This is a genomic window from Proteus cibi (assembly GCF_003144405.1).
Classification (GTDB): Bacteria; Pseudomonadota; Gammaproteobacteria; order Enterobacterales; family Enterobacteriaceae; genus Proteus; species Proteus cibi.
In genome coordinates, this window is record NZ_PENW01000026.1 from 1 (window position 1) to 212,390 (window position 212,390).

At 38.7% G+C, this 212,390-nt stretch carries 184 protein-coding genes, 11 tRNA genes and 1 other RNA gene; 59 read left to right on the top strand and 137 right to left on the bottom strand.

Going from position 1 to position 212,390, the window contains the following annotated elements; all coding sequences use genetic code 11:
- Positions 1–243 precede the first annotated feature (243 nt).
- Positions 244–2,952, top strand: coding sequence for a phosphotransferase RcsD (gene rcsD / locus DK865_RS13735; RefSeq protein ID WP_023581752.1), 2,709 nt, complete (start codon positions 244–246; stop codon positions 2,950–2,952).
- 2 nt (positions 2,953–2,954) lie between these two features.
- Positions 2,955–3,611 (top strand): response regulator transcription factor RcsB, encoded by a 657-nt coding sequence (rcsB, locus tag DK865_RS13740; RefSeq protein ID WP_006533269.1) that lies wholly within the window; start codon positions 2,955–2,957, stop codon positions 3,609–3,611.
- A gap of 327 nt (positions 3,612–3,938) precedes the next feature.
- On the opposite strand, the gene rcsC is transcribed toward rcsB, so the two are convergent.
- On the bottom strand, positions 3,939–6,773 hold the full coding sequence (gene rcsC / locus DK865_RS13745; protein ID WP_109392183.1) for a two-component system sensor histidine kinase RcsC: 2,835 nt from the start codon (positions 6,771–6,773) through the stop codon (positions 3,939–3,941).
- Between the two features lie 192 nt (positions 6,774–6,965).
- The gene (gene gyrA / locus DK865_RS13750) at positions 6,966–9,593 is read right to left on the bottom strand and encodes a DNA topoisomerase (ATP-hydrolyzing) subunit A (RefSeq protein ID WP_109392184.1); all 2,628 of its coding nucleotides are present in this window, start codon (positions 9,591–9,593) and stop codon (positions 6,966–6,968) included.
- 172 nt (positions 9,594–9,765) lie between these two features.
- On the opposite strand from gyrA, the gene ubiG reads away from it, so the two are divergent.
- The 6 genes from ubiG (at position 9,766) to tyrP (ending at position 16,306) form a co-directional block, all read left to right on the top strand.
- Positions 9,766–10,503, top strand: coding sequence for a bifunctional 2-polyprenyl-6-hydroxyphenol methylase/3-demethylubiquinol 3-O-methyltransferase UbiG (gene ubiG / locus DK865_RS13755; protein WP_023581749.1), 738 nt, complete (start codon positions 9,766–9,768; stop codon positions 10,501–10,503).
- 348 nt (positions 10,504–10,851) lie between these two features.
- Positions 10,852–13,143: a class 1a ribonucleoside-diphosphate reductase subunit alpha gene (gene nrdA, locus DK865_RS13765; protein ID WP_023581748.1), complete on the top strand. Its 2,292-nt coding sequence runs from the start codon at positions 10,852–10,854 to the stop codon at positions 13,141–13,143.
- 11 nt (positions 13,144–13,154) lie between these two features.
- Positions 13,155–14,285, top strand: a complete 1,131-nt coding sequence (gene nrdB, locus DK865_RS13770) for a class Ia ribonucleoside-diphosphate reductase subunit beta (protein WP_023581747.1) — start codon at positions 13,155–13,157, stop codon at positions 14,283–14,285.
- Positions 14,286–14,310: 25 nt separating this feature from the next.
- A complete protein-coding gene (yfaE, locus tag DK865_RS13775) occupies positions 14,311–14,589 on the top strand; it encodes a class I ribonucleotide reductase maintenance protein YfaE (RefSeq protein WP_036912651.1) in 279 nt (92 codons plus the stop codon).
- 90 nt (positions 14,590–14,679) lie between these two features.
- On the top strand, positions 14,680–14,913 hold the full coding sequence (locus DK865_RS13780) for a YgdI/YgdR family lipoprotein (RefSeq protein WP_023581745.1): 234 nt from the start codon (positions 14,680–14,682) through the stop codon (positions 14,911–14,913).
- A 181-nt stretch (positions 14,914–15,094) separates the two neighbouring features.
- A complete protein-coding gene (gene tyrP, locus DK865_RS13785; RefSeq protein WP_109392186.1) occupies positions 15,095–16,306 on the top strand; it encodes a tyrosine transporter TyrP in 1,212 nt (403 codons plus the stop codon).
- An 82-nt stretch (positions 16,307–16,388) separates the two neighbouring features.
- Here tyrP and DK865_RS13790 read toward each other — a convergent pair whose 3' ends face one another.
- Entirely contained in the window at positions 16,389–16,931 is a 543-nt protein-coding gene (locus DK865_RS13790) for a YfaZ family outer membrane protein (RefSeq protein ID WP_023581744.1), read from the bottom strand.
- A gap of 283 nt (positions 16,932–17,214) precedes the next feature.
- Here DK865_RS13790 and DK865_RS13795 point away from each other — a divergent pair, with 283 nt between their 5' ends.
- Complete coding sequence (locus DK865_RS13795) at positions 17,215–18,669, top strand: catalase (RefSeq protein ID WP_099073822.1); 1,455 nt, start codon at positions 17,215–17,217, stop codon at positions 18,667–18,669.
- 107 nt (positions 18,670–18,776) lie between these two features.
- On the opposite strand, the gene DK865_RS19020 is transcribed toward DK865_RS13795, so the two are convergent.
- The 7 genes from DK865_RS19020 to menF form a co-directional block, all read right to left on the bottom strand.
- Positions 18,777–20,522 carry a M10 family metallopeptidase C-terminal domain-containing protein gene (locus DK865_RS19020; protein WP_323368371.1) on the bottom strand — a complete coding sequence of 582 codons (1,746 nt, stop codon included), beginning with the start codon at positions 20,520–20,522 and terminating at the stop codon, positions 18,777–18,779.
- Between the two features lie 135 nt (positions 20,523–20,657).
- Positions 20,658–22,085 carry an o-succinylbenzoate--CoA ligase gene (gene menE, locus DK865_RS13805; RefSeq protein ID WP_109392188.1) on the bottom strand — a complete coding sequence of 476 codons (1,428 nt, stop codon included), beginning with the start codon at positions 22,083–22,085 and terminating at the stop codon, positions 20,658–20,660.
- Positions 22,073–23,044: an o-succinylbenzoate synthase gene (gene menC, locus DK865_RS13810; protein WP_023581740.1), complete on the bottom strand. Its 972-nt coding sequence runs from the start codon at positions 23,042–23,044 to the stop codon at positions 22,073–22,075. Before menC ends, menE begins: the two co-directional genes overlap by 13 nt.
- Entirely contained in the window at positions 23,044–23,901 is an 858-nt protein-coding gene (gene menB / locus DK865_RS13815) for a 1,4-dihydroxy-2-naphthoyl-CoA synthase (RefSeq protein ID WP_023581739.1), read from the bottom strand. The genes menC and menB overlap by 1 nt, the downstream gene beginning before the upstream one ends.
- A 12-nt stretch (positions 23,902–23,913) precedes the next feature.
- Positions 23,914–24,681 carry a 2-succinyl-6-hydroxy-2,4-cyclohexadiene-1-carboxylate synthase gene (gene menH, locus DK865_RS13820; RefSeq protein ID WP_109392189.1) on the bottom strand — a complete coding sequence of 256 codons (768 nt, stop codon included), beginning with the start codon at positions 24,679–24,681 and terminating at the stop codon, positions 23,914–23,916.
- Positions 24,656–26,350 (bottom strand): 2-succinyl-5-enolpyruvyl-6-hydroxy-3-cyclohexene-1-carboxylic-acid synthase, encoded by a 1,695-nt coding sequence (gene menD, locus DK865_RS13825; RefSeq protein ID WP_109392190.1) that lies wholly within the window; start codon positions 26,348–26,350, stop codon positions 24,656–24,658. Before menD ends, menH begins: the two co-directional genes overlap by 26 nt.
- Before the next feature lie 351 nt (positions 26,351–26,701).
- Positions 26,702–28,033: an isochorismate synthase MenF gene (gene menF / locus DK865_RS13830; RefSeq protein ID WP_036912643.1), complete on the bottom strand. Its 1,332-nt coding sequence runs from the start codon at positions 28,031–28,033 to the stop codon at positions 26,702–26,704.
- Between the two features lie 209 nt (positions 28,034–28,242).
- On the opposite strand from menF, the gene DK865_RS13835 reads away from it, so the two are divergent.
- Positions 28,243–29,454 (top strand): alpha-xenorhabdolysin family binary toxin subunit A, encoded by a 1,212-nt coding sequence (locus DK865_RS13835; RefSeq protein WP_109392191.1) that lies wholly within the window; start codon positions 28,243–28,245, stop codon positions 29,452–29,454.
- Positions 29,455–29,468: 14 nt separating this feature from the next.
- The gene (locus DK865_RS13840) at positions 29,469–30,479 is read left to right on the top strand and encodes an alpha-xenorhabdolysin family binary toxin subunit B (RefSeq protein WP_109392192.1); all 1,011 of its coding nucleotides are present in this window, start codon (positions 29,469–29,471) and stop codon (positions 30,477–30,479) included.
- A 125-nt stretch (positions 30,480–30,604) separates the two neighbouring features.
- Here the strand turns inward: DK865_RS13840 and nuoN are convergent, their stop codons facing one another.
- From nuoN to hexA, 14 genes are all read right to left on the bottom strand, one after another.
- Positions 30,605–32,074 (bottom strand): NADH-quinone oxidoreductase subunit NuoN, encoded by a 1,470-nt coding sequence (gene nuoN, locus DK865_RS13845; protein ID WP_109392193.1) that lies wholly within the window; start codon positions 32,072–32,074, stop codon positions 30,605–30,607.
- Between the two features lie 6 nt (positions 32,075–32,080).
- Positions 32,081–33,610, bottom strand: coding sequence for an NADH-quinone oxidoreductase subunit M (gene nuoM / locus DK865_RS13850; protein ID WP_023581733.1), 1,530 nt, complete (start codon positions 33,608–33,610; stop codon positions 32,081–32,083).
- Positions 33,611–33,629: 19 nt separating this feature from the next.
- On the bottom strand, positions 33,630–35,465 hold the full coding sequence (gene nuoL, locus DK865_RS13855) for an NADH-quinone oxidoreductase subunit L (protein ID WP_109392194.1): 1,836 nt from the start codon (positions 35,463–35,465) through the stop codon (positions 33,630–33,632).
- Complete coding sequence (nuoK, locus tag DK865_RS13860) at positions 35,462–35,764, bottom strand: NADH-quinone oxidoreductase subunit NuoK (RefSeq protein ID WP_023581731.1); 303 nt, start codon at positions 35,762–35,764, stop codon at positions 35,462–35,464. Before nuoK ends, nuoL begins: the two co-directional genes overlap by 4 nt.
- On the bottom strand, positions 35,761–36,294 hold the full coding sequence (gene nuoJ / locus DK865_RS13865; RefSeq protein WP_109392195.1) for an NADH-quinone oxidoreductase subunit J: 534 nt from the start codon (positions 36,292–36,294) through the stop codon (positions 35,761–35,763). Before nuoJ ends, nuoK begins: the two co-directional genes overlap by 4 nt.
- Before the next feature lie 12 nt (positions 36,295–36,306).
- Positions 36,307–36,849, bottom strand: coding sequence for an NADH-quinone oxidoreductase subunit NuoI (nuoI, locus tag DK865_RS13870; protein ID WP_006533299.1), 543 nt, complete (start codon positions 36,847–36,849; stop codon positions 36,307–36,309).
- Positions 36,850–36,863: 14 nt separating this feature from the next.
- Positions 36,864–37,841, bottom strand: coding sequence for an NADH-quinone oxidoreductase subunit NuoH (gene nuoH / locus DK865_RS13875; protein ID WP_006533300.1), 978 nt, complete (start codon positions 37,839–37,841; stop codon positions 36,864–36,866).
- A complete protein-coding gene (gene nuoG / locus DK865_RS13880; RefSeq protein WP_109392196.1) occupies positions 37,841–40,573 on the bottom strand; it encodes an NADH-quinone oxidoreductase subunit NuoG in 2,733 nt (910 codons plus the stop codon). The genes nuoH and nuoG overlap by 1 nt, the downstream gene beginning before the upstream one ends.
- 53 nt (positions 40,574–40,626) lie before the next feature.
- Complete coding sequence (gene nuoF, locus DK865_RS13885) at positions 40,627–41,991, bottom strand: NADH-quinone oxidoreductase subunit NuoF (RefSeq protein ID WP_023581728.1); 1,365 nt, start codon at positions 41,989–41,991, stop codon at positions 40,627–40,629.
- A complete protein-coding gene (gene nuoE / locus DK865_RS13890) occupies positions 41,988–42,533 on the bottom strand; it encodes an NADH-quinone oxidoreductase subunit NuoE (RefSeq protein ID WP_006533305.1) in 546 nt (181 codons plus the stop codon). Before nuoE ends, nuoF begins: the two co-directional genes overlap by 4 nt.
- A gap of 2 nt (positions 42,534–42,535) precedes the next feature.
- Positions 42,536–44,332 (bottom strand): NADH-quinone oxidoreductase subunit C/D, encoded by a 1,797-nt coding sequence (gene nuoC / locus DK865_RS13895; RefSeq protein ID WP_109392197.1) that lies wholly within the window; start codon positions 44,330–44,332, stop codon positions 42,536–42,538.
- Positions 44,333–44,408: 76 nt separating this feature from the next.
- Positions 44,409–45,083: a NuoB/complex I 20 kDa subunit family protein gene (locus DK865_RS13900; RefSeq protein ID WP_004243697.1), complete on the bottom strand. Its 675-nt coding sequence runs from the start codon at positions 45,081–45,083 to the stop codon at positions 44,409–44,411.
- 17 nt (positions 45,084–45,100) lie between these two features.
- Entirely contained in the window at positions 45,101–45,553 is a 453-nt protein-coding gene (locus DK865_RS13905; RefSeq protein WP_036912633.1) for an NADH-quinone oxidoreductase subunit A, read from the bottom strand.
- A gap of 799 nt (positions 45,554–46,352) precedes the next feature.
- Complete coding sequence (hexA, locus tag DK865_RS13915) at positions 46,353–47,270, bottom strand: transcriptional regulator HexA (protein ID WP_023581724.1); 918 nt, start codon at positions 47,268–47,270, stop codon at positions 46,353–46,355.
- An 860-nt stretch (positions 47,271–48,130) separates the two neighbouring features.
- Here hexA and DK865_RS13920 point away from each other — a divergent pair.
- Positions 48,131–49,345 (top strand): pyridoxal phosphate-dependent aminotransferase, encoded by a 1,215-nt coding sequence (locus tag DK865_RS13920; RefSeq protein ID WP_036913442.1) that lies wholly within the window; start codon positions 48,131–48,133, stop codon positions 49,343–49,345.
- A 136-nt stretch (positions 49,346–49,481) separates the two neighbouring features.
- Positions 49,482–50,063: a 5'-deoxynucleotidase gene (yfbR, locus tag DK865_RS13925; protein WP_036912630.1), complete on the top strand. Its 582-nt coding sequence runs from the start codon at positions 49,482–49,484 to the stop codon at positions 50,061–50,063.
- Between the two features lie 51 nt (positions 50,064–50,114).
- Here the strand turns inward: yfbR and DK865_RS13930 are convergent, their stop codons facing one another.
- From DK865_RS13930 to yfbV, 5 genes are all read right to left on the bottom strand, one after another.
- Positions 50,115–50,618 (bottom strand): hypothetical protein, encoded by a 504-nt coding sequence (locus DK865_RS13930; RefSeq protein WP_109392198.1) that lies wholly within the window; start codon positions 50,616–50,618, stop codon positions 50,115–50,117.
- Between the two features lie 179 nt (positions 50,619–50,797).
- On the bottom strand, positions 50,798–52,627 hold the full coding sequence (locus DK865_RS13935) for an SLC13 family permease (RefSeq protein ID WP_036912620.1): 1,830 nt from the start codon (positions 52,625–52,627) through the stop codon (positions 50,798–50,800).
- 109 nt (positions 52,628–52,736) lie between these two features.
- Positions 52,737–53,399, bottom strand: a complete 663-nt coding sequence (locus tag DK865_RS13940; RefSeq protein WP_023581719.1) for a sugar phosphatase — start codon at positions 53,397–53,399, stop codon at positions 52,737–52,739.
- A 47-nt stretch (positions 53,400–53,446) separates the two neighbouring features.
- On the bottom strand, positions 53,447–53,941 hold the full coding sequence (locus tag DK865_RS13945; protein WP_036913439.1) for a YfbU family protein: 495 nt from the start codon (positions 53,939–53,941) through the stop codon (positions 53,447–53,449).
- A gap of 139 nt (positions 53,942–54,080) precedes the next feature.
- On the bottom strand, positions 54,081–54,536 hold the full coding sequence (gene yfbV / locus DK865_RS13950; protein ID WP_023581717.1) for a terminus macrodomain insulation protein YfbV: 456 nt from the start codon (positions 54,534–54,536) through the stop codon (positions 54,081–54,083).
- Positions 54,537–54,928: 392 nt separating this feature from the next.
- Here yfbV and ackA point away from each other — a divergent pair, with 392 nt between their 5' ends.
- From ackA to DK865_RS13980, 6 genes are all read left to right on the top strand, one after another.
- Positions 54,929–56,131, top strand: coding sequence for an acetate kinase (gene ackA / locus DK865_RS13955; RefSeq protein ID WP_023581716.1), 1,203 nt, complete (start codon positions 54,929–54,931; stop codon positions 56,129–56,131).
- 77 nt (positions 56,132–56,208) lie between these two features.
- Entirely contained in the window at positions 56,209–58,353 is a 2,145-nt protein-coding gene (pta, locus tag DK865_RS13960) for a phosphate acetyltransferase (protein WP_036912616.1), read from the top strand.
- 408 nt (positions 58,354–58,761) lie between these two features.
- Positions 58,762–58,905 (top strand): Hok/Gef family protein, encoded by a 144-nt coding sequence (locus DK865_RS13965; RefSeq protein WP_071788551.1) that lies wholly within the window; start codon positions 58,762–58,764, stop codon positions 58,903–58,905.
- A gap of 377 nt (positions 58,906–59,282) precedes the next feature.
- Positions 59,283–59,426, top strand: coding sequence for a Hok/Gef family protein (locus DK865_RS13970; protein ID WP_071788551.1), 144 nt, complete (start codon positions 59,283–59,285; stop codon positions 59,424–59,426).
- Positions 59,427–59,803: 377 nt separating this feature from the next.
- Positions 59,804–59,947 (top strand): Hok/Gef family protein, encoded by a 144-nt coding sequence (locus tag DK865_RS13975; protein WP_109392199.1) that lies wholly within the window; start codon positions 59,804–59,806, stop codon positions 59,945–59,947.
- Positions 59,948–60,583: 636 nt separating this feature from the next.
- Positions 60,584–60,727, top strand: coding sequence for a Hok/Gef family protein (locus tag DK865_RS13980; RefSeq protein ID WP_109392200.1), 144 nt, complete (start codon positions 60,584–60,586; stop codon positions 60,725–60,727).
- 72 nt (positions 60,728–60,799) lie between these two features.
- Here the strand turns inward: DK865_RS13980 and alr are convergent, their stop codons facing one another.
- The 4 genes from alr to DK865_RS14000 all read right to left on the bottom strand — a co-directional run bounded on the left by alr (position 60,800) and on the right by DK865_RS14000 (position 64,254).
- The gene (alr, locus tag DK865_RS13985; RefSeq protein WP_109392201.1) at positions 60,800–62,023 is read right to left on the bottom strand and encodes an alanine racemase; all 1,224 of its coding nucleotides are present in this window, start codon (positions 62,021–62,023) and stop codon (positions 60,800–60,802) included.
- A 204-nt stretch (positions 62,024–62,227) separates the two neighbouring features.
- Positions 62,228–63,484, bottom strand: coding sequence for a PTS ascorbate transporter subunit IIC (locus DK865_RS13990; protein WP_099073795.1), 1,257 nt, complete (start codon positions 63,482–63,484; stop codon positions 62,228–62,230).
- Between the two features lie 10 nt (positions 63,485–63,494).
- Positions 63,495–63,782, bottom strand: a complete 288-nt coding sequence (locus tag DK865_RS13995; protein WP_023581700.1) for a PTS sugar transporter subunit IIB — start codon at positions 63,780–63,782, stop codon at positions 63,495–63,497.
- Positions 63,783–63,810: 28 nt separating this feature from the next.
- Positions 63,811–64,254 carry a PTS sugar transporter subunit IIA gene (locus tag DK865_RS14000; RefSeq protein ID WP_023581699.1) on the bottom strand — a complete coding sequence of 148 codons (444 nt, stop codon included), beginning with the start codon at positions 64,252–64,254 and terminating at the stop codon, positions 63,811–63,813.
- Between the two features lie 227 nt (positions 64,255–64,481).
- Here DK865_RS14000 and DK865_RS14005 point away from each other — a divergent pair, with 227 nt between their 5' ends.
- A complete protein-coding gene (locus tag DK865_RS14005) occupies positions 64,482–65,528 on the top strand; it encodes a LacI family DNA-binding transcriptional regulator (RefSeq protein WP_023581698.1) in 1,047 nt (348 codons plus the stop codon).
- Here the strand turns inward: DK865_RS14005 and yfcD are convergent.
- The gene (yfcD, locus tag DK865_RS14010; RefSeq protein WP_023581697.1) at positions 65,525–66,067 is read right to left on the bottom strand and encodes an NUDIX hydrolase YfcD; all 543 of its coding nucleotides are present in this window, start codon (positions 66,065–66,067) and stop codon (positions 65,525–65,527) included. The two genes, DK865_RS14005 and yfcD, sit on opposite strands and share 4 nt — an antisense overlap.
- Positions 66,068–66,265: 198 nt before the next feature.
- Between yfcD and DK865_RS14015 the strand changes: the two genes are divergently transcribed.
- Both DK865_RS14015 and DK865_RS14020 read left to right on the top strand, forming a co-directional pair.
- On the top strand, positions 66,266–66,880 hold the full coding sequence (locus DK865_RS14015; RefSeq protein ID WP_109392202.1) for a glutathione binding-like protein: 615 nt from the start codon (positions 66,266–66,268) through the stop codon (positions 66,878–66,880).
- Between the two features lie 66 nt (positions 66,881–66,946).
- The gene (locus DK865_RS14020; RefSeq protein WP_109392203.1) at positions 66,947–67,852 is read left to right on the top strand and encodes a TIGR01777 family oxidoreductase; all 906 of its coding nucleotides are present in this window, start codon (positions 66,947–66,949) and stop codon (positions 67,850–67,852) included.
- 230 nt (positions 67,853–68,082) lie between these two features.
- On the opposite strand, the gene DK865_RS14025 is transcribed toward DK865_RS14020, so the two are convergent.
- The 11 genes from DK865_RS14025 to DK865_RS14075 all read right to left on the bottom strand — a co-directional run bounded on the left by DK865_RS14025 (position 68,083) and on the right by DK865_RS14075 (position 78,820).
- Entirely contained in the window at positions 68,083–68,664 is a 582-nt protein-coding gene (locus tag DK865_RS14025; protein WP_023581694.1) for a UbiX family flavin prenyltransferase, read from the bottom strand.
- Positions 68,665–68,783: 119 nt separating this feature from the next.
- The gene (gene purF, locus DK865_RS14030) at positions 68,784–70,301 is read right to left on the bottom strand and encodes an amidophosphoribosyltransferase (protein WP_023581693.1); all 1,518 of its coding nucleotides are present in this window, start codon (positions 70,299–70,301) and stop codon (positions 68,784–68,786) included.
- Positions 70,302–70,331: 30 nt separating this feature from the next.
- The gene (gene cvpA, locus DK865_RS14035; RefSeq protein ID WP_023581692.1) at positions 70,332–70,823 is read right to left on the bottom strand and encodes a colicin V production protein; all 492 of its coding nucleotides are present in this window, start codon (positions 70,821–70,823) and stop codon (positions 70,332–70,334) included.
- A 184-nt stretch (positions 70,824–71,007) separates the two neighbouring features.
- Positions 71,008–71,661 (bottom strand): cell division protein DedD, encoded by a 654-nt coding sequence (dedD, locus tag DK865_RS14040; RefSeq protein WP_109392204.1) that lies wholly within the window; start codon positions 71,659–71,661, stop codon positions 71,008–71,010.
- Positions 71,651–72,949, bottom strand: coding sequence for a bifunctional tetrahydrofolate synthase/dihydrofolate synthase (gene folC / locus DK865_RS14045; RefSeq protein ID WP_109392205.1), 1,299 nt, complete (start codon positions 72,947–72,949; stop codon positions 71,651–71,653). Before folC ends, dedD begins: the two co-directional genes overlap by 11 nt.
- A complete protein-coding gene (accD, locus tag DK865_RS14050) occupies positions 72,942–73,910 on the bottom strand; it encodes an acetyl-CoA carboxylase, carboxyltransferase subunit beta (protein WP_036912602.1) in 969 nt (322 codons plus the stop codon). Before accD ends, folC begins: the two co-directional genes overlap by 8 nt.
- A gap of 169 nt (positions 73,911–74,079) precedes the next feature.
- Complete coding sequence (locus tag DK865_RS14055; protein WP_023581690.1) at positions 74,080–74,781, bottom strand: DedA family protein; 702 nt, start codon at positions 74,779–74,781, stop codon at positions 74,080–74,082.
- Between the two features lie 24 nt (positions 74,782–74,805).
- Complete coding sequence (gene truA / locus DK865_RS14060; RefSeq protein WP_228407792.1) at positions 74,806–75,690, bottom strand: tRNA pseudouridine(38-40) synthase TruA; 885 nt, start codon at positions 75,688–75,690, stop codon at positions 74,806–74,808.
- On the bottom strand, positions 75,690–76,700 hold the full coding sequence (locus DK865_RS14065) for an aspartate-semialdehyde dehydrogenase (protein ID WP_109392206.1): 1,011 nt from the start codon (positions 76,698–76,700) through the stop codon (positions 75,690–75,692). The genes truA and DK865_RS14065 overlap by 1 nt, the downstream gene beginning before the upstream one ends.
- 45 nt (positions 76,701–76,745) lie before the next feature.
- Positions 76,746–77,888, bottom strand: coding sequence for a 4-phosphoerythronate dehydrogenase PdxB (gene pdxB, locus DK865_RS14070; protein ID WP_109392207.1), 1,143 nt, complete (start codon positions 77,886–77,888; stop codon positions 76,746–76,748).
- 149 nt (positions 77,889–78,037) lie between these two features.
- Positions 78,038–78,820 carry an AraC family transcriptional regulator gene (locus tag DK865_RS14075; protein ID WP_023581687.1) on the bottom strand — a complete coding sequence of 261 codons (783 nt, stop codon included), beginning with the start codon at positions 78,818–78,820 and terminating at the stop codon, positions 78,038–78,040.
- Between the two features lie 120 nt (positions 78,821–78,940).
- Here DK865_RS14075 and DK865_RS14080 point away from each other — a divergent pair, with 120 nt between their 5' ends.
- The gene (locus DK865_RS14080; RefSeq protein WP_023581686.1) at positions 78,941–79,861 is read left to right on the top strand and encodes a DMT family transporter; all 921 of its coding nucleotides are present in this window, start codon (positions 78,941–78,943) and stop codon (positions 79,859–79,861) included.
- A 563-nt stretch (positions 79,862–80,424) separates the two neighbouring features.
- Here the strand turns inward: DK865_RS14080 and fabB are convergent.
- A complete protein-coding gene (fabB, locus tag DK865_RS14085) occupies positions 80,425–81,636 on the bottom strand; it encodes a beta-ketoacyl-ACP synthase I (protein ID WP_023581685.1) in 1,212 nt (403 codons plus the stop codon).
- A gap of 205 nt (positions 81,637–81,841) precedes the next feature.
- Between fabB and mnmC the strand changes: the two genes are divergently transcribed.
- Positions 81,842–83,890, top strand: a complete 2,049-nt coding sequence (mnmC, locus tag DK865_RS14090; protein ID WP_109392208.1) for a bifunctional tRNA (5-methylaminomethyl-2-thiouridine)(34)-methyltransferase MnmD/FAD-dependent 5-carboxymethylaminomethyl-2-thiouridine(34) oxidoreductase MnmC — start codon at positions 81,842–81,844, stop codon at positions 83,888–83,890.
- Positions 83,891–83,985: 95 nt separating this feature from the next.
- Here mnmC and DK865_RS14095 read toward each other — a convergent pair whose 3' ends face one another.
- From DK865_RS14095 to prmB, 7 genes are all read right to left on the bottom strand, one after another.
- Positions 83,986–84,534: a GNAT family N-acetyltransferase gene (locus DK865_RS14095; protein WP_109392209.1), complete on the bottom strand. Its 549-nt coding sequence runs from the start codon at positions 84,532–84,534 to the stop codon at positions 83,986–83,988.
- A 108-nt stretch (positions 84,535–84,642) separates the two neighbouring features.
- Complete coding sequence (locus DK865_RS14100; protein ID WP_023581683.1) at positions 84,643–85,539, bottom strand: hypothetical protein; 897 nt, start codon at positions 85,537–85,539, stop codon at positions 84,643–84,645.
- A gap of 327 nt (positions 85,540–85,866) precedes the next feature.
- The gene (locus tag DK865_RS14105) at positions 85,867–86,139 is read right to left on the bottom strand and encodes a YfcL family protein (RefSeq protein ID WP_006533359.1); all 273 of its coding nucleotides are present in this window, start codon (positions 86,137–86,139) and stop codon (positions 85,867–85,869) included.
- A 153-nt stretch (positions 86,140–86,292) separates the two neighbouring features.
- A complete protein-coding gene (locus tag DK865_RS14110) occupies positions 86,293–86,847 on the bottom strand; it encodes an elongation factor P hydroxylase (RefSeq protein WP_023581682.1) in 555 nt (184 codons plus the stop codon).
- A 17-nt stretch (positions 86,848–86,864) separates the two neighbouring features.
- The gene (locus DK865_RS14115) at positions 86,865–87,665 is read right to left on the bottom strand and encodes a sulfite exporter TauE/SafE family protein (protein WP_023581681.1); all 801 of its coding nucleotides are present in this window, start codon (positions 87,663–87,665) and stop codon (positions 86,865–86,867) included.
- Positions 87,666–87,834: 169 nt separating this feature from the next.
- The gene (aroC, locus tag DK865_RS14120) at positions 87,835–88,920 is read right to left on the bottom strand and encodes a chorismate synthase (RefSeq protein ID WP_023581680.1); all 1,086 of its coding nucleotides are present in this window, start codon (positions 88,918–88,920) and stop codon (positions 87,835–87,837) included.
- Positions 88,921–89,004: 84 nt separating this feature from the next.
- Complete coding sequence (gene prmB, locus DK865_RS14125) at positions 89,005–89,883, bottom strand: 50S ribosomal protein L3 N(5)-glutamine methyltransferase (RefSeq protein ID WP_052026910.1); 879 nt, start codon at positions 89,881–89,883, stop codon at positions 89,005–89,007.
- Between the two features lie 634 nt (positions 89,884–90,517).
- Between prmB and smrB the strand changes: the two genes are divergently transcribed.
- A complete protein-coding gene (smrB, locus tag DK865_RS14130; RefSeq protein ID WP_109392210.1) occupies positions 90,518–91,060 on the top strand; it encodes an endonuclease SmrB in 543 nt (180 codons plus the stop codon).
- An 87-nt stretch (positions 91,061–91,147) separates the two neighbouring features.
- Here the strand turns inward: smrB and sixA are convergent, their stop codons facing one another.
- From sixA to DK865_RS14150, 4 genes are all read right to left on the bottom strand, one after another.
- Positions 91,148–91,621: a phosphohistidine phosphatase SixA gene (gene sixA, locus DK865_RS14135; RefSeq protein WP_109392211.1), complete on the bottom strand. Its 474-nt coding sequence runs from the start codon at positions 91,619–91,621 to the stop codon at positions 91,148–91,150.
- A gap of 388 nt (positions 91,622–92,009) precedes the next feature.
- On the bottom strand, positions 92,010–94,169 hold the full coding sequence (gene fadJ / locus DK865_RS14140) for a fatty acid oxidation complex subunit alpha FadJ (protein WP_109392212.1): 2,160 nt from the start codon (positions 94,167–94,169) through the stop codon (positions 92,010–92,012).
- Positions 94,169–95,473 (bottom strand): acetyl-CoA C-acyltransferase FadI, encoded by a 1,305-nt coding sequence (fadI, locus tag DK865_RS14145; protein WP_109392213.1) that lies wholly within the window; start codon positions 95,471–95,473, stop codon positions 94,169–94,171. The genes fadJ and fadI overlap by 1 nt, the downstream gene beginning before the upstream one ends.
- Positions 95,474–95,707: 234 nt before the next feature.
- Entirely contained in the window at positions 95,708–96,004 is a 297-nt protein-coding gene (locus DK865_RS14150) for a YfcZ/YiiS family protein (protein WP_006533378.1), read from the bottom strand.
- A 345-nt stretch (positions 96,005–96,349) separates the two neighbouring features.
- Here DK865_RS14150 and fadL point away from each other — a divergent pair, with 345 nt between their 5' ends.
- On the top strand, positions 96,350–97,657 hold the full coding sequence (gene fadL, locus DK865_RS14155; RefSeq protein WP_023581674.1) for a long-chain fatty acid transporter FadL: 1,308 nt from the start codon (positions 96,350–96,352) through the stop codon (positions 97,655–97,657).
- A gap of 79 nt (positions 97,658–97,736) precedes the next feature.
- Here fadL and mlaA read toward each other — a convergent pair whose 3' ends face one another.
- The 6 genes from mlaA to DK865_RS14185 form a co-directional block, all read right to left on the bottom strand.
- The gene (gene mlaA, locus DK865_RS14160) at positions 97,737–98,477 is read right to left on the bottom strand and encodes a phospholipid-binding lipoprotein MlaA (protein WP_075670556.1); all 741 of its coding nucleotides are present in this window, start codon (positions 98,475–98,477) and stop codon (positions 97,737–97,739) included.
- A gap of 227 nt (positions 98,478–98,704) precedes the next feature.
- The gene (locus DK865_RS18750) at positions 98,705–98,929 is read right to left on the bottom strand and encodes a hypothetical protein (protein ID WP_109392214.1); all 225 of its coding nucleotides are present in this window, start codon (positions 98,927–98,929) and stop codon (positions 98,705–98,707) included.
- Positions 98,930–99,217: 288 nt separating this feature from the next.
- Positions 99,218–99,466, bottom strand: a complete 249-nt coding sequence (locus tag DK865_RS14170; RefSeq protein WP_109392215.1) for a GDCCVxC domain-containing (seleno)protein — start codon at positions 99,464–99,466, stop codon at positions 99,218–99,220.
- Between the two features lie 91 nt (positions 99,467–99,557).
- Positions 99,558–100,133 (bottom strand): fused DSP-PTPase phosphatase/NAD kinase-like protein, encoded by a 576-nt coding sequence (locus tag DK865_RS14175; RefSeq protein ID WP_109392216.1) that lies wholly within the window; start codon positions 100,131–100,133, stop codon positions 99,558–99,560.
- Positions 100,134–100,243: 110 nt separating this feature from the next.
- Positions 100,244–100,318, bottom strand: a tRNA-Arg gene (locus DK865_RS14180).
- A 194-nt stretch (positions 100,319–100,512) separates the two neighbouring features.
- Entirely contained in the window at positions 100,513–101,289 is a 777-nt protein-coding gene (locus DK865_RS14185; protein WP_109392217.1) for an AraC family transcriptional regulator, read from the bottom strand.
- Between the two features lie 104 nt (positions 101,290–101,393).
- On the opposite strand from DK865_RS14185, the gene DK865_RS14190 reads away from it, so the two are divergent.
- The 4 genes from DK865_RS14190 to phsC all read left to right on the top strand — a co-directional run bounded on the left by DK865_RS14190 (position 101,394) and on the right by phsC (position 106,719).
- Positions 101,394–102,197 carry a sulfite exporter TauE/SafE family protein gene (locus DK865_RS14190; protein WP_023581665.1) on the top strand — a complete coding sequence of 268 codons (804 nt, stop codon included), beginning with the start codon at positions 101,394–101,396 and terminating at the stop codon, positions 102,195–102,197.
- 873 nt (positions 102,198–103,070) lie between these two features.
- Complete coding sequence (gene phsA, locus DK865_RS14195) at positions 103,071–105,350, top strand: thiosulfate reductase PhsA (protein WP_109392218.1); 2,280 nt, start codon at positions 103,071–103,073, stop codon at positions 105,348–105,350.
- Between the two features lie 14 nt (positions 105,351–105,364).
- Positions 105,365–105,943, top strand: coding sequence for a 4Fe-4S dicluster domain-containing protein (locus DK865_RS14200; RefSeq protein ID WP_023581663.1), 579 nt, complete (start codon positions 105,365–105,367; stop codon positions 105,941–105,943).
- The gene (gene phsC / locus DK865_RS14205) at positions 105,940–106,719 is read left to right on the top strand and encodes a thiosulfate reductase cytochrome B subunit (protein ID WP_023581662.1); all 780 of its coding nucleotides are present in this window, start codon (positions 105,940–105,942) and stop codon (positions 106,717–106,719) included. The genes DK865_RS14200 and phsC overlap by 4 nt, the downstream gene beginning before the upstream one ends.
- 779 nt (positions 106,720–107,498) lie before the next feature.
- Here the strand turns inward: phsC and DK865_RS14210 are convergent.
- The 9 genes from DK865_RS14210 to DK865_RS14250 form a co-directional block, all read right to left on the bottom strand.
- Positions 107,499–107,801: a helix-turn-helix domain-containing protein gene (locus tag DK865_RS14210; protein ID WP_023581661.1), complete on the bottom strand. Its 303-nt coding sequence runs from the start codon at positions 107,799–107,801 to the stop codon at positions 107,499–107,501.
- A gap of 2,220 nt (positions 107,802–110,021) precedes the next feature.
- Positions 110,022–110,097, bottom strand: a tRNA-Val gene (locus tag DK865_RS14215).
- A gap of 14 nt (positions 110,098–110,111) precedes the next feature.
- A tRNA-Lys gene (locus tag DK865_RS14220) sits at positions 110,112–110,187 on the bottom strand.
- Between the two features lie 39 nt (positions 110,188–110,226).
- Positions 110,227–110,302: transfer RNA gene (locus DK865_RS14225), tRNA-Lys, on the bottom strand.
- Between the two features lie 39 nt (positions 110,303–110,341).
- Positions 110,342–110,417: transfer RNA gene (locus tag DK865_RS14230), tRNA-Lys, on the bottom strand.
- Between the two features lie 38 nt (positions 110,418–110,455).
- Positions 110,456–110,531: transfer RNA gene (locus tag DK865_RS14235), tRNA-Lys, on the bottom strand.
- A 41-nt stretch (positions 110,532–110,572) separates the two neighbouring features.
- A tRNA-Val gene (locus DK865_RS14240) sits at positions 110,573–110,648 on the bottom strand.
- 43 nt (positions 110,649–110,691) lie between these two features.
- A tRNA-Val gene (locus tag DK865_RS14245) sits at positions 110,692–110,767 on the bottom strand.
- A gap of 37 nt (positions 110,768–110,804) precedes the next feature.
- Positions 110,805–110,880: transfer RNA gene (locus DK865_RS14250), tRNA-Val, on the bottom strand.
- A gap of 321 nt (positions 110,881–111,201) precedes the next feature.
- Between DK865_RS14250 and gltX the strand changes: the two genes are divergently transcribed.
- From gltX to DK865_RS14265, 3 genes are all read left to right on the top strand, one after another.
- Positions 111,202–112,620 carry a glutamate--tRNA ligase gene (gltX, locus tag DK865_RS14255; protein WP_023581659.1) on the top strand — a complete coding sequence of 473 codons (1,419 nt, stop codon included), beginning with the start codon at positions 111,202–111,204 and terminating at the stop codon, positions 112,618–112,620.
- A 157-nt stretch (positions 112,621–112,777) separates the two neighbouring features.
- Positions 112,778–112,853 (top strand) — tRNA-Ala (locus DK865_RS14260).
- 27 nt (positions 112,854–112,880) lie between these two features.
- A tRNA-Ala gene (locus DK865_RS14265) sits at positions 112,881–112,956 on the top strand.
- A gap of 64 nt (positions 112,957–113,020) precedes the next feature.
- Here the strand turns inward: DK865_RS14265 and DK865_RS14270 are convergent.
- Positions 113,021–113,773 (bottom strand): SDR family NAD(P)-dependent oxidoreductase, encoded by a 753-nt coding sequence (locus DK865_RS14270; protein ID WP_036913417.1) that lies wholly within the window; start codon positions 113,771–113,773, stop codon positions 113,021–113,023.
- Positions 113,774–113,956: 183 nt separating this feature from the next.
- Between DK865_RS14270 and DK865_RS14275 the strand changes: the two genes are divergently transcribed.
- Positions 113,957–114,397 carry a MarR family winged helix-turn-helix transcriptional regulator gene (locus DK865_RS14275; protein WP_109392219.1) on the top strand — a complete coding sequence of 147 codons (441 nt, stop codon included), beginning with the start codon at positions 113,957–113,959 and terminating at the stop codon, positions 114,395–114,397.
- 2 nt (positions 114,398–114,399) lie between these two features.
- On the opposite strand, the gene DK865_RS14280 is transcribed toward DK865_RS14275, so the two are convergent.
- The 4 genes from DK865_RS14280 to zipA all read right to left on the bottom strand — a co-directional run bounded on the left by DK865_RS14280 (position 114,400) and on the right by zipA (position 119,302).
- A complete protein-coding gene (locus DK865_RS14280) occupies positions 114,400–114,615 on the bottom strand; it encodes a DUF3820 family protein (protein WP_023581656.1) in 216 nt (71 codons plus the stop codon).
- A gap of 166 nt (positions 114,616–114,781) precedes the next feature.
- The gene (locus DK865_RS14285; RefSeq protein ID WP_023581655.1) at positions 114,782–115,966 is read right to left on the bottom strand and encodes a NupC/NupG family nucleoside CNT transporter; all 1,185 of its coding nucleotides are present in this window, start codon (positions 115,964–115,966) and stop codon (positions 114,782–114,784) included.
- 227 nt (positions 115,967–116,193) lie between these two features.
- Complete coding sequence (gene ligA, locus DK865_RS14290) at positions 116,194–118,221, bottom strand: NAD-dependent DNA ligase LigA (RefSeq protein WP_109392220.1); 2,028 nt, start codon at positions 118,219–118,221, stop codon at positions 116,194–116,196.
- 55 nt (positions 118,222–118,276) lie between these two features.
- The gene (gene zipA, locus DK865_RS14295) at positions 118,277–119,302 is read right to left on the bottom strand and encodes a cell division protein ZipA (protein WP_228407796.1); all 1,026 of its coding nucleotides are present in this window, start codon (positions 119,300–119,302) and stop codon (positions 118,277–118,279) included.
- A gap of 226 nt (positions 119,303–119,528) precedes the next feature.
- Here zipA and cysZ point away from each other — a divergent pair, with 226 nt between their 5' ends.
- Complete coding sequence (gene cysZ / locus DK865_RS14300) at positions 119,529–120,299, top strand: sulfate transporter CysZ (RefSeq protein ID WP_023581651.1); 771 nt, start codon at positions 119,529–119,531, stop codon at positions 120,297–120,299.
- A 113-nt stretch (positions 120,300–120,412) separates the two neighbouring features.
- Here cysZ and DK865_RS14305 read toward each other — a convergent pair whose 3' ends face one another.
- Positions 120,413–120,943, bottom strand: coding sequence for a hypothetical protein (locus tag DK865_RS14305; protein WP_036912578.1), 531 nt, complete (start codon positions 120,941–120,943; stop codon positions 120,413–120,415).
- A gap of 235 nt (positions 120,944–121,178) precedes the next feature.
- Between DK865_RS14305 and cysK the strand changes: the two genes are divergently transcribed.
- From cysK to crr, 4 genes are all read left to right on the top strand, one after another.
- Positions 121,179–122,132 carry a cysteine synthase A gene (cysK, locus tag DK865_RS14310; RefSeq protein WP_023581649.1) on the top strand — a complete coding sequence of 318 codons (954 nt, stop codon included), beginning with the start codon at positions 121,179–121,181 and terminating at the stop codon, positions 122,130–122,132.
- Positions 122,133–122,462: 330 nt separating this feature from the next.
- The gene (gene ptsH, locus DK865_RS14315; RefSeq protein ID WP_006533407.1) at positions 122,463–122,720 is read left to right on the top strand and encodes a phosphocarrier protein Hpr; all 258 of its coding nucleotides are present in this window, start codon (positions 122,463–122,465) and stop codon (positions 122,718–122,720) included.
- Between the two features lie 137 nt (positions 122,721–122,857).
- Positions 122,858–124,585 (top strand): phosphoenolpyruvate-protein phosphotransferase PtsI, encoded by a 1,728-nt coding sequence (ptsI, locus tag DK865_RS14320; RefSeq protein ID WP_023581648.1) that lies wholly within the window; start codon positions 122,858–122,860, stop codon positions 124,583–124,585.
- Positions 124,586–124,634: 49 nt separating this feature from the next.
- A complete protein-coding gene (crr, locus tag DK865_RS14325; RefSeq protein ID WP_023581647.1) occupies positions 124,635–125,144 on the top strand; it encodes a PTS glucose transporter subunit IIA in 510 nt (169 codons plus the stop codon).
- 267 nt (positions 125,145–125,411) lie between these two features.
- On the opposite strand, the gene cysM is transcribed toward crr, so the two are convergent.
- The 8 genes from cysM to DK865_RS14365 form a co-directional block, all read right to left on the bottom strand.
- On the bottom strand, positions 125,412–126,293 hold the full coding sequence (gene cysM, locus DK865_RS14330) for a cysteine synthase CysM (protein ID WP_036912575.1): 882 nt from the start codon (positions 126,291–126,293) through the stop codon (positions 125,412–125,414).
- 178 nt (positions 126,294–126,471) lie between these two features.
- A complete protein-coding gene (gene cysA, locus DK865_RS14335; RefSeq protein WP_109392222.1) occupies positions 126,472–127,560 on the bottom strand; it encodes a sulfate/thiosulfate ABC transporter ATP-binding protein CysA in 1,089 nt (362 codons plus the stop codon).
- Between the two features lie 33 nt (positions 127,561–127,593).
- A complete protein-coding gene (gene cysW, locus DK865_RS14340; protein WP_109392223.1) occupies positions 127,594–128,436 on the bottom strand; it encodes a sulfate/thiosulfate ABC transporter permease CysW in 843 nt (280 codons plus the stop codon).
- Positions 128,436–129,269, bottom strand: coding sequence for a sulfate/thiosulfate ABC transporter permease CysT (gene cysT, locus DK865_RS14345; protein WP_023581644.1), 834 nt, complete (start codon positions 129,267–129,269; stop codon positions 128,436–128,438). Before cysT ends, cysW begins: the two co-directional genes overlap by 1 nt.
- A complete protein-coding gene (cysP, locus tag DK865_RS14350; protein WP_109392224.1) occupies positions 129,269–130,288 on the bottom strand; it encodes a thiosulfate ABC transporter substrate-binding protein CysP in 1,020 nt (339 codons plus the stop codon). Before cysP ends, cysT begins: the two co-directional genes overlap by 1 nt.
- 238 nt (positions 130,289–130,526) lie before the next feature.
- Complete coding sequence (locus tag DK865_RS14355; RefSeq protein WP_023581642.1) at positions 130,527–131,423, bottom strand: Dyp-type peroxidase; 897 nt, start codon at positions 131,421–131,423, stop codon at positions 130,527–130,529.
- Between the two features lie 141 nt (positions 131,424–131,564).
- Positions 131,565–132,161: an RpoE-regulated lipoprotein gene (locus tag DK865_RS14360; protein WP_228407793.1), complete on the bottom strand. Its 597-nt coding sequence runs from the start codon at positions 132,159–132,161 to the stop codon at positions 131,565–131,567.
- Between the two features lie 335 nt (positions 132,162–132,496).
- The gene (locus DK865_RS14365; RefSeq protein WP_036913413.1) at positions 132,497–132,934 is read right to left on the bottom strand and encodes a GNAT family acetyltransferase; all 438 of its coding nucleotides are present in this window, start codon (positions 132,932–132,934) and stop codon (positions 132,497–132,499) included.
- Positions 132,935–133,067: 133 nt separating this feature from the next.
- On the opposite strand from DK865_RS14365, the gene hemF reads away from it, so the two are divergent.
- Entirely contained in the window at positions 133,068–133,976 is a 909-nt protein-coding gene (hemF, locus tag DK865_RS14370; protein WP_109392225.1) for an oxygen-dependent coproporphyrinogen oxidase, read from the top strand.
- Between the two features lie 89 nt (positions 133,977–134,065).
- On the opposite strand, the gene DK865_RS14375 is transcribed toward hemF, so the two are convergent.
- On the bottom strand, positions 134,066–134,413 hold the full coding sequence (locus DK865_RS14375; RefSeq protein WP_228407794.1) for a hypothetical protein: 348 nt from the start codon (positions 134,411–134,413) through the stop codon (positions 134,066–134,068).
- Positions 134,414–134,694: 281 nt separating this feature from the next.
- Between DK865_RS14375 and DK865_RS14380 the strand changes: the two genes are divergently transcribed.
- On the top strand, positions 134,695–135,606 hold the full coding sequence (locus DK865_RS14380) for a Gfo/Idh/MocA family protein (protein ID WP_109392226.1): 912 nt from the start codon (positions 134,695–134,697) through the stop codon (positions 135,604–135,606).
- Between the two features lie 73 nt (positions 135,607–135,679).
- On the opposite strand, the gene der is transcribed toward DK865_RS14380, so the two are convergent.
- From der to trmJ, 22 genes are all read right to left on the bottom strand, one after another.
- Positions 135,680–137,170, bottom strand: a complete 1,491-nt coding sequence (gene der, locus DK865_RS14385; RefSeq protein WP_036912565.1) for a ribosome biogenesis GTPase Der — start codon at positions 137,168–137,170, stop codon at positions 135,680–135,682.
- Between the two features lie 119 nt (positions 137,171–137,289).
- Complete coding sequence (gene bamB / locus DK865_RS14390; protein ID WP_109392227.1) at positions 137,290–138,462, bottom strand: outer membrane protein assembly factor BamB; 1,173 nt, start codon at positions 138,460–138,462, stop codon at positions 137,290–137,292.
- Between the two features lie 14 nt (positions 138,463–138,476).
- Positions 138,477–139,097, bottom strand: coding sequence for a YfgM family protein (locus DK865_RS14395; RefSeq protein ID WP_036912561.1), 621 nt, complete (start codon positions 139,095–139,097; stop codon positions 138,477–138,479).
- A 10-nt stretch (positions 139,098–139,107) separates the two neighbouring features.
- Positions 139,108–140,391 carry a histidine--tRNA ligase gene (gene hisS, locus DK865_RS14400; protein WP_036912557.1) on the bottom strand — a complete coding sequence of 428 codons (1,284 nt, stop codon included), beginning with the start codon at positions 140,389–140,391 and terminating at the stop codon, positions 139,108–139,110.
- A gap of 122 nt (positions 140,392–140,513) precedes the next feature.
- Entirely contained in the window at positions 140,514–141,635 is a 1,122-nt protein-coding gene (ispG, locus tag DK865_RS14405) for a flavodoxin-dependent (E)-4-hydroxy-3-methylbut-2-enyl-diphosphate synthase (protein WP_023581634.1), read from the bottom strand.
- Between the two features lie 47 nt (positions 141,636–141,682).
- Entirely contained in the window at positions 141,683–142,651 is a 969-nt protein-coding gene (gene rodZ / locus DK865_RS14410) for a cytoskeleton protein RodZ (protein ID WP_109392228.1), read from the bottom strand.
- A 74-nt stretch (positions 142,652–142,725) separates the two neighbouring features.
- On the bottom strand, positions 142,726–143,160 hold the full coding sequence (locus DK865_RS14415) for a hypothetical protein (protein ID WP_036912552.1): 435 nt from the start codon (positions 143,158–143,160) through the stop codon (positions 142,726–142,728).
- Between the two features lie 88 nt (positions 143,161–143,248).
- Positions 143,249–144,430 carry a bifunctional tRNA (adenosine(37)-C2)-methyltransferase TrmG/ribosomal RNA large subunit methyltransferase RlmN gene (locus DK865_RS14420; protein WP_023581631.1) on the bottom strand — a complete coding sequence of 394 codons (1,182 nt, stop codon included), beginning with the start codon at positions 144,428–144,430 and terminating at the stop codon, positions 143,249–143,251.
- A gap of 156 nt (positions 144,431–144,586) precedes the next feature.
- Entirely contained in the window at positions 144,587–145,012 is a 426-nt protein-coding gene (ndk, locus tag DK865_RS14425; RefSeq protein WP_023581630.1) for a nucleoside-diphosphate kinase, read from the bottom strand.
- Positions 145,013–145,357: 345 nt separating this feature from the next.
- Entirely contained in the window at positions 145,358–147,679 is a 2,322-nt protein-coding gene (gene pbpC / locus DK865_RS14430; protein ID WP_109392229.1) for a peptidoglycan glycosyltransferase PbpC, read from the bottom strand.
- Between the two features lie 48 nt (positions 147,680–147,727).
- A complete protein-coding gene (locus DK865_RS14435) occupies positions 147,728–152,815 on the bottom strand; it encodes an alpha-2-macroglobulin family protein (RefSeq protein WP_456107122.1) in 5,088 nt (1,695 codons plus the stop codon).
- A 294-nt stretch (positions 152,816–153,109) separates the two neighbouring features.
- Positions 153,110–153,535: an enhanced serine sensitivity protein SseB C-terminal domain-containing protein gene (locus DK865_RS14440; RefSeq protein WP_023581627.1), complete on the bottom strand. Its 426-nt coding sequence runs from the start codon at positions 153,533–153,535 to the stop codon at positions 153,110–153,112.
- Positions 153,536–153,562: 27 nt separating this feature from the next.
- On the bottom strand, positions 153,563–154,858 hold the full coding sequence (pepB, locus tag DK865_RS14445; protein ID WP_109392231.1) for an aminopeptidase PepB: 1,296 nt from the start codon (positions 154,856–154,858) through the stop codon (positions 153,563–153,565).
- Between the two features lie 280 nt (positions 154,859–155,138).
- Complete coding sequence (iscX, locus tag DK865_RS14450; RefSeq protein WP_023581625.1) at positions 155,139–155,333, bottom strand: Fe-S cluster assembly protein IscX; 195 nt, start codon at positions 155,331–155,333, stop codon at positions 155,139–155,141.
- A gap of 15 nt (positions 155,334–155,348) precedes the next feature.
- Positions 155,349–155,684 carry an ISC system 2Fe-2S type ferredoxin gene (gene fdx, locus DK865_RS14455; RefSeq protein ID WP_006533442.1) on the bottom strand — a complete coding sequence of 112 codons (336 nt, stop codon included), beginning with the start codon at positions 155,682–155,684 and terminating at the stop codon, positions 155,349–155,351.
- A gap of 2 nt (positions 155,685–155,686) precedes the next feature.
- Positions 155,687–157,537 (bottom strand): Fe-S protein assembly chaperone HscA, encoded by a 1,851-nt coding sequence (hscA, locus tag DK865_RS14460; protein ID WP_023581624.1) that lies wholly within the window; start codon positions 157,535–157,537, stop codon positions 155,687–155,689.
- Between the two features lie 11 nt (positions 157,538–157,548).
- A complete protein-coding gene (gene hscB, locus DK865_RS14465) occupies positions 157,549–158,070 on the bottom strand; it encodes a co-chaperone HscB (RefSeq protein ID WP_023581623.1) in 522 nt (173 codons plus the stop codon).
- A gap of 48 nt (positions 158,071–158,118) precedes the next feature.
- The gene (gene iscA / locus DK865_RS14470; protein WP_006533446.1) at positions 158,119–158,442 is read right to left on the bottom strand and encodes an iron-sulfur cluster assembly protein IscA; all 324 of its coding nucleotides are present in this window, start codon (positions 158,440–158,442) and stop codon (positions 158,119–158,121) included.
- Between the two features lie 89 nt (positions 158,443–158,531).
- On the bottom strand, positions 158,532–158,918 hold the full coding sequence (gene iscU, locus DK865_RS14475; RefSeq protein ID WP_023581622.1) for a Fe-S cluster assembly scaffold IscU: 387 nt from the start codon (positions 158,916–158,918) through the stop codon (positions 158,532–158,534).
- 24 nt (positions 158,919–158,942) lie between these two features.
- Positions 158,943–160,157 (bottom strand): IscS subfamily cysteine desulfurase, encoded by a 1,215-nt coding sequence (locus DK865_RS14480; protein ID WP_023581621.1) that lies wholly within the window; start codon positions 160,155–160,157, stop codon positions 158,943–158,945.
- A 68-nt stretch (positions 160,158–160,225) separates the two neighbouring features.
- A complete protein-coding gene (iscR, locus tag DK865_RS14485; RefSeq protein WP_006533450.1) occupies positions 160,226–160,720 on the bottom strand; it encodes a Fe-S cluster assembly transcriptional regulator IscR in 495 nt (164 codons plus the stop codon).
- A 131-nt stretch (positions 160,721–160,851) separates the two neighbouring features.
- Positions 160,852–161,580 (bottom strand): tRNA (cytosine(32)/uridine(32)-2'-O)-methyltransferase TrmJ, encoded by a 729-nt coding sequence (gene trmJ, locus DK865_RS14490; RefSeq protein WP_036912544.1) that lies wholly within the window; start codon positions 161,578–161,580, stop codon positions 160,852–160,854.
- Between the two features lie 124 nt (positions 161,581–161,704).
- Between trmJ and suhB the strand changes: the two genes are divergently transcribed.
- Positions 161,705–162,508 carry an inositol-1-monophosphatase gene (suhB, locus tag DK865_RS14495; RefSeq protein WP_023581619.1) on the top strand — a complete coding sequence of 268 codons (804 nt, stop codon included), beginning with the start codon at positions 161,705–161,707 and terminating at the stop codon, positions 162,506–162,508.
- An 88-nt stretch (positions 162,509–162,596) separates the two neighbouring features.
- Here suhB and DK865_RS14500 read toward each other — a convergent pair whose 3' ends face one another.
- Together DK865_RS14500 and glyA are read right to left on the bottom strand one after the other, a co-directional pair.
- Positions 162,597–163,751 carry a 3-phenylpropionate MFS transporter gene (locus DK865_RS14500; RefSeq protein WP_109392232.1) on the bottom strand — a complete coding sequence of 385 codons (1,155 nt, stop codon included), beginning with the start codon at positions 163,749–163,751 and terminating at the stop codon, positions 162,597–162,599.
- A 92-nt stretch (positions 163,752–163,843) separates the two neighbouring features.
- Positions 163,844–165,097 carry a serine hydroxymethyltransferase gene (gene glyA / locus DK865_RS14505; protein WP_023581617.1) on the bottom strand — a complete coding sequence of 418 codons (1,254 nt, stop codon included), beginning with the start codon at positions 165,095–165,097 and terminating at the stop codon, positions 163,844–163,846.
- 366 nt (positions 165,098–165,463) lie between these two features.
- Here glyA and hmpA point away from each other — a divergent pair, with 366 nt between their 5' ends.
- Positions 165,464–166,663, top strand: a complete 1,200-nt coding sequence (gene hmpA, locus DK865_RS14510) for an NO-inducible flavohemoprotein (RefSeq protein WP_023581616.1) — start codon at positions 165,464–165,466, stop codon at positions 166,661–166,663.
- 99 nt (positions 166,664–166,762) lie between these two features.
- Here hmpA and DK865_RS14515 read toward each other — a convergent pair whose 3' ends face one another.
- The 7 genes from DK865_RS14515 to purL form a co-directional block, all read right to left on the bottom strand.
- Positions 166,763–167,410: a hypothetical protein gene (locus tag DK865_RS14515; protein WP_109392233.1), complete on the bottom strand. Its 648-nt coding sequence runs from the start codon at positions 167,408–167,410 to the stop codon at positions 166,763–166,765.
- A gap of 264 nt (positions 167,411–167,674) precedes the next feature.
- Positions 167,675–168,013, bottom strand: coding sequence for a nitrogen regulatory protein P-II (glnB, locus tag DK865_RS14520; protein ID WP_109392234.1), 339 nt, complete (start codon positions 168,011–168,013; stop codon positions 167,675–167,677).
- A gap of 15 nt (positions 168,014–168,028) precedes the next feature.
- Positions 168,029–169,645 carry an NAD+ synthase gene (locus tag DK865_RS14525; protein ID WP_109392235.1) on the bottom strand — a complete coding sequence of 539 codons (1,617 nt, stop codon included), beginning with the start codon at positions 169,643–169,645 and terminating at the stop codon, positions 168,029–168,031.
- Positions 169,646–169,718: 73 nt separating this feature from the next.
- Positions 169,719–171,056, bottom strand: a complete 1,338-nt coding sequence (gene glrR, locus DK865_RS14530) for a two-component system response regulator GlrR (RefSeq protein ID WP_023581612.1) — start codon at positions 171,054–171,056, stop codon at positions 169,719–169,721.
- A gap of 11 nt (positions 171,057–171,067) precedes the next feature.
- Entirely contained in the window at positions 171,068–172,108 is a 1,041-nt protein-coding gene (gene qseG / locus DK865_RS14535) for a two-component system QseEF-associated lipoprotein QseG (RefSeq protein ID WP_023581611.1), read from the bottom strand.
- Positions 172,108–173,556 (bottom strand): sensor histidine kinase, encoded by a 1,449-nt coding sequence (locus DK865_RS14540; protein ID WP_036912534.1) that lies wholly within the window; start codon positions 173,554–173,556, stop codon positions 172,108–172,110. The genes qseG and DK865_RS14540 overlap by 1 nt, the downstream gene beginning before the upstream one ends.
- Positions 173,557–174,246: 690 nt before the next feature.
- Positions 174,247–178,137, bottom strand: coding sequence for a phosphoribosylformylglycinamidine synthase (gene purL / locus DK865_RS14545; RefSeq protein WP_109392236.1), 3,891 nt, complete (start codon positions 178,135–178,137; stop codon positions 174,247–174,249).
- Between the two features lie 264 nt (positions 178,138–178,401).
- On the opposite strand from purL, the gene mltF reads away from it, so the two are divergent.
- From mltF to DK865_RS14575, 6 genes are all read left to right on the top strand, one after another.
- Positions 178,402–179,874, top strand: a complete 1,473-nt coding sequence (gene mltF, locus DK865_RS14550) for a membrane-bound lytic murein transglycosylase MltF (RefSeq protein WP_036912531.1) — start codon at positions 178,402–178,404, stop codon at positions 179,872–179,874.
- A gap of 807 nt (positions 179,875–180,681) precedes the next feature.
- A complete protein-coding gene (locus tag DK865_RS14555) occupies positions 180,682–181,230 on the top strand; it encodes a fimbrial protein (RefSeq protein ID WP_006533475.1) in 549 nt (182 codons plus the stop codon).
- A 178-nt stretch (positions 181,231–181,408) separates the two neighbouring features.
- Positions 181,409–183,895 carry a fimbria/pilus outer membrane usher protein gene (locus tag DK865_RS14560; protein ID WP_109392237.1) on the top strand — a complete coding sequence of 829 codons (2,487 nt, stop codon included), beginning with the start codon at positions 181,409–181,411 and terminating at the stop codon, positions 183,893–183,895.
- Between the two features lie 30 nt (positions 183,896–183,925).
- Entirely contained in the window at positions 183,926–184,690 is a 765-nt protein-coding gene (locus DK865_RS14565) for a fimbrial biogenesis chaperone (protein WP_023581607.1), read from the top strand.
- Between the two features lie 25 nt (positions 184,691–184,715).
- Positions 184,716–185,786, top strand: a complete 1,071-nt coding sequence (locus DK865_RS14570; protein WP_109392238.1) for a fimbrial protein — start codon at positions 184,716–184,718, stop codon at positions 185,784–185,786.
- On the top strand, positions 185,786–186,334 hold the full coding sequence (locus tag DK865_RS14575; RefSeq protein WP_109392239.1) for a fimbrial protein: 549 nt from the start codon (positions 185,786–185,788) through the stop codon (positions 186,332–186,334). The genes DK865_RS14570 and DK865_RS14575 overlap by 1 nt, the downstream gene beginning before the upstream one ends.
- Before the next feature lie 7 nt (positions 186,335–186,341).
- Here DK865_RS14575 and tadA read toward each other — a convergent pair whose 3' ends face one another.
- A complete protein-coding gene (gene tadA, locus DK865_RS14580) occupies positions 186,342–186,872 on the bottom strand; it encodes a tRNA adenosine(34) deaminase TadA (protein ID WP_036912525.1) in 531 nt (176 codons plus the stop codon).
- Between the two features lie 107 nt (positions 186,873–186,979).
- On the bottom strand, positions 186,980–187,615 hold the full coding sequence (locus tag DK865_RS14585) for a LysE family translocator (protein ID WP_109392240.1): 636 nt from the start codon (positions 187,613–187,615) through the stop codon (positions 186,980–186,982).
- 497 nt (positions 187,616–188,112) lie between these two features.
- Here DK865_RS14585 and DK865_RS14595 point away from each other — a divergent pair, with 497 nt between their 5' ends.
- Complete coding sequence (locus DK865_RS14595; protein WP_023581604.1) at positions 188,113–188,373, top strand: YfhL family 4Fe-4S dicluster ferredoxin; 261 nt, start codon at positions 188,113–188,115, stop codon at positions 188,371–188,373.
- 40 nt (positions 188,374–188,413) lie between these two features.
- Here the strand turns inward: DK865_RS14595 and acpS are convergent, their stop codons facing one another.
- The 12 genes from acpS to trmN all read right to left on the bottom strand — a co-directional run bounded on the left by acpS (position 188,414) and on the right by trmN (position 198,999).
- Positions 188,414–188,794, bottom strand: a complete 381-nt coding sequence (gene acpS / locus DK865_RS14600) for a holo-ACP synthase (RefSeq protein WP_023581603.1) — start codon at positions 188,792–188,794, stop codon at positions 188,414–188,416.
- On the bottom strand, positions 188,794–189,525 hold the full coding sequence (gene pdxJ / locus DK865_RS14605; RefSeq protein WP_023581602.1) for a pyridoxine 5'-phosphate synthase: 732 nt from the start codon (positions 189,523–189,525) through the stop codon (positions 188,794–188,796). The genes acpS and pdxJ overlap by 1 nt, the downstream gene beginning before the upstream one ends.
- A 69-nt stretch (positions 189,526–189,594) precedes the next feature.
- On the bottom strand, positions 189,595–190,335 hold the full coding sequence (gene recO, locus DK865_RS14610) for a DNA repair protein RecO (protein WP_036912520.1): 741 nt from the start codon (positions 190,333–190,335) through the stop codon (positions 189,595–189,597).
- Positions 190,336–190,344: 9 nt separating this feature from the next.
- Positions 190,345–191,253: a GTPase Era gene (era, locus tag DK865_RS14615; protein ID WP_023581601.1), complete on the bottom strand. Its 909-nt coding sequence runs from the start codon at positions 191,251–191,253 to the stop codon at positions 190,345–190,347.
- On the bottom strand, positions 191,250–191,930 hold the full coding sequence (gene rnc / locus DK865_RS14620; RefSeq protein WP_069367822.1) for a ribonuclease III: 681 nt from the start codon (positions 191,928–191,930) through the stop codon (positions 191,250–191,252). Before rnc ends, era begins: the two co-directional genes overlap by 4 nt.
- 195 nt (positions 191,931–192,125) lie before the next feature.
- Positions 192,126–193,097 carry a signal peptidase I gene (gene lepB, locus DK865_RS14625; RefSeq protein WP_023581599.1) on the bottom strand — a complete coding sequence of 324 codons (972 nt, stop codon included), beginning with the start codon at positions 193,095–193,097 and terminating at the stop codon, positions 192,126–192,128.
- A 14-nt stretch (positions 193,098–193,111) separates the two neighbouring features.
- A complete protein-coding gene (gene lepA / locus DK865_RS14630) occupies positions 193,112–194,908 on the bottom strand; it encodes a translation elongation factor 4 (protein WP_023581598.1) in 1,797 nt (598 codons plus the stop codon).
- A 301-nt stretch (positions 194,909–195,209) separates the two neighbouring features.
- Positions 195,210–195,674: a SoxR-reducing system protein RseC gene (gene rseC, locus DK865_RS14635; RefSeq protein WP_023581597.1), complete on the bottom strand. Its 465-nt coding sequence runs from the start codon at positions 195,672–195,674 to the stop codon at positions 195,210–195,212.
- A 13-nt stretch (positions 195,675–195,687) separates the two neighbouring features.
- Positions 195,688–196,656 (bottom strand): sigma-E factor regulatory protein RseB, encoded by a 969-nt coding sequence (gene rseB, locus DK865_RS14640; RefSeq protein ID WP_036912515.1) that lies wholly within the window; start codon positions 196,654–196,656, stop codon positions 195,688–195,690.
- 47 nt (positions 196,657–196,703) lie between these two features.
- Positions 196,704–197,330 (bottom strand): anti-sigma-E factor RseA, encoded by a 627-nt coding sequence (gene rseA, locus DK865_RS14645; RefSeq protein ID WP_231128725.1) that lies wholly within the window; start codon positions 197,328–197,330, stop codon positions 196,704–196,706.
- Between the two features lie 38 nt (positions 197,331–197,368).
- Complete coding sequence (gene rpoE / locus DK865_RS14650) at positions 197,369–197,947, bottom strand: RNA polymerase sigma factor RpoE (RefSeq protein ID WP_023581594.1); 579 nt, start codon at positions 197,945–197,947, stop codon at positions 197,369–197,371.
- A 296-nt stretch (positions 197,948–198,243) separates the two neighbouring features.
- Positions 198,244–198,999: a tRNA(1)(Val) (adenine(37)-N(6))-methyltransferase TrmN gene (gene trmN, locus DK865_RS14655; protein ID WP_023581593.1), complete on the bottom strand. Its 756-nt coding sequence runs from the start codon at positions 198,997–198,999 to the stop codon at positions 198,244–198,246.
- Between the two features lie 265 nt (positions 199,000–199,264).
- Here trmN and srmB point away from each other — a divergent pair, with 265 nt between their 5' ends.
- Positions 199,265–200,629: an ATP-dependent RNA helicase SrmB gene (gene srmB, locus DK865_RS14660; RefSeq protein WP_023581592.1), complete on the top strand. Its 1,365-nt coding sequence runs from the start codon at positions 199,265–199,267 to the stop codon at positions 200,627–200,629.
- 148 nt (positions 200,630–200,777) lie between these two features.
- Here srmB and grcA read toward each other — a convergent pair whose 3' ends face one another.
- Complete coding sequence (gene grcA / locus DK865_RS14665; protein WP_023581591.1) at positions 200,778–201,161, bottom strand: autonomous glycyl radical cofactor GrcA; 384 nt, start codon at positions 201,159–201,161, stop codon at positions 200,778–200,780.
- A gap of 334 nt (positions 201,162–201,495) precedes the next feature.
- Here grcA and ung point away from each other — a divergent pair, with 334 nt between their 5' ends.
- Positions 201,496–202,176: a uracil-DNA glycosylase gene (gene ung / locus DK865_RS14675; RefSeq protein WP_023581590.1), complete on the top strand. Its 681-nt coding sequence runs from the start codon at positions 201,496–201,498 to the stop codon at positions 202,174–202,176.
- Between the two features lie 118 nt (positions 202,177–202,294).
- Here ung and grpE read toward each other — a convergent pair whose 3' ends face one another.
- On the bottom strand, positions 202,295–202,906 hold the full coding sequence (grpE, locus tag DK865_RS14680; RefSeq protein ID WP_023581589.1) for a nucleotide exchange factor GrpE: 612 nt from the start codon (positions 202,904–202,906) through the stop codon (positions 202,295–202,297).
- A gap of 118 nt (positions 202,907–203,024) precedes the next feature.
- Between grpE and nadK the strand changes: the two genes are divergently transcribed.
- From nadK to bamE, 3 genes are all read left to right on the top strand, one after another.
- Positions 203,025–203,906, top strand: a complete 882-nt coding sequence (nadK, locus tag DK865_RS14685) for an NAD(+) kinase (protein WP_052026909.1) — start codon at positions 203,025–203,027, stop codon at positions 203,904–203,906.
- 87 nt (positions 203,907–203,993) lie between these two features.
- A complete protein-coding gene (gene recN, locus DK865_RS14690) occupies positions 203,994–205,655 on the top strand; it encodes a DNA repair protein RecN (RefSeq protein WP_023581588.1) in 1,662 nt (553 codons plus the stop codon).
- Between the two features lie 113 nt (positions 205,656–205,768).
- Positions 205,769–206,131 (top strand): outer membrane protein assembly factor BamE, encoded by a 363-nt coding sequence (gene bamE, locus DK865_RS14695; RefSeq protein ID WP_023581587.1) that lies wholly within the window; start codon positions 205,769–205,771, stop codon positions 206,129–206,131.
- Positions 206,132–206,344: 213 nt separating this feature from the next.
- Here the strand turns inward: bamE and DK865_RS14700 are convergent, their stop codons facing one another.
- Positions 206,345–206,641: an RnfH family protein gene (locus DK865_RS14700; RefSeq protein WP_373931270.1), complete on the bottom strand. Its 297-nt coding sequence runs from the start codon at positions 206,639–206,641 to the stop codon at positions 206,345–206,347.
- A complete protein-coding gene (locus DK865_RS14705; protein WP_023581586.1) occupies positions 206,631–207,065 on the bottom strand; it encodes an SRPBCC family protein in 435 nt (144 codons plus the stop codon). Before DK865_RS14705 ends, DK865_RS14700 begins: the two co-directional genes overlap by 11 nt.
- A 156-nt stretch (positions 207,066–207,221) precedes the next feature.
- Between DK865_RS14705 and smpB the strand changes: the two genes are divergently transcribed.
- From smpB to DK865_RS14725, 4 genes are all read left to right on the top strand, one after another.
- The gene (gene smpB, locus DK865_RS14710; RefSeq protein ID WP_109392243.1) at positions 207,222–207,704 is read left to right on the top strand and encodes an SsrA-binding protein SmpB; all 483 of its coding nucleotides are present in this window, start codon (positions 207,222–207,224) and stop codon (positions 207,702–207,704) included.
- A gap of 59 nt (positions 207,705–207,763) precedes the next feature.
- Positions 207,764–208,130, top strand: a transfer-messenger RNA (tmRNA) gene (gene ssrA, locus DK865_RS14715).
- Between the two features lie 239 nt (positions 208,131–208,369).
- Positions 208,370–210,190, top strand: a complete 1,821-nt coding sequence (locus tag DK865_RS14720; RefSeq protein WP_109392244.1) for a DUF262 domain-containing protein — start codon at positions 208,370–208,372, stop codon at positions 210,188–210,190.
- A 210-nt stretch (positions 210,191–210,400) separates the two neighbouring features.
- Complete coding sequence (locus DK865_RS14725; protein WP_109392245.1) at positions 210,401–210,634, top strand: DNA polymerase III subunit theta; 234 nt, start codon at positions 210,401–210,403, stop codon at positions 210,632–210,634.
- 39 nt (positions 210,635–210,673) lie between these two features.
- Here DK865_RS14725 and DK865_RS18755 read toward each other — a convergent pair whose 3' ends face one another.
- Entirely contained in the window at positions 210,674–212,329 is a 1,656-nt protein-coding gene (locus DK865_RS18755; RefSeq protein WP_194295207.1) for a phage tail fiber protein, read from the bottom strand.
- Positions 212,330–212,390: the final 61 nt, after the last annotated feature.

Here is a 212,390-nt window from a genome sequence, read left to right on the forward strand (position 1 = left end):
GTTTTCAAGACCGCTGCCTTCAGCCACTCGGCCATCCTTCCATAGCGCGGAATTATGCCTATCTCTGACCCCGCTGTCTAGCTCCGATTGTAAAAAAATTGGATTTTTTTGTTTGTTTGCTCAAAGTTCATCCGAATATCCCTTTTAATAAGATAACCTGTTAATATAATGGCTGAATAATGGTGATTGTTTATTCAATTTTCTATTTTTAACTACATTGTCTCTTAAAGGCTCGCAAACTGAATGCGTACATTGAACCAACTCAAGCCAAATACACTAACTCGTTTATATGCCCTGTTTCTTCTTTTTATGGTCATATCACTTTTTCTCTACGCTTACAGTTATTTTGACACTTGGCTAGATAGCAAAAAAAATGCTATCAACAATACAACTCAAAAATTCGCTCGACAGGTTGAAGATTACCGTTATCACTCTAATCAGCTTTTTCAGTTATCAAATAAAGTAACAGATACCTCGGCATTCCCCGTATTGCGACTTAATCCAATAAAATTACGTTCAGATGTATTTTGGCTTGAAGGACGAGACCAAACTGTAGATTCCATTATATTTGGTAAACCCAATGAGCAGACCTTTCAGTTAGCACAACGATTTGCCAATTCACTCGAAATTCTTTGGGGTGTACGTAATGATTACAGTTCACTTTATTATCTAAATGGTAAAGGGAATGATCTTATCTTAATTACCACCCATTCTGTACTTAAGCCGGAGATCCGTTACAAAGAAAGCTATTTAACATTAACAGCTGAAAATAAGCGGTCTGAATTATTGATGCAATCAACCGCATTAGATGAAAAAGAAAGTCTTTCTCCTATCAGGAAAATGTCTACAGAAAACATCTATTACTACACTTATCGTATTATGTTTAATGTGCCGGGTCAGTTAACCAGCGTAGTAGCATTTGATTTACCTATCAATAATTTCTTGCCTTCAGAGCTATCTCCACACTACTTAAGATTACTTCCGACAGGTCAACAATCTGTTTATGACAAGAATGACATTGAAATATCAACCGACGGCTCTTCACTAATTTTTTCTCAACCGATTATTGGTATCCCATATTCACTCTCTTATGAATACCCAATGAAATCGATTATAAAAGAGATAGCCTACAAAAATATTTGGTTATTAATTAGCCTATTTGTATTTATTTCTATCTCCGTTTTTGGTCATATCTATATCCGTAATAAGTACGTTTTCCCTTATATTTCTATGACACGTAATCTACGGATCAAAGAAGAGATGACAAACGACATCATTTCAAATCTTCCGATAGGATTATTAGTCTATAATTTCTCCTCTAACCATAAGATTATTAGTAACAGTCATGCGGAAAAATTACTGCCTCATATCGATTTATCTAAGATCCGCCAAATGGCGGTTGAACACAATGGTTTAATTCAAACAGCCATCAACAACGAAATTTATGAAATACGAACAAGTAACAATAACAATATTGACAATACATCATTATTCATATTTCTGAATAAAGATAACGAAGCACTTATCAATAAAAAATTACAACTGGCACAGCAAGAATATGAGAAAAACACCATCGCACGACGCAAAATCTTATCTAATATGTCATTAGAATTAATGCGCCCCATCAAAGATATAAATGAGATGGTTTATCAATTCAAAGAATTATTACCCGAAGACACTCATCAACAATTGCTTAGCTTATTACTAGAGAAAACAAATTACATTTCTGAATGGATAGAAAATATTACATTAATTAATAAGTTAGAAAATAAAGAATGGAAGATTCATAAGGATGAATTTGAACTATCAACATTAGTTGAATCTATTCTGATAACCGCATCACCTTTTATGATAAGAAAAGGTCTAACACTTTATTTCCACAATAATATAAGACCTGGATTACTTTTAATTAACGATGGCCCTGCTTTAAGTAAGATTATTTTATCATTGATTAATTATGCCATTAGTACGACTAATTATGGAAAGATAACCGTTAATCTGAATTTAGTTAAAAATAAAGATAAAGAAGAAATACTTATTGATATTATTGATAGCGGAAGTGGGCTTACACCTCAAGATATTGCTAATATAAAATACCCATTCCTGGGTCAAGCAATGGGAGACAAATATTATTCGAATTCAGGTATTATTTTTTATTTATGCCATTTGCTATGTAATAAAATACAAGGAGAATTAACGATTAAGAGCCAAGAAAGTATTGGTTCTCATTTCCGAATTGTACTCCCATACCAGCATATAGATACGGAAGAACGGACTTTTAACGTATTATTAGAAGGAATAAACGCAAAAATCGCCATAAAAAACCCTGAAATAGAAAAAATCATCTGTCAACAGCTTGATAAATATGGTGCTACATACTTTGATAAAAATAGAGAGAATCTTTATCCTGAATACGATATCATACTTAGGGATACACCGAATGATAATCCTGAAGCACCAACAATATTATTAATGAGCTCTATTGTTGGATTTGAAAAAATATCAAAAGATTTAATAAAGTGTAACTATAACTTCGGTGATCCTTTAATAGAGGCTATTACTTATTTAATTGAAGAAAATGAGTCATTTCCCCTAGATACAACTAAAAAGAGTATTTGGGATGAAAATAATAACCTTGATAAATACGAAGTAATTCTTAATAATTATAGGAAGAAGTTGAATGGTAGTGATTATAAGGAACTATTTATCAGTACTGTTCCTATTGATGTTGAAAAACTACACTTAGAAGCAACAAATAAAGACTTTCATTCTCTAGCCCAGACAGCTCATCGTCTAAAAGGGGTTTTTGCCATGTTAGATTTAGAATATCTCAGAGAAAGCTGTGAATATTTAGAGCATGACATAAAAAATCATAATGAATTAGAGATCAAAGAACGTATCACTCAACTGGATAAATGGATTCAACAGTTGCTGCAGCAAGGTAACAATTAAACATGAATAACCTTAATATTATTATTGCCGATGATCACCCAATCGTTTTATTCGGTATTCGTAAATCTTTAGAACAAATTGAATGGGTCAATGTTGTAGGTGAATTTGAAGATTCAACTTCACTTATCAATAACTTACCTAAGTTAAATGTGGATGCTTTAATTACTGACTTATCTATGCCTGGCGATAAGTATGGTGATGGTATTACTCTCATTAAGTACATCAAAAGACATTATCCTAATTTGTCGATTATTGTACTCACAATGAATAACAACCCAGCTATTTTAAGCGCCGTCCTTGATCTCGAAATTGAAGGTATTGTGCTTAAACAAGGTGCTCCGACTGATCTGCCAAAAGCATTGGCTGCGCTACAAAAAGGCAAGAAATTCATGCCTGAAAGCGTTGCGAAACTACTTGAAAAAGTAAATGCAAATGGTTATGGCGATAAGCGTTTGTCACCAAAAGAAAGTGAAGTGCTGAGATTATTTGCTGAAGGCTTCCTTGTGACTGAAATCGCGAAAAAACTTAATCGTAGTATCAAAACGATTAGTAGTCAGAAAAAATCAGCCATGATGAAATTAGGTGTCGATAACGATATCGCATTACTTAATTATTTGTCATCAGTGACTATTGATAAGGAAATTAACGGCCCAGATTAATTTCACCGTAACTACCATAGTCGCACCGATAAAATCAGGAAGCTCAACCCTTTGTGGGAGCTTCTCTGCTTTTTACATTTTTACTACTCTTTAGCCCTTATCCTCTTTGCGCTTATCTCTCTTTCCTTGCAAATATTTCCTGCTCAGAAACACTTTATAAACCGCATAGCTTTATAGCCTATCTTTACTCGGTTTTGCGTCTACAGACTGTTACAGAGACTTCCTCACTCTTCTTCAATCAGTTTGTTTCATTTTATCTATCAAAATGCTTTGTGATTGCGTCATTTTCGCCTTATTTTTTTACTCGTTTTTGCAAGCGATCTAGAATTATTCTTTAGGAATATGCTTCACCAACACTTCTCTTAAAATAGAGAGAGAAACAGGTTTAGATACACAATCATTCATTCCTGCATCAATACAGCGTTGCTTCTCTTCTGCAATCGCATTCGCCGTCACACCTATTACTGGCATATGACTGCCTATTTCTCTTATATGTGTTGCCAGTTGATAACCATTCATGTTTGGCATATTGACATCTGTCAGCACGATATCAATATGATTTTTAGCTAAGTACGTTAATGCATCACAGCCATCTTCTGCTGTTGCTGTATTAAAACCAATTTTTTTCAGTTGATCGGTCAACAATAAGCGGTTTATTGGGTGATCATCAACAATAAGAACAGTTAATGCTTGTAAGCCACAATCAACATCTTGCGCCACTATTTCCACACAATTTGCTTCAACTTTGTTTTGTGGCAATTGCAGTATTATTTTTGTTAATTCGTTTAGTTTATAAGTACTGCAGACCCAGACATTTTTAGCTGTTTTCTTCGATGGCTCAAAATAATGTTCATTGATCCTAATAAATTGGCAGTTATCTTTTCTTGGTACATCGTAATCAGTAATAATAAAATCAGTTGAAGATATCACCACTTCTTCAGTCAATAATTCACAACTCAAACCAAAGTAACGCAGGTATCGACCAATAAAACCTTCTAAATAAAGATTTTTAATATCAATAAAACAACGAATATTACTTTCTTTATAAATATTCTGTTTAGAAGAAGTCTCTACTTCTGCTAAAGCGCCATAAAGCGGTATACGAACCGTAAAGCGGCTACCAATATTTTCTTGAGAAACAACGCTGATATCCCCATCCATTAAGTTGATCAGCTTTTCACAAATGGCTAAACCTAATCCAGTTCCTTCTGATGCACTTTCTGTATTTTGAGATACTTGGAAGAAAGGTTCGAAAAGCTCATGCAATGCTTTGTCACTGATCCCTCGCCCTGTATCGTGAATATCAAAATAGAGATAATAATCATCTTTATAAAGATGCAGGGTAATACATCCAGTTGTAGTAAATTTAATACTATTATTCAATAGATTAGAGATAACTTGTTGTACACGAACAGGATCACTATTTACCACTTTAGGTACATCAGGTTCGATAAAACAGTAAATAGCTAAATCTTTTTTCGCAATCAACGGTAAATAGTTAGAGATAACAAAAGAGAGTACTTGGCGACAATTAAATGGCTGAATATCAATTTTTAACTGTTTAGATTCAATTTTTGAGAAATCGAGGATATCACTAATAATTTTTAGTAATAATGATGACGAGTTATCCATCGTTTTTAATAATCTCGCAGTATCATCGCTTTGTGTAAGGGATTGTAATAACTCTAAATTACCAATAATGCCATAAAGTGGTGTTCGTAATTCATGGCTCACAGTTGCCAAGAACATCGATTTAGCTTGGTTAGCTTGCTCTGCAGCTGTCGCCATATTTTGTAGTGAGCGCTCCATTTTAACTCGTGCGCTGATATCCACTAAAACACAAATGGCGACATCTTCATTTTGATAACGTGAGTTAACAAAGCTTATTTGCAAATGATTACGGTTGTTGGTCACAACATCGACCATATTGCTACTTTTCTCAGCAATAATAGAAAGGATATTTTGTTTATCACTATGGCTAAGTAAGCGAAAATAGTTATGTGCTAACTCGTTACTTAAAATGATCATGCCATCACGTATTCTAAGAATACTGATCCCAACCGGCGCTGATGCCACAATCTTATGGTTAAACTGCTCATGCTCTTCCAAACGAGAGGCATTATTTTCGGCTGGAGAGAATATTTTTCTCTCAAAGATCCATACGAAGATAAAAATCATAATGGCTGAAATAATATTTAAGATCAGCGCATTAAAAATCGTGAATTTAAATTCATTTAAAATTTGTTTGAGTGGTAATGAATACACCACACTAAAAGATGAAGGCAATAATTTGCGCTTAGCGACTAAATCACTAAAGTCTTCATCAAAACCAAAATAAGGAGCACTGACATCAGGAACTTGTTTAACTGTATGATAGTTATTTTCTGCAGGATAGCTTAAAACCGTCGTATTTCTGCTATTAAGAAGGTGAATTGAAATGACTCTATCTTTGGCAGGAGAAAAATATTCAAGACGAATAGCCCTTTCAATACCAATCAGACCAATAAATTTGCCTGAGGCATAAACGGGTGACATCACATATAAAATGCCACTATCCCCTTTTGCATCTGGCACTATCCAATATTGGTTTACTTCTTTGCCTTGTGCACGTTGATTAATGTAATTACGCGTGTTCTCGTAAACCATTTTTTTCAACATTTCAGTATCAACAGGGGATGCGCGCAAAGGAAAGTTAATCATACACATGCTATGGGAACCCACCATAAAGACTTGGTTTATCCCTTGTAATGCCGGAGTATTATCTTTCCAATAATATAAGATACTATTAAACGAGCGAAAATAGTTGTTTGTTTGCCCTTTGAATAATTCACAATCTGCGGTTTCATTAAGCTTATGAAGTGAGAATGGTCCTTCATAAAATAATGAATTTTTCATACCCGGATTTAAATTGATCTGTTCTTGATGCCGTTCTGCAAGATATTGTAAATCACGGATGGTGCCAGAGGTTTGCCTAAAGAAGCCAAGGAGATTAGTGTAATTATTACTATACTCTTGCCGAATATCAGATTTAGTATCATTGAAGATATTGATAAGGTAAAACATGGTTAACAATGCACCCATCGCCCACAACATAATACCTAATATGCGAAAAAGGTAGCGGGAAATCTTTAACGATGTTTTAAAGGACGAGAGATATCTCAAGCAACCACCCTAATCAATAGTGCCTACCGCATAAGAAACTTATTCTATTCTAGCAGAAGTTACTGTATGTCTGAATGATATGATCTTTATCATCAAGATAATTTTTTCTGATGGTTAACTGATCCTACCACATAAAAAAAGCAGGCAATTATGCCTGCTTTCTCTTATTTATACATCAAATAATGATAAATATTATTCTTCGTCCGCATCATCTGCTAAATCTGAATCAGGTGCTTCTGATGGCGCTTCGTTAATAACTTCATTAACTTCATCGTCATCTAATGCATCATCTTCATCTTCGACACGTTGCAAGCCAACAACCAACTCACCTTCTGTTGTACGAATTAAGGTAACCCCTTGTGTATTACGTCCAACAATGCTGACTTCAGAAACACGTGTACGAACTAATGTACCCGCATTAGTGATCATCATAATTTGGTCAGTTTCTTCAACTTGAATTGCACCAACAACTTTACCGTTACGCTCACTCACTTTGATAGAGATAACGCCTTGTGTTGCACGATTTTTCGTTGGGTATTCGCTTTGAGCAGTACGTTTACCGTAACCATTCTCAGTTACAGTTAAGATATCACCTTCACCACGAGGAATGATGAGTGAAACCACTTTATCATCATCGCTCAGTTTCATACCACGAACACCTGTCGCAGTACGACCCATTGGGCGAACACAATCTTCTGCAAAGCGAACCACTTTACCGTCCGCAGAGAACAACATAACTTCGTTAGTGCTATCGGTTAAATCAACACCAATTAACTCATCGCCTTCATTTAAATTAACGGCAATGATACCGGCACTACGAGGGCGGCTGAAATCTTGCAGAGGTGTTTTCTTCACGGTTCCGCTTGCCGTTGCCATAAAGACAAACTTACCTTCTTCATACTCTCTTACTGGCAAAATAGCCGTAATACGTTCATTTTGCTCAAGAGGAAGTAAGTTGATAATTGGACGACCACGAGCACCGCGACTTGCTTCTGGTAACTGGTAAACTTTCATCCAGTAAAGTCGACCACGGCTTGAGAAGCATAAAATCGTATCATGAGTGTTAGCCACTAATAGACGATCGATAAAGTCTTCTTCTTTAATTCTTGCTGCTGATTTACCTTTACCGCCACGACGCTGTGCTTCGTAATCGGTAAGTGGTTGATATTTAACGTAACCTTGGTGAGAAAGTGTTACAACAACATTTTCTTCATTGATCAAGTCTTCAATATTAATATCAGCCGTATTTTCAGTGATCTCAGTACGACGAGGATCATTATATTGATCTTTAATCGCATTTAGCTCTTCACGAATGACTTCCATCAGACGCTCTGGGCTTCTTAAGATATGTAACAGCTCAGCAATTTGGAGTAATAACTCACGATATTCATCTAACAGTTTTTCATGTTCAAGACCGGTCAGTTTCTGCAAACGCAGATCCAAAATAGCTTGAGCTTGTTGCTCTGTCAGATAGTACTTACCGTCATGCACACCATATTGTGGTTCTAACCATTCAGGACGAGCAACGTTGCTGTCGCCAGCACGCTCTAACATGGTAGAAACGCTACCTAAATCCCAAGGTTGTGCAATTAATGCGGCTTTTGCTTCTGCAGGATTCGGTGCTTGACGGATCATTTCAATAACTGGGTCAATGTTCGCCAAAGCAACAGCCAATGCTTCTAAGATATGAGCACGGTCACGCGCTTTACGTAATTCGTAAATAGTACGACGGGTAACAACTTCACGACGGTGACGAATAAAGGCAGAGATAATTTCTTTTAAATTTAATAATTTTGGTTGCCCTTGATGAAGTGCAACCATATTAATACCGAAAGAAACCTGCATTTGTGTTTGTGAGAATAAGTGATTTAATACCACTTCACCCACAGCATCACGTTTGATTTCAACGACAATACGCATACCGTCTTTATCAGACTCGTCACGTAATCCGCTAATACCTTCAATACGCTTATCTTTAACAAGCTCTGCAATTTTTTCAATTAAGCGAGCTTTATTCACCTGATAAGGAATTTCTGTCACGATAATAGTTTCGCGACCTGTTTTCTCATCAGTTTCGATATCAGCCTGAGCACGGATATAAATTTTTCCGCGACCAGTACGGTAAGCATCTAAAATTCCTCTGCGACCATTAATAATAGCGGCAGTCGGGAAATCAGGCCCCGTAATATGTTCCATCAACTCTTCAATCGTGATGTCTTCGTTATCGACGTAAGCAAGGCAACCGTCGATAACTTCGCCTAGGTTATGTGGTGGAATGTTTGTTGCCATCCCTACCGCAATCCCTGAAGAACCATTGACTAACAAGTTTGGAATACGGGTTGGCATTACTGCCGGAATATGTTCTGTTCCATCATAGTTAGGAACAAAATCAACCGTTTCTTTTTCCAAATCCGCCAGCAGTTCATGGGCGATTTTCGCCATACGAACTTCGGTATAACGCATCGCAGCCGCCGAGTCACCATCAACTGACCCGAAGTTACCCTGCCCGTCAACCAACATGTAACGCATAGAAAAAGGCTGTGCTAAACGAACAATCGTTTCATAAACAGCACTGTCACCGTGCGGGTGATATTTACCGATAACATCCCCAACAACACGGGCTGATTTTTTATAAGGTTTATTCCAATCGTTTCCTAGTACATTCATCGCGAAAAGCACTCGGCGGTGTACTGGCTTCAGTCCGTCTCGAACATCGGGTAATGCGCGTCCTACAATAACAGACATCGCATAATCCAAATATGAGCTTTTCAGCTCTTCTTCGATATTAACTGGTGTGATTTCTCTGGCAATGTCGCTCATGGAGCCACTGTCCCTCATACTACGGATTCAAAGGTTTAGAACTATACCACAAATCGCCAATTTTTGGAAAAAGGAAACAACTAAATTAATGATCCTTTCGCTATTCTCTTCGATTTCACCGTCTAACGTTGGTAGAATCATGGCAATATGAAAATAGGAGTAATACTTTCTGATGAATGATAAAACAACCTCTTTACATGCTAACGTGGATCAGCATGAAATCGACAAGTTTGAAAGCGTCGCATCACGGTGGTGGGATCTTGAAGGTGAATTTAAGCCATTACACCGCATCAACCCACTAAGACTCAACTATATTCAAGAACGCGCAGACGGCCTTTTTGGAAAAAAAGTCCTAGATGTTGGTTGTGGTGGCGGTATTTTGTCTGAAAGTATGGCATGTACTGGAGCTGAAGTAACAGGTCTTGATATGGGAACCGAGCCATTACAAGTTGCACGTTTACACTCTCTGGAATCAGGCATTCCTGTCACTTACATTCAAGATACGGTTGAAAACCACGCGAATGAAAACCCACAAACTTACGACGTTGTGACCTGTATGGAGATGTTAGAGCACGTTCCTGACCCATCTTCTGTTGTAAGAGCCTGTGCAAAACTGGTAAAACCGGGTGGACATGTTTTCTTCTCAACCATCAATCGGAATAAAAAAGCATGGCTAATGCTCGTTGTCGGTGCGGAGTATATTCTGAATATGGTACCTAAGGGCACACATGATGCTAATAAGTTTATTCGCCCCTCAGAATTACTGAGTTGGGTCGATGAAACCGATTTACGTAGCAAAAACATGATTGGTTTACATTATAACCCGATCACTGACAAATTCCGATTAGCACCCAATGTCGATGTGAATTATATGGTGCACACACAATCGACACATAACTCGAATTCGTGAAACTGAAAGTTTGATTTGGTTTAATAAAACATCAAACGATCACATTTTTTAAAATTGACTTTACATCGTTGTCACTTGAATTTGTGTTTCTTACTGCCTGTATTTATGCAGGGTACAGGCAGTTGTTAAAAAATTTATCCCCTATTTATCCACAGAAACAATCAGATTTGTACACTTGATCAATCTCTCAATTACCTTTATCTTGTTATCACCATTTGAACCAACCCCTATATATTGTGTTTCCTTAAATTTCACACCACAAGACTCCTTGACACAGTTTGTCATCGGGAGCGTTTTTTTGCGGTATAAAATTTCAGGTAACACTAATGCAAGAAAGGTGCATCGCTCATGAATCACAGCCTGCTCGTCACAAAACGTGATGGTCATAAAGAACGCATTGACTTAGACAAAATTCACCGTGTTATCACCTGGGCCGCTGAAGGTCTAGAAAATGTCTCTGTATCTCAAGTTGAATTACGTTCTCAGATTCAGTTTTATGATGGTATCAAAACTGCTGATATCCATGAAACGCTGGTAAAAGCTGCTGCAGACTTAATCTCTGGTGAAACGCCTGATTATCAGTATCTCGCTGCCCGTCTTGCCGTATTTAATTTACGTAAAAAAGCGTATGGTCAATTTGAGCCACCAACACTGTATGAGCACGTTAAAAAACTAGTCGATTTAGGCAAGTACGATCGCCATCTTCTTGAAGATTACACACAAGAAGAGTTCGAACAGATGAATAATTTTATTGTTCATCAACGTGATATGAATTTCTCCTACGCTGCGGTTAAACAATTAGAAGGTAAATACTTCGTTCAAAACCGTATTACGGGTGAAATTTACGAAAGCGCACAGTTCTTATATGTTTTAGTGGCAGCTTGCTTGTTCTCTCGTTATCCACAAGCAACACGTATGGACTATATCGAACGTTTCTATAATGCGATTTCAACTTTTAAAATCTCATTACCAACGCCAATCATGGCAGGCGTAAGAACACCAACTCGTCAATTTAGCTCTTGTGTTTTAATTGAGTGTGACGACAGCCTTGATTCTATCAATGCGACATCAAGTGCCATTGTGAAATATGTTTCTCAACGTGCGGGTATTGGTATTAATGCGGGGCGTATTCGTGCATTAGGAAGTGCTATTCGTAATGGTGAAGCATTCCATACAGGTTGTATTCCGTTCTATAAACACTTCCAAACTGCGGTAAAATCTTGCTCACAAGGGGGTGTTCGTGGTGGTGCAGCAACCTTGTTCTACCCATTATGGCATTTAGAAGTTGAAAGCCTGCTAGTACTGAAAAATAACCGTGGTGTTGATGATAACCGTGTTCGTCATTTAGATTACGGTGTTCAGTTAAACAAATTAATGTATGAACGTTTAATCAAAGGTCAGGATATTACTTTATTCAGCCCTTCTGATGTTCCAGGTTTATATGATGCATTCTTTGCTGATCAAGATGAATTTGAACGTTTATATGTGCAATATGAGAAAGATAAGAGCATCCGCCAAAAACAAGTTAAAGCGGTTGAGTTATTCTCATTAATGATGCAAGAACGTGCCTCAACTGGCCGTATTTACATTCAGAACGTTGACCATTGTAATACACATAGCCCATTTGATCCGGCTGTTGCACCTATTCGCCAATCAAACTTATGCTTAGAAATTGCACTGCCAACTAAACCATTAAATGATATTAAAGATCCTAATGGTGAAATTGCACTGTGTACATTATCTGCATTTAACTTAGGTGCAATTGAAAATCTTGATGATTTAGAAGAACTTGCTCGTTTAGCCGTTCGTTCATTGGATGCACTGTTGGATTACCAAGATTATCCAATTTTAGCGGCAAAACAAGGTGCAATGGGTCGTCGTACCTTAGGTATTGGTGTTATTAACTTTGCTTATTATTTAGCAAAACACGGTGTTCGCTACTCTGATGGTAGTGCAAACAACTTAACCCATCGTGCATTTGAAGCAATTCAATACTATTTATTAAAAGCATCTAACGAATTAGCGAAAGAACAAGGCGCATGTCCATGGTTTAATGAAACCACGTACGCTGAAGGTATTTTACCTATTGATACCTATAAAAAATCATTGGATGTACTGACAAAAGAACCTCTGCATTACGATTGGGAAAGTTTACGCAAAGACATTAAAGAGCACGGTTTACGTAACTCAACACTGTCTGCGCTGATGCCATCAGAAACATCTTCGCAAATTTCGAATGCGACAAATGGTATCGAACCACCACGTGGTTATATCAGTATTAAAGCCTCTAAAGACGGTATTTTACGTCAAGTGGTTCCTGAGTATGAGCGTTTGAAAGGCGCTTATGAATTACTGTGGCAAATGCCAAGTATTGAAGGTTACTTGCAGTTAGTGGGTATCATGCAAAAATTCGTTGACCAAGCAATTTCAGCAAACACTAACTACGATCCTACTCGTTTCCCTAGCGGTAAGGTTCCGATGAACCAACTGCTAAAAGATTTGCTGCTCGCTTACAAATATGGTGTGAAAACACTTTATTATCACAATACCCGTGATGGTGCAGATGATGTACAGGGTGATCTGGAAGAAGTCGTTGAGACCGAAGATTCAGATTGTGAAGGCGGCGCGTGTAAAATTTAATTGAGGAAGCTATGTCTTATACTACTTTTTCACAAGTTAAAAATGATCAACTTCAGGAGCCCATGTTTTTTGGGCAACCTGTTAACGTAGCGCGTTATGATCAGCAAAAATACCCTATTTTTGAAAAGCTAATTGAAAAACAGCTCTCCTTCTTCTGGCGTCCAGAAGAAGTGGACGTTTCTCGTGATCGTATTGACTATAATGCGTTACCTGATCATGAAAAACATATTTTCATTAGTAATTTAAAATATCAAACACTGTTGGATTCAATTCAAGGCAGAAGCCCTAATGTGGCATTCTTACCTTTAATCTCAATCCCAGAGTTAGAAACATGGGTTGAAACATGGTCATTCTCTGAAACCATTCACTCACGTTCTTATACTCATATTATTCGTAATATCGTTAACGATCCGTCCGTTGTGTTTGATGATATCGTTGAAAATGAAGAGATTTTAAAACGCGCGCGTGACATTTCTTCTTATTATGATGAGTTAATCAAGCTAACAAATCTTTATCACATGTATGGTGAAGGCAACCATCAGGTTAAAGGTAAAACAGTTCATGTCACATTACGCAAATTAAAGAAACAGCTTTATCTGTGCTTAATGAGCGTCAACGCGCTAGAAGCGATTCGTTTCTACGTTAGCTTTGCCTGTTCATTTGCCTTTGCTGAGCGTGAGCTGATGGAAGGTAACGCGAAGATCATTAGACTCATTGCTCGTGATGAAGCGCTACACTTAACAGGCACACAGCACATGCTGAATTTACTGCGTTCAGGTCAAGATGATCCTGAAATGGCAGAAATTGCAGCGGAATGTGAGCAAGAGTGTTATGACCTGTTTGTTGAAGCTGCCGAGCAAGAAAAAGAGTGGGCTGAATACCTATTCTCTGAAGGCTCGATGATTGGTTTAAATAAAGATATCCTTTGCCAATATGTGGAATATATTACCAATATTCGCATGCAAGCTGTGGGTCTTAAATTACCATTTAAAGCGCGTTCTAACCCTATTCCATGGATCAATGCATGGTTAGTGTCTGACAACGTTCAAGTTGCACCTCAAGAAGTTGAAGTCAGTTCTTACCTCGTGGGTCAAATCGATTCACAAGTTGATACTGATGACTTAAGTAACTTTGAACTGTAACTCTGAGAAATAACACCGATACGTTATGGCATCTCATAAAGTGACCCTGCATCAGCAGGGTCTTTCAAGACCTGTAGAATTTCATCCTGACACCCATCCTTCTTTGCTTGATGCATTAGAACATGGGAAAGTCCAAGTCGAATACCAATGTCGTGAAGGCTATTGTGGCTCTTGTCGTCTACGTTTAGTGAAGGGCAAGGTTTGTTATCGCAATGAGCCTTTAGCGTTTATCCAACCTGATGAAATCTTACCTTGTAGCTGTCACCCCATCAGTGATATTGAAATAGAAATTTACTCTGAATAATTTGAATTATCTTAATTTGAGCTTTTTCCTAACACTCTTGTTCAACTTTGACTAAGGTTAAGTTAACACGATAAAAAAAGGAAAAGCATTATGAAATTAAAGTCTATTTTCTCAGTCATTGCTATTTCTACATCCATTCTTCTCGTTGCAGGCTGTTCAAGTCCACAAAAAATAGAAACAGTAAATGGGGAAACAATTTTAACGACAGATAAACCCCAAGAAGATGAAGCAACAGGATTAATTACCTACAAAGATGCAGAAACTGGACAACTCAAACAAATTAATCGTGATCAAATAAGACGAATGGTAGAGCTTGACGAATAACGCTCTTATAAACCTATCTCTTAAAGCGCCAATTCATATTTATGATTGGCGTTTTTTTATTCACAAAATTATTTTTGTAAACTAATCATTACAGCCTACGTAATTAAAATTTGACAGAAATTTACCATTCTTATACCCTGCTTTTTAAGTAAATAAAATAGTCTCGTGAACAGAGGATCTTGTGAAGAATCGCACTATAGGCAGTGTTTTTATTGTTGCAGGAACAACAATTGGGGCAGGTATGTTGGCAATGCCACTGGCTGCTGTGGGTATTGGCTTTAGCACGATGATGCTATTGCTTGTTGGCTTATGGTTATTGATGAGCTATACCGCGTTACTGCTGGTGGAAGTTTATCAATACAACGATCCTCATACTGGTCTTGGCTCTATTGCAAAGCGCTATCTTGGTATCGGTGGTCAAGTCATCACTGGGCTCGCACTATTACTATTAATGTATGCACTAACAACGGCTTATATTAGCGGTGCAGGTGAACTACTTTCAGCGACCCTTTCATCTTGGATTGGTCATGAGCTTTCTATCACACAAGGTATTATTATCTTTACAGTGATTGGCGGCGCTGTGGTAGGAATTGGTACCACATCGGTTGATATGATTAACCGTCTATTGTTTACCGCAAAAGTTTTCTTCCTCATATTTATGCTGATTGTGATGTTACCTCACGTTGAATCAGTAAACTTAACCTCAATGCCTGTAGCGTATGGGCTTATTCTTTCTGCTATTCCTGTTATTTTCACCTCATTTGGTTTTCATGGGAGTGTGCCGAGTATCGTAAGTTACATGAATGGCGATATTAAAAAGCTACGTATTATCTTTATTACGGGTAGTGCTATCCCTCTTGTTGCTTATATTTTATGGCAAATTGCCACATTAGGTGCCATCCCAACGAATACTTTTATGGGAATTATGGCGCAACAATCTGGATTAAATGGCTTACTGACAGCTATTCGTGATGTTGTTGCTACACCTCGCGTGAATATTGCAGTTAACTTATTTGCTGCATTAGCGTTGGCGACCTCATTCCTCGGTGTTGCATTAGGTTTATTTGATTATCTTGCGGATTTATTTAAGCGCAGTAATCATGCGTCTGGACGTATACAATCTAGCCTATTAACCTTTGTTCCGCCGTTAGTTTGTGCGCTTTATTTCCCTAACTTTGTGCAAGCTTTAGCCTATGCCGCTATTGCGCTATCAATTTTAGCGTTGCTTCTCCCTGCTTTATTAGTATGGAAAGTCAGACAAGCACAAAACGGCGCAGATAAATACAAAGTTAAAGGTGGGAAAGGTGCATTAGGCGTTGTATTTACTTGTGGACTCGTTGTAATTGGTATTCAAATCGCGATTACTTTTGGTTTATTGCCACAAGTAGGTTAATCCCCTTTTATACTGGCAACAAAAAGCAGGTGTTGATTTCTCAACACCTGCTTTTTGTTTAATTCAATGATGACATCTTCTATTAGAAGCTTAAACCCGCGCCAAGATAGAAACCATCAGCCAATTTATTATTATTTCTATGATGTGAATTCTCAATTTCAATCACGCGATAACCCGCATTAACATGCAGTGGTTTAAATACCGTTAATTGTGCGCCCACATCTGCTTCATAATATGATTCACTACCTGAGGTTAAGCCTTCAGGAGAACCATAAAGCTCTCCATATAGACTTAATGATGGCAGAACATCCCAATTAAGCCCTACACCACCCGCTAATGCGGCACCATCATCACCATCTTTAGGTGATAAATAAACCGCCTTTCCACCAACACTTGCTGAAAATGGTCCTAATGGTAAAGCAAACTTAGCACCTAATGTTCCCATTTGACCATCATGATCACTACGCGCCCAATTACCATTAAAGGAAAGTCCAGAATTAGGATTTCCTAATCCACCACGCAAATCTGTATAGTGATCGCCGACTTGAAAATTCACAGAAGCTGCATTAGCCGTCCCTGCAAATAACATTGCTCCCATAGCACCAGCTAATAAATACTTTCTCATTATTATTGCTCCAACAAATAATTGATTAAAGGCTAGATTGTACTATGAACCCATCAGCAAATTTAGCGTAAATTGCGAAGTAACCTGTAGATTATTCAAGTTATGTAAATAACTATAACCTATCAATGTTATTGGTCTAATTGGTTTTATTAATGATTTTATTATTGCTAAAGTGGAATTACAGTCAATATTAACCATAATAAATATAAGGCTGTTCGCTTCGTTTTATTCACACATGCTATTTTTTTAGAACGTTGACTATTTCATAAACTGGAGATATGTGATGGAAAAGAAAAAGCTAACAACGGCGTCAGGCGCACCTGTTGTAGACAATAATAACTCGATGACAGCAGGCCCTCGTGGTCCAATGTTACTTCAAGATGTCTGGTTTTTAGAAAAACTGGCTCACTTTGATCGTGAAGTTATTCCAGAAAGACGTATGCACGCAAAAGGCTCTGGCGCTTTTGGTACATTTAAAGTCACTCACGATATTACAAAATATACTCGAGCTAAAATTTTCTCTAAAGTGGGTAAAAAAACAGAAATGTTTGCTCGCTTTTCAACTGTTGCGGGTGAAAGAGGTGCCGCAGACGCCGAACGTGATATTCGTGGCTTTGCGTTAAAATTTTATACTGAAGAAGGTAACTGGGATATGGTGGGTAACAATACTCCTGTTTTCTACCTTCGTGATGCCCTGAAATTTCCAGACTTAAACCACGTTGTAAAACGTGATCCTAAGACTAACCTACGCAATATGGCATACAAATGGGATTTCTTCTCTCATTTACCAGAAGCTTTACACCAATTAACTATTGATATGAGTGACCGTGGTTTACCACAGAGTTATCGCTTTATTCATGGTTTTGGTAGCCATACGTATAGCTTTATCAATAAAGATAATGAGCGTTTTTGGGTTAAATTTCACTTCCGTTGTCAGCAAGGCATTAAAAATCTAATGGATGATGAAGCTGAAGCGCTGGTTGGTAAAGACAGAGAAAGCTCACAACGTGATTTATTTGATGCGATTGAACGTGGTGATTTCCCTCGTTGGAATTTACAAATTCAAGTGATGCCAGAAAAAGAAGCCTCAAAAGTACCTTATAATCCTTTTGATTTAACAAAAGTTTGGCCTCATGCGGATTATCCATTAATCGATGTGGGCTATTTTGAATTAAACCGTAACCCTGAAAACTATTTCTCTGATGTAGAACAAGCCGCATTTAGCCCTGCTAATATCGTTCCGGGTATCGGTTTCTCTCCAGATAAAATGCTACAAGGTCGTTTATTCTCTTACGGTGACGCACATCGCTATCGTTTAGGTGTTAACCATCACCAAATCCCTGTTAATGCACCACAATGCCCATTCCATAATTATCACCGTGATGGTGCAATGCGTGTTGATGGTAATAGTGGTAGTGGTATTACCTATGAGCCAAATAATGGTGGTATGTTCCAAGAACAACCTAACTTTAAAGAGCCACCATTATCTATTGAAGGGGCGGCAGATCACTGGAACCATCGTGAAGATGAAGACTATTTCAGCCAACCTCGTGCACTGTATGAATTACTGAGTGATGAAGAGCATCAACGTATGTTTGCTCGTATTGCAGGTGAACTCATTCAAGCAAGTAAAGATACTCAAAAACGCCAAATAGCCCTATTTAAGAAAGTCCATCCTGAATATGGTGCAGGTGTTGAAAAAGCAATGAAAGCGTTAGCAAAAAAAGACGCTAAGTAACCGCATAATAAAAAGCCTTGTGAGCAACTCGGCAAAACAAACCTCCTAGTTATTAATCAATTGGTAAGTAGGAGGTTTTCTTTATTGCTAAATAAATTATTTTATTATTAACAAAGAAGCTCATCGTAGCTAAATTTGCCTGTAACATTGATAACCAAGCTAGGTATATTTGAATTTTCTTCGGTCATAATCTTTAAAATTGTTTTATTATTTTCATAAGTCAACGTTAACTCATTTTTATTCCCCGTGAACGACTGAACTAATTTTGGATTAATGATTTGATCATCCTCTCCTGACTTAAATAATATAGAATCTTCTTCTTTATTAAAATCAAAAATAATATTATTACTATTTACTTTTTCTGATAAATTAAAAATAAAGGTATCCTTTCCTTGGTTACCTGAGATAATGTTATTACCTTTTTTTATAATAAAAGTATCATTACCATAACCACCATAAAGAATATTATTTCCCATACTTGCTATTAACGTATCATCACCCGTCCCTGCATATAATAAATCATCACCATTGCCACTAAAAAGAACATCATTTCCGGCTTCACCGATAAGAATATCGTTTCCATCATCCCCAAAAAGAATATCATTACCTAAGCCACCATATAGTGTATCGTTCCCTTCTCGTCCCAATAAAGTGTCATTTCCTTCATTACCTTCTAAGCAGTTATCTGCACTATTTCCTGTAATATAATCATCTTTTAAACCTCCTTTAGCATTTTCAATCACGACATCGTATGCAATCGAAACATTACTACGTAATCCACCTACATCAGAAAAAGCACCTTCATTTAAATTAATTTTTTGATCCACATTATATTGTGAGAAATCTAAAGTATCGTGCCCCCCCGCATCCCAAATACAACTAACCAAGGCATCATCAATAGAATGTAAGCTGTAAAAATCTCTTTCTGTATTAGAGTTAAACCCATAAATGGTATCGCCAGTGCGAGTAGTCATATTCTTGCCATACAATTGCTGAATAACAAAAGTATCCAATATTAACGGATTCATGGGATAGTTATTGCCAAAATTGCCCAGTTCTTCATTCAATTTTTTATGTGTCATAACTGAGTATTTTGCACTATTTTCTTCAACGTCAGGAGATTCAAGATGGATATCAAAAGTATGCCCCATACCAAGAGCATGTCCTACTTCATGTATATAATTTCGTTTTATTTTTGATCCAATATCAAGAGTTTCCTCTTGATTATCTATATGCCCATTTGCATTAAGATTTTCATATAATGAAAAACCTTTATTCCCTTCTAAAAAATAAGTCGCTATACCATCCGCATTCTCCTTAAATGATTCTAATAATTTTTTTCCATTTTCTGTTTTTTGTACTTTTTTTAATTTAGTAATAAGCTTTGTTTTTGCTATATTTATCCAGATCTGTCCATCTAGATTATAATCATTAATATTGTTTATTTTTTTATTTTGATCTGGATTTTTATGAAAATAAGATGCCATTCCTTCTACCAGAAAATAATCTTTTTTATTCATAAAATTCTTATCTATTATTTCAATAACATTATTGTAAACACCAAATTTAATATTTGTATCATATTGGTTGTCTTTTTCTATAAATTCAATATTTGTAATATCACTATATTGTTGCAAGACTTCTTTTGCCATATTCCTTTGAGAATTATTCATCGTTGTTAATGTTTTATATTCTTGCCCTCTTAATTGACTCCAATCAGGAAAACTAAATGTTATTTTAGTAAAATTTTTATCTAAGCCATTATCATCCCCATTTAAAGTAGGCATTCCTGCTTTCATTAAGTTACTAACTGTATTAAACCCCACTGTTTTTTCTTTATTACTTATATTCATATCGATTATCTCCATTAATAATTAACTGAAGATTTTTATTTTACAAATTAATAAATGATAGTATTTAAAGAAAAACACAAATATAAATAATTTATGGGTTAATTTAATAAAAGAGTGACTAATTAGGGTAATATCTTACCCTAATTGTGTTTTCACCCATTGTTGCACTTGTTTACGGGAAATTTTAATTCCGCCATTCTTAAGGCTTTCAGGGAGTTGTAAGCAAGCAACTGGACGCTGGAATCCCGCTAATCGGGAGTGATACCACTGGGGTAATTGAGTAATGATTTTAATATCTGCATCGACAACGGCAACTGGACGTTGCCCAAACTCAGTATCATCAATAGGGACAACAAAAGATTGGCTTACATTAGGGTGTGTATTCAGTATTTTCTCAATATCTTCTGGCTGAATACCTTCACCTGCACTAAAAAAAAGATTATCTAATCGCCCTAAAACACACCATTCATCAGCAATAAAACCGCCTTTGTCTCGCGTTGAATACCACCCATCAGATGTAAGCGATAACGGTTTTAATTTCCCCTCAAACCAATAACCTAAAGCAACGCTGTCGGACATTATCTGGAGTTCATTATCCACTAATCTCACTTTTTTGCCTTTTAATGGAAGCCCAACTCCCGCTTTACCATCAGCACGCTTTGCACAAACCGTCGATGCCATTTCCGTCATGCCATAACCACACCAACATTGAATACCCCAATGTTCTGCTTCTTGCGTTAGCTCAATAGGGATCATCGCTCCCCCTAATAAAACAGATTTTAAGGTAATAGATTGTTGATTATCTTGCTGCGCTCTATTTTGTAAGAAGCGCCATAGTTGTGTGGGAACTAAAGAGGCATGAGTACAACCTTGCAATGCATCCTCAAATGGATGCATTTCACGCACCACCAGCGTTGCCCCGCGTAATAGCCAGCGCCAAAGTATGCCTTGCCCTGAGACATGAAATAGAGGCAGAGAAAGCAACCAGCTATCACCTTTTTCCAAAGGCATTAACGATAAAACTCCCATTGCACTACAAAGATGAGCATCAAAAGTGTGTACCGCAGCTTTGGGTAAGCCGGATGAACCGGATGTCAAAATCAGCGTTGCCATACGAGATGGCTCCCATAGGACATCATTGATTCTTTGCGTTTTATATTGACGTGAGGTGTTATCTAGCTCAATACCACTAAGATCAAGCAAAGTTGCCTTTAAATCTAGCGGTGAACGACTCAAATCAGCATAAAAATCAATACCTAAGTGAGGCAGTAATTCATCAAGTAAAGATTTTGGAAGTTGTGGATTTAAAGGCAACACCTTAGCGCCACATTGAAAAACGGCGAGTAATGCAAACACAAGATTGAGGTGATTTTTGCCACGCAACAGCACAGTGCTTTGTGTATCAACACCTTGTTTCGCAAAATTGTCAGCTAAATGATTAATATGACAACTTAGTTGTTGCCATGTAATAGGTGAAACACCTGAAATGATGGCCGTTTCATTTGGGTATAATTGTGCCCAGTGATGCCACGGCCATTGTTTAAATGGAACTACTGTTGCCATACTGTCTCTAGCTGTTCAAGAGAGATAAGTGGAATATCCACATTTGGCCAAGGACGAATAAGTTGTTGTTTAATTAAATCAACGGTATCGAGTCCTGGAATGCTATTAGGTGTTAACCATTGTGCAATTCTTGCTAATTGAGTGAGCCCGAAACTACTTTCAATGCTTGAACTGATAATGGCATCTAACCCTAACGCATGCGCTTGTTCAACAAGCATTTGACAGCGTTCAAGACTTCCCACTAGCGTAGGTTTGATAACAATCGTTGTCACACCAGATTGTGGTTTTACTTCAAAACCGTCATCACGCACTGTTTCATCCCAAGCAATATTAATTCCTGTTGCTTGAGAAAAAGCCAGTGACTCTTCTGGGGTTTTACAAGGCTCTTCTAAGAATGCAATGCGATCTCGCCATGCAGGATTTACATACTTCGCAAAGCCTTCTGCTTTTGCCGGCGTCCAACTTCGATTGGCATCGAGTCTGAGTTTTAAGTCAGGAATAGCTTCTAATAACAGATTAACGACGATCCCATCACGCACAGCTTCATATAATCCTACCTTGATTTTAGCGACCTTTTCACCTTCCATATCATTTAGGCTTAAAATCAAATCATCCGGATCGCCATTACATAAAGGTGCTGCACGATAATTCGCGTCTTTTGGCAACGTCTCATCAAGCTCAGCTAATGCACAGCTAATACCAAAAGCCACACTGGGTAGTTCACTATGAACAGGGTTTTCGCCCGCACACCAAGCTGTTAACCAAGATTGTGCTGCTTCTTGTGCTTGTTCTAAAGTTTCACGGCTAAACTCAGGAAGAGGTGAAATTTCACCCCATCCTTGTTTGCCATTTTGCTCTAAACAGACAAGAAAACCATCACGCGTTTTTAGCCTTTGATAGCGCAGAACAACGCCTGCATCTACAGGTAGGCTGAATGAATAGAGTTTGGCGTTTCGCATTATGGGTTACGTTTAAATCGAGTGAAATCAGGTTGACGTTTTTCATTAAAGGCATTGCGGCCTTCTTGACCTTCATCAGTCATATAGAACAGCATTGTTGCATTACCCGCTAATTCTTGAAGACCCGCTTGACCATCACAGTCTGCGTTTAATGCCGCTTTCAGACAACGTAATGCCATTGGGCTGTTTTCCAGCATTTCACGACACCAGCGTACTGTTTCTTTTTCAAGATCAGCATAAGGAACAACGGTATTCACCAAGCCCATTTCTAATGCTTCTTTTGCATCATATTGACGGCATAAGAACCAAATTTCGCGTGCTTTCTTTTGACCAACAATACGCGCCATATAAGAAGCGCCCCAGCCACCATCGAAAGAACCTACTTTAGGACCTGTTTGACCAAAAATAGCGTTTTCAGCTGCGATAGTTAAATCGCACATCATATGAAGAACATGACCACCACCAATAGAATACCCCGCCACCATCGCTACAACAGGTTTTGGACAAGTACGAATTTGACGTTGGAAGTCCAATACGTTTAAGTGATGTGTACCGCTTTCATCACGATATCCGCCGTAGTCACCCCGAATTTTTTGGTCACCCCCCGCACAGAACGCTTTTTCACCCGCACCGGTTAAAATAATAGTGCCGATGGTGTCATCATATCGTGCATCCGCTAATGCTTGGATCATCTCTTTAACTGTCAAAGGACGGAAAGCATTACGTACTTGCGGGCGGTTAATCGTAATTTTTGCAATGCCATCGACTGATTTATGATAGAGGATATCTTCAAAACCTTCAGAACAATCCTGCCATTCAATCGGTGCATATAATTTTTCTTCGCTCGGGTAAAGCATAATTAGGTTCCTTTAACCAAAGAGGGATAAAACATGATTTATCACCGCAGCATAAGCAACAGGCTGTGCCTGATGGGCATTGTGACCAGCATGCGGGATAGTCGTTAATGGCAGCGAATATTGCTGCGCAATAGATTGAAATTTATTATCTTTTTCACCACAAAGCCAAATAAACGGCAATGTAAGTTGCTGTAACTCTGTGACAAGCCAAGGCTGATGACCTAAAGAAAGCGTTTCTAAACTTTCGGCAATACAAAAACCCGTGTTGCGACAACGTTTTTCAATAAGTAATTGGCGTTTCTCATCGCTTAAATCAGCAAATACGGGTTGCTGATACCACTGTGTCAATACGTCACGGATAGGTTCATTACGAAAACGTTCCGCCCAGCGTTTATCATGTGCAATACGGTTTTGTTTTTCCGTTGCGTCATATAACCCAGGGTTTCCACCTTCTACAATCAACCCCATTAATCCCGTAATATCACCAAAACACGCGTGATACATCGAAATTCTGCCACCTAACGAGTAGCCAATTAACCAATAGCGGTCAATACCTTGCTCTTTAAGTGTATCTGTCAGCAACGCACTCACTTCAATAAAATTTTTTGCGCTGATAGAAACAGAACCACCATGACGAGGCAAATCAATTACCAGTGATGGATACTCATGACAAGCCTGAATGACAGACTCCCATTCACGCCCCTCACCTAATAGCCCATGCAACCAAACTAACCAAGGCCCTTCATTATGGGTATTATATCGCTGACATGCTAAAGTCATGAGATGTTACCTGTTTTACCAGCTGATTTAATGTTTTTGCACCATCAGTATCATCAACAATTAACTCAATTAATGTCGTTGTTGGCGCCCCTGCCCAGCATTTCTGAACAGTCGTTAACAGTGAATCCCAACTTGTTGGTGAGACATAATGCAAACCAAACATTGCTGCCGCGTGTTTAAAATTTAGTGAATGAGGCATACAGTAAAAGCGTTCTCGTTCTGCCTCTGGCGTGGGTAGCATTGAAAATATTTGCCCGCCGTTATTATTCACTACGATAATAACATTCGGCGCATAAACTTGTTGGTGCAATGCGAGACTATTTAAATCATACAGTGCAGATAAATCACCTAATATTGTTAATGTGGGCTTTTCTGTTGCACGATGAACACCCGCAGATGTTGAAATTAAGCCATCAATACCACTTGCACCTCTATTGCTCATCACAGGATACCCTTGTGGTAGCTGAGCAAATGCATCAATTAATCGTACTATCAGACTATTGCCAACAAATAATTGTCCATCATTAGGCAGTAATTTATCTAATTGGTGTGCAACCTGCGCTTCACCAAAATAATCGGTTATTTCACTGACTTTCTGATAAGTTTGTTTGGCTATATTAGCTAATGCATTAGTCCACGGTGAATTATCGATCGCAGGATGTGCTGTTAGCCACTGCATCGGTGATAATGTAAATTTCTCACCTTGGTGATGACCAGGATCTAAACGTCCCGGAATAGGATCAATAATCCAATACCGTTTTGGAGAACAGCCTACTTGCCATTGTAATAAGCGTTTACCTGTTAAACTTGAACCAAATTGAATAACGATTTCAGCTTTATTTAATTCTGATTTTATCTGTGGGTTATTCAACCATAAATCAGCACAAGGTAATGGTTGCCCTGTTTGAGATAATACATCGCCCAATAAAGGCCAACCTAATTGCGAAGCCCATTTTGCAACTTCAACCCCCTCTTCCGGACTCATGCGCCCTGCAATAACTACCCCTTTTTTCTGGCGTAATGCATTCCACTGAGGGTGCATAGTGACAGAAGTAAAAAGTGTTTCTTGTAGCCACGGTTTATCACTTTGCCACCAATCCCCTAACGCGTCAGTCCAGGGTGTCGATATCTCAACATCATCACCATATAAAGGTTCTGCAAAAGGACAATTGACGTGTAATGCACCATGAACCAACGTATTCATGGCATTATCAAGGGTAGAAACTAACCAACTCGCGGAAATATCTGCTGCGGGTCTTGGTAAAGAGAGAGTTTGTGAAGGATGCGTTGCAAAAATACCCTGCTGGCGAATAGCTTGGTTTGCGCCACAATCAATTAATTCAGGTGGTCTATCCGCAGTTAAAAAGACAACACGTTCCCCCGTTAATCCCGCTTCAATCAATGCTGGGTATAAATTAGCAACAGCAGTTCCCGACGTTACAATCACAGCAACAGGCTCTTTGGTTGCTTTTGCAAGTCCCAACGCTAAATGCCCAAGTCCACGCTCATCAAAATGAGTATGGCAAACTAATTTTTGATTGGTGGCTGCCGCAAGTGTTAAAGGGGTCGAACGAGAACCGGGGGCAATACAGATATGGCGTAAGCCATGACGAGTCAAAGTTTCGAGTATAACTTTAGCCCATTGGCGATTAAACGAACTATTAGACATTGATCATCCCAACAACGAAAACCTGCAATTGCTATTATAATATCTGTTCCTAAATACTTTTCCTTAGCCTAGTTCAATGAACAGAAGTTTTCGTTAAATAAATCGTTAAAAAAAACACTCAAAGAGTGCATTATTTAGGCTAATCATCCACTCTATTTTCAATCAGCTCTTTTTTATCGTTAAGAATAGGAATAAATAGCGCTAGTGTTCTAAAGGATAGCATCAATTAGTTAACAATTAGCAGTGGTTATTTGAAGAGTAGCACTAAATAACTGGCTTTAAAAAACTACTCATCAAATTTTGATTATTACACTGATGTTATTTATTCAAACTGAGATTATCTGTAAGAAATTAACTCTCTTTTTCTAGCAATGTGCGTAGGCCTGCTGCTTTATTTTCGATTTCAGTCCACTCTTGCTGAGGATCAGATCCTGCAACCACACCGGCGCCAGCGTATAAAGTTAAAGCATCATCATGCAACTCACCACAACGTAAACTTACAGCAAACTCCGCCTGCGAGAGAGATAAATATCCCGCAGACCCTGCATACCAGCGACGTTCAAAAGGTTCATGCTTACGAATAAACGCACGCGCGACACTTCTTGGTAATCCACATACGGCGGCGGTTGGCTGCAATCGTTTTAAGCAATCGATATCATCAGAGTGAATTAATTTACCATGTATATAGCGACGAAGGTGTTGCACTTTACGCAACCGGATAACATCAGCGGGTGAAACATCAATACCCTCTACGCCGCCTTGTAATCGTTGACAAATATCATCGACCACGACCAGATTTTCATGCTGATTTTTCTTATCATTCATCAGCCAATCTGCAAATTTAGCGGCTTGTTGTTCGTTATCAGCGCTCGCTACCGTACCCGCTAACGCTTCTGTATAAAGCATCAGCTCATCACGCTTATATAATCTTTCTGGTGTTGATCCCATAAATGCATCTGAAGGTGAGAACGCCAGCATATAGTGATAGCAATGATGATTAACATCACGACTCGCTTTCATAAATTGGATCGCTTTAAGCGGGTTATCCAATGTTAAGCAAGTTGCTCTTGCGGGGACAACTTTTTCAAATAAACCTTGGCTAATCTCATTTAAGGCAACATTGAGATAATGAGTCCACTGTGTTTGTGTTAAAGAGTGATTCACATGAGTCACTGAAACAGAAAGCGGTTCAATTTCTACAGCTTGATTTAATGTTTGCAGAAAATCTAATGTATTTTGCTTATCATCTTCATCCAACATATTTAGATGAACAGAAAGCTGTTGCTGGTGGCGTCTAATCTCAATGTGAGGCAAAAAAAGGTAGGCATCATCGCCTTTTATTTTATCAATGCGCCCCGGAATAATAGTATCCCACGCATTTAATCCCCAAATACGCACATCATCACTATTTACATCACTACGGTGTAAGCTCAAGAATTGGCAAGCATCTTCAATATGATTGAAACAACGCAGTTGCCCACAAGCAGCCACTTCTTCATGTTCATCACGATGTTGCCAATAAAATTGGGGATAATACGACTGTGCAGCAAGCCATGAGAGCAATGAAAATGAGACCTCTGATGGCAAGGTGACTTTCAAATGTAAAAGATTACCTTGTGCTGTCAGATTTATATTTTTAACTTTTTCGTACAGTGTCGAAAACACAGGATTAACCTTTTCCACTCCAAATACCCACAACTAATTAAAAGGGAGATTATACGTCTCTATACAAATTATCAAAGGGTTGATTAATTATAACCTTTGTCATTTATCAAAGTTTTGTATTTTTCATGTTACAAAGTAGATGCATTAATCTAAAAACTTTAATCGTAAACAAATCATTTTAAAGTTGAACTGTATAGACGAAAAACATTATACATAAGAGGGGTTATATGGATACAACCATCTTTGAACACATTGATAAAATCATCGAAAAAGTAGATATTCCTGAAGTCGCGCTAAGTTTAATACTAGGAAAGAATATTGATGGAGGACGCAGCCCAGGTATTTTCACTTCGTATGACCTTAATAAAATTAAAACGTATATTGATAAAGTATTAATGCTTCCTTATCAAAAAGAGGCAATCGTTGAATTTCTTGGTTATGAAGACATTAAGATTTCTCAAATTTCGCCTGATAATATCCAAACTCTATTTTTAAAAATGAGAAAGCATGCTTTTGAATGGAATAAAATAGAATATTCAATAAAACAACAAGCTATTGACCTTGAAATTATAGGAAGAGAAATAACAACCACAGGAGAACAAATTTTATTATTTATTAGCCAAATGCCATTATTGAATAAAATAAATATAAAAATAGAAGATATATCCGATAATGAAATTTCCAATTTAAAATACACTCAGCAAGATAAAGAAGTTACTACTCAGTTAATTACTATATTGGAAAGCATGAAAAATGATCTCAATAACGAACATGAAAAGACATTAAAATTAAAAGATATGATCTATGATTTTAGAATAAAAATTATTGGTGGCGAGAGTAGTAACGGTACATTACATCAATCCATTTATCATGAGGTAATCAATAAAAAAACAACGATTAATGAACACCTTAATAGTAATGACAGCATACTAACTGAAGAAAAAACCTTGCTAGAAAATGAAATTAAGCTATTGAAGGAGGAATATAAACATTTTGTTAAGCTCGCTTTTACCGGATTAGCTTTTGGTATTGTTGGTGTCATTATTACAGGAGCTATTTTTGGCGCTAAGGCAGAAGAAAGTCGTAAGAAAAAGAATAAAATGGTTGATAGGCTTAATCAGGTTAATAGTGAAATAAAGCACTATTCCAAGATCTCATCATGCTTACAAAAATTTCATACTGATCTTGATGAAATTGAGCAATATATTGAAGATGCTAATATCGCCTTAGAACATCTTGAATATATGTGGCAAGCAACATTAACTGAAATTAATGCATCTCTGACAAACTTAAGAAAAGTCGATAATGCAATGGAGCTAATTCGCTTCAGTATTTATTTAGAAAAAATGATTGCACCTTGGTATATGGTTATCGGCTATTCAAAAGAGATGATTGCGATATTTGATGAAGCATTATCCAATTTTTATGCATCTAAATAACTAAAGGAACAGTTATGAAAAAAACTAATAATATGGATACTAAAGATAATTTTGAACATCATCAATTTTTTAGCACTATAAAAAAAATTCAACATCTTAGTGTAAAGTTATCTAGAAATAGTGATGAGTTAAATAGTGAACTAACTTCTATATATATTACAACCAATAAAATATTAAATACCATTGTTAACTTCTCAATATTAATGAAAAGTAAATTAAAGCATAAGTTACTCACAGAGACAGTAAATAAAATTAATGAAATAGATAATGAAATATTAAAAGAAGATTTTCCGCCACAAATTTCAAAAAAGCTTGAGAATGAAAAAAAATTAATAGAAAATATTTTCAAAGAAGATATTGATGAGTCTATTAATATTATAAATAGCTATAGAGATAAAATAAAAATCAAAATACATTTTTTAGATTATTTAAAATTAAAAGATAGAATTAACTTACTCATTACTCATGAAGAAAATTTATCCGTTGAAATTAGTAACAAAATATTAATCGAAAAAAGAGGAATAAATCATATTAAGGACAAAATTGATGTTTTTAATAAAAGTGAAAATATTATTAACAATGAAAGTATCAATGATATTTTTAATGTCGGTATTCCATCTCAAGAAATCATTTCTCAATTAAATATTGATAATTCTGAAAAAAATATATTAAAAACGCTCATAGAGTTACTCGGTGAGCTTTTTTCTCAACTAGATAAAGGATTCACATATCAAAAAATTGCAGAGACACGTCATCAGCTTACTGATGATTACATCGCTAAAATCAAAAAACTGACTGGGTTAGAAAATCAAAAACGTGCCATTATTTTTACACTAACCTATTATCATTCTTTAACAAGTATAGTCCCTCACCTAAGCTCATTAACTAATCAACTTCTTTTACTTGATCAATATTGGTTATCACTAATCAATCAACTAACACAATTAAAAAACAATATATTAAATACGAATAATATTATTTCTCCTCATATTCTATTTTTAGATAAATTTCTACATAATTATTAGTTAGTTACCGTAGTATTTTTTATTGTAAGCGCCAAGTTAGCGTTAACTAAATCCGTTATCGTTAAGCCACAAAAAAGCCTGATTAAAAATCAGGCTTTTTCTTAAGCTAATTAAAACGACCGATATTAATTCATCGCAGGTGCAATAATCGCAAAATTAGTTAATTCAATTAATGGCTGTGGCCATATACCTAATGCAATAACAACAATGGCACAGATTAACGCAACAAATGTTGCCATATTTTGTGATGTTGTTGAAATAGCAGGAGTATTGTCATTATCTGCTTTGCGTAAGAAGACAATAGCAGCAGCACGTAGATAGTAGAATAAGCCAATCGCACTACCTAACACAACCATACCTGTTAACCACCATAAGCTTGAGCTAATGCCCGCAATGATGACATACAGTTTACCAATAAAGCCTAATGTAATCGGTACACCTGCCAGTGATAACATCATTAGTGACATCACCACAGCAACAACAGGACGGCGCCAGAATAATCCACGGTAATCTTCAAGAGAATCCATTTCACTTTCACGATAAGGACTTGAAGCTACAGCAATAGCACCAAACGCCCCTAGACTTGCAAACAAGTAACCGGCTAAATAAATTTCAGCAGTTTCTTGAGCTAATACAGGGCTATATTGCAACACAATTAATGCCACCAGCAGATAACCAAGGTGCGATACTGAAGAGTAACCCAATAAACGCTTCACGCTCTTTTGCGTTAACGCCATGATGTTACCAAACAAGATAGAGGCAATAGCCATGAAACCTAAGATCATACGTAAGGTTTCACTATCCGCCGCTGGCGCTTCAAGGAATAAACGCATAACAACAGCAAAAATACCAATCTTACTTGCCGTCGCTAAGAACGCGCCCGTTGGTGCTGGTGCGCCTTGGTAAACATCAGGTGTCCACAATTGGAATGGGAATAAAGATAATTTAAATCCAATTCCCACTAACATCATGCCTAAACCTGCAAGTACTAATGGTTTATGGATGTTGCTATCACTTAAACTTTGTCCCATTGCAGTAAAGGAGAGATCCCCTGCTTCTGCATAGAGAAGTGCCATACCAAATAGTAAGAAAGAAGAGGCTGCCGCAGAAAGCAGCATATATTTGATACCGGCTTCCAATGATGGACGTTGTTGGAATGCGTAACCGATAAGACCAAATAGTGGTAATGTCAGTAATTCAATACCAATAAACATTGATGCGAAGTGGTGAGCAGATGAGAGTAAAATCCCCCCAACTACCGCAATCGCAATCAACAGATAAAACTCTTCTTTGTTATCTTGATAGCCTTCTAACCAAGGATAAGCAAACGCGATAGTGCCAATACCAGAAAGGATCACAAGTGCAGTAAAGAAGCTTGAGTATCCATCAACATGGTAAAGCGTAGTCACATCCACTACACCTAATGCATTAACGTAATAGAGTGATCCCAGTGCAATGATGAAACCTGTTGCTGTCAAAGTGGCAATAGTAAAATGATCGCGTCGCCACGCAATGGACAGCATCACAACCACCACCGTCAATCCGACGATCAATAGTGGTAGCATTGCGATCAATTGTTCAGGAGTTATTGTCATGGCGAATTACGGCCTTACTGTTGAAATAGAAGCGGAATACCAAGTCTGAAGATTTTCCATCGCTGATATTGATGTGTCTAATACAGGTTGTGGGAAGAAGCCCAAAATAACCAGTAAAACAACCAATGTGATCAGAATAAAGAACTCTCTCAGATCTAACCCTTTATAGGTTCTTTCAGCTGTTTTCGGTGAACCATAGTAAGCCTGTTGCATCATCCACAGCGCATAGACTGAAGCAAAGACTAAACCAAAGACCGAAATAATGGTGATCAGCTTAAAGTTACCATAAGTACCAAACAGGATCATAAACTCACCAACGAAGTTACCTGTTCCTGGCATACCTAAAGAGGCAACCGCAAAGAACAGTGAAAACGCAGGTAAGAAACGAATGCTTTTCCACAATCCGCCCATTTGGTTCATATCACGCGTACCTAAACGTTCATACAGCATGCCACACATGATAAAGAGACCTGCTGCTGACAGACCATTGGTGATCATTTGAATAATCGCACCTTGGTAAGCCAATACAGAACCGGCATAAATCGCGATAACGATAAAGCCCATGTGAGAAATACTACTGTAAGCCGCAAGACGTTTGATATCTGTCTGACGAAATGCCAGTAATGCTGCATAAAATACGGTAATTAAACCTAACCACATCGCCACAGGTGCTAGTAATGCTGACGCTTCTGGGAAGAGAGGTAAGTTAAAACGTAATAGACCGTAAGCCGCTGTTTTTAGCAAAATACCTGATAAATCCACTGAACCTGCTGTTGGCGCTTCTGCGTGAGCATCCGCTAACCAGCCATGGACAGGAACAATTGGCATTTTCACTGCAAATGCAGCGAAGAAACCTAGCATCAGAATAAACTGCAGTTCAGAGCCTAATACCGTATGTGCTTGTAATAAGGTGTCATAATTAAACGTCCAAATACCTGTTTCACGGTAAAAAGCAACCGCTAAACCGATAATGGCCAGCAACATTAACAGGCCACTTGCCTGTGTATAGATAAAGAATTTTGTTGCTGCACTAACGTGTTTCTTATCGCTACTTCCTTTGTGTCCCCATAAAGAAATCAGGAAATACATTGGGATCAACATCATTTCCCAGAAGAAGAAGAATAAAAACAGGTCTGTCGCTAAAAATACCCCCATCACACCGGCTAAAATCCAGAGCAGGTTAAAATGGAAAGCACCTTGTGATGGCTGATTTTCATTCCACGATGACAGTACCGCTAAGATACCTAAGATCGCAGTTAATACCGTCATCAACAATGACATACCATCAAGTGCAAATTGGATATTAATCCCTAAAGCAGGTATCCACGGCACAAAGTAATACTCTGTCCAACGTGGTGCTCCATCAGCACTAAGTAGTTGATAATCGCCCTGCAACCAAAGTTGCACAGAAATAACGAGTGTTAATCCCATCGTCAGCAACGCAACCCAGCGAGGGACTTGCGAGCCGATTCGTTCAGCCTGCCAACTTAGCAGGCCACCGATGAAGGGAATAAGTATTAGCCAGGGTAATAACATGGCGCAATGTGTCCCTTAATTAAACCAGAAGCAGCAGAGCGATGACCAGCACTGCACCTAAACCGAGAGAAGCCGCATACCAACGTGCTAATCCATTCTCACTGAAACTTAATCCTTTATTGGTACCTTTAAGTAGGCAACCGAATAGATTAAAGAATTGGTTAACAGGATCATTTTGGATAAGCCACGCCGCCCCTTTATAAGGTTTGACAAACAGCACCTCATACAGCGCATCGAATCCCCAAGCATGGAACCACCATGTTGAGAAGAAACGACCTGTACGAGTATGAGCAACCTTAGCAACACATTGACGTTGTTTCAGGTATAACCATGCTGCAATGGCAACGCCTACTATCGCTACCACACCAGAAAGAATTTCTAATACATATTTACCCTCGTGCGATACGTTTCCTTCAGGGAAAACGGCACCTAGCGGCTGAGTAATTAACGCACCGATAAATGTTGATAACAGTGCTAATACCGCTAATGGGAAAGTATGAGTAAATCCTTTAACTTGGTGTGCTTCGGTTTTGGTTTCACCATGGAATACGATGAAAATCAAACGGAAGGTATAAAGTGACGTAAATAACGCCCCCACTAAACCTGCAAGCATTAAGTTAAAATGCCCGTTTGAATACGCACCCCATAAGATTTCATCTTTACTGAAGAACCCGGCTGTTAACAGTGGTAATGCCGCTAATGCGCCACCACCGATGAGGAAACAGGCATAAACAAATGGGATCTTCTTGCGTAACCCGCCCATCTTAAAGATATTCTGTTCGTGGTGACAGGCAACAATCACAGAGCCCGCAGATAAGAACAGCAATGCTTTAAAGAAAGCGTGAGTCATTAAGTGGAAAATTGCCGCATCCCATGCTTGAGCGCCTAAAGCCAAGAACATATAACCAATTTGGCTCATGGTTGAATAAGCAAGAATACGTTTGATATCTGTTTGTACTAAAGCCGCAAAACCCGCTAATACGAGAGTGAGCGCACCAATAATGCCGACCAATTCAAGCACTTCTGGTGCCATTAAGAATAGCGCATTACTACGTGCGACTAAGTACACACCCGCAGTGACCATGGTTGCAGCGTGAATTAACGCAGATACAGGTGTAGGACCTGCCATCGCATCCGCTAACCATGTTTGTAATGGAAGCTGTGCTGATTTACCTACTGCACCGCCTAATACCATTAACATTGCCCAGTTAATGACGCTTGAACCTACAGCTAATTGCTCAGGAGCAAGTACCGCCATTTCACGGAAGCTCAATGTACCTAATTGGTCAAACAGGATAAACATACCGATAGCTAAGAACACATCACCGATACGGGTTACGATAAACGCCTTCATCGCCGCTGCGCCATTAGCCGGATTGCTATAATAGAAACCAATTAGCAGGTAACTACATAGACCAACCCCTTCCCACCCCATGTACATCAGCATCATATTATCAGCCAGTACTAAGACAACCATACTTGCGATAAATAAGTTGGTATAAGCAAAGAAGCGAGAATACCCCTCTTCACCACGCATATACCAAGATGCATACATATGAATAAGGAAGCCAACACCAGTAATCACACCCAGCATGGTTAATGAAAGACCATCAAGAACCAGTGTAAACGGAATATTGAAATTCCCTGCTGACATCCAGTTCCATAAAGTCAGAACTTGAGTTTCTTGCCCATTGGCGAAGAAATCCATACCAACCCAAAGTGCCACTAAAGCTGATAGCCCAACCGAACCAGTACCAATCCATGCTGATACGTTTTCAGACCAACGACCATGCGAGAAAGCGAGCAATAAAAATCCCAGCAGTGGTAGCAGAATGGTTAAATAGAGTATATTCATCCGCGCATCTCACTGACTGTATCAATATTGATGTTTTGGCGATGTCTATGAAGCTGTAATAACAATGCCAGACCAATACTTGCCTCTGCCGCCGCCAAACTAATAGCCAGAATATACATTATCTGACCATCTGTTTGCCCCCAAAAGCTACCACCGACAACAAATGCCAGTGCAGCTGCATTAATCATAATTTCTAGTCCGATCAACATAAACAACAGGTTGCGGCGAAGTACTAAGCAGGTAAAACCTAACACAAACAGTACCGCAGCCAAGATCAAACCATGTTGAAGAGGTATCATTTTTGCTCCCCTGCGTTTTCGTTTTCGACGAGATCCTCATGGCTCTTATCACGACCAATGTGGTAAGCAACAATCAATCCAGACAATAAGAGAACAGATGCTAACTCAACAGCCAGAATATAAGGCCCAAATAAGCTAATACCGACCTCTTTCGCGCCAATCACTTCTCCAGCAATTTCACCGTGAGTGACACTACTAATGGCGTAAATTAACACAACTAATAGCATCAGAGACAAAAGCGCAGGTCCAATCCAAAACTTCGGTTGTAGCCACTTTCTCTCTTGATCAACAACGGATTTACCTAAGTTGAGCATCATAACCACGAAAACGAATAACACCATAATGGCGCCAGCGTAAACAATGATTTCTAATGCACCAGCAAAGTAGGCGCCTAACGAGAAGAAAACCACAGAGAGCGCAATCAATGAAATCACTAAGTACAGCAAAGCGTGTACCGGATTGGTATGTGTGATCACTCTCAATGTTGCAAGGATGGCAATCAGCCCCGCGATGTAAAATGCAAATTCCATGAATATCGCTCCTTACGGTAACAGGCTTTTGACATCGATAGGTTTAGCTTCATCATCCGCATCACCTTTATCTTTGCCGTTAATCGCCATACCTGTTTTACGGTAAAAGTTATATTCAGGATATTTGCCTGGCCCTGAAATCAACAGATCGTCTTTTTCATAAACCAGATCCTGACGCTTAAACTCACCCATTTCAAAATCAGGCGTTAATTGCAACGCAGTTGTTGGGCAAGCTTCTTCACATAAACCGCAGAAGATACAGCGAGAAAAGTTGATACGGAAAAACTCCGGATACCAACGACCATCTTCATGTTCTGCTTTCTGTAATGAAATACAGCCAACTGGACAGACTGCTGCACACAAGTTACAAGCAACACAGCGTTCTTCACCATCAGGATCACGCGTCAACACAATACGTCCACGATAGCGTGGTGCAACATTGACAGGTTCTTCCGGGTACATCTGTGTTTCACGTTTGGCGAAGGCATGTAAGCCAATCATCCAAATGCTTCGTACCTGGGTGCCGAAACCAGTCAATAACTCTTTTAAAGTCATGGTTCAATCACCCCTTATTGAGCGTTGTAAAGTATCACTGCAGCAGTGACCAGCAGATTGATAAGCGTTAACGGTAAGCAAATTTTCCAACCGAAAGACATCACTTGGTCGTAACGCGGGCGCGGTAATGAAGCACGAATAAGGATAAACATCATCATGAAGAATCCTGTTTTCAGTGCAAACCAAATGAATGACGGTAAGAAAGGTCCTTGCCAACCACCGAAGAATAACGTCACGATAAGACCTGATACCGCCACGATACCGATATATTCACCCACAAAGAATAAACCGAACTTCATACCGGAATATTCAATATGATAACCATCAGCCAGCTCTTGTTCAGCTTCGGGTTGGTCAAATGGATGACGGTGACAAACAGCAACCCCTGCAATCGCAAACGTAATAAAGCCAAAGAATTGTGGGATAACATTCCACATATTTGCTTGTGAGTTTACGATGTCAGTCAGGTTAAAAGAGCCTGCTTGTGCAACAACACCTAAGATTGAAAGCCCTAAGAACACTTCATAACTGACAGTTTGTGCTGATGCGCGCATTGCACCTAACAATGAATATTTATTATTACTTGACCATCCTGCAAATAACACGGCATACACCGCAATACCTGCAACCATCAAGAAGAACAAAATACCGATGTTTAAGTCAGCAACAACCCAGGTTGAGCTAACCGGTACAATCGCAAATGACAGCAGTAAAGATGAAAACGCAATCACTGGCGCAATGGTGAAGATAAAGCGGTCAGCAAATTTCGGTATCCAGTCCTCTTTAAAGAACATTTTGATCATATCCGCAATTAGCTGTGCTGAACCTGCATAACCGACACGGTTAGGCCCATAACGGTTTTGGAATAAACCCAGTAAACGGCGTTCCCCCATACTCATAAAAGCACCACAAGTGACCACGACAAGCAAGATCACAACGGCTTTTAAAACGGTGAGTAAAATCTCTGTAACTTCAGGAGATAACCAGCTCATTATGCAATACCCCGCAGTTGACGAACCGATACACCCACCAGCGATGGAGAAATACCTGCCATACCTAACGGTAAGCCAATTTGACCTTGAGTCAGGTGAGCACTGATTTTCACAGGTAAGGTGAATTCACGGCCTTCGTAAGTAAACATCGCTTGCTGACCTTGAGTTAACGCTAATGCTTGGGCATCAGATTCACTCAATGTTAAATAAGCAGTTTCCATACGAGATTGGATAACTTCAGCGCGTTGTGATAATTCTTCACTACCAAATAAACGGTAGCAAGGTGCGACAGTCCATTGATTTTTCTGTGCATTAAATGGCGCAGGAATATCAGTGAAGTAGCCAAGTGTATTATCACCACATTCGATTAAGCGCACACCCGGATCGCCAAAACGTAAGCTCCCCCCCACTTCTGCTTGGAATTTATTCCATGCTTGAGGTGAGTTCCAACCCGGTGCCCACGCAAATGGAATTTGCTGACGAGGTGCTGTTGGGCTGTTATTACCTTCCATTGAGAACGCAAATGGGGTGTCGATATCTTTTGGTTGACGCTGTTCATGCACAGACACATTCGCCAACATAGATGTACGACCACTATAACGATGTGGTTCCCGAGCCAGTTTCTGCCCGCGAATACGGAATGATGCATTCGGTGCCGCATCAACAATGCCTGCAAACTGAGGAAGACGGGTTGCACAATGTTCAATAACATTGTCTAACTGTGTCCAATCCAGCGTTCTTTCATGCCATTGTGAATCAACAGCACTCAACCAACGCCAGCTTTCATGCATCACCACGTCTTTGTTATAGAAAGAAGGTTCGAAAACTTGGAAGTAACGTTGTGCTCTCCCCTCTTGACTCACCATTGTGCCATCGCTTTCAGCGAATGAAGAAGCAGGGAGAACAAGGTGGGCTTTCGCCATAATGTCTGTTTGCTGGTGGTCAATAACAATCACGTTATCGACTTTAGCAATCGCATCATCAATCACGTCTGCATCGTAATGGCGATATAAATCGTTTTCCATGACAACAACCGTGTTCGCTTGACCACTACGCATGATTTTTAATGCATCATCCAGTGGCTGTGCATTCATCATGGCAAGACCCATGCTGTTTGCATCATCAGCAACGAAAGAAAGTCCGACTTCATTACCTTTGGTTTTTAATGCAAAAGCAATGTTAGCAGCGGCTTTGATAACGTCTTCACTACCTGCATGGCTACCACTGATAATGAGTGGTTTCTTCGCTTGAGAAAGTGCTTGAACAACCATTTCGATATGTTTATTCAGCGCTTCATCCATACCATCAACAGCAGGTGCATCACCGTTAATGTTATTCGCAATCGCAAAACCTAAACGCGCTTGATCAACAACCGGTGCACGATAACTCCACGCAGCAACATCATCGAGGCGAGTTTCATCAACATGAGTAACAAACAGTGGATATTTAGCACGTTGCCCGATATTCATAATTGCAGCAATTTGCCAGTCAGCCACTTTTTGAGCGGCAGCCATTTCACGCGCTTTACCTTTCACAGCTTGACGTACAGACAATGCCATACGAGCACCTGTTTGTGTTAAATCTTCACCTAACACTAAAACAGCATCGTAATCTTCAATTTCACGTAGAGATGGAGTATGCACGCCACCTTTTTGTAAAATATCTAACATTAACGTCAGTCGTTTTTGCTCTGATGCAGAGATGCCACTATAGAAGTTTTCAGCGCCAACAACTTCACGTAATGCAAAGTTACTCTCAATGCTTGCGCGCGGCGAACCAATACCCACGATACGCTGACTTTTCTTCAGCATATCCGCAGCTGCTTGAGTTGCTTGAACAGCGTTAATTTCTAACCAGTTACTGCCTAAACGTTTTTTAGGCTGACGAGGTCTGCTGGCTAAATTCACATAACCATAGCCAAAACGACCACGGTCACAAAGGAAATAGCGGTTTACAGTCCCGTTATAACGGTTTTCAATACGACGTAATTCACCATAACGTTCACCTGGGCTTGTGTTACAACCCATGCTACAACCTTGGCAAATACTTGGTGCAAACTGCATATCCCACTTACGGTTATAACGTGATGAGTGGGTTTTATCAGTAAATACACCCGTAGGACAAATTTCAACCAAATTACCCGAGAATTCGCTCTCTAATGTGCCATCTTCAACGCGTCCAAAGAATACGTTGTTATGCGCACCAAAGACGCCAAGATCCGTACCATCGGCATAGTCTTTGTAGTAGCGAACACAGCGGTAACAAGCAATACAACGGTTCATTTCATGAGAAATAAACGGTCCCAGATCTTGGTTTCTATGTGTACGCTTCGTAAAGCGATAGCGACGCATAGTATGACCGGTCATTACCGTCATATCTTGAAGGTGGCAGTTACCGCCTTCTTCACAAACTGGACAGTCATGAGGATGGTTTGTCATATACCATTCAACAACGCTTTCACGAAATTTCTTCGCTTCTTCGTCATCAATAGAGATGAACGTGCCATCAGTCGCCGGTGTCATACAAGACATCACTAAACGACCGCGGGTATCCTCAGCATTTTGATACTGCTTCACCGCACACTGGCGGCAAGCGCCAACGCTTCCCAGCGCTGGGTGCCAGCAAAAATAAGGAATATCTAAGCCTAAATTAAGACAGGCTTCTAACAGGTTATCAGCCCCGTTAACTTCATATTCTTTGCCGTCTACATGAATCGTAGCCATAGTCAGCATGCTTCCCAAAGGCCTGCACAGCAGGCGTTAAACCTAGAATGTGTCGTGAAAAATTACCAGCGGCTTTTCAGCAAGTTAGGCTGAATGCCTCTGATCAAGTTGGCATTGGTATAATCTTCTTGAATAATGCCAGCCTCAAATTCTTCACGGAAATATTTAATGGCACTTTGTAAAGGTTCTACTGCACCCGGTGCGTGAGCACAGAATGTGTGTCCCGGACTTAAAGAACGACATAAATGCTCAAGCGTTTCGATATCACCTGGGCGACCTTTACCGTTTTCTATCGCACGTAAGATTTCGACACTCCATGGCAAGCCATCACGACAAGGTGTACACCAGCCGCAAGATTCACGCGCAAAGAACTCTTCTAAGTTACGGGTTAATGAAACCATGTTAATTTCATTATCTACCGCCATCGCAAGTGCGGTACCTAAACGGCTACCTGCTTTTGCAATCGTGCCAAAATCCATTGGGAGATCGAGGTGATCTTCGGTTAAGAAGTCAGTACCTGCACCCCCGGGTTGCCATGCTTTCAGCTTAAGACCATCACGCATACCGCCCGCGTAATCTTCAAGGATCTCACGCGCTGTTGTACCAAATGGTAATTCCCATAAGCCCGGATATTTCACGCGACCGGAGAATCCCATTAACTTAGTACCCGCATCTGGGCTTTTGCCTTCACTTAAGCCGATATACCAATCTTTGCCGTGTTCAATAATCGCAGGCACGTTACACAGTGTTTCAACGTTATTGACACAAGTTGGTTTACCCCATGCACCTGATGTTGCAGGGAATGGAGGTTTAGAGCGCGGGTTAGCACGACGACCTTCTAATGAGTTGATTAACGCTGTCTCTTCACCACAGATATAACGACCTGCGCCAGTATGAACAAACAGTTCAAAATCAATTCCTGAACCAAAGATGTTTTTACCTAGAAAGCCTGCTGCTTTGGCTTCTTCAATAGCATGGCGTAAATTCTTAGCCGCTTCGATATATTCGCCACGAAGGAAAATATAGCCACGGTAAGCTTTGAGTGCGTGAGCACCGATAATCATCCCTTCAATTAACAGATGTGGAAGTTCTTCCATTAAGAGACGGTCTTTATAAGTCCCAGGCTCCATTTCATCCGCGTTACAAAGGATGTAACGGATATTCATGCTTTCATCTTTTGGCATCAGGCTCCATTTCAAACCTGTTGAGAATCCAGCACCACCACGACCTTTTAGGCCAGCATCTTTAACTTCCGTAGTCACCTCAGTCGGAGACATACCTTTTAATGCTTTCTCTGCCGCTTTATAACCGTTTGTAGCACGGTACTCATCCAACCATACAGGCTGACGATCATCACGTAAGCGCCACGTTAGCGGGTGCGTTTCTGCGCTACGAATAATCGGTTTTGCTCCTGAAATTGCTGTCATGGATACTGCTCCAGTAACGTTTCAATCTCTTCAGGTTTAACAAAGCTGTGAGTATCGTCATCTACCATCATAGTAGGACCTTTATCACAATTACCTAAACAGCAGGTTGGCAGTAACGTAAAGCGACCATCTGGTGTAGTTTGACCAGGAATGATATTAAGGTGCTTTTCAATCGCTGCCTGAATGCCTTGATAACCTGTAATATGACAAACCACGCTGTCACAAAAACGAATAATGTGACGGCCAACGGGTTGACGGAAAATTTGGCTATAGAACGTAGCAACGCCTTCAACATCGCTTGCAGGGATCCCAAGAACATCCGCAATCGCATAAATCGCGCCGTCTTCAACCCAACCGCGGTTCTTTTGCACAATTTTCAGTGCTTCAATAGAGGCTGCACGCGGATCTTCGTAATGATGTTTTTCTTGTTCAATTTCAGCACGTTCTTCTTCAGTTAAAACAAACGTTGCTTTCTTTGAATGTGTTACATCAACGATTTCGATCTGCACTGCATCATCTTTTTGGTTTAATTCATTTTGCATGATTAACGATCCACATCCGACATTACAAAATCAATACTTCCCAGATACACAATCAAGTCAGAAACCAGACTACCGCGGATAACCGCAGGGATTTGTTGCAAGTGAGCAAAGCTTGGCGTACGAATACGCGTACGGTAGCTCATCGTGCTGCCATCACTCGTTAAGTAATAGCTGTTGATCCCTTTCGTGGCTTCAACCATCTGGAATGATTCATTAGCAGGCATAACTGGACCCCATGAAACCTGTAAGAAGTGGTTAATCATGGTTTCAATATGCTGTAATGTACGCTCTTTCGGTGGAGGCGTTGTCAGTGGATGGTCTGCTTTAAATGGCCCTTCTGGCATGTTTTTATAGCACTGTTCCAGAATACGTAAGCTTTGGCGTAGTTCTTCTACTTTCAGCATGACGCGATCATAACAGTCACCATTGCTTGCGACAGGGATTTCAAATTCAAAGTTTTCATAACCTGAATATGGACGCCACTTACGTACGTCAAACTCAACACCTGTTGCACGAAGACCCGCACCTGTTACCCCCCACTCTAATGCTTCTTTTGCGTTATATGAGGCAACACCGATAGTACGACCTTTCAAGATACTGTTTTGCAGTGCCGCTTTTACGTAAGAATCAAGACGTTTTGGCATCCAATCTAAGAACTCACGTAATAAGCGTTCCCAACCGCGTGGTAAGTCATGAGCAACACCGCCGATACGGAACCATGCTGGGTGCATACGGAATCCAGTAATCGCTTCAACGATATTGTAAACTTTCTGACGGTCAGTAAAGGCAAAGAACACCGGTGTCATTGCACCAACGTCTTGGATAAAGGTACTGATATACAGTAAGTGGCTATTAATACGGAATAGCTCTGACAGCATGACACGAATGACTTTAACGCGCTCGGGCACTTCAATACCGGCAAGTTTTTCAACTGCAAGTACATACGGCATTTCGTTAACGCATCCACCGAGGTATTCGATCCGGTCTGTGTATGGGATATAGCTGTGCCAAGATTGGCGCTCACCCATTTTTTCAGCGCCACGGTGGTGATAACCCACGTCAGGCACACAGTCGACGATTTCCTCGCCATCAAGCTGAAGAATAATACGGAATGCACCGTGAGAGGATGGATGGTTAGGACCAAGGTTTAAGAACATAAAGTCCTCATTCTCAGTACCGCGTTTCATCCCCCACTCTTCAGGTTTGAATGTCAGCGATTCCATTTCCAGATCCTGTTTCTGCTTTGTCAGCACATAAGGATCGAACTCTGTCGCACGAGCAGGATAATCTTTACGCAGTGGATGACCTTCCCAATCAGGAAGCATCATAATACGGCGTAAATTGGGGTGTCCATTAAAGACGATCCCAAACATATCCCAGACTTCACGCTCATACCAATTCGAGTTAGGAAAGAGAGATGTGATAGTCGGCACATTAAGATCATTCTCACTTAATGCGACTTTCAGCATAATATCTTTATTACGATCGATTGATATCAGATGATAGAAAACGGAAAAGTCTGCTGCTGGCAAGCCTTGACGATGCGTACGAAGACGCTCATCAAAACCATGCATATCAAACAGCATGACATAAGGTTTTGGTAAAGATTTGAGGTATAGCATTACCTCAATGAGTTGTTCCCGTTTAACCCAAACAACTGGCATACCAGTACGAGTAGGCTGGAACGTAAACGCATCTGGCCCAAATTTCTGACGCAGTTCATTAACGACCCGATCATCAATATGATCGGTCGTTTCCCACGCTGGCCGAGCGCCTTTTTGCGCTATCTGATCGGTCATTTCTATTCACCACAACTTTGATCAGGGTTACTATGATCGCAACACATTGCTCTGGTTACGTCTTAGGCAAAAGCCTTTAAATTTCGTCAGGAGTACGCAGATTTTTCACTGCAATACGCTCACCGTGTTTTCTTTCTCGTTCTGATTGCATATTGGCACGGTAAACGCCTTGGTCGCCGACAACCCATGATAATGGGCGACGTTCTTTACCAATGGACTCTTGTAATAACATCAGTGCTTGCATGTAAGCTTCAGGGCGTGGCGGGCATCCAGGAATATACACATCAACTGGAATGAACTTATCCACACCTTGCACTACTGAATAGATGTCGTACATACCACCAGAGTTTGCACATGCCCCCATAGAGATAACCCATTTAGGCTCTAACATCTGATCGTATAAACGTTGAATAACGGGTGCCATCTTAGTAAAGCAAGTCCCCGCAACCACCATAAAGTCAGCTTGACGCGGTGATGCACGTAATACTTCTGAACCAAAACGAGCCACGTCATGCACAGCCGTAAATGACGTCACCATTTCAACGTAACAACAGGAAAGACCAAAGTTATATGGCCATAAAGAGTTTTTCCGACCCCAGTTCACAACGTCATGCAACGCATGTTCCAGTTTTCCCATATACACGCTGCGATGAACGTGAGCATCTAATGGGTCACTGACAATTTCCTGTGATTGCAGGGGATAACGGTCATTCTCACCGTTCGGATCTATGCGGGTGAGCGTATAATCCATTTCTAATGCCTCGCTTATTACTGCTGCGGATGTTTGCCGCTGGTTAATCGAACATGGCTTTTACTCGCTGTTTCACGGCGAGAACGAACAGGCGTCCAATCTAATGCGCCTATACGAACCAAATAGAATAATCCAGCTAATAAAATAGCGATGAAGACTGACGCTTCAATAAAGCCTAACCAGCCAACTTCACGAACGGAAACAGCCCAGGCATAAAGAAACAGTGCTTCAACATCGAAAATAACGAAAAACATGGCAACTAAATAGAATTTAGCTGACATGCGCAGACGAGCGCTGCCAACGGAATCAAGACCAGATTCATAAGGAACATGCTTTGCCCTTGCCTGTGCGCGTCCGCCTAAATAGCGGGCACCCAACAACATGAGCGAACATAACCCCAATGCGCCTATGAGGAAGACAGCAAATGCCCAATGGTGGGCGATAACTTCGGTGGTTGTAGACATACTCATTGCTTACTCATCAAAGGTGGTGTCAATTAACCAACTCTTATCCGGCGGTTTACACCACATTTCTAATTACGAAAAAAAAGGGAAATTAAACAGACTTGCTAATTAAAGAAATAATAACAGTCTATTTATACCTTTTTTCTTTTTTAGAAAACTTTGCGACAAATCACTCAGTTTTCCATCGCGATTTAACAAATTTAACACTCATTTTTAACACCCAATTACTGGCTAATGCTAAAACGTGTCAGTCAACCGACAAACTTTATGCTAACACGCTTAGTCTAACCGATAATTCGATTTTACTACACCAGTATCTCAGGAAAAACCTGACTAAACACAGGCAAATGTGCCTTATTTTCTTGATCAAACTCACAAAATAGTCGAAAAAATACTTAATCAGTTTAAAATTTATCCAAATTTTAACAAATTAACTTTCTAATATTGTGGCAGAGGTCAAATATCTGCTTAGATTTACTTTTTTATTCTCTTAAAACCTAGACAATCTTTTTATTTGTTAACAAATCCTACAAGTGATTAACCAAGGGGGAAGGTAAACATTTTTTTAACAAGCAATTAAGGTCGTTATGGAATGAAATGTCACAAAGATAAATACATAAAACAACATAATTATTAACACAATGTTACTATTTCAAAAAATGGCAATAAAAAAACGGGAGTAAATGCACTTCATTGCATCTATTCCCGTTTATCATTATTCATCACTATCCAGTTCTATTTGGCTCTTTCTTAATCTTTAATTTTTGTGTTTTAACGCTAAAAACTCACACAATTATTAATGTGATTATTCAAGTTCAGTAGAGCTAATATCTTCAGTTGCAGTGACGGTATAAGGTGTTTTCTTGTTTTCAATCGCATTGAATACCGTTAACACCGCTTCATTTTGTTCATCAGCGTTACGATACAACCAATATTGTGTTTCAGGTAAACGAGGTAACCCTTCGCTTTCGCCTAAAATACGTAAATCGGCATTTTGCATTTCAAGTGGACGTGCAGTAATACCCACTTCTGCATTCACTGCAGCACGAACAGCAGATAAAGAAGCTGCTTCATAAGCAATACGCCATTGAATTCCAGCATCATCTAACGTATTTGTCGCTAATTGACGGAATGGGTTTGTTTCATCCATGACAACTAAAGGAATAGGTTCATTCATTTGTAATTGGAAGTCTGGCGCACAATGCCATAGTACAGGTGCAGTACGTAACGCTGTACGAGGATGATGACCAATACGGGCTGTTGTTAATGCTAAATCAATTTCATGATTATCTAGCATTGTCTCAATATATTGAGAACGCTTAATGCGTACATCAACCGCTAAACGTGGATACACTGACGCGATACGGTTTAATAAAAATGGTAATAAAGTATCAACAGAATCATCAGAAGCACCAATACGTAGCTCCCCTTCTGCATCGCTATACGTTAATGATGCCGTTGCATCATCGTTAGCACGCAGAATCTGACGCGCATAACCTAACAGTTGTAGACCATGCTCTGTTAAAAGTTTATTACGACCATGACGGGCGAAAAGCTCTCTACCCACCAATTGCTCTAAACGTTGCATCTGCTGACTCACAGCAGATTGGGTGCGACATACAGCAGCAGCAGCTGCCGCAAAAGTGTTCAAATCTGCTACAGCTACAAACGTTCTAAGCAGATCGAGGTCGAGATTCATTATCGGACGATTTGCATTAATCATTGTTTATTCTTCACTTATTTTTGATTTTTAAATTACATATACCTGGTGTTTTATCTCAAAAGTCTAAAAAAGACTTCCGATTCAGACAGTACTCTACTCTGAAAAGGAGAGCAAAGACATACCGAATACTTTACATTTGTTTCTTATCGTTTACACCTCCTAGATAGAAAGGAATTGCATCTTTTTGTAACAAATTAAATTTTATTATCATTTCAAGCATTCACAAGAAAGAACTGTATACCGTCATCACAAGTTAGACTTAGATCATACTATATTGCTTTCTGATTCATAAATTTTAACATTTTGAAAATAATTTAAATTATCTTAACTATGCATTCGAGTTTAAGTATCTTCCCCTATAAACTAAATTTAAGATTTAAATTTAATTTATACTTAAACCAATTGATTGCTATAGAATAAAGTAGATTTAACCATATTATTTGAAAATTTAATATATTAAGTCAGATAATACAAATCCGATAAAATTATTCAATAATTGATTATGCAACATTTCGACTACCTCTCGATTACACCAACTTATTTCTAATCACCACACTAAAAAGCCCCTTTTCAATAGAACAATAACCCAGATTATTTCCTGAAACTGGAACATAATTCCGTCATAAGCAATACATTCAGTCATCAAAATAACATTCTAAGAATAAACTGACCTTTTACACCAAAAATTACCTAGCATCTTCAAAAGTTTGTAACGTAAGAGTAGAGTGATAGAACAGTTATTTGCTGGGACAGCCTTTTCATTTGTATCTTTCTATATGAATAGCAATCGGCGATAAATGTCGCTAAATCGCCATAATCACAATAAAGATACGAGTCAGACCCTATTAGGTAAACGCGCTATGAATCAGATTAAAAAATCAAACAAACTCGAACATGTCTGTTACGACATTAGAGGTCCGGTTTTGCAAGAAGCAAAACGTCTGGAAGAAGAAGGTAACAAAGTTTTAAAACTCAATATTGGTAACCCGGCACCTTTTGGCTTTGAAGCACCTGATGAAATTTTAGTAGATGTGATCCGCAATCTGCCAAGCTCTCAGGGTTATAGTGACTCCAAAGGTCTGTTTTCTGCGCGTAAAGCTATCATGCAGCATTATCAAGCCCGTGATATGCGAGATATCACTGTTGAAGACATCTATATTGGTAATGGTGTTTCTGAGTTAATCGTACAAGCAATGCAAGCCTTATTGAATAATGGCGATGAAATGCTTGTACCTGCTCCAGATTATCCTTTATGGACGGCAGCGGTTTCTCTTTCGGGAGGAAATGCCGTTCACTATATGTGTGATGAGCAACAAGGTTGGTTCCCTGATTTAGACGATATCCGCAGTAAAATTACAAAAAATACCCGCGGTATTGTTATTATCAACCCAAATAATCCGACAGGTGCGGTATATAGCAAAGATATTCTGATGGAAATCGTTGAAATCGCACGCCAACATGATCTGATTATCTTCGCTGACGAGATCTACGATAAAATTCTGTATGACGATGCTCAACATCATTCTATTGCGGCGATGGCACCCGATTTATTAACCGTAACATTTAATGGTTTATCAAAAACCTACCGTGTTGCGGGTTTTCGTCAAGGTTGGATGGTATTAAACGGCCCTAAAAAACATGCTAAAAGCTATATTGAAGGCCTGAATATGTTAGCGTCTATGCGTTTATGCGCCAACGTTCCTATGCAACATGCCATTCAAACTGCATTAGGGGGTTATCAAAGTATTAGTGAATTCATCCTACCAGGTGGTCGTTTATATGAGCAACGTAATCGTGCTTGGGAATTGATTAACCAAATTCCTGGTGTTTCTTGCGTTAAGCCAATGGGTGCTCTTTATATGTTCCCTAAAATTGACTTAAATCGCTACAGTATTAAAGACGATCAGAAAATGATCCTCGATTTATTGTTGCAAGAAAAAGTGCTATTAGTACAAGGAACGGCATTTAACTGGCCACACCCAGACCATTTCCGTATTGTGACCCTTCCACGTGAAGATGATTTAGATATGGCAATTCAAAAATTTGGCCGCTTTATTGTGGGTTATCACCAATAAAATTGTCTGCACCTAAAATAAAACGCAGTATAACAGCCCGTTATATTGCGTTTTTTTATTTTCTTTTTTATTGCCGTTTACATCTACTGATTATCCACTCACAATAATGTCTTCAATCACGCAATTGGGAGATATCATGAGTTATTTTTTTGCCCACCTTTCTCGCTTAAAACTCATTACTCGTTGGCCATTAATGCGTAATATTCGCCAAGAAAATGTCTCTGAGCACAGCTTACAAGTGGCTTTTGTTGCTCATGCACTCGCTGTAATTAAAAATCGGATGTTTAATGGTAATGTTAATGCTGAACGTATTGCATTACAGGCGATGTATCATGACGCCAGTGAAGTCATTACTGGTGATATGCCAACCCCCATAAAATATCACAATCCACAAATTGCTCACGAATATAAAAAAATAGAAAAATACGCACAGCAAAAACTAATTGAAATGTTACCCGAAGAATTACAAGATGATTTTCGCCCTCTTATTGATGAGCAATTACATAGTGAGGAAGAAACATTTATTGTAAAACAAGCCGATAGTCTGTGTGCTTATTTAAAATGCCTTGAAGAGTTAGCAGCCGGTAATAGCGAATTTAATTTAGCGAAAAATCGCTTAGAAAAAACCTTAGCAGAGAGAAATAGCCCTGAAATGGACTATTTTATGAAAGTGTTTGTACCGGGATTTAGTTTATCGCTGGATGAGATTAGTGAGTAAAAAAATCAGCTTATGATGATGTAACATCGTAAGCTGATTTTTCAATCAATATTATTTTTTAAAAGTATTTTTATTACTAATAGACTGGAAGTAAGGCGAACTTTCATACTGAATACGACTAACAGATCCTTCATTTTCTAGTTGAGGTTCATCTGTACGCATCACTGTTGAAATCCACAAATTTTTATTTAAATTTATTTTTTCAGCTTGTGGATTATTATGGTTTTCAAAAAATTTATATTCTATTTCTTGTGGATATTTTGAAATACTTGCTTGAATACTTTCCTTTAATTTATTCGCTGAGGATTTATTATAAGTTTGCCAAGTATTTTTTTTCTCTTCATCTTTACCTAATAATTCTTTCTGTATCTGATTTAAATTTATAGGGTTTTCTATCGTAACATTCGATTTAGTTGCATTAAAAAAATTGGCAATATTATTTTTAATACTATTAATACTGGATGCTAATCTTGAAAAAATTGATTTACTTTTTTCATTATAACCTATACCAACAACTTTTCCGCTATTGTTAGTAGTTTGAAATGTAATACTCATAATTATCTCTTTATCTATAAATAAATGTATAAATAAAGAATACACTTTTAATTGAAAATAATTTTCAAAAAACACACACCCATCAGCGCGACATATTCATCAAATAAAAAACCACCACCAAATAAATAAAAAACGTCGTTTATTAATTAACAAACGACGCTTCAACAACATTCAGCCATTTAGAATGGAAATAATAGCGGGATCAGGAAGACACTAATCAACATCACAATAACCGTAAATGGCACTCCAATCTTAATAAAGTCAGCAAACTTATAACCACCGGGTTCTAAAATAAGTGTATTAACAGGCGATGAAACCGGTGTCATAAATGCTGCGGATGCAGCAACACCAATCACCATTGCAAATGGTAATGGAGAAACATTCATTTGATTCGCAGCCGCTATAGCAATCGGTGCCATTAATACCGCAGTGGCAGTATTGGATATAAACAACCCAATTGATGCACAAAGTATAAATAAACACACCAACATCACTTGAGGACCAGCACTACCCGCCACATCCATCAAACCATTAACAATCAGTTCTATACCGCCTGTTTTTTGTAGTGCCGCAGCAAAAGGCATCATACCGACAATTAAAATAATACTTGGCCAATGAATAGAGCGATAAGCACTTTCCATATCAATACACCGAAATTTCCCCATTAATAAACAGGCAATCAGTGCCGCAATAAAGTTTGGAACTTCATTCGTCACCATTAATGCCACCATTAATGCTAACGAAAACAGTGCATGAGGTGCTTGAGATGAAGCAGGTGCAACAGTTTCAATTTCTGCCGCTAAATTTAACACGATAAAATTACGTGGTTTAGTTGATAAAATACGAATAAGTTTCCAATCACCAATGACTAATAGCACATCACCAAGGCGTAATGGCTCATCAACTATTTTACCGGGTAAGGCATGACCTTCTCGGCGAATAGCAACGACGTTTAACCCATAACGAGTACGGAATTTAATTTCTCTTAATGATTTTCCTAATAATTCTGAGTCAGGATTCATGGATACTTCAGCAAGCCCTACGTCACGAGATTGTTCAGAAAAATATTCGCCTCGCAATACCATCGGCTCGAGCATCTGTTCACGGCAAAATTCACGTAAATCGACATCACTGGCAGACATATCAACTAATAACACATCACGTTCTCTTAATTCAGTGCCACCGGTTGCGCTAACCATCACACGCCGAAACCGCCTCCAACGTTCAATACCGACAACGTTTGCACCATAACGAGAACGTAAGTGTAACTCATCAAGTGAATGACCTACTAGTGGAGAACCTTTACGAATGGCTAGACGACGAGCACGTCCCGCTAACTGATAATCACGAATAAGATCACGGAAAGTACGACGATAAGCTTCTTTTTGCTTACTATTATCGTTATTTCCTAACCACCGACGTACTACCAGCATATATAAAATGCCTGCGAATAATACGGCGATACCAATAGGCGTGATGGAGAAAAACTGAAAACTCGGTAAACCTTCTCTGACTAATTCACTGTTAACAACCATATTAGGCGGTGTTGCCACTAAGGTCATTAATCCACTAATCAATCCAGCAAAACCTAACGGCATCATTAAACGACCTGGCGATGTTTTCATTCGAGCAGCAACACTCAATACAACAGGAATAAAAATGGCAACAACCCCTGTTGAACTCATGAAAGCACCTAAACTTGCAACGCATATCATTAATAGCACAAGCATTTTAACTTCACTGCTACCCGCGACACGAACTAGCCAGTCCCCCATTTGATAAGCCACACCTGTTCTCACTAACCCTTCACCAATAACAAAAAGAGCAGCAATAAGTAATACGTTAGGATCGCTAAATCCTACCGTGGCTTCATTTAATGAGAGTGTACCGCTAAGAACGAATGCGATGATGACAAGTAAAGCGACCACATCCATGCGGATTTTGTTGGTCGTAAAAAGGACAATAGCTATCAATAGCAGGCTTAAAACCCATAATAATTCGCTATTCAAAATGGCCTCGATCAGCAATAAGTGAAAACAGGTTAAGACATCAATTCACTACATTGATAAGTAGACCATTTTTGCAACAATAAGTCTTCTAATATGATCAAAGAAAAGACTATCTTTTGTGCTTTATTACAACCTTTTCAGTTTGCTTTTCAATTTGAATATCATTTAGTGATTCAATAATTAAATGAATCTCATTACGGCGAGGAAGAGAAAGAGGGGCATGAACGGCAACGACTTGACATCCCGCATCTAAACCAGAGTAAATACCCGCGGCGGCATCTTCAAAAACCACACAATCTTGAGGTAATAAACCCAATTTTTTGGCACCTAAAAGATAAGGCTCAGGATTAGGTTTACCTTTGCTAATACATTCTGCAGTAACCCAATACTTAGGTTCAGGAATACCCGTGACAGATTGGCGGGTTGAGGCGATAGGAACAGTACCTGATGTGACAATTGCCCATGGAATATTTAAGTCGTTAAGACGATCAATCAACTCAATAGCCCCCGGAAGCGGTGCTAAGCCTTCGGTTTGTGTTGACTCTAATTTTTCTAACCAACGGAAGGTTTCTGTAATTTCTTGTTCACTCGCATTAGGCATAAAATGGCGAATCGACTCTATAGCAGGCTTTCCATGGATATAGTCATTAATCTCTTGTGTTGAAACACCAACGCGCTCACCAAATAGTGCCCAGCAATGCTCAACGACAGGTAATGAATCGACTAATGTACCGTCTAAATCAAACAGAAAACCTTTACATGTGATCGCCATTTTTTATCTCTACCTTTCAGTGATGTGTTATCTATTACGTATTGATATTACGCATTAAGTATTTGCTGAATTTCAACAACGCTAAGGTGATATTGACGAGGACATGCTAACCAAACAGCAAGCATTCTTTGGTATTTTTCCCACATGGGTGTTTGAGAGTTAAAACCATGACTACCACTATCGAAATGCGTGTAACGCCCTTCTGTATTCACCATAAAACGTACATAGCTAAGATAGCGGGATTCTGTCGCCGCATCAAAGCCTATAAATGCAACACGGCGTGCATCTGGCATCTCTTGTTCTTTTAAGTTATCACGAGAAACTTGCAGTGCATGGTACATTTCCATGACGTTAATAATGGTACGGCAAGTCTCTTCTGACATTTCATCGAAATCACGATCAAGTTCACGTAATTGTAATCCATAACCGCGTTCAATAATTGTCTGATAGCGACGATAACGTTCAGCGTTATCAGGATCCATCATTGTCATCATTTTATACTGATTAGAGAGGATCAAGCGTTGTGCGTGTGTCATTTCCATCATTAATTCTCCAAAGAAATTATTGGAAGGATCATGTCATTAATCAAAAGTATTGAGTAGTGTTAACTACGCGTTTTTTGATCTCAACGGGGTAATTCAGATGACAATCATGACAAACGAAGAAGGTAGAACAAATGTTCTACACATCATCAAGAAAAGAGCGATCAAGTTGCTTAAAAGCGCGTTTTAATAAATGGGCTAAAGAAAGGTAAGTTGGCGTTTGCTCCACAGGGGCTAAAGCGATGCCGGCTTCTTCAAATTTCTCACGAATTTCATAAAACCAGCGTAATAACGTTGCTGGCAGTGGCGTTGCTGCACGTTTACCTAACCACCATAATCCTTGTATTGGCAAGCTACAAGCAAAGAGCGCTGTGGCAATTGCTGGTCCTAAATTGCCGCCTAATGCGATTTGCCATGTCATTGTAAAAATGGCAATCGGTGGCATATAGCGAATACCAAAGCGTGTGGCTTTGACAATACGATTTTCAGGGAAAACAGGCGCTAACTGTTTTTCAACCGGCCAGGTTTTTAAATACTCGTTCCCCAAACGAAGCTTCTTAAAAAAGCCGGGGGGAGTCACTGTCGGTTCGCTCATAATGACCTCAATCAATTTCTTCTGTAACTTTTAAAAAATATCTATAAAGAATAAAAATCTTTTAGTAGAATTAAGTATATTTTGTCTTTGTTGCCTTTACTCTGTATCCTGTGCCCATTCTAAAGGTTTGTGGCAATAAAGCGCTATATTTTGTTTGCCGGCGTGATTTTCAACCCTTTTCGCCGATTTTAACGCGAAAAGCTAATGGGTGAATAAAAATCGTCCAATTAATGATTGGCAACTATAATTAGCATCAAGTTTTTTACTTTAAGCATGATGCGCGTCATTAATGTCATCATAGGAATGCGATAGGCTTTTATGATTGACGTTTTATTAACCACCGTCTTTATAATATAAAAGACACTACGACAACAAGATAAATAGGTAATTCCATGTCAAGTAAGCTGGTGCTGGTACTGAACTGCGGTAGTTCTTCTCTTAAATTTGCAATTATCAACCCAGAAAATGGTGAAGAATTCCTGTCAGGTTTGGCTGAATGCTTCAACCTTCCTGAAGCCCGCCTGAAGTGGAAAATGGATGGCCAGAAACACGAAGCTGCGTTAGGCGCAGGTGCTGCTCATAGCGAAGCATTAAACTTCATCGTAAATACTATTCTGGCTCAAAAACCAGAACTTTCTGCACAAATCGCGTCTATTGGTCACCGTATTGTTCATGGTGGCGAGAAATTCACTAAATCTGTCGTGATCACTGACGAAGTTATCAAAGGTATTGAAGCAGCTATCCCATTTGCACCATTGCATAACCCAGCTCACCTTATTGGTATTGAAGAAGCGCGTAAAGCATTCCCTCATTTAATTGAAAAAATGGTTGCTGTTTTTGACACTGCGTTCCATCAAACAATGCCAGAAGAAGCTTATTTGTATGCTCTGCCATACAGCTTATATAAAGATCACAGCATCCGTCGTTACGGAGCTCACGGTACTAGCCATTTCTACGTTTCTCGTGAAGCCGCTAAAATGTTAAACAAACCTGTTGATGAACTGAACGTAATCACTTGCCACTTAGGTAATGGTGGTTCTGTTTCTGCTGTCGTTAACGGTAAATGTGTTGATACTTCTATGGGTCTGACTCCATTAGAAGGTTTAGTCATGGGAACACGTAGTGGTGATATCGATCCTGCTATCGTATTCCATTTACATGACACTTTAGGTATGAGCGTTGAAGACATCAACAAACTGCTGACTAAAGAATCTGGTCTGTTAGGTTTAACAGAAGTCACTAGTGACTGCCGTTATGTTGAAGATAACTACGATACTAAAGCAGATGCTAAACGTGCAATGGACGTTTACTGCCACCGTTTAGCGAAATACATCGGTTCTTACTGTGCACTGATGGAAGGTCGTTTAGATGCCATTATCTTTACTGGCGGTATCGGTGAAAACGCAGCAATGGTACGTGAATTATCACTGAAAAAACTGGCGCTGTTAGGTTTTGAAGTTGATCATCAACGTAACTTAGATGCACGTTTCGGTAAATCAGGCACTATCACTACCGATAACAGCCGTCTTGCTGTTGTTATCCCAACTAACGAAGAGTTAGTTATCGCTCAGGATGCAAGTCGCCTGACCGCTTAAGTTCTTTGATGTACTGCCAGTGTCATACTGGCAGTACTGTTTTACATAACGAGCAACCGATATTTAAAGAGGTTTCCGTGTCCCGTACAATTATGCTAGTCCCAACTGATACACGCGTAGGTTTAACCAGCGTCAGCTTGGGTGTTATCCGTTCTATGGAACAAAAAGGCGTTAGCCTTAGCGTGTTCAAGCCAATTGCACAACCTCGTGTAAAAGGCGCGTTAGATCAGACAACTGCGATTATCCGCTCTCACTCCACTATTCAATCATCAGAACCTTTAAACATGGATTATGTTGAGTCTCTACTCAGCTCAAACCAAAAAGATGTTTTGATGGAAGAAATTGTTGCTAGATACCATGAAAATACCGCTGATGCAGAAGTTATTCTCATTGAAGGTCTGGTACCTATGCGTAAGCACCCTTTTGCACAATCATTAAACTATGAAATTGCAAAAACATTAGGTGCTGAAATTGTTTTCGTTACTGCATTAGGTAACAACACGGTTGAACAGTTAAAAGAGCGTATCGAATTTGCTCGTGCTGAGTTCGGCGGTGTAAAAAACCAAAATATCACAGGTGTTATTGTTAACAAATTAAATGCTCCTGTTGATGATCAAGGCCGTACTCGCCCTGACTTATCTGAAATCTTTGATGATTCAAGTAAAGCGATTATCTCTAATGTCGATTTAAAAACCATCGAAAAAAATAGCCCACTGCCTTTACTGGGTTGCATTCCATGGAACTTCGATTTAATCGCCACTCGTGCAACAGATATGGCAAAACACTTAAATGCGACTATCGTCAATAAAGGCGATATTGAAACCCGTCGTATTAAGTCTGTCACTTTCTGTGCCCGCAGTATTCCACACATGTTAGAGCATTTCCGTCCTGGTTCACTGTTAGTGACTTCAGCGGATCGCCCTGATGTATTAGTTTCAGCATGCCTTGCAGCAATGAATGGCGTTGAAATTGGTGCAATTCTACTCACTGGTGGCTACCAAATCGATGCACCAATCAAACAACTTTGTGAACGTGCATTCGAAACTGGCTTACCTATCTTTATGGTTAATGCAAACACTTGGCAGACCTCTTTAAATCTGCAAAGTTTTAGCTTAGAAGTGCCTGCTGATGACCATGAACGTATTGAAAAAATTCAGAACTACGTTGCTCAACATATCAATACTCAATGGATTGATTCACTGACTGCGAACTCTGAACGCCCTAACCGTTTATCACCACCTGCATTCCGTTATCAATTAACAGAATTAGCGCGTAAAGCGAAAAAACGTATCGTTTTACCAGAAGGTGATGAGCCACGTACTGTTAAAGCCGCCGCAATTTGTGCTGATCGTGGTATCGCCACTTGCGTACTGTTAGGCGATCCTGAAGAAATTCGTCGCGTAGCAACCGCACAAGGTGTTGAATTAGGCACAGGTATTGAGTTGGTCAATCCTAAAGAAGTCCGTGAAATCTATGTACCTCGTTTAGTTGAACTGCGCAAAAACAAAGGGATGACAGAAGTTGTTGCTCGTGAACAGTTAGAAGATAACGTTGTTCTCGGCACATTAATGCTGGAAAAAGGCGAAGTAGATGGCCTAGTTTCTGGTGCTGTTCATACCACTGCTAACACTATTCGCCCACCACTACAGTTAATCAAAACTGCACCAGGTAGCTCATTAGTGTCTTCTGTGTTCTTTATGCTGTTACCAGAACAAGTTTATGTTTATGGTGACTGTGCAATTAATCCAGATCCAACAGCAGAACAATTGGCTGAAATCGCAATTCAATCTGCAGATTCTGCCATTGCATTCGGTATCGACCCACGTGTTGCAATGATCTCTTACTCTACTGGTAACTCAGGTGCAGGTAGTGATGTAGAGAAAGTTCGTGAAGCGACACGTTTAGCACAAGAAAAACGCCCTGATCTGATGATTGATGGTCCTTTACAATACGACGCGGCTGTTATGGCTGACGTTGCTAAATCTAAAGCGCCAAATTCACCTGTTGCAGGTAAAGCGACTGTGTTTATCTTCCCTGATCTGAACACCGGTAACACCACTTATAAAGCGGTACAACGTTCAGCTGACTTGGTTTCAATCGGACCAATGTTACAAGGTATGCGTAAACCAGTGAATGACCTTTCTCGTGGTGCATTAGTGGACGATATCGTCTACACCGTTGCGTTAACAGCAATTCAAGCAAGCCAACAAGAAAACGCATAATTACTGAAGTTCGCTTCAATTAGAACAACGCCAGATGATTGATTTCATCTGGCGTTTTTTATTCTACGGATTTTCTATTTAACTAAAATCCGAGACAGTCTCAAATCACACAACTTGACTCCATCTCCTTTATAAAGGAGTGTCAATAGAAAACCCACCTATAAACACCCCACATAAAAACAAATAACACATTGATTTTAATCGTTTATTTATATTATTTTTATTCAAAAAAAGATAGGAATGAGGTGGGTTTCTGTTAGTATGCAGGTGGGTGCTTGGATCATTTTGGTTCAAGCATTTGCGAGCGCCAAAAAGACGAAAGCCCCGAATTCTATTTTATTAAAATCCGAGGCAGTCTCAAACCAGACAACTTGATTCTGTCTCCTTTATAAAGGAGAGTCAAGAGAAATGACTAAATTTGCCCTGATAGGGCTGATTGCTGTCTGCATGACAGCACTGTGTTTATCATTACTTAGACATGAAAGATTATGCTCTTTCAATATTCGTAGTGGTCATACAGTAGTTCAAGCGACTTTATCTTGCGATAAATAGCTTTGTGGGGGAACTTTCCCCCACAATTTCTCATGACACGTTGTTGCGTTTTGTGGTTACAAGCACCCTACTTTAATGACTGACAATACACAGATGAGTACCCCACTTCTTCCCCCTCTCTTTTACTCTTATTTTCACAATGATAAAAACAAATAACACATTGATTTTACTTATTTATTTAGACTATTTTTATTCAAAAAAAGATAGGAATGAGGTGGGTTTCTGTTAGTATGCAGGTGGGTGCTTGGATCATTTTGGTTCAAGCATTTGCGAGCGCCAAAAAGACGAAAGCCCCGAATTCTATTTTATTAAAATCCGAGGCAGTCTCAAACCAGACAACTTGATTCTGTCTCCTTTATAAAGGAGAGTCAAGAGAAATGACTAAATTTGCCCTGATAGGGCTGATTGCTGTCTGCATGACAGCACTGTGTTTATCATTACTTAGACATGAAAGATTATGCTCTTTCAATATTCGTAGTGGTCATACAGTAGTTCAAGCGACTTTATCTTGCGATAAATAGCTTTGTGGGGGAACTTTCCCCCACAATTTCTCATGACACGTTGTTGCGTTTTGTGGTTACAAGCACCCTACTTTAATGACTGACAATACACAGATGAGTACCCCACTTCTTCCCCCTCTCTTTTACTCTTATTTTCACAATGATAAAAACAAATAACACATTGATTTTACTTATTTATTTAGACTATTTTTATTCAAAAAAAGATAGGAATGAGGTGGGTTTCTGTTAGTATGCAGGTGGGTGCTTGGATCATTTTGGTTCAAGCATTTGCGAGCGCCAAAAAGACGAAAGCCCCGAATTTTAATTTACTAAAATCCGAGGCAGTCTCAACACCGACAATTTGATTCTGTCTCCTTTAAAAAGGAGAGTCAAGAGAAATGACTAAATTTGCCCTGATAGGGCTGATTGCTGTCTGCGTGACAGCACTGTGTTTATCATTACTTAGACATGAAAGATTATGCTCTTTCAATATTCGTAGTGGTCATACAGTAGTTCAAGCGACTTTATCTTGCGATAAATAGCTTTGTGGGGGAACTTTCCCCCACAATTTCTCATGACACGTTGTTGCGTTTTGTGGTTACAAGCACCCTACTTTAATGACTGACAATACACAGATGAGTACCCCACTTCCCCCCTCTCTTTTACTCTTATTTTTACAATGATAAAAACAACTAACATATTGATTTAACTAATATATTTACACTATTTTTATTCAGAAAAAGATAGGAATGAGGTGGGTTTCTGTTAGTATGCAGGTGGGTGCTTGGATCATTTTGGTTCAAGCATTTGCGAGCGCCAAAAAGACGAAAGCCCCGAATTCTATTTTATTAAAATTCGAGGCAGTCTCAACGCCCAACAACGTCGATTCTGTCTCCTTTAAAAAGGAGAGTCAAGAGAAACCCCACCCATAAACACCTCATATGAAAACAAATAACACATTGATTTTACTTATTTATTTAGACTATTTTTATTCAAAAAAAGATCGGAATGAGGTCGATTTCTGTTAGTATGCAGGTGGGTGCTTGGATCATTTTGGTTCAAGCATTTGCGAGCGCCAAAAAGACGAAAGCCCCGAATTCTATTTTATTAAAATTCGAGGCAGTCTCAAGACCTCAACAACTTGATTCTGTCTCCTTTAAAAAGGAGAGTCAAGAGAAATGACTAAATTTGCCCTGATAGGGCTGATTGCTGTCTACATGACAGCACTGTGTTTATCACTACTTAGGCATGAAAGATTATGCTCTTTCAATATTCGTAGTGGTCATACAGTAGTTCAAGCGACTTTATCTTGCGATAAATAGCTTTGTGGGGGAGCTTTCCCCCACAATTTCTCATAACACGTTTTTGCGTTTTGTGATTACAAGCCCCCTACTTTAATCAACTAGCACACGTTGATTAGTTGCGCCCCATAAAATCGACATTTCAGTAAATAGTGCACCACTAATATCTTCAACCTCTTCAGCAGTGATTTCGCTATTACCTTGCTTACCAAAGAACACTACTTCATCCCCTGATTTGATATTTTTAAGATCTGTAATATCAACAATCACCGTATTCATCGACGTTTTACCTAACACAGGTACACGTTGACCACCAATTAATGCATGTCCTGCATTACTGAATACTCGACGATAACCATCAGCATAACCAACGGGAATATTGGCTAATACAGAGTCACGTTTTAGTGTGTAAGTACGGTCATAACCCACTGTATTGCCTTTAGGGTAATAATTGATTGATGCGATATTTGATTTAAACGTCATCACACGTTTGTAGTCTGTACTTGCAATCGTATCACCATAGAAAATACCGCCTACGCGCACCATATCTAACCATGATTCAGGTACGGTAATTGTGGCAAACGTATTTGCCATATGCAGAGTGACATCTTTACGATTTAACCCTGTAACTTCCAATACTTTTTGTGATTGCTGTTTAAAACGAGCTAGGTCTTCTCTTACTTTATCAGCATCTTCTTCAGGGTAATGAGACATTATGCCAACCACTTTTAAGTTAGCTAATTGGGCAATTTGCTTTGCTTCTTCAAGCCCAGTTTTGTTATTTACTTCTAACCCATTACGCGACATTCCACCTGAATTTAACGCTAAATGAATAGGGATCACTCTATTTTGTTGTTTAGCAATAGCATCTAATTTTTTAGCCATATCTAAGTTACCAATCAATTCTTCCACGTTGTAACTTGTCGCCTGAGCCATTTCTTGCTCTGTGGCATTACGTACACGCATTAAACGTCCTTGGAATCCTAGATCACGAACTTCTTTTAGTTCTTGGTTATTTGTTACACCAATGCATTGCACATTATTTTCAATCATTACCGGTGCAACGAGTGATAAATCGTGACCATACGCATCCCCTTTTAATACCGCACAAAGAGAAGATTTATCGCCTAACAGCGATTGAACTTTCTTCACATTAAACTCAAGCGCACTACGTGAAATTTCAATCCATGAGTTATGAACAATTGCAGGTTGAACCAGAGCCGTTTCAGTCACGGGTGGATTATGGCTCACCGGTTGTTGGCAAGCAGTGATAACAAAAAGTGGTAACAACGCAAGATATCGAATACCAAAAGACATCTTATTTTTCCTTAGTGATTGTGATGTAAACCTATTTTTATAATTAATTAGGTACGAAAATATACACACAGTGAATATTCACTCAGGATAATAGCATTTTTATTCATGAAATAAACATATAAATTCATATGAAAATTTTGTAAAAAAAACGCCCCAATGAATTAATTTCAATGAGGCGTTTATATATCTTAATTATTAAAATAATCAGCGAACGATAATACCTAACAAGATCCCGATAACACCGAAATCTGCATCACTAAATGTGGTGTTAGCAATACCGATATCACCAAGTACGGGTAACAGGAATACAGGTAAGAAGGTAATTAATAAACCTTGAACGAATGCGCCTAAAATAGCGCCACGGCGTCCACCAGTCGCATTACCAAATACCCCTGCTGTTGCACCTACAAAGAAGTGAGGAACAACACCTGGAATGATCACCGTCCAATCTAAGGCATAAAGGATGAACATGCCGATAACACCGGCAGCAAAGCTACTCAAAAAACCCACTAATACTGCATTAGGTGCATAAGGAAATACGACTGGGCAGTCTAAAGCGGGTTTGGCATTAGGGACTAACTTATCAGAAATACCTTTAAATGCAGGAACAATTTCAGCAATCACCATACGCACACCTTGCAGAATAATATAAACCCCTGCTGCAAAGGTTATAGATTGCATCAATGAGAACATAAACCAGTTTTTACCGCCACTGACTTCACGAACAAAGGCATCGCCCGCAAATAAACAGGTAATGATAAAAATAATGCCCATAGTGAAAGCAATAGCAACGGGTGTATCACGTAAAAAGAGTAAGCTTTTAGGTACATTCATCTCTTCTGTTGAATGCTCTTTATTACCAAATTTACTACCAATAAAACCGGCAACAACATAAGAGATAGTCGAGAAATGCCCTAATGCCACATCATCAGAGCCAGTAATTTTTTTCATATAAGGATGTGCAATGGCAGGGAAAAACACCATTGAAATCCCAACAACTAATGAACCTACCGCAACTAATACGGTGCCTTCTAAACCCGCGGTTGCCAAAATAACCGCCACCATCATCGACATAAATAATGTATGGTGACCTGTTAAGAAAATAAATTTCCACGGCGTTAAGCGTGCAATTAAGATATTAATCAACATGGCAAAAAACATAATTAATGCCATTTCTTTACCAAAGCTTTTTTGTGCAATAGAGACAATCGCCTCATTATTAGGCACAACGCCTTGAATACCAAATGCATGTTGGAAAATCGTTGAGAAATCACCCAATGAATTAATAACAAGACCTGCACCAGCACCTAAAATCACAAAACCCATAATGGTTTTTACGGTGCCTTTAATACATTCTGTCACTGGTTTTTTTTGGGCAATTAAACCAATCAATGCTATCAAACCGACTAAAATAGCGGGCTCTGAAAGCACATCACTCATTAGAAAGCGGAAAAAGTCCATGATAGGCTCCTTATAACGCGCCTAATTCACGTAACGCGACTGAAAGCTTCTCTTTCATCGCCACTTTATCAATCATGTTATCCAGTGAAACAACCTTTCCATTGACTGCTTGTGAATTAAGTTGTTCTGCAATATCACGCGTACCTACATAGATATCACTTGGTGTGCCTTTTGCTGAACCCAGATCAACATGATCGACTTCAGCATTTACAGAAAGATCGTTTAAAATGCTTTTGATGCTCATTTCCATCATTAAGCTACTACCTAAACCATTTCCACACACAACAGTAATTTTCATGATATTCCCCTTGGTAATTTAATTGTCATTAATAATTGTTGATAACGTCTAATACATCCGCTTTGCTTTTTGCATTAAATAGCTTTTCAATATCTGTATCGTTATCAAAAAGTTCGGCTAATTTCATAATGGCATTAATATGGCTATCGTTATCTGTTGCAGCTAAAACAATCAGTAATTTCACAGGATCGTTTTCATCTGCACCAAATTCAACACCCTGCTCAACAATGGTTAAAGCAAGTGAAAGTTGATTAACTCCATCTTCAGGGCGCGCATGAGGCATCGCAATCCCAGGACCTAATACATAATATGGCCCTATTTTCTCGTGTGATTTGTAAATTGCATCGATATAACGAGGCTCAATACAACCTTTATCAATTAATGGCTGACACGCCACTTTAACGGCTTCTCGCCAATCGCTAACGTTTGGAACTACTTGCACCACATCGGGCGTTAATAACGTTTTAAGCATATTTATAACCTCAATAAGACTCTCTTTGAGCTTCGTTATTAAGGATAGTAATCATTAATGGTAGCGCTATCTAGATAGATCATTCGTAATTGTGATAGCGCTATCATTTTAATGAAATGTTAATTGCAGAAAATGCCAACAATTGACACTGTATTGTTTCAGCATAATAGGAAGATTTCAGGTAGGATCTGCGGTTAATAACATAGGCTACGCAAGCATAATCACAAATGATCAAAACACGTAAGCGCCGAAATACAGGTCGCGTCACATTACAAGATGTCGCTAAACATGCAGGAGTCGGATCAATGACTGTCTCTCGTGCATTGCGAACCCCTGAATTAGTTTCTGATAAATTACGAGAAAAAGTTAATCAAGCTGTAGAGGAACTTGGCTATATTCCTAATGCCTCAGCAGGTGCTTTAGCGTCAGCACAAAGTCATATTATTGCTGTACTGTTACCCTCTTTTACAGATAGAGCCAGTGCCGATTTTATGCAGTCTTTACAACAAATACTCAATCGCCATCAGTATCAAATTTTAGTGGGTTGTTATGAGCATCAACCTCATAAAGCCAGTGATGTGATTAATATGCTATTGCAAAGTAATCCTGCTGCATTAGTCGCCTTTGGTTCACAACTTAGCCCGACTCATTTTTTACATATCAGTAATGCCAATGTACCTGTTGTCAGTGTTGCCAGCCAATCAGATGAACAAGCGGCTATTAGTATTGATTGTTCTTATGAGCAAGCTGCATATGATTTAACAAATCATTTAGTCACCTTAGGGAAGCGTTGTATTGGTTATATTGGTGCGTTACAAGGACAACGCCTGCACCACCAGCAAATAACGGGTTGGTCGCGAGCGTTACTCAAAAATTATTTAAATGCTGAGCAAAGTGTCACTACACCTGATCCCGCATCGATGGCATACGGTCGGCAAGCATTAACAGAGATCTTATTGCGCCAACCCGAATTAGATGCAGTTATTTGTAGCCATGAGAGTATTGCGCTAGGTATGATTTTTGAATGTCAACGTCGATTAATTAAGATCCCGCAAGATCTGGCGATCGCTTGTTTAGAAGGTTCTGAAAATAGCGATCAGATATCCCCTTCTCTTACATCAATTCGCTTTGATTATCACAAAATGGGAAAAGAGGCAGGAAAACATCTGATAGCACTTTTACAACGTTTAAGAGACGAAGATGATAACGCTATATTCGAAGATACCGTTATCAACTATGCTTATCAATTTGAATTAGGGAACAGCACCCCTTAGTCTATGGTTTCTCTATTTTCTAGACGTGTACTGTTATTACGCGTTAACCAAAGAGAAAGGGCTTTTAATGAATCAGGCGTGAATTCATCACAGCGCTCAGTAATTTCAGAGGGAGTTAACCAACAGACTTCCTCAATTTCTTCTGCTTGCAATGCAAACGGTCCATGAGAAACACAGCTAAACAAGCTTCCCCATACACGGCAACTTTCATCATCATAATAAAATTGACCATGCTCAGCAAAAGGGACTCCCGCAATCCCTAACTCTTCTTCTGCTTCACGACGCGCACTTTCAAGTAAATTCTCACCTTGTTGAACTACCCCACCCGCAGTTGCATCCAACCAACCCGGATAAAAATCTTTTATTTCAGTTCGACGTTGCGCTAGGATTTTCCCCATTCCATCATGAACAACAATATAAGTTGCTCTATGTCTTAGATTTTCAGCTCGCATTTGTTGACGTGTTGCTTGTGCAACGACTTCATTTTTATCATCAACAATATCAACCCATTCAACCAATGCCGTCTTTTCTTGTTCCATCCTCAACAAACCTTTTTTAACCGATACTAAACGATCGTAATTTTTATCCTGAATATACCAAAATCACTATTTTTCACCACTACAATAATCATACGTAACTTGTTTTATCCATCTTGCACTTTTTTGCTTTTTATGATGTTAAAAGGCAGACTGTGATTATATTGTTTATTTAGTGCCTACTTTATTTTGGAGCTTTTAATGATTGACTTATATTATGCAGATACCCCAAATGGCCAAAAAATAACGCTTTTTCTTGAAGAAGCAGGCATACCTTATCAATTACATCGCATCGATATTAGTAAAGGCGATCAATTTAAACCTGAATTTTTAGCCATTTCACCCAATAATAAAATTCCCGCTATTGTAGATAACTCTCCTATTGATGGAGGCGAACCTCTCTCTATTTTTGAATCAGGTGCTATTCTTATCTATCTAGCGGAAAAAAGTGGCAAATTGCTCAGTCAAAATTTACGAGAAAAGACAACACAACTACAATGGCTATTTTGGCAAGTGGGGGGATTTGGTCCAATGTTGGGGCAAAATCATCACTTTACCCGTTATGCTACAGAAAAAGTCCCTTACGCCATTAAGCGTTATACTGAAGAAACACAACGTCTATATAGTGTGTTAGAAAAGAGATTAGCGCAATCACCTTATCTTGGTGGCAAAGAGTACAGCATTGCGGATATCGCAACATATACATGGGCTCGTCTGCATGATCACCACAATATTGATTTAGCAAATTATCCAGCAATTGATAAATGGCTAAACAACATTAACCAGCGCCCAGCAACAAAAAAACTCTTTGGTTAATAGAAACACTTTATATATCAGGATGATATTTATTCTTTATCAAGCAAGCAGATCAGGAGGATTGTGATGAAAATACTTATCACTGGTGGTACAGGATTAATTGGTAAAGCATTAGTTTGTGAACTCGCACTCGCCAATAATGATATTACGGTGCTTTCCCGTTCACCTCAAAAAGTTTACTCGCATTTTTGTAATGAAATCACCTGTTGGACTCAACTTAACGATAAACAAAATCTTAATGAGTTTGATGCCGTTATTAATCTTGCTGGAGAGCCTATTGCTGATAACCGTTGGACGCCCTCTCAAAAGCAAAAGTTGGTGAATAGTCGCTGTCATTTAACCCAGAAATTGGTTGATTTGATTAAAGCTAGCGATTCGCCTCCTGCTATTTTTATTTCCGGCTCCGCGGTAGGTTTCTATGGTGATCAAGGCGATAAAAAAGTGACCGAAGAGACACCCGCAAATCCTGAATTTACACATGAGCTCTGTGCTAAATGGGAACGCATCGCCCTTGAGGCTCAAACACCATTAACTCGAGTTTGCTTGTTGCGTACAGGGATTGTCCTTTCCACTCTCGGTGGTGCACTGCCTAAAATGAGTAAACCTTTTAAGTTAGGATTAGGTGGCAAATTGGGCAGTGGTAAACAATATATGCCATGGGTACATATTGATGATATGGTCAGAGCAATTGTTTTCTTACTTAAGACCCCAAATGCGGAAGGCGCTTTTAACTTAACAGCGCCTAACCCCGTACAAAATAAAGAGTTTACTCGCCTATTAGGAAAAGCGTTCAATCGCCCAGCCTTAATGACGGTTCCCGAAAGTGTATTACGTCTAGTGATGGGTGAAAGCGCAACATTAGTGTTAGGTGGGCAACAAGCTATACCTGAAAAATTACTCAATGCGGGCTTTGAATTTCGTTACCCACATTTAGAAGAGGCATTAAAAGATATTATTACCACAGGAAAATAATCTCTTTTAATTCGAAATAGGTATTCTACCGAATAAACGCAGTCAACAACGCTGCACCTTAAAGTACGATGAGTAAATACTCTAAATAATTCAAGATGCAGCTAGGCGACAAGTGAATGAGTCGCTAGGAGCATACAATAGTATGTGACTAGTGCGAATAAACGCAGTCAACAACGCTGCACCTTGAAGTATGACGAGTAACGCTGCAACTTAAAGTATGACGAGTATCTTTAGCGAACAGGCTTATCCCCTTCCCACCGTTGAAATAAATCATCAGGTAAATCAATATCAAACTGATCAAGTACACGATTCACAGTTTGATTAACAATATCATCAATTGTTTTAGGCTGAAAATAGAATGCAGGTACTGGGGGCATAATTACGGCGCCTAACTCAGAAGCTTGCGTCATTAATCGCAAATGACCTAAATGCAGTGGCGTTTCGCGCACACACAATACCAGTTTACGCCCTTCTTTAAGTACGACATCCGCTGCACGAGTGACTAACGTATCAGTATAACTATGAACAATACCTGATAAGCTTTTGATAGAACAAGGTAATATGACCATTCCGTTGACACGAAATGAGCCTGAAGAGATAGATGCGCCAATATCGCGATCGTCATAAATCACATCCGCTAAAGCATGAATATCTTTTAGCGAATAATCGGTTTCTAATGAAATAGTACGGCGTGCAGCTTGGCTAATCACTAAATGGGTTTCAACTGACGGCACAGATTTTAGTATCTCTAATAAACGTATACCGTAAATTGCACCACTGGCGCCGGTTAGCCCAACTATCAGCTTTTTCATTATAATCCTCAGAATATATATCTTTGTTAATCATTATGATGATTAACCCTCAAAAAACAAGCGTCGATGCAGAACACACTGGCATCGACGCTTTATAAGGGAGATATCTTACCGAAAAATTAGCCTTCGTTATAGATTTCCAAATTTTCTATTTCATTCTGATCACGAATTTTATGTTCATCATCACGACGTAGATTTTCTAAATAATCCAAATAATCTTGGTCTATATCTTTCGTAATATAAACACCGTCAAATACAGAACATTCAAACTGATTAATATCAGGATTCTCTTCTTGCACTGCCGCGATTAAATCAGTGAGATCTTGGAAAATAAGTCCATCAGCGCCAATTAATTTACGAATTTCATCCACTTCACGTCCATGAGCAATAAGCTCATTAGCATTTGGCATATCAATACCGTACACATTCGGGAAGCGAACTTCTGGCGCAGCTGAAGCAAAATAGACTTTCTTTGCCCCTGCTTCTCTTGCTAGTTCGACTATTTGCTCTGATGTTGTACCACGCACAATAGAGTCATCAATCAACAGAACATTTTTATCACGAAACTCTGCACGATTTGCATTCAGCTTACGTCTTACTGACTTACGGCGCTCTTGCTGACCAGGCATAATAAAAGTACGACCAACATAGCGATTTTTGACAAAACCTTGGCGATAAGGTTTGTTGAGAATATGTGCAATTTCTAAGGCAATATCACAAGAAGTTTCAGGGATGGGGATCACAACATCAATATGTAAATCATCCCATTCTTTGGCAATTTTAGCGCCTAATTTCTGCCCCATCCGTAAACGCGCATTATAAACCGAAATCTTATCAATAAAGGAATCAGGGCGAGCAAAGTAAACATACTCAAATAAACAAGGCATTAACTGCGGATTTTCGGCGCATTGGCGAGTAAAGAGTTGCCCTTGCTCTGTGATATAAATTGCTTCACCCGGTGCAACATCACGTAAGAATTCAAAACCTAAAGTATCGAGCGCGACACTTTCAGATGCGACCATATATTCATGGCGCCCATCTTCTAAGGTACGTTTACCTAATACTAAAGGACGAATACCAAAGGGATCACGGAAAGCCAGCAAACCATGACCAATGATTAACGCAACACAAGCATAAGCACCACGGAGCTTTTTATGCATTGCCGCAACGGCGGCAAAAATATTATCAGGCTCAAGTGGAAAATGGTCAAAACGGTCTAATTCATATGCCAATACATTGAGCAGGATTTCAGAATCAGAGGTGGTATTGATATGGCGACGGGCTGTTTCAAATAATTGGCGACGTAATAAATGCGCATTAGTTAAATTACCATTGTGCGCTAACGTAATACCAAAAGGTGAATTCACATAAAAAGGCTGTGCTTCTGATGCACTAGAACTACCCGCTGTTGGATAACGGACATGCCCTATCCCGATAGTACCTTTTAAACGCAACATATGACGAGTTTCGAACACATCTTTAACCAGTCCGTTCGCTTTGCGAAGACGGAAACCGTTGTTACCGTCTATCGTTGCAATGCCTGCTGCATCTTGACCTCGGTGTTGTAACACCGTTAACGCATCATAAATTGATTGGTTTACTGGATTAGCTCCAGCGATACCGACAATACCGCACATGAATAGATCCTCATCAGCCAGACGGAGAGGTTATATTCTCTCCGACACGAAACTTGACGCATTTTGCAGGTAGTCAAAGAACCACCTAATAATATGGTTGAATTGAGGAATAAGCTCAGAACGTTGCCAATCAGCGCTATCTGCCATAGGCGTAAACGCGCCTAAAACAAACAGTAATGCTGAGACTATCAGCACGCCTCTTAAAGCCCCGAAACAGACCCCCAATACACGATCTGTACCTGATAACCCTGTGCGTTGAACAAGAGAGCTAATCACATAATTCACAACAGCACCGACAATCAGTGTCGCAATAAATAACGTGACTATTGCAATCCCGTTACGAACCAGCTCATCTTCAAACCGGGTAAAATAGACGGCAAGATAAGGATAAAACTGACTAGCAACAAAGAAACCACAACCCCAGGTGATGAGTGACAATGCTTCACGAACAAAGCCACGGATCAGGCTGACTAATGCGGAAAAACCAATAATGGCAATGATGGCGTAATCTATCCAGACCATAAATTCTTTATCCAATAATGATGCTCCGCATTAATACGGAAGCATTCTAACAGAAAACGAAAACGTTTGCGTAATGCTAATTTTCGCTAATTTCAAAATAATTTACGGCGATATGAAAAATCATAATCGCCGCAATAAGTTAACGCTTTGTTACATCACTCATCTGATGACTCGTTTAGAAAAATTAAGGCTTATATGCCCTTACCTCACCTTGTAAGCCCGTAAGCTCTTTTAAATGAGGCAAAATAGCCTGTAATTCTGACTTAGAGGCACTCGGGCCAATGTAAATTCGAGTCACTTGCCCTGCCACTGGGCGTGCCGGTATGGTATATACCGGATAACCAGAGAAATGCATTTTCGCAATAATTTCTTCTACCTTCGCAGCATTTTTCAACGCACCTAATTGAACAACCCACGCCTCCCCTTTAGGTGGCTTAGTTTCTTGCACGGGTGGTGCTGGTGGTTGTGTTGGTGGTGTAACTACAGCAGGAGGCTCTGGTGTAGGTGTTGGCTGTTGTGGTGGTTGTACCGATGGTGTAACAGGTACAACAGCGGGTGCTTCTGGTGTTGTCACAGCAGGTTGCTCAACGCCTGTCACGGCTTCAGAAATCATACCTTCAGATGCGCCTTCTGATGGAGTCGAAGGCACCGCCGTTTGTTCTATCGGAGCGATAGATTCTATTTCTTGCTCATCACCTGGTTTGGGTACTAAAGGAATAGAGGCGAACTGGTCTTCGTTATATTTCTTATCGCCGTCAAGCAGTGCAGGTAAAAAAATAACCCCCACTGCCACCAATACAACGGCACCGACTAAGCGATTTTGAAATTTACTCGCCACCCACACTCTCCTTTTCCAAAAGTTCCATCACATGTGCGACAGTATGAAATGAGCCACAAACCACAACAATATCGTTAGGAGCTGCATCAGACATTGCTTGTTGCCATGCATGTTCAACACTATCGAATACCATGGGTTTCTCAAGATGCTGAGCTAACACATCAGCAGAAGCACCACGAAACTCATTAAGTGGAGCGACATACCAATGATCAGCCAATGGTGTTAAGCACGCTAATGTTCCTGCAATATCTTTATCACCCAGCATACCAACAACAATACGTACCTGAGTATCAGATTTTTGTGGTAATTGTGATAATTTTTCCGCTAAATATCCTGCCGCATGAGGATTATGAGCCACATCAAAGATAACCAAAGGGTGTTGAGAAATGACCTGAAAACGACCAGGTAATTGTGCGCGAGACATACCTTCGACAATACTTTTCTGTGTTATTGCTTGGCTGACTTTATCATCAGATTGGAGCAAGCAACGAATAACCCCCATTGCTGTCGCCGCATTGGCTAACGGAATATTAGGGATGGGTAATGCATCAAATTCACAGTCAACACAACGCCAATGCCAATGCTCACCTTCAATAGCAAAAGACCAATCCGTTCCACGACGGAAAAGTTTAGCTTTTTTTTCATTGGCAACTTGGGCTATGGAATGAGGCATATCCGGCTCACCCACAACAGCATAGTGGTTGGCTCGGAAAATACCGGCTTTCTCGTGACCAATATGCTCTCTATCGGCACCTAACCAATCTGTATGATCGAGGGCAATACTGGTGATAGCAGCAATATCCGCATCAACAATATTCGTCGCATCTAATCGACCGCCTAATCCTACTTCAAGAATAACCACATCAAGTTGTGCTTGTTGAAATAACTTTAGCGCAGCCAAAGTGCCATATTCAAAAAAGGTCAACGAAATATCGCCTCTCGCTTGTTCGATTTCTGCAAACACTTCACAAAAAGCACTTTCGGAGAGTTCTTTGCCTTGAATACGAACACGTTCTGTATAACGAACCAGATGAGGGGAGCTATAAACACCGACGTTCAATCCTGATGCCATCAAGATTGACTCTAGCATATGACAGGTTGTGCCTTTTCCATTTGTACCAGAGACAGTAATTACCTTAGGTGCAGGACGTAACACATTTAATATTTTTCCTACCTTGCCTACTCGCTCTAACCCCATATCAATAGCGCTGGAGTGTAAATGTTCAAGATAAGAAAGCCACACCGACAAAGGCGATGTGGCTTTAGGAGCAGTTATGATATTAGACATCTTCTTTTTTATTCGTTTCGATGTTAATTTCTGGCTCGTTGTCTGTAGATCCCACTTCATCAGCAATCATTTCTTCACTGATGATTTCATCTTCATTTTCATCTTCGACTAAATCATACTGAGTCAGCTTAGCCAGTAATTCAGCCAGCTCATCACGCATTTCAGGACGACGAATAATCATATCAATCGCCCCTTTTTCTAGTAGGAACTCACTGCGTTGGAAACCAGCAGGCAGTTTTTCACGTACTGTTTGTTCAATAACACGAGGACCGGCAAAACCAATAAGTGCTTTAGGTTCAGCAACGTTGATATCACCTAACATTGCTAAACTTGCAGAAACGCCACCCATTGTCGGATCAGTCATGACTGAAATATAAGGTAAACCACGTTCTTGCATTTTTGCTAATGCTGCACTGGTTTTTGCCATTTGCATTAATGACATCAGCGCTTCTTGCATACGAGCGCCACCACTCGCAGAGAAGCAAACTAATGGGCAGTTATCTTCAAGAGCTTGCTCAACCGCACGAACAAAACGAGCACCCACAACAGAAGCCATTGAACCGCCCATAAACGCGAATTCAAAAGATGCAGCAACAACTGGCATCTTTTTCAGCGTTCCTTTCATCACGATTAATGCGTCTTTTTCTTGCGTTTGTTTTTGAGCAGCGCTAATTCTGTCTTTGTATTTTTTAGAGTCACGGAATTTCAGAATATCTTTAGGCTCTAATTCGCTACCTAATTCGGTTGTACTTCCTGTATCAAGGAAAGTCTCAAGGCGACGGCGCGCTGAAATGCGCATATGGTGATCACATTTAGGGCAAACCTCTAAATTACGCTCTAATTCTGCGCGATAGAGTACCTGCCCACAGCTGTCACATTTAGTCCAAACCCCTTCAGGGATATTGGCTTTACGTGAACTTGTGATAGTGCTTTTGTTTAGAATTTTTTCAATCCAGCTCATTAATGGACCTTTTCGTCTGAATCTGACCTTCGCCAGTAAAATTATTGTTAGCGTATCAACCACAATGCACTGGCTGTGTGGTTAGCAAAGTTTATGATGATACCGCTTACTGAATTTCAGCGCATCTCTTTATTATGGCTATTCTACGGCAAAAACTGATGACAACTGCTCAAACCTCTTTGTTATCATTTTCTTTCTTTGCTTTTGCACTCGCTCTGCGGTGGCGTAGGATCTCAATAACGCCCGGTAAAATAGAAATAACAATAATGGCAACAATTAGCAATTTTAAGTTCTTTTGAACTATATCTAAGTCACCAAAAAAGTATCCTGCATAAGTAAATAGCAGTACCCATGCAATTGCCCCAGTAACATTATAAAAGGCAAAGTGACGATATGACATTTTACCCATTCCTGCAACGAATGGCGCAAAAGTTCGGATAATCGGCACGAATCTTGCCAAAATTATTGCTTTACCACCATGCTTTTCATAAAAAGCATGGGTTTTATCTAGATATTCTCGACGGAAAATCTTTGAATCAGGCTTACTAAATAGTTTTTCACCAAAAAGTCGCCCAATAGAATAGTTAACAGCATCCCCTAAAATAGCGGCACAAAGTAACAGTAAAACAATAATATGAACATTCACATCATTGGTTTCTAGTGAAGCTAAAGCGCCAGCAACGAATAATAAGGAGTCTCCGGGTAAGAAAGGCGTTACCACTAGCCCTGTTTCACAAAAAACAATAAGAAACAAGATGGCATAAACCCATGTACCATATTGTGCGACGAGTTCTGCTAAATGTGCATCAATATGTAAAATAAAATCAATTAGAAATTTAATTAAATCAACAAATTGCGTTAATATTTCCATAAATCCTCAGAAAACTGGGTGTCTTTATGATTGAGATATCTCAATAGGGTTATCCGCTAAAAATAGTGGGCCCATTGCAGGTTTTGGTAATTCAAAATGATCAGGATAATCTACTGAAACTAAATACAATCCATTTGCTTTCGCTGTGGCAGCAGCTTTAGTTCTGTCTTTTAAGGCTAATAATTCAGCCATCCAAGTAATATCCTGATTGCCACACCCTATTTCTAAAAGGCTGCCAACAATATTTCTCACCATATGATGAACAAATGCATTTGCTTTAATATCCACAACAACATAGTCACCATATCGAGAAACATTGACATGCATAACATTACGCCAAGGCGTTCGTGATTGACATTGGACAGCTCTAAAAGAGGTAAAATCATTTTCACCCAGTAGACATTGCGCGGCTTGATGCATACGTTCAGCGTCTAAAGGGTAATGAAAATGTGTCACGCCTGATGACAAAATAGCGGGACGATAGCGATGATTAAAAATCACATAGCGATAACGTCTTGCTGTTGCACTAAAGCGAGCATGAAAATCATCAGAAACGGTTTTTACCCAACGAACAGCGATATCCGCAGGTAAATGAGTATTAACACCCATTGTCCATGCGGGATCTTTACGGTGCGCCGTCGTTTCAAAATGGACAACTTGCCCCGTTGCATGTACACCAGCGTCAGTTCTCCCCGCACAAAACACAGATATAGGCTCATTAGCTACCTGTGAAAGCGCTTTTTCTAGCCGTTCTTGTACACTGCGCACTTCATTTTGGCGTTGCCAGCCATAATAGCGACTACCATCATATTCAACGCCTAAAGCAATTTTGATTGTTGTGCTTTCAGGCGTAACCGCTGACTCTGTCAAGGGCTGCTCTGCCACTTCAGCACTCACTTGCACATTCATTAGTAAAACTGCTCCTGCATTAATTGCTCTGCGACTTCAACAGCCATTAATGCCCCACCAAAGCGCACGTTATCTGCTACTGACCAAAATTGTAAAGCTTCTGGCATACCATAATCATTACGGAAACAGCCTAAATTTAAACTCACATTACCAGATGCATCAGTGACTTGAGTTGGAAAATCATTTTCATCACTGATATTAAGATCTTCATTTTCTTGTAATGTTTCACGCGCTTCATCACTTCCCATTGGGCGTGAAGTTTCTAATTGTACTGACTGTGCATTACCATAGAAAACAGGCGCTTGCAGTGTAGTAACAGAGATTGGTAAACCTTCGTCTTGTAAAATTTTACGAATTTGATCAACCATGCGACGCTCTTCTTGTATAGAGCCTTCGTCATCAACCATTAAAGGTAAAATGTTAAATGCTAACTGCTTATTAAAACGACCTAATTCCGGCGGAATACCGTTAAGTAAACGTGCACTTTGCCCTGCCAGTTCATCTACGGCTTGTTTTCCAAAACGAGAAACCGACATTAAATTTGTCACGCTAAGGCGCGTTAAACCCGCAGATTCTGTTAATGGATTAATGGCACGTAATAATTGGCTCACCATGCTATCAGCAATTGAAACAATATTACGAGTACGATATTCCGCTAGCATTGCACTGTTCACGCCTGGAACAACCAACGGTACATCCCAATCCATTGCAAAAATGCCACTACAATCAATCACGATACAGCCCGCATCAGCCGCTTGTTGTGCATATTGCGCACTGATTTCTGTCGGTGCCGCAAAGAAAGCTAATTGAATATCAGCCCACTCGATATTGTGAATACCTTGAACCGCAACACTTTTGCTATTTACACGCACTGATTTCCCAATGCTATCTTCACTTGCGACTGCAGTTAATTCACCAATGGGAAATTCACGTTCTTGCAGCAGTTCTAAAATTGCTTCACCAACAGCGCCTGTTGCACCAACAACTGCAATATTCCAACCTTCTCCCATAAGATATCCTCCAATACCATAAAATTTTTAAAATAATATTTTGCTTTATTTTTGTGTTGCACTTTTATATGTAGCGCTAAAGCCAATTGCATTTAATGTATCAACCGTGCTTTGATTGTCACAAATAACGTGCAGTGAAGACCATTCACGACGCACAGGATAAAATTTGCGTAATTTATCAAACTCCCCTTTTATTCCTGCCACTTTTCGTAATGGAGCATCATCACGGCGCACATCATAAACAAGATGAATAAGTTGTTTTAAAAGTGTTTGTGTTAACTCACCTTGTACTGAAATGGTGGAAATAGTAGGTGCAGGCAACAGCGTTGATAATTCAACTTGTTGAGGCTGCCCAATAAAATCACAATAAGCTTCAAAAACTTGAGTGGTACCACGCGCCTTACCTTCTAAGGTATAACCGGCTATATGTGGCGTCGCGATATCAACTTTATTTAATAATTCAATAGAGAGATCTGGCTCAGGCTCCCAAACATCCAATACAACGCGTAAGGATTTACCGTTCTCAAGTACAGATAATAATGCTTGATTATCAACAACCTCGCCACGGCTCGCATTAATTAAAATACGTCCTTCAGGTAGTTTTTCGAGGTTGCTCTCATTAATTAAATGATAACTTTTGTATAAGCCTGATTTATTGAGAGGTGTATGGAAAGTGATAATATCCGCTTTTTCTAACAATGTTTCCAATGGATGAAATTCTTCATCATCACCATTATCCGCTCTTGGTGGATCGCAAAGTAAAACATTGACACCCAATGCACGAAGGCGTGTTGCTAATCGCCCCCCTACATTTCCCACACCAACAATACCGACAACTTTATCGGTTAATTGAAAGCTATCTTGCTCTGCTAGCATCATCAGTGCAGAAAATACATATTCAACAACCGCGATAGCATTACAGCCTGGGGCTGATGAAAAACCAATTTGTTGCTGTTCTAACCAAGCTATGTCGACATGATCAAAACCCGCAGTCGCCGTTCCAACAAATTTTACTGGTTTGCCTGATAATAAGGATTCATTGACTTTAGTAATGGATCTCACCATTAAGGCATCAGAATCATTAAGCTCATCAGTAGGTAATGGGCGACCAGAAACAGCTTTTACCTCACCTAATTGGCGGAAAAGTTGTTCCGCATAAGGCATATTTTCATCAACCAGAATTTTCACGGTGTTATCTCACTGATTTGGTATTTATGTGTGTAAACAATCAATCGAAAAATAAAATTAAGCGGTCTATTTTGCCACTTATTCACCGCAAAGCCTATTATTGACAGTAAAATCCGACTAGATTTTAAGTAAATAAATGAAAAGAAAGCTTAACAATTGGGTAATCGACGAAAACGTTCGGGTGTTGTGCCAGCATATTGTTGAAACATTGCAATAAATGAAGATGAAGAGCTATATCCCACATCAAATGCAATGTCATTCACGCTTTTCCCTTGTTCTAATAAAGAAATTGCATGTAAAAAGCGTAGGCGCTTACGCCATTCACTAAATGACATACCTAATTCTTGTTGGCAACGACGAGAGAGTGTTCTTTCTGAGGTATAACGTTTTTTAGCCCATTCTTCTAAAGAGGTATTATTCGCTGGGTCCTGCTCTAATACAGAAAGTATAGGAGCAAGTAATTTATCTTTAGAAGACGGTAAATAAGTATGATGTATTGGCGAAGCTTTAAGTTGATCAATCAATACTTGAGCTAAGCGAAAATCTTCTTCTGTTTGTGGTTTACACACGCCACGATGAAAAAAGTCTGAAAAGATGGTTGAAAAAATAGCACTTAATTGGATCAAACAAGGTTTATCTAATAATCCTTCACACCAACTTGGCGCGATATCTAGCACTTTAAAAGAGAGTGTTTTTTTATTGTAACTAGCATGCCCTGTATTTTTGGGTATCCATACACTAAATTCTGGTGGCGCTAAAAACCGCTGTCCTCCGGCTTCTAAATCCATGACACCTGAAATCACATAAAGTAACTGACCAAAATCATGTTGATGATATACAAATTCTGTTTCAGCCAATAGTTGCTCATCACGAAATCGTACTGTATCTGGATCAGACAATAACCATTGCATTTTTTGTTGTTCAATTGTCATCGTTATGTTGTTCTCTTGTCATATTGTCTTTATTGGTCTATCTGTTGTCTGGTTTTCATTATATATATCTAATCAGACAGGCTTACAATAGCGGTCTGGTTTAAAATAGATGTGAGAACAATGAAAAACGCAATTTTTCCGCTTTTAGCGGTGTTAATCTGGTCCATTAATGCAGTCGTCAATAAAGCAGCTGCGTCTGTTATTGATCCTGCTGCAATCTCTTTTTATCGTTGGTTCCTCGCCTTTTTAATTATGACACCTTTTTTGATCATGCCAGTTTGGCATCATCGTAAAACCGTCAAACAATATTGGTGGAAATTATTTATTCTTGGTGCATTAGGGATGGTGATGTACCAAAGTTTGGCTTATTATGCGGCGCATTATGTGAGTGCGACATTTATGGGAATACTAAACTCTCTCATCCCATTATTAACCGTGATTATTAGTATTTTTGTTTTACGTGTCGTACCTACGGTAGGTATTGTTTTAGGCACCGTGCTTTCAATTAGTGGCTTAGTTTGGCTAATTAGCCGTGGCGACCCCTCTCAGTTACTTACCCAAGGTTTGGGTTATGGTGAACTGATGATGTTTATTGCATCGGCGTCATACGCTCTTTATGGTGTATTAACAAAACGATGGTCAATTGCACTACCTAACTGGCAATCACTTTACGTACAAATTGGATTTGGCGTTCTGTTATTATTACCAAACTTCTTTCTTGCCGAAAGTGTTGCATTAACAAAAGATAATATTGGATTGGTTATCTTCGCAGGTATCGGAGCTTCTATTCTTGCACCTTATCTGTGGATTTTAGGTGTGATGAAATTAGGTGCAAATACAACCTCTATTTTTATGAACCTCATGCCATTATTTACTGCAATGATCGCTATCGCACTTCTTGGTGAAGAAATGCATAGTTATCACTTAGTCGGTGGGGGGATTGTGTTACTTGGTGTCCTCTTAGTGCAACAACTTAGAACACCACTGAATTTCCGACGTCAGTCTGCTCAGAAAAAAGTAGATTGTCATCAGGAGATGTGAGTCAATGTCAAAAAGACAACAATAAAAAATGCCGGCTAAATTCTTAGCCGGTCACATTCATAATGTTAGATTTAATAAATAAAACTGACACAAGAAATCAAAGTATAAAATATAAAGTAATACAAGTATCCGTGGCAAACATTACCAACTTTTATATTAAATAGCTCCTACTTATTTGTAATAAAATAACCCAGATCAATTTTTTCGCGCTCTTTTTGTCTTATTCAACTTTTCCATTCATCTAACTCCATATAAAGCAAAACATTTAATGATTTTGAGCGAAATTAAATTAAACGATTGAAATAAAATGAACATACTTTGTTTTTCCTAATATAAACAATATATTAACAAAATTTGTCTATTTTATTAGAATAATAAAATGAGTAATTATTAGGAAAGATATTTTTAAACCTTATTTATATAATCTTTTTTTAATGATTTTTATTCAAAAAATATCTTTATTAGAATAATAAGTTATTTTTCATAATGAATTTCAAATAAAAAAGCAGACCCCATTAAAATGAAGTCTGCTTTTTTTAATAAGAAAATATAAGTATATTTAACTATTTTTTATATTTACTCATGACTAATGAAGCATTTGTACCACCAAAACCAAAGCTATTTGACATTACCGTCTCTAGCTTCTGTTCTGTTGGTTGAGTAATGATGTTCATACCCTTTGCTTTATCATCTAATTCTTCAATATTGATGCTTGGTGCAATAAATCCATGCTCTAACATTAGTAAGCTATAAATTGCTTCATGCACACCAGCAGCACCTAATGAGTGACCTGTCATTGCTTTTGTTGCTGAGATAGCTGGTGTATGCGAACCAAACACTTCAGTGATAGCTTCAAGCTCTTTTAGATCGCCAACGGGTGTTGAAGTACCGTGTGTATTGATATAATCAACTTTATCAATACCTTGCATTGCCATTTGCATACAACGTACAGCACCTTCACCTGATGGGGCAACCATGTCGGCACCGTCAGACGTTGCACCATAACCTACGACTTCGCCATAGATATGTGCACCACGCGCTAATGCGTGCTCTAACTCTTCAACAACCACAATACCGCCACCGCCTGCGATAACAAAACCATCACGGTTTTTATCGTAAGTACGAGAAGCTTTGGTTGGCGTTTCGTTATATTTAGTTGAAAGTGCACCCATTGCGTCAAATTCGCAGGTCATTTCCCAACTTAACTCTTCACCACCACCAGCAAATACAACATCTTGTTTGCCTAACTGGATAAGCTCAACGGCGTGACCAATACAGTGTGCTGATGTTGAACAAGCAGAACTGATTGAATAGTTAACACCTTTAATTTTGAAAGGTGTTGCTAAACAAGCTGAAACACCTGATGCCATTGCACGAGTTACCATATAAGGACCTACGCCACGTAGACCTTTTGCTCTCATGCCATCAGAACCTTGAACTTGGTTACGTGGTGAACCACCACCAGAACCAACGACTAAGCCAGAACGAATATTAGAAACTTGGTCTTCTGTCAGACCTGAATCAGCTATCGCCTCTTGCATAGATAAATAGGCATAAACCGATGCATCGCTCATAAAACGGCGGATTTTACGGTCAATAAGACCTTCAGTATCAAGCTTAACGTTGCCCCAAATGTGGCTACGAAGCCCCATCTCTTTAAATTCTTCTGAGAAAGTTATCCCGGAACGACCTTCTTTTAAAGAATCCAGCACTTCTTTCTGGTTATTACCAATGCTCGAAACAATACCCAGACCCGTGATCACTGCGCGCTTCATTCATACCTCTTTACAATAATAGTTGTAGCTGCGGGATTTCTGAATAGCACTTTAGCGTACAGTTGTACGCCGAACAAGTCCGATCAGGATCTTTTTTACAAAAATACAGATAAGCTGATAAAACACTTTCCCTTTTAAGTCTGGCACAAGCCACCTAACGGCGCTAAGATATTGGTTAATTTTTACGAGAAATACAGGCAGTTCCGTGAATAATAGCCCGATAAATACTGCGTCCTTAAGTTGGAATGAACTTGGTACGCCTATCTCTGAACAATTTGGCGATATTTACTTTTCAAACCAAGATGGTCTAGAAGAAACTCGACATGTGTTCTTACAGGGAAATCATTTTCCATCACGTTTTGGTACACATGTACGCTCTGAATGTGTTATCGCAGAAACTGGATTTGGTACAGGACTGAATTTTCTGACTCTTTGGCAAGCATTTGAGCAGTTTCGTCAAACAACTCCTGATGCAAAACTCCAGCGTTTACATTATGTTAGTTTTGAAAAATTTCCACTCACTAAAGAAGATTTACACACTGCCCATAGTCACTGGCATGAACTCGAAAAATATTCACAAGAGTTATGCTCTCAATGGCCTAAACCTATTGCCGGTTGTCACCGCATTATTCTTGCTGATGGTGCAATTACCCTTGATTTATGGTTTGGCGATATCAATACACTCCTGCCTCAAACTCGCCAAACACTACATAATAAAATTGATGCTTGGTTTCTTGATGGTTTTGCACCTTCTAAAAATCCACAAATGTGGAGTGAAACCTTATTCCAAGCTATGGCTGATTCAATGCGTGAAAACGGCACGTTCGCTACTTTTACCGTTGCTGGTTTTGTTAGACGTGGACTACAACGTGTTGGTTTTGAAATTAAAAAAGTAAAAGGTTTTGGTGAGAAAAGAGAGATGCTCACGGGGCTATTTCCTCATTCACCATCACCCGAATTTGTTCCTTACTATGCACGACCTAGCGCCACTGAACACAAAGATATCGCAATTATTGGTGGTGGAATTGCTAGTGCATTAATGGCGCTCTCATGTTTAAGACGAGGCGCTAAAGTTACGGTTTATTGCAAAGACGAACACCCCGCGACCAATGCGTCTGGTAATAGGCAAGGCGTTTTATATCCATTACTCAATGGTAAATCAGATGAGCTAGAGCAATTCTTTACGCAAGCTTTTTTATTCTCTCTTCGTTATTACGATCAATTAGATCAAATGGGTGTTAACTTCACTCATCAATGGTCAGGTGTTGCTCAAATTATTTACAACGACAGAGTTCGTAAAAAAGCAGAGCGTATCATGGATAATTCACTACCATTTGCTCACCTTGCACGTTATCTCACAGAAGAAGAGATAAATAAATTATGTGGGCTTGATATCAATTGTGATGGGCTTTTTTATCCTCAGGGGGGTTGGCTTTCTCCAACGGAATTAACCAATAACGCACTACAGCTTGCCAAACAATTAGGTGCGGATCTCTTATTTAAACACCACGTAGTACAGCTAGAAGCACAAGATCTGCATTGGCATTTAACAATTAATCGTCAACATAATGATGAACACTCACCATATTTAGCTCAACATGATTGTGTTATTTTAGCCAATGGACAATGTATTACCGATTTTAGCCAAAGTGCAAAATTTCCAATTAGCGCGGTACGTGGTCAAGTGAGTCATATTCCAACCACTGAAAATTTATCAAAACTCAGCACTGTTTTATGTTACGACGGTTATTTTACACCTGTTGACCCTCAAGATAATTTGCATTGTGTCGGAGCGAGTTTTCGTCGTGATAAATTAGATTTAGAAATATCGCGTCAAGAACAAGAAGATAATCAATGGCATCTCACTCACTGTTTATCTAAAGCCAAATGGACTCAAGATGTTAATTTTAGCCAAAATCAGGCGCGTGTGGGTATTCGTTGTACTATTCGAGATCATCTCCCACTATTAGGTGAGGTACCTGACTTTGATCGATTAATTGTAGAATATAAGCACCTAGATAGATTTAAACGTAGAAGAAAGATCCCTTCATTAGCTCCCGCTTTTCATCAGCTCTATGTTTTTAGCGCATTAGGTTCACGAGGTTTATGTTCAGCACCTTTATCTGCTGAAATATTAGCAAGCCAAATTTTTGATGAACCTTTTCCAGTTGAAGATAATGTGTTGAATGCCTTACACCCTAATCGTTTTTGGGTAAGAGCATTATTGCGAGGAAAGTCGATTGAAGTAAAATAAATGTCTAAGCAACCGACTTGGGTTGCTTGGCTCGCTTATTTTTGCTTTTTGTTTTACTCATTGAGAGATCCGACATCATCGCATGCAAAGAGAAGCTAAAGCTCAAACTTCATTGCACAGCGCATTTCTTTTACAAATCCCCCACTTTCAACTTCATCATCTAAGATTTCTTGCAAAGAATGAGGAATTTCACTTTCTGATAAAATAGAAAAACCTAAACGTTGATAATACGGTGCATTCCAAGGTACATGACGAAAGGTTGTCAACGTAACCGCATCAAAGTGATGTAGCTTGGCTTCATCTTTTACTTTTTGAATAAGTAATTTACCAATGCCCCTATTTTGCCAGTCTTGGCTCACTGAGAGTTCATGAATAAATAAGCTTTCTGGTAATGGCTTCGTCATAATAAAACCGACGGGCTCATTCTCACGATTAACAGCGACCCAATGTCCTTTATGGTTAATAAAAGCTAAATGTTTTTCAACACTTTGTACGCCACTTTCGCTTATCCAACTTAAATCTTCTAAGGTGCTAAATAATTGCCCTGCTGATTGCTCGATAGCCGGTAATTTACTTGCATCATCAATTTGTGTGAGGCGAAGCGTAATATCGTTATTTTTTATTTTGGCTTGTGTTGTTGTCATAGCGATTTCCCGTTATGTTTTTATTTTTTAGTGACTTAAATATGTTAAAAAAGCCACCCGATTGGATGGCTTACAATTGCATTAAGTGGCTTTTACTCTTTGAATACCTTACTCTTTCGGTAATATACCGTAAGATTGAAATTTACCACTCTCTTCCATAAAATGGTTGTAATACTTGTTGTCTTCTACAGAGTCTTTCACCACTCTATTAGCATACGCGCTAGAGACAGCAAGTGTCGCCTTATAAAGTTTATCTTTTAATGTGTTATGGATCTTTGGATCGTCACTTTCTTGGATTTGATTTAATAATGACACTAGCTCTTCTGCATCAGCTTGAATATCAGGATCAGTAAATTCTGCTGTCGGTAACATATAGTCTAAATCAAGGTTAACTGAGTCGTTATATTCATCTTCTTGAGTAAACGGAGCTAAATCTTTACTGTATTCCGCTGAAATATATTTAATAAATTCAGGTTTATCAAAGCATTTATTTTTTATACTACCGTTATTATTTTTATTACGAGTACGGATCTCATTAGGAAATGGCTCACCTAAGGCATAAGTACACTGAAACACATTACCATCAATTAATGTGGCATTAGTGCTACGTACTGGAAGTTCAAATTCATAGCCATTAATAATAACGGGGTAATCAACCGGTTTAAATTGGTCTGTTTTTCCCTTTACGGCATAAACTTCAGAAAGGGTGTAATACATAAAATTATCAGGATTTAATATGCCACCATTATTATGATCATAAACCATAAATCGCGCATTATTACCGGCACTATCTGTTAAATTATGTTCACCGGGTGACAATGTTATGTAACCATTTTTACCCGGTTCAACCTGATATTCTTTACCATCGACGCTAAAACTAATAACTTTCTCGCTTGGATTACTGTAATAAAACTTATTTTTTTTATTATCTAAATCAAATTGATCACAAGCAGATAAAAATAAAACAGCGCTAGTCAGTAGGCCTATTTTAAAGAAATTTTTCATCGTATCGTTATCCTTATCATAAATATTCTATGCAAATCATTTGCATCCCGAGAAACATTCCTAAAAAACATTTAAAAGTAATTTTACAGAAATGGCAAGGAGTTACAAAAGATAGCACTATTATGCTTAATCAATGAGAGATACATCGACTTTGAAAAATCAAATAAAAACAATTGATAAATAGTAAGGATCAATTTTTGTATAAAAACCAATCTAATTCAACAGTAAATATCTTAAATATAACTTAGAGACTGTGATTTTAATAAGGTATTAAGAAAGAAAAAACAACCGATTGATGCCGGTTGTTCTCTTGGTCGACATATCGAATTAATTAATTGAGTTAACTAAATCATGCCATGTAGATAAAACTAACGCTTGATCTGGAGGTGAAAGCTCACCTGCTTTTATCGCCTTTTGAATGCTCTCTTCTACACGCGCTCTTAACGCTTCTAACTGCGTGTTATTTTCTTGCTCAAGTTCAGCAATAGCCAATGTAATATGACCTTGTAAATACCCGCCTGCAAATAATTCATCGTCAGTGGCATGTTCAACACGGCTATCAATTTTATCTAATAAGTACGCTTCATACTCAGAAAGCATTATTTATCCTCAATATATAATGTTGCTATCTCTTATATTTACCTTGTCTTAGCAAAGCATAAATACATCTGTTCCAGCAACCTTACTACTTCAGACTCCACCCTATTGGGTAAAACCTTCACAGTGGATAGGCGATAGTTATTCTCGCAATCCTTAATTAACTAAAGGATTTTCCTGATAAGGAAACATCTCTTCCGTTAGCTCTGGGGTATTGTAAAACAAATGTAACGCATTAATAAATAGCTGTGCGCGAGGTGGCGTGTTTTTGTCTCGTAAATAAGCGAGCACTTGTTCTCTAACTTTGTTTCTAAATTCATAACGGTCAGGTTCAAAGTTACCTTCTAAATTGTCACAACTGACATTAAAAGGATAACCAGCCGCTTGGCAGAATAACCAATCTAACGCTTGAGGTTTGATTTCTACAACTTCAAACTGCCCTTGCGTGATCTCATCTCGTCCATCAGGGCAATACCAGTAACCATAATCAACTTGTTGGCGACGTGCCTCTCCGGCAATACACCAATGTGAAATTTCATGTAATGCACTGGCATAAAAACCATGAGCAAAAATGATTTGGTGATAAGGTGTCTCTTCATTTGCAGGCAAATAAATCGGCTCATCATCCCCTTTAACTAAACGAGTTTGGAAACTTTCGCTGAAACATTGATTAAAGATATCAATTAACTGTTGATAATGATGTGCTGACATTTAAAAACCATCTATTCCTAATTAAAAAGTGCAGAAAACCAAAGTGCAATAGTATCGCCATGATTGTCATGTATGAGTTTGATGCTCATCAAAAAGGAGATAATGACCAACATAGGTCTTATTAATTTTTGCCCTTTTGTTAATACTAAACCTGCACCTAAGCGAGCACCAATAAACTGCCCACAAAGCATAACTAAACCAATAGTCCAAATAACCTGCCCACCAATAATAAAAAACAGTAAAGAACCAAAGTTAGAGGTGAAGTTAAGTAACTTAGCATGAGCTGTTGCTTTTGAAAGATTATATCCAAGTAGCATGACATAACCTAAAGCAAAAAAAGAACCTGTACCGGGGCCAAAAACACCATCATAGAAACCGACGCCTCCACCTAATATTGCACCAAAAGTATAGTAACCAATACGTTGTTTACTATCTTGAGCACCTATTGATGGAGTGAGAAGAAAATAGAGACCGATGGCTATAGTAAGAATAGGAAGTGCTTGTTTAAGGATCTCTGGATTAATAAACTGCACCAACATGGCACCAGAAACGGCACCAATAAAAGTCATTAAAATTGCAAATCGCTGCGCTTTTAAATCAATGACTTTTCGGCGTATAAAATACATGGTCGCCGAAAATGAGCCGCCTACGGATTGCAGTTTATTCGTTGCTAGAGCTTGAACAGGCGGGATACCCGCAGATAACAAAGCGGGAATAGTGATTAATCCACCGCCACCCGCAATTGAATCAATAAAACCAGCGATTAAAGCAACAAAGAAGAGAAGAAGGTAGATGCCATCTGAAAAGAGCCAATCCATTTATCTATCCGAATTATTAGGAATGAAGGACGTGTTACTGTGTTGATCTCATTTATGTTAAAAAAGCCACAGTAACACGATCTGAGCATAATAAAATTAGGCGCTCACACCTTTAAAGCGAACATCAAACTTACAACAGTTTATCGACTTCGTTATTGACGTAGAATGATTACCATTGCATTAGTGGCGGTACAACATCACCACATTGACCACGTTGGCGCAATGCATGATCGAGCAATACAATTGCCATCATTGCTTCTGCGATAGGGATAGCGCGTATTCCGACACAAGGATCATGACGACCTTTGGTTATCATATCGACTTCGTCACCCTCACGATTAATTGTTTTACCTGCAATAGTAATGCTAGATGTTGGTTTTAAAGCAATATGAGCAACAATTGGCTGACCACTACTAATTCCACCTAAAATGCCACCTGCATGGTTGCTAGTAAAACCATTCTTAGTGATTTCATCTCTATTTTCAGTGCCTTTTAGTGTTACAACACCGAAACCATCACCAATTTCAATGCCTTTCACAGCATTGATACTCATTAATGCGTGCGCTAAATCTGCATCTAGTCTGTCAAAAACAGGTTCACCAAATCCTACTGGCACCCCTTCTGCAACCACAGTGACTTTTGCACCAATCGAGTTGCCTTCTTTTTTAAGGGCACGCATATATTCATCAAGCGCTTCTAAACGAGAAGGATCTGGGCAGAAAAACGGATTGGTTTCAACGATAGACCAATCAACAAGATCACAAGTAATTGGACCTAATTGAGAAAGATAACCTTTTATTTCAATGCCCATTTTCTCTTTTAGGTATTTTTTGGCAATTGCACCGGCAGCAACACGCATTGCTGTTTCTCGCGCAGAAGAGCGTCCACCACCACGATAATCACGCAAACCATATTTTTGCTCATAGGTATAATCAGCATGACCGGGTCGAAAAACATCTTTAATTTCACTGTAATCTTGAGAACGTTGATCCGTGTTTTCAATCAGTAAACCAATGCTTGTCCCTGTGGTAACACCATTAAATACACCTGATAAAATACGAACTTGATCGGGTTCACGGCGTTGAGTGGTATAACGTGATGTTCCGGGTCTGCGTCTATCTAAGTCAACTTGTAAGTCAGCTTCTGTCAAAGGCAATCCAGGAGGTACACCATCAACAATGCAACCTAATGCAATACCATGAGACTCACCAAAAGTTGTGACTCTGAATAATTGTCCGATACTGTTTCCTGCCATCCCTTTATTCCTATCTTTTACTGTGTGATGTTATCAATATGTTATTTGCAATAAATAACAATCTACCGTCTCATTACTGTGACATCAACGTTTATCAATAGAAAAACTCTCTGAATATTCGACGAGCTGTTCACGAGTCAGCATAAAGACACCGATTCCACCATTTTCAAACTCAAGCCATGTAAATGGAACCTCAGGGAATTGCTCAATAAGATGAACCATACTATTCCCCACTTCACACACTAAAATACCTTTTTCACTCAGATATTCAGGGGCTTTTAGTAAAATTTGTCTTGTAATATCTAGGCCATCAATACCCGAAGCTAATGCTAATTCAGGTTCAACTTGGTATTCATCAGGTAAATCCCCCATATCTTCGACATCAACATACGGAGGATTTGTCACAATAATATCGTAAGGCGTCGGGACAATAGCGTTAAATAAATCTGATTGCATTGGGTAAACACGATGCACTAAACCGTGGTTTTCAATGTTGAATTCAGCGACTTCCAATGCATCTTCAGAAATATCAACCGCATCGACTTCAGCCTCTTCAAACTCATGAGCACAAGCAATCGCAATACAGCCACTTCCCGTACATAAGTCGAGAATACGTGTTGGTTCTTGCTGAATTAAACCATCAAAATGGTTATTGATTAATTCACCAATAGGAGAACGAGGGATAAGAACACGTTCATCAACATAAAATTCGTGACCACAGAACCAAGCGCTATGCGTTAAATAAGGGACTGGAATTTTTTGCTCAATTCGGCTTTCGATAAGTGTAATGATTTCCATTTTTTCAGAAGTCGTTAACTTCGTTGATAACAGTGCCTCTGGAATATCTAAAGGAAGTGCAATGGTTGGTAATACAAGCTGTAATGCCTCATCCCACGCGTTATCTGTGCCATGACCATAATAAATATCAGATGAATTAAACTGACTCATAGCCCAACGTAACATATCTAGGATCGTGCTTAGATCAGCAACCGCTTCCTCTTTTAGTGTTATATCCAAAACTGTTGTCCTCTGAAGAAATAGAAAGTCTGTAGTTTGCCATGAAGATGGCGATAAATCAGCGGGGAACCATAAAAAAACATCACTACATTATTGTTTTTTTGTCCATAACCATACATTAATTATGGTTTTAAACTTCAATTAGGTAATCAAAAACAAAATTTACGATCTACTCATAAATAGATATTGGTATTTTATACTTTTAATTTGACTTTTATTAGCAAGTTAATGAAATTAAACCATACTTAGAACATGAAAGAATTAACTGTGTACCAAAATGCGCCTATAGATGTTTTTCATTTAACATGCCGTCACTGGAAAGCGGATAACTCATTTTAAAGACTATTTTGATATCTTTTTATCGTAACCTGAAGATATAACAATGTGTTATGTTCCACAGATATTATGAGTAGAGCAACTTGTTAACCAGCCTATATTTGCTAACTATGTGACTATTTCGGCAGGGTAAATCCCCTGCCTTTTTTTATGCTAAATTTATAACCTATACTTTTTTATCTCTGACATTATTTCATGTACTATTGCCTGATAAAGACAGTAACACTATGAAGAATCGTAAAAAATGAATAAAAAATTTTCATTACCACCTTCTGAAATTGCGTTATTTCAGGAGATGATAAAAGGCACCAAGAAATTACCACAAGATAAAATACTGCATTCACCAAAACGTAAGAAAGTGACGCACTACGCTGTTGAACGTCTTCAACAAGAACAAGTTGATGCCTCTTACTATTTTTCAGATGAATTCCAGCCTAATTTAGCGACAGAAGGTCCAATGCGCTATTTAAGAGAAGGCGCTAATGCTTATGAATTAAAAAAGCTACGTCGTGGTGATTATATCCCTGAATTTTTTCTAGATTTGCATGGATTAACACAGCTAATTGCAAAGCAAGAGATTGGCGCATTGATTGCGGCATGTAGACGAGAACATGTTTATTGTGCCTGTATTATGCACGGTCACGGCAAACATATTTTAAAACAGCAAACACCACTTTGGTTAGCGCAACACCCCGATGTTATTGCTTTTCATCAAGCCCCAAAAGAATGGGGAGGCGATGCTGCATTATTAATATTAGTGGAAAACGACGATATTGCTCGTCGCTAAACCTCCAATTTCTATCGTATTAACCCTTAAATCACCTATCGGGTGAAATAAGGTGTTAATGACTTACTTAGCTAATTGATTTAAATTTTATTTCAATGTTGAGGGTGATACTTGCCATAACAACTCCCCTGCACCTTTTGATAAATCAAAATCAACACAAGCAATAGTTGATGTTGAAAACATAGGGGCACATACCGCCGGACAAAGTTCAGCAACAACATAGCCAACTAAAGGCAAGTGAGAAATAACAAGAATATTTTTATATCCTGCATCCCCCAAGGCACGTAAGTAATGTGCAACATGTGAAGGGTTTCCTCCGGGGATAAGTCCATCATCTGTCTCTATTTTACTAGGTAGGGCTAAATCTGTTTTTACTGCATCCAATGTCTGTTGAGCTCGTAAATAAGGGCTGACTAAAACATAATCGATAGTATGTCCTTGCTTTGTCATCCATTCAGCCATTTTTATTGATTCACTTTTCCCACGTTCAGTCAGTGGTCTTAGTGCATCGCTGGCTGCATCAAGAGCCGCTTCTCCGTGGCGCATAATAAAAATTTGCATAGTAAATTATTAAACCTATTTTATTTTTGTAATTACTGGTATTTATACTTTTAAGATACTTAATTTAATTCAGTTTAAATCAATATATCCTCATATAAAATCTTCAATACCCTAATTGCAATAGCATTATTCATCTTTTTAAGAACATGCTGTTGGTTTACAAATTAACATCATTTTTAGAATTTTATTTTAAAAAGCTTTGTTTTTAAATTTATTTTCAAATAACTATTTTTGCCATATCTGGCTATCATTAACACTTTCGACCCCTTTTTCCATTAAAAATTCACCAATTATTAATCTGACGCAAGAAGTACAAGAAAAAAGGCGCCTAAGCGCCTCAATCAAAACAAATGTCACAAAAGGGAAAAGCAATGGTAAAGCGATGATATCAGTCATAAAAACGTTCATTTCGTTTAGCCATTTCAACTAAACGCTCACAAGGACGATATTTATCCCCATATTTATCGGCAAGTTGGTTAAGTTTTTCTGCCACCTTTGTTGTTCCCATACTGTCCATATAACGAAATGGACCACCAAAAAAAGGAGGGAAGCCGATACCAAATACAGCACCAATATCACCATCTCGCGGTTGCTTTATAATATTTTCATCTAAACAACGGACTGCTTCATTTAACATTAATAATAAACAGCGTTCCGTAATTTCAGAGGAAGACAGCTGGTTTTTAGGCTTAATTTGTAATAGTCGGTATATAGCCGGATCAGGCTGTTTTTTATTTTTACCTAATGAGAAAGGTAATACATGTTTTGCATAAAGATAAAAACCGCGTCCATTTTTACGCCCTTTTCTGTCATCAGAAATAATGGCATCAACAGCAGGAGGAGAGGCAAATCTTTCACCAAATGCATTCACTAATATCGGCGTTATTTTTGTACCGATATCAATACCTACTTCATCCAATAACTGAATAGGTCCTACGGGGAAACCAAACTGTACAAGTGCTTTATCAATATTCTCAATAGGCTCTCCTTGTACTAGGCATGTCAATGCTTCACTGATATAAGGAGCAAGAATACGGTTAACATAAAATCCCGGTTTATCTCCAACAACTATTGCAACTTTGCCCTGTTTTTTAGCAAAAGCGACCGTTGTAGCAATCGTTTTTTCATCCGTATTTTCATGTGGAATAACTTCAACCAAAGGCATTTTTTCTACTGGACTAAAATAGTGAAGTCCGATCACTTTTTCTGGGTATTTTGCTGTTTCTGCAATTTTATGAATAGGAAGTGAAGAGGTATTTGAAGCAAAAATAATTTTGCCTTTACCCACGTCTTCAATATCTGCGACCATCTTCTGTTTTAAAGCCAAATCTTCAAAAACCGCTTCAACAATAATATTTGATTGATGAAAACCGCTGTAATCTAAGGAGCCAGAAAGTAGTCCCATTTGGCGCTGACGTTCACGTACGGATAATCTTTTCTTACTCACCTTGGCTGAAAGCGCTTTCCAACTATAATTCAGTGCCTGAGCAATTCCCTTATCGCTGATATCTTTAATTCTTGCAGGTAAATGACCTTTTGTCGCAGTGACAAAGGCAATACCGCCTCCCATTAACCCACCACCTAAAATACCAATATGGTGCAAATTATCTGGCTTTTCGGATGATCCTGTTTCATTTTTAAGTGCCGTAGAAGCAAAAAAGAGATGCCTTAATGCAGATGAAACGGGTGTCATAGCGAGTTCACCAAACGCATTTGCCTCTTCTTTAAACCCCGTTTGAATATCTTTTTCAAGACCACGTTCTATAACATGAAGAATACGATCTGCTGCTGGATAGTGACCTTTTGTTTTAGCTAATGTGCGTTTTTTAGCTTGCCCAAACAGTATATTTCTACCTAAAGTTGTGTTTGCCCAAAAACGATCCATCATCGAATGCTTTCTCTGCTCTTTTTTACCCGATAAGATCCATTTAGCAGCAACTTCCAATAGAATATCTTGTGAGACAACATCATTTACAAGACCTAATTTTAAGGCTCGTTTCGCATTAACTTGTCTACCCGTTAAGATCATATCTAACGCAGATGTCACACCAATAAGACGAGGTAAACGTTGAGTTCCGCCAGATCCTGGCAGTAATCCAAGTTGCACTTCAGGAAGCCCTAAACGCGTTTTGCTATTATCAGAACAAATTCGTCCATGACAGGCTAATGCCAATTCAAGCCCTCCGCCAAGGCATGCACCATTGATAGCAGCTACAACCGGCAATGGATAATTTTCAAGTTGAGTAAAAAGATCTTGCCCTGCTTTTGCGAGTGCACTCGCTTCTTCTTTGGTTTTACAACCTGCAATCATGGAGATATCCGCACCTGCAATAAAACTGTCTGTTTTACCTGAGGTGATAATTAATCCTTTTACTCCTGAGTGTTGCTGAGCTTGCCTTAAAACGTCTTGAAATTGCTGCACAAACTCTGCTTTCAGCGTATTTACTTTCTCACCAATAACATCAATAGTGATAACACCCACTTTGTCATTGCGAACTGAAAACTGAAAAACAGATGATTTTTCTAGTGTTGTGTGTTGTTGTTCCATTATTCCACCTCCAAAATCATCGCAGCGCCCAATCCACCCGCAGCACAAGCCGTAGTTAATCCGAATCCTCCACCTCGACGTTTAAGCTCATGGAGTGTCTGTGTGACCATTCTTGCGCCAGTTGCAGCAAATGGATGTCCATAAGCAATAGAGCCACCTAGCACATTAAATTTATCCATATCCACTTCTCCAATTGCCTTGGATAATCCTAGTTGCTCTTTAGCAAACCGTTCACTGGCAAACAATGTCAAATTACTGAGTGTTTGTGCTGCAAAAGCTTCATGCATATCAATTAACGTTAGATCACTCAATGCAAGACCTGCACGAGAAAGCGCTAATGGTGTGGCGTATGATGGCCCCAATAGCATATCTTTCCAGACATCTGTCGCTGTAAAAGCATAACTACGCAAATAGCCTAGCGGTTGATAACCAAGGCTTTTAGCAACGGATTCTTTCATCATTAATACAGCGGCTGCACCATCGGTTAATGGTGTACTGTTTGCCGCAGTGACACTACCATGGCGACGATCAAAAGCAGGTTTGAGTTTGGCATAAGAATCAAGAACAGAGTTTTTACGAATATTGTTATCTTGATGAAAGCCTTCTTTGTAAGGCGGAAAAAATGCAGTCATGACTTCATCATCTAATTTACCCATATCCCATGCTTTCGTTGCCAATTGATGAGAGCGATGCGCTAATTCATCTTGAGCTACTCTTGAAATATGGTAAGTCTTTGCCATTTGTTCCGCCGTATCTCCCATACGTAACCCCGTTGAATATTCAGCAACAGCAGGAGCCACAGGAAGGAGATCTCGAAATCGTAATTGGCTTAAATAACTTAATCGTTGACCTAATGATTTTGCTTTATTCAGGCTTAATAAAACGTCAGCTAATTTTTTACTAACACCGATAGGCAAAACTGAAGACGAATCAGCACCACCAGCAATACCGACAGAGACGTGTCCAGCCATCATACTTTCAGCAACATTAGCAATCGCCTGAAAGCTTGTTGCACATGCTCTTGTAACACTATAAGCATCCGTTTTAACACTTAATCCTGCCCCAAGCACAATTTCTCTGGCAATATTTGGTGCTTCTGGCATTTGAACCACTTGCCCAAAAACAAGTTGATCAATAATTTCGGGGGGAATTTCATTGCGAGTCACTAATTCTTGCACCACTGAACGCCCTAATTCAACCGCAGGTATTCCTCGATACGCAGTCGCTTGTTTAGCAAAAGGTAAGCGTAGCCCGCTAACAATAGCGATGCGATCTTTCATAGCACTGTTCGTTGATGACTTCATAACGGCTCCTGACAAAATGATTTCCTGACACCAAAGAGGTCTGACCTGATAATAGTGTTAACAAAAATTTCACTTTTCAGAAACGTCATTTTACGAGAAGTGGGAGTTAGCGCTCAATATTTCGATGGAATGTCTGAAACTTAACAATAATGATAGAAAAGGTGATGGAATGATCGAGAGAGATAAAAAAGGCTGTTGAATTTCAACAGCCTTAAATCTATTTATTTCAGAGGATTAACGTAATCCTAGCTGGAAAATTAGGTTTTCTGCTTCACAAGAGAATGTAAAATCCGCGGTTAGTTGAACACCACCATCAACATCCGCAAATTGTTGATTAATTTTGCAAGGCTCTGAAGCGATAGATTGTGCTTTCGCACTGAGTTGATCTAACATTGCTTGCGCTTGTACTTTATCAGCGAAGACATGCTGATAAGACGCTGTGCAATTCTTATTATCAATAATAGTACCCACATCTACACAACAGCAAGCAGCGGTTTCTTCTGCACTACAACGATTAATTGCGTCTGCCATTTTAGTCTCCCAACGAAAGAAATGTTAATTATCTATCATAATCACAAAAAAATAAAATAAACTGCTTTAGCTCAAATTTTATTACAATTTTACAAAAATAATTGATTATTCTGTTTATTTAACAATCAAAAATATCTTTATTGGGATATTTTGTGAAAAATATGTTAACCAAATCCCAATTATTGAATCTAAATAGCAATATTTATAAAACATACTTGCAACATTTAGGGTGATCAACTTTATACTTAATCAACTGGTCTGATTTGTCATAACGACAACCGCACCTAAAATCCAGCGCTTCTAATCAGAAGTTACTAACTTAAAAAAATGATGAGGGTTTAGGTCATGAACCGTAAAAACCTGTTTACTCGCACAGCACTCGCTGCCATTGTAGGAGCAATTTCCTCTCAAGCAGGCGCTGCCGGTTTTCAGTTAAATGAATATTCTACTTCAGCACTAGGGCGTGCATTTTCAGGGGAAGGTGTTATTGCCGATGATGCAAGCGTAGGTAGCCGCAACCCCGCTGCGCTTACCATGTTTGATCGTCCTGAATTCTCTGTTGGTGCTATCCATATTAACCCAAGCGTTGATATTAAAGGCAAATCACCGCTTACTGGTGCAAGCACTAACGCGGGTGATATTGCACCCAGTGCATTAGTCCCTAATATCCACTTTGTTGCTCCGATTAATGATAAATGGGCTATTGGTGCATCAGGTACAACAAACTTTGGTTTAGCCACTGATTTTAAAAAGGATTATGCCGCAGGTATTATTGGCGGTAAAACTGATTTAAAAACCATGAACTTAAACTTAAGTGCAGGTTACCGTGTGAATAATCAATTTAGCGTAGGTTTAGGGTTAAATGCTCTTTACGCTGATGCTGAAATCACACGTCATGCTGGTGAATTACCAGGAATGATTGGTCTTCCAGTATCACCTTCAGCACGCGTAGCCCAACTTAAAGGTGATGCATGGGGCTTTGGCTGGAACGCAGGTTTATTATATGAATTTGATGAAGGTAACCGTGTTAGTTTCACTTATCGTTCTAAAATCAAAGTGAAATTTAAAGATGGTGAATATCAAAATGATCTGCCTCCATCACCAATACTTGATAATCTGGGGATTATTGGTACTAATGGTCAAACAATCCCTGGCAAACTGGATTTAAATTTACCTGAAATTTGGGAATTTGCTGCTTATCACCGTGTTGCACCTAAATGGGCTGTTCACTATAACTTCGCTTATACAAGTTGGAGTGCCTTTGAAGAGTTAAGAGCCACTCGTAAAAGTGATGGACAGCAACTCTTCAAGAAAGAAGAAGGCTTCCGTGATGCATGGCGTGTGGCTTTAGGTACGACCTATTATCACGATGATAACTGGACATTCCGTACTGGTATTGCTTTCGATGATAGCCCAGTTCCTGCGGATAAGCGTTCTATCTCAATCCCTGACCAAGATCGTTTCTGGTTAAGTGCAGGGGCAACTTATGCATTTAATAAAGATATGTCTGTTGATGTTGGCTTAGCGTATATGCACGGTAAAAAAGTCACAATTAAAGAAAAATTGGCAGAATCACCACTTTCACCTACGTATGAGTTTGAATCATCAGGTAAAGCATGGTTATACGGTATGAACTTTAACTACCGTTTCTAATTTTTATAGCATTTTCATATAAAAATGGTCTTTTTTAAGACCATTTTTATTTTATTCATCAAGCTAAAAAGGTAATTCACTAATCAATCGAATCTAAGTCATCTTCAATGGCTTTCGCATTAGGATTTTCTTTTACAGTGCCATCTGCTTGGAAATCGTTACGCTGGAAATAAGCTTCACGCATCATTAAGTAAGGATCAGAAGAGTTTTGCAAAATCGCATCAGAGTCGAGCAATTGTGCCCGTGTTTCAATGCCTTCTAATGCCCATTTACCTGCTGACATCCAAAACGTTAGATAGCTCAACATTGGATAGGTTAAATCAGCCCAATCACCCCCCTCTTCACGAACAGTAAAGCTACCATAGCCAGGGACAACCACATAGGGACCATAATCCATGCCATAATGACCTAACGTGCTACCAAATCGCATTGGTACTTCTTTTTCCATTGTTTCTTTAGACATACCAGCGACATCGATTAATCCCCCCATGCCAAAGACGGTGTTGATCCAGAAACGACCAAAATGTTTTGCACCTTTTTCAAAGTCACCACGTAATACGCTGTTCACCATACTTGCAGGCTCTTCTAAATTACCTAAAAAGTTAGATAAGCCATTTCTTGCTGGTGGTGGCACATAATCACGCCAAACAACGGCAACTGGACGTAAGATATAGGGATCTAAAACATAGTAGTTAAAATCAAACATCTGGCGGTTAAACCCTTCCAATGGGTCAGAGCGCCCCTCCCCATTATTAGGGGTACTTGCACATCCTGAAAGTAAGGCGACTGAAAGAGCAACACCGCACAGGCGATACTTCATAATGTTCTCCGCTAATTATCTTATGATGAGCAGCATCATAGTTCGCATATTCATAAACTCTACACATAATACTGTCAATGCATGATAAGTGGTACTTTTATTAGGTTTTGATCTTATAAGATAATTCGGGTTTTGTGATTATCTTATTGAGCTGATTTTAAATATTGGCCCAATATTATGGGCTAATATAAAAATACACGATGTTATTTAATTATAATCTTTTATCACTAATCGCTCTTCTGGATCAGGGTACGAAAAATGCTGTGTAATAATATCAAACTCTGCATCTGTGGTTCTAAACGGATTAATACCGTTCTTGGGAATTTAGAAAATGATTTGGCTAACGTTGATTTACCAGAGCAAATTTTCCCACAGAAAAAATGCAAACAGATATCAAAAGTGAGTAATTGGGTCTGTTGTTCAACTGCTTGTGGAGAAAACATTTTAAACATTTTTTGTCCTTATCTTTGTGCCAGATAAGGAGTTAAAAATAAAAAACTCGCTTATCTGGCGGGTTCTTAATACAACCAATCCCCACCACTAAGTGATGGTAATAATAATTTCTGGGATGGTTGTAAAATATGACATAAAAATAAACCTTATAAATAGACTAAACAAAATTTAGCGATAATTTATTTTTAAACAAGAGCATATTTTTTAAAATCAAAGCGATAAATTAACTAATATTTAATTTACTTTTGAATATAAAGCGATTTTATTTCACTGCTATAGATAAAAAGTTATTTACTCTCACATTGACAACAACATGATGTTTTTCCAGATAATTTAGCCTCTTGAACAGGAGGGCAAGGGACTGTTCCATAAGAACAAAATACACAGCAGTCTCCTTCAAGGGGTTTTAATAAAGCATAACAATGCGTACATTCATAAAACCATTGGCAAGCATCTGTTGGCATTATTTCTATTTTTTTCGTATGGCAATGCGGGCAAGTAATTTCTGATTTCAGGTTGATTTGGCTGTTTAACATTTTATTTCCACATAAATTTATAAACATCATCTTTGTTATTTAGAATACGCTATTTGCATTTTTTCAATAGCGTATAAAATCAATATATTGTCTATTTATCTGTCAGTTGCCGATTGAAGACTTGTTGTTTTATTGCAGAAATATCAACATCTTCTAGATATTGAACAATATTAGGAAAAAAAAGTTCGTGATAGCCATACTCTTTTTTTCTTAATTCAGCAATTGCCTGCTCTTTTGTCCAATTTTCAAATATGATCCGATACATTGCTATAACAGTTCCTGTTCGATCACTACCATGCCAACAATGTACTAACACAGGATCAGACGTGTTATTAATTTTACGTAATACTTCAATAACGTCTTTATCAGTAATTCTACCTGCGTTCATTTTTACGTGGAAAGTTTCTAATTGTGTGCCATTTACATCATCACTATCACTATGATATTCGCGTAAGTTAATAATTGTTTTGATACCTTGGGCTTCTAACCATTTCATTTCACCCGGTGTCGGCTGTCCTGAACGATAAACTTTTTCTGAAACTTGATAAAAATTTTCTGGCGGGACGAGAATATCAGTGGGTCTAGAGTTACATCCCACTAATAGAAAAAAATAAGCGATAAATAAAAACTTCAAATATCGAGCATCATTTATTGATTTTATATCCATATAAAAACCTAACTTTATTATTAGTAGTTGAACAAAGAAGTAAAATCATAGCCTGAACAGATAGATACTGCTCTAGGAATAATATCTAAATTTACAGAATGGGGAATAGATGGCGTTCCCTACAGGGATCGAACCTGTAACTAGCCCTTAGGAGGGGCTTGTTATATCCATTTAACTAAGGGAACGTACGTAGGAAAATCAAGTGCAACTTATGGACGGGCTTTATTTTACCCCCCTCACTCTCTATTAATCAAGTTTTAACGCACTGATATTGGAAGGATTTTTTTTGTTTCTTTTTTAAACAACATAATTTAACTTAAACCCCCCCAATACATATCAGCGTCAATGATTATGTTTTTGCTTATAGATGCCTGTTTTATTAAAACTCTTTCAATTGTTTTAAAAACAATTTCGGCGAATATCCCATCTCTTTACTAAACATCGCACTAAAGGCACTCGGATTTTCATAACCTAGTTCTAAGGCAATTTCAGTGACAGAATCACCTTTCTTTAAAGCAGTTAACGCATACATTAAACACGCTTTTTGACGCCAATCTCGAAAAGAAAGACCGGTTTCTTTATGAAAAAGGCGAGTAAAAGTACGTAAGCTCTTATTTAATTTTTCAGCCCACATTTCTGGTGTCGTGCGAATATTAGGTTGCGACATAAATTCAGTACACAATTCATCTAATAAAGCGTGTTGTGGTAATGGTGTAAAATAAGGCAATGGCTTGGCTTGAGCTAATTCATGACAGAGCAAAGTCAATAATGCGCTATCTCGTCCACCCAAATCATAAAGTAAAGGAAGTTCATTAGCTGAAAGTAATAGCTGATGAAGCAGAGGGGAAACTTGTAAAACCTCACAATATTCTGAATAACGAGGAATTTTATTAGGCTCAATATAAAGACTATAAGTACTACTCCCCAACATGAGTACTTGATGTACTTTTTCTGCGGGTATCCACACACCACTATAAGGTAAGACAATCCATTGACCATCCTCTGTTTTGACTTTCATGACTCCATTAGGAGCATATAAAAATTGTGCTCGTCGATGATGGTGAGCATCAAGTAATGTGTCATAAGGATAATCCGAGCCTAATGCCAAAATATCACGAGGAAGATCATCCACACTGTTGATATCGATATTACGCATAATATTAAAATTGTCCTAAATTCGTATAAACTTGTCATTATTGCGTGGGTAAGCCATTACTTTATTCTATATTGTTAATCTCCTGACTCAACAGGAGATTTAAAATGACACTCTGGCTGATTTCTTTTGGTTTAATTTCAGGTATCACAACCTGGTTATTTGGCTTTGGCGGTGGTTTTGTCACTGTTCCCTTACTCTATACACTTATTCTGACACTCTGGGGAATAGACAGTTTGCCTGCTGAGCATGCTATGCAAATCGCGGTTGCGACCTCTGCATTAATTATGTTGTTTTCTGCAACAGTCACAACCATTAAACACCATAAAGCAAAAAGGCTTGATTGGAATATCATGTTCATTCTGTTTATTGGTATCGCTTTGGGTGGGATCTTAGGCGCTCTTCTCGCCTTAATGGTTGAAGGTGTGTGGATCAAATGGATCTTTATTGGTTATCTTTTTGTCACTATTTTAGACTGCTATTTTCGCCCCGGTTTTATGGCGCCTAGTTACAACTCGAAAAAAGTGACCAGAGTAAAAGAGAGCCTTAATGGTACAGTAATTGGGATTATTGCCGCTTTCCTAGGCGTGGGTGGAAGTGTGATGACTGTGCCGTTATTGCGTCGTAGAGGAACACCTATGGCACAATCCGCAGCCATGGCAAATGCATTAACCTTACCTTTAGCACTCACAGCCACATTCACTTATGTCGCCCTTTCTTTTACATCACCTTTAAATAGTGAATCTGGTTTCATTGGTTATATTTGGCTAAAAGCGGCACTTATTCTGATTTGTAGTACTTGGGTGGGATTGAAGATATCTGAACGCTTTTTATCTCGAATTCCCGATAAGTGGCATGCAAGAGTTTATCCTCTATTACTAAGTGTTGTTTTAATTGTCATGCTGTTTTAAATCCTCTCGTCTATACAGAAGGCATAAAAACAACAACAAACGAAAAAGCAATAATGCTACCTATAAAAATGGTGATTTTTAGTATTTAAAAAATATCGCCATTTTTAACATTTCCCCCCTCTTTTTCCTACGCGCTTTCACTTAACATTAATGCGATTAAGACACATAAAACAAAAAAACATCTCTTTTTGACAATTTCGACACAGTTCAATAACGATTAGTATCATTAATTAATATTTAAACATAATGAATAATAATTTATAAATCGTCTCGTGTTTAGTCTTAATCTGGACTCGTTTAATAGCGCATTTTTTGTACAAGTATAGCCTGGTTTATTTTTCTATTTTATTTGTATTTATCATCAAAATAATAAAGTTAGCTATTTTTTATAAGAAGATAATTTAAGAAGAAACGGGATTTAAATAGCATGAAAATTATTATTTATTCTGGTTTTTAAATAACAAATCAATTACAAAATGATGAGGTTTCGATATATAAATTATTATATATCGATGAGCTTTTTTGTCAAATTTAAATTATTATTAATCATACATTTCAAATACACTTTAATAAAATAGATTAATACCATAAGTTAGTGAATTTAAAAGAACAATTCGTAATCTCCATATCCTTTAAAATCCCCTATTCTTTCTCCAAAATTTTATAATAGTACGCAATAGAAGAAAATAATTATCATTTAATTTTGTCTATTTTAGTTAATTTATTTAGTGACATTTATTAACTTCTTATTCTCTATTATTTATTATTTACAACTAACGCATCACTTATGGATTAATAAAATGGAGACGCCTTCAAATATTTATTTAACCGTCCGTATATAATATTTAGCTATAAGAAGAAACTGGAGGTTATATGAGTATTAGTCGTCGTTCTTTCATTAAGGGGATGGGAATAGGATGTGCTGGTTGTACCGTGAGTAGTTTGCCACCGGGTGCACTTGCCTTTAATCCTGTAGATTCTCTTAAGGGTCAGTCAAAATTAACACCTAGCCTGTGTGAAATGTGTTCTTATCGTTGTCCGATAGAAGCTCAGGTTGTTAACAACAAGACCGTTTTTATCCAAGGAAATAGAAATGCTGAACACCAAAGTAGCCGAGTTTGTGCTAGAGGTGGAAGTGGCGTAAGCCTTGTCAATGATCCTAATCGTATTGTTAAACCCATGAAACGCAAAGGCCCAAGAGGCGCTGGTGAATGGGAAGTAATAAGTTGGGAACAAGCTTATAAAGAAATTGCAGAAAAGATGAACGCCATAAAACAAAATTATGGTGCAGAAAGTATCTCTTTTTCATCTAAATCTGGTTCGCTATCTTCTCACCTTTTCCATTTAGCGGCTGCATTTGGCTCTCCAAATACTTTTACACACGCAACCACTTGCCCAGCAGGTAAAGCTATCGCTGCATCCGTGATGATGGGTGGTGATCTTGCAATGGATTTAGGGAATTCGAAATACATTCTCTCTTTTGGTCATAACCTTTATGAAGGTATCGAAGTCGCTGAAACACATGAACTAATGACAGCACAAGAGCGCGGTGCAAAACTAGTCAGTTTTGATCCTCGTTTATCTGTTGTTTCAAGTAAAGCGGATGAGTGGTTCGCGATCCGCCCAGGCGGGGATTTACCTGTTCTCATGGCAATGTGCCATATCTTAATTAAAGAAGATCTCTACGATAAAGATTTCGTTGAGAAATTTACTGTTGGTTTTCCTCAATTAAAAGACGTTCTGCAGGATACAACGCCAGAATGGGCTCAAGCACATTCTGATGTTCCCGCTAAAGATATTGTGCGTATTGCTCGTGAGATTGCAGCCAAAGCACCTCACGCACTGATTATGCCTGGTCACCGCGCAACCTTTAATAAAGAAGAAATTAATATGCGCAGAATGATCTTCACCTTCAATGCCTTACTGGGTAATTTTGAACGTGAAGGCGGTATGTATCAGAAAAAAGCAGCATCAAAATATAATAAACTCGCAGGTATTAATGTTGCCCCTGAATTGGCTAAACCAAGCGTTAAAGGAATGCCTGAAATTACCGCAAAACGTATTGATGCAACAGCACCTCAGTTTAAATATATCAATAAAGGTGGCGGTATCGTTCAATCAATTATTGATTCAACATTAAACGGTGTACCTTATCAAACTAAAGCATGGATTATGTCTCGCCATAACCCATTCCAGACCGTGAGTTGTCGTCCTGATTTAGAAAAAACAGCACAAAAATTAGATTTAATTGTTAGTTGCGATGTGTATTTAAGCGAAAGCGCTGCTTATGCAGATTATCTATTACCTGAAACAACTTATTTAGAACGCGATGAAGAGATTTCTGATGTTTCGGGCCTCAATCCAGCTTATGCCCTCCGTCAGCAAGTCGTTGAGCCAATTGGTGATACAAAACCAAGTTGGTTAATTTGGATGGAATTAGGGAAGAAACTGGGATTAGCGCAATATTTCCCATGGGAAAATATGGGGGTTCGTCAGCTATATCAAGTCAATGGTGATGAAACACTGTATAAGGAAATCCATAAAAAAGGCTACTTATCCTATGGTATCCCATTACTTTTACGTGAGCCTTCTTATGTAAAAGCCTTCGTTGAGCAATACCCAGATGCTATCAAACATGTTGATGGCAATAATATGATGGAAAAATCACTGTCATTTAAATCACCTAGTGGCTTAATTGAAATCTATTCTGAAGAGCTAGAAAGTCGTTTAGAAAATTATGGCATTCCTCGTTTCCACAACTTCCCATTAAAAGAAAAAGACGAGCTTTATTTTATCCAAGGTAAAGTCGCCGTTCACACTAATGGTGCAACACAATACGTACCATTATTAGCTGAATTAATGTGGGAAAATCCTGTTTGGCTTCACCCAGAAACAGCCAAAAACCATGGAATTAAACATGGTGATGAAATCATTCTAGAAAACAGTACAGGTAAAGAAAAAGCACATGCGTTGATCACTGAAGGCATACGCCCTGACACTGTATTTGTTTATATGGGATCAGGTGCAAAAGCAGGTGCAAGAACAGCAGCGACTACAACAGGCGTTCACTGTGGCAACTTATTACCTCATGAAATTAGTCCTGTATCAGGTACTGATGTGCATACATCAGGTGTCAGAATTAGTCGGGCTTAAGGAAAAAAATAACGATGAACAATAATGATAAACAATTTGTCATGTTACATGATGAAAAACGTTGTATTGGCTGCCAAGCTTGTACTGTCGCGTGTAAAGTCATCAATGACATTCCTGAAGGATTTAGCCGACTTCAAGTCCAAATTCAAGGTCCTCATGACGACGAAGCAGGTAATCCACATTACCAATTTTTCCGTGTTTCTTGCCAACATTGTGAAGATGCACCTTGTGTTTCAGTTTGCCCTACGGGTGCCTCTTTTATTGATGAAAATGGTATCGTTCAGGTGAAAAAAGAGCTGTGTATCGGCTGTGATTATTGTGTCGGTGCTTGTCCTTACCATGTTCGTTATATCAACCCAATGACGCATATCGCAGATAAATGTAACTTCTGTTCTGATACTCGATTAGCTGAAGGTGAATTACCTGCTTGTGTATCGGTATGTCCAACAGATGCACTTGCTTTTGGTCGTATCGACTCACCTGAAATTCAGGCTTGGATCAAACAAAAGTCTGTTTATCAATACCAATTAGATAATGTCGGAAAACCAAGTTTATTCCGTCGTAAAGAAATCCATCAGGGAGATAAAGCATGACTAGTATCTGGGGAGCAGAACTCCATTATACGCCAGATTATTGGCCTGTATGGTTAATGGCAGCGGGTTTATTAATCGTTGCTATGATAGCTGTATTAGTTATTCATGGCTTACTACGCTACGCCCTTGCACCAAAACACACGGGTCATTATGAAGAAGAGCGAGTTTATTTATACTCTAAAGCGATTCGTTTTTGGCACTGGGGTAATGCTTTACTGTTTATCCTATTACTATTGAGTGGATTTTTAGGGCATTTCTCTATCGGTAATGTCACTTCAATGGTGCTATTACATAAGATTTGTGGTTTTGTTCTTATCGCGTTCTGGATTGGTTTTATTCTTATCAACTTAACGACCAGCAACGGCGTACATTACAAAGTAAGATTTAACGGGTTAATTGGTCGTTGTATCAAACAAGCTCGCTTCTATCTTTACGGTATAATGAAAGGTGAACCACATCCTTTCGCAGCAACTGAAACTGATAAATTTAACCCACTTCAACAGCTCGCTTACTTAGGTGTGATGTTTGGTTTAGTACCACTGTTACTTGTTACTGGATTATTATGTTTATATCCTGAAGTACTTGGTGAAGGCTATTGGATGCTAAAAGCGCACTTAGTATTAGGGATCGTAGCATTAATGTTTATTTGTGCACACTTCTACTTATGTACACTGGGTGATACTTTTACCCAAACATTCCGTAGCATGGTGGATGGTCATCATCGTCATCAGAAACATGATGATCATGGTTCTATAGCAGAAAAAACAGAACATTAATTTCTCAATATCCTTGCTGTTATGTTTCATTTCCTAAAATGCCCGTTTAAGCGGGCATTTTTTTGATCTTACTTCAAAATTTCATTCTCTTTTTGTGACGAGAAAGCTATCTAATGCACAAATGACAGCGCTAAAAAATACGCCTTTACTCACAGCCACTCGAACACACTCTTAAACCTCTCAAAGACTAATGTTACTGCTTCTTCAGGTTCACGATGAAGAAGCAACACTAATCCACTCTAATGTGATATTAACGACTATTTCCATAGATAGTTATTTAATGCTAAATACTTAATTTTGATCTGATGACGTATTTTTATCAATGCACACATTTTGCCTTTATCATATTAAAATTCACTTTTTTTTAATTTATTAGTGTCAAATGCATCAGTTATACGTTTAATAGCTTCAAAAATGTTATCGGGAGGTAAAGCTGTAGAGGTTAATATAAGAGGTAATTTTATGAGTGGCTTATTCTAAACAAGTATTAATTAGCTGTTTTTTTATCATACAAATAAATACGAGAATATATTTCTCCAAACATGAAAGTCTCAGTTCATTTGCAATAAAATTATTATTTTTTTTGTAGAAATTAAAAATTTTCATTCTCTATAAACGTAAAATGCCCTAATAAGGGCATTGATTTCATATAGAGGCTTCATTCATTTATTAAGAAAATTCTTATTATAAATTAACTAAAGAGAAATGCTCATATATAAGAATTATCTTACTCAATTTAGTTATTCTAAAATGAGTGACTTTCTAATTTAATAATATTATTAGAAGATTGAAAGAGCCTTGCTATCGAAATGAGCTGGAATATGTTGTTCATTACGCTCAGTTTCTTGAGACATTCCGCCAGTTACTTCTTCAAAGAAGCTACCAATATTAACGCCTAGTACTTCAAGCACTCTAACTAAGCAATCAATATCAATACGGTTTACACCACGCTCATAACGAAATAGCTGTTGTTCACTAATATCAATCTCTTTTGCTAACTGAAATACAGTATAACCTTGAGATTTTCTTAATGACTTAATTTTTTGTCCAACTGCATAAGCGACTGGATACTTGCTACTCATAATATTGTTCTCGCTTTTCACTTTGATTGATATCTAATTTATAATGGTGTATTCCTGCGCAATAATATATAAAACTATATATTATAGAGGGCACCTTTTTGTTTTAATAAAATATTATTTTTAGTAGATAAGAAATATTACAATTCATAACATGACTTATCATATGTAAATAATATACTACGCATTTAAACACTTTCAACCAGTCAAAAAAAGACAGTACAAGCATGGTGATTTACTCATACTAGTAAATAACACCTAGGATAATGGCATATACCCTTTATTATCAAAGAGTTAAAATATTTTAATTATAAAATCACGCTTTTTTTTTCTTAAACTTTACTCATTAATTAGAATTATCATCTAGTACAAGCTTAATTTAAAGTGTGATTGTTTGAATTGTTCAAAAATAAATCAACTTATATCAGTCTAATTTATTTAAAATAATAAATTAACCTCATAAAGGTAACGATTTTATTATTTTTATTAAATACCTTAAGCAATATCAATGAAATCTGATTAATTTACAAACAAGCCAATATTATACTTTTATATCAATAAGTTATATTGATTGCATTGAAATATAGATACAGATCACACTTTAAACATTTGTTAATTAAATTATATAAGCATAAACCCTTACTCTTTCAACTAAATATATTTCAAGAACCACAATTCTTTATTACTCTAGAATAAATAAATAATAGATTTAATTACTCATTTTTTTTGAATTTTTATTAATGAATAACTTATTTTAATTTTCAATTCGATTAAGGTTCTTCTTTATGAAATAGAAAAAGAATACACATTAACATAAATATTTTTTGTTTTATCAGTAAGTTATTAGAACAATAGGTTTAGTATCATAAAAATTGTTCTTTTTATGAACACAAAATACTATTCTTTCTTTTTCACTCAAATACGCGCATTCGATGCATTACAAAAACAGAGTCAACATCACTTCTTAAGGTAAATTTAAAAAGGAATAAGCTGTTAAATATCGATTCTAGTATGATCTAATTTTGTTAAAAAAAACAAAAATCAATCTTTTTACATCCTAAGTAATTATACTTATTCCATATAAGAGTTATTCTTAGGGTAAAATAAACATTAATATTTTTATATAATTTATATTCCTGCCAAATGCACAAATTTCTCCATTTTTAATAAAAAATGAAATTAACCACTCCAGAGCAAATCAATTACTGATGAAATAAGTGTTTTTTGCTTTATATCATTTACAATCCAGATCATTATGATGAAAATATTGATAAATATCAAATTTTTGTTTTAACCCATTGTAAATCAAAAAGTTAAATAAACAATCTTGCTATATCATATCGTTAGAAAAGAAGAACAAATAAGTTAAAACATCATTATATTTAATCTTTTTTTCTTACCTACTTATTCAATGGTTTATAAAAAGTAAGAAAGATTAACTATAAAGCCCAGTTTTTGCTTTTTACTCTTATTAATTTTTTCTTAAAAAATGAGTGATACCTCTTTTTCAGTGTTGATTTAAAATGGTTTAACTTGCTCATTTTATGAGAAATATTGCTCATAAAATATGCTCGAGTAATTTATAACAGTGTATCTAAGGTTATTTCATTTTATTAATAAACAGGAAATACCTCTATCTACACTCAAAAGGAGTAGATCTTTCTTTTTCAATAAGCGTAATTTTTTTTATATTTTCAGCTCAAATATTGAACACCACTCAAAAAATAAATGCATCTTTTCTATTGAGTGAACGCCCTCATCCAAAATGTTCAACTTAACAATAGAAAAACAATTTTCATTTTAAGTAACGCCATTTCAAATGATACAAATATGACTAGATGTAAAAAGGTGTAATTGTAATAAAGAAACGGCTGATGATCCCTTTTCACAAAAACACAGTGCAATAACAAGTTAAAACAGCCTTAGAAACTAAGAATTCGAAAGGAACAAGATAAGCTTCTAAATATTGCTTTGGTTGGTATAAAAGGATGATGTCGATAAAAGGGCTAGGAAAGCATACGCGTAAGGATATGCGGTCATGAGAGAAGTCATTAGCAACGCGAAAGATGATAGAACAACAGAGACACAGATAAAACAATTGATGCTCAGAATAACGTAACTAGACAGCAATAACGCGAGTATTAAAAGTTAAAAACTATTGTTGATTAATTTAGAGAAGTGCTAAGGAAATAAATAAGAGAGTACTACGGAGAGATAAAGAAATGGTGGGCGGTATTGGGCTCGAACCAACGACCTCCTCCTTGTAAGGGAGATGCTCTACCAACTGAGCTAACCGCCCGCTTTATTATTAAATGGTGGGTCGTGGGCGATTCGAACGCCCGACCAATTGATTAAAAGTCAACTGCTCTACCGACTGAGCTAACGACCCATTTAATAATTTGCGTAAATCTGTAAGTAGTGTTGTGAATGGTGGGTCGTGGGCGATTCGAACGCCCGACCAATTGATTAAAAGTCAACTGCTCTACCGACTGAGCTAACGACCCATTTAATAATTTGCGTAAATCTGTAAGTAGTGTTGTGAATGGTGGGTCGTGGGCGATTCGAACGCCCGACCAATTGATTAAAAGTCAACTGCTCTACCGACTGAGCTAACGACCCGTCACAATGTTCACTACTTTATATTGTATTTTTAGGGATGGTGGGTCGTGGGCGATTCGAACGCCCGACCAATTGATTAAAAGTCAACTGCTCTACCGACTGAGCTAACGACCCATACCTAACTGTGTGATAACGCGGGAAATAACCGGATGAAGTGGTGGGCGGTATTGGGCTCGAACCAACGACCTCCTCCTTGTAAGGGAGGTGCTCTACCAACTGAGCTAACCGCCCACTTCATAATGACTAAATTCTCACTACCACGCTTTAATGTAATTGGTGGGCGGTATTGGGCTCGAACCAACGACCTCCTCCTTGTAAGGGAGATGCTCTACCAACTGAGCTAACCGCCCAATTACACTAAATAATACAACTTATCACAACGAATAATGGTGGGCGGTATTGGGCTCGAACCAACGACCTCCTCCTTGTAAGGGAGATGCTCTACCAACTGAGCTAACCGCCCGTCGTGATGGGGTGCATTATAGGGATACTGCGCTATGAGTCAACGATTTTTATCAGTTTTTTATCGTGAAAATGATCGTTCGTTTTATTTTTAGTCAAGATGCTTTTTTTAGCACCATAAGTGACACAGCAATTAACCAAAATAATCCTACGGATACTCTTCGTCAAACAAAAAATCATCAATTTGAAAATTTTATCTCTGTTAAAAGCTTAATGCCATTGAGGAATTAGCATCCAGTGATAAAATAAGGCAACCATTTCGTTTTTTTGATAATCACGATTACTTATCTATATATAAGTAAGACGTACAAAGGCAATCCCAATGAGTAAAATAAAAACCCGTTTTGCACCAAGTCCTACTGGCTATCTACATGTTGGTGGTGCGCGTACCGCACTTTATTCCTGGTTATATAGCCGTCACAATAAGGGCGAATTTGTACTGCGTATAGAAGACACCGACTTAGAACGTTCTACACAGCCAGCCATCGATGCAATCATGGACGGTATGAATTGGTTAAATCTGAATTGGGATGAAGGTCCTTATTATCAGACTAAACGCTTCGATCGCTATAACCAAGTGATTGATCAAATGTTATCTGCGGGTACCGCATATCGTTGCTATTGCTCTAAAGAACGTTTAGAGCAACTACGCGAAGATCAAATGGCGAAAGGTGAAAAGCCTCGTTATGATGGCTGTTGCCGTGGTGGTAATCATAATCACAGCGCTGATGAGCCTCATGTTGTGCGTTTCTTAAACCCACAAGAAGGTTCTGTTATTTTTGATGACAAAATTCGCGGTCCAATTGAATTTAGTAACCAAGAGCTTGACGATCTGATTATTCGTCGTACTGATGGTTCTCCAACTTATAACTTCTGTGTTGTTATTGATGACTGGGATATGGAAATCACTCACGTGATCCGTGGTGAAGATCATATCAATAACACACCTCGCCAAATCAATATTCTCAAAGCATTAGGTGCACCGGTTCCTGAATATGCTCACGTATCAATGATTTTAGGTGATGATGGTAAAAAACTATCTAAACGTTATAACGCAGTCAGCGTCATGCAATATCGCGATGACGGCTATTTACCAGAAGCACTATTAAACTACTTAGTCCGTTTAGGCTGGTCTCATGGTGACCAAGAGATCTTTACGATTGATGAAATGGTTGAACACTTCACTTTAGAAGCTATCAGCAAATCAGCAAGTGCGTTTAATACTGATAAACTGCTATGGCTAAACCATCACTACATCAATACCCTGCCAGCAGAGAAAGTCGCTGTTCATTTAGATTGGCATATCAAACAACAAAATATTGATACCAGCAATGGCCCATCATTAGTTGAGTTGATCAAATTATTAGGCGAACGTTGCAAAACATTAAAAGAGATGGCTGAAAGCTGCCATTACTTCTATGTTGATTTTGAAACCTTTGAAGAAGCGGCTGCGAAAAAACATTTACGTCCAGTTGCTCGTCAACCATTAGAAGTTGTTCGCGATAAGTTATCAGCAATTACAGAGTGGACGGCTGAAAATGTTCACCAAGCCATTCAAGATACTGCTGATGAATTAGAAGTGGGTATGGGTAAAGTGGGTATGCCGTTACGTGTTGCTGTAACAGGTGCAGGTCAATCTCCTGGCTTAGATGTTACCGTTCACGCTATTGGTAAAACACGTAGCGTTGCACGTATTAATAAAGCATTAGACTTTATTACTGAAAGAGAAAACCAAGCTTAATTTACTCATTAATCTAGCTTATTAAGAAAGATACATCCCTAAAGTAGGGAATGTATCTTTTTTTTGTACTCTTTTTCAGCAATCAATAAATAATGTGAGATTAACTGATTGACAGTATTGTGCTTGTTGCCTATTATCAAGCCCGTTCCAGTATGTTGGGGCTATAGCTCAGTTGGGAGAGCGCTTGCATGGCATGCAAGAGGTCAGCGGTTCGATCCCGCTTAGCTCCACCAATATACTTCCAGAACAGCCCAATATGTGGGGTTATAGCTCAGTTGGGAGAGCGCTTGCATGGCATGCAAGAGGTCAACGGTTCGATCCCGTTTAGCTCCACCAGAATTTGAAGATCCTGAAGAGAAATCTTCGGGATTTTTTGTTTTCTATGTCCTTAATTTATTTCTTATTGTGCAGTGTAACCCCCATCAATGGCATAAAATGCCCCTGTTGAGAAACTGCTCTCATCTGAAAGTAAAAAAGCGACCGTTTTAGCCACTTCTTCTCTCGTTGCCATTCGTTTCATTGGGTGTGTATTTGCCATCCATTCACGTACTTCGTCGGGTAACATTTGCATTCTTGGTGTATCAACATAACCAGGTCCAATAGCATTGATCCTTATTCCTTTGTCTGCAAACTCAAGCGCAGCTGAACGTGTGATCCCCAATACAGCGTGTTTAGCCGCTGTATATGCTGAAATACCTGCGATCCCTACAATTCCATTAGACGAAGAAAGATTCACAATACTTCCTCCCCCACTTTTTAATATTGCAGGTATGCCATATTTCAAACCATAAAATACCCCATTGATGTCTGTATCAATTACTGCTTTCCAATCTTCAATCTCATAATCCACGATAGATGTATTATGAGGTCCTGTGATCCCCGCATTATTCACCAAACCATGCAGTGCTCCAGCTTGAGTGATGATAGTTTCAATCATTTCTTCAACTTGAGAAAATGAGGTCATATCAGCTTGCAAAGCGATAACTTTTTTTCCTGTTATATCAATAGAACGTGCTGTTTTTGTTATTTCCTCTAAATGTCGACCAGTAATAAAAACTGTTGCACCACGTTGGAATAGTAATTGTGCGATACCTTCACCTACACCAGTACTTGCCCCCGTGACTAAAATCACTCTATCTTTAAAATAATCCATCATTTCGACTTTACCTCTTTTCAATGACATCAGTTTCTATCAAGCAACCGTAAAATAATTAACCAAAGTTAACTATAAATCATTCTATTTGATTAACTTTAGTTAATCAATATAAAGTTTATTCAAAATGAATGACCTGATAATATTAACTTTAGTTAACATAATTCATGAGATGGCGTATTTATGGAAAAGTGTGAATTAGAAAATGCATTGTCATTATTACAATGTACATTAGTCGCGCAACGAACACGTTATACCCCTGAGCAAGTCACTTGGGGTCAATATGATATTTTGGAATTATTGCGCTTGCGAGGCGACTTAACCCCTTCTCAATTGAGTGATTCGTTGGCGATTTCAAGACAAAATTTATCGAAATTTATGCGGGGATTAAAATCCTTAGGATTTATTGCACAAAATCGCTCTGAAAAAGACAAACGTGAGTTTATTACTCATTTAACTGATGAGGGGCACGCCTTTTTAGCAAGAGCAGCATTAGGTCGAAGACAAAATGCTGAGAAAATAAGTGAATGTTTAACGCTTGGAGAACAAACATTATTTATTGAATTAAGTCAGAAAATTATTAATGCATTAACCCCTGAAAAATCAGGTATGGATCATAATTAATATCACCGCTTTAATGGCTTTAATAACCCTTCTAAACCTTCTATTTTAATTGCTAAGGTCATCTCCATGAGTTGACCAAGCTTACCTTCAGGAAACTCGCCTTTCTTTGCAAACCACAATAAATACTCTTCGGGTAAATCAACCAACATACGCCCTTTGTACTTACCAAATGGCATTTGTGTGTTTGCTATATCGATAAGGTGCTGTTTCTCTAACATGTTCTCGACCACGTTGTCATTGAAAGGATATAGCCGATTATAGGGTAATTTAACGATAAAAAAAGCAGTACCCAAAGGTACTGCTTGATTTTCTATTACTTAATTAACTAGTGACTCAGTTTACATTGTTATTTTATTCACATGCTATCTGTTTTATCTTCTGAGATTAAACAAACAGACCTGCAATAGCGGCTGATAAGAAGCTGACTAATGTAGAACCGAACAGTAATTTCAGACCGAAACGAGAAACAACGTTACCTTGTACTTCGTTTAGACCTTTAATCGCACCTGCAACAATCCCGATTGAAGAGAAGTTAGCAAATGAAACTAAGAATACAGATAAGATACCAACAGAACGTGGTGAAATTTCAGCAGCGATATCTTGTAAGCTACCCATTGCAACGAATTCGTTAGACACTAATTTCGTTGCCATAACACTACCAACACGTAATGCATCTTGCTCTGGCACACCAATAACCCATGCTAATGGATAGAACACGTAACCTAAGCAATCTTGGAAACTAATACCAAAAATCATGCTGAAAATCGCATTCACCGCAGCAATTAATGCAATGAAACCAATCAGCATTGCAGCAACAATTAATGCCACTTTGAAACCCGCTAAGATGTATTCACCTAACATTTCAAAGAAGCTTTGACCTTCATGCAGATTACCCATTTGAATGTCTTCTTCATTCTCGACTGAATATGGGTTAATCACAGAAAGTACGATGAATGTACTGAACATATTCAGTACCAGTGCAGCAACAACATATTTTGGATCTAACATTGTCATGTATGCACCCACAATCGACATTGATACAGTCGACATTGCCGTTGCAGCCATGGTGTACATACGACGTTGAGACATTTTGCCTAATACATCTTTATAGGCAATAAAGTTTTCTGATTGACCTAAAACTAATGAGCTAACGGCGTTGAAAGATTCCAGTTTCCCCATACCGTTCACTTTAGAAAGCACAGTACCGATAATGCGGATCACGAAAGGTAATACTTTGATATGTTGAAGAATACCAATTAATGCAGAAATAAAGATAATTGGACATAAAACATTCAGGAAGAAGAATGCTAAACCACCTTTCATCATGCCACCGAATACGAATTCAGTACCTTGTGCGGCATAACCTAATAAGTGATCAAATAATCCAGCGAAGCCACGAACAAAGCCTTCACCAACATCAGAGTTGAGGAAGAACCATGCTAATGCGATTTCAATAACTAATAACTGCACAATATAACGCAGACGGATCCCTTTGCGGTTGTTACTCGCAACGAATGCTAATGCGCCAATAACGGCGAGTGCTAAAACGAAGTGAATGATAGAAGACATGCATGCTCCAAAAATAAAAATAAATCTTGTAGAGCATTTTATGTAACGCGTAACATTACGATGTGATTACCGTCACAATCTCATGAAACCGAATACACACTATTTATTAAATAAGATAGGTTGATCACACTTTGAAAGTGACTTAAGAAACATTAAATGTAAATTTAGCTTAAGTAAAAATGCTACTGAGAAGTTTTCCCAGTAGCATTTATTAAATATTAGAATGATTATATCGATTGATCAAGTAATCGTATCATTTCATCTTCATCAATAACGGTTATCCCTAATTCGTTAGCTTTCAATAACTTAGAGCCTGCCGCCTCACCCGCAATCACCATGTCCGTCTTTTTAGAAACACTTCCGCTCACTTTTGCACCTAATGCTACTAATCTGTCTTTTGCTTCATCACGTGTTAACTGTGAAAGTGACCCCGTTAACACAACGGTTTTACCTGCAAAAGGATTATCGCCCGCTTCGTGAGTCACAATAACTGGCGCTTGCCATGTAATACCAGCATCATTGATCAATTGATCAATAACCATTCTATTGTGTTCTTCTTGAAAGAAATTAACGACATGTTTCGCAACAACATCGCCCACATCAGGGACTGATTTTAGCGCTTCAACATCTGCATTTCGTAATGCATCAAGGGTTGAAAAATATGTTGTCAATCCACTTGCTGTTGCTTCACCGACTTCCCGAATACCAAGTGCATAAATAAAACGTGCAAATGTCGTTGATTTAGCCTTATCTAAAGCAGTGATCAATTTTTTAGCTGATTTTTCGCCCATCCGCTCTAAACCAGATAAGATTTTTTCATCTAAACGGAAGAGATCCGCAGGTGTTTTAACATATTCTTTCTCAACCAGTTGGTCGATAATTTTATCGCCCATTCCATCCACGTCCATAGCTCGGCGTGAAACAAAATGTTTAAGTGCTTCTTTACGTTGCGCTCCGCAGATTAAGCCACCAGTACAACGAGCAACCGCTTCGCCTTCAATACGCTCAACATCAGAATCACAAATAGGACAATGTGTCGGAAAAATAATTTCTTGAGCATCATCAGGGCGTTTTTCTTCAATCACACTGACAACCTGAGGAATGACATCACCAGCACGACGAATAACGACGGTATCGCCAATGCGTATCCCTAAGCGTTCAATTTCATCAGCATTGTGTAATGTTGCATTACTGACAACAACACCGGCAACTTGAACAGGCTCTAAACGTGCAACCGGTGTAATAGCACCGGTACGCCCTACTTGGAATTCGACATCTTTGATAATCGTCATTTGCTCTTGAGCTTGGAATTTATAAGCAATAGCCCAACGCGGTGCTCTTGATACAAAACCGAGCTCTTCTTGCAGTGCAATATCATCAACTTTGATAACAACACCATCAATATCAAAACCTAAATTAGGGCGAATTTCTTCTATATGGTGATAAAAATCAAGTACCGCTTTGCTACCTGTACAAATTTTTACAGCATCGCTAACAGGTAATCCCCATTGCTTAAATTGCTGTAGGCGCTCATAGTGACTTGTCGGTAATTCTCCACCTTCGAGTACACCGACACCGTAACAGAAAAAGGTTAATGGACGTTTCGCTGTGATACGAGGATCAAGCTGTCTTAATGAACCGGCGGCGGCATTACGTGGGTTAGCAAAAACTTTTCCACCTGTGCGGCGCGCTTCCTCGTTTAAATATTCAAAGCCTTTTTCATTCATAAAGACTTCGCCACGAATTTCAATACGAGCAGGAATATCATTGCCATATAAACGCAGAGGAATGGCTCTGATCGTTCTTACATTTTCAGTGATATTTTCCCCTGTTGTACCATCACCCCGCGTCGCGGCTTGTACTAATACTCCATTTTCATAAAGTAAACTAACTGCCAATCCATCTAATTTTAATTCACAGCAGAATGTGATCTCTTCACTATTTTTTAAACGATCACGTAAACGCTTATCAAAAGCCAGATAGCTTGTTTCATCAAAAGCATTATCTAAGGAGAGCATCGGAATTTCATGCCTCACTTGCTCAAATGCAGTTAGAGGTAAGGCACCAACTCGTTGTGTAGGTGAATCAGAGGTAATTAATTCAGGGTGTTCAGCTTCTAATGCTTTTAGCTCATTCATTAAGCGATCGTATTCAGCATCAGGTATTTCAGGTGCGTCCATGACATGATAGAGATATTCATGGTGACGTAGAGTAACGCGAAGTTTATCAATTTTTTGTTGAGTGTTTTTATTCATGAGTATCACCAAAGAAGAAAAACCCCCGCAAGCGGGGGCTTTTTACAGACAAAAGCTATTGATTTAAATCCAGCGTCCTGCGGATCCTAGATTTATAAAGCTCGATTTTTTGTGGTGTTAAGAGTTTGCGTTCATCATCCAGCACAACACCACCTACATCAGATGCTATACGTTGAGCCGTAAGTAACATCAATTTAAAGTTTTGGTTAGCATCACCATAAGATGGCACCATCATAAACATCGATACACCAGGTGTCGCTAACTCAGCCATCGTATCAATGTTAAATGTTCCCGGTTTCACCATATTCGCTAAACTAAACAACACAGGTCCATTGGCGGTTGGATTGAGATGACGATGGAAAATATTCATTTCGCCAAATTGGAATCCAGCTTGAATGATACTTTGCATCAATGCTTCACCATCCAGCATTTGACCATGATGTGCACTTACGTTTAGAACAATAACCAGCTCTTTTTCTGCTTCTCTTGCTTGCGGAGCAGATTCAACGTTTGCCTCTTCAGCCGGAGCATGATGCGAAGCCTCAGTTTCAACAGGAGTCACATGAGCCGTTGTCTCTGAAATTGAAGGCTCAAAACTCGCAGATGGGCTTACTGTATTAACGTGTGATTTTATTTCACTCGCAACATTAACCACAGGCGCTTGTTTCGGTTCATCCCCTACAATGGGTACAGGCTCTTTTTCAATAACATCAAAAACACCAAGACTAGGTTCTTGCTGTAATGAAGTATCGTGAGAGTTCCCTTTTGTTTGGGTTTCAGACATTAATGGGTCTCTATCTGCCACTGAAATTTCAGGTTCATGTAGAGGCTCCGATTTTATCGGTGACTCACTCTCCTGCTTTTCAGTAGAGGATAAAGTTGATGTCTGATGACTAACCTCAGCATATTGTGGTTCGTCATCGTTCTCATCTGACTGATAATTCTGTTTCTGACGTTTTACTGGGCGATTACGGAAAAGCTTAGAACGCTCTTTTCGACCAATCCATAAGCCGTGTAATAACAAAGCTATGATTAAAATCGCACCAACAACGATTAATATCAGACGCAAATTTTGCTGCATCATTTCTATCTCTGTTGTCTTGAGGTTTAATAGCCACGTTGGCAAATATTACTTTTTACTAAGAGTATTTGCCAATGCTCATAAGTGCAAGCCAATACTTAATTTTCTTGTCACAAAGATACACACATCAATCTCTTATGCACATTTTTTAGACAATTCATGACTAGTAAGGCTGATTATCTCCCTATATGATACTAGCTTGCCCTCATTGGAGAGAATAGGAAGTATGACAAATTTGACAGAAACGAATAAAAATTTAAATGGATTTCATTATTTTGCTCTTGGTTGGCGTTTAATTACACGCAAAGGGCTGAAACGTTTTGTTATCTTACCCTTACTTGCCAATATTATTATTCTCGGAAGCGCCTTTTGGTGGTTGTATGGTCAAATTGGTGGCATGGTCAATTGGATGATGGAAAAAGTGCCTGATTGGTTACAGTGGTTAAGTTATTTAATCTGGCCATTATCCGTTATTTTTATTTTATTGGTGTTCACTTATTTCTTTAGTACCTTAGCCAACATTATTGCTTCTCCGTTTAATGGATTATTGGCTGAAAAATTAGAAGGTCAAATAACTGGCATTGCCCCACCAGATACGGGTATTGCGGGTATATTGAAAGATGTTCCACGTATTTTAAAACGTGAGTTAATTAAAATAGCTTATTATTTACCACGCGCTATTGTCTTGTTATTGCTCTATTTTATTCCTGCTATCGGACAAACTGTTGCCCCTGTTTTATGGTTTGCTTTTGGTGCTTGGATGATGGCAATTCAATATAATGACTTCCCATTTGATAATCATAAAGTTTCATTTGCAGCGATGAAATCTTCGCTTAAACAAGATAAATGGAATAATCTTCAATTTGGTATGGTTATTAATATTTTTACCATGATCCCTATTCTAAATTTAGTCATCATGCCCGTTGCAATTTGTGGTGCAACCGCAATGTGGTGTGATCGTTATCGTAAACAGCATGTTCAAGATGGACAGTGGTAAACTGAATTTAGTGACGTATTGATAAATATAAAAACCCCGTTTTTTATTTAAACGGGGTTTTATTTTATACTTTTTTCTAAAACATAATTTTGCTGATTTTATTATTAATCAGATTACTCTATTAATGAACGAATATAATCTTTCGTTTCTTCCCTATCCATCGGCTCACGCTCATTAATCCCCATTTCAAAGATATTTAATGCACCATCTAGCTTTTCAATAAGCTCTTCATCATCTCGAATGCAGAAAATATAAGCATTTTCAAACGGAGTGAGATCGACCAACCGTAACCCTTTTTCTGTCAAAAAGTGGTTAATATATTCCAAATAAGGGAGTTCATAAGGCAACATATAAGGATCTACACTCACCTCATCCCAATCAATATTTTCAACTTGAGATAAAATCAACGCACTTGGTGATTCTGGTAAAGCGATCTGCTCTAACGATTTTAAATCAGGAATATCACCAAAGTATTCAGTCCACTCCACATAGTCCATTAATCCTTGAGCTGAGAGTGATTCATATAGCCAGTTAAGCACATCTTCTTGAGCATCTGACTCAGGTAAATTTTCACGCAAAGCGTGTGCATCTAATTCAGGCACAGCAAGTTCAAGCGCGCAAATCAACTCTTCAATGGTTTCCATTATGACCCCTGTATTTGCAATAAATTTGGTTAAAAATAGATTATCAGCCATCAATATACTGTACATCTCTTGATTTATTAATTTGTGAATCGTCTCACTGACTCTTGATTAGAATCTTTTGGAATAAAAAGGTAAAAAAGTTATAAGTATATTCATAAAGCTTATTTCCATCTTTAGCATGATGGCGTATGGTAATTTCATCTGACCTTATAAAAATTATGTACCGAGGATAAAAATGAGCAAGATTTTCGAAGACAACTCGCAAACTATTGGGCACACCCCCTTAATTCGCTTAAAGCATTTCGGAAATGGCAACATTCTGGCTAAAGTAGAATCTCGTAACCCAAGCTTCAGTGTAAAATGCCGTATCGGTGCCAACATGATTTGGGATGCAGAAAAGAAAGGCATTCTTAAAAAAGGTGTTGAGCTTGTGGAACCTACTAGTGGTAATACAGGGATTGCACTGGCTTATGTTGCAGCAGCTCGTGGCTACAAACTAACACTGACGATGCCAGATACGATGAGTGTCGAACGCCGCAAGTTACTCAAAGCATTAGGTGCTAATTTAGTGCTGACTGAAGGTGCAAAAGGCATGAAAGGTGCCATTGATAAAGCCAATGAAATTCGTGATAGCGATCCTCAGCGTTACCTTTTACTGCAACAATTTAGTAATCCTGCTAACCCTGAAATTCATGAAAAAACCACAGGTCCTGAAATCTGGAATGATACTGATGGTGAAGTAGGTGCAGTTATTGCTGGTGTCGGCACGGGTGGTACTATTACAGGTATTGGTCGCTATTTGAAAAAGACACAAGGCAAAGCAGTAACAATGGTTGCTGTTGAACCAGCCAGCTCCCCTGTTATAACTCAAGCTTTAGCAGGTGAAGAAATTAAACCGGGTCCTCATAAAATCCAAGGTATCGGCGCTGGCTTTATTCCTGAAAACCTAGATTTATCGTTACTGGATCGTGTTATTCAAATCACTAACGAAGAAGCCTTTGATACGGCTCGTGAAATTATGACTAAAGAAGGTATTCTCGCAGGTATCTCTTCAGGTGCAGCGATTGCGGCAGCCGTAAAACTTGCAAAAGAGCCAGAGTTTGCAAATAAAGAAATTGTGGTTATTTTACCTTCTTCAGGTGAGCGTTATTTAAGTACCCCACTTTTTGCTGACATTTCTGACAGCTAAATCGCGTCATCTCAATTGTAAAATATTTATTAAAAAAGCACCTTAATGGTGCTTTTTTTGTGGTAGAGATCAAAGTTTGTCATCCAGACAGGTGATTTATTTCTTCGAGTTTAGTATTTAATCAATTAATTATTTCGAAGGTCGAAATTAATCAGAAAATAACCGAGATGACAAAACGAACTCTTTTATCTTTCTGAACACTATTTTTATCAGATGACGCTTTACGACTTAATATTATCTGATATTGCTACGCAAAGCAGGACAAATTCATCTACACTTACTAAGTCCTGACTTAATGTGAACAATTGAGTTATAAAAGGAAAATATCCTATGTACCAGCAAGAAGTTACTATTACAGCACCAAACGGCTTACATACTCGTCCTGCGGCACAATTTGTAAAAGAAGCCAAAACATTCTCTTCTGATATCACACTTATCTCTAGCGGTAAATCTGCCAGCGCTAAGAGCCTTTTCAAACTACAAACTTTAGGTTTAACCCAAGGTACTGTTGTGACTATCTCTGCTGAAGGCGAAGACGAAAAACAAGCGGTTGAAGCATTGGTAAAATTAATGGCGGAATTAGAGTAATTCGCGATCAAGTAATAACGCCGTATTTATTCCCCTGAAACCATTCAGGGGAGTTAATTTCAATGATGATTTTAAAACAACAGTATTTTGCAATCCTATTCTTTTAAGATTATCACCAGCAAGTCGTAGGATAAATTATGATTTCAGGAATTTTAGCGTCACCCGGTATCGCATTTGGTCAAACCCTTCTCCTCAAAGAAGAACCCATCATCATTAGCCAACGTAAGATCCAAAGTGATGAAATTGAAAATCAAATCGAACGCTTTAAAGACGGTCGTAACAAATCTGCACAACAACTAGAAATTATTAAAGAGCGTGCTGAAAAGAACCTTGGTGCGGATAAAGCCGAAATCTTTGAAGGCCATATCATGTTGCTAGAAGATGAAGAGTTAGAACAAGAAATTGTTACTCTCATCAAAAGTGATAAAAAAACCGCTGAAGCGGCAGTTCAATCTGTTATTGAAGATCAAGCAACCGCATTAGAAGCTTTAGATGACGAATACCTCAAAGAGCGTGCAGCTGACGTTCGTGATATTGGTAAACGCTTAATGCGCAATATCTTAGAGATGCCAATTATCGATTTAAGTGCTATCTCAGAAAAAGTTATTTTAGTTGCAACCGACCTTACTCCTTCTGAAACTGCGCAATTAAGCTTAGATAACGTATTAGGTTTTATCACTGACTTGGGTGGTAGAACATCTCACACCTCTATCATGGCTCGTTCATTAGAAATTCCAGCTATCGTGGGGACATCTAATGCGACACAAACCATTAAAAAAGATGATTATCTGGTGCTTGATGCGATTAATAACAAAATCATTATTAATCCATCAGATGAGGAACTCGAAACATTAAAAGCGATCAAAGAAGAGTACCTGCACGAAAAAGAAGAATTAGCAAAACTCAAAGACTTACCCGCCATTACACTTGATGGGCATCAAGTCGAAGTTTGCGCTAATATTGGTACAGTTCGAGATGTTGCTGGTGCTGAACGTAACGGCGCTGAAGGTGTTGGTCTGTATCGTACAGAGTTTTTATTTATGGATAGAGACTCTTTACCAACAGAAGATGAGCAATTCCAAGCCTATAAAGCGGTAGCCGAGGCTGTAGGAAGTCCAGCGGTCATTATTCGTACTATGGATATTGGCGGTGATAAAGACTTACCTTACATGAACCTACCCAAAGAAGAGAACCCATTCTTAGGCTGGCGTGCAATTCGTATTTGTCTTGACCGTAAAGAGATCCTTCATCCGCAATTACGTGCTATCTTAAGAGCATCTGCTTTTGGTAAACTACGCATTATGTTTCCAATGATTATCTCTGTTGAAGAGATCCGTGCATTGAAAGCAGAACTTGAAATACTAAAAAGCCAGCTTCGTGAAGAAAAGAAAGCTTTTGATGAATCTATTGAAGTCGGTGTGATGGTAGAAACCCCAGCCGCAGCAGTGATGGCTCGTCATATGGCAAAAGAAGTTGACTTTTTTAGTATTGGGACTAACGATCTAACACAATATACTCTGGCTGTAGACCGTGGAAATGAGCTGATATCTCATCTATATAATCCAATGTCACCTGCAGTACTCAACCTGATAAAACAGGTGATTGATGCATCACATGCTGAAGGTAAATGGACTGGAATGTGTGGTGAACTTGCTGGAGATGAACGAGCAACATTGCTCCTTCTCGGCATGGGATTAGATGAGTTTAGTATGAGTGCTATTTCAATTCCTCGCATCAAAAAAGTGATCCGTAATGCGAATTACGATGATGCAAGAGCACTAGCAGAGCAAGCACTTGCTCAGCCAACTGCAAAAGAATTGATGGACTTAGTAGAAACTTTTACTAAAGAAAAGACACTGTGCTAATCACATTAGCCAGAGCCCGGTCCCAACTACAATAATTAGGAGAAGATTCATGGGTCTGTTTGATAAATTAAAATCACTGGTTTCAGAGGAAAAGAAAGGCAGTGGCACGATTGATATTGTTGCACCACTTTCTGGTGAAATCGTCAATATCGAAGATGTTCCTGATGTTGTTTTCGCTGAAAAAATCGTAGGTGACGGTATTGCTATCAAACCTGCTGGTAATAAAATTGTTGCGCCAGTCGATGGTACTATCGGTAAAATTTTCGAGACTAACCATGCTTTCTCTATTGAGTCTGACAACGGTATCGAGTTATTTGTCCACTTCGGTATCGACACTGTTGAACTGAAAGGTGAAGGGTTTAAACGTATCGCTGAAGAAGGTCAGCAAGTAAAAGTAGGTGATACTATTTTAGAATTTGACTTGGCGGTATTAGAAGAAAAAGCGAAATCAGTTCTAACACCGGTTGTTATCTCTAATATGGATGAAATTCAAAGTTTAACCAAAATGACAGGCCCAGTTACTGTTGGTGAAACCGTTATTATTCAGATTAAAAAATAATCTTCTGTGATGTTCTCTATTTAAACCGCCACCGATAATGTGGCGGTTTTTTTATATTTAAGAACCAAAAATGAAAAGTACTCTAAATAATTCGAGATGTAGCTAGGCGACAAGTGAATAAGTCGCTAGGAGCATACATAAGTATGTGACTAGTGCGAATGAACGCAGTCAACAACGCGACAACTTGAAGTATGACGAGTATTGTGACTAGCGCGAATGAACGTAGCCACAACGCGACAACTTGAAATGTAACGAGTATTCGTCAAGTTAGCCAAAAACGCCCGTTGATAAATAACGGTCGCCTCGATCACAAATAATCGCCACAATCACCGCACCAGGATTCTCTTTTGCAACGCGCAGAGCGCCAGCAACAGCGCCGCCAGAACTTACCCCACAGAAGATACCCTCCTGACTGGCTAAAAGGCGCATCGTTGATTCTGCTTCTGTTTGTGACATGTCTATCACACTATCCACCAGCTCCTTTTTAAAGATGCCGGGCAAATAAGCAGGTGACCAACGGCGAATACCTGGAATTTGACTTTTTTCTTCAGGCTGAAGGCCTATCACTTGCACGCTATCTGATTGTGTTTTTAAGTAACTTCCCACACCCGTAATTGTGCCCGTTGTTCCCATACTCGACACAAAATGTGTAATACGACCTTGTGTTTGTTGCCAAATCTCAGGGCCAGTAGAAATAAAATGCGCTCTTGGATTATCTGGGTTATTAAATTGATCTAATACCTTACCTTCGCCCTTTTGTTCCATCTGTTGTGCGAGATCTCGTGCACCTTCCATACCGACCTCACGACTCACTAAAATCAATTCCGCGCCATAAGCTTGCATAGAGGCTTGACGCTCTTTACTCATATTCTCAGGCATTAACAACTTTAAACGGTAACCTTTTACTGCTGCAATCATCGCTAAGGCAATCCCTGTATTACCACTGGTTGCTTCAATTAGCGTATCACCTGGTTTTATTTCACCACGCAATTCGGCTTGTTCAATCATCGATAATGCAGCTCTGTCTTTTACTGAACCTGCGGGGTTGTTACCTTCAAGCTTAACCCAGATTTCAGCGTCCACCTCTTGTGTAAGTCGTTGTAGTTTTACTAATGGTGTATTACCAATAAATTGTTCTAACCCTGCCACAATAAGTCCCTGCTCATTTGTTTGTCTGTATTAATGAAGAAATCACATTTAACTTATTAACGCAATAATATTAACGTAATTCGATAAGTCTCTTCGCTTTCTGAGAAAACAAAACACCCATGCCTGAAATAAGCATGGGTGAAAAAGAGTGAAATCAAGCGATAGATTAATAATTAAATTAAGCGGTATAGGCTAACGATACCGTATTTAAGGGCGTATCTCCCGTATATAAACGGGCTTGAGCACCTCCCATATAATAGGTATTTCCTTTTGTTGGCGCTGAAGAAATATCATTCCAAACGGCAGTAATAGGTGTTTCACTCCACCCTAATGGCTGTAAAATTAACTGCCAATAATGCCCTTTGGGTGATACCTCAATAACTTTAACAGGTAACCGACAAACGCTATTAGCATGTACACTTAATGCAATTTCCCAAGGTCGCAAAAATACATCAACTGAACCTTGGTGAAGCGGTGTCACCGATAATGGCAAGTGATATCCCCCAATCTGTAATTGCGCACCATTAATTTCACCTTGTAGATGATTCACATCACCTAAAAACTCTAAAACAAAGCGACTCTTTGGTGATTGCCACACTTCTTGTGGTGTCCCTACTTGCTCTATTTTACCATTTCCCATAATCACAATGCGATCAGCGACTTCCATCGCCTCTTGTTGATCATGCGTGACAAAAACACTGGTAAATTTAAGCTCTTCATGAAGCTCACGTAACCAACGGCGTAATTCGGTTCTCACCTTGGCATCTAAAGCACCAAAAGGCTCATCTAATAACAAGATTTGAGGCTCAACAGCCAATGCTCTTGCTAAGGCTACACGCTGTTTCTGCCCGCCTGACAATTGAGCAGGATAACGTTGCGCTAAATGAGGCAATTGGATCATCTCTAATAACTGCTCAACTTTTTTATGAATTGCGTCTTTACTAGGGCGCTCACGGCGAGGCAATACGGTTAAACCAAAAGCGATATTCTCAAATACGGTCATATGACGAAACAGCGCATAGTGCTGAAAAACGAAACCGACTTTGCGATCTCTCGCATGTAATTGGCTAACATCCTGTCCTTCAAAACGAAGACTTCCTTGGGTTTGATGTTCAAGGCCTGCAATAATACGCAAGAGTGTTGTTTTACCTGAACCAGAAGGCCCTAACAATGCCACCATTTCACCTGAAGCCACATCAAGACTGACATCATGCAACACTTCAGTGCGATCAAAATATTTTGTGACACTATTAATTTCAATACTCATATTTTGCCTCTACTTTTGTGTAAATAATGATGTTCATTGCTGACGGGCTAAATGCCATTGCAAAGCACTTTTAAACATTAAGGTGAAAATTGCCATCATCGCGAGTAATGCCGCCGCCGTAAATGCGCCGACGGTATTGTAATCTTGATGAAGTAATTCAACTTGTAACGGTAGTGAATAAGTTTCGCCACGAATAGCACCAGACACCACAGAAACCGCACCAAACTCACCAATAGCTCTAGCATTCGTTAATACAACACCATAGAGCAATGCCCAGCGAATATTCGGTAATGTCACTCGCCAAAACATCGTCCAACCACTCGCACCTAATAACACGGCGGCTTCATCTTCTTGGCTACCTTGGCTCATCATCACGGGTACCAGCTCTCTGACGACAAAAGGGCAAGTGACAAACACCGTTACTAAGACCATTCCTGGCCATGAGAACATAAGTTGGATATCAAATTGCGATAACCACTGCCCAGCCCAGCCATTACTGCCGTAAAAAAGCAGATAAAGTAATCCGGCAACGACTGGAGACACTGCAAATGGAATATCAATCAATGTCATTAATAACTGGCGACCTGGAAAACGAAAGCGCGTGACCAGCCATGCCATACTGACACCAAACAACATATTGACAGGTACCGTGATTAACGCGATAAGTACCGTTAACCAGACAGCATGTAACATATCGCTGTCGAATAAGTTCTCAGTAAATATTTCAACGCCTTTTGAAAACGCGGTCATAAAGATCCACGCAATAGGCACAACTAAAAATAAAATGGATAACACAACACCCGTAAGGATCAACCCCCACTTCACCCAATCAATTTGGCGACGAGATACCGAGCGTTGTTGCATAATATCTGACATCAATGCCCCCTCAACCGTTGACCGAATCGGCTTTGTAATCCATTAATTGAAAACAGTAAGACTAATGAAACAAGTAAGATCACAGAAGCAACAGCACTTGCCGCAGGATAATCAAATTCTTGCAACCGAATAAAAATCATCAAAGAAACAACTTCTGTTTGCCATGCAATATTGCCAGCAATAAAAATAACGGCGCCAAACTCACCTAAACTGCGCGTAAAAGAGAGTGCAGTTCCCGCTATTAATGCTGGTGATAACTCAGGTAATACAACCTTACGAAAAGTCTGCCAACGACTCGCCCCGAGTGTTTCAGCCGCTTCTTCATACTCAGGGCCTAACTCTTCAAGGACTGGCTGAACTGTTCTTACAACAAAAGGCAAACTGGTAAAAGCCATAGCAACGGCAATGCCAATCCATGTATTAATGACTTTGATATCAAATTTATCCAATACAACGCCGTACCAGCCTTGTGTTGAAAACAGAGTGGCAAGCGTCAAGCCAGCAACAGCCGTAGGTAAGGCAAAAGGTAAATCCATTAAACCATCAAGTAGTTGCCTACCTGGAAAACGGTAACGAGTAATGATCCACGCAAGCAACATACCGAAAAGAGCATTAAAAATACTGGCAACGGCTGCCGCTAATAGTGTGACTTTATACGCTGCTACAATTTGAGGGTGTGTTATCACTGCCCAATATTGGGACCAACTCATATCAGAAAGTTGCACAACCAGCGCACTCATTGGTAACAGTAAGATCAAACAGGTGTAAAACAGTGTTCCACCTAAACTTAATCCAAATCCCGGTAAAACCCGTTTGCTGGTTGTGGTAAACATTACTGACGTCCTTGTAGTAACAATTTATCAAGCATGCCATCTGTCGTGAAATGTGTTTTCATCACGTTATTCCAATCACCAAATACTTCTTCAATCGTAAAGAGTGACGTAGTTGGGAACTGTGCTGATTTTTTAGCCATGACCGTTTTATCATTTACGCGATAATTAAATTGCGTGATGATCTCTTGTGCTCTAGGGCTGTATAAATAATTTAGATAGGCTTTTGCCAATGCTTCGGTATCGTTACGCTGAACGTTTTTATCAATCCAAGCGACAGGAAACTCCGCTAAAATATCAACAGGTGGCACAATGACTTGATATTCATCTTCACCATATTGTTGACGAATATTATTAACTTCAGATTCAAAACTGATCAGAACATCCCCAAGTCCGCGTTCAATAAAAGAGGTTGTTGCGCCACGACCTCCCGTATCAAATACCTCGACATTCTTGAGGAATTTTTTCATCGCTTCTTGTGTCTGCTCATCGTTACCATATGCTTTTTCAAAAGCGCCCCATGCCGCTAAGTAGGTATAGCGACCATTACCCGATGTTTTAGGATTAGGGAAAACCACTTTGACATCTTCACGGGTTAAATCTTCCCATGAAGTAATGTTCTTTGGATTTCCTTTGCGTACTAAATACGCCATGGTGGAATAATAAGGCGAGCTATTATTAGGAAGACGTTGTTGCCAATCCGCCGGAATTAATTTGCCTTTATCATGCAGAATTTGTACATCTGTAACTTGGTTATAGGTCACTACATCCGCAGGTAAACCTTGTAATATTGCAAGTGCCTGCTTAGAAGAGCCTGCATGTGATTGTTTGAGGGTGACTTTATCATCAGGATGTTGAGCATCCCACTCTGTTTTAAAATCGCTATTTAGCTGTGTGAATAACTCCCTTGCGATATCGTAAGAGCTATTAAGCAATTGAGCAGCCCCTGCATAACTACTCACAACCAAAGACAATGCTGCGGTTGCTTGTAATGCAAAGGTTCTGATTGTGTTTTTCTTCATCAAAAGTACCCATCATTGTAAGTTTTATTTTAATGGTTACTCTATCGGCTTTATTTATAACAGTGTAGTTAACTTTTGTTATTTGATATAACTGTAAGTTATTAAAAATGAATAAAACTCAGGCTAATTAATTAAACTTGCATCAATTACTATTAATATGAAAAATTTTCAGACAAAAATGCCTGCTTTAAAAGCAGGCATTTCATTAATAAAAACCTATCTAATAACTAGATAACGATTACAGTGCTTTTAATACTTCGTAAGAAGGTGCGAAGTAATAACTTCCTGTTACCGGTTTACTCATACGTAATAGGTCGTCATGTTTACCGTCTAATTCACCAAACATGCTCAATAGTTGCTGTTCAATGTTATATAAACGACCACAGTAAGCTAAGAAATATAAACCATGTTTACCGCTTGCGGTACCGTAAGGCAGGCTGTGACGTAAAATCGCCAGCTCTTCACCGTCTTCTTCAATCACAACACGAGAAACGTGAGATGTCACATTACGCTCAGATTCATCAAGTTCAACACTGTCTTTTTTAGTGCGACCAATCATTTTTTCTTGGTCTGATTCACTAAAACGCGCCCATTTCTTCAGGTTATGTTCATAACGTTGAACTAAAACATAACTACCACCAGCATCAACACCGTCATTAATTAGTGCAACACCATAACGCTCATCATCTTGTGGATTTTCTGTACCATCAATGAAACCACTTAAATCGCGCTCTTCTATCCAACGGAAACCATGAATTTCTTCTTCAACATTAATTACACCACCAAAAGCAGCAATTGCAGCTTGTGCCAGTGAGAAATTCACATCATGACGCATAGATTGAATATGAATAAAGAGATCGCGCTGTGTTGCTGGCGCTAAACCTTTACCTAAAGGGCGAAAAGGTTTCAGCTCTGGTGCACTATTCTCATCGGAAAGTTTTTTCCACAGATCAGAGCCAAATGCAACAACTGCACCTAGTGATGCATCAGGAAATTGCTTTTGTAGATCAGATAATGATTGCATGAATTTCTGACACCCTTCACGCAGAGCTTCTAATTCACCCACAACCATTGCTTCGATAAAAAGACCAAATTTACTATGTGCGACTAAAATGCCACTTTGTGCATGAGACATATTGCTTTCCTAATCAATAATCAAAACACCCAGAATGGTGTTGATTATATCGAATATTTTTTCCTGAAGATTTGCCTTTTAACAAAAATCGGACAGTCTGATTATAAAATCTTCCTGACTTTATCAGGAATAGCGTGAAGGCTATTTGTTCTGCCAAATAATTTGCGTTAATGTCCAGTGAGATAACACTTCATCAGGTGGCATTAATCCATCAGGACCATCCCATTGACCACTAAAGACATAACTCACCGATTTAGCTTCTGTAGATTGGCATAAAATGGTTCTCTGTTTTTCATCTTTAGGACCTTTGCTACACGCACCAAACGCTTTTTTATAGATATCTTTAAATGGTGTACCTATTGTTGTACCCCAATCTGTTGTTGCCTTCGCAGCAAAGACTTCTATTTTTTCAACAGTGCCTTTTTCTTTACCATAGAAAGCCACTTGAACGTTATTATCTTCAAGTGCTTGGACTACAACAATAATATCGCTACCTTGCATCTCCATACCTTCACGATAATTAAAGCGCCCTCCTAACTCATTTTTTATTTCACTTTCTGTTATTTTTGTTGAGTTAGTGATATTTCCTAATCCATTAGCAGAAACGGTTAATGTATCATTTGAAAACCAATTCATCGGATTTAGTGCAGAAAAAGACATTCCTCTCATAGATGAACAGCCACTTAATAGCAAAACACTTGTGCTTAAACACAAGGGTAACCAAAACTTAGGCATCATTTATTTCTCCGTTAAACTTTTTCGTCACACATTAAAATAGATATTGAGGTTATTAAGCACACCTTATATCACTCTTCGTATCACCTCAAACATCAGGCTAAATCAGTCACAATAAGTCAGCATAACAAAATATATACTGAGTTGATCTTAGATAACCACATGAAAAGAAAGCCTAGTTACGACCATCAACATAACATTTTGTTCCACAAAAAAGGCAATATCAGATTTTACGCATAAATAAGAAGTACAAACGTAAGAATAGAAACAAAGAAAAAAGAGAGGGAGATAAGGTGAAGATAAATAACCCCTAAAGATATCAGGGGCTTTAAACACAATTAAAGATCGAAATCCTGATCAACAATTAATCGCTTAGTATATGTTGTACTTTCTTGGTTTTGATCTTCATACAATAACTTCTCAAACATACAAATTGTTGCATCATTTTCTTCTGGTACAACTAATGTAATTTGCGGGCACCCTTTCGCAATCAGCTTTTTCTCTAATCGAGAGATCAATGCATTCGCAATGCCTCTTCCTCGAAAGTCTGGATGAACACCTAAATAGTATAAAGAGCCACGATGACCATCGTAGCCTCCCATTACACTGCCCACAATCTCACCTGACACTTCCGCGATCAGAAATAAATCGGGTGAGTGGTTTAATTTTCTTTCAATATCAATTTCAGGATCATTATCTGGCGATATTAAGTCGCAACGCTCCCAAAGTGTAATGATTGCCTCAAAATCATCTTGGCGAAATACACGTATTTCCATGGTTTTGCCCATTATTGGTCACATAAATCTGAATTTATTATCGCTTGTTTGGTTTATGAATCAACTTGAAAATGAGAACATAGATAATATGGAGTTCTATTTTTAATAAATATGATAAAAATTATAGGTTATTATGAGTTTGCCTGATATTCATCACGTTAAAGAATTTTTCTTATCACTACAAGATACGATTTGTCGTTCTCTTGAAAACATAGACCAAAAAGCCACTTTTCAGCAAGATAATTGGGAAAGAAAAGAGGGAGGTGGTGGTCGTACCCGTGTTTTAACCAACGGTGCGCTTTTTGAACAAGCTGGTGTCAATTTCTCACATGTTTATGGCGACACATTACCGAAATCGGCTACAGCACATCGTCCTGAATTAGCAGGACGTCGTTTTCAAGCAATGGGGGTTTCATTAGTTATTCACCCTATTAATCCTTATATTCCGACTTCTCATGCTAATGTCCGTTTTTTTATTGCTGAAAAAGAAGGTGAAGATCCCGTTTGGTGGTTTGGTGGTGGCTTTGACTTAACACCTTATTATGGATTTGAAGAAGACGTTATTCACTGGCATAAGATTGCGAAATCAGTTTGTACTCCATTTAGTGAAGATTATTACCCTCGCTATAAAAAATGGTGTGATGATTACTTTTATATTAAACACCGTAATGAACCTCGTGGTGTAGGTGGGCTTTTCTTTGATGATTTAAATACCCCAGATTTTGACCACTGTTTCGAATTTGTCCAACACGTTGGACTGGGTTATCTTGATGCCTATTTACCTATTGTTGAAAAGCGTAAATCAATACCTTGGGGAGATCGTGAACGTCAATTCCAACTCTATCGCCGTGGCCGCTATGTTGAATTCAATTTAGTGTGGGATAGAGGCACATTATTTGGCTTGCAAAGTGGTGGAAGAACAGAATCCATTTTAATGTCTATGCCACCTTTAGTCCGTTTTGAATATGATTACTCTCCAGAACCGAATACCCCAGAAGCAAAGTTATACAGTGATTTTTTGATCCCAAAAGAGTGGGTGTAAAATATTTAACTTATTGACAATAAAGCCACATTAAAAATGTGGCTTTATTCGAATCAAACGGGCAGTTTAATAACAAATGATTTCTAAAATCAATTAAACAAAAAAGCCAGTAAACCTGTAACTTTATTTTTGTTTTCCCACCCTTCTGCTCTCATACAAGTATTGAAATAGTCTTTACGTTGCCATTCATTAGCATCGGAAGGAAGAGATGACCCAACAGTTGAATTCGGAATATCTTTACCTTTTAGACTAATAGGAGCAAAAGAAGGCTGTCTAGAAGACAAATATCTCGCGGGATATCGCGCTTTAGCTTCTTGCATACACATATTCTTAGCAATATCTAACGGTGATGGATTTGTGGTTTTTGCTTCCCATTTTTCAGGTGTTGCACAAGCAGAAAGCATAAAAATTGATGCAATGATGATCGTTTTTTTCAAAGTAATAACTCATTAAGACGAATAAGAATCAATTGCATTTTAACTGTTTTTTTAAAGAAATAATTAATTTTTTATGAAGTTTAATCCCATTGAAGTGATAGCACTTTTACTCTTCAAATAATGTATCAGGGTAGCATTATTATAACTGGCATGATCAATTTTTTCTCAGCACGTTGCTGATTTTGAAGTATTGTTTATGGAATAGCACGATAATCTGAGTAACATACCTACGTTTTACTTGTCTTAAACTGATAATACATTGAAAAAATAAGAAGGCTATGATGAGAAAACTGCGTATTGGTATAGTTGGTTTAGGATCAATTGCACAAAAAGTTTATCTACCTATTTTAACTAAAGCTTCTAAGTGGGAATTTATAGGCGCATTTTCACCTAATCAGGAAAAAGGGAATATAATTTGCGCCGCTTATCGTATCCCTTTATTCACGAGCTTAAGTGCCTTAGCCCAACAGTGTGATGCGATATTTGTGCATAGCGCAACTTCAAGTCATTTTGAAGTCATAGAGTATTTATTAAATACAGGTGTACATGTTTATGTTGATAAACCCTTAACAGAACATATTCACCAATCTGAGGCTCTGATTGAACTTGCCACTAAGAAAAATAAAAAACTCATGGTGGGTTTTAATCGTCGTTTTGCGCCTTTTTATCACGCCTTGAAACAGAATCTTACCCACCTTTCCTCTTTAAGAATTGATAAACATCGATGCGATAGTGTCGGCCCTAAAGAAACACGTTTTACCTTGCTTGATGACTATTTACATGTTGTTGATACAGCGCTTTGGTTAGCAGGTTCAAATGCTGAATTATTGAGTGGTAGTATTATTCAAACAAAAGAAAATACACTGTTTTATGCTGAACACCATTTAAAAATCAACGATTGCTGGGTAACGACATCAATGCATAGAAAAGCAGGAAGCCAGCAAGAACAAGTTATTGCCGTTGATGAAGATGCCATACATCAAATTACAAATATGAATTTATGGCGCAGTGAAAGTAGAAATAGCCTTACTGAAAAACATCCAGGAAATTGGGACCCCATTTTGTTGCAACGAGGTTTTATTGGGGCGGTGGAACACTTTATTGAATGTGTTACGAATGATACAGAGCCATCGACAAGCGGAGAGCAAGCCATTGTTGCTCAACTCATGATAGAAAAAATGTTAGCTAACTAATAAATTCTGGGCATAAAAAAACTGAGTTCATTGTAAATTGAACTCAGTTTTTATTTTTGGACGCTAAATTAACTTATTTAGATTTCTTCAAGTGTGACATTAAACGCTTACGTTTACGCAACTGAGATTGTGTTAATTTATTTTTCTTATCCGCATAAGGGTTTTCACCCTCTTTAAATTGAATACGGATTGGCGTACCCATCACTTGCAGAGTACGGCGGAAATAGTTCATCAAATAGCGCTTATAGCTATCAGGTAAATCAGTGACCTGATTACCATGAATAACGACAACAGGTGGATTATAACCACCGGCGTGTGCATATTTCATTTTTACACGGCGTCCGCGAACAATCGGTGGCTGATGATCATCTTCTGCCATCTTCATGATACGCGTTAGCATAGAAGTTCCTACGCGACGCGTTGCACAGACATAAGCTTCTTGAATTGATTCAAAAAGATTGCCCACGCCACTACCATGTAATGCAGAAATAAAGTGAACACGTGCAAAGTCAACAAAGCCTAATTTAAGATCAAGCATTGCTTTTACTTGTTCGCGATCGTCTTGTGTCATGCCATCCCATTTATTGACAGCAATGACTAATGAACGACCTGCATTCAAGATATAACCTAATAATGAAAGATCCTGATCTGAAATACCTTCACGGGCATCAATAACCAGCAATGCAACGTTAGCATCTTCAATGGCTTGTAATGTTTTGATAACAGAGAATTTTTCTACTGTTTCTTTCACTTTACCACGTTTACGAACACCCGCTGTATCGATAATGATATATTCTTTCTCATCACGTTCCATTGGGATATAGATACTGTCACGCGTAGTACCTGGCATATCGTAAACAACCACACGCTCTTCACCAAGCATACGGTTTGTCAGTGTTGATTTTCCAACATTAGGACGACCAACAATCGCTAATTTTACCGGTAATGTAGAAGGATCAAAGTCATCCTCTTCCTCTTCTAACGCTTGTGCTTCTTGTTCTGCTTCTAGTGCAGCCCAATAAGCCGCATTTTCTTCTTCTTCAGTCAGCTCTCGCTCTTCTTCCACCACTTTACCCGTAATGGGTAATAGTGCCTGTTCAATCAATTGAGCAACACCACGACCATGAGACGCAGCGATTGGGAAGATTTCACCTAATCCTAAAGAATAAAAATCAGCGAGTGCAGTATCAATATCGATACCGTCAGTTTTATTCGCAACTAAATACGTTTTTTTCTCAACACCACGAAGGTGTTTTGCAATACCTTGGTCTGCTGGCATCAAACCTGCACGAGCATCAACTAAAAATAGTACGATGTCGGCTTCTTGAATAGCCTGTAGAGATTGTGATGCCATATGAGTTTCAACACCCTCTTCAGCACCATCAATACCACCGGTATCAATAATAATAAATTCTTCGCCTTCTAACTCTGCCCGACCATATTTACGGTCACGGGTGAGGCCTGGAAAATCGGCAACTAATGCGTCTCTTGTGCGTGTTAGTCGATTAAATAACGTGGATTTACCCACGTTAGGGCGCCCTACTAAGGCAATAACGGGTATCATTTTTTGATGCCTCATAAAAATACAATCACGAACCTGATTGTATTTTACATGTAATTACTAAAAAGACGAAACGGCTCCTTTAAAGGAGCCGTAAAATAAATAGATTTGTCAGCAATTAATTACCGACTATAAAGATAAAGCTTACCGTCACGAGCTTGGATCATCAGTTTATCTTGCACCGCTTGAGGGCGGCTTAATAAGCCTGAACTATTCACTTGGTTTTGTGCAATAAATTTACCGGTGTTGGTATCAATCCAATGGAGATAACCTTCTGCATCACCCACCACTAAATAGCCATCAAAAATAGCCGGAGCAGTTAAATTGCGATGCAATAAATCTTCTTGTGTCCATAATGTCACACCATCAGATTTACGAACAGATAAAACTCGGTCATTTTGGTCAACGAGGTAAAGATTATCACCCAACAGCACCATATCATTGACTGAACCTAATTCGCGTTTCCAAAGAATTTGTCCAGAACGCATATCAAGGCTAACTAAATTACCGTTATATGCCATTGCATAAACCGTATTTTCATCAATAATCGGCGTGATATCCACATCATTTAAGCGACTGATTTCAGTAGAGCCTTTAATTTGTGAAATATTTTGTTGCCAAATCAATTGTCCTTGAGAAAGGACAACCGCACTGACGCGACCATTATCTGCACCAATAATTGCTGCACCGTAAGCGACAGCAGGTGCGGACTCACCACGAAGAGATAATGATGGGGTGTCTAAGTTAATCGTCCAAGAAATCTCACCACTTAATAAGTCGAGTCCTTGCAACATACCATTGCTAGTATGAATAAGGACTAAACCATCACTAACAACAGGTTTTGAAATCGCTTCACCAGCAACATCGGTTTCCCAATCAATCGAGCCATCTTCAGTGTTCAGTGCATATACTTTCGCTTTTTCAGTTCCCACAAAAACGCGAGTGCCTGAAACAGTTAGCCCACCAGAAAGTAATGCAGACTCATTGGATGAAAGAAAACCAGTTTTAATAGAGAGATCTTGCGACCAAAGTTCTTTACCCGTTTCTACATCTAATGCTTTAACCAAACCATGGCGATCAGCGACATAAACAACCGCGCCATCCCATGTTGGTGACAAGTGAGAATAGTATTTGCCAATACCATTTCCAACTGATTTGTCCCAAACGGCTTTAGGTGTAAATTGGCTTTGCACCTCAGGCAATGGAGACATTGTCACATTATCCTGTTCACTAGAACATCCTGCCAACAAAGCAGATGCTAGTAGACCAACCAGGAGAGTTTTACGCAGTTGCATGTCTGAAGATCCCTTTAATTGGATAAATTATTGAGTTTAAGTTCAACCAGTGAGCGAATAGCGCCCGCATTTTCATCAGTTAATGCGCTACGATAAGCGGTTGCTGCACCTGCGTTATCGCCTTTTTTCGCTAAGACATCACCACGGATATAATTTTTCATTCCATTCCATGCTTTGCCTTTCACTTGCTCTAACGAAACTAAAGCAGCATCTGTTTTATCTAATGCTAATTGTACACGAGCTAAACGAAGATTAAGCATATCTGCAAATGCGTCATTTTTTACTTTTGCCACAGCATTAGTTAGATGACGTTCACCACTGACTAAATCATTAGCATCGATAGCGATTTGGGCTAGCTCTAATGACGCTAAAGCGCCATAAATATCATTTGTTTCAGTAACAAACTTTTCAGCTAATGCAATGTTTTCAGGCGTAGGCTTAGCAAGTGCCTCACTAACTGTTGCAAAAGCACCTGCACTTTCTTGCAGGCGATTCGTTTGATGTGATTGCCAATATTTCCAACCAAACACACCACCAAAACCAATCACAGCGGCTAAAACGATCGTTAAACCGTAGTTTTTAAAGAACTGTTTAATTGCATCAACTTGTTCGTTTTCGGTGCTATAAACTTCCACAAGTCTCTCCTTAACCTAATAACAGAGTCAATTGCTGAGCGAGCTCATTACGAGCAACGATTGTTTGTTCCCCTGAGCGCAAATCTTTCACCGCAACAGTGCCGGCATTAATTTCATCTTCGCCTAAAATCAGAGCAATTTTAGCCCCTTGTTTATCAGCACGCCCTAACTGCTTTTTAAAGTTACCATTACCATGATTCGTCATTAAACGTAATGTAGGTAATTGATCACGAATTTCTTCCGCCAGCATTAGTGCTGCGCTTTGGCTCTTTTCACCAAATGAAGCGAGATAAACATCAGCGACATTAGTATCTGCAACAAATTCAGGGTTAACCGCTTGAACTAATAAGATCATGCGCTCCATTCCCATAGCAAAACCAACCGCTGGTGTTGGATGTCCACCAAGTTGTTTCACAAGACCATCATAACGACCACCCGCACACACTGTTCCTTGTGAACCTAATGCGCTAGTTACCCACTCAAAGACAGTACGGTTATAATAGTCCAAACCACGAACTAAACGCTGATTAACACGGTATGTAATACCAACAGCGTCTAATAAGGCACAAAGACCATCAAAGTGCGCTCTTGATTCGTCATCAAGATAATCGAAAAGTTCAGGCGCATCATTCAATAAAGTCTGAATTTCTGGATTTTTTGAGTCTAAAACACGTAATGGGTTAGAATACATACGACGTTTGCAGTCTTCATCTAACTTATCTACATGCTGCTCTAAGAAAGCGACTAACGCTTCACGATATTTAGCGCGTGCTTCTAATGAACCAATAGAGTTAAGCTCTAATGTAACGTGTTCTGCAATACCTAACGCTTTCCACCAGCGGGCAGTCAGCATAATTAATTCCGCATCAATATCTGGGCCTTGTAGACCAAAGACTTCTGCACCTAGCTGGTGGAATTGACGATAACGACCTTTTTGAGGACGTTCATAACGGAACATTGGTCCTAAATACCATAAACGTTGTTCTTGATTATAAAGTAAACCATGCTCGATACCTGCACGAACACAACCTGCTGTATTTTCTGGACGTAATGTCAGACTTTGCGCATCCTCGCCACGATCGGTAAAAGTATACATTTCTTTTTCAACAACATCGGTCACTTCACCAATTGCTCGCTGAAATAGAGGGGTATGCTCTACGATAGGTGTTCTGATTTCACTAAAGCCGTAACCCGCTAAAATTTGTTTTAACGTATTTTCAATTTTCTGCCATACACGAGTGTCAGCAGGTAGATAGTCGTTCATACCACGAATGGCTTGGATTTTTTGTGCCACTTTTCTTCTCTAATAGTTATTAATTGATTGTTAGGCTGATTATAGAAGCGAAATCAATCAGTATTCAATGTGAAATCAATAGTAAAACTGGCTCATTAATCAATGAGCCAGTTTTTTGAGTATTATTTGTCCAATTGATTTATATTTATGCGCATGCTGTCATCAAGCATTGATGCTTTAGCTCGAATTTTCGCTTCTAATAAATCAATCATATTAACGTTATCAAGACGCTCTTTTTGTCTTACACCATCTTCATAAAAACCACTGCGTGTTTTAGCACCAGTTACACCTAGCGTTGAAACTTCAGCTTCACCCGGTCCATTAACAACACAGCCAATAATAGAAACATCCATAGGTGTGATGATGTCTTCCAAACGTTGCTCTAATTCGTTCACTGTTCCGATAACATCAAATTCTTGACGAGAACATGTAGGGCAAGCAATAAAGTTAATTCCGCGAGAACGAATACGTAAGGATTTGAGAATATCAAAACCGACTTTAACTTCTTCAACCGGATCAGCAGCCAATGAGATCCTTAATGTATCGCCAATACCTTCTGAGAGTAAGATCCCAAGACCAATCGCAGATTTAACCGATCCCGCTCTTGCACCACCAGCTTCAGTGATCCCAAGATGCAGTGGTTGATCTATTTTTTTCGCTAACAAACGGTAAGAATCAACCGCAAGGAAAACATCAGAGGCTTTCACGCTGACTTTAAACTGTTCAAAATTCAGTCTATCCAGAATATCCACATGGCGCATTGCTGATTCAACTAACGCTTCGGGTGTCGGCTCACCGTATTTCTCTTGAATATCTTTTTCAAGTGAACCGCCGTTTACACCAATACGAATAGGAATATTGTTATGACGAGCACAGTCAACAACTTGGCGAATACGCTCTTCACTACCGATATTACCCGGATTGATACGCAAACAATCAACACCATATTCAGCGACTTTTAATGCGATACGGTAGTCAAAATGAATATCTGCGACTAAAGGCACATTAACTTGTTGCTTGATTAATTTGAATGCTTCCGCAGCATCCATTGTGGGTACAGAAACACGAACAATATCCACCCCAACACGTTCCAGAGATTTTATCTGGCGAACAGTCGCTTCTACGTCTGTTGTTCGTGTATTCGTCATCGACTGTACCGCGATAGGAGCGCCATCGCCAATAGGTACATTACCGACATAAATTCGTGTCGATTTACGACGAATAATAGGTGATTCTTTATGCATTGATTAATTCTCCCATGCTTCCATGCTTGCTCAAATGTGTAGTCAGATTAAGCGCTCGGTACTGTTATTTTTGCTATTTTCCCAGTAAAACGGCTTAAATCAACAGATTCACCATTAAACTGTAAGCGAGTAACAGAAGGTGCGCCTATTTTTAGTTTATAAGGTTGCTCACCATCAAATTCCAAACGATCACCCGCTTTCTTAATACCATTAAATAAGACTTTATTTTGAGCATTACGAATTTCTAACCAACATTCACCATCAAACATAAGAACCAACTGATTTGCAATGACGGGTGCTTCCGATGAGCTAGATTCTTGTGCCGAATTTGCTCGAGAAGTTGTTGATGTTGTTAGAGGAGATACAGGTAATGGAACCGTTCTCACTTCTGTTGGTGCTGGTGACGTCGTTTCAGTCGTTGGTGATGTAGCGACATTATTCGCCTGATTATCAACTAATGGCGACGCAGGTACTTGTAAATTATCACCTTCAGATGTTGACGTATTATCTAAGGTTGCTAAAGGAGAATCTATCGTGTTGGTGTTTTCTTGTGGACTATTTTGCTCTACGTCTTGAGATGCCATAGAGACTAATTCTTGTTGATCAGCCTGATGACCTTGCCACCACCAAACCCCCACAAAAGCAACCATAACAATCAAAATCACCCATGTGATTTTCATCAGCCAACCTTCACGTTTTTTATGACGTTTGCCTAATGAGTAGTTTTGTGTGGTTGTCATCCGAATTTGTTTAACAGGAGCTTGTTGGTCGATAAAACCAAGAATGTCTTTTTCAGGAACGCCGACTAACTTAGCGTAAGAACGCATGTATCCGCGTAAAAATGTTGGTGCAATATCAGAAGAAACGGAATCTGTTTCAATGTCACGTACTGTTGATAACTTCAAACAAAGTCGATCAGCAACAGTTTGTTGTGTTAGCCCCACCTTTTCTCGTGCCTGGCGTAAAAGTTGACCTGCTGTTAATTTCACTTCTTCGGTTTTGTTTTCAGTATTCATTAGCAATCTAGGCACTGTGGCTATTGGATGTTTAACATTGATGAACTCGCAAAAGCACAAAGTACCTTAACGTATCACCGCGAATTTTTTGATATTTTATTATTACTTTGCTGACAGACCAAATAATCTGGCGGTATATCCTCAATTAACACACTATTATTGTTTAATAGTTTTTGTTCACAAAGGAAATTACCATAAAGCCTTAATACATTAACATTTACTGGCTTCGAGTTCATCGCTAATTTGTAATAATCTAACGCTTGAATAGAATTTCCCAACAACTGCGATGTTAACGCCATTCCTAAATTCGCATCAGGGTGATTGGGTATCACCGATAACACTTTTTGGAAATGATATTGCGCTATTTGATATTGTCTTTCAGCTAAATAAGCATCACCTAATTGTAAACGTGTAGACACTGCAACACGTTCTTGATTGGCTGATGATTGACAACCGAGTGTCAATAACATCAAGCCAATAGTTATAATTACTGATGATATCCTTATCATCGTTTTATTCCTCAAATATATTCGTCCTTGTTCTCTCTACATTGTAATTATGTAATACACTTCACAAAGAAAGAGATATCCAACTGTATCAGACTGCTTTTACTGAAATTAGTTCACCTTGTTGACGTTTTTTCAGTGTGCGTTTTGTACGGTCAATAACATCACCCGCTAACTGTCCACAAGCCGCATCAATATCATCACCACGGGTTTTACGTACAATCGTCGTAAAGCCATATTCCATTAATACTTTAGAGAAACGATCAATACGACTATTAGAACTACGTCCATATGGTGCGCCTGGGAACGGGTTCCATGGAATTAAGTTAATCTTACATGGCGTGTCTTTTAAAAGTTCAGCTAATTGGTGAGCTTGGTCTGTGCTGTCATTAATATGATCAAGCATGACATACTCAATCGTCACTCGCCCTTGGTTCGCGTTTGATTTAGCAATATAGCGACGCACACCTTCAAGAAACATTTCAATATTATATTTCTTATTAATTGGAACAATTTCATCACGAATTTCATCAGTTGGTGCATGTAATGAAATCGCTAAAGCCACATCAACAGCATCGCCTAATTTATCTAACGCAGGTACAACACCTGATGTAGAAACCGTAACACGGCGTTTAGATAGACCAAAACCAAAATCATCCATCATGATTTCAAGTGCTGGAATAACATTATTTAAATTCAGTAATGGCTCACCCATTCCCATCATAACGACGTTAGTAATAGGACGACGCCCCGTCTCTTTTAATGAGCCAATAATTTTAGCCGCACGCCAAACTTGCCCAATAATTTCAGACACTTTCAAGTTACGGTTAAAACCTTGCTGTGCCGTTGAACAGAATTTGCACTCTAAAGCACAACCAACTTGAGAAGAAACACATAAGGTTGCACGATCATCTTCTGGGATATACACAGTTTCTACTTGTTGATCGCCAACTTTAATTGCCCATTTAATCGTGCCATCTGTTGAACGTTGTTCTTCAGAAACTTCAGGTGCTTTAATTTCAGCAATTTCTTTTAATTTATTGCGTAACACCTTGTTGATGTCTGTCATTTGATCAAAATCGTCATAACAGTAGTGGTACATCCACTTCATAATTTGGTCAGCACGGAAAGGTTTTTCGCCCATAGAGACAAAAAGCTCACGCATCTGTTTACGATTTAAATCTAACAGATTAATTTTAGTTTTTTGATTCACAGTATTTTCTTTAGAAACAGCGACAGAAGCGCTTGGCGCTGGAGTGGTAGATTGGGTCATAACATTGCCTCGTTGTTACACTATGCGGCCTGCATTAGCATGGATGCTAATGGGATACTTATATATTTGTATAATTAAATAATAATAAAAAACGCCCTGTTAATTATCAAACAGGGCGTCGCATTGTACTGTTTTTCGCGTAGAGATGCTAATAAATTAGCGCGCGCAAACTTCGTTTTCCGTGAAGAAGTATGCGATTTCACGAGCAGCAGAAGCTTCTGAATCTGAGCCATGTACCGCATTTTCAGTAAAGCTATCAGCATAGTCAGCACGTAATGTACCCGCTAATGCGTTATCTGGGTTAGTTGCCCCCATCAGGTCACGATGACGTTGAATCGCATTTTCACCTTCTAACACTTGAACCATGATTGGGCCAGAAGTCATAAATTCAACTAAACCATCAAAGAAAGGACGGCCTTTGTGTTCTTCATAAAAGCCTTCAGCTTGTTCGCGCGTTAAATGTAACATTTTAGCACCAATGATGCTAAAGCCTGCGCTTTCAAAACGGTGATAGATAGCACCGATAACATTTTTTTTCACTGCGTTTGGTTTAATAATAGAAAATGTGCGCTGAATAGCCATGTCTTACCTCTAAATTATTTTATTAATGATAACTTTTGTTATCTCTTTTATCGCAGATCATGGAAAAACGAATCAAAAACCGCATTCCCTGCAAAAAATAGTGCTCGATTATAGGAGGATAAAAATGAATTGCACAGATTGAATATCCTTTTTTTTTAAAAAACTGTGGCAAAAAAGTTATAAATTATCGATCTAATCACATTTTTGGCGTTTTCCATGCTCAAACTTGAAAATAAGAATAAAAAAAGAACTGAAATGACACTCAATAAAGAGTCTCTTTATCTTTATAACAAAAACAATTTTAGTGGAAAGTCACTCAGTTCTCGTTTATTTCATTGTTTTAGTTTAACGAAATATAAAATTAACCATATCCGTTTGACCACTTAGATCAAGTACTGAAAGTTGGTATTTACCTCGTTTCTCTAATAAATAAGAGAATGTTTCTCCGTTTTCTGTTTTGCCTATTTGCTCACCATTTAAAAACCACCATTGCATCCCACTGCCACCTTGCGTGGAAACTGTTATTTCGAGATCCGTTTCACCCGGTAATGGTCTTAATAAGTCACCCGCACGAATCCCCGAGATAAACAAGGGAATAATATCTTCTTTAATTGGTGGACAAGTTTCAGAAATCGGCGGCAGTCGTTTTGCTCTGCGCTCTTTTTCAGGCAACCATGCTTCTAATGCTATCGGCCATAAAGCAATATCTTTTAACTCTGCGTTAGGACAATTAGGCCCTGTGCGTTTACCTTCATTATCTAACCAAATTTTTTCGTTGATCCCCAAAATACCTTCTTGGCTATCATTCAATAAAGTTGGCGGAATGGTGTTATCTAAAATCCAGCTTCGACGACTGACTCTACAGTTACTATCTTCTTTAGGTAATGCCTTACCTGTCGGCCAACAGATTGTTGCAGCAGTTACACTATGGGGACGTAAATCTGTCGGTGGTCTTTGTTTATTTTGATAAAAATAGCCTGTTAATAAGTTATTGACCTGATTCATAATAGGGACAGCCGTTGCAAAGCCAAATTGCCCTGCAACCGGTGTTCCATCAGGTCTTCCTACCCAAACACCAATGGTATAGCGGGCATTTACACCGATAGACCATGCATCCCGATAGCCATAACTTGTCCCTGTTTTCCAAGCCAAAGGAACAACGGGTGAAATTGCACTATCTGGGCGAGGTCTGGCTTCTCCGGCTAATATACGCCTAACAATCCATGCTGAACCTTGTGACATCAACACTCGATTTTCTATTATTTGTTCCGGTTTAAAACGTAACGGTGCTGTTTTTCCTTGCCTTGCTAATGCACTAAAGGCGGAAACAAGTTCATCCATTCGTGTTGCAGTTCCACCTAAGATCAGTGCTAAATTTGGCTCTGAACCATAAGGGAAGCGCATTTCAAGATGGTTATGACGTAATTTTGCTGCAAATTTCTTTGCACCATACACTTCGATAAGTTGTACCGCAGGCAAATTTAAAGAGCGACTTAATGCTTCACTGGCACTGACTGCACCATTAAAATCAGAGTCAAAATTACCAGGACGATAATTATCAAATCGACGAGGAACATCTTGTAAGAGTGATTCTGCATGAATAAGCCCTTCATCTAATGCGAGTGCATAAATAAATGGCTTTAATGTTGAACCGGGTGAGCGCCATGCGCTAATCATATCGACATGACCAAAGCGCGAATTGTCATTAAAATCGGCAGAACCGACATAGCCTTTCACACTCATATCTGTATGATCAACAACGAGAATGGCTAAGGATGTTTTATCCGCTAATTGATACTTCCATTGATTTGCAATATCTTCAAGTTGCCGTTGAATATTAATATCAATCGTTGTTGTAATAACAGGCTCTCGCTGTTCATTATACATACGACGAGCCAGCAAGGGGGCTAATTGCGGTGTTTGCCTTGGCGCTAATAAAACCTGTTCTTCTTTGATTTCATCAACTTTTTCTTGTGACCATATTTGATACTCAGCCAGCCTATCTAATACTTTATCTCTGGCTACTTGAGCACGTTCAGGGTATCTATCTGGTCGTAAACGACTCGGTGCTTGTGGCAATACGGCCATTAATGTCGCCTCGCCCGCAGATAAATCAGCGGGTGATTTGCCTAAATAAGCCCAACTTGCCGCACCAATTCCTTCTAATGTACCGCCAAAAGGAGCTCTATTGAGGTAAATTTCCAGAATTTCATCTTTTGAGTAATACCACTCTAATTGCAAGGTGCGCCAGAGTTGTTTAATTTTCCCCCCTAAAGTACGGGAGTGAGGATCAATAAGGCGAGCCACTTGCATTGATAACGTGCTTCCGCCTGACACTATTCTTCCTGAACTTAGATCTTGCCACGCTGCACGTAATATCGACATAGGATTCACACCCGGATGTTGATAAAACCAGCGATCTTCATAAGTAATTAAGGCTTCTAAATATTCAGGAGAGACATCAGCGAGTTTGACATGATAACGCCATACTCCTTCTTTATCGGCAAAGCGCCAAAGAGGTGTGCCATCTTGCGCTGTAACAATCGTCGCAATTTGAGGTTCTGGATCAGGGAGAGGCCAAATTTTATCTGCGATCCAGACTAACATAGGCGTTGCTAGCAAAAAAATAATGATAACAGCAATAAGCCGTTTATATCCTAGTTTCATTCAATCACTCAAAGGAAAAAGCCCTTTCCGAAGAAAGGGCTACAAGATTTAAGGAACAACGTCAATCTTGGTTTCTGTTGATCCTATTGCACGCCAATAAGGCACATACATAGATTCAACTTGTGGTGGTGGTACTTGATAGCTACCCGGCGTTACTGCTCTTGCTAAATAGAGCAATGTTGTTGGACGATATTTATCAACAGAGATAGCAGCAACAAAGCGATCATCACGATATTCAAGATGTTTGATATTGGCTTGTCCCATATCGTCGATAAATTCCTGCAAGTCTGCTGCACTATCACTTAAGCTTGCACTACTTGATGCTAAGTTTTGGTTTTCGATTTCAAGACCGGCTGGTAATAAATCGACAACTAATGCATCAGGTACATCTCTATCAGCAGACACTTCCAGTTTAACCACCAGCATTTCACCACTTTGTAAGCGATTAGGATGAACGCGGTTTCCTTTCAAATCATAATAGCTACGGTGAACATTTAATACATTACTATAAGGGGCTGGAGCGACTTTCGGATAGCCCACGATATTCATACGAGAATAAATCGCTGCGCCACCACGATTATTTAGCTCTAAACCTTCTTGTAATTGTGCTGATGTTAATGTCTCGTTGACTGCGCGATCGCTACTGATTGCAGGGACTTGACGATTAACCGCAACTTCCCAAGGCTGCTCTGCCATATTAATAAAGAAACGCCCAGCAAGGTATAACGAGTTACTTTCTTGGGTTGAGAACCATTCACGACTTGTTAAATTATCAGATAGTGTCATCACACTTGCATCACGAGATTGTGTTTCAAGGTTATTTTCACTTAATAATGCAATAATTAATGCTTGGTCACGAATAGTGCTACCGTAGTCACCCAATCCATAATTATATTTACGCGTTGTTGTCACACCTTCTGCAATCAAGCTTTCAGCACGGCTACTATCACCCATCAGTTTTAATGCGATACCTAACTGAACTAAAGCTAAGCCGCTTCCTGCTTGGTTACGCTCAAGATAAAGACGACGCAATTCACCTAAAGGTGCTTTTTGCTGATTAGCTAATACTAACGCAGCATAAGCCCTTGCCGAGAAACGTGCAGCATCTTGATTAACCGCATATTCATAGTTAACTAAATTTTTATCTTGTAAATAACGTAATAAACGATCATTTGCTCGTTTTAATGAATCAGCAGGAACTGAATAACCTTGTTGTGATGCACGGAATAAGAAGTCCGTTGCATAAGCAGTTAGCCAAAATTCTTCACGTCCCCCCTGATCCCATAAAGCGAATCCGCCTTCTGATTTTTGCATCGTCAGCAGATGAGCAATACCTTTATCAATAGCTGCTTTTCTATCAGCATCAGTTTGCGTTTTAATTCCCAACTGTTTCAACTCTTTTTCTGTTGAATACAGTGAAGGATAAAGTCCACTAACTGTTTGTTCTAAGCAACCATAAGGGTAAGCAAATAGCTCTCTAACATAACGCGCCACCTGTAAAGGAGGACGGCTTGTCAGCAATAATTCACCTTCAAGCGTTGAGCTATTAAAACGACTTAAAATTTCTGATGGTAAGCGCCAAGAGTCACCATCTTGCAATGTACTTGCATAATGAATGGTTTCTGCTGGGAATGCAGGGCGAACACCAATATTCCACGTATTGTGGTAAGGTTTAATCTCTTCGCCCGGTACCTTAATACCATAAATAGACAGTGAGAATTCACCTTGACCAAAGCCATGTTTTGCTTTTACTGGAATTTGAATTTGAGTACGTTCACCTTTCGTTAGCGAAACAGTTTTGCTTTCTGCACCATCTAATCCCACCAAACCTGAAGCGGTATAATTCAAGGTAATAGATTGCGCATCATCCGTCAGATTCGTTAAATCTAACGATAAAAGAGCATTATCACCACCCGCCATAAAGCGAGGTAATGAAAGCTGAGTAACTAAAGGTGCAGCAATAACAACTTTACCTTCTTGGCTACCAAATTTATCCGCAGTCCAAGCTTGTGCCATTAAACGAACTTCACCATTAAACTCAGGAATAGGTAACGAAACTTCACCTTCACCTTGCGCATTTAATTTTACAGGCGCCGTTTGTTGAGCAATGATTTGCACATCCGTTAATGGCTTTTTACCACCACGAGATAGTGCGGCAGCCTCACCACCATCACCACCAAAACGTAAGTTAGCTAAACGACCTTGCCCTTCAATTAATTGCCCATACACATCATATTGGTCGATGCTGTAACGTTTACGACCAAAGAAAGCATCGTAAGGATCAGGGGTTTTATACTCGGTGATATTCAATACACCAGTATCAACCGCAGAAACCAATACATTAATATTTTCAGGTAATGGTTGACCTGCAACTGGATTCGCTTTAATGCGGATTTTTAAATCTTGATTTGGGCGAATTTTTTCAGGTGCATCAAGTGAAATATCAATACGACGGTTTTTATCCTGTAATGGTAAATGCAAAATACCCACAGCACGTTTTACTGTCGCTTGTTTTGAAGTATCACCAGGTCTTACAACAACAGAAGTCAGATAGAGATCGTGTCTTGCCCACTCTTTATTAATAGGCACTTCAACATCAAGCCCTTTTTCGGGTACATCAATTTCTTGCCACCATAAAGGCCCATTACTTGATTCCAGTAACACGTAACCTTTACCTGGGTGAGGTGCAACAATGTTTAACTTAACTTTTTCGCCCGGTAAATAACCGTCTTTATCCAGTTTCAATTTAACTTGGTCTGGTCTTACCGCGCCTGTTCCCCCTGTGTTATCCATCCAAGAATAGCCCGCCCAGAATCGTAGGCTACTGACTAACTCTGTTTTAGGATCGACAACTTCAATACGATAAGAACCCCATTCAACAGGGAATGCAACTTTTGCAGTCTCCTCTTTCGCGATCTTGATTGTTTGCTCATCCATCTGCAGATCTTTTTCGTTATAGCCAGATTCCCAGCCATTCGAACTAGACCAACGCCAGTAATAATCATGGCGCTCATAGATAAACTTCACTTTAAGATCGTTAGCGGGTAATTTTTTACCGTCTTGATCGGTATAGACAATTTCAAATTCAGCCATTGAGTTTTCATCAACGCTATAACCTGATTTATATTTGTCTGTGCGGTAGTCGTAAACTTCTTTTTTAGGGAAAACAGGGCGAATACCCGCAAGATGAGTGGCAGGCCAAACAGCTTGTTGATAACGACGAGTAACTGGACGTCCACCCGCTTCAAGTAAGCTTGCTTGTAAAATGATATTGATAGGTGATTTCAACTCAGCGTAGCGTTCACTATCCACACTTAACTCACCTTCACCCTCAGAGTCTAAATTAAGTTCAAACTCATCCAGTAAACGACTAAAGTTTTCATCTTTTACAGCACCAAATTCATAACCGGGTAATTTACTGACCGCTTCACGAGAGGCTTTTAAGAAAACTTGCCCTTGTAAGCGATTATCTGCTGCTGGTGCGCCATAAAGATAACGCCCCTTAATATCAAAATAAGCGTCATTACCGCTTAATATAATTCCTTTCTTACCCGTAATTTCTAATGCCATACGTTCTGGCATAAAATCTTCGACCTGAAACTCATAGAAACGAGGAGTACCATCGCCTACATCAAAACGTAGGGTACGTGTCCCCGTATTTTCATCCGCAGGAATAACTAATTTTAATTGGTAAAGCCCATTTTCAGGCTGCCAGACAAAACTACGAGACACTTGCCCGTCGGTTTTAAGCAAATCGACTTTAACGGGTTGCTCTTTAATAGGATTACCATCACCGTCGCGTAGCAAAGCATTAACGATTAATGTTTCACCAGGTCGATAGAGATCGCGAGGACCGAAAGCAAAAAATTGTTTGCTATAACCTTGCGGACCACCAATATCAAATTCAGAAAGATCAAGCGCAGGCTTACGCAAGTCAATCATACTGGTTTGTCCATCACGAATAGCCATTAATAAACGCGCTTTATCACTTTTCTCAAGTGAGGCATGGCCTTGGCTATCTGTCTGCGCTTTAGAAATCAATCCACCTTTTTCATCTAATAGACGAATTTCTACTTTATCTAATGCAGAACCATTTTTAAGTGATTGGGTAAAGATATCTAACGTATCAAGATAACTGTGCATCGACAGCCCGATATCACTAAATGTAAATACCGTTGCGGGCACAGTATAAGAGTATTTACCCGCTTGTTGCATAACCGCAATATAGGCACCCTCTTTTTTCAGGGCATCTATTGATTTTAGCGGTAACAATACGTTTTCACGGGTATTTGTTTCTGTGTTTAATTCAAAGCGACCGGTATAGACCAGATCAGCTTGGGACAAAAACTCATCAGATTCCCAATAGTTAATATTGGAACGGCTTTCCCATTGTGTTAAGAATTGAGCTAATTGATCATCTTTGACGCGGAAAAAGTTGACATCAACTTGTCCCACATTTAACGCAATAATGGGTAGACCTTCAGCCGCTTCAAGTGGCAGTAACGATCCTTTACTGGTAAAGCCAACAGATGGGAAAATTTCTTCTGTCGTTAATTTCTGGCTAAAAGGTGTCGTTAATGTACGTTCATTAATACCTTTTATTTTTTCATCAATGGTTAAATTTAATTCTGTTGATGGTGGTAAATGGCGGAAACGTAGTTCCATTAAATTATCAGATAACTCCCACGCACCTTCTAATTTCCCTTTTTTGGTATCCACAAGGTGCATAACATCATCAAATTTTTGGTCAGGATCAAGCGGTACAGAGAAAGTCACAACCATTGTGCTCGCACCATCACGCTGTAATTCTGATGCATCTAATACGGTAACTTCTTTTCCAGCAAAACGCATAGCTAACTCATCACGAACTTCTTTGCTTTTTAATGCAGTTTCGTTATTTGTTTTTGTTGTAACTGCGTTTTTGTCGCTTGTTTGAGTTGCTGTACCTGATGTGCTCTGAGCACTATCTTTTTGCTCAGTCACTTGTGTATTTTGCGTCTTATCAGCAGATGATGTATTTTCATCCGCTTTATCATCACAGCCCGTAAGAGCCAATGCTGATGCCAATACAACAGCAAGAGCGCTCCAACGATAGCCTCTCTTTTCTGTATATTGTCTAAATTGGTTTTGGTTCATATCCATTTCCTTTAATTCAACCCCTGAATAATGCGATGTTTTATGCAGGCAGAGATAATATATGTATTTCTTCATTCCAATAAGATAAAAAATAACTCGATAAGTTACTTTTTACCGTATAAGGCGAAATAATTTACAACACAATGTCATTTTATTTTCACTTTAAAAATAAAACCCATCTAAAACAGAATGTTATATAAAAATGCAAACAATTTGATAATTTAATCATTTTTCTATTATAAGATAAAAAAAAGCGATATCTGATGAGATATCGCCTAAATTTAGAGGGCTGTATTAACTCTTCAAATTAACTATCGGGATCCCTTTTCTTAAAAATCCCCCTAGCTTGCGTTGATAAAAAGGTGATACATGGTGGATCATAAAATGACTTACGCCTTTTTCATCTTTATTCACAAAGCAAAAATCTAGAGATTGTCCTTCTTCTAAATATTCAAAAGCCGATTCAGCCGCTTGTGGGAGTATCTGCGTAATCACATCTTCTTCACCCGTTATTTCTAAACCAATAAGATAAAATGACTCTTCATTATCTTGCTCCTGAGCATTAACAATAAAAGCACGGCGGATCGGTTTATGTTCACCAAAAAACTCGCCAAGTGCAGTTGTTAATTTTTCAGGTTGTGGCTCTAGAATACTTAATTTTAAAGAAGAACCTTCAACAGAAACAATTTCTTGTGTCTCAAATTGTTCAGATACACCCATTACAAACTCCAAATCAAATAACGTTTATTATTTTGCTTTTGCTAATAACAGATTTGCGATAGAACGTACACCGTAACCCGTAGCACCTGCAGCCCACTGTTCTACAGAAGATTTTCTGTACGTTGCTGAACAGTCGATATGTACCCAACCTTTTTTGTAGTCAGTGACAAAGTGGGATAAGAATGCAGCCGCAGTACTTGCACCCGCAGTATGGGAAGGTGCTGCGATATTATTTAAATCAGCGAAGCTAGAAGGTAATTGACTACGATGGAAATCCGCTAATGGTAGACGCCAGAACAATTCATTTTCTTGTTCAGCGCTAGTCAGTAGCTCTGCTGCTAATTTATCATCAAAACTCAATACAGAGTGGTAGTCATTACCTACTGCAACTTTAGCCGCACCGGTTAATGTTGCCGCATCGATAATCAGTTCTGGTGCAATATTACTTGCATCAATTAAACCATCAGCTAAAACTAAACGACCTTCAGCATCTGTATTCATGATTTCAACTGATTTACCATTACGATAGCGAATAATATCACCTAATTTAAAGGCATTGCCGCTGACCATATTATCTGCGATACAGAGCAGTAGTTTTACGCGTTTATTTAAACCGCGAGTAATTGCTAATGCTAAAGCACCTGCTAACGTTGCTGCCCCCCCCATATCGGCTTTCATTGAATTCATGGATGATGAAGGTTTGATGCTATAACCACCTGAGTCAAAAGTAATACCTTTGCCGACTAAACAAGCAAACACAGGGGCATTGCTATCTTTTGTTGGGTTGAAATCTAACGCTAAATAGACAGGATCACGAGAAGATCCACGTCCTACTGTATAAATACCAGCATAGTTTTGATCGCGCAGATCGGCACCTTTGGTGATTTTATAGCTAATATCTTCTTTATCAAGACCGCAGAAAAGATCAACTGTACGTTGTGCCAGTTGCTCTGGCCCTAATTCTTCAGCTGGCGTATTGATGGTATCTCTAACCCAATCAACGATGCGAATACGTGATTCTAATTCGTGTTTATCTGCATCCTTTAATTGTGGCCATTCGATTGAACGAGCGCCTTTAGGTGCTCTAAAACCTAACCAGAAAGCCCAACTACGTTCTAAATCCCAGCCGTCGCCAACAAGTGCAACATTACGAATGCCTTGACCATCAACTTTACGTCCACCACGCTGAATAGCGCCTAAACGGTTTTCTTCCGTTAAGTGGATTGTCATGCCGGTGTCGCTAGTGCTAATTAGTGCTTTTTCACCCCAACATGCGGCAGCAGGTTCATTTGACAGCATGATAGGCATAATTTGTTTATTCATTTATTGTCTCACTTATTATTACTGGTGGCAGTTAACCTATTCAGACTACCAGATATTTACCGTTTAGCGTGATCAATTTACTGCAAAAACCCAGAGGTCACCATTATCATCCAGTGATCTTCCGTATTTACATGATATTCCTCGAAGAAGATCGCACAATGAAGTCTCCAGATTTCCCTATTTATGGTTATTTTTAGCTCACTGATAAAGTAAAATATGAAAGGTCATAATGCAAAAAGACCAGCAATAAGCCAGTCTTTTAAATTTATGGTGTTATCAATTATTCAAATTCATCAAGCCAAACAAGTAAAATAGCCTCAAGAATTTTTTCATTTGATTTCTGTGGATCATCATCAAAATCGTCTAAATCACAAATCCACTGATGCATATCAGTAAAGCGTACCGTTTTAGGATCAGTGTCAGGGTAAAGATCAAATAATGCTTCCCCTATTTCACGTGTATCACTCCATTTCATACTCGGCTCCTAAAATTAATGCTCTCTTGCGTGATTAATCGAATATTTAGGGATCTCAACAACTAAATCTTCGTCAGTCACTTTTGCTTGGCAACTTAAGCGACTTTCTGGCTCTAAACCCCATGCTTTATCTAACATATCGTCTTCAAGCTCAGAGCTCTCTTCTAGTGAATCAAAACCTTCACGCACTACGCAGTGACAAGTTGTACATGCACAAGACATTTCGCAAGCATGTTCAATCTCGATACCGTTGCGTAATGCAACATCTAGAATAGACTCACCTTCTGTTGCGTCAACAACAGCACCTTCAGGGCACAGTGTGCTATGGGGTAAAAATACAATTTTAGGCATAGTTATATCTCATCCACAGAATGACCTGCCAACGCTTGTCGAATAGATGAATCCATACGACGCGCTGCAAAATCCTGAGTTTGCTTATCCAGTAGTTTAATCGCGTTTTCAATAGCAACAGGATCTGTTCCTTCAACGCTCTCTATTAAGGTATCTACAACTTTGTCGATAGCCATTTTCTCATCTTCATTTAACAGATGAGCATCTTCTTCTAATGCTGCAGTTAAACTTTCTAACACGCGAGCTGCTTCGACTTTTTGCTCGGCTAGACGACGAGCTTGTAAATCTTCTTGGGCATTTTCCATCGAAGATTGGATCATCTTAGCGATTTCAGTATCACTAAGACCATACGAAGGTTTGACCTGTACAGAAGCTTCAACACCCGTTGACTTTTCCATCGCACTCACACTGAGTAATCCATCAGCATCCACTTGGAATGTGACACGAATATGTGCTCCCCCCGCAGCCATTGGTGGAATTCCACGCAGTGTAAAACGAGCAAGAGAACGACAATCGCTCACCATTTCACGTTCACCTTGAACAACGTGAACACTCATTGCCGTTTGACCATCTTTGAATGTCGTAAACTCTTGTGCTCTGGCTACAGGAATTGTGGTATTACGAGGGATCACTTTTTCAACTAATCCCCCCATTGTTTCAAGACCAAGAGAAAGGGGAATAACATCTAGCAATAGCATTTCGCTATCCGGTTTATTACCCACCAAAATGTCAGCCTGGATTGAAGCACCAATGGCAACCACTTTATCTGGATCAATAGAGGTTAAAGGTTCACGTTTAAAATAATCACCCACCATTTGACGAACTAAGGGGACGCGTGTTGAACCGCCAACCATAACCACTTCTAGTACTTCATCTATGTCAACATCCGCATCTTTTAATGCACGACGAACAGATAATAGTGTACGCTTCACTAATGATTGAATTAATGATTCAAACTCAGCACGCGTGATCTCACCTTTCCATCCATTAATGTTGATATCCGCAACATCGCTATCACTCAATGCAATTTTGGTTTCTGATGCAATATCCAGTAATTGACGTTGTAATACAGCATCTTTTTGATGTCCAAAACCAGCTCGTTCTCTTATCCAGTCTGCCAGCATCATATCGAAATCATCGCCACCTAACGCAGTATCACCGCCAGTCGCTAAAACTTCAAAAACGCCTTTAGTTAAACGAAGCACAGAGATATCAAAAGTACCACCACCTAAATCATAAACAACGATGGTGCCTTCTTTTCCTGAATCCAGACCATAAGCAATAGCTGCCGCTGTCGGTTCGTTTAATAAACGTAAAACATGTAAACCAGCACGACGAGCCGCTTCTTTTGTGCCTTGACGTTGAGCATCATCAAAATAAGCCGGAACAGTAACAACAACACCATCAAGTTCTCCACCTAATGATTGAGTTGCACGTTCAGCTAATGTTTTTAAGATGTCAGAAGAGACTTGAATAGGATCAACAATCCCAGCGGCTGTTTTGATCAGCGGTAAGCCATTATCATTTTCATGAAAATGATAAGGAAGGTTTGGATAACGGCTTGTCACATCACTCAGTGAGCGACCCACCATTCTTTTAATTGAACTTATCGTGTTAGCAGGATCTTTTTCTGCTTCTTTTTTAGCATTCCAACCAACGTTGATATTATCAACTTGATACTGCACGACAGATGGCAATAAATAGCGACCTTCGCTGTCAGAAAGCGCTTCGGCTTGCCCACTACGCACAGTGGCAACTAATGAGTGTGTCGTACCTAAATCAATTCCCGCTGCAAGCCGGCGCTGGTGCGGTGCAGGCGTTTGACCTGGTTCACTAATTTGTAATAATGACATAACTATTTCCCTTAAAAACCATCAAACAAGCGTTCTTCAAGTTGCTCTACTTGCTCTTTTAATTTTGCAAGAAAACGCAATTTTCTCACATTATCTGCAGCAATATCCCAAGTTTGATTATCTAGCGTTTTGACCATTTCATCATGACGTACTGTGTACATTTTTTCTAAGCGCACAGAAAAATCAGCTAACAAACTTTCGGCTTCGGTACTGTGTTCGATGTTATCCAGCTCTTCACGTAGTGTGAGTTGCTCCATTAAAAAAGCAGTATCGTGCATCGTTTGTTGCTCATTAGCAATATCGATACCGTGCAATGAGAGCATGTATTCAGCTCTTGAGAGTGGATTTTTTAAGGTCTGATAAGCCTGATTGATGGTTGAAGCAAGCGAGATTGCTTGAGCCTGTTCTTTTTCAGACTGACCTGCAAAACGATCTGGGTGATATTGACGCTGCATATCTTGATAACGTGTAGTAAGTTGCTGTTTATCAATATCAAAACGATTAGGCATGCCTAATAGTGTGAAATAGTCCATACATCTACTCTTGGATTAATTAACGTTAATACTGTGTTTTAACACAAATTACACAGTGAAGCTTTCACCACAACCACATTCATTCGATACATTTGGGTTGTTAAATTTAAAGCCTTCGTTTAATCCTTCTTTGACGAAATCAAGCTCTGTTCCATCTAAATAGACCATGCTTTTACCATCAACGATAACTTTCACACCTTTGTCTTCAAAAACAGTATCTTCGTCATTGATGACATCAGCAAACTCAAGAACATAAGCCATTCCAGAACAACCGGATGTTCTCACGCCTAAACGTAAACCTTCACCTTTTCCACGGTTAGATAGGAAAGAGCGAACACGATTAGCAGCGGATTCTGTAAGGGAAATTGACATGGCACACCTCACTCATAAAGAACGAAAGCGGATACTGAAAAAAAGTTTCAGCATCCGCCAATATTTTATTTTTTTATTATAAAAGACAATTACTTGCCTTGGCGTTTGCTTTTATAGTCTGCAATCGCTGCTTTTATTGCATCTTCTGCAAGAATTGAACAGTGAATTTTCACTGGCGGTAATTCTAATTCTTCTGCAATTGCTGTGTTCTTAATAGATTCGGCTTCATCTAATGTTTTGCCTTTCATCCATTCTGTTACCAGTGAACTTGATGCAATTGCTGAACCACAACCATAAGTTTTAAAACGCGCATCTTCAATTACGCCATTATCGTCAACTTTGATTTGCAGTTTCATGACGTCACCACAAGCAGGTGCGCCAACCATACCACTCCCTACTGTAGGGTCATTATTATCAAATGATCCCACATTACGAGGGTTTTCATAATGATCAATTACTTTATCGCTATAAGCCATGATTTAACTCCTGAAAACGTCTGATTAATGGTGAGACCATTCGATACTGTTGATATCAACACCTTGTTTATGCATATCCCAAAGTGGAGACAGATCACGTAAGCGACCAATCGCACTGTGGATTTGTTCAATTGCATAATCTATTTCTTCTTCTGTGGTGAAACGCCCCAGAGAGAAACGAATAGAACTGTGTGCAAGTTCATCAGTTAACCCTAAAGCACGCAGTACATAAGAAGGTTCTAAGCTTGCTGAAGTACAGGCAGAGCCAGAGGATACAGCAAGATCTTTCAGAGCCATCATTAATGATTCACCTTCAACATAGTTGAAGCTCACATTAAGAATGTTTGGCGCAGTGTGTTCTAAAGAACCGTTGATATAAACTTCTTCAATATCTTTAATGCCATTCCATAAACGTAAACGTAATTCGTTTAAACGTTTAGTTTCATCAGCCATTTCTTCTTTCAAAATACGGTAAGCTTCACCCATACCTACAATTTGGTGAACAGCTAATGTACCTGAACGCATACCACGCTCATGTCCGCCACCATGCATTTGTGCTTCTAAGCGAATACGTGGTTTACGACGAACATAAAGTGCACCGATACCCATAGGACCGTAAACTTTATGCGCAGAAAGAGAAAGCAAATCAACTTTTAACTTAGAAAGGTCAATCGGTAATTTACCAACGCTTTGTGTGGCGTCTACATGGTAAATAATACCTTTGCTACGGCATAATTCACCGATAGCAGCAATATCTTGAACAACACCAATTTCGTTATTTACATGCATGATAGAAACTAAAATAGTGTCTTCACGCATCGCTTCTTCAAGCTCTTTCAGGTCAATCAGACCATCATTTTTTGGTGCTAAATAAGTGACTTCAAAACCCTCACGCTCAAGTTGACGACAAGTGTCTAAAATGGCTTTATGTTCAGTTTTTGAAGTGATGATGTGCTTACCTTTTTTCTGGTAAAAGTTAGCAACACCTTTTAGTGCGAGGTTATCAGCTTCAGTTGCGCCTGATGTGAATACAATTTCACGAGGATCTGCACCGATTAAATCAGCAATCTGATTACGTGCAATATCAATAGCTTCTTCTGCTTGCCAACCAAAACGGTGTGAACGAGAGGCTGGGTTACCAAAAATGCCATCAATAGTCAGGCATTGCATCATTTTTTCAGCAACTCGTGGATCAACAGGAGTGGTTGCTGAATAATCTAGATAAATGGGTAATTTCATTGCTCACTAACTCCAAAGACGACGGATCTTCTTTAATAATTTTGTTTTTGCCTACTTAGAGATCGCCGTTAAACTCGCATATTAACAATGGTTTCTTGTAAACGACCATTGATAGCATGGCGTTTCTCATTGTCTTGACGATCGGCGACATCCATAACCTCTTCGTTATTTACTAACTCTTCAAGGCTGATACTGCTTAGGAAACTGGTGATACGATCACTTAAATCACGCCACAAAGTATGAGTCAGGCAACGATCGCCACCTTGACAACCCTCTTTGTTACCCTGACAACGGGTAGCATCGACAGATTCATCAACCGCAGAAATAACTTGAGCAACAAAAATTTGCCCTGCATCACGGCCTAATAAATAGCCGCCGCCAGGACCACGAACACTTGCGACTAATTCATTTTTACGCAAACGTGAGAAAAGTTGCTCAAGATAAGAAAGGGAAATCCCTTGACGCTCTGAAATATCAGCGAGGGGGACAGGGCCTTGCTGCGAATGCAATGCAACATCAAGCATTGCAGTAACTGCGTAACGCCCTTTTGATGTCAGTCTCATAACAAATACTCCGTGGTGAACAATAATCAAATTGTGTCATTCCCGAGTAATTTAGTCAACTATTTATCCTAGTGTTTTAGTCAAGTATTATACTCAGCAAAAAGTTGACTTAAGTTAATCAACTTTGCCCTCTATTTCTTAGCCCATCTCTCAACTGATGTCAGGATACCACGTAAGATATGAAGCTCTTGTGTTTCTGGTCGCGCACGCGTAAATAGACGGCGTAAACGGTTCATCACTTGTCCCGGATGTTTAGGACGAATAAAGCCAGATTCATTAAGCACCTGTTCTAAATGAACGTAAAAACGTTCTATATCATCTGCAGATGGATAATCAATCTCTGATGGGCTATTTTCCTCTTGTTTTTCTTCTTGGGCAAGTGCTGCCATACGAATTTCATAACTAACAAGCTGAACCGCCATCGCTAAATTTAAAGAACCATATTCAGGATTAGTCGGAACATACAGATGAAAATCACATTTTTGTAATTCTTCATTAGTTAAACCTGTGCGCTCACGACCAAAAATAATAGCAACAGGCTTATTTTTAGCTTCCATAACACAACGTTCACCACATTCACGAGGTGCAAGCATTGGCCAGGAAAGTGTGCGGCTACGAGCACTTGTTCCTATGACTAAACCACAGCCTTCAATCGCTTCATCGATACTATTAACAATATGTGCATTGCCAATAACATCGCTTGCACCTGCTGATAGGGCAATAGAATGTGAATCTGGTTTTTCTTTTGGATTAACAAAATAAAGATTAGTTAATCCCATGGTTTTCATAGCTCGAGCTGTAGAGCCCATATTGCCTGTATGCGAGGTTTCTACAAGGATGATGCGAATATTTTCTAACATTGATTTCTTGTTAATTGCTTTGTGATCCATCTATTTTATCACAATTGTAGCCAGAAACACGAATGCCTGTTATACTCTGGCACGTTTTTTATCCCCGTTCTTTAACATCTTGTGGAAGATAACCATGCATCCGATGCTGAATATTGCCATACGTGCCGCACGTAAGGCTGGTAATTTAATCGCCAAAAATTACGAAAATCCTGAATCTGTAGAAACCAATCAGAAAGGTACCAATGATTTTGTCACTAACGTTGACCGTGACGCAGAACAAGCAATCATTGAAATCATCCGTAAATCTTATCCAAAACACACCATTATTACGGAAGAAAGTGGCGAGTTACTCGGTGAAGATCACGACATACAATGGGTTATTGATCCACTTGATGGCACCACTAACTTCATTAAACGTCTTCCACACTTCTCTGTTTCTATTGCTGTTCGCATTAAAGGCCGTACAGAAGTCGCTGTTGTTTACGATCCTATGCGTAACGAATTATTCTCAGCCGTTCGTGGTCAAGGTGCACAATTAAATGGTTATCGTCTGCGAGGCTCTAACGCTCGCGATTTAGACGGTGCTGTTCTTGCTACCGGTTTTCCATTCAAAAGCAAACAACATTCAGCCGCTTATATGAACATGTTAGGCAAACTGTTTGTACCTTGTGCTGATTTTCGTCGTACAGGTTCAGCAGCTTTAGATTTAGCTTATGTTGCAGCAGGTCGTGTTGATGGCTTCTTTGAGATTGGCTTAAAACCTTGGGATTTCTTAGGTGGCGAATTAATCGCTCGTGAAGCAGGTGCTATCGTTTCTGACTTTACTGGTAATCATGGCTACCTACAAACAGGTAACATTGTTGCGGGTAACCCTCGTGTTGTCAGAGCATTATTAGCTGAAATTCGTAGCGAACTCACAGATGCGTTAAAACGTTAATTTCGCTGATACGAATAAAAATATACAAGAAAAAAGAGCTGCAATATCAAAAGGTATTGCAGCTCTTAATTTTTATCACATAAAGTAATTAAGTATTTTGAGGCTGTACTTTAGGTCTGATAAACATCGCAGGGATCGTTAACGCTGCCATTAACCAGAAGATCAACGATTCTTGATTAGGCAGTTTTTCATACAACCAACCCGATATAATGGTCATGATCGCAATGCTTCCCCCCATCGCTAAAGCTGAATACACCGCTTGCAGACGAATAATTTCGTGCTCTTGGCGTGCACTAATAAAACGCATAGCGGCTAAATGACACACTGTAAACGTACCACTGTGCAAAATTTGAACAACAATAAGCGCGGGTAATGCGGTAAAACTTCCCATTAATCCCCAACGTAAAAGCCCAGAAAAAGCAGACAGTAAGAGTAAATTTCTTGCACTCCAACGGCGGAATAATCGGTGGCTAAGCATAAAAACCACCACCTCTGAAACCACACCTAATGACCAAAGATAGCCGATTGTTGCGGTATCATACCCTGCTTTTTCCCAATAAAGCGCACTAAAACCGTAATAAGCCGCATGTGCCCCTTGCAATAAAGAAACACATAGCAGAAAACGCCAAACAGGCCCATCTGAAATGAGTTTCATAAAGGACACATTACTGTGCTCTGCTTTTTTCACTTTACCCTGTGGCATAACTTTAGGGCGGAGCATAGATGTCAGGAAGAGTGCAAGAGTACTGGCAATTAATCCATAAAGAATAATGGGATGCCCAAATGCATCAATTAAAATACCGAGTAATGATGAGCTAATAATAAAAGCGATTGAGCCCCAAACGCGGATTTTTCCATAGTCAAAAGGAAACTGTTTTTGCCACGTTCCTGCTAGAGAATCCCCTAAAGGCACCATAGGTGAAAAGAAAACGTTAAATCCAGTCATCACAAAGAATAACCATGCCCAATGGTTACCCATCATAAATGCAACGGTAAAAAGTAATGAGAGAAAAGCAAATAATCTCAATGCAGTAATAAGCTTCGACGGGTCCTTTACCGCTGGCGTTAAAATTAGGCTACCAACAAAACGTGCGGTTAAACCTACACCTAATAACAGACCTATCATTGCAGGATCGACACCCTCTCCTTTTAGCCATATGGACCAAAAAGGTAAAAAGATGCCGTATGAAAAGAAATAGGTAAAATAATCTAAGGCAAGCCACAATGTTGATGGAATAACCATCCAATCCCCCATTTTTAAGATGCAAAAAAACCCGCCAAGAACAAGTTCTCGAAGCGGGCTTGTACAACGGGTTTTATTATATCGTTACAAACTTATGCGTAAACTGGAAATTTAGCGCAAATATCCAAGACTTTTTGTTTCACTTTCTCAATGTTCTCTTCATCATTGATATTATCAAGGACATCACACATCCAACCGGCTAATACACGAGCTTCCGCTTCTTTAAAACCACGACGTGTAATCGCTGGAGAACCGATACGAACACCAGAAGTTACAAATGGGCTACGTGGATCATTTGGTACGCTGTTTTTGTTAACAGTGATATTTGCACGACCCAATGCAGCATCTGCATCTTTACCTGTAATATCTTTATCAACTAAATCTAATAAAAACAGGTGGTTTTCAGTTCCGCCAGACACTACTTTATAACCGCGTTCTAAGAAAACTTCTACCATTGCTTTCGCGTTTTTAGCAACTTGTTGCTGATAAACTTTAAATTCTGGTTCCATAGCTTCTTTTAATGCAACCGCTTTACCTGCAATAACATGCATTAAAGGGCCACCTTGAGAGCCTGGGAATACCGCAGAGTTTAGTTTTTTATAAAACTCTTCATCGCCACCTTTAGCAAGGATCAGACCACCACGTGGACCGGCTAAGGTTTTGTGGGTTGTTGTTGTAACAACATGCGCATGAGGAACTGGGTTAGGATAAACACCTGCTGCAATCATACCTGCTACGTGTGCCATATCAACAAATAAGAATGCACCAATGCTATCTGCAATTTCGCGCATTTTAGCCCAATCAACCAGACCAGAATAAGCAGAGAACCCGCCGATGATCATTTTTGGTTGATGTTTTTTAGCTTGAATAGCGATATCGTCGTAATCAATTTTACCTGACTCATCAATACCATAAGGTACGATATTATACAGTTTACCAGAGAAGTTAACTGGTGAACCATGAGTCAAGTGACCGCCTTGCGCTAGGTTCATACCTAAAACAGTATCACCTGGTTTTAATAATGCCATGTAGACAGCGGCATTCGCTTGAGAGCCTGAGTGAGGCTGTACGTTAGCGTAATCTGCACCAAATAATGCTTTTGCACGATCGATAGCCAGTTGCTCTACAATATCCACATACTCACAACCACCGTAGTAACGTTTACCCGGATAGCCTTCAGCATATTTATTTGTCAGTTGAGATCCCTGCGCCTGCATAACACGAGGGCTGGTATAGTTTTCAGAAGCAATAAGTTCGATGTGCTCTTCTTGACGAGTCACTTCACCTTCCATTGCATTCCATAATTCTGGATCGTAATCAGCAATATTCATTTCACGTTTTAACATTCACATCTCCTGACTCAGCTAACTTCACTAAAGACAAACTCCCATGCGGGAGAAAGAATGTCATACAGTGTAAACTCTTTTTCTTCGTTGAGATAGCCCTTAATGAAAAAATACGCAATCGTTTGCCATCCAATTATAACAGCACATTATTACTTTTTAACAACCTCATTTTATCCTGTGCTTATTCCTCTTTTTGAGGCTCATCTCGCCTTATTTTGCAAACCCCCCGCATCATTCTCTAAGAATTGAGATTTTTTGTTAAAAAATAAAAACAGAGATTTACAAAATAATCAAAAAGAGATAAGTTGCATATAAAATGCAATTTATAAAAATTCACAATAAACTGAAAATTTTTCAGGAGCAATTATGTTAGATGCACAAACTATCGCGACAATTAAATCAACCATTCCCCTTATTGCTAAAACAGGTCCCGCATTAACCGCGCATTTTTATGATCGAATGTTTTCTCGCCATCCCGAGTTAAAAGATATTTTCACCATGAGTCATCAAAGCAGTGGTGCACAACGTGAAGCCTTATTTAATGCGATATGCGCTTATGCAACGAACATTGAAAACTTAACCACTATTTTGCCTGCCGTTGAAAAAATTGCCCAAAAACATGCCAGTTTAAATATTCTTCCTGAACACTATCCCATCGTCGGTGAAAATTTATTAGCAACAATTGATGAGATGTTTAGCCCTGGGCAAGAAGTACTCGACGCTTGGGGGGCGGCTTATCAGGTATTGGCTGATGTCTTTATCAATCGCGAAGAGCAAATTTATCAACAAAAAGAACAAGCAAACGGAGGTTGGAGAGGATTACGAAACTTTAAAGTTAAACATAAAGTAAAACAAAGTGATGTCATTACTAGTTTTGAACTAGAGCCTGAAGATGGACTTGCAGTGACTCCCTATCAAGCTGGGCAATATTTAAGCCTTTATGTCCGTAATGAACATCTTGAAAACCAAGAAATACGTCAATATTCATTAACTCAATCTTCAAATAATAAAACCTACCGCATCGCAGTAAAACGAGAAAATAAAGGTGTGTTATCAAATTTTCTTCATGATCATGTTCAAGAAGGAGATATTTTACAAGTCGCCGCACCAGGGGGCGATTTCTATTTAGCTGTATCACCAACAACACCAGTAACCTTAATTTCAGCCGGTGTGGGTTTAACGCCAATGCTGTCTATGTTACACACGCTTTCAGCTCATCAAGCTAATATTAATTGGTTACATGCCGCTGAACATGGTGGTGTTCATGCTTTTAAAGATGAAGTTAATCAGGTCGGCAATCAACTTTCACACTACCAACAAGCGATATGGTATCGCACACCACGAGCTGAAGATGTGCAAAATACAGACTACCAATTCGAAGGTTTAATGACATTAAAACACGTTAAAGATTGGTTAGTTATTCCTGATATGCATTTCTATTTTTGTGGTCCATTACCTTTTATGCAATCTGTTGCCAAGCAACTTATTGAACTAGGCATTCATAGTGAAAAACTTCATTATGAATGTTTTGGTCCTCATGCTGTTATTACTCAAGATTTGCAGTAGAAATAACGTCATTAACGTTCAATTTTAAATTGAATAAAAAAAGCGCTGATAGCATTATATTTATCAGCGCTTTGATTTATTGGTTATTTCACTGCTTTTTTATTGTCGATATTTATTTTCAATCGCAGCAGGAATAACATGATCTTTAGCAGAAAAACTGTACCAAATAACACTAATTAAACAGAGTGTATAACCAAATAACTCACTGCCCTCTTCCACCATGTTTTTAACAGCGCGGTTATAATCATCACCTAATAATTTATGCCAAAGTATTCCCATACCAAATAATCGAGAAAACAGTAAAACGCATAATAGACCTGCAACTAACATTCCATGGCTTGGATGAGTAATAAAGTGAATTAAACCTTTTAACGTTCTCTTGCCTTCTCTAATTGCAATAGCAATACAAATAAACGTTACCGTTAGTGCAAACCAAACCCAAGATCCGTGTGCTATCTGATCAAAGACACCATCTAACTCACGAATTAAAATACACAAGAAAAAGCCCATAATAAGCGTAAATGCGCCCCGTTGTTCACGCCCTTGACACGCTTTAACAAAAAAGAATAAGCAAATAATGGCAACGATAATTTCTTGACCTAATTCAGTTATCGATGTTTCAGAAATACCGTTATCAAGAACCAAAATATCAAGGAAAATAAATCCCGTAGTGATAGCGATTAATACTGCTGCACATAGAAATAAAGCGAGACGCTTTAATAAATAATTAAACACTATTTTGCCCATACCTTAATGATTTTTTAATATTGATGATAATAACTTTCCTTAAAAGTTATTGAATAACATTTTGTGCCTTAAAGTTCATAAAAAATAGTAAAATAAATTGCTCTATATCATCAATAGACTTGTATAAGATATAAATAGCATTATAGGCAAAACATTAAAAAATGAATTATGCACAAAAAAAAGAAAAAGCCTGATATTTTGATTAAAAATATCAGGCTTTAAAAATGAGAATAATATATTTATTTAACTTAAATTAATAAATAACTAAATAGCCTCTTCATCTTGTTCGCCAGTACGAATACGAATAACACGACTCACATCAAAGACAAAAATCTTACCATCACCAATTTTACCTGTTTGTGCCGTTGCCATAATTGTATCGACACAGGTTTCAACAATTTCATCAGAGACAACAATTTCAATCTTCACTTTAGGCAAAAAATCGACCATGTATTCAGCACCACGGTAAAGCTCAGTATGCCCTTTTTGGCGACCAAAGCCTTTCACTTCTGTAACTGTCATTCCCGTGATACCCACTTCGCCGAGTGCTTCTCTGACATCATCTAATTTAAACGGCTTAATTATCGCTTCAATTTTTTTCATCGTATTATCCTGCTATTACCAGTTGTGGCGACCAAAACCGCTTGTAATTGGGTATCTGCGATCTTTACCAAAATTACGACTTGTAATACGTGGCCCAACAGGGGCTTGACGTCGCTTGTATTCATTAATATCGACTAATTTTATCACTTTACGGACTGTCGCTTCATCAAATCCAGCTGCCACTAAATCAGAGACAGATTTATCTTGCTCAACATAACCTTCAAGGATCGCATCCAAAATGTCATAAGGAGGTAAATTATCTTGGTCTGTTTGTCCCGGTGCAAGTTCTGCTGATGGTGGTCTATCAATAACACGCTGAGGAATAGCTGGTGAAAGTGTATTACGATATTTAGAAAGCTCGAAAACTAATGTTTTAGGTACATCTTTTAGCACATCAAAACCACCCGCCATATCACCATATAATGTGGAATATCCCACTGCTGATTCACTTTTATTGCTTGTGGTTAACACTAAACGACGACGCTTATTCGACATTGCCATCAAAATGACAGCGCGACAACGTGCTTGTAGATTTTCTTCTGTGGTATCTACGGCAGTATCTTTAAACATAGGTGCAAGTTGAGCCATAAAAGCATCAAACATGGGTTCAATGGAAACTGTATCAAACTCAACACCTAATAAATCGGCTTGTTCTTTCGCGTCATGAATACTCATTTCTGAAGTATAACGAAATGGCATCATAACAGCCTGAACGCTCTTTTTGCCTAAAGCATCCGCTGCAATAGCAACCGTTAATCCAGAGTCAATCCCCCCCGATAACCCTAAGATTGCCCCTTTAAAGCCGTTTTTAATGACATAATCACGCGTTGCAAGCACTAACGCTTGATAAACTTGCGCTAAAGGTGAAAGTTCTGGAGCAGGATCTGCCATCGGAATAATATTCAATTCATCGAATTCAACGATGGTGGTTTGTTCTTCAAATGCGGCTAAACGATGCGTAATAGCACCACGTTCATCAAATACTTTTGAGCAACCATCAAAGACCAACTCATCTTGACCACCAATTTGATTAAGATAAATCACGGGAAGGTGTGTTCTTTGGCAGTGTTCTTTAATTAACTGTGTACGAACATGAGGTTTTTCACGGTTATAAGGTGACGCATTAATTGATAGAACGAGATCAGCACCCGCTTGTTTTAATGCATCGATAGGTTCATTGATCCAGATATCTTCACAAATTAACAAACCTAGGTGATAACCTTTAAATGGCACAACACAGCGCTCATTTCCTTGTTGGAAATAACGCTTCTCGTCAAACACACCATAATTAGGTAATTGCTGTTTGAAATAACGCGCTTGTAATTCACCTTTATAGAAAAATGAAAGTGCGTTGTAAATTTTGCCGTTTTGCCACCAAGGATGTCCAACAACAATCGCCGTTTTTTTACTTGCTTGTTCTAAACGCGTAAGTTGTGTTTCACAACGCTGTTGGAAATCAGGACGAAATAGCAGATCTTCAGGAGAGTAACCGCATAAAGCCAACTCAGAGAACATGACCAAATCGGCATCTTCTTGTGCTTTAACGGTAGATAACATGCGTTCGCAGTTACCTTCAATATCGCCAACAACCCAATTAAGTTGGGCCATGGCGAGTTTTAGTTTACGACTCATAAAAATTAGTCTCTCCGCTATCTTCCGCATAAAAGGAAAGTTAGTTTAAAAATATATTCGTTATCTGAAAAGGTTATTCTTTAAAATCATTCGCATCTAGCTCATGACGAGATAACAATTTATAAAACTCAGTTCGATTGCGCCCAGCCATACGTGCGGCTTGGGTCACATTGCCCTTCGTCATCTGCAAAAGCTTTCTCAAATAGGTCATTTCAAAATGTCCTCTCGCTTCTGCAAATGTGGGTAGTGCTGTATTTTCACCTTGTAATGCCTGTGTTACAAGCGCTTCACTAATTACAGGTGCTGTTGTTAACGCAACACATTGCTCAATAACGTTAACCAATTGACGCACATTGCCCGGCCAACTTGCTGTCATTAAGCATTTCATTGCATCAGTTGAAAAGCTCCGAACAAAAGGTTTATGACGTTTTGCAGACTCTCTCAATAAGTGATTGGCAAGAATAGGAATATCTTCAGCTCTCTCACTTAATGTCGGAATACGTAAGTTAACCACATTTAAACGATAGAACAGATCTTCACGAAATTCATTACGCTCCATCGCTTTAGGTAAATCACGATGTGTTGCAGAAAGAATACGTACATCAATATCAATATCGCGATTACTGCCTAATGGACGAACTTTTCGCTCTTGTAAAACACGTAATAACTTAACTTGCAATGCCATTGGCATATCGCCAATTTCATCTAAAAATAAGGTGCCACCTTCTGCTGCCTGAAATAGACCTTCTCGACTACTTACCGCTCCTGTAAACGCGCCTTTCGCATGACCAAATAATTCAGACTCTAAAAGTTGCTCAGGTAAAGCACCACAGTTAATGGCAATAAAAGGTTTTTTCGCTCTAGGGCTTGCGCGATGAATCGCTTGAGCAAGGACTTCTTTACCCGTACCACTTTGACCATTGATAAGTACACTGACATCTGATTGGGCGACTAGTTTTGCTTGCTCTAATAAACGTAGCATTTGTGGGCTACGTGTCACGATATCTTTTGACCATTCTTCATCTGAAACAATAGTCACAAGCTCGAGAGCTTCATCAATCGCTTTATACAGTGCATCTCTATCCACTGGCTTGGTTAAAAAGCTAAATACGCCTTGCTGCGTTGCTGCCACTGCATCAGGAATAGAACCATGAGCGGTAAGAATGATAACAGGCATACCGGGTTGCTGACGTTGTATCTCAGCAAACAGTGCCATACCATCCATTTCATCCATTCGGAGATCACTAATAACAAGATCTATTTTTTCTTTTAAGAGAAGTTTTAGTGCTTCTTGTCCACTTTCAGCGGTGAAGATATGAAAACCCTCACTTGTTAATCGCATACCAAGTAACTTTAATAAGCCAGGATCGTCATCGACAAGTAAAAGATTTGCTGATTTATGACCAGCCATGCACATTCTCCTTATTTAGAACCTGCTTCAGTTGGTTTTGAGCTTTGTGTGTCAGTATCAGTTTTGACAGATTCTGCTTTGACCGCCTCAGGTTTCGTAGATTCGGTTTTCGTCGTACCTGGTTTTGAAGGCTCGGGTTTAACCACTGTTGCAGAAGGTTGTTTTTCCTCGCCCTTTGGCTTCTCTGTTATCGATTGCGTCGAAACGGGTTTTTCGGTCGGTTTTTCAACCACTGGTTTTTCGGCATCTACTTTTTCTGTTTCCGTAGATATCGCAGGTGTGCTCTCGGCTAAATCTTCATTTTGCGATAGCGAGTCTACAGAGTTACTCTGTTTTCTATTCGATAACTGACGTTCAATTTGGGTAAGGCTTTCAAGCTTTTTCAGGGTAACATTCAGTTCATGCTGTAATGCATTATTCTCTTTTCTTAACGCGTCAATTCTATTATCTGTATCTGTCGTTAAACGACGATAACGATTCTTTTCTTCTGCTAAAGAGAGAATAAGCGTTTGGTTTTCAATCCATGTCGATAATAGAACACGCATAGAACTTGGGAATTGTAATTTATAGCTTTCTAATAACACTAATTGTGTTCGACGATCAGCTATCGTCATTCCAGCACGCTCTAATAGAATACTTTTATAAAATGCATCATCCCAACCAGTGACGACAACACGGCTTGCTTCACGTTGTGCTTCTGTCGTCATTATGCGGTTTGTACATTCAATAGCACGTAACCAATAAAGCGCGTTATTGATGCCTTCATCATAAAATGAGCTTAATGTTTTACATTCAGCCCAACGATAATCAATCGTTTTTTGTTTAACAACGGGGGTTTCTTGCTCAGGCTCTTGTGTCTCAGTGAGCGACTTTGGTGTACACCCTGAAAGAACCAGTGGAAGCATAATAAACAAGAAACACTGTTTCCAATTTGATGCGATTTTTCTAGTTGATGCAGGGGCCATAGATAACAATTTAATACCAAGCATCTTCTTATTTATTTTTTTATACTCATGATGAGGAGATGCTTGTTTTTGTGACCTGATTTGCATTATTTAATCTCAGAAAGTAGCGGTAATTCAATACGAAAACAGACATCGGCATAGTCAGAAGGAACAACGCTTAATTCACCTTCCATTCTTTTGATGCAGTCATGAGCAATACTTAGCCCTAAACCGCTTCCTTTTACCGCTCCTTTACGTAGCAAAGATCCTTGGAAAAAGGGTTCAAAAATCATTTTTTGTTCAGATTCAGGAATAGGCGTTCCTTTATTGGCTATATCAATAACTATTTTCTGTTCAACTTGATAACTAGAGATCCAGATATTACCTGATTCAGCACCATAGTGCACCGCATTCGAATAGAGATTGTCGATAACTCGTGATAATAGCGTTGCTTCTGCTCGACATGTGGTTAGATTAAGTGAAATTATCGTTTTAATATCTTTTGCTCTCGCGGGTAAACTGTGAGCTAAGACCACATCATTGACTAAATCAGTCAAGTTAATTTCTTCAATTTGTTGAGGAACTTCTGAAAGTTTACGATTATAATCAAGCAGTTGTTCAATTAATAACTGCAACTGTTTGCTACTATTATCAAGAATTGAAACGACTTCTTTTTGATCGAGTGTTAAAGGACCTGCAACTTCATCCGCTAATAATTCAGTACCTTCTCGCATACTGGCTAATGGTGTTTTTAACTCATGAGAGATATGGCGCAAAAATTCATGCCGTTGTGATTCAAGCCATGCTAAACGCTCACTTAACCAAATAATCCGTTGTGCTAATGAACGTAATTCTCGTGGTCCTTGAAAAGTATCTAAATTATTACTGAGTGTGCGACCTTCACCTAATCGATTGATCATCTTTTCAATCCCTTTAACCGGACCAATAATCATTCGAGTAAACAGTGCAATGAGGATCAAGCTGAACACAAAAACGATAAGACTTTGCCAACCGAAATAGCGTCCCTTTTCAGCGATTGCCATTTGAAGTTGTTCACCACGGCTAAAAATAATCTCTTTGGTTAATACAACAATACGGTTATTGGCATAAGAGAACTGCTCTAAAGCTTGTTGCATCTCTTTTGTGGGTTCACTACTTTCACATTGAATCGATTTTAGTTTTTCAAGTGAAGTATTCAGTACATCGGCTTCTTTAGAAGCAGAAAGAGGAATAATGGTTTGCTGTAATGTTGAGAAGAGCTTGGTGTATTGCTGATAGCGTTGCTGATACATATCATCATCGGTTTTATCTCTTAAAACACAATATCGACGATAGTTCCCTTCCATTTCAATCGCTAGATTTCGCATTACTTCACTGCGTTCAGTATCTGCAAGTGCATTTTTATTAGTAATAGCAGCCTGATTACTTAATTGATCAAGACTTTGATAAGCCTGATAAGCAAGCACAAGTAGAGGTAATAACACCATCCAAAATGCCATTATCACGAGCTGTCTTAACGAACGAGGAAAAATACGCCACTTTTTCAATGAAATCATCTCAACACCTATTAGAGTAATGCGATGCTACATGACTTGATAACAAGAAAAAAGTCCGACATTAGGAAAATCTGGTAAGAGAACAAACACAATCGAGGAAATGCGACCGGCTCTAGAAGAGGGAGAGCGGAATATCTTATTGAGATATTCCGCTCGTCAATATTTCATCTCTTTTTTCTCTAAAAGAGAATGAAGGTGGTGCCTCACTCCACGTGTCGCCCTGTGTTTGATAAGGTCCGAAGACGAGTATCATGATGTTGGACGGTAGGCACCTTACTCTGGCATCATTCCTGGCTTATGTGGTATGTTCCCACCCATATTGTGGACCGACATAAAAAGTTGAATGAGCAACTGATTTATATAATGCACAAGGCGTGCCAACTTTTAAAGAAAACAGTTAACCAACTGAAAATAAACAAAAAATAAAAACACTTCTCTAATATTTTATTTATAACTCTTTTTTATCTAGTTATAAAATAATCAAGCTGTCTCCATATCCAGACAGAGTTACCCTAAATTTAATAATTACTTATATTTCAATAAATTAAATGTCGCCAAAAGGAGACGCTAAAAATGGTGAGTGTCGCCTTTTTTACACAATAAGAAATAATTCCTTTATTATCAATAAAATAAAGCCCCTAACAAGGTAGAGGCTTTATGTGTTTATGACTAAGACAATATGATAGCTAATTAATCAAATTGTTTTCTTGCATTGCGGAATAAACGCATCCAAGGGCTGTCTTCACCCCAGTTATCTGGATGCCAAGAATTACTGACTGTTCTAAACACGCGTTCTGGGTGAGGCATCATAATGGTTGATCGACCATCTTTTGTCGTGACAGCAGTAATGCCTTTAACCGAGCCATTAGGATTTAATGGATATTGTTCTGTTGGATTACCGTAGTGATCCACAAAACGTAATCCCACTAAATTTTGAGCTTCTAGTTGTGCTAATTGCTCAGCATGACGGAATTCAGCAAAACCTTCACCATGAGATACTGCAATAGGCATTTGTGAACCCACCATACCTTGCAGTAATAACGATGGGCTTTCTGTCACTTTCACTAAACTAAAGCGCGCTTCAAAGCGTTCAGAACGATTGCGAACAAAACGAGGCCACAAATCTGCACCCGGAATAAGTTCTGATAATGTTGACATCATTTGGCAACCATTACAGACTCCAAGGGACAAGGTATCTTGGCGCTCAAAGAATTGAGCAAACTCATCACGTAAACGAGAATTAAATAAAATAGACTTCGCCCAACCTTCACCCGCACCTAATACGTCACCGTAAGAGAATCCGCCACAAGCCACCAGCACATCAAAATCACTGAGTGAACGTCGTGATGAATGTAAGTCACTCATATGAACGTCGATAGCATCAAAACCCGCTCTATCAAAAGCGGCCGCCATTTCAACATGAGAGTTAACACCTTGCTCTCTTAATACCGCAATACGAGGACGGCTTCCAGTTGCAATATAAGGTGCAGCAATATCTTCATTTGGATCAAAAGTTAACGTCACATTTAACCCAGGATCGTTGAGATCTTGTTTTGCTTGATGCTCTTCATCCGCACACTCTGGGTTATCACGTAAGCGTTGCATTTGCCATGTTGTTTCTGCCCACCAAAGACGCAATGTACTGCGTTTTTCATTGTAAACTTCAGTTTCACGACTTTGGATAATAATGGCGTCATTTTCTGTTGCTTGACCTAAATAGTGTAAACAATCCGATAAACCATATTCAGCAAATAATGCTTCGACAACCTCTTGATGTTCAGCACGAATTTGGATCACACCACCGAGCTCTTCATTAAAGAGTCCGGCTAAAATATCTTCATCATAAGCACTAATATCAACGTGTAAGCCACAATGACCCGTAAATGCCATTTCTGCAAGAGTGACAAATAATCCACCATCAGAGCGATCGTGATAGGCCAGCAATTTGCCATCATTGACCAATTGTTGCATCACATTGAAGAACTGTTTTAACTGCTCAACATCACGAAGATCTGCCGCTTTTTGACCCAGTTGACGATAAACTTGTGCTAGTGCCGTCGCGCCTAATGCGTTATGACCATTTCCCAAATCAATTAAATACAAGCGGTTTCCTGCTTGTGTTGATAATTCAGGTGTCACTGTTTTACGCACATCTTCAACACGAGAGAATGCCGTAATCACTAAAGATAATGGAGAAGTAACCTCTTTGGTTTTCCCTTCTTTATCTTGCCAGCGCGTCTTCATTGACATCGAATCTTTACCCACAGGGATTGTAATTCCTAACTCTGGGCATAGCTCTTCACCAATGGCTTTCACTGCATCATATAAACCCGCATCTTCACCGGGATGTCCCGCTGCTGACATCCAGTTAGCCGAAAGCTTAATACGATTAAGCGCTTCTACATCACAACCCGCCATATTGGTTAGCGCTTCACCGACAGCCATACGTGCAGATGCAGCGAAATCTAACAGTGCAATAGGTGCGCGTTCACCAATAGACATCGCTTCGCCATAATAGCTATCTAATGTTGCGGTGGTAACTGCGCAATTGGCAACAGGAATTTGCCAAGGTCCAACCATTTGATCGCGAGCAACCATACCTGTTACTGAGCGGTCACCAATAGTAATTAAGAACGTTTTTTCAGCAACGGCGGGTAAATGAAGAACACGATAAACCGCATCTTTTAAATCGATGTCTTTACGAGAGAGATACTCACCTTCTGTTTTAAGTGATTTTACATCACGTAACATTTTAGGTGCTTTACCTAATAATATGTCTAATGGCATATCAATCGGCTTATTATCAAAGTGTGTATCATTGAGCACTAATTCACGCTCTTGTGTTGCTTCACCGATCACCGCATAAGGTGCTCTTTCTCGCTTACATAACGCATCAAAAAGAGGCATTTTTTCAGGTGATACCGCCAATACATAACGCTCTTGAGATTCATTACACCAGATCTCAAGTGGGCTCATACCCGGTTCATCATTAAGAACATCACGTAATTCAAAACGACCACCACGACCGCCATCATTAACTAATTCAGGCATCGCATTAGAAAGACCACCAGCCCCAACATCATGAATAAATAAAATTGGATTATCGTCACCTAATTGCCAACAACGGTCGATAACTTCTTGGCAACGACGTTCCATTTCAGGGTTATCACGCTGAACAGAGGCAAAATCTAAATCTGCATCTGATTGACCTGATGTCATAGAAGAAGCCGCACCGCCACCAAGGCCAATATTCATAGATGGTCCACCAAGTACAATCAACTTGGCACCTACTGTGATTTCACCTTTTTGTACGTGATCTTCACGAATATTACCGATACCTCCGGCTAACATAATTGGTTTATGGTAACCGCGAATTTCAACACCATTATGACTATTAACTTGTTCTTCATAGGTTCTGAAATAGCCGAGTAATGCTGGACGACCGAACTCATTATTAAATGCCGCACCACCTAGTGGACCTTCCGTCATGATGTCTAATGCATTAACAATACGCTCTGGTTTGCCAAAATCTTCTTCCCAAGGCTGTTCAAATCCGGGAATACGTAAGTTAGAAACCGAAAATCCAACTAGGCCAGCTTTAGGTTTTGCACCACGTCCAGTTGCACCTTCATCTCGGATCTCACCACCTGATCCCGTCGCTGCACCTGGCCAAGGTGAAATAGCCGTTGGGTGATTATGGGTTTCTACTTTCATCAAGATATGTACAGGTTCTTGATGATAGTGATAATGCCCTTTTTCTGCATCAGGATAAAAACGTCCCGCCACAGACCCCTCCATAACTGCCGCATTATCTTTATAAGCAGACATGACATAGTCAGGCGTTTGCTCAAACGTATTTTTAATCATTTTAAATAATGATTTATCTTGAGCTTTACCATCAATGATCCAATCAGCATTAAATATTTTGTGGCGGCAGTGTTCAGAGTTAGCTTGTGCAAACATATAAAGCTCAACATCTGTTGGATTACGCTGTAAACGGTTAAAAGCATCAACTAAGTAATCAACTTCATCGTCTGCCAACGCTAATCCCATTTCGATATTAGCTTTTACCAGAGCATCTTTACCTTTTGCCAGAACATCAATGGTTTTCAGTGGTGCTGGCGTTTGCTCGGCAAAAAGTGCATTTACATCTTGATAATTTAAGAAGATGGTTTCCATCATTCGATCATGAATAAAACCATAAAGTTGTTGCCACTGAGTGTCTGTCATCGTACCGCACTCAATAAAGTAGGCGATACCACGTTCAATTCGGATAACCTTGGCTAAACCACAGTTATGTGCAATATCTGTCGCTTTAGAAGACCAAGGTGAAATGGTTCCCGGGCGAGGCGTAACCACTCGCATTTCCCCAACAGGCTCGTGTTCTGTTAATGAAGGCCCATAATGCAGTAATTGACGTAATTTAATTTGGTCATCTTCAGATAACTGCCCTTCCACTTTCGCGAAATGGACAAATTCCGCGTATATACCTTGTACAGGAAGATCATTTTCCTGACATAGAGTGAGTAATTTATTAATACGAAACGCGGATAAAGCGGGGGAGCCACGCAGGATTTCCATAGTATTGAGTTCTCTCTTTTAGCAGCTAGCCTGATCAATCATTCAGGGGAAACGCGCCTAGTATAATAGAATAACCGCTCAGACGAAACCGTTTGCGTGAACAAAATAACGGCATTTAACTTAGAGTGTTTTAATGATTAATTGGTGTAATCAAGTTGCGTCTTGCCAATATGTTAAGCAAAATGCTCGATTACTGGAAATTTATCCATGTTAAAATAACGATTTTACACACAACAATAAACAACGTTAACGAGAACCAACCTATTGAATAATATAAGGATAAACTATTTCGTTATCGTTATCATAGCGCTCTTTTCAGCGGCTATTATCGCGTTGAATATTACATGGCCTGATAGGCAAAAAGCGCAGATAAATAAGATTTTATCTCGTGGTGAGTTAAGAATCAGTACGATACCTTCACCATTGATAACGATGAACGATAAAAAGGACCCCGTAGGTTTCGATTATGAATTAGTGAAACGCTTTGCAGATTACCTAGGCGTGAAACTTGTCGTTAATATGCGGACAAATATCAACCAAATGTTTGACGATCTGGAGAATAATAAAGCTGACTTTATCGCCGCCGGATTACTTTATAATAAAGAGAGACTAGATACGACGCGCAGTGGCCCTGCTTACTTTTCAGTTTCTCAACAGCTCATTTACCGTAAAGGGACATTAAGACCACGTAGCTTTGATACATTAGATGGGCGTCTTGTTGTCACTGCGGGCTCTGCTCATGCAAGTTTATTGCGAACATTAAAAGAGACGCAATATCCCGAGCTTGAGTGGGAAGAATCAGATAATCAAACAACCTCACAACTGCTAGAAGCCTTATCAGAAGGTAAAATAACCTATGTGTTAGCAGACTCAATCAGTGTTGCTGTGCAACAACGCATTCATCCTAATGTTGCCGTAGGGTTTGAAGTCACTGAAAGCCGTCCACTAACGTGGTATCTGCCAGATGGTGAAGATAATAGCTTATATGCAGCGATGCTCGATTACTTTAATCAATTATCTCAAGAAGATGTATTAGCAAGGCTTGAAGAAAAGTATTTTGGTCATGTGGGTTCATTTGATTACTTCGATACGATCTCTTTTATTACGGCAATAGATTCCATTTTGCCAAACTATCAACCTCTTTTTGAAAAGTATGCAGATACTTTCGATTGGCGGTTATTAGCCGCTATGGCATGGCAAGAATCACATTGGGATCCTCATGCTACATCACCAACGGGAGTTAGAGGATTGATGATGTTAACTCGCCCTACTGCATCAAGTATGGGCGTTACTGATAGACTTGATCCTGAAGAGAGTGTTCGAGGAGGAGCGCAATATCTTAAGCATCTTCTTTCACGCTTACCGGATTCTATCCCTGAAGATGAAAGAATTTGGTTTGCATTAGCCGCATATAATATGGGATTTGGTCATATGCTTGACGCCAGAAGGCTGACTGAGCAACAAAATGCCGATCCTGACAGTTGGCTAGATGTAAAATCAAGATTACCTCTACTTAGCCAAAAGAAATATTATGCAGACCTCCCTTATGGCTATGCCAGAGGCCATGAAGCTTATCGTTATGTTGAAAATATTCGACGATATCAACTTAGCCTTGTCGGTTACCTTCAAGCCAAAGAGAGCAAAAATAAAATATTATCTAAAGATAAAGAGACTGATAACGATGCAGAACAAGCAAAATCATCATTATCATTGACTCAAGATATGGCTTATCAATAATTTTTGTACTTAAAAACAGCCAATTAAATAACATAGCCTCTTTTATAGAGGCTTATTTGTGCCATATCTACCATTCAAAAAATCACTTCAACCATAAAAGCCATCCGTAAATTAATGTTTTCTTAATATTAAAAATTGTTACATTTCTTCATGCTATTTTTACCCAAAATAGGGAAAATTCATGTGTTAAAAAATGTAACACTCATTAGCGAAAACACTCACTCAATGAGTAAATTGTATTTTAAATGACCTAATTAGTCATTTTAAGACTATCAGAATAGGTGAAATATTAGAAAAAATTAACTTAAATACGTAGGAATTATCTCATTAGTTATTATTCATTTTATGATTATTATTTTTGGAGAAACTTTTTTTGCGATAAAAATTAACCTAAACATACCTTTACTAACATCTAACTTATTGAATTATATATATTACGATAATCTATAATTAGTTTTATTAATTTTTCTAACCTAATGTTAATAACATTACTTTTCGTAAAGTTAAAACAATGTTAATTATATTGTCTATTAAATTTATCTGCCTGATAAACTTTTTCACCCATAAATTGAGTAATAAAAAGAATAAATCTATATAAAACTCTATTAATATGGAATAGGCAAGATTAAATATGAAAATTGAGTAAATCAACAAAACGTTATATCAAATAGAGCGTCTTTATTGATATCATATAAACCAGTCATTATTCGAAACAACTCGAAATATAATGCAAATCAATTTTTATATTCCGACATTAATATTATTTTTCTATAAATAATACGCACGATCTTCAAGGGATTATCTATAATGAAACTGAGTAAAATTGCTTTAGCTGCTGCTTTAGTATTTGGTATTAATTCTGTTGCAACTGCTGAAACTCCGGCACCCAAAATTGGCGCAACTAAAGGCGAAATTCAATTAAAAGGTGAAATTGTTAATTCAGCTTGTGGATTAGCAGCTTCTTCAAGTCCTGTTATTGTTGATTTCAGTGAAATCCCAACTTCTGCATTAGCAAATATGCAGAAAGCAGGTAACGTTAAAAAAGATATCGAATTACAAGACTGTGATACTACCGTAGCAAAAACCGCTACTGTTAGCTATACACCAAGCGTTGTTAATGCAACAAATAAAGACTTAGCATCTTTCGTATCTGGCTCAGCTTCTGGCGCGGGTATCGGCTTAATGGATGCTGGCAGCAAGTCAGTAAAATGGAACACAGCAACTACACCAGTACAATTAGTTAATGGTGTTTCTAAGATCCCATTTGTTGCTTACGTTCAAGCTGAATCAGCAGACGCTACTGTAACTCCGGGTGAATTCCAAGCCGTTATCAACTTCCAAGTTGATTATCAGTAATCGTTTTATTTATTTAAATTAATTAAATAATAAATTAATTACTGCATTAACGCAGGGGATTTCCTCTGCGTTAAATTTGATAAAACACTTCAATTTAATAAAAATAAAATAAAAAGTAATTAAATAAATATTCATTATTTAATTAGTTTTTATTTAATTAATAATTAGGCGTTTATTCATGTTAATTTCTTTTTTTCACAGCACAATATGGAAAAATATTTGTGCCATTTTGCTATTGTGCTTAGCGTTTTCCGCTCAAGCTGAGCAAGATGATTCTGTGGAATTTAACATTCATATGCTAGATGCCGAAGACCGAGATAATGTTGATTTATCTCGTTTTGCAACTTCTAATTACATTATTCCGGGTATGTACTACTTAGATATCCGTATAAATGGTCGTGACTTCCCTCGTCAGAACATTAATTATATTGAAGTAAAACCTAATTACTCCATCGCTTGTATTGATCCTACCCTTCTAACAAAGTTAACAATTAACGAAGAAAATCAAAAGTTTATCGAAGAGATCTCACCCGATTGTTTCGATATTAGTCAATTACCGGGTATCTCTATCAAAAATGATGGCGGTATTCTCGATATTGTTATGCCTCGTTCATTAATGAAATATGAAGATACCGATTGGACACCACCTGAATTGTGGGACCCAGGTATATCTGGACTTTTAGTTGACTATACCTTAACAGGTACATCAACTCGCCCGAATAAAGGCAATAATAACAACTCATTGACAGGATATGGGCAGGCTGGGATTAACCTTGGCGAATGGCGACTACGTGCTGAATATCAAGGAAACTATTCATCTGAATATTCATCAAATAATAGCTTTGATTGGAATCAGATTTACGCCTATAAACCATTACCTAACCAAGCGGCAAAATTGACGCTCGGTGAAACGTATTTAAACTCTCAAGTTTTTGATAGTTTTCGTTTTACAGGTGCCAATATACAAAGTGATGAAAGAATGTTACCCCCTTCTTTGCAAGGTTATGCACCTGAAATTCATGGTATCGCAAACACTAATGCCAAAGTAACTGTCACGCAAAACGGCCGCTTAATTTATGAAACCACAGTACCTGCGGGTCCTTTCGCGATTAAACATTTACAAGATACCGTACAAGGTCAATTAAATGTCAGAGTCGAAGAGCAAAATGGTAAAGTAACCGAATTCCAAGTACAAACAGCCAATCTACCTTATATGACTCGTCCGGGCTCAGTGCGTTATAACACATCAATGGGTCAGTCATCGCTCAACAACCATAAAATGCAAGGTCCTGTTTTTTATCAAGGCGATTTTTCATGGGGGATGAATAACACATGGTCGCTGTACGGTGGGGTTTTATTGACGGCGAAAGATTACAATGCGTGGTCATTAGGTTTAGGTCACGATATGGGACGTTTAGGTACACTTTCAGGTGATATTACTCAGTCTTATAGCAAAACCTATGATAATGAAAATATCAACGGGATGTCATTCAAACTAAACTACGCTAAAACATTCGATGAGTACCATAGTACGATTACTTTTGCGGGTTATCGCTTTTCAGAGAAAACATTCCGATCTTTCTCTCAATATATCGATGAACGTTACAATGACATTAATAACAATGGCTATGAAAAAGAGATGTATACCATTACAGGTAACAAAACTTTTTGGGCTGATGACATTGAAAAATCAACAACACTTTATCTCTCTTACCGACATCAAAATTATTGGGATAAAAATACACAAGAACAATATGGTGTTACGGTAAGCCGTAATTTTTCTATTATGGGTATAGAGCAAATTAATACTAACTTATCTGCATTTCGTACTCAGCATAAAGGAAACACGGATGACAGTATTTCTTTCAATATTTCAGTTCCATTAGGAAGTGGCAAAAGTATTGGTTATAGCTTGCAAGACAGTAACGGAAAAGTGAACCAAATGGCCACTTATTCTGATAATAGCAATTATAATAATCTGTGGCGCGTCCGTGCCGGTTTAAGCTCAGACAATAAAGCCAATACTGATGGTTATTATCAACACCGTTCGCAATATGCAGAAATTAACGCCAATGCAAGCTATCAACAAGATAACTATATTGCACTAGGTGCAACAGTCAAAGGTGGATTTACTGCAACACGTCACGGTGCCGCATTACATAGCAGTAGCATGACATCAAGTACTGCTCGTATGATGGTTGATACAGATGGAGTATCAGGTGTGCCATTTAACAACCAAAGCACAACAACAAACCTATTTGGTATTGGCGTATTAACTGACTTAACGAGTTATAACAATGTTGATGCGCGTATTGATGTTGATAAAATGGGTTCAGATATTGAAACACACAAAGCCATTACTTCTGCAACGTTAACTGAAGGCGCGATTGGCTACTATAAATTCCCAGTTCGCCAAGGTGAGCGCCTAATGGCTATCTTACAAACTGCCGATCAAAAATACCCGCCATTTGGTGCTGAGCTCACCAATAAAAACGGTGAGAATATGGGAATGGTGATGGAAGATGGCCTAGTTTATATTGCCGGCGTTAACCTTAATGAATCATTAAACGTAATCTGGGGTGGTAAAACTCAGTGTACGATTACAATTCCTGCTGCAATTAACGATCCACTAAAACGTGAATTGTTGTTATGTCAGGAACTTTAATGCACAAAATGAATTAATAGAGATAATTGTATGAACTCATTCAACACACTCAAAACGCTTTTTTGTGGCTCATTAATTGCACTCAGCATAGTGAGCACAACTCAAGCAGGCGTGTCATTAGATAGAACTCGTATTGTACTTATGGGCAACGAAAACTCGGCTAGCGTAAACCTAAAAAACACTAGCCCTGATATTCCTTTTTTAGCTCAATCATGGGTTGAAAATGAACACGGACAAAAAATCGCTTCTCCTTTAGTAGCGTTGCCACCTTTGCAGCGTCTTGATGGTGACCAAAAAGGCGTTGTCAGAATTACCAAAACAGCAGAAATTGGTCTTTTGCCACAAGATAGAGAATCACTTTTTTATTTAAATGTGCGTGAAATTCCACCAGCCCCCAAACAAGCTAACGTGTTACAAATGGCAATGCAGTCTCGCATTAAATTATTCTACCGCCCAACAGCTGTTATTCCTGAAAAACCAGGCATGATTTGGCAAGATCAATTAGTGTTTAAAAAACAAGGTAATCAATTTATTGCCGAAAATCCGACACCTTATTACATCACTATTATTGGGCTTTCTAATAAATTAAATGGTGAAGATAGCGATAAGTTAACCACATTCCCTGGTTTAATGATTGCCCCTAAATCCTCACTGGAAATTCCCGTTAAAACCAGTAGCGTCAATCAATTTTACATGATGTATGTAAATGATTACGGCGGACATCCAGAATTAAAATTTGTTTGCCAACAAAATAGCTGCAAAGCAGCCCCAAAAGAACAACAACCCAAATATTAATCAACTTGACGCCGGTAGGAATAAAATGAAATTAACAACAGCAAATTTTTATTTCAATACGCTAAAATTACTTTTTACTGGCGCAATGTTATGTACTCCAATTGTTGCATCTGCTTATATTCATGGTGAGGTTCGCACGGTTGGAGGTCCTAATATTTTTAGAGTTGAGTTAAATAACGCAACCTTTCCTAATAACCGACCAGGCGAAACGGCCACTGTTAACTTTTCCTTACCTGACAGATATTTAGCGACAGTTTATTGTCCTAAAGATCCCTTAGTTCCGAATTCTCGTACCTATTATATGGCTAATTCCGACTTACGCTATTTAGGTAATAATTACTATGAACTTAATGAATACGTCGATGTTAAGATCAAGTTTTCCATTTGGGGACCTGATTCACTCCCTACCGTTCCTTTTATTGAAAAACCTAACAATCGAAATGGGCAACAAGGTTGCCGTGTTCCTCAATCACCCAAACCTAACATGTCATCAGGAAGTAGTGGTGTATTAGTCTTCCGCTTAAAAAAACCCATTATTAATGGGGTTTCATTAACAGGACAAGCTGTAGCTCAAATGTATGCACGTGTAGGTAATGGCTTATATCAAGAATATGGCCCTGAACCCATTTCAAAATTAGTGATTAATTCAGGAATATTAACCACGGAAGATAAATGTACATTTAATAATGGCTCTCCCATTACCTTTGATTTTGGCAATGTCGGTAATACTTCTGACTATTTAAATGGTCAAAATTATAAGATCACACGCAATATTCCCATCAAGTGTGAAGGGGGAAGTTTTACTAATCCTAACAGTCGAATTATGTTTAAAATTCAAACTGGGAGCTCAGGTATCGCTAGTTTTAACCCTAATTATCTTGGCACAACCGGACCTGTAGATAGAACAAATCTAGGCATTGTTTTAAGAGACAAATCAGGAGCGATTGTGCCACCTAATCAATATTTTTCTGTCGGGAAACTGAATAATTTTAAAGGAAGCTGGGAAGTCACCGCGGCTCCCATTGCAAAAACAGGTAGCAAAATTACAGAAGGTGAATTTTCAGCACATGCCACATTAGTTGCGGAGTTTATGTAATGGGAAACACCATAATAAAATCGACTCTTTCTCTTTTATTATTACTTTCACCCTCCACCTTTGCTGCAACAGAACTGATTGGTGGCGATATGGAATTTAAAGGTGTTGTGGTAGCACATGGTTGTACTATTGTTGCTGGTGATGAAAATAAAGTAATTGATTTCAAGCAGATATCAGCAAAAGATCTCTATACTTTTCAAAAAAGTGAGCCGGTTGCTTTTAGTATCAGTTTAGAAAACTGCAGTCAGGATATTTATAAAAGTGTCACGATTACGTTAGATGGGAAAGAACATCCTACTATGCCCGACCACCTAGCTGTTGTCGGCACAGGATCTGAAGATCCTAAAAGTATCGGGATTGTATTTACAGATCTTCAACGCAATATTATCCAATTAAAAAAGCCGAGCTCAACTCGACTTCTTAATAATAAGCGTATTCAGTTTAATTTTATGACATATGTTGAGGCATCACCCTCTGCGCTGAAAAATCAAACATTGCTAACAGGCCCTTTCCAAGCTCAAGCAACGTATACGCTTAATTATCAGTAAACAGGTATTATTCTTTTATTACTGATCCCGTATTGATGAGAACTGGACTGTTTTTTTGCTTTTTAAGTTGTTTCTTTTCAGCCCTTCTCATTTTAAAGAATTGGCTTAAAAGTTGCGAACACTCTTCACCTAATACACCTGATGTTATTTCAACTTTATGGTTCATTCCGGGATGCTGTAAAATATCAATAAATGAACCTGCCGCACCGGTTTTTAAATCTGAGGCACCGTAAACCACGCGTTTTACCCGACTATGTACAATCGCTCCGGCACACATTACACAAGGTTCTAAGGTAATATAAAGTGTCGCATCGAGTAGACGATAATTTTGTAAATGCTTCCCTCCTTTGCGTAACGCCATAATCTCTGCATGTGCAGTGGGATCGTTATCAATAATTGAATGATTCCATCCTTTAGCAATGATTTTATTATCAACGACTAATACTGCGCCCACCGGTATTTCACCGATTTCTTGTGCTTTTTGCGCTTGCTCAATCGCTTTATGCATCCAATAAATATCATCTTTAACTTTATTCACAAGGATATCTCTTCATTATCATATAGCGGGATATTGTACCCTGTTTTCTATTGATAACTAAAGAGATTGTCTTGGATTGTTTATGACAAAGATAGCAAGATAAAACTTTAGTTTACGCGCGCTTCTGTGGCTAATTTGATCGCTAAAGCGCCTAAGATTGTTGCCATAAACCAACGTTGAACGAGTGCCCAACGAGGCCTTTGCATAAAGAATCCAGCAATCGAGCCAGCGGCAATAACAATCAATGCATTGACTGCAATACTAATAATAATTTGAATGCTACCTAATACTAATGATTGATTTAAAACACTGCCATTTTGAATGCTAATAAATTGAGGCAACAGTGATAAGTACATTAATGCGATTTTAGGATTGAGCAGATTAGTGATAAACCCCATAACAAAGAGCTTTGTCATATTACCAGAAAGTAATTTTTTGGGATGGAAAATAGAACGCCCACCGGGCTTAATAGATTGCCAAGCGATATAAAAAAGGTAAATAGCACCACAAATTTTTAATGTATCGTAAGCATAAGGCACTGCCATAAAAATAGCTGTAATACCAAATGCCGCTAATAACATATAAAAAATATAGCCAACAGCTACACCAATTAATGAAATAAACCCAGCTTTTTTCCCTTGAGAAATTGATCGTGAAATCAGGTAAATCATATTAGGGCCGGGTGTTAGCACTAATCCTAAGGATAAAAGCGCAAACGTCCACATATTAAACAATGTTGGCATAGTATACCCCTTTATATTATTTTGTTATTTAACATCAATAACAGAGTGTTAAGTGTGCTGAATACCACAAAAAACACTATTTTTTGTTACTATTTTCTTGTTATTCATTTTTGTTTTTTTATTACCAAAAAAGCGGAAGGATCTTGAAAAATGCGTTATCGAACATTATCACCACCAAAAAACCTAACATTAAAAACATTACGAAATGTTATTCATGCAACTGGCTTTTATTTCTCTTCATTAGCCAATATTTAATATTTTATTTATACATTCTAATAAACCATTTGAACGATGCTACTTTAGGAAATTGCCTATAAATGGTAACCTAACTCCCCCTTTGCTTATTGCCTATTAAACAAAAAGATTGGGGTAATATTCCTATTTGAATGATAAAACACGACTTTATCGGATATAGCGACACAAACTGATAGATGGTAACATATAAGTGCAAGATATAAGTTACTGAAATTTAATAATTTATATATTAAGTGACTGATATGGCTTTACTAATTACAAAGAAATGCATCAACTGCGATATGTGTGAACCTGAGTGTCCAAATGATGCGATTTCAATGGGGGATGAAATTTATGAAATTAATCCTGATCTTTGCACTGAATGTGTAGGGCATTACGATAAACCAACTTGCCAATCGGTTTGTCCGATTACTAACACGATCATCACTGATCCGACTCATCTTGAATCTCAAGATGAATTATGGGAAAAATTTGTGTTGATCCACCACGCAGATAAGATCTAAATCTTAATTGATGATTTTGTGGGTGATAAATCTAAAAACGCTATTTTTCTAAAATAACTGTCGCACAAGCATAACGCTGTTCATCAGCAAGTGTTACGTGAATAGAGTTTATCCCCGCTTTCTCTGCCATCTCTTTTGCAACCGCTAAAAAATGCAGGGTAGGTTTACCTAACTCATCATTACGTACTTCAAAATGATTAAAAGCCAATCCTAAACGGATCCCTGTTCCTAATGCTTTTGCCGCAGCCTCTTTTACTGCAAACCGCTTAGCTAAAAAGCGGATTGGCTGTTTATGCGATTGATAGATTTCCCATTCTGTTTCCGTAAGGATGCGACGAGCAAGGCGTTCACCAGAACGCCCTATAATATCTTCAATACGTGATATCTCGACGATATCCATACCTAAGCCAACAATAGCCATTAGCGACGTGCTTCTCGCATTAAGCGTTTCATTTCTTCAACCGCGGGAGCTAATCCACTAAATACAGCTCTACCGATAATTGCATGACCAATATTCAGTTCATAAAGTTCAGGTAATGCGGCAATACGTTGCACGTTGTGGTAATGCAAACCATGTCCCGCATTCACTTTTAAGCCTTTAGATGCGGCGTAAGCCACTGCATCACGAATACGGACAAACTCTTTTTCTTGAGCGATTTCATCTTCTGCGTCAGCATAAGCGCCAGTGTGGATCTCAATAAAAGGTGCGCCAACACGGTCGGCTGCGTTAATTTGTTCATGGTCTGGGTCAATAAAAAGCGAAACTTTGATACCCGCTAAAGATAAGCGTTTAATGGCATCAGCAACTTTTGCTTCATTGCCAACAACGTCTAAACCACCTTCTGTTGTCACTTCTTGGCGTTTTTCAGGTACTAAACAGCAAAAATCAGGCTGAGTTTGACAAGCTATCTCGATCATCTCTTCAGTGACAGCCATTTCCAGATTTAATCTTGTCTGAACTGTTTGGCTTATCAACATTAAGTCACGATCAGTGATATGACGTCTATCTTCACGTAAATGGATAGTAATACCATCAGCGCCAGCTTGTTCTGCAATAAAAGCCGCTTGAACAGGATCGGGATACGTTGTGCCTCGGGCATTACGAAGGGTGGCGATATGGTCAATATTAACACCAAGTAGAATATCAGACATGCTCTTCTCCTGAAAAATAACGTTGCATTACCTTAGTTTACACATTCCATAGAGAAGAAAAAGACAATATTACTGTTCTATCATCAATGCTCTTTTCTTTGGGGATTTTTTAATAGCAAATTGTCTAAAAAGTTCTCTACTTTTTAATGGTTTTCCGCCTAAATAAGGCTTTAATGCCATTCGAGTAAACCTTTTCGCCGCTTTTAATGTTTCAATAGTAGGAAATTCGCGACTGGCTAAGGATTTTAATTCAAATCCAGTAAAACTATTATGATCCACCACTAAACTCGCAATAAAACCTTTTTCTTCTCGATAACGATAAGTCATCGAATCGGAAACAGGCTCCCCACTTCCGGCACAATGCAGAAAATCTAAGCCATAGCCAAGTTGTGTTAATAGTGCAAGTTCAAAGCGTCTTAGGGCGGCTTCGGGTGTGGTATCGCTAGCGGCAAGGATTTGCAAACAAGAGAGGTATTCAAAAAAAAGCACACTATAAGACGTGCCATTTTCTAAAACGCGAGACAATAACTCATTAAGATACAAGCCACTGTATAGTACAGAGCCTGTCAGTGGTAACGCTAAAGAGATAGGTTCAGCATCACGAAGTGTTTTCACTTCTCCTCGCCCACTCCAACGAATGAGCAAAGGAGTAAAAGGTTGAAGTGCCCCTTTTAAGGGTGAGCGACGGCCTCGCGCACCTTTTGACAATATGCGTACTCGCCCTTCATTTTCAGTGAAAAAATCGAGTAATAAACTCGTTTCACTGTAAGGTCGAGCATGGATAACAAATGCACGTTGCCAGCCATCCACTTCAGTTACCTACTTTAAATCGTCCACATAGCCAAGGCTACGTAAAGCACGTTCATCATCAGCCCAGCCAGCTTTGACTTTCACCCAAAGTTCTAAGTGAACTTTGTTTTCAAATAAGTCTTCCATATCCATACGGGCTTCAGTACCAATTTTCTTGATTTTCGCACCTTTATTACCAATAACCATTTTTTTCTGGCCTTCACGCTCAACCAGAATTAATCCGTGGATATCATAGCCACCACGCTCATTGGTAACGAATTGTTCAATTTCAACAGTGACAGAATAAGGTAATTCTTCACCTAAAAATCGCATCAATTTTTCACGAATAATTTCTGATGCCATAAAACGCTGAGAGCGATCAGTGATATAATCTTCAGGAAAGTGATGAGTCGCTTCAGGTAAACATTTACGCACGATTTTCGCTATCGTATCGATATTCATGTCTTTTTCAGCACTGATCGGCACAACATCAAGAAAATCCATTTGTTGGCTTAAAAAGCCAATATGTGGAAGTAACTTGGTTTTATCAGTCACGTTATCTACTTTATTAATGGCTAATAAAACAGGGCAACGCAATGATTTTAATTTATTTAACACCATTTCGTCATCAGGCGTCCAGTTGGTACCTTCAACAACGAAAATAACTAATTCAACATCACCAATTGAACTGCTTGCTGCACGGTTCATCAGTCTGTTGATAGCTCGCTTTTCTTCAATATGCAAGCCGGGTGTATCCACATAAATCGCTTGGTAAGCACCATCTGTATCAATACCCATGATACGGTGACGCGTCGTTTGCGGTTTACGAGATGTAATAGACACTTTCTGCCCCAGTAATTGGTTCAGTAGTGTTGATTTTCCCACATTTGGGCGACCGACTATCGCAATAAATCCGCAATAGGTTTGTTCTTCGCTCATTCAAGCTCCAGTTGTATTAATGCCTGTTCAGCAGCGGCCTGTTCAGCTTTACGACGGCTTGTTCCCATCCCTTTGACAGGTTGTTCGATACCGCTTATCTGACAATGGATCGTAAACTCTTGATCATGGGCTTCGCCTCGAACCTGTACCACAATATAAGAAGGTAAAGGTAAATGACGGCCTTGCAGATACTCTTGCAAACGAGTTTTAGGATCTTTTTGCTTATCGCCCGGACTGATTTCAGCCAAACGATTCTCATACCAGTTTAAAATAATTTTTTCGATATTTTGAATATCACTATCAAGGAAAATTGCACCAATTAAAGCTTCTACCGTATCTGCTAAAATTGATTCGCGACGAAAACCGCCACTTTTTAATTCCCCTGGGCCTAAACGTAAGCACTCGCCTAGTTCAAATTCACGCGCTAATTCAGCGAGAGTATTTCCACGAACAAGCGTTGCTCTCATTCGGCTCATATCACCTTCATCAACACGAGGAAAGCGATGATAAAGTGCATTAGCAATCACATAGCTTAGAATTGAATCACCTAAAAATTCTAAACGTTCATTATGTTTACTGCTGGCACTTCGATGCGTTAAAGCCTGTAGTAATAATTCATTTTGCGTAAAAGTATAGCCCAGTTTCTTTTGTAACTGGTTTACTAATAAAGTATTCATGTGCGATCAATTTCCATAACTTAATTTGAAGCACACGCAACAAATCTGTTTAAGACAACGAGAAATTATCGGGTTGGATAACAGAACTGTTGCGTTTGCACTGGCTCCTGTTAATAGCAGGAGCCAATCATATTTAAAGAAGCGACATATTCTACACTTAGATAAGAAGGAATGCTGTCGCTATTTTGTTAATAATTACTTAATGCCACCGATACGGCTAAAACGAACGCCAGTTGGCCATTCATTTTCTACTTTTTCAAAGCTCATCCAGATTGTTGTTGCTTTACCTACTAAGTTTTTCTCTGGAACAAAGCCCCAGAAGCGACTATCCGAACTACCGTCTCGATTATCACCCATCATAAAGTAATGACCTTCAGGAACAATCCACGTACCGACAGGTAATCCGGGTTGGATAAACTCAGGCATCGTCATATCACCCGGTATTGTCATAATACGGTGAGAGACTTTATCAATAGTTTCTACCCTTTCTTCTTCACGTAATTGAGTTGCTGTTGAAATAGGCTCCTCAATTGGAATAGATTTCATACCATTAATACGCTGACCACCTGGTACATTTTGTAATAATAGCGTCCATTCACTTGGATAAGCAGTACCATAAGTTACTGATATTTCTTCATTACAAATAGTCTTATCACAATTTGGATAGATATGTAGTTTTTTCGACATCATATCATAAACAATTTTATCGCCTGGTAACCCAATAACACGTTTAATAAAATCAGTAGATGGATCACGAGGATATTTAAATACGGCGATATCACCTCGTTTCGGCTTCCCTGTATTAATTAACGTGGTTTGTGTAATTGGATCTTTTAATCCATAAGCAAACTTTTCAACCAAGATAAAATCGCCAACCAACAAGGTTGGCATCATGGAGCGAGAAGGTATTTGAAACGGCTCATACACAAATGAACGCAGAACCAAAACAATAATCAAAACTGGGAATAAAGAGCCTAATGTCTCTGCCCAGCTTGGTTTATTAATTGATTTTGCTAACTCTTGCTGATCCTCGGTCCCTTGCGTCATCTCTTGAAGACGCTTTAGTTTTGCTTTTCGGGCTGGCTTGAGCTTAAAGCGCTCAATTCCCCAAAAAACTCCCGTTATTAGCGTTGCCAGCGTTAGGATCAAGGCAAACGTGTTAGCCATGTTTTCTCCTTAAATTATTTATCTTTACCAACATGAAGAATGGCTAAAAACGCTTCTTGTGGTAGCTCTACGTTACCAATTTGCTTCATACGTTTTTTACCATCTTTCTGTTTCTGTAACAGTTTCTTCTTACGGCTAACGTCACCACCATAACATTTGGCTAATACGTTTTTACGTAACTGCTTAACAGTTGAACGAGCAATAATATGGTTACCAATTGCCGCTTGGATAGCGATATCAAACTGTTGGCGTGGAATAAATTCTTTCATTTTTTCCACCAGCTCACGGCCACGATAAGGTGCATTATCATTATGTGTAATCAATGCTAAAGCATCAACGCGATCACCGTTAATCAAGACATCTACACGTACCATGTTAGAGCCTTGGAAGCGAATAAAGTTATAGTCTAAAGAAGCATAACCGCGTGATGTTGATTTTAAGCGATCAAAGAAATCTAATACCACTTCAGCCATCGGAATTTCATAAGTCAATGAAACCTGATTACCATGATAGACCATATTGGTTTGAACACCGCGTTTTTCGATACATAAAGTAATTACGTTACCTAAATATTCTTGCGGTAATAACATATGGCATTCAGCGATAGGCTCTCTGATTTCCTCAATATTATTGAGTGGTGGTAATTTAGACGGGCTATCCACTAATACAATATCACCATTCGTCATTTCGACTTCATAAACAACGGTTGGTGCCGTTGTAATCAGATCGAGGTCATATTCACGTTCTAAACGTTCTTGAATAATCTCCATATGAAGAAGACCCAAGAAACCACAACGGAAACCGAAACCTAATGCAGATGAGCTTTCTGGTTCATAGAATAATGAAGCATCGTTTAAGCTTAATTTACCTAATGCATCGCGGAATGATTCATAGTCATCAGAACTAATTGGGAATAAACCCGCATAAACCTGTGGCTTAACTTTCTTAAAGCCTGGCAATGGTTTATCTGCTGGTTTTTGTGCCGCAGTTAAAGTATCCCCGACAGGAGCACCTAAAATATCTTTAATACCACAAACAACCCAGCCGACTTCACCACAATTTAATGATGTAGTATCAATTTGTTTTGGCGTAAAAATACCAATACGGTCAATGTTATAAACCTGTCCCGTACTCATTACCTTGATTTTATCGTTTTTGCTGACTTTACCGTTTTTAACACGGATCAGTGAAACAACACCAAGGTAATTATCAAACCAAGAGTCAATAATCAGTGCTTGTAATGGCGCGTCTGCATCACCTTCAGGTGCTGGAATTTCTTTAACAAGACGTTCGATAACTTCTTTAACACCAATACCTGTTTTTGCAGAGCAACGCACTGCATCTGTGGCATCAATCCCCACAATGTCTTCAATTTCTTCAGCAACACGCTCGGGCTCTGCTGCTGGTAAATCTATTTTATTTAAAACGGGAACGACGGTGAGATCCATATCCATCGCTGTATAGCAGTTTGCTAATGTTTGCGCTTCAACCCCTTGCCCAGCATCTACGACCAATAAGGCGCCTTCACACGCAGCAAGTGAACGAGATACTTCATAAGAGAAGTCAACGTGTCCTGGGGTATCGATAAAGTTAAGCTGATAAACTTCACCGTCATCAGCGGTGTAATTCAAGGTTACGCTTTGCGCTTTGATTGTAATACCACGTTCACGCTCAAGATCCATAGAATCAAGAACCTGCGCAGCCATTTCACGATCTGATAAGCCACCACAAATTTGAATAATTCGATCTGATAACGTCGATTTACCGTGGTCAATATGTGCGATAATGGAAAAGTTACGTATGTTTTTCATTCTGAAATTATTTTTCTCTATTGCTTTGCTCTATAAATCTGGCTTTGGAGTCATTCATGGACACAAAGCGAAAACTCTATATTGCAGGAGTTATTATTGATGACGCATTCTACACACTAGAGACATTATACTCAAAGAAACGTTCATCAAACACAAACATTTATGCTAAGACTTGCATTTATTTATAATTTTTCGTGGGTAATTTCCAGATATAGAAACGTGTTGATTTAAGATAAATATTATTACAAAAGCAGCATGATAAAAAAGATGGGGCAATTGCCCCATCTTTTTAATTAACTCATTATTCTTGAAATTGAACCTTAAGTTCATGGGGTGGAAGCCCTATTTGCAAGACAATAGGTTCAAAACCTTCATCTTTACTCCACCAAGTCGCCACTTTTTTGGCAAATAAAAAACCAAGGGCGCCTCCCACAAGTCCACTGCAAAAAATAGCAAATTCACTCGAAAACCAAAGGCTTGCAATGCCCGCGACAATAAATAAGCCAATAAGCGGTGTTAAATACACTAGCATTGCGGAAAGAAGTAGATTGTTTTCAGGAATACCCACTTCCACTTTTTGCCCTTCGACTAAAGGTTGTGCTACGGGAAGTTCGAGTTGATGCACTGTCTCAGGTCCTATTTTATTTAATAAATAAGAACCACACGCAGCGCGAGCTTGGCAACTACCACAGCCAGAAGACGATCCATAGCGCAATAACGCACGTCCTTCATGCCAATGTATCACTGTTGCCCACTCTTTAACCATAACTTATACCCTTTTACTTTTTCGTAAATACAACACTATTCACTATCGCTTGTGCCGTAGGAAATGGTAACTGACCAATAAAGGTAATTTCATTACCTTCTTTGACGTAGGTATAAATTGTATTACGACCATACCGCAACATTTTATCACGTTCGGGCGAATTAACCTGTTGACCGCTTTTATTAACATAAATAGAGAAGTCAAATAAGCCATCGCTAAATAAAATAGACTGACTAAATTCAGTTTCAGAAATTTGATGGTTACTGCGTTTTACCTCTTTAAACCCCTCAGGTAATTGACTAACCGACCAGTTATAAACCAAAGGCTTAGCTTTGGGCACCAGCAATAAAGGTGGCATATTGACGGTACGTAACGAATTAAGTTCAGTTTTGACTTCATTCCCTTCATTAACAGTGATCACGCGAAATTGTTCAATAATGTCATTATTCTTATCTAACAGATCGACTCTTAAAGGCAGATATCTTTCTTCATCAATAAACAAGACATAATCATAACGGTCATTATTTTTTGATAGTACACGAACAACTCGGCTTGGAATATCACCAATATGCGTTCTACCTGCATCAATAAAATTATAATAATCTGATAATTCATTGAAATTTTGGTAAATGATAGAAGGGATATAATCAACGATATGATCATTTCTTAAGCTAAAAGCATCTAAGCCCGGCTCAAAATAACTGATTTCATCACCACGTTGAACTATTTCACGGCGAGTACTATCCATTTGCATTAATTGTGCAAGCGGTTTGCCATCAATAAGAGTGTGACGGTAGCGAATAGGAACAATACCTTGAGAATTGATATTGATAAAAGATAATTCATAGGTAGAGCTTTGACTTGTCTGACCCATCCTTTGCAACAAAGCCTCGACACTACCTGTTTGAGGTTGTGCCAAGGCTTGTATCGGCATTGACAGGCTGCCCACCAGCAATAAGGTGGATAACCATGATTTTTTCATTACGACTATTTCATTCCCACACGTTATTTATACATTCACATCTATTATTACTGTGCTGCTACGGGGTGAGTTTCACCTTGAGCGCTAACTGGCGCTTCATTTTGTGGTGCATTATAGATACGACGATCTAACTCATACTGTTGCAACATTAAGCCAAGGCGCTGATTACGCTCTTGTAAACGTGTTTGTTGGTCTTTACCTAAAGTATCGTTTTGAAGATTTAAGCTTACTGGTGAACCTGCCCCCATAATAGGTTGAGTATTAAATACAGGCGTATCTACTTGGAAATCTTCAGAACCACTTTTTCCATTATATTGCTGAACACCAACAATAACAGCTAATGAAACACAAGCCGCGACACCGATTTGAGTTAACTGACTTGCCCAAGGACGTAACGTTTGTAAGAAAGAGTGCTGACGCCATTGTGATGGCGCAGGTTGCTGCTCTCGTTGTTGTTCAGGACTTATGCGAACAGGTTCATTCTCTAAAGCGAGCGCAACACGACTTGCGATATCGAAGTGGACTACTTCACCTACATCACCACGCATTGTGTCACGAATTAAATGGTAGCGTTGCCATGTCTCTTTCATGGAGTCATCACGAGCAATTGTACCCATTAATTCTTTATCAAGAACTTCGCCATCCATAAATGCAGAAAGTTTTTCTTTTTGCATGTAAAAGTACCCTTCAGTCAATGATGGTTCACCCACAATTAAAACTCTTGTATTAATGGTTGAACCTTATTATCAATAGCTTCTCGCGCCCTAAAAATACGTGAACGTACTGTTCCGACAGGGCAATCCATAATGACCGCTATCTCTTCATAGCTCAGCCCGTCAAGTTCCCGAAGTGTAATAGCAACCCTTAAATCTTCAGGTAATGACTCTATGGTGTGAAAAACCACTCTCCGTAACTCTTCAGACAACATTAAATTCTCAGGGTTCGAAATTTCTTTTAGTGCATTGGGTGATTCGAAATTTTCAACATCACTTGCATCTAAATCATTCGAAGGCGGACGTCGCCCCTGTGCGACCAGATAATTTTTTGCTGTATTTACAGCAATGCGATAAAGCCATGTGTAAAAAGCACTATCTCCACGAAAAGAACCGATGGCACGATAAGCTTTAATAAAGGCTTCTTGCGAAACATCTGGCACATCGCCCTGTGGTACATAACGGGAAATCAGGCTTGCTACCTTGTGTTGATAGCGGATAACCAGCAAATTAAAAGCGTTCTGGTCACCATTTTGTACCTTTTCAACCAACATTTGGTCCGTTAACTGCTCGCTCATTAGAGATGGACTCTCCCGAAGTCAAGCTTCGCACTATTTTTAAATGACTCCGTCATATTTACTCTCGTTATTCCTTCTCGTTTTTATGAGCTACAAGACTTAGAGCGTAAAAATAGTATGAAGTTCAATTCAATCATTATTTTAAGAGATGAATCACAAAAAAATCATCATGGTGATCACCCAACCAAAATGCAATTTGCCAATAAAAAAACGATAACACAATGATATTATTTAAATATATACGATTACTTACAACAATATATATTATCTTAAACAATGTATTATTAAATATAGATTTAATAATACAAATAAAAGTCAGTCACCCAAGATTGGAACTTCTCGGTATAGTGCCCTTCATTATTACGAATAATAAGTTCATCTGTACTGCATTCAACACTATCTTGATTTTGTCTTTGAAACGCTAACAAAATTCGATGATAAGGTTTATCCGCACTGTCTTTAATATTAACGCGTTTTACAACATGCCACTCTTTTTTTTCTGCAATTTCAATAAATTGCTCACCAATAGAATAAGGTAATACAACACAGAACAACCCATCTTCAGTGATAAGTGATTGCGCACTATCTAACAATCCCTCATGCGTTAAGGTTTTGGTATAACGAGCTTGCTCGCGCATATCATTTCGACACGCAATTGCCGGCTCAAAATAAGGTGGATTACTAACAATCAAATCATACTTCTTTTGCACTTGCTCCGCATAATGATGAATATCACTATGATGGATATGAATAAATGCGTGCCATAGTGACTCTTGGGTATTTTCTGTAGCTTGTAATGCCGCTTTCTCATCAAGTTCAATACCATCAATACACTCAATTTTATTTGCTCGTTGAGCTAACATTAATGCAATTAGTCCACTCCCCGTACCAATATCAAGTGCTCTTTTGACATTATTAATAGGTGCCCAAGCCCCTAATAAAACACCATCTGTCCCCACTTTCATTTCACACTGATCATGAGCAACAAAAAATTGTTTGAATGTAAAACCACCTTTGCGTAATCCCGCTTTTTTCACTTTCTTATGATTCATCTATTAACTCTATTGATTTGCACAGCAATCTCTTTTTTTATTGCTTATCAATCATGTCATGGAAAAAGAGATATATGATAAGATAACGTTTCTACAACCCCTATCTTAACATTAAACTATTTGTATACGATGCACGCTTATTTAGATTAAGCCTAAAAACAACGAATACCTTCGTCTATCGGTAATATATAATGTGATAGCGGTAAATCCTCTGGCTTTTAGCGGGGGATAATGTCAAAATCCGCGCCCTAAACAGAGGTATACAATGACAGCCACGACATTTTCCAGTCTTGAACTTGATGAAAGTTTATTGACCGCATTAGAAGAAAAAGGATATCAACGTCCTACTGCTATTCAAGCAGATGCAATTCCAGCTGCAATGGATGGACGCGATATTTTAGGCTCTGCGCCAACAGGCACAGGGAAAACTGCGGCCTTTTTGCTTCCAGCAATTCAGCACTTGCTTGATTATCCACGTAAAAAATCAGGTCCGCCGCGTATTCTTATCCTGACACCAACACGCGAACTTGCCATGCAAGTTGCCGATCAGGCAAAAGAATTATGTGCGCACACCCATTTAGATATCGCCACGATCACAGGCGGTGTTGCTTATATGAATCACGCTGAAGTCTTCAGCGAGAACCAAGATATCGTTGTTGCAACAACAGGTCGTTTATTACAGTATATCAAAGAAGAAAACTTTGACTGCCGTGCTGTGGAAATGCTGATTTTAGATGAAGCAGATCGCATGTTAGATATGGGTTTTGCTAACGATATCGAAACGATTGCAGGTGAAACTCGCTGGCGCAAACAGACATTACTGTTCTCTGCAACACTAGAAGGTAATGCGGTTATTGATTTTGCACAGCGCATTCTCAACGAGCCTGTAGAGCTTAATGCCGATCCCTCTCGCCGTGAACGTAAAAAAATTCAGCAGTTCTATTATCATGCAGATAATCTCGAACATAAAACAGCGTTACTTGCTGCATTATTAAAGCAAGACGATGTTAAAAAATCGATTGTCTTTGTTCGTAAAAGAGAACGAGTAAGAGAGCTTGTTACTGCATTAGAAAAACAAGGTATTAAATGTAGTTACCTTGAAGGTGAAATGGCACAAACACAGCGTAACGATGCGATCAAACGTTTAGAATCAGGCAAAATGAATGTGCTTGTTGCCACAGACGTTGCTTCTCGTGGTCTTGATCTTGATGACATTACACACGTTTTCAATTTTGACTTACCTCGTACTGCGGATGTTTACTTACATCGTATTGGTCGTACAGGACGCGCTGGTCGTAAAGGTATCGCAATTTCATTAGTTGAAGCTCACGACCACCCATTATTAGGAAAAATTGGTCGTTACGTTCAAGAGCCAATTAAATATCGTGTTGTTGCAGAACTACGTCCAGAAACCAAGGCACCAAGCCTGAAAGCAACATTCAAACCTTCGAAAAAAGTGCTTGCAAAACGCAAAGCGAAAAAAGAAGAAGAGAAAAAAGCAGTTAAAGAAAAAGTACGGACTCGCGATCGTAAAAATATCGGTAAACGTCGCAAAGCAGTCACTGAGCATACAGAAAAAAAGGTTGCGCCTACTGCACCAGCAAAAGAAACGAATACTGATAACAAATAATCTATACTCTTTCTGATGTTATAAAAAAACCGTAGCTATACAATATAGTTACGGTTTTTTGTTATTTTCTCTTTTGTCTAAATTACATAGAAAAAAAGCCCGATATTTTCATACCGAGCTTATGATTAACTTATTACTTTAGTGAAAATTACAGGCTTTCTGTGAAAGTACGAGTAATAACATCACGTTGTTGTTCTGGAGTCAGTGAATTAAAACGTACAGCATAACCAGAAACACGAATAGTTAATTGAGGATATTTCTCAGGATTGTTAACAGCATCTTCCAGTGTTTCACGGCTTAATACGTTAACGTTAAGGTGTTGACCACCTTCTACACGAACAACCGGTTTAGATTCTACAGGCACTTCACGGTATTCGATATTGCCTAACTCTTTACGGTTAATCACTTGACCTTCTTCAAAGCCTTTTTTAGCACAGATGCAACGAGCTTCGCCGTTTTCATCATCTAATAACCAGAAAGAGTGTAATAAATCGTCGTTATCAGCTTTAGTAATTTGGATACCAGTAATCATTTCGACCTCCAATTTGGGCGCAAAATCAAATTCTAATCACATATCAGAACTTGGGTATTTGGTCTAACCAATGTTTCTGTCTACTTATATACCAGTATAAATGGCGTCATTCTTTGATAAATATCAATAAAATTCATAAGCATTTTATCCAACAAGGTGCAAAGTATTGTTTTAAATCAACAATCACTTACCGCCGCCTTGCAATTTTTTTTGTAAATTTTCAAATAAAAGTTGAGAAATCAATTAATTTTTATTTTTAGTCCGTAATATTTTCATTCCCCTGATGAAATCGGTAAGCTTAAAGACGATAAGATATCAACAAGGATTTTAGGTTATGACTACACCATTAACTTGGCATGATGTGATCGGTGCTGAAAAAGAAAAGCCTTATTTTCATCAAATTATGTCTCAAGTTGCACAACAAAGAGCCGCAGGCAAAATTGTTTATCCTCCTCAAGAGGATATTTTTAATGCTTTTCGTTTTACACCTTTTGATAATGTGAATGTCGTTATTTTGGGACAAGATCCTTACCACGGTCCTAATCAAGCACATGGACTCTCTTTTTCCGTGCGACCAGGTGTGCCTGCACCGCCTTCATTAGTCAATATGTATAAAGAGCTTGAAAAGGAATACCCTGATTTTAAACGCCCTAACCATGGCTATTTAGAAAGCTGGGCAAAACAAGGGGTTTTATTACTTAATACCGTATTAACGGTAGAGAAAGGTCAAGCACATTCTCATGCTAACTATGGTTGGGAAGTCTTTACTGACGCGGTCATAGAACAGATTAATCAGCGCAGGGATGGGGTTATTTTCTTACTTTGGGGCGCGCATGCTCAGAAAAAAGGACGTTTTATTGATACAAATAAACACGTTATTTTAAAAGCACCTCATCCATCACCGCTTTCTGCCCATAGAGGCTTTTTAGGTTGTGGTCATTTCAAACAAGCCAATGATATTTTGCAACAGCAAGGTCGCACACCAATCAATTGGCAACTTGATCCGGTTGAATAACCCCCCCCTTATAAAGCATAAAACCGCACAATAACAAGAATATTAAATAATCTTCGTATTGTGCGGTTTACTTTATCGACATGTACTAACTCATGTGATAACGAATGTTTTATCGATATTATTTAGAAACAATAACCATAGCTGGGCGCAATAAACGACCATTTAAGGTATATCCTTTTTGCATAACATCGACAACATGATTAGAGTCATGTTCTGGGCTATCAATTAAAGTCATCGCTTGGTGAACTTCAGGGTTAAATACTACATTTTTTTCTTCAACCACTTCGATACCAAATTTACGAACAGCATCTAAAAATGATTTCAGAGTTAATTCTAACCCTTCAATCATTGGCTTTAATGATTCATTTTCATGATCAGCCGCAGATAAAGCACGTTCTAAATTATCGAGTACCGGCAATAACTCGTTAGAAAATTTTTCAAGTGCAAATTTATGCGCTTTCTCAATATCTTGTTGAGTACGGCGACGCACATTTTCAACTTCAGCTAGCGCACGCGCCATGGCTTCACGCTCTGTTTTTTGTGACTGCTCCAGTTGTTTTTCAAGAGAATCAATACGCGCTAATGCTTCCACTAACTCCGCTTGAGCATTAAAGTCCGCTTGTGCTTCTTCGGTCATTGCTGACTCTTGAGACTCATCCATTACTGATCCCATTCCTTCTTTTTCTTTTGAGACTTGCTCTTCATGTACATTTTGTTCTTTACTACTCATGAACATCTCCGCGTAATTTTGGTATTCATCTTCATATTTAGTTTATTATGGGGATCAATAAACGGGTTTCAAGGAATTGGCGCAAAACGAGGGTAAAAAAATGCCAGATCATACCGTAATGGAAGAAAAACACTTTAAATGCATTGGCATTGTTGGTCATCCACGCCATCCCGAAGCAATTTCAACTCATGAAATGCTCTATCATTGGCTATTGGCTCAAGGTTATGACGTTATTATTGATACACAAGTTGCTCAAGAACTAAAACTAGAAAATGCACAAACGGGTGATTTAACACAAGTTGGCAAAATTGCCGATCTGGTCATTGTTGTTGGTGGTGATGGTAATATGCTTGGCGCTGCGCGCGTGTTATCTCGTTATAATATCAAAGTAATTGGTGTTAACCGAGGTAATTTAGGCTTTCTTACTGATCTTGATCCCGATAATGCCTTACAACAATTAACCAATGTGTTAGCTGGGCACTATCGTGAAGAAAAACGTTTTTTACTTGAAGCTCGCGTCTGTGCGGAAGGTCAAAGAAATCGTATTGGTACAGCAATCAATGAAGTTGTACTTCATCCCGGCAAAGTCGCTCATATGATTGAGTTTGAAGTTTATATTGATGATCGCTTTGCTTTCTCTCAACGTTCTGATGGCTTAATTATCGCAACACCAACGGGATCAACCGCCTACTCACTTTCTGCGGGGGGGCCTATTTTAACCCCAAATCTTGACGCTATTGCACTTGTGCCTATGTTTCCACATACCTTGTCAGCACGCCCTTTAGTTATCAGCAGTGATAGCCAAATTCGCTTAAAATTCTCACAAACAAATATCGATTATGAAGTCAGTTGTGATAGCCAATTAGTGTTACCCATTAAAGAAGGTGATGAAGTTATTATTAAAAGAAGTCGTCAAAAACTCAATTTAGTTCACCCGACTGATTACAATTATTTTAATACACTCAGCTCAAAATTAGGTTGGTCGAAAAAAATGTTCTAATTTTTATGCCTCACTACTTTACTGTATAAAAAACCAGTTTATACTGTATGTAATTACAGATATGTTTTTATACACAGGAGAGGCACTATGCTGACTCAATTAACCATTAGTCATTTTGCCATAGTCCGTGAACTTGAAATCGATTTCTCTGGTGGCATGACCACCATTACAGGCGAAACTGGCGCAGGTAAGTCTATTGCTATTGATGCTCTAGGTTTATGTTTAGGTAACCGTGGTGATGCCAATATGGTGCGCCCAGGTGCAACTAGAGCCGATTTATGTGCACGATTTTCACTCTCTGATACGCCATCAGCACAACGTTGGCTTGAAGAACATCATCTTGATGATCATAACGAATGCCTATTAAGAAGAACTGTTTCTGCTGATGGGCGTTCTCGTGGTTTTATCAACGGCACTTCTGTTCCTCTTTCACAATTAAGAGAGCTCGGCTCTTTACTTATCCAAATTCATGGTCAACATGCTCATCAGCAACTTCTAGAGCCTCGCTATCAAAAACAACTGCTTGATATCTATGCCCATGAACCGGCTTTATTAAAAAGTATGAAATCGGCTTATCAAACATGGCATCAAAGTTGCCAAACTTTAGCCGCTTTTCAACAACTCTCTTTAGAACGAGAAGCTAGACAGCAACTGATTGACTACCATTTAAAAGAGCTCAACGAATTTCAGCCAGTACAAGGTGAATACCCAGAATTAGATCAAGAATATAAACGTCTTTCTAACTGCGGTCAGTTTTTAACGCTAAGTCAAAATAGTTTGCAAATTTTAAGTGACAACGAAGAACAAAATATTTTAAGTATGCTCAATGTGGCTAAACATGAAATTGCTGAGCTGACCGCCATGGAAAGTCAGTTCAATTCGCTATTAGAGATGCTAGAAGAAGCCACGATTCAAATTAGTGAAGTGAGTGATGAACTTCGTCATTATAGCGATCGCTTAGAGATGGATCCTAATCGCTTATTTGAAGTAGAAAAACGCATGTCTAAGTACATTAGTTTGTCACGTAAACATCGTGTTGCACCTGAAGAACTCTATGATCTTCATCAACAATTAATTGAAGAGAAAAATGCCCTACTTCGTCAAAATGATGATTGTGATGCTTTAATCGAACAAGTCAAAGCTGACCATTTAATTGCATTAGATGTCGCAAAGCAACTGCATCAAGTTCGCCAACAATATGCAAATGAATTAAGCCAACTTATCACTAACAGTATGCATCAGTTATCAATGCCACATGGTTATTTTACTGTTGATACCTATTTTGATGACAGCTCACTGCAAATCGATGGTGCCACAAAAGTTGAATTTAATGTCACCACAAACCCGGGACAACCCCATCAAGCACTTTCTAAAGTCGCTTCAGGCGGTGAATTATCACGTATTGCACTCGCAATCCAAGTGATCACAGCAAAAAAAATGGATACGCCAGCACTTATTTTTGATGAAGTCGATGTGGGTATCAGTGGTCCAACAGCAGCGATTGTGGGTAAATTGCTCCGTGAGTTAGGTGAGTCAACTCAAGTGATGTGTGTCACTCACTTACCTCAAGTTGCAGGTTGTGGTCATCAACACTATTTCGTTAATAAAGAGACAAATGGTGAAGAAACTGAAACAACCATGAAACTGTTATCGAAAAAAGAACGCCTACAAGAGCTCGCTCGTTTATTAGCCGGCAGTGAAGTCACCAAAAATACCTTAGCCAATGCGAAAGATTTGTTGGCTGCATAACGATTAACAAACTTTTATTGATATTTAGGGTCATAGGCAGAGCGTGAAAGGTTTTCAATTGCTGCGTTGTCGATTATCATCGTCACTATGACCCTAAAAGGAATGTAATTACCATGCGTTTTAAACTGTTAAAAGTTGCCGCCTTATCTTTAGTCGTAATGACTTCAGGTTGCTCTATGTTCGAGAGACTGGTTTATCACCCAGATATCAATCAGGGAAATTATTTAACACCAGCCGAAGTCGCAAAAGTTCAGCAAGGAATGACACAGCAGCAAGTTCAATTTGCCCTTGGCACACCAATGCTTAAAGATCCTTTCGGAAGCCAGACTTGGTATTATGTTTTCCGTGAAGAGCCTGGTCATCAAAAAGTACGTCAAGAGACTCTCACCCTAACTTTTGATAGCAATGGCATACTGACTAAGATTGATAAGCAAGGCAATATGCCTAATTTCTCAGCACCTGCAACAAAATCGTAATACGATGACAGTGCGAAGAAAGCTTAGTTTTGTATAAGTTTGGCAAAAACGAATTGCACCCCATACGTTAAATTTGACGTTGGGGTGTGTTTTTATAAAGAGAAATTGCTTTGTAACAGTGTTGTCTTTTATTGTATCTGTCTGTAATTAAACAGCCTATCATGCAGTATATGATGCTCCCCCCCTCTATTGTATTGGGTAGAAAGCATAATATTAATCCGCTTTTTGTCGCGCTTTCTCAGCACGTTTACGGCGCATTTCTTTAGGATCGGCAATTAAAGGTCGATAAATTTCAACTCTATCACCGTCTCGCACATTATCACTTAACTTTGCTGGGCGACTATAAATACCTACTTTATTCTTAGTCAAATCAATATCATTACAAATTGTTACGATATTTGAAGCAATAATGGCTTGTTCAACAGTATCCCCTAATGTTAGTTCAACAGGGATAAGATACTGTTTGTCGGGCAACGCATAGGTTACCTCTACCCATATTTTAGTCACGATAAATCTCTTTCGCTCTGTGAGTAAATGCCTGAACCATATTATTCGTTAAATCCTTAAAAATACGTCCAAAAGCCAACTCAATTAATTTATTAGTGAACTCAAAGTCTAGCTGAAATTCTATCTTACACGCATTATCATCAAGTGCGGTAAACACCCATCCCCCGGTTAATTTACGAAAGGGGCCATCAACAAGACGCATATCAACACGTTCATTCGTCTTTAAAAAGTTATGGGTAGTAAATGTTTTACTAATTCCCGCTTTAGAGACATTTATTGATGCAATCATTTCTTCTGGAGTGCTTTTGATCAGTTTACTTCCAACGCATCCTGGTAGAAAATCAGGGTAAGTAAGAACATCATTAACCAGTTTAAACATTTGCTCTGAACTAAAAGGGACAAGAGCAGATCGACTAATCTGAGGCATAGTTATTCCTGTACGACAACACTGTGTGTGATCATATCATTGAACAGTGACTAATTAAAAATCTAATGGAATATAGCTTAAGTTTTATGCAATTGAAAAGAAAACAGTCGGTTAAATGATTTCTTTCTATTGCTCATACAGTATAATGTGGACATTATGACAAAGAAAAAATCACACAAACCTGGTTCTGCGACCATTGCGTTAAATAAACGTGCTCGCCATGAATATTTCATCGAAGATGAGATAGAAGCGGGCTTGGCGCTCCAAGGCTGGGAAGTAAAATCACTGCGTGCCGGTAAAGCAAACATCAGTGATAGCTATGTTATCATGCGCGATGGCGAAGCTTATCTTTTTGGTGCAACTATTTCTCCTTTAAATGTTGCATCAAGCCATGTCGTTTGTGATCCTACACGTACCCGCAAACTATTATTAAAACAACGTGAACTTGATAACCTTTATGGTCAAATTAACCGTGATGGTTATACCGTTGTTGCTCTTTCGCTTTATTGGAAAAACGCTTGGTGTAAAATCAAAATTGGCGTTGCAAAGGGTAAGAAAGATCACGATAAACGTGAAACCATTAAAGATCGTGAGTGGAAATTAGACAAAGCACGTATTATGAAAAATGCTAACCGCTAAATTGCGTTAAGTACTAGCAATTACAAGTATTTTTCTGATATACTCGCTTTCAACAACTTGGGGCTGATTCTGGATTCGACGGGATTTGCGAAACCCAAGGTGCATGCCGAGGGGCGGTTGGCCTCGTAAAAAGCCGCAAAAAAGATAGTCGCAAACGACAATCAATATAAAGCACTAGCAGCTTAATAACCTGCTCTGAGCCCTCTCTCCCTAGCTTCCGCTCTTAAGACGGGGATAAAGAGAGGTCAAACCCAAAAGAGATCGCGTGGATGCCTAGCTTGGGGTTGAAGCGTTAAATTTAATCAAGCTAGCTTATTCATGGCGCGTCTGTCCGCAGTGGGTAAGTGAAATTAAAGATAGACTAAGCATGTAGTACCGAGGATGTAGAAATTTCGGACGCGGGTTCAACTCCCGCCAGCTCCACCAAATTTGGTGGGTCAGTGATAGGACAACGGTTTCAAAAACAAGAAGTTAGCGAAATCGACAAGACTACACACTGACAACAAAAGGACTATAAATGACACGCAAATGACACGCGGATCATTTATAGTTTAGAAAGGCTCACTTCGGTGGGCCTTTTTTACAACATAACACTCACTAGCCAATAAACACTTATCTATAAATCATAAAAACCAACACTCTGGCTCATTGCAAGGAAATGGATTATGAATTTTGATGCTACCCCAGTTAATATAAACTCAATTTTATCTATAAAAAAAATCTATGTTATCCCAAGAAATCAAAGAGAATTTAGCTGGGAAAACATACAGCTTGACGAATTCTGGCAAGATATAACTAGAAATATTAAACTTGAAGATGACGAGTTCACGTTCAATGAATATTTTATTGGGACTATAGTCTTAGCAGGAACTGATAGTGATAAACAACTGGAAATAGTCGATGGTCAACAAAGACTATCTGTTATCACAATTCTATTGTCATTAATTTCAAGAGAGTTTAGAAAATTAGAAGAAGACTCACTCGCTGATGATATATTCAAATCCTATATTGTCACTGTTTCAAGCACTCTTAAAAGGGGATCTTTAGACTCGAAAGGTCAGTCGTTAACTGAAAAAATACAAAGAGATACTACAAAAAATTACTTTAAGACTTCATTCCAATCAACAGAAGATTGTAGCAATAAACCCGAGACCCCTGAAGAAAAAAAGATTCGGTATGCGGGGTTATATTTCAAAAAGAAATTACAAAAAAGAATTCTTTGTAAGCTACTTTTAAAAAAAAATAATCATACATACAATAATGAAGATTATGCATTTTGCTTGAATGCTCTTTATAATATGATTACTAACTACTTAAAAGTAGTTAAAATTTCTGTTGATTCTGAAGATGATGCATACGATATATTCGAAGTGCTAAATGCAAGAGGAATTAATTTAAGCTCTATTGATTTAATCAAAAATAAAGTTTTTCAATCGTGTACAACAACATTTCCAGTAGATGAAGCAAAACAAAAATGGGATAGCATTGCAAATAAATTAGCAGAAACTGATACCAATGAAACAATGTCTAGCTATATTAGGTGTTGGTGGCTATCAAAAATTGGATATGTTGGTGAAGAACAATTATATCGCTCATTCAAACGTTCCATATCAGAAAACCCACCTATATTAACGCCACAAAATTTTTTAGACCAAATTCATAAGGATATTGATTTATATATAAAAATAATAGAGCCATCAACTGACCATTGGCCTCAATCTGATCAAATTGATATTTATCGCGCACTGAATGCAATTAATATTTTCAACGTAAGTATTCCAAGACCATTTATACTATCTTTATTAAGATTACGTAGAGACTTTCCTAAAAGAATACCACAAAAAGATTTAATCCTAATATTAAAACGAATAGAAGATTTTCATTTTAAATTTAACTCAATATGTAAACTGCGCCCATCTGGGATTGACTCAACATATTCGGTATTAGCCGTAAAAGTAAATGCAATAATAAATAAAACACAAAGAAAGGAATTAACACAAGAACTTTATGATCTATTTTCTCGAAAAGTACCTAATGAAAAAACATTTTGTGTTGAATTAGATAAAAGAATTCACTATTCAAATAAAAAAAATAAGCAAGGTAAGTTAATTAGATATATTTTTGAAAAATTAGAAAGAATATTATCTAATACTGATGAAATAAATACTGGTTCCTATTCTATCGAACATATTCTACCTCAAAGCCTAAATAGCAAGCATTACATCGGAACTCTAGGTAATCTACTACCTATTGGATATGATATTAATGAAAAATGTGGAAATAAATTACTTATAGATAAAATATCAATTTATAGAAAATCAAAAATGAATATCGTAAAACGCTTTATAAGCGAAGTTGATAATCAAACATATGAAACCGAAGAAAAAAATGATGATATATCATCACGTTATGATTGGAATGAGGATAAAATTAAAAAACGCACCCAAAATTTATCGTTATTAATTTATACTTTATTCAAGTCATAACTAAAAATAATGACCATAGTCACAAGTAAATAGGTTTAAACTCTATTATATCGACCAATATTTATCATAAAAACCAACCATAATCGGTTGGTTTTTATGTCTGTATTTTATATGGTCTAAAACCCCATCAGAATTACCCTAGTTAAAGCTCAATTCTAGTCCTGCTTCTATGCTATAATTCACCTCAAATTCATTAATAGAGCTTACCAAATGAAAAATCTAGCTGAACTAACGCAGGAAGAAAAAGACAAGATCAATGTCAATTTAGCTGCTTCGGGTGTCGCATATAAAGAACGCCTCAATATGCCAGTTGTTGCCTCAGAAATAGAAAGACAACAACCAGCACATTTACGCGAGTATTTTAATGAACGATTAGCGTTTTATCGTGAGAGAAGTAAGAAGTTGCCAGATGCAAATTCGGTGCAGTATTTGAAAGCAGAGTAGCTCCGATGCTCGATGTAACCGACCGAGTTATATAATCAATCAGTTATCAATTTCTGGTGTCTTATTGGTGTCCTGATTTTCTTCCTCTTCCTTTTGTCTGCGTTCCTCTTCCGCTTTCTGTGCTTCTTCCATCTCACGCATTCTCACGTTATAGATTGATTGCTCTGGCATCTGTACACGCACGGAAATAAAACGTCCATCAGGGATATCTATCGGATCACCGTCATTGAAGCCGTCAATATCATTACGTGCAAATTTAGGTGCGTTAGGGTGAGTTCGGTGATAAGTTTTAACGAGAATCGAACCGTCCTCATTAACAATAGAGTCTACCCAAATAAGAGGCTGTTTATTGACATCAAGTGGAATTTCAATACCGCCATCAACACCGCCCCATCCTGCATCAGCATTAAAGCCCAATACACCTTTGATAAGATATTCACCCTGAGCTACTCGAGTAACCGTAGAGCCTTCTGATTCGTCGTTAGTTGTGAATGTACCGTCAGGATTGATGTTGATTACTGGAGAGGCTTTTTTGATAAAACCTTGCGGGTCTGTGGTTGTATTTTTGCTTGTCCATGCATAATATTGTGATATTGTTCCATTCATATCCCAATGAACATTAAATGTAAAATCATTAAACGTGAACGCTCCCCAATGAGTAGCTCCAGCATAAAACCCAAGCATTCCAACCCCCCACCTTAAGTTACCACCCCCATAAGAGCGGATAAGCTGAGTTTTATCTATAATTTTTGTTGGCTCAAGAGCATCAGCTAGAGTCGGTTCCCTATTGCCGATACCGTAGTCTCCAACAAGCATAAGAGTACCTGATTTTTTTGGTATCTGTATCCCGTTATAACCCGATGCAGAATTTAGTTCGATATTTGTTCCACCAGAATTGTTGGTCGTTAATGATATTGATGTTTTCCCATCTGCTGATTTTGATATTAGCTTCGTTGTTGCTTCAACTGATGACTTGAACAGTTGAGTTGATGATGAACTTTTATTTGCTAACTCCTGCCAGTTAGAAATATTACCATTCCCCATCCATCTATACGCAAGCCCCTCTGGAGTTGCCTGAATTTGAGAGTTATTACCCTCACCATTCGCACCACCACCTCTTGTCATGCTCAGTAACGGGTAGTATGAATTGTAGTAATTTACAGCATTAGCGCCGTTCGGTGTCGCAAACCCTGTATATTTAATACTGTTAGCATCCTGAGTGTGTTTATCTCCAGTTTCATTTGAGCGACCTAATCCAAAATCACCAGGAGATAACTTTCTACTGATATCCTCCTGCATCTTCTTAATACTATCTAGTGTAATGACTTCACCATTTGGCATCTCAATTTTTGTTTGCCCCGTTTCACTCATCCATGAATTCATCGTATCGAGGAAATATTGCGTGTATGCATTTATTGCGACCATTGTTCTTGCTGCATCACTATTATTATCGGGCTCAGTAATATGAATTGAGAATGTGGTGTTAGTAGTCGTTGCTAATGCAGGTTGTGCTAATACTAATTCAGTATCAGAATTAACGGATTTAATCATGTAGGGAATATTAGTATTTCCTGATTTAATTAAAATAGTCATTCCAATATTAATGGCTGGATTATTATTTTTAAATTTAGTGCCAGTGCCTTTGACAATAGCAGACCCTGACACTGTGTTAACAGTGCCTGTTGTGTATATCATTTTATTTATTCCATAGTTTAATTAATTAAAAATAACATCTTGATTGTCAGGAAATACGATT

Bases quoted from the DNA above. Each gene is read 5' to 3' on its own strand.
- rcsD (WP_023581752.1), top strand. From the start codon at position 244: ATGCGTACATTGAACCAACTCAAGCCAAATACACTAACTCGTTTATAT.
- rcsB (WP_006533269.1), top strand. From the start codon at position 2,955: ATGAATAACCTTAATATTATTATTGCCGATGATCACCCAATCGTTTTA.
- gyrA (WP_109392184.1), bottom strand. From the start codon at position 9,593: ATGAGCGACATTGCCAGAGAAATCACACCAGTTAATATCGAAGAAGAG.
- ubiG (WP_023581749.1), top strand. From the start codon at position 9,766: ATGAATGATAAAACAACCTCTTTACATGCTAACGTGGATCAGCATGAA.
- nrdA (WP_023581748.1), top strand. From the start codon at position 10,852: ATGAATCACAGCCTGCTCGTCACAAAACGTGATGGTCATAAAGAACGC.
- nrdB (WP_023581747.1), top strand. From the start codon at position 13,155: ATGTCTTATACTACTTTTTCACAAGTTAAAAATGATCAACTTCAGGAG.
- yfaE (WP_036912651.1), top strand. From the start codon at position 14,311: ATGGCATCTCATAAAGTGACCCTGCATCAGCAGGGTCTTTCAAGACCT.
- DK865_RS13780 (WP_023581745.1), top strand. From the start codon at position 14,680: ATGAAATTAAAGTCTATTTTCTCAGTCATTGCTATTTCTACATCCATT.
- DK865_RS13790 (WP_023581744.1), bottom strand. From the start codon at position 16,931: ATGAGAAAGTATTTATTAGCTGGTGCTATGGGAGCAATGTTATTTGCA.
- DK865_RS13795 (WP_099073822.1), top strand. From the start codon at position 17,215: ATGGAAAAGAAAAAGCTAACAACGGCGTCAGGCGCACCTGTTGTAGAC.
- DK865_RS19020 (WP_323368371.1), bottom strand. From the start codon at position 20,522: ATGAATATAAGTAATAAAGAAAAAACAGTGGGGTTTAATACAGTTAGT.
- menE (WP_109392188.1), bottom strand. From the start codon at position 22,085: ATGGCAACAGTAGTTCCATTTAAACAATGGCCGTGGCATCACTGGGCA.
- menC (WP_023581740.1), bottom strand. From the start codon at position 23,044: ATGCGAAACGCCAAACTCTATTCATTCAGCCTACCTGTAGATGCAGGC.
- menB (WP_023581739.1), bottom strand. From the start codon at position 23,901: ATGCTTTACCCGAGCGAAGAAAAATTATATGCACCGATTGAATGGCAG.
- menH (WP_109392189.1), bottom strand. From the start codon at position 24,681: ATGACTTTAGCATGTCAGCGATATAATACCCATAATGAAGGGCCTTGG.
- menD (WP_109392190.1), bottom strand. From the start codon at position 26,350: ATGTCTAATAGTTCGTTTAATCGCCAATGGGCTAAAGTTATACTCGAA.
- DK865_RS13835 (WP_109392191.1), top strand. From the start codon at position 28,243: ATGGATACAACCATCTTTGAACACATTGATAAAATCATCGAAAAAGTA.
- DK865_RS13840 (WP_109392192.1), top strand. From the start codon at position 29,469: ATGAAAAAAACTAATAATATGGATACTAAAGATAATTTTGAACATCAT.
- nuoN (WP_109392193.1), bottom strand. From the start codon at position 32,074: ATGACAATAACTCCTGAACAATTGATCGCAATGCTACCACTATTGATC.
- nuoM (WP_023581733.1), bottom strand. From the start codon at position 33,610: ATGTTATTACCCTGGCTAATACTTATTCCCTTCATCGGTGGCCTGCTA.
- nuoL (WP_109392194.1), bottom strand. From the start codon at position 35,465: ATGAATATACTCTATTTAACCATTCTGCTACCACTGCTGGGATTTTTA.
- nuoK (WP_023581731.1), bottom strand. From the start codon at position 35,764: ATGATACCTCTTCAACATGGTTTGATCTTGGCTGCGGTACTGTTTGTG.
- nuoJ (WP_109392195.1), bottom strand. From the start codon at position 36,294: ATGGAATTTGCATTTTACATCGCGGGGCTGATTGCCATCCTTGCAACA.
- nuoI (WP_006533299.1), bottom strand. From the start codon at position 36,849: ATGACTTTAAAAGAGTTATTGACTGGTTTCGGCACCCAGGTACGAAGC.
- nuoH (WP_006533300.1), bottom strand. From the start codon at position 37,841: ATGAGCTGGTTATCTCCTGAAGTTACAGAGATTTTACTCACCGTTTTA.
- nuoG (WP_109392196.1), bottom strand. From the start codon at position 40,573: ATGCTGACTATGGCTACGATTCATGTAGACGGCAAAGAATATGAAGTT.
- nuoF (WP_023581728.1), bottom strand. From the start codon at position 41,991: ATGACAGCAATTTCAGGAGCAAAACCGATTATTCGTAGCGCAGAAACG.
- nuoE (WP_006533305.1), bottom strand. From the start codon at position 42,533: ATGCAAAATGAATTAAACCAAAAAGATGATGCAGTGCAGATCGAAATC.
- nuoC (WP_109392197.1), bottom strand. From the start codon at position 44,332: ATGACCGATCAGATAGCGCAAAAAGGCGCTCGGCCAGCGTGGGAAACG.
- DK865_RS13900 (WP_004243697.1), bottom strand. From the start codon at position 45,083: ATGGATTATACGCTCACCCGCATAGATCCGAACGGTGAGAATGACCGT.
- DK865_RS13905 (WP_036912633.1), bottom strand. From the start codon at position 45,553: ATGAGTATGTCTACAACCACCGAAGTTATCGCCCACCATTGGGCATTT.
- hexA (WP_023581724.1), bottom strand. From the start codon at position 47,270: ATGATTAATGCAAATCGTCCGATAATGAATCTCGACCTCGATCTGCTT.
- DK865_RS13920 (WP_036913442.1), top strand. From the start codon at position 48,131: ATGAATCAGATTAAAAAATCAAACAAACTCGAACATGTCTGTTACGAC.
- yfbR (WP_036912630.1), top strand. From the start codon at position 49,482: ATGAGTTATTTTTTTGCCCACCTTTCTCGCTTAAAACTCATTACTCGT.
- DK865_RS13930 (WP_109392198.1), bottom strand. From the start codon at position 50,618: ATGAGTATTACATTTCAAACTACTAACAATAGCGGAAAAGTTGTTGGT.
- DK865_RS13940 (WP_023581719.1), bottom strand. From the start codon at position 53,399: ATGGCGATCACATGTAAAGGTTTTCTGTTTGATTTAGACGGTACATTA.
- DK865_RS13945 (WP_036913439.1), bottom strand. From the start codon at position 53,941: ATGGAAATGACACACGCACAACGCTTGATCCTCTCTAATCAGTATAAA.
- yfbV (WP_023581717.1), bottom strand. From the start codon at position 54,536: ATGAGCGAACCGACAGTGACTCCCCCCGGCTTTTTTAAGAAGCTTCGT.
- ackA (WP_023581716.1), top strand. From the start codon at position 54,929: ATGTCAAGTAAGCTGGTGCTGGTACTGAACTGCGGTAGTTCTTCTCTT.
- DK865_RS13965 (WP_071788551.1), top strand. From the start codon at position 58,762: ATGACTAAATTTGCCCTGATAGGGCTGATTGCTGTCTGCATGACAGCA.
- DK865_RS13970 (WP_071788551.1), top strand. From the start codon at position 59,283: ATGACTAAATTTGCCCTGATAGGGCTGATTGCTGTCTGCATGACAGCA.
- DK865_RS13975 (WP_109392199.1), top strand. From the start codon at position 59,804: ATGACTAAATTTGCCCTGATAGGGCTGATTGCTGTCTGCGTGACAGCA.
- DK865_RS13980 (WP_109392200.1), top strand. From the start codon at position 60,584: ATGACTAAATTTGCCCTGATAGGGCTGATTGCTGTCTACATGACAGCA.
- alr (WP_109392201.1), bottom strand. From the start codon at position 62,023: ATGTCTTTTGGTATTCGATATCTTGCGTTGTTACCACTTTTTGTTATC.
- DK865_RS13990 (WP_099073795.1), bottom strand. From the start codon at position 63,484: ATGGACTTTTTCCGCTTTCTAATGAGTGATGTGCTTTCAGAGCCCGCT.
- DK865_RS13995 (WP_023581700.1), bottom strand. From the start codon at position 63,782: ATGAAAATTACTGTTGTGTGTGGAAATGGTTTAGGTAGTAGCTTAATG.
- DK865_RS14000 (WP_023581699.1), bottom strand. From the start codon at position 64,254: ATGCTTAAAACGTTATTAACGCCCGATGTGGTGCAAGTAGTTCCAAAC.
- DK865_RS14005 (WP_023581698.1), top strand. From the start codon at position 64,482: ATGATCAAAACACGTAAGCGCCGAAATACAGGTCGCGTCACATTACAA.
- yfcD (WP_023581697.1), bottom strand. From the start codon at position 66,067: ATGGAACAAGAAAAGACGGCATTGGTTGAATGGGTTGATATTGTTGAT.
- DK865_RS14015 (WP_109392202.1), top strand. From the start codon at position 66,266: ATGATTGACTTATATTATGCAGATACCCCAAATGGCCAAAAAATAACG.
- DK865_RS14020 (WP_109392203.1), top strand. From the start codon at position 66,947: ATGAAAATACTTATCACTGGTGGTACAGGATTAATTGGTAAAGCATTA.
- DK865_RS14025 (WP_023581694.1), bottom strand. From the start codon at position 68,664: ATGAAAAAGCTGATAGTTGGGCTAACCGGCGCCAGTGGTGCAATTTAC.
- purF (WP_023581693.1), bottom strand. From the start codon at position 70,301: ATGTGCGGTATTGTCGGTATCGCTGGAGCTAATCCAGTAAACCAATCA.
- cvpA (WP_023581692.1), bottom strand. From the start codon at position 70,823: ATGGTCTGGATAGATTACGCCATCATTGCCATTATTGGTTTTTCCGCA.
- folC (WP_109392205.1), bottom strand. From the start codon at position 72,949: ATGTCTAATATCATAACTGCTCCTAAAGCCACATCGCCTTTGTCGGTG.
- accD (WP_036912602.1), bottom strand. From the start codon at position 73,910: ATGAGCTGGATTGAAAAAATTCTAAACAAAAGCACTATCACAAGTTCA.
- DK865_RS14055 (WP_023581690.1), bottom strand. From the start codon at position 74,781: ATGGAAATATTAACGCAATTTGTTGATTTAATTAAATTTCTAATTGAT.
- truA (WP_228407792.1), bottom strand. From the start codon at position 75,690: ATGAATGTGCAAGTGAGTGCTGAAGTGGCAGAGCAGCCCTTGACAGAG.
- DK865_RS14065 (WP_109392206.1), bottom strand. From the start codon at position 76,700: ATGGGAGAAGGTTGGAATATTGCAGTTGTTGGTGCAACAGGCGCTGTT.
- DK865_RS14075 (WP_023581687.1), bottom strand. From the start codon at position 78,820: ATGACAATTGAACAACAAAAAATGCAATGGTTATTGTCTGATCCAGAT.
- DK865_RS14080 (WP_023581686.1), top strand. From the start codon at position 78,941: ATGAAAAACGCAATTTTTCCGCTTTTAGCGGTGTTAATCTGGTCCATT.
- fabB (WP_023581685.1), bottom strand. From the start codon at position 81,636: ATGAAGCGCGCAGTGATCACGGGTCTGGGTATTGTTTCGAGCATTGGT.
- DK865_RS14095 (WP_109392209.1), bottom strand. From the start codon at position 84,534: ATGACAACAACACAAGCCAAAATAAAAAATAACGATATTACGCTTCGC.
- DK865_RS14100 (WP_023581683.1), bottom strand. From the start codon at position 85,539: ATGAAAAATTTCTTTAAAATAGGCCTACTGACTAGCGCTGTTTTATTT.
- DK865_RS14105 (WP_006533359.1), bottom strand. From the start codon at position 86,139: ATGCTTTCTGAGTATGAAGCGTACTTATTAGATAAAATTGATAGCCGT.
- DK865_RS14110 (WP_023581682.1), bottom strand. From the start codon at position 86,847: ATGTCAGCACATCATTATCAACAGTTAATTGATATCTTTAATCAATGT.
- DK865_RS14115 (WP_023581681.1), bottom strand. From the start codon at position 87,665: ATGGATTGGCTCTTTTCAGATGGCATCTACCTTCTTCTCTTCTTTGTT.
- aroC (WP_023581680.1), bottom strand. From the start codon at position 88,920: ATGGCAGGAAACAGTATCGGACAATTATTCAGAGTCACAACTTTTGGT.
- prmB (WP_052026910.1), bottom strand. From the start codon at position 89,883: ATGTTACGTTGGGCTATGAGTCAGTTTAATTCATCTGATATTTATTAT.
- smrB (WP_109392210.1), top strand. From the start codon at position 90,518: ATGAATAAAAAATTTTCATTACCACCTTCTGAAATTGCGTTATTTCAG.
- sixA (WP_109392211.1), bottom strand. From the start codon at position 91,621: ATGCAAATTTTTATTATGCGCCACGGAGAAGCGGCTCTTGATGCAGCC.
- fadJ (WP_109392212.1), bottom strand. From the start codon at position 94,169: ATGGAACAACAACACACAACACTAGAAAAATCATCTGTTTTTCAGTTT.
- fadI (WP_109392213.1), bottom strand. From the start codon at position 95,473: ATGAAGTCATCAACGAACAGTGCTATGAAAGATCGCATCGCTATTGTT.
- DK865_RS14150 (WP_006533378.1), bottom strand. From the start codon at position 96,004: ATGGCAGACGCAATTAATCGTTGTAGTGCAGAAGAAACCGCTGCTTGC.
- fadL (WP_023581674.1), top strand. From the start codon at position 96,350: ATGAACCGTAAAAACCTGTTTACTCGCACAGCACTCGCTGCCATTGTA.
- mlaA (WP_075670556.1), bottom strand. From the start codon at position 98,477: ATGAAGTATCGCCTGTGCGGTGTTGCTCTTTCAGTCGCCTTACTTTCA.
- DK865_RS18750 (WP_109392214.1), bottom strand. From the start codon at position 98,929: ATGTTTAAAATGTTTTCTCCACAAGCAGTTGAACAACAGACCCAATTA.
- DK865_RS14170 (WP_109392215.1), bottom strand. From the start codon at position 99,466: ATGTTAAACAGCCAAATCAACCTGAAATCAGAAATTACTTGCCCGCAT.
- DK865_RS14175 (WP_109392216.1), bottom strand. From the start codon at position 100,133: ATGGATATAAAATCAATAAATGATGCTCGATATTTGAAGTTTTTATTT.
- DK865_RS14185 (WP_109392217.1), bottom strand. From the start codon at position 101,289: ATGCGTAATATCGATATCAACAGTGTGGATGATCTTCCTCGTGATATT.
- DK865_RS14190 (WP_023581665.1), top strand. From the start codon at position 101,394: ATGACACTCTGGCTGATTTCTTTTGGTTTAATTTCAGGTATCACAACC.
- phsA (WP_109392218.1), top strand. From the start codon at position 103,071: ATGAGTATTAGTCGTCGTTCTTTCATTAAGGGGATGGGAATAGGATGT.
- DK865_RS14200 (WP_023581663.1), top strand. From the start codon at position 105,365: ATGAACAATAATGATAAACAATTTGTCATGTTACATGATGAAAAACGT.
- phsC (WP_023581662.1), top strand. From the start codon at position 105,940: ATGACTAGTATCTGGGGAGCAGAACTCCATTATACGCCAGATTATTGG.
- DK865_RS14210 (WP_023581661.1), bottom strand. From the start codon at position 107,801: ATGAGTAGCAAGTATCCAGTCGCTTATGCAGTTGGACAAAAAATTAAG.
- gltX (WP_023581659.1), top strand. From the start codon at position 111,202: ATGAGTAAAATAAAAACCCGTTTTGCACCAAGTCCTACTGGCTATCTA.
- DK865_RS14270 (WP_036913417.1), bottom strand. From the start codon at position 113,773: ATGGATTATTTTAAAGATAGAGTGATTTTAGTCACGGGGGCAAGTACT.
- DK865_RS14275 (WP_109392219.1), top strand. From the start codon at position 113,957: ATGGAAAAGTGTGAATTAGAAAATGCATTGTCATTATTACAATGTACA.
- DK865_RS14280 (WP_023581656.1), bottom strand. From the start codon at position 114,615: ATGTTAGAGAAACAGCACCTTATCGATATAGCAAACACACAAATGCCA.
- DK865_RS14285 (WP_023581655.1), bottom strand. From the start codon at position 115,966: ATGTCTTCTATCATTCACTTCGTTTTAGCACTCGCCGTTATTGGCGCA.
- ligA (WP_109392220.1), bottom strand. From the start codon at position 118,221: ATGAATAAAAACACTCAACAAAAAATTGATAAACTTCGCGTTACTCTA.
- zipA (WP_228407796.1), bottom strand. From the start codon at position 119,302: ATGCAGCAAAATTTGCGTCTGATATTAATCGTTGTTGGTGCGATTTTA.
- cysZ (WP_023581651.1), top strand. From the start codon at position 119,529: ATGACAAATTTGACAGAAACGAATAAAAATTTAAATGGATTTCATTAT.
- DK865_RS14305 (WP_036912578.1), bottom strand. From the start codon at position 120,943: ATGGAAACCATTGAAGAGTTGATTTGCGCGCTTGAACTTGCTGTGCCT.
- cysK (WP_023581649.1), top strand. From the start codon at position 121,179: ATGAGCAAGATTTTCGAAGACAACTCGCAAACTATTGGGCACACCCCC.
- ptsH (WP_006533407.1), top strand. From the start codon at position 122,463: ATGTACCAGCAAGAAGTTACTATTACAGCACCAAACGGCTTACATACT.
- ptsI (WP_023581648.1), top strand. From the start codon at position 122,858: ATGATTTCAGGAATTTTAGCGTCACCCGGTATCGCATTTGGTCAAACC.
- crr (WP_023581647.1), top strand. From the start codon at position 124,635: ATGGGTCTGTTTGATAAATTAAAATCACTGGTTTCAGAGGAAAAGAAA.
- cysA (WP_109392222.1), bottom strand. From the start codon at position 127,560: ATGAGTATTGAAATTAATAGTGTCACAAAATATTTTGATCGCACTGAA.
- cysW (WP_109392223.1), bottom strand. From the start codon at position 128,436: ATGTCAGATATTATGCAACAACGCTCGGTATCTCGTCGCCAAATTGAT.
- cysT (WP_023581644.1), bottom strand. From the start codon at position 129,269: ATGTTTACCACAACCAGCAAACGGGTTTTACCGGGATTTGGATTAAGT.
- cysP (WP_109392224.1), bottom strand. From the start codon at position 130,288: ATGAAGAAAAACACAATCAGAACCTTTGCATTACAAGCAACCGCAGCA.
- DK865_RS14355 (WP_023581642.1), bottom strand. From the start codon at position 131,423: ATGTCTCATGCACAAAGTGGCATTTTAGTCGCACATAGTAAATTTGGT.
- DK865_RS14360 (WP_228407793.1), bottom strand. From the start codon at position 132,161: ATGATGCCTAAGTTTTGGTTACCCTTGTGTTTAAGCACAAGTGTTTTG.
- DK865_RS14365 (WP_036913413.1), bottom strand. From the start codon at position 132,934: ATGGAAATACGTGTATTTCGCCAAGATGATTTTGAGGCAATCATTACA.
- hemF (WP_109392225.1), top strand. From the start codon at position 133,068: ATGAGTTTGCCTGATATTCATCACGTTAAAGAATTTTTCTTATCACTA.
- DK865_RS14380 (WP_109392226.1), top strand. From the start codon at position 134,695: ATGAGAAAACTGCGTATTGGTATAGTTGGTTTAGGATCAATTGCACAA.
- der (WP_036912565.1), bottom strand. From the start codon at position 137,170: ATGATACCCGTTATTGCCTTAGTAGGGCGCCCTAACGTGGGTAAATCC.
- bamB (WP_109392227.1), bottom strand. From the start codon at position 138,462: ATGCAACTGCGTAAAACTCTCCTGGTTGGTCTACTAGCATCTGCTTTG.
- ispG (WP_023581634.1), bottom strand. From the start codon at position 141,635: ATGCATAAAGAATCACCTATTATTCGTCGTAAATCGACACGAATTTAT.
- rodZ (WP_109392228.1), bottom strand. From the start codon at position 142,651: ATGAATACTGAAAACAAAACCGAAGAAGTGAAATTAACAGCAGGTCAA.
- DK865_RS14415 (WP_036912552.1), bottom strand. From the start codon at position 143,160: ATGATAAGGATATCATCAGTAATTATAACTATTGGCTTGATGTTATTG.
- DK865_RS14420 (WP_023581631.1), bottom strand. From the start codon at position 144,430: ATGACCCAATCTACCACTCCAGCGCCAAGCGCTTCTGTCGCTGTTTCT.
- ndk (WP_023581630.1), bottom strand. From the start codon at position 145,012: ATGGCTATTCAGCGCACATTTTCTATTATTAAACCAAACGCAGTGAAA.
- pbpC (WP_109392229.1), bottom strand. From the start codon at position 147,679: ATGAAACTAGGATATAAACGGCTTATTGCTGTTATCATTATTTTTTTG.
- DK865_RS14435 (WP_456107122.1), bottom strand. From the start codon at position 152,815: ATGAACCAAAACCAATTTAGACAATATACAGAAAAGAGAGGCTATCGT.
- DK865_RS14440 (WP_023581627.1), bottom strand. From the start codon at position 153,535: ATGGGTGTATCTGAACAATTTGAGACACAAGAAATTGTTTCTGTTGAA.
- pepB (WP_109392231.1), bottom strand. From the start codon at position 154,858: ATGAATAAACAAATTATGCCTATCATGCTGTCAAATGAACCTGCTGCC.
- iscX (WP_023581625.1), bottom strand. From the start codon at position 155,333: ATGAAATGGAGTGATACACGTGAAATAGGGGAAGCATTATTTGATCTT.
- fdx (WP_006533442.1), bottom strand. From the start codon at position 155,684: ATGCCTAAAATTGTATTTTTACCCCATAGCACACTGTGCCCTGAAGGT.
- hscA (WP_023581624.1), bottom strand. From the start codon at position 157,537: ATGTCATTATTACAAATTAGTGAACCAGGTCAAACGCCTGCACCGCAC.
- hscB (WP_023581623.1), bottom strand. From the start codon at position 158,070: ATGGACTATTTCACACTATTAGGCATGCCTAATCGTTTTGATATTGAT.
- iscA (WP_006533446.1), bottom strand. From the start codon at position 158,442: ATGTCAATTTCCCTTACAGAATCCGCTGCTAATCGTGTTCGCTCTTTC.
- iscU (WP_023581622.1), bottom strand. From the start codon at position 158,918: ATGGCTTATAGCGATAAAGTAATTGATCATTATGAAAACCCTCGTAAT.
- DK865_RS14480 (WP_023581621.1), bottom strand. From the start codon at position 160,157: ATGAAATTACCCATTTATCTAGATTATTCAGCAACCACTCCTGTTGAT.
- iscR (WP_006533450.1), bottom strand. From the start codon at position 160,720: ATGAGACTGACATCAAAAGGGCGTTACGCAGTTACTGCAATGCTTGAT.
- trmJ (WP_036912544.1), bottom strand. From the start codon at position 161,580: ATGTTAGAAAATATTCGCATCATCCTTGTAGAAACCTCGCATACAGGC.
- suhB (WP_023581619.1), top strand. From the start codon at position 161,705: ATGCATCCGATGCTGAATATTGCCATACGTGCCGCACGTAAGGCTGGT.
- DK865_RS14500 (WP_109392232.1), bottom strand. From the start codon at position 163,751: ATGGTTATTCCATCAACATTGTGGCTTGCCTTAGATTATTTTACCTAT.
- glyA (WP_023581617.1), bottom strand. From the start codon at position 165,097: ATGTTAAAACGTGAAATGAATATTGCTGATTACGATCCAGAATTATGG.
- hmpA (WP_023581616.1), top strand. From the start codon at position 165,464: ATGTTAGATGCACAAACTATCGCGACAATTAAATCAACCATTCCCCTT.
- DK865_RS14515 (WP_109392233.1), bottom strand. From the start codon at position 167,410: ATGGGCAAAATAGTGTTTAATTATTTATTAAAGCGTCTCGCTTTATTT.
- glnB (WP_109392234.1), bottom strand. From the start codon at position 168,013: ATGAAAAAAATTGAAGCGATAATTAAGCCGTTTAAATTAGATGATGTC.
- DK865_RS14525 (WP_109392235.1), bottom strand. From the start codon at position 169,645: ATGAGTCGTAAACTAAAACTCGCCATGGCCCAACTTAATTGGGTTGTT.
- glrR (WP_023581612.1), bottom strand. From the start codon at position 171,056: ATGGCTGGTCATAAATCAGCAAATCTTTTACTTGTCGATGACGATCCT.
- qseG (WP_023581611.1), bottom strand. From the start codon at position 172,108: ATGCAAATCAGGTCACAAAAACAAGCATCTCCTCATCATGAGTATAAA.
- DK865_RS14540 (WP_036912534.1), bottom strand. From the start codon at position 173,556: ATGATTTCATTGAAAAAGTGGCGTATTTTTCCTCGTTCGTTAAGACAG.
- purL (WP_109392236.1), bottom strand. From the start codon at position 178,137: ATGGAAATCCTGCGTGGCTCCCCCGCTTTATCCGCGTTTCGTATTAAT.
- DK865_RS14555 (WP_006533475.1), top strand. From the start codon at position 180,682: ATGAAACTGAGTAAAATTGCTTTAGCTGCTGCTTTAGTATTTGGTATT.
- DK865_RS14560 (WP_109392237.1), top strand. From the start codon at position 181,409: ATGTTAATTTCTTTTTTTCACAGCACAATATGGAAAAATATTTGTGCC.
- DK865_RS14565 (WP_023581607.1), top strand. From the start codon at position 183,926: ATGAACTCATTCAACACACTCAAAACGCTTTTTTGTGGCTCATTAATT.
- DK865_RS14570 (WP_109392238.1), top strand. From the start codon at position 184,716: ATGAAATTAACAACAGCAAATTTTTATTTCAATACGCTAAAATTACTT.
- DK865_RS14575 (WP_109392239.1), top strand. From the start codon at position 185,786: ATGGGAAACACCATAATAAAATCGACTCTTTCTCTTTTATTATTACTT.
- DK865_RS14585 (WP_109392240.1), bottom strand. From the start codon at position 187,615: ATGCCAACATTGTTTAATATGTGGACGTTTGCGCTTTTATCCTTAGGA.
- DK865_RS14595 (WP_023581604.1), top strand. From the start codon at position 188,113: ATGGCTTTACTAATTACAAAGAAATGCATCAACTGCGATATGTGTGAA.
- acpS (WP_023581603.1), bottom strand. From the start codon at position 188,794: ATGGCTATTGTTGGCTTAGGTATGGATATCGTCGAGATATCACGTATT.
- pdxJ (WP_023581602.1), bottom strand. From the start codon at position 189,525: ATGTCTGATATTCTACTTGGTGTTAATATTGACCATATCGCCACCCTT.
- era (WP_023581601.1), bottom strand. From the start codon at position 191,253: ATGAGCGAAGAACAAACCTATTGCGGATTTATTGCGATAGTCGGTCGC.
- rnc (WP_069367822.1), bottom strand. From the start codon at position 191,930: ATGAATACTTTATTAGTAAACCAGTTACAAAAGAAACTGGGCTATACT.
- lepB (WP_023581599.1), bottom strand. From the start codon at position 193,097: ATGGCTAACACGTTTGCCTTGATCCTAACGCTGGCAACGCTAATAACG.
- lepA (WP_023581598.1), bottom strand. From the start codon at position 194,908: ATGAAAAACATACGTAACTTTTCCATTATCGCACATATTGACCACGGT.
- rseC (WP_023581597.1), bottom strand. From the start codon at position 195,674: ATGGTTAAAGAGTGGGCAACAGTGATACATTGGCATGAAGGACGTGCG.
- rseB (WP_036912515.1), bottom strand. From the start codon at position 196,656: ATGAAAAAATCATGGTTATCCACCTTATTGCTGGTGGGCAGCCTGTCA.
- rseA (WP_231128725.1), bottom strand. From the start codon at position 197,330: ATGCAAAAAGAAAAACTTTCTGCATTTATGGATGGCGAAGTTCTTGAT.
- rpoE (WP_023581594.1), bottom strand. From the start codon at position 197,947: ATGAGCGAGCAGTTAACGGACCAAATGTTGGTTGAAAAGGTACAAAAT.
- trmN (WP_023581593.1), bottom strand. From the start codon at position 198,999: ATGAATCATAAGAAAGTGAAAAAAGCGGGATTACGCAAAGGTGGTTTT.
- srmB (WP_023581592.1), top strand. From the start codon at position 199,265: ATGACAGCCACGACATTTTCCAGTCTTGAACTTGATGAAAGTTTATTG.
- grcA (WP_023581591.1), bottom strand. From the start codon at position 201,161: ATGATTACTGGTATCCAAATTACTAAAGCTGATAACGACGATTTATTA.
- ung (WP_023581590.1), top strand. From the start codon at position 201,496: ATGACTACACCATTAACTTGGCATGATGTGATCGGTGCTGAAAAAGAA.
- grpE (WP_023581589.1), bottom strand. From the start codon at position 202,906: ATGAGTAGTAAAGAACAAAATGTACATGAAGAGCAAGTCTCAAAAGAA.
- nadK (WP_052026909.1), top strand. From the start codon at position 203,025: ATGGAAGAAAAACACTTTAAATGCATTGGCATTGTTGGTCATCCACGC.
- recN (WP_023581588.1), top strand. From the start codon at position 203,994: ATGCTGACTCAATTAACCATTAGTCATTTTGCCATAGTCCGTGAACTT.
- bamE (WP_023581587.1), top strand. From the start codon at position 205,769: ATGCGTTTTAAACTGTTAAAAGTTGCCGCCTTATCTTTAGTCGTAATG.
- DK865_RS14705 (WP_023581586.1), bottom strand. From the start codon at position 207,065: ATGCCTCAGATTAGTCGATCTGCTCTTGTCCCTTTTAGTTCAGAGCAA.
- smpB (WP_109392243.1), top strand. From the start codon at position 207,222: ATGACAAAGAAAAAATCACACAAACCTGGTTCTGCGACCATTGCGTTA.
- DK865_RS14720 (WP_109392244.1), top strand. From the start codon at position 208,370: ATGAATTTTGATGCTACCCCAGTTAATATAAACTCAATTTTATCTATA.
- DK865_RS14725 (WP_109392245.1), top strand. From the start codon at position 210,401: ATGAAAAATCTAGCTGAACTAACGCAGGAAGAAAAAGACAAGATCAAT.
- DK865_RS18755 (WP_194295207.1), bottom strand. From the start codon at position 212,329: ATGATATACACAACAGGCACTGTTAACACAGTGTCAGGGTCTGCTATT.